Annotated in this window: 169 protein-coding genes, 2 tRNA genes and 2 pseudogenes (2 of these 173 cut by a window edge); 79 read left to right on the forward strand and 94 right to left on the reverse strand. The window is 63.5% G+C overall.

What is annotated here, in order from left to right; translation table 11 throughout:
* The 5 genes from FIV42_RS04675 to FIV42_RS04695 all read right to left on the reverse strand — a co-directional run.
* Positions 1 to 737: the 5' portion of a hypothetical protein gene (locus FIV42_RS04675; protein WP_141196551.1), read on the reverse strand. 40 nt of this gene lie to the left of the window's left edge; 737 of the gene's 777 nt are visible here — the first part of the coding sequence; the start codon lies at positions 735 to 737; its stop codon lies beyond the left edge, outside the window.
* Between the two features lie 77 nt (positions 738 to 814).
* A complete protein-coding gene (gene thiE / locus FIV42_RS04680; RefSeq protein WP_141196552.1) occupies positions 815 to 1486 on the reverse strand; it encodes a thiamine phosphate synthase in 672 nt (223 codons plus the stop codon).
* Positions 1487 to 2464 (reverse strand): lipoyl synthase, encoded by a 978-nt coding sequence (gene lipA / locus FIV42_RS04685; RefSeq protein WP_141196553.1) that lies wholly within the window; start codon positions 2462 to 2464, stop codon positions 1487 to 1489.
* Between the two features lie 346 nt (positions 2465 to 2810).
* A complete protein-coding gene (locus FIV42_RS04690; RefSeq protein ID WP_141196554.1) occupies positions 2811 to 7688 on the reverse strand; it encodes a pre-peptidase C-terminal domain-containing protein in 4878 nt (1625 codons plus the stop codon).
* 353 nt (positions 7689 to 8041) lie between these two features.
* Positions 8042 to 8533 (reverse strand): hypothetical protein, encoded by a 492-nt coding sequence (locus FIV42_RS04695; RefSeq protein WP_141196555.1) that lies wholly within the window; start codon positions 8531 to 8533, stop codon positions 8042 to 8044.
* A 255-nt stretch (positions 8534 to 8788) separates the two neighbouring features.
* On the opposite strand from FIV42_RS04695, the gene mtnB reads away from it, so the two are divergent.
* On the forward strand, positions 8789 to 9418 hold the full coding sequence (gene mtnB / locus FIV42_RS04700) for a methylthioribulose 1-phosphate dehydratase (RefSeq protein ID WP_222615375.1): 630 nt from the start codon (positions 8789 to 8791) through the stop codon (positions 9416 to 9418).
* Between the two features lie 181 nt (positions 9419 to 9599).
* Here mtnB and FIV42_RS04705 read toward each other — a convergent pair whose 3' ends face one another.
* Complete coding sequence (locus FIV42_RS04705; RefSeq protein ID WP_141196556.1) at positions 9600 to 10763, reverse strand: acyl-CoA dehydrogenase; 1164 nt, start codon at positions 10761 to 10763, stop codon at positions 9600 to 9602.
* Between the two features lie 414 nt (positions 10764 to 11177).
* Between FIV42_RS04705 and FIV42_RS04710 the strand changes: the two genes are divergently transcribed.
* The 6 genes from FIV42_RS04710 (at position 11178) to FIV42_RS04735 (ending at position 21116) form a co-directional block, all read left to right on the forward strand.
* On the forward strand, positions 11178 to 14417 hold the full coding sequence (locus tag FIV42_RS04710; RefSeq protein WP_141196557.1) for a putative metal-binding motif-containing protein: 3240 nt from the start codon (positions 11178 to 11180) through the stop codon (positions 14415 to 14417).
* A gap of 121 nt (positions 14418 to 14538) precedes the next feature.
* The gene (locus tag FIV42_RS04715) at positions 14539 to 18021 is read left to right on the forward strand and encodes a PKD domain-containing protein (protein WP_168210412.1); all 3483 of its coding nucleotides are present in this window, start codon (positions 14539 to 14541) and stop codon (positions 18019 to 18021) included.
* Positions 18022 to 18165: 144 nt separating this feature from the next.
* The gene (gene mtnP / locus FIV42_RS04720; RefSeq protein ID WP_141196559.1) at positions 18166 to 19062 is read left to right on the forward strand and encodes an S-methyl-5'-thioadenosine phosphorylase; all 897 of its coding nucleotides are present in this window, start codon (positions 18166 to 18168) and stop codon (positions 19060 to 19062) included.
* 76 nt (positions 19063 to 19138) lie between these two features.
* Positions 19139 to 19417 (forward strand): anti-sigma factor family protein, encoded by a 279-nt coding sequence (locus FIV42_RS04725; protein ID WP_141196560.1) that lies wholly within the window; start codon positions 19139 to 19141, stop codon positions 19415 to 19417.
* A gap of 66 nt (positions 19418 to 19483) precedes the next feature.
* A complete protein-coding gene (locus FIV42_RS04730) occupies positions 19484 to 19810 on the forward strand; it encodes a hypothetical protein (RefSeq protein WP_141196561.1) in 327 nt (108 codons plus the stop codon).
* Between the two features lie 34 nt (positions 19811 to 19844).
* Positions 19845 to 21116: a replication-associated recombination protein A gene (locus FIV42_RS04735; RefSeq protein WP_141201273.1), complete on the forward strand. Its 1272-nt coding sequence runs from the start codon at positions 19845 to 19847 to the stop codon at positions 21114 to 21116.
* Positions 21117 to 21200: 84 nt separating this feature from the next.
* Here FIV42_RS04735 and FIV42_RS04740 read toward each other — a convergent pair whose 3' ends face one another.
* Complete coding sequence (locus FIV42_RS04740; RefSeq protein WP_141196562.1) at positions 21201 to 24860, reverse strand: hypothetical protein; 3660 nt, start codon at positions 24858 to 24860, stop codon at positions 21201 to 21203.
* Positions 24861 to 25048: 188 nt separating this feature from the next.
* Here FIV42_RS04740 and FIV42_RS04745 point away from each other — a divergent pair, with 188 nt between their 5' ends.
* Entirely contained in the window at positions 25049 to 26959 is a 1911-nt protein-coding gene (locus tag FIV42_RS04745; protein WP_168210413.1) for a choice-of-anchor D domain-containing protein, read from the forward strand.
* 91 nt (positions 26960 to 27050) lie between these two features.
* Here FIV42_RS04745 and FIV42_RS04750 read toward each other — a convergent pair whose 3' ends face one another.
* Positions 27051 to 28064 carry a PA0069 family radical SAM protein gene (locus FIV42_RS04750; RefSeq protein ID WP_141196564.1) on the reverse strand — a complete coding sequence of 338 codons (1014 nt, stop codon included), beginning with the start codon at positions 28062 to 28064 and terminating at the stop codon, positions 27051 to 27053.
* Positions 28065 to 28397: 333 nt separating this feature from the next.
* On the opposite strand from FIV42_RS04750, the gene FIV42_RS04755 reads away from it, so the two are divergent.
* A complete protein-coding gene (locus tag FIV42_RS04755; protein WP_141196565.1) occupies positions 28398 to 29078 on the forward strand; it encodes a hypothetical protein in 681 nt (226 codons plus the stop codon).
* A 195-nt stretch (positions 29079 to 29273) separates the two neighbouring features.
* On the forward strand, positions 29274 to 29507 hold the full coding sequence (gene rpsU, locus FIV42_RS04760) for a 30S ribosomal protein S21 (RefSeq protein ID WP_141196566.1): 234 nt from the start codon (positions 29274 to 29276) through the stop codon (positions 29505 to 29507).
* Between the two features lie 142 nt (positions 29508 to 29649).
* Here the strand turns inward: rpsU and FIV42_RS04765 are convergent, their stop codons facing one another.
* Both FIV42_RS04765 and FIV42_RS04770 read right to left on the reverse strand, forming a co-directional pair.
* Positions 29650 to 31428 (reverse strand): VWA domain-containing protein, encoded by a 1779-nt coding sequence (locus FIV42_RS04765; RefSeq protein ID WP_141196567.1) that lies wholly within the window; start codon positions 31426 to 31428, stop codon positions 29650 to 29652.
* 511 nt (positions 31429 to 31939) lie between these two features.
* Positions 31940 to 32470: a hypothetical protein gene (locus FIV42_RS04770; RefSeq protein WP_141196568.1), complete on the reverse strand. Its 531-nt coding sequence runs from the start codon at positions 32468 to 32470 to the stop codon at positions 31940 to 31942.
* 260 nt (positions 32471 to 32730) lie between these two features.
* Between FIV42_RS04770 and pdhA the strand changes: the two genes are divergently transcribed.
* The 3 genes from pdhA (at position 32731) to FIV42_RS04785 (ending at position 36241) form a co-directional block, all read left to right on the forward strand.
* Positions 32731 to 33846, forward strand: a complete 1116-nt coding sequence (gene pdhA, locus FIV42_RS04775; protein WP_222615377.1) for a pyruvate dehydrogenase (acetyl-transferring) E1 component subunit alpha — start codon at positions 32731 to 32733, stop codon at positions 33844 to 33846.
* A 70-nt stretch (positions 33847 to 33916) separates the two neighbouring features.
* Positions 33917 to 34897 (forward strand): pyruvate dehydrogenase complex E1 component subunit beta, encoded by a 981-nt coding sequence (locus FIV42_RS04780; RefSeq protein WP_141196569.1) that lies wholly within the window; start codon positions 33917 to 33919, stop codon positions 34895 to 34897.
* Between the two features lie 57 nt (positions 34898 to 34954).
* Complete coding sequence (locus FIV42_RS04785; protein ID WP_141196570.1) at positions 34955 to 36241, forward strand: pyruvate dehydrogenase complex dihydrolipoamide acetyltransferase; 1287 nt, start codon at positions 34955 to 34957, stop codon at positions 36239 to 36241.
* Between the two features lie 182 nt (positions 36242 to 36423).
* On the opposite strand, the gene FIV42_RS04790 is transcribed toward FIV42_RS04785, so the two are convergent.
* The 6 genes from FIV42_RS04790 to FIV42_RS04815 form a co-directional block, all read right to left on the reverse strand.
* A complete protein-coding gene (locus tag FIV42_RS04790) occupies positions 36424 to 37023 on the reverse strand; it encodes a hypothetical protein (RefSeq protein WP_141196571.1) in 600 nt (199 codons plus the stop codon).
* A complete protein-coding gene (locus tag FIV42_RS04795; protein ID WP_168210414.1) occupies positions 37020 to 37574 on the reverse strand; it encodes a GtrA family protein in 555 nt (184 codons plus the stop codon). The genes FIV42_RS04790 and FIV42_RS04795 overlap by 4 nt, the downstream gene beginning before the upstream one ends.
* Positions 37575 to 37596: 22 nt before the next feature.
* Positions 37597 to 38529 (reverse strand): GNAT family N-acetyltransferase, encoded by a 933-nt coding sequence (locus FIV42_RS04800; RefSeq protein WP_141196573.1) that lies wholly within the window; start codon positions 38527 to 38529, stop codon positions 37597 to 37599.
* A gap of 122 nt (positions 38530 to 38651) precedes the next feature.
* The gene (locus FIV42_RS04805) at positions 38652 to 39488 is read right to left on the reverse strand and encodes a DUF4366 domain-containing protein (protein ID WP_141196574.1); all 837 of its coding nucleotides are present in this window, start codon (positions 39486 to 39488) and stop codon (positions 38652 to 38654) included.
* A 124-nt stretch (positions 39489 to 39612) separates the two neighbouring features.
* Positions 39613 to 40923, reverse strand: a complete 1311-nt coding sequence (gene pfp / locus FIV42_RS04810; RefSeq protein WP_141196575.1) for a diphosphate--fructose-6-phosphate 1-phosphotransferase — start codon at positions 40921 to 40923, stop codon at positions 39613 to 39615.
* A 56-nt stretch (positions 40924 to 40979) separates the two neighbouring features.
* Positions 40980 to 42206 (reverse strand): serine/threonine protein kinase, encoded by a 1227-nt coding sequence (locus tag FIV42_RS04815; protein WP_168210415.1) that lies wholly within the window; start codon positions 42204 to 42206, stop codon positions 40980 to 40982.
* 306 nt (positions 42207 to 42512) lie between these two features.
* Between FIV42_RS04815 and FIV42_RS04820 the strand changes: the two genes are divergently transcribed.
* The 5 genes from FIV42_RS04820 to FIV42_RS04840 all read left to right on the forward strand — a co-directional run bounded on the left by FIV42_RS04820 (position 42513) and on the right by FIV42_RS04840 (position 47148).
* The gene (locus tag FIV42_RS04820; RefSeq protein WP_141196577.1) at positions 42513 to 42830 is read left to right on the forward strand and encodes a hypothetical protein; all 318 of its coding nucleotides are present in this window, start codon (positions 42513 to 42515) and stop codon (positions 42828 to 42830) included.
* Positions 42831 to 43120: 290 nt separating this feature from the next.
* Positions 43121 to 43603 carry a Fur family transcriptional regulator gene (locus FIV42_RS04825; RefSeq protein ID WP_168210416.1) on the forward strand — a complete coding sequence of 161 codons (483 nt, stop codon included), beginning with the start codon at positions 43121 to 43123 and terminating at the stop codon, positions 43601 to 43603.
* Between the two features lie 186 nt (positions 43604 to 43789).
* A complete protein-coding gene (locus FIV42_RS04830; protein ID WP_141196579.1) occupies positions 43790 to 44971 on the forward strand; it encodes an Mrp/NBP35 family ATP-binding protein in 1182 nt (393 codons plus the stop codon).
* A 253-nt stretch (positions 44972 to 45224) separates the two neighbouring features.
* Positions 45225 to 45572 carry a hypothetical protein gene (locus FIV42_RS04835; protein ID WP_141196580.1) on the forward strand — a complete coding sequence of 116 codons (348 nt, stop codon included), beginning with the start codon at positions 45225 to 45227 and terminating at the stop codon, positions 45570 to 45572.
* A gap of 133 nt (positions 45573 to 45705) precedes the next feature.
* Positions 45706 to 47148 (forward strand): patatin-like phospholipase family protein, encoded by a 1443-nt coding sequence (locus FIV42_RS04840; protein WP_141196581.1) that lies wholly within the window; start codon positions 45706 to 45708, stop codon positions 47146 to 47148.
* Here FIV42_RS04840 and FIV42_RS04845 read toward each other — a convergent pair whose 3' ends face one another.
* The 14 genes from FIV42_RS04845 to FIV42_RS04910 all read right to left on the reverse strand — a co-directional run bounded on the left by FIV42_RS04845 (position 47149) and on the right by FIV42_RS04910 (position 66447).
* Positions 47149 to 50067 (reverse strand): FAD-binding and (Fe-S)-binding domain-containing protein, encoded by a 2919-nt coding sequence (locus FIV42_RS04845; protein ID WP_222615378.1) that lies wholly within the window; start codon positions 50065 to 50067, stop codon positions 47149 to 47151.
* Positions 50068 to 50190: 123 nt separating this feature from the next.
* On the reverse strand, positions 50191 to 50634 hold the full coding sequence (gene rplI / locus FIV42_RS04850) for a 50S ribosomal protein L9 (protein WP_141196582.1): 444 nt from the start codon (positions 50632 to 50634) through the stop codon (positions 50191 to 50193).
* 4 nt (positions 50635 to 50638) lie between these two features.
* Positions 50639 to 51037 (reverse strand): 30S ribosomal protein S6, encoded by a 399-nt coding sequence (rpsF, locus tag FIV42_RS04855; protein ID WP_141196583.1) that lies wholly within the window; start codon positions 51035 to 51037, stop codon positions 50639 to 50641.
* 145 nt (positions 51038 to 51182) lie between these two features.
* Positions 51183 to 53453: a sodium-translocating pyrophosphatase gene (locus FIV42_RS04860; RefSeq protein WP_141196584.1), complete on the reverse strand. Its 2271-nt coding sequence runs from the start codon at positions 53451 to 53453 to the stop codon at positions 51183 to 51185.
* A gap of 407 nt (positions 53454 to 53860) precedes the next feature.
* Positions 53861 to 54424 carry an aminoacyl-tRNA hydrolase gene (gene pth, locus FIV42_RS04865; protein WP_141196585.1) on the reverse strand — a complete coding sequence of 188 codons (564 nt, stop codon included), beginning with the start codon at positions 54422 to 54424 and terminating at the stop codon, positions 53861 to 53863.
* A 33-nt stretch (positions 54425 to 54457) separates the two neighbouring features.
* Entirely contained in the window at positions 54458 to 55141 is a 684-nt protein-coding gene (locus tag FIV42_RS04870) for a 50S ribosomal protein L25 (RefSeq protein WP_141196586.1), read from the reverse strand.
* A gap of 169 nt (positions 55142 to 55310) precedes the next feature.
* Complete coding sequence (locus FIV42_RS04875) at positions 55311 to 56270, reverse strand: ribose-phosphate pyrophosphokinase (RefSeq protein ID WP_141196587.1); 960 nt, start codon at positions 56268 to 56270, stop codon at positions 55311 to 55313.
* Positions 56271 to 56441: 171 nt separating this feature from the next.
* Positions 56442 to 56512: transfer RNA gene (locus tag FIV42_RS04880), tRNA-Gln, on the reverse strand.
* A 180-nt stretch (positions 56513 to 56692) separates the two neighbouring features.
* Entirely contained in the window at positions 56693 to 57577 is an 885-nt protein-coding gene (locus FIV42_RS04885) for a hypothetical protein (protein WP_141196588.1), read from the reverse strand.
* A 57-nt stretch (positions 57578 to 57634) separates the two neighbouring features.
* The gene (locus FIV42_RS04890) at positions 57635 to 58885 is read right to left on the reverse strand and encodes a hypothetical protein (RefSeq protein WP_141196589.1); all 1251 of its coding nucleotides are present in this window, start codon (positions 58883 to 58885) and stop codon (positions 57635 to 57637) included.
* A gap of 150 nt (positions 58886 to 59035) precedes the next feature.
* On the reverse strand, positions 59036 to 61843 hold the full coding sequence (locus FIV42_RS04895) for a DUF4397 domain-containing protein (protein WP_168210417.1): 2808 nt from the start codon (positions 61841 to 61843) through the stop codon (positions 59036 to 59038).
* A 179-nt stretch (positions 61844 to 62022) separates the two neighbouring features.
* Positions 62023 to 64941 (reverse strand): DUF4397 domain-containing protein, encoded by a 2919-nt coding sequence (locus tag FIV42_RS04900; RefSeq protein WP_141196591.1) that lies wholly within the window; start codon positions 64939 to 64941, stop codon positions 62023 to 62025.
* A 115-nt stretch (positions 64942 to 65056) separates the two neighbouring features.
* Complete coding sequence (locus FIV42_RS04905; RefSeq protein ID WP_141196592.1) at positions 65057 to 66136, reverse strand: glutathione S-transferase family protein; 1080 nt, start codon at positions 66134 to 66136, stop codon at positions 65057 to 65059.
* Positions 66118 to 66447: a hypothetical protein gene (locus FIV42_RS04910; RefSeq protein ID WP_141196593.1), complete on the reverse strand. Its 330-nt coding sequence runs from the start codon at positions 66445 to 66447 to the stop codon at positions 66118 to 66120. Before FIV42_RS04910 ends, FIV42_RS04905 begins: the two co-directional genes overlap by 19 nt.
* 232 nt (positions 66448 to 66679) lie before the next feature.
* On the opposite strand from FIV42_RS04910, the gene FIV42_RS04915 reads away from it, so the two are divergent.
* Positions 66680 to 68125, forward strand: coding sequence for an HD domain-containing protein (locus tag FIV42_RS04915; RefSeq protein ID WP_141196594.1), 1446 nt, complete (start codon positions 66680 to 66682; stop codon positions 68123 to 68125).
* 5 nt (positions 68126 to 68130) lie between these two features.
* Complete coding sequence (locus tag FIV42_RS04920) at positions 68131 to 69375, forward strand: alpha/beta hydrolase family protein (protein ID WP_141196595.1); 1245 nt, start codon at positions 68131 to 68133, stop codon at positions 69373 to 69375.
* Positions 69376 to 69724: 349 nt separating this feature from the next.
* Here FIV42_RS04920 and FIV42_RS04925 read toward each other — a convergent pair whose 3' ends face one another.
* Together FIV42_RS04925 and FIV42_RS04930 are read right to left on the reverse strand one after the other, a co-directional pair.
* Positions 69725 to 69937, reverse strand: coding sequence for a hypothetical protein (locus FIV42_RS04925; RefSeq protein WP_141196596.1), 213 nt, complete (start codon positions 69935 to 69937; stop codon positions 69725 to 69727).
* A 78-nt stretch (positions 69938 to 70015) separates the two neighbouring features.
* Positions 70016 to 70498 carry a hypothetical protein gene (locus FIV42_RS04930; RefSeq protein WP_141196597.1) on the reverse strand — a complete coding sequence of 161 codons (483 nt, stop codon included), beginning with the start codon at positions 70496 to 70498 and terminating at the stop codon, positions 70016 to 70018.
* A gap of 207 nt (positions 70499 to 70705) precedes the next feature.
* On the opposite strand from FIV42_RS04930, the gene FIV42_RS04935 reads away from it, so the two are divergent.
* The 3 genes from FIV42_RS04935 (at position 70706) to FIV42_RS04945 (ending at position 72569) form a co-directional block, all read left to right on the forward strand.
* A tRNA-Leu gene (locus tag FIV42_RS04935) sits at positions 70706 to 70789 on the forward strand.
* A 155-nt stretch (positions 70790 to 70944) separates the two neighbouring features.
* On the forward strand, positions 70945 to 71841 hold the full coding sequence (locus FIV42_RS04940) for an NmrA/HSCARG family protein (RefSeq protein ID WP_141196598.1): 897 nt from the start codon (positions 70945 to 70947) through the stop codon (positions 71839 to 71841).
* 167 nt (positions 71842 to 72008) lie between these two features.
* Complete coding sequence (locus tag FIV42_RS04945; RefSeq protein WP_141196599.1) at positions 72009 to 72569, forward strand: hypothetical protein; 561 nt, start codon at positions 72009 to 72011, stop codon at positions 72567 to 72569.
* Here FIV42_RS04945 and FIV42_RS04950 read toward each other — a convergent pair.
* The 4 genes from FIV42_RS04950 to FIV42_RS04965 form a co-directional block, all read right to left on the reverse strand.
* A complete protein-coding gene (locus FIV42_RS04950) occupies positions 72566 to 74716 on the reverse strand; it encodes a glycoside hydrolase family 57 protein (RefSeq protein ID WP_141196600.1) in 2151 nt (716 codons plus the stop codon). The two genes, FIV42_RS04945 and FIV42_RS04950, sit on opposite strands and share 4 nt — an antisense overlap.
* A 4-nt stretch (positions 74717 to 74720) precedes the next feature.
* Complete coding sequence (gene glgC, locus FIV42_RS04955) at positions 74721 to 75956, reverse strand: glucose-1-phosphate adenylyltransferase (protein WP_141196601.1); 1236 nt, start codon at positions 75954 to 75956, stop codon at positions 74721 to 74723.
* 71 nt (positions 75957 to 76027) lie between these two features.
* Positions 76028 to 77635, reverse strand: a complete 1608-nt coding sequence (locus tag FIV42_RS04960) for a serine/threonine protein kinase (protein ID WP_141196602.1) — start codon at positions 77633 to 77635, stop codon at positions 76028 to 76030.
* A 190-nt stretch (positions 77636 to 77825) separates the two neighbouring features.
* Positions 77826 to 79493 (reverse strand): adenylate/guanylate cyclase domain-containing protein, encoded by a 1668-nt coding sequence (locus FIV42_RS04965; RefSeq protein WP_141196603.1) that lies wholly within the window; start codon positions 79491 to 79493, stop codon positions 77826 to 77828.
* Between the two features lie 189 nt (positions 79494 to 79682).
* Between FIV42_RS04965 and FIV42_RS04970 the strand changes: the two genes are divergently transcribed.
* From FIV42_RS04970 to FIV42_RS05035, 14 genes are all read left to right on the forward strand, one after another.
* Entirely contained in the window at positions 79683 to 81020 is a 1338-nt protein-coding gene (locus tag FIV42_RS04970; RefSeq protein ID WP_222615379.1) for a sigma-54-dependent transcriptional regulator, read from the forward strand.
* A gap of 577 nt (positions 81021 to 81597) precedes the next feature.
* Positions 81598 to 82623 (forward strand): type II secretion system protein GspC, encoded by a 1026-nt coding sequence (gspC, locus tag FIV42_RS04975; RefSeq protein ID WP_141196604.1) that lies wholly within the window; start codon positions 81598 to 81600, stop codon positions 82621 to 82623.
* 100 nt (positions 82624 to 82723) lie between these two features.
* Positions 82724 to 85312 carry a type II secretion system secretin GspD gene (gene gspD / locus FIV42_RS04980; protein WP_168210419.1) on the forward strand — a complete coding sequence of 863 codons (2589 nt, stop codon included), beginning with the start codon at positions 82724 to 82726 and terminating at the stop codon, positions 85310 to 85312.
* A 33-nt stretch (positions 85313 to 85345) separates the two neighbouring features.
* Positions 85346 to 87082 carry a type II secretion system ATPase GspE gene (gene gspE / locus FIV42_RS04985; protein WP_141196606.1) on the forward strand — a complete coding sequence of 579 codons (1737 nt, stop codon included), beginning with the start codon at positions 85346 to 85348 and terminating at the stop codon, positions 87080 to 87082.
* Complete coding sequence (gspF, locus tag FIV42_RS04990) at positions 87082 to 88311, forward strand: type II secretion system inner membrane protein GspF (RefSeq protein WP_141196607.1); 1230 nt, start codon at positions 87082 to 87084, stop codon at positions 88309 to 88311. Before gspE ends, gspF begins: the two co-directional genes overlap by 1 nt.
* A 67-nt stretch (positions 88312 to 88378) precedes the next feature.
* Positions 88379 to 88816, forward strand: a complete 438-nt coding sequence (locus tag FIV42_RS04995) for a type II secretion system protein GspG (protein WP_141196608.1) — start codon at positions 88379 to 88381, stop codon at positions 88814 to 88816.
* Between the two features lie 350 nt (positions 88817 to 89166).
* Positions 89167 to 89868, forward strand: a complete 702-nt coding sequence (locus FIV42_RS05000; RefSeq protein ID WP_141196609.1) for a pilus assembly FimT family protein — start codon at positions 89167 to 89169, stop codon at positions 89866 to 89868.
* Positions 89861 to 90472 carry a prepilin-type N-terminal cleavage/methylation domain-containing protein gene (locus FIV42_RS05005; RefSeq protein WP_168210421.1) on the forward strand — a complete coding sequence of 204 codons (612 nt, stop codon included), beginning with the start codon at positions 89861 to 89863 and terminating at the stop codon, positions 90470 to 90472. The genes FIV42_RS05000 and FIV42_RS05005 overlap by 8 nt, the downstream gene beginning before the upstream one ends.
* Positions 90469 to 91332: a prepilin-type N-terminal cleavage/methylation domain-containing protein gene (locus FIV42_RS05010; RefSeq protein ID WP_141196611.1), complete on the forward strand. Its 864-nt coding sequence runs from the start codon at positions 90469 to 90471 to the stop codon at positions 91330 to 91332. The genes FIV42_RS05005 and FIV42_RS05010 overlap by 4 nt, the downstream gene beginning before the upstream one ends.
* Positions 91333 to 91334: 2 nt before the next feature.
* Positions 91335 to 92942, forward strand: coding sequence for a type II secretion system protein GspK (locus FIV42_RS05015; protein WP_141196612.1), 1608 nt, complete (start codon positions 91335 to 91337; stop codon positions 92940 to 92942).
* A gap of 131 nt (positions 92943 to 93073) precedes the next feature.
* Positions 93074 to 94888, forward strand: coding sequence for a pilus assembly protein PilM (gene pilM, locus FIV42_RS05020; RefSeq protein WP_141196613.1), 1815 nt, complete (start codon positions 93074 to 93076; stop codon positions 94886 to 94888).
* Positions 94888 to 95496: a hypothetical protein gene (locus FIV42_RS05025; RefSeq protein ID WP_141196614.1), complete on the forward strand. Its 609-nt coding sequence runs from the start codon at positions 94888 to 94890 to the stop codon at positions 95494 to 95496. Before pilM ends, FIV42_RS05025 begins: the two co-directional genes overlap by 1 nt.
* A 3-nt stretch (positions 95497 to 95499) precedes the next feature.
* Positions 95500 to 96606, forward strand: a complete 1107-nt coding sequence (gene gspN, locus FIV42_RS05030) for a type II secretion system protein GspN (RefSeq protein WP_141196615.1) — start codon at positions 95500 to 95502, stop codon at positions 96604 to 96606.
* A gap of 165 nt (positions 96607 to 96771) precedes the next feature.
* On the forward strand, positions 96772 to 97158 hold the full coding sequence (locus FIV42_RS05035) for a hypothetical protein (protein WP_141196616.1): 387 nt from the start codon (positions 96772 to 96774) through the stop codon (positions 97156 to 97158).
* Positions 97159 to 97676: 518 nt separating this feature from the next.
* Here the strand turns inward: FIV42_RS05035 and FIV42_RS05040 are convergent.
* Both FIV42_RS05040 and FIV42_RS05045 read right to left on the reverse strand, forming a co-directional pair.
* On the reverse strand, positions 97677 to 98672 hold the full coding sequence (locus FIV42_RS05040) for an IS3 family transposase (protein WP_141196617.1): 996 nt from the start codon (positions 98670 to 98672) through the stop codon (positions 97677 to 97679).
* Complete coding sequence (locus FIV42_RS05045) at positions 98669 to 99199, reverse strand: transposase (RefSeq protein WP_141196618.1); 531 nt, start codon at positions 99197 to 99199, stop codon at positions 98669 to 98671. Before FIV42_RS05045 ends, FIV42_RS05040 begins: the two co-directional genes overlap by 4 nt.
* 314 nt (positions 99200 to 99513) lie before the next feature.
* Between FIV42_RS05045 and FIV42_RS30010 the strand changes: the two genes are divergently transcribed.
* The 5 genes and pseudogenes from FIV42_RS30010 to FIV42_RS05065 all read left to right on the forward strand — a co-directional run bounded on the left by FIV42_RS30010 (position 99514) and on the right by FIV42_RS05065 (position 106149).
* Complete coding sequence (locus tag FIV42_RS30010) at positions 99514 to 99687, forward strand: hypothetical protein (protein WP_168210422.1); 174 nt, start codon at positions 99514 to 99516, stop codon at positions 99685 to 99687.
* Positions 99688 to 99942: 255 nt separating this feature from the next.
* A pseudogene (locus tag FIV42_RS31380) lies at positions 99943 to 100335 on the forward strand (ATP-binding cassette domain-containing protein); the annotation flags it as partial.
* Between the two features lie 195 nt (positions 100336 to 100530).
* Positions 100531 to 101478 carry an ABC-F family ATP-binding cassette domain-containing protein gene (locus FIV42_RS31385; protein WP_390619649.1) on the forward strand — a complete coding sequence of 316 codons (948 nt, stop codon included), beginning with the start codon at positions 100531 to 100533 and terminating at the stop codon, positions 101476 to 101478.
* Between the two features lie 459 nt (positions 101479 to 101937).
* Complete coding sequence (gene uvrA, locus FIV42_RS05060; RefSeq protein ID WP_141196620.1) at positions 101938 to 104835, forward strand: excinuclease ABC subunit UvrA; 2898 nt, start codon at positions 101938 to 101940, stop codon at positions 104833 to 104835.
* 216 nt (positions 104836 to 105051) lie between these two features.
* Positions 105052 to 106149 carry a hypothetical protein gene (locus FIV42_RS05065; protein WP_141196621.1) on the forward strand — a complete coding sequence of 366 codons (1098 nt, stop codon included), beginning with the start codon at positions 105052 to 105054 and terminating at the stop codon, positions 106147 to 106149.
* Here the strand turns inward: FIV42_RS05065 and FIV42_RS05070 are convergent.
* The 6 genes from FIV42_RS05070 to FIV42_RS30495 all read right to left on the reverse strand — a co-directional run bounded on the left by FIV42_RS05070 (position 106123) and on the right by FIV42_RS30495 (position 115380).
* Complete coding sequence (locus tag FIV42_RS05070) at positions 106123 to 107583, reverse strand: serine/threonine protein kinase (RefSeq protein WP_141196622.1); 1461 nt, start codon at positions 107581 to 107583, stop codon at positions 106123 to 106125. The two genes, FIV42_RS05065 and FIV42_RS05070, sit on opposite strands and share 27 nt — an antisense overlap.
* Positions 107583 to 108896, reverse strand: a complete 1314-nt coding sequence (locus tag FIV42_RS05075) for a serine/threonine protein kinase (RefSeq protein ID WP_168210423.1) — start codon at positions 108894 to 108896, stop codon at positions 107583 to 107585. Before FIV42_RS05075 ends, FIV42_RS05070 begins: the two co-directional genes overlap by 1 nt.
* A 109-nt stretch (positions 108897 to 109005) precedes the next feature.
* A complete protein-coding gene (locus FIV42_RS05080; protein WP_141196624.1) occupies positions 109006 to 110151 on the reverse strand; it encodes an RCC1 domain-containing protein in 1146 nt (381 codons plus the stop codon).
* Positions 110148 to 111170, reverse strand: a complete 1023-nt coding sequence (locus FIV42_RS05085; RefSeq protein ID WP_141196625.1) for a DNA glycosylase AlkZ-like family protein — start codon at positions 111168 to 111170, stop codon at positions 110148 to 110150. Before FIV42_RS05085 ends, FIV42_RS05080 begins: the two co-directional genes overlap by 4 nt.
* A gap of 181 nt (positions 111171 to 111351) precedes the next feature.
* A complete protein-coding gene (locus FIV42_RS05090) occupies positions 111352 to 111816 on the reverse strand; it encodes a hypothetical protein (protein ID WP_141196626.1) in 465 nt (154 codons plus the stop codon).
* 165 nt (positions 111817 to 111981) lie between these two features.
* Entirely contained in the window at positions 111982 to 115380 is a 3399-nt protein-coding gene (locus tag FIV42_RS30495) for an Ig-like domain-containing protein (RefSeq protein WP_187027619.1), read from the reverse strand.
* 310 nt (positions 115381 to 115690) lie between these two features.
* Here FIV42_RS30495 and FIV42_RS05100 point away from each other — a divergent pair, with 310 nt between their 5' ends.
* Both FIV42_RS05100 and FIV42_RS05105 read left to right on the forward strand, forming a co-directional pair.
* Entirely contained in the window at positions 115691 to 117574 is a 1884-nt protein-coding gene (locus tag FIV42_RS05100; protein ID WP_141196628.1) for a serine/threonine-protein kinase, read from the forward strand.
* 231 nt (positions 117575 to 117805) lie between these two features.
* Positions 117806 to 118327: a gamma carbonic anhydrase family protein gene (locus FIV42_RS05105; protein ID WP_141196629.1), complete on the forward strand. Its 522-nt coding sequence runs from the start codon at positions 117806 to 117808 to the stop codon at positions 118325 to 118327.
* Positions 118328 to 118596: 269 nt separating this feature from the next.
* Here the strand turns inward: FIV42_RS05105 and tnpA (FIV42_RS05110) are convergent, their stop codons facing one another.
* The 5 genes from tnpA (FIV42_RS05110) to FIV42_RS05130 form a co-directional block, all read right to left on the reverse strand.
* Positions 118597 to 119118, reverse strand: coding sequence for an IS200/IS605 family transposase (tnpA, locus tag FIV42_RS05110; RefSeq protein ID WP_141196630.1), 522 nt, complete (start codon positions 119116 to 119118; stop codon positions 118597 to 118599).
* Between the two features lie 581 nt (positions 119119 to 119699).
* Positions 119700 to 121466 (reverse strand): sugar-binding protein, encoded by a 1767-nt coding sequence (locus FIV42_RS05115; RefSeq protein WP_141196631.1) that lies wholly within the window; start codon positions 121464 to 121466, stop codon positions 119700 to 119702.
* On the reverse strand, positions 121463 to 124165 hold the full coding sequence (gene mutS, locus FIV42_RS05120; protein ID WP_141196632.1) for a DNA mismatch repair protein MutS: 2703 nt from the start codon (positions 124163 to 124165) through the stop codon (positions 121463 to 121465). Before mutS ends, FIV42_RS05115 begins: the two co-directional genes overlap by 4 nt.
* 200 nt (positions 124166 to 124365) lie before the next feature.
* Entirely contained in the window at positions 124366 to 126183 is a 1818-nt protein-coding gene (locus FIV42_RS05125) for a lamin tail domain-containing protein (protein WP_141196633.1), read from the reverse strand.
* A gap of 208 nt (positions 126184 to 126391) precedes the next feature.
* A complete protein-coding gene (locus FIV42_RS05130) occupies positions 126392 to 130117 on the reverse strand; it encodes a serine/threonine-protein kinase (protein WP_141196634.1) in 3726 nt (1241 codons plus the stop codon).
* A gap of 533 nt (positions 130118 to 130650) precedes the next feature.
* On the opposite strand from FIV42_RS05130, the gene FIV42_RS05135 reads away from it, so the two are divergent.
* The gene (locus FIV42_RS05135) at positions 130651 to 132195 is read left to right on the forward strand and encodes a thymidine phosphorylase family protein (RefSeq protein ID WP_174769488.1); all 1545 of its coding nucleotides are present in this window, start codon (positions 130651 to 130653) and stop codon (positions 132193 to 132195) included.
* A gap of 5 nt (positions 132196 to 132200) precedes the next feature.
* Entirely contained in the window at positions 132201 to 133094 is an 894-nt protein-coding gene (locus FIV42_RS05140; RefSeq protein ID WP_141196635.1) for a ribose-phosphate pyrophosphokinase, read from the forward strand.
* Here FIV42_RS05140 and FIV42_RS05145 read toward each other — a convergent pair whose 3' ends face one another.
* On the reverse strand, positions 133095 to 133847 hold the full coding sequence (locus FIV42_RS05145) for a hypothetical protein (RefSeq protein WP_141196636.1): 753 nt from the start codon (positions 133845 to 133847) through the stop codon (positions 133095 to 133097).
* A 198-nt stretch (positions 133848 to 134045) separates the two neighbouring features.
* On the opposite strand from FIV42_RS05145, the gene FIV42_RS05150 reads away from it, so the two are divergent.
* Positions 134046 to 134645, forward strand: coding sequence for a c-type cytochrome (locus FIV42_RS05150; protein ID WP_168210425.1), 600 nt, complete (start codon positions 134046 to 134048; stop codon positions 134643 to 134645).
* Positions 134646 to 134804: 159 nt separating this feature from the next.
* Positions 134805 to 136970, forward strand: a complete 2166-nt coding sequence (locus FIV42_RS05155) for a hybrid sensor histidine kinase/response regulator (RefSeq protein WP_168210426.1) — start codon at positions 134805 to 134807, stop codon at positions 136968 to 136970.
* 2 nt (positions 136971 to 136972) lie between these two features.
* On the opposite strand, the gene FIV42_RS05160 is transcribed toward FIV42_RS05155, so the two are convergent.
* The 20 genes from FIV42_RS05160 to FIV42_RS05255 all read right to left on the reverse strand — a co-directional run bounded on the left by FIV42_RS05160 (position 136973) and on the right by FIV42_RS05255 (position 166698).
* The gene (locus tag FIV42_RS05160) at positions 136973 to 137560 is read right to left on the reverse strand and encodes a TlpA family protein disulfide reductase (protein WP_141196639.1); all 588 of its coding nucleotides are present in this window, start codon (positions 137558 to 137560) and stop codon (positions 136973 to 136975) included.
* Complete coding sequence (locus FIV42_RS05165; protein WP_141196640.1) at positions 137557 to 139863, reverse strand: protein-disulfide reductase DsbD family protein; 2307 nt, start codon at positions 139861 to 139863, stop codon at positions 137557 to 137559. The genes FIV42_RS05160 and FIV42_RS05165 overlap by 4 nt, the downstream gene beginning before the upstream one ends.
* Positions 139864 to 139866: 3 nt before the next feature.
* Entirely contained in the window at positions 139867 to 140532 is a 666-nt protein-coding gene (locus FIV42_RS05170) for an ArsR/SmtB family transcription factor (RefSeq protein ID WP_141196641.1), read from the reverse strand.
* Positions 140533 to 140694: 162 nt separating this feature from the next.
* Positions 140695 to 141135, reverse strand: coding sequence for a hypothetical protein (locus FIV42_RS05175; RefSeq protein WP_141196642.1), 441 nt, complete (start codon positions 141133 to 141135; stop codon positions 140695 to 140697).
* A 68-nt stretch (positions 141136 to 141203) separates the two neighbouring features.
* Positions 141204 to 144461, reverse strand: coding sequence for an efflux RND transporter permease subunit (locus tag FIV42_RS05180; protein WP_141196643.1), 3258 nt, complete (start codon positions 144459 to 144461; stop codon positions 141204 to 141206).
* A 55-nt stretch (positions 144462 to 144516) separates the two neighbouring features.
* Positions 144517 to 146085 (reverse strand): efflux RND transporter periplasmic adaptor subunit, encoded by a 1569-nt coding sequence (locus FIV42_RS05185; RefSeq protein WP_141196644.1) that lies wholly within the window; start codon positions 146083 to 146085, stop codon positions 144517 to 144519.
* Positions 146082 to 147608, reverse strand: coding sequence for a TolC family protein (locus FIV42_RS05190; RefSeq protein ID WP_141196645.1), 1527 nt, complete (start codon positions 147606 to 147608; stop codon positions 146082 to 146084). The genes FIV42_RS05185 and FIV42_RS05190 overlap by 4 nt, the downstream gene beginning before the upstream one ends.
* A gap of 115 nt (positions 147609 to 147723) precedes the next feature.
* Positions 147724 to 148188, reverse strand: coding sequence for a hypothetical protein (locus FIV42_RS05195; protein WP_141196646.1), 465 nt, complete (start codon positions 148186 to 148188; stop codon positions 147724 to 147726).
* Positions 148189 to 148290: 102 nt separating this feature from the next.
* Entirely contained in the window at positions 148291 to 152256 is a 3966-nt protein-coding gene (locus tag FIV42_RS05200) for a calcium-binding EGF-like domain-containing protein (protein WP_141196647.1), read from the reverse strand.
* A gap of 142 nt (positions 152257 to 152398) precedes the next feature.
* Positions 152399 to 153538 (reverse strand): glycoside hydrolase family 18 protein, encoded by a 1140-nt coding sequence (locus FIV42_RS30020; RefSeq protein ID WP_168210427.1) that lies wholly within the window; start codon positions 153536 to 153538, stop codon positions 152399 to 152401.
* Positions 153539 to 153662: 124 nt separating this feature from the next.
* Positions 153663 to 153797 (reverse strand): hypothetical protein, encoded by a 135-nt coding sequence (locus tag FIV42_RS31080; RefSeq protein WP_281285789.1) that lies wholly within the window; start codon positions 153795 to 153797, stop codon positions 153663 to 153665.
* A 16-nt stretch (positions 153798 to 153813) separates the two neighbouring features.
* A complete protein-coding gene (locus FIV42_RS05215; RefSeq protein WP_141196648.1) occupies positions 153814 to 154587 on the reverse strand; it encodes a hypothetical protein in 774 nt (257 codons plus the stop codon).
* Positions 154588 to 154590: 3 nt separating this feature from the next.
* Positions 154591 to 155415 (reverse strand): radical SAM protein, encoded by an 825-nt coding sequence (locus FIV42_RS05220; RefSeq protein ID WP_141196649.1) that lies wholly within the window; start codon positions 155413 to 155415, stop codon positions 154591 to 154593.
* 33 nt (positions 155416 to 155448) lie between these two features.
* Positions 155449 to 156066 carry a class I SAM-dependent methyltransferase gene (locus FIV42_RS05225; protein WP_141196650.1) on the reverse strand — a complete coding sequence of 206 codons (618 nt, stop codon included), beginning with the start codon at positions 156064 to 156066 and terminating at the stop codon, positions 155449 to 155451.
* A gap of 21 nt (positions 156067 to 156087) precedes the next feature.
* Positions 156088 to 157071 (reverse strand): hypothetical protein, encoded by a 984-nt coding sequence (locus FIV42_RS05230; protein ID WP_141196651.1) that lies wholly within the window; start codon positions 157069 to 157071, stop codon positions 156088 to 156090.
* On the reverse strand, positions 157071 to 157517 hold the full coding sequence (locus FIV42_RS05235; protein WP_168210429.1) for a cytidine deaminase family protein: 447 nt from the start codon (positions 157515 to 157517) through the stop codon (positions 157071 to 157073). Before FIV42_RS05235 ends, FIV42_RS05230 begins: the two co-directional genes overlap by 1 nt.
* Positions 157518 to 158025: 508 nt before the next feature.
* Entirely contained in the window at positions 158026 to 159033 is a 1008-nt protein-coding gene (locus tag FIV42_RS05240) for a hydroxyacid dehydrogenase (RefSeq protein ID WP_141196653.1), read from the reverse strand.
* 176 nt (positions 159034 to 159209) lie between these two features.
* The gene (locus FIV42_RS05245; RefSeq protein WP_141196654.1) at positions 159210 to 163382 is read right to left on the reverse strand and encodes a thrombospondin type 3 repeat-containing protein; all 4173 of its coding nucleotides are present in this window, start codon (positions 163380 to 163382) and stop codon (positions 159210 to 159212) included.
* A 209-nt stretch (positions 163383 to 163591) separates the two neighbouring features.
* Positions 163592 to 164755 carry a thrombospondin type 3 repeat-containing protein gene (locus tag FIV42_RS30650; RefSeq protein WP_222615380.1) on the reverse strand — a complete coding sequence of 388 codons (1164 nt, stop codon included), beginning with the start codon at positions 164753 to 164755 and terminating at the stop codon, positions 163592 to 163594.
* 995 nt (positions 164756 to 165750) lie between these two features.
* Positions 165751 to 166698, reverse strand: coding sequence for a metallophosphoesterase (locus FIV42_RS05255; protein ID WP_222615381.1), 948 nt, complete (start codon positions 166696 to 166698; stop codon positions 165751 to 165753).
* Positions 166699 to 167033: 335 nt separating this feature from the next.
* Between FIV42_RS05255 and nadA the strand changes: the two genes are divergently transcribed.
* The 4 genes from nadA (at position 167034) to FIV42_RS05275 (ending at position 172168) form a co-directional block, all read left to right on the forward strand.
* Complete coding sequence (gene nadA / locus FIV42_RS05260; protein WP_141196655.1) at positions 167034 to 168059, forward strand: quinolinate synthase NadA; 1026 nt, start codon at positions 167034 to 167036, stop codon at positions 168057 to 168059.
* Positions 168060 to 168067: 8 nt separating this feature from the next.
* The gene (locus tag FIV42_RS05265; protein WP_141196656.1) at positions 168068 to 169690 is read left to right on the forward strand and encodes an L-aspartate oxidase; all 1623 of its coding nucleotides are present in this window, start codon (positions 168068 to 168070) and stop codon (positions 169688 to 169690) included.
* Entirely contained in the window at positions 169687 to 170805 is a 1119-nt protein-coding gene (gene thiO, locus FIV42_RS05270; protein WP_168210430.1) for a glycine oxidase ThiO, read from the forward strand. Before FIV42_RS05265 ends, thiO begins: the two co-directional genes overlap by 4 nt.
* A gap of 568 nt (positions 170806 to 171373) precedes the next feature.
* Positions 171374 to 172168 carry a hypothetical protein gene (locus tag FIV42_RS05275; RefSeq protein ID WP_141196658.1) on the forward strand — a complete coding sequence of 265 codons (795 nt, stop codon included), beginning with the start codon at positions 171374 to 171376 and terminating at the stop codon, positions 172166 to 172168.
* A 360-nt stretch (positions 172169 to 172528) separates the two neighbouring features.
* Here FIV42_RS05275 and FIV42_RS05280 read toward each other — a convergent pair whose 3' ends face one another.
* The 12 genes from FIV42_RS05280 to FIV42_RS05335 form a co-directional block, all read right to left on the reverse strand.
* A complete protein-coding gene (locus FIV42_RS05280) occupies positions 172529 to 172927 on the reverse strand; it encodes a cbb3-type cytochrome c oxidase subunit I (protein WP_141196659.1) in 399 nt (132 codons plus the stop codon).
* Entirely contained in the window at positions 172927 to 173403 is a 477-nt protein-coding gene (locus tag FIV42_RS05285; protein WP_174769489.1) for a hypothetical protein, read from the reverse strand. The genes FIV42_RS05280 and FIV42_RS05285 overlap by 1 nt, the downstream gene beginning before the upstream one ends.
* A 340-nt stretch (positions 173404 to 173743) precedes the next feature.
* Complete coding sequence (locus FIV42_RS05290) at positions 173744 to 175825, reverse strand: hydrogenase iron-sulfur subunit (protein WP_141196660.1); 2082 nt, start codon at positions 175823 to 175825, stop codon at positions 173744 to 173746.
* A 280-nt stretch (positions 175826 to 176105) separates the two neighbouring features.
* Positions 176106 to 177086, reverse strand: coding sequence for an SCO family protein (locus FIV42_RS05295; protein ID WP_168210431.1), 981 nt, complete (start codon positions 177084 to 177086; stop codon positions 176106 to 176108).
* Between the two features lie 396 nt (positions 177087 to 177482).
* Entirely contained in the window at positions 177483 to 179186 is a 1704-nt protein-coding gene (locus tag FIV42_RS05300; RefSeq protein WP_222615382.1) for a cbb3-type cytochrome c oxidase subunit I, read from the reverse strand.
* A 35-nt stretch (positions 179187 to 179221) separates the two neighbouring features.
* Positions 179222 to 179752, reverse strand: a complete 531-nt coding sequence (locus FIV42_RS05305) for a cupredoxin domain-containing protein (RefSeq protein ID WP_141196662.1) — start codon at positions 179750 to 179752, stop codon at positions 179222 to 179224.
* A gap of 36 nt (positions 179753 to 179788) precedes the next feature.
* Positions 179789 to 179974, reverse strand: a complete 186-nt coding sequence (locus tag FIV42_RS05310) for a hypothetical protein (RefSeq protein ID WP_141196663.1) — start codon at positions 179972 to 179974, stop codon at positions 179789 to 179791.
* A gap of 12 nt (positions 179975 to 179986) precedes the next feature.
* On the reverse strand, positions 179987 to 181414 hold the full coding sequence (locus FIV42_RS05315; protein ID WP_141196664.1) for a cbb3-type cytochrome c oxidase subunit I: 1428 nt from the start codon (positions 181412 to 181414) through the stop codon (positions 179987 to 179989).
* Positions 181415 to 182601: 1187 nt separating this feature from the next.
* Positions 182602 to 183468, reverse strand: coding sequence for a heme o synthase (gene cyoE / locus FIV42_RS05320; protein ID WP_141196665.1), 867 nt, complete (start codon positions 183466 to 183468; stop codon positions 182602 to 182604).
* 191 nt (positions 183469 to 183659) lie between these two features.
* A complete protein-coding gene (locus FIV42_RS05325) occupies positions 183660 to 184154 on the reverse strand; it encodes a DUF4149 domain-containing protein (RefSeq protein ID WP_141196666.1) in 495 nt (164 codons plus the stop codon).
* Complete coding sequence (locus FIV42_RS05330) at positions 184151 to 185317, reverse strand: NnrS family protein (protein ID WP_141196667.1); 1167 nt, start codon at positions 185315 to 185317, stop codon at positions 184151 to 184153. Before FIV42_RS05330 ends, FIV42_RS05325 begins: the two co-directional genes overlap by 4 nt.
* A 30-nt stretch (positions 185318 to 185347) precedes the next feature.
* A complete protein-coding gene (locus FIV42_RS05335; RefSeq protein WP_141196668.1) occupies positions 185348 to 185830 on the reverse strand; it encodes a hemerythrin domain-containing protein in 483 nt (160 codons plus the stop codon).
* A 219-nt stretch (positions 185831 to 186049) separates the two neighbouring features.
* Here FIV42_RS05335 and FIV42_RS05340 point away from each other — a divergent pair, with 219 nt between their 5' ends.
* The 6 genes from FIV42_RS05340 to FIV42_RS05365 all read left to right on the forward strand — a co-directional run bounded on the left by FIV42_RS05340 (position 186050) and on the right by FIV42_RS05365 (position 193565).
* Positions 186050 to 186751 (forward strand): Crp/Fnr family transcriptional regulator, encoded by a 702-nt coding sequence (locus FIV42_RS05340; RefSeq protein ID WP_168210432.1) that lies wholly within the window; start codon positions 186050 to 186052, stop codon positions 186749 to 186751.
* A gap of 250 nt (positions 186752 to 187001) precedes the next feature.
* Positions 187002 to 188477: a copper-containing nitrite reductase gene (gene nirK / locus FIV42_RS05345; protein ID WP_222615383.1), complete on the forward strand. Its 1476-nt coding sequence runs from the start codon at positions 187002 to 187004 to the stop codon at positions 188475 to 188477.
* A gap of 44 nt (positions 188478 to 188521) precedes the next feature.
* Positions 188522 to 189529, forward strand: a complete 1008-nt coding sequence (locus tag FIV42_RS05350; RefSeq protein ID WP_168210433.1) for an SCO family protein — start codon at positions 188522 to 188524, stop codon at positions 189527 to 189529.
* Positions 189530 to 190130: 601 nt separating this feature from the next.
* Positions 190131 to 191135 carry a sigma-70 family RNA polymerase sigma factor gene (locus tag FIV42_RS05355; protein ID WP_141196671.1) on the forward strand — a complete coding sequence of 335 codons (1005 nt, stop codon included), beginning with the start codon at positions 190131 to 190133 and terminating at the stop codon, positions 191133 to 191135.
* Positions 191136 to 191270: 135 nt separating this feature from the next.
* Positions 191271 to 192269, forward strand: coding sequence for a sigma-70 family RNA polymerase sigma factor (locus FIV42_RS05360; protein ID WP_141196672.1), 999 nt, complete (start codon positions 191271 to 191273; stop codon positions 192267 to 192269).
* Positions 192270 to 192359: 90 nt separating this feature from the next.
* The gene (locus FIV42_RS05365; RefSeq protein WP_141196673.1) at positions 192360 to 193565 is read left to right on the forward strand and encodes a molybdopterin molybdotransferase MoeA; all 1206 of its coding nucleotides are present in this window, start codon (positions 192360 to 192362) and stop codon (positions 193563 to 193565) included.
* A 166-nt stretch (positions 193566 to 193731) separates the two neighbouring features.
* Here the strand turns inward: FIV42_RS05365 and FIV42_RS05370 are convergent, their stop codons facing one another.
* From FIV42_RS05370 to FIV42_RS05385, 4 genes are all read right to left on the reverse strand, one after another.
* Positions 193732 to 194634: a molybdopterin-binding protein gene (locus tag FIV42_RS05370; RefSeq protein ID WP_141196674.1), complete on the reverse strand. Its 903-nt coding sequence runs from the start codon at positions 194632 to 194634 to the stop codon at positions 193732 to 193734.
* 183 nt (positions 194635 to 194817) lie between these two features.
* Positions 194818 to 196080 (reverse strand): sulfate reduction electron transfer complex DsrMKJOP subunit DsrP, encoded by a 1263-nt coding sequence (gene dsrP / locus FIV42_RS05375; protein ID WP_141196675.1) that lies wholly within the window; start codon positions 196078 to 196080, stop codon positions 194818 to 194820.
* A 333-nt stretch (positions 196081 to 196413) separates the two neighbouring features.
* On the reverse strand, positions 196414 to 197340 hold the full coding sequence (locus tag FIV42_RS05380; RefSeq protein WP_141196676.1) for a 4Fe-4S dicluster domain-containing protein: 927 nt from the start codon (positions 197338 to 197340) through the stop codon (positions 196414 to 196416).
* The gene (locus FIV42_RS05385; protein ID WP_141196677.1) at positions 197337 to 198023 is read right to left on the reverse strand and encodes a cytochrome c3 family protein; all 687 of its coding nucleotides are present in this window, start codon (positions 198021 to 198023) and stop codon (positions 197337 to 197339) included. The genes FIV42_RS05380 and FIV42_RS05385 overlap by 4 nt, the downstream gene beginning before the upstream one ends.
* A gap of 467 nt (positions 198024 to 198490) precedes the next feature.
* Here FIV42_RS05385 and FIV42_RS05390 point away from each other — a divergent pair, with 467 nt between their 5' ends.
* The 6 genes from FIV42_RS05390 (at position 198491) to mobA (ending at position 203906) form a co-directional block, all read left to right on the forward strand.
* Positions 198491 to 198784 (forward strand): hypothetical protein, encoded by a 294-nt coding sequence (locus FIV42_RS05390; protein ID WP_141196678.1) that lies wholly within the window; start codon positions 198491 to 198493, stop codon positions 198782 to 198784.
* 4 nt (positions 198785 to 198788) lie between these two features.
* A complete protein-coding gene (gene napA / locus FIV42_RS05395; protein WP_141196679.1) occupies positions 198789 to 201224 on the forward strand; it encodes a nitrate reductase catalytic subunit NapA in 2436 nt (811 codons plus the stop codon).
* Entirely contained in the window at positions 201224 to 202039 is an 816-nt protein-coding gene (locus FIV42_RS05400) for a diheme cytochrome c precursor (RefSeq protein WP_141196680.1), read from the forward strand. Before napA ends, FIV42_RS05400 begins: the two co-directional genes overlap by 1 nt.
* 52 nt (positions 202040 to 202091) lie before the next feature.
* Entirely contained in the window at positions 202092 to 202856 is a 765-nt protein-coding gene (locus FIV42_RS05405; protein ID WP_141196681.1) for a 4Fe-4S dicluster domain-containing protein, read from the forward strand.
* A 93-nt stretch (positions 202857 to 202949) separates the two neighbouring features.
* Positions 202950 to 203255, forward strand: coding sequence for a hypothetical protein (locus FIV42_RS05410; RefSeq protein ID WP_141196682.1), 306 nt, complete (start codon positions 202950 to 202952; stop codon positions 203253 to 203255).
* Positions 203256 to 203330: 75 nt separating this feature from the next.
* Positions 203331 to 203906, forward strand: coding sequence for a molybdenum cofactor guanylyltransferase (gene mobA / locus FIV42_RS05415; protein WP_141196683.1), 576 nt, complete (start codon positions 203331 to 203333; stop codon positions 203904 to 203906).
* Positions 203907 to 204078: 172 nt separating this feature from the next.
* On the opposite strand, the gene FIV42_RS05420 is transcribed toward mobA, so the two are convergent.
* The 3 genes from FIV42_RS05420 to FIV42_RS05430 form a co-directional block, all read right to left on the reverse strand.
* A complete protein-coding gene (locus FIV42_RS05420) occupies positions 204079 to 205773 on the reverse strand; it encodes a M14 family metallopeptidase (RefSeq protein WP_141196684.1) in 1695 nt (564 codons plus the stop codon).
* A gap of 159 nt (positions 205774 to 205932) precedes the next feature.
* Positions 205933 to 206991, reverse strand: coding sequence for an EF-hand domain-containing protein (locus FIV42_RS05425; protein WP_141196685.1), 1059 nt, complete (start codon positions 206989 to 206991; stop codon positions 205933 to 205935).
* A gap of 150 nt (positions 206992 to 207141) precedes the next feature.
* On the reverse strand, positions 207142 to 207684 hold the full coding sequence (locus tag FIV42_RS05430) for a hypothetical protein (protein ID WP_141196686.1): 543 nt from the start codon (positions 207682 to 207684) through the stop codon (positions 207142 to 207144).
* Positions 207685 to 208157: 473 nt separating this feature from the next.
* Here FIV42_RS05430 and FIV42_RS05435 point away from each other — a divergent pair, with 473 nt between their 5' ends.
* Both FIV42_RS05435 and FIV42_RS05440 read left to right on the forward strand, forming a co-directional pair.
* Entirely contained in the window at positions 208158 to 209126 is a 969-nt protein-coding gene (locus FIV42_RS05435) for a DUF4846 domain-containing protein (RefSeq protein ID WP_141196687.1), read from the forward strand.
* A 510-nt stretch (positions 209127 to 209636) separates the two neighbouring features.
* The gene (locus FIV42_RS05440; protein WP_141196688.1) at positions 209637 to 210467 is read left to right on the forward strand and encodes a hypothetical protein; all 831 of its coding nucleotides are present in this window, start codon (positions 209637 to 209639) and stop codon (positions 210465 to 210467) included.
* Positions 210468 to 211085: 618 nt separating this feature from the next.
* Here FIV42_RS05440 and FIV42_RS05445 read toward each other — a convergent pair.
* The gene (locus FIV42_RS05445; protein ID WP_141196689.1) at positions 211086 to 212033 is read right to left on the reverse strand and encodes an endonuclease/exonuclease/phosphatase family protein; all 948 of its coding nucleotides are present in this window, start codon (positions 212031 to 212033) and stop codon (positions 211086 to 211088) included.
* A gap of 240 nt (positions 212034 to 212273) precedes the next feature.
* Here FIV42_RS05445 and FIV42_RS05450 point away from each other — a divergent pair.
* The 9 genes and pseudogenes from FIV42_RS05450 (at position 212274) to FIV42_RS05490 (ending at position 222102) form a co-directional block, all read left to right on the forward strand.
* Positions 212274 to 214285, forward strand: a pseudogene (locus tag FIV42_RS05450) (N-6 DNA methylase).
* Positions 214282 to 215628 carry a restriction endonuclease subunit S gene (locus FIV42_RS05455; protein ID WP_141196690.1) on the forward strand — a complete coding sequence of 449 codons (1347 nt, stop codon included), beginning with the start codon at positions 214282 to 214284 and terminating at the stop codon, positions 215626 to 215628. Before FIV42_RS05450 ends, FIV42_RS05455 begins: the two are co-directional and overlap by 4 nt.
* 98 nt (positions 215629 to 215726) lie before the next feature.
* Positions 215727 to 216098, forward strand: a complete 372-nt coding sequence (locus tag FIV42_RS05460) for a hypothetical protein (protein WP_141196691.1) — start codon at positions 215727 to 215729, stop codon at positions 216096 to 216098.
* Positions 216099 to 216130: 32 nt separating this feature from the next.
* The gene (gene tnpA, locus FIV42_RS05465) at positions 216131 to 216463 is read left to right on the forward strand and encodes an IS66 family insertion sequence element accessory protein TnpA (protein ID WP_141196692.1); all 333 of its coding nucleotides are present in this window, start codon (positions 216131 to 216133) and stop codon (positions 216461 to 216463) included.
* Entirely contained in the window at positions 216457 to 216822 is a 366-nt protein-coding gene (gene tnpB / locus FIV42_RS05470; RefSeq protein WP_141196693.1) for an IS66 family insertion sequence element accessory protein TnpB, read from the forward strand. The genes tnpA (FIV42_RS05465) and tnpB overlap by 7 nt, the downstream gene beginning before the upstream one ends.
* Before the next feature lie 40 nt (positions 216823 to 216862).
* Positions 216863 to 218395, forward strand: coding sequence for an IS66 family transposase (tnpC, locus tag FIV42_RS05475; RefSeq protein ID WP_168210434.1), 1533 nt, complete (start codon positions 216863 to 216865; stop codon positions 218393 to 218395).
* A gap of 114 nt (positions 218396 to 218509) precedes the next feature.
* Positions 218510 to 219559, forward strand: coding sequence for a hypothetical protein (locus tag FIV42_RS05480; RefSeq protein ID WP_141196695.1), 1050 nt, complete (start codon positions 218510 to 218512; stop codon positions 219557 to 219559).
* A gap of 27 nt (positions 219560 to 219586) precedes the next feature.
* Positions 219587 to 220810 carry a hypothetical protein gene (locus FIV42_RS05485; protein WP_141196696.1) on the forward strand — a complete coding sequence of 408 codons (1224 nt, stop codon included), beginning with the start codon at positions 219587 to 219589 and terminating at the stop codon, positions 220808 to 220810.
* Between the two features lie 53 nt (positions 220811 to 220863).
* On the forward strand, positions 220864 to 222102 hold the full coding sequence (locus FIV42_RS05490; protein ID WP_168210435.1) for an LVIVD repeat-containing protein: 1239 nt from the start codon (positions 220864 to 220866) through the stop codon (positions 222100 to 222102).
* A 131-nt stretch (positions 222103 to 222233) separates the two neighbouring features.
* Here the strand turns inward: FIV42_RS05490 and FIV42_RS05495 are convergent, their stop codons facing one another.
* The 4 genes from FIV42_RS05495 to FIV42_RS05510 form a co-directional block, all read right to left on the reverse strand.
* On the reverse strand, positions 222234 to 222620 hold the full coding sequence (locus FIV42_RS05495; protein WP_168210436.1) for a single-stranded DNA-binding protein: 387 nt from the start codon (positions 222618 to 222620) through the stop codon (positions 222234 to 222236).
* A gap of 66 nt (positions 222621 to 222686) precedes the next feature.
* Positions 222687 to 223775, reverse strand: a complete 1089-nt coding sequence (locus FIV42_RS05500) for an ArdC family protein (protein WP_222615386.1) — start codon at positions 223773 to 223775, stop codon at positions 222687 to 222689.
* 1 nt (position 223776) lies between these two features.
* The gene (gene trbB, locus FIV42_RS05505) at positions 223777 to 224691 is read right to left on the reverse strand and encodes a P-type conjugative transfer ATPase TrbB (RefSeq protein ID WP_222615387.1); all 915 of its coding nucleotides are present in this window, start codon (positions 224689 to 224691) and stop codon (positions 223777 to 223779) included.
* Positions 224692 to 224771: 80 nt separating this feature from the next.
* On the reverse strand, positions 224772 to 225140 hold the full coding sequence (locus tag FIV42_RS05510) for a topoisomerase C-terminal repeat-containing protein (protein ID WP_168210437.1): 369 nt from the start codon (positions 225138 to 225140) through the stop codon (positions 224772 to 224774).
* A 1-nt stretch (position 225141) separates the two neighbouring features.
* Here FIV42_RS05510 and FIV42_RS05515 point away from each other — a divergent pair, with 1 nt between their 5' ends.
* The 4 genes from FIV42_RS05515 to FIV42_RS05530 form a co-directional block, all read left to right on the forward strand.
* A complete protein-coding gene (locus tag FIV42_RS05515; RefSeq protein ID WP_168210438.1) occupies positions 225142 to 226032 on the forward strand; it encodes a DUF3644 domain-containing protein in 891 nt (296 codons plus the stop codon).
* 172 nt (positions 226033 to 226204) lie between these two features.
* Positions 226205 to 227854, forward strand: a complete 1650-nt coding sequence (locus FIV42_RS05520) for an RNA-directed DNA polymerase (protein WP_141196702.1) — start codon at positions 226205 to 226207, stop codon at positions 227852 to 227854.
* A 316-nt stretch (positions 227855 to 228170) separates the two neighbouring features.
* Complete coding sequence (locus FIV42_RS05525) at positions 228171 to 229367, forward strand: hypothetical protein (RefSeq protein WP_141196703.1); 1197 nt, start codon at positions 228171 to 228173, stop codon at positions 229365 to 229367.
* Between the two features lie 434 nt (positions 229368 to 229801).
* On the forward strand, positions 229802 to 230686 hold the beginning of the coding sequence (locus FIV42_RS05530; RefSeq protein WP_141196704.1) for an ATP-binding protein. Its footprint extends 1008 nt past the window's final position; the window shows 885 of its 1893 coding nt (coding positions 1-885); it begins with the start codon at positions 229802 to 229804; its stop codon lies beyond the right edge, outside the window.

Raw genomic sequence — 230686 nt, forward strand, 5'->3', positions numbered from 1 at the left:
GCCTCGAACGAGTCGTGCGGCTGGGCGATATTGCCCTTCATCTGCATGTTGACGAGCGCGCCGTCGACGGTGTCGAGCTTGTAGGCGCCGGCGCGGAAGGTGCCGTCGCTCATCGAGCAACCCGCCTTTGCGTCGGCGGGGGCCTTCTCGCTCTCCCACTTGCCGAAGCGCTCCTTCCAGACGTTGCAGCCGTCGTTGGTCAGCTCGTAGATCTTGCCGCCGGCGCAGACGACCGCGCCTTCGTCGGTGAGCATGCCGGCGTTCCCAAGGCCTGCGTATATCCGCGAGTCGGCGACGCTGAACGTCTTGAAGCTCTTGGTGCTCCCTCCCTCGTGCTTCTCAGTGAGCACGAGCTGGCAGGGGGCGATGACTTCGAAGCCGAGGGTCTTCTCGCCGTCTTCGCGCAGCACGGTGACCTTGTCACCTTCGACCTTCCAGGCGGTGCTCGCCGACAGCGTCGCAGGCACGACCCAGCTTCCCTGCCACTTCTCGGTGATGGCGGCGAGGTCGTATTTGGCGAACGGCGAACCCGACACGCTTTCGGGCTGGACTTCGGGGGCCTGGGGCACCTCGGGGCTGGCTTCTTCGGGGTTGGCTTGCTCTGCGCCGGGCTCGTCGCGCTTCTCGACGCTCTCGTCGGCTGTCTTGGAGCTCGAGCTCTCGGGCGCGGGCTTGTCGCAGGCAGCGGCGAGCGCAAGCGAGGCGATCAGGGCGAGGATGAGGGTCTTGTGGGACATCAACCGCTCCAGTGGGGGCGTCGGGTATGGGTAACTGGAGCGTATGTTAATGGAGTTTGGCGCGATGCGCCAACCGCTCAGCGGCTCTTCAGACCGCGATCGACGGCCTGGCGAAGCGCGCGGGTGGCCGCCTCGGGGTCGTCGCTGGCGACGACTTGACGAATCACGGCCACGCCGGCGGCGCCGTGGGCGCTGACGGCGGCGGCGTTGTCGGCGGTGATGCCGCCGATGCCCACCACCGGAATCTCGACCTGGGAGGTGACCAGGGCGACGGCCTGCGGACCACGCGGGGCGCTGGCGTCGGGCTTGGAGGGGTGGGCGTCGTAGATGGCACCCACGCCGAGGTAGTCGGCGCCCTGCCCTTGCAAGAATTTAGCGACCTCGGCGGTGCCCGCCGAGCTGCCGATGACGAGGTCGGGGGCGATGGCGCGGGCGCGCTCGACGGGGATGTCGTGGGGCCCGAGGTGTACGCCGTCACACCCGGCGGCGAGGGCCACGTCGACGCGGTCGTTGACGATGAACAGCGCGTCGTAGCCGTCGCACAGATCCTGGAGCGCCTGGGCGCGCTCGACGAGCGTCTGCGCGTCGGACTCCTTGTCGCGGAGCTGCAGCACGCCCGCTCCGCCGCGCAAGGCGAGCTGGGCGGTCTCGAGCAAGTCGCGCTCTTTGTGCAAGAAGCGCGGGTCGAGGATCACATAAGCGCGCCAGTCGGTGCGCTCGAGCTTTTCTTGGCGACTCGACACTCTCATTTAGTCCTCGGCGCGCTTCTTTTCGATCTCGGCGGCCTGCAGGTCGGCGCGGTAGCTCGAGCGAACGAGCGGGCCGGCTTCGACGTGCTCGAAGCCCATCTCTTCGCCGGCCTTGGCCAGCTCGTCGAACTCCTCGGGCGACACCCAGCGCTTGATGGGCAGGTGGCGCGGGCTCGGGCGCAGGTACTGGCCCAGGTTCAAGATCTGCACGCCGGCGTCGGCCAGGTCCTGCATCGTGGCGAGCGTCTGCTCTTTGGTCTCACCCAGGCCGAGCATCATGCCGCTTTTGGTGAGCACGTCGTCGCGCTTGGCCGAATGGGCGAGCACGGCCAGGGAGCGCTCATACTTGGCCTGCGGGCGCACGACGCGGTGCATCTCGGCGACCGTCTCGATGTTGTGGGCGAAGCAGTCGGGCTTGGCGTCGAGCACGATGTCGACGTCGTCGAGGTTGCCCTTGAAGTCGGGGGTGAGCACCTCGATGCCCAGGTCCGGGCAGACCTCTTTGGTGCGACGAATCGTCTCGGCCCAGATGCCCGCGCCGCCGTCGGGCAGGTCGTCGCGGTCGACGCTTGTGATGACGATGTAGTTCAGGTCGAGGGTGCTCAGGGCCTCGGCCACGCGGCGCGGCTCGTCCTCGTCGACGGCCAGGGGCTTGCCGGTCTGCACGTCGCAGAAGCCGCAGCTTCGGGTGCACACGTTGCCCAGGATCATGAAAGTGAGGGCCTTGCGGCTCCAGCACTCGCCGATATTGGGGCAGGCCGCCGACTCACACACGGTGTGCAGGGCGCTGTCGTTGACGAGCTTTTTGGTCTCGAAGAACTTCTCGTTCATCGACACGCGCTTGCGAATCCAGCGCGGCCGCGGGCCTGCTTCGTTGGGCAGGTTCTGATACTGCGGGCGGGCCGGCCCCGAGATGCGATCGGCGCCGGTGGGCTCGCGGGATTCGTTGACGACTGGCAGTGAGATTTTCTTGCCCATTTCAAATGCCTTGAGGCTTGGAGGCTCGGGGGCTCGATTCTGTTCTGTTGAGGTCTAGCAACGTTCGTTGGGTTCGACAAGTGAGCTATTTGGGCGCTATTTGAGCGGACAAACTACGATTTGGGGGTCGTTCATTTCGGCTCTTGTGGTCGTTGGGCGCTATTTGAGCGGACAAACTACGATTTGGGGGTCGTTCATTTCGGCTCTTGTGGTCGATTGGACGACCCTCAAATTGTTGTTTGTCTGCCCAAATAGCTCTTCATAAACCCGAAACTTTCAACCCAAGAACGAACCAACCCGGCCGGAAAATCCGGCCGGGTTGGTCTAGCGGTGGTGCACGCCGTGCTTACTTGATCTCGAGGAAGTAAGCGCCGTTGCTCGGCTGGCTTTCGCCAACCAACGGACCCCGGTTCAGTTGAATGATGTAGACCTCGCCCGCCGTAGCGGTGAAGTCAACCTTCACACGGTTGTCGTCGATGGGAGTCAAGACACCCTCATCCTTCCAGATAGTGGTCGTCGCATACTCCTCGACGCGCATACCCAGATTAACGTCCGCATTATCCAAGTAGACCGTGGCAGTGACCGGACCGTCGGTGGGGGCTGTCCACTTGAAGTAGTCGTCGTCGCTGCAGGCTCCGAGACCGAGTCGGATCGGCAGATCCGGTCCAATAACGCGAGCCGAAATCACGTTGTCATTCGCCTCGTAGGAGTCCTCGGGGCAAGAGGCCGTCTGCGGAGCGATGGACAAGTGATAGTCGCCCTGGCCGGCGTTGTGGTTCTTGACGCCCAGGAAGTAGGTGCCGCTGCTGCCCACCGAGAAGCTGACCGTCTCGTCGTCGTCCGAACTGTGGTTCGAGAAGACGATGTCGGTGCTGTTGGTGTCGGCCACGGCGTTTCCGTTGGCGTCGAGAAGCTCGAGGGCCAGGTCGACGTCGGCGGTGTGGTCGAAGAAGAGATCGACGTCGTAGGTGGTGCTCGGGGCGAGCGTGATGGCGTACCAGTCGGTCTCGGCGCCACAGGCGATCATGCCGGTGAACTGCGACTCGCTGGCGATGTCGAGCGAGGCGGCCGCGGTGGTCGAGTCGTTACGCTCGTACATGTCCGGGCAGAACGGCGTGGCCGGCAGGCTCGAGCCGATGGCCAACCACAGGTCGTAGTTGTTGCGCATGAACGCGCCGCCTTTGGGGTAGACGCGCAGGTACACGGTCAACGCCGAGGCGTCGGTGTTCGTGTAGGTCAGCGACTCGACGTTGTCGTCGGTGGTCGAGCTGGCCAGCGTGGTGCCGTTGGCGTCCTGCAGTTCCACGTCGATGTTGCCCAGGCGGTTGCGAAGCTCGACGTTGGCCTCGACGGTTTCACCCGCCGGGATGTCGAACGTGAACCAGTCCTCGGTGTTCTCGCACAGGGCCAGGTCGTAGGCGCCGGCGGTGAGGCTGGCGGCGTTGGCCATGTCGAGGTTGCCCGTGTAGCTGTCCTCGGCGCACTGGTTGTTGGGGCCGAAGTCGAGCTGGATGTCCATGTCGTAGTAGGTCTGGAAGGAGCTGGCGCCCCCGAGGACCTGTACGAAGTAGTCGCGTCCGATGCTGCTCGAGTTGGTCACCGTGACCGTCTCGGTGTCGGAGCTGGGCTGCTCGCTGTTGTCGACGCGCAGGTTCGTGTCGTCGAACAGGCGCAGGTCGATGTTGCCCTCGGTGCCGTCGAAGCTCACGTCGATGGTGAGGGTGACGCCGGCGGGGACGTAGACGCTGAAGTAGTCGTCGTCGTTGACCGGGTTGCCCGAGCACAGAAGCAGGTCGGTGTAGCTGCCGGCCGGCACTTCGGCGGCGTCCGCGCTGGTGTCGTTGTTCTCGTAGGCGTCGGGACAGGTGCGGTCGGCCGGGCCCTCGTCGGGGTCGATCGAGCCGCTCAGGTCGTCGTCGCGGTACAGGAGCAAGTCGTAGCCGAGGCGCACGCTGACGCTGGGGTCGGCCGAGGCGACGCGCACGTAATAGGTGGCGTCGCTCGACGGGGTGACCATCGCGGAGGTGTCGCCGCTGTCGGCCAGGGTGGTGGCGTCCGGCTCGTAGATCTCGACGTCGAGATCGGCGCGGGTGTCGTCGTAGTTGATGTAGGCTTCGAAGAGTTCACCGCTGGTCAGGTTGACCGCGTACCAGTCGGCCTCGTCGTTGCAGCTCTGGAGGCGCGAGTACAGACCCGGGGCCTCGAGAGGCTCGGCGGTGGTGCTGTCGTGGTTGCCGTCGAAGGTGTCGTCGACACACGCCGGCGCGGCGCTGACGGAGACGTCGAGCGCGTAGGCGTCGCCGGTCACACCGCTGGAGGTGTTGATCCGGTAGAAGATCTCCTGGTCACGCGCCGAGGTGAACGAGGCGGTGTAGGTGTTGGCGGTTGCGGTGCCGGTGGCTACGGCGCTGCTCGTGTCGTCGGCCTCGTACAGGTACAGGCCCGGGGTGGCGCTGGTGGTGTCGAAGTCGGCCGTCACGGTGATCGTCTGGCCGGCCTCGACGGTGGTCTTGTACCAGTCGCCCTGGCCGTCGCCGCCGCAGATGAGCAGGTTGGAGACCTGGGTGCCTGCGGGCAGGCTGACCGCGTTGGCGGCGTCGTCGTTGTTCTCGTAGACGTCCGGGCAGGCCGCGTCGGCCGGGCCGGAGCCGTCGATGTAGGTCAGCAGCCAGTAGTTGTTACGCACCGGGATGCCGTCTTGGCCCTGGACGCGCAGGTAGTAGGTCTTGTCGGCGCCCGAGGAGTTGGTGACGTTGATCTGGCCGTTGCTGTCGAGGGTGATCGGGTCGCCGTTGCCATCGGTGACGGGCGTGGTGCCGTCGCTGTCGATGAGCGTGGCGCCGATGGCGCCCTGGGTGACGTCTTGGACGATCTCCCAGGTCAGCGCCGAGCCGTCGGCGATGGTGATGGAGTACCAGTCTTCGTTGGAGTCGCAGACCTTCTGGCCGACGAGCGCCGAATCGGGGCCGTTGTTGACCACCTGAGCCGGGTCGAGGGTGACCGCGTTGGCGGCGTCGTCGTTGTTGCCGTTCTCGTCGTACGAATCGTCGTCACACGCCGGGCCGGGGATGACCTCGACCTCGAAGTCGTAGTTGACGCGAATACCGGAGAAGCGGCTGGCGAGGATGTAGAAATCACCGCCGAGCTCGGCCTGGTAGTCGATCTCGAGCTGGACCTGGGTCGTGCCCGACACGAGCGTCTCGGTGGCCGACTGCAGGAAGTTACCGCAGGCGTCGGCGAAGGGTTGAGCGCGGTCGCGGCCGAACAGGGTCATCTGCAGCTCACCGGCGACCTGAGGCGGATCGTAGGTCGCGGTGACCCGGAGCCGGTCGAGGGGGTTGAGCTGGACGACGAAGTAGTCGGGGTCCGCACAGATGTTGAGGCTGTTGCTGCCCGAGGAGGTGAAGGTGGTGCCGTCCTGGACCTGAGTGGCCGTGCCACAAGCGTCGTTGGGCTCGTCCGGGCCGGAGCACAGGTTCGGGATGGACGTCCACTCCAGGTCGTACAGCGCTTTGCCCACGCCGTTGCCGCCGTCGGGTAGGGTCACCTCGAGGACGAATTTCTGAGCGGTGTCGACGATGTAGCGCAGGCGCTCCTGGTCACCGTGGGTGGCCGACTCGGCGATGATGGTGTCGCGATCGTCCTGGGCGTACAGGTAGATGTCGACGTCGCCCAGGCGCGGAGGCGACTGGAGGGTGACGGTGATGATCTGGTTGGCAGCCACGTCGAGCTCGTAGAAGTCGACGTCGTCGCCGCACACCTCGAGGTCGACCTCGGCGGTGTCGACGGACAGCGGCGTGGCATCGTCAAAGGTGTCGTTTTCTTCGTAGCCGTCGTCGTTGCAGCTCTCCGGGTCGCGCACGTCGATGAGGATGCGGTACGGGGTGTTTCCGACGACCACGTTGCTGCGCACGTTGACATAGGCGTCAATCGGGCCGTTCAGGCTGGGGTCGACGCCGTACTGGACGCGCTCGAGGCCCGTGTCGATGTCGCCGGACTGTGCGGACGGGGCGCGCGCCGAGGCAGCCAGGTCGTTGCCCTGGGCGTCGACGATAGCCACGTCGATGTTGCCGGCGTCGGTGTCGTACTCGATGGTCACGTCGATGACTTTGCCGGGCGCGGCGCTGATGGCGAACCACTCACCGCTGTTCTGGCGGCAAGCCAAGGGGCGCTCGTCGGCGGTCTTCTCGAACGGATAGGCGGTCACCTCAAAGGCGTTGGCCTGCGAGTGGTTGTCACCGAAATCATCCTGCGGGCATTCCGGCGGGAGGTCGGCGCACAGGCCGAGTCCGTCGGGGCTTCCGGCAGCTTCGAGGTCGCAGAACTCGACGGCGAAGCAGTCGGTGTCGTCTTGGCAGAACTGGCAGATGGAGTCTTTGCAGACCTTGCCGTCCATGCGGCCCGGAGCCGATCCGTTGTCCTGGCAGGTCGAGCGGTTGTCACACTCGTAGCGGCACTCGCGCACGCCGTCGCCGAAGTCGAAGCAGATTTCGTCGTCTTCGCAGTCGGCGTCGGAGTTGCAACCCTCGACGCAGCGAAGCTCGTCCATGTTGCAGTACTCGCCGAGCAGGCAGTCGTCGTTGCTGCGGCAACCTGCGCGGCACTCACCGGCCTCGCAGATTTCGCCCTGGGCGCACTGGTCGTCGCCTTCGCACGGCGGCTTCTCGACGCAGGTGTTGTCCTGGCAGATGTAGTCGACGCCGTCTTCGACGTAGCGCTCGTAGCGCGTGCAGTGAAGGTCGGTGTCGCAGGTGCCGTCGGGGATGCAGACGGTCGGGCTGGCCGAGTCGTCGCACACTTCGTGGTCGCGGCAGTCCGAGGGGCCGGCGCAGGCGTCGGCCGACTCACACTTGAGGGTCGCCTCGTTGCAGATCTCACCGTCGGCGCACATGTCGGCGCCGGGGCGACAGCCGAGCTCGCAACGTCCGCTGGACGCGTCGCAAATATTGAGGCCGGAACACTCCGAATCGTCGGAGCAGCCGGCGAGCTGGCAGCTTCCCTCAGCACAGTACTCGTAGGAGGCGCAGTCGAAGTCCGACTCGCAGGCATCCTCGGATGCTGTCTGACAGACCGAATCCCAGCACTGCGCACCTTCTGCGCAATCTTCGTTCGTCTCGCAGCTTTGGGAGCTATTGTTGCCATCGCCGCCGTCTGAAGGACCGCAAGCGAGCACGCCCGCACTGAGCGCAAGCGAGGCGAAGAAATATAGTAAATACCGTTTCATTCTCGACGACCTTGACCTGAACCGATTCATCTATGCACGGCGCTCATCGCGCCCGAATGCTTTTTGCAAATACGTTAGCCTCTCCGAGCCGGCGCCAAAGCGTTTGGCTCGGGAGGTTTCGGCGCCGCATCCTAACAGAGGTGCGGGTCGAACTTCCAGCTACTCGTGACATTTACGCAAATCCCTCGCATCTAGCCTACGCATCTAGCCTACCATATGTAGGTCGACCCAGCGGGGGCTACTCACAAAGTGTCACAATCGCTCCACAGGGGGGCCTCAGACAAAAAAGACCGAGCGTCCCCGTTGACGCTCGGCCTCTTCGATTCATCCCGGATTGTTACGACAGTCGAGCTTCACTCTTCGATCGGCTCCGACTCGGCATAAAGCTTGAGCAGCTCGCCCTCGCTGAGGATGCGCGAGTTGGTATCACCCCACACATCGCTGATGGCGACCAACTCGCCCTTCTCGAGCTTCGGAGTCAGATAGATGGCGTAGTAGTGGCCACCGTCATCCGACACCATGCCGGGGATGGGGTCGAGCGGAGTGCCCGATTTGGGGCAAGTCAACTCGCAACGCTTGCCTGATTCGAACTCGACCGAGTTTTCTTTGCTCGGATCGCCGAAGAAGGGGCTGAGGGTGACGATATCTTCCTTGTCGCCCTGCTTGACCCGCAGACTCACGCCCGGCTCGCCGCTGAACTTGGGTCCGTCTTGGTTGATGAGGCTCTCGCCGTCAGGCCCGTAAGCACGCGTGACGACGACGATATAGCCTTTGTCGGCAATCGCGTTGAGCCGCGTGTAAGTATCAGGTCGGTCGGCAAACTCGTTTTTTCCGTCTTCAGACATGGTCTCGCTCCGGTGAATCGCCTGATTTTTCCCTTACCTACCGCAATCCTGAAGTCGTGACAAGCGGTGAAGATGGGTGCGGGATTTCGGGCGGCCCTGTAACGAAAGGTTACGCAACCGCCTATAGGTCGTCATACCTCGAATTGCGATCATCCTGCAACTCTTGCACGAATTGTTCGCGACGGTGAAATGAAGCCGGGCCTGCGCTATGTTGGCTGTAGTGATGTGAGTCAGACAACTTCAGTGAGGACGGCCATGGGATACCCCACACGCAAGCACGCCGCAGAGACAATGATTCGTGATGCGCGCGGCTTCTATGAACAGGGTTGGTTGCTCGGTACCAGCGGTAACCTGTCGATCAAGCTCGACGACGACCACTTCTTGATCACGGCCAGCGGCCGCGACAAAGGTCGGCTGACCCCCGAAGACTTTCTCGCCTGCCCGGTCGACGGTGAGCCGAGCGAGACGACGCCGACGCTCGGGCCTTCGGCGGAGACGTCTATCCACCAGGCGATCTACGCGCGAGTGCCCGAGGCCGGTGCCGTCTATCACGTCCACGAGCCCTACTCGGCTTTCTGCAGCGAGCGCGACTCTTATATCGGAGCGACAATCATGGCGGGGGCCGAGATGATCAAGGGACTCGGGATATGGGAAGAAAACCCGCGCGTGCGTATCCCCATCTTCGAGAATCACTTCGATGTGCCGCAGATCGCCGCCGACATCGACCGCCACCTGGCGGACGAAGCCAAGCGCAGGGTGCCCGGGGTCAATATTCGCAGCCACGGCTATTATGCGTGGGGGGAAGATGCCTTCGCGGCGAAACGTCACGTGGAGACGTTTGCGTATTTGTTCCGGTATAGCTGGGAGATGGGCAACGGGGCTTGAGGGTTGGGCGTGGTGGGTTGCCGTGGGGCCCCTCCGTCGCGCTCGGGCGCGCGACACCTCCCCAGCGTTGAACACGCTGGGGAGGAGCCTTTCGCCTGATTGAGGGCCCCTCCGTCGTGCTCAGACGCGCGACACCTCCCCAGCGTTGAACACGCTGGGGAGGAGCCTCTGGAGCTATCGCTCAGGCGTACTCGTTGAGGATCAGCTTGGCGATGGTCTGAAGCTGCATGTTGGTGGTGCCTTCGTAGATCGAGCCGATCTTGGCGTCGCGGTAGAACTTCTCGGCGGGATACTCGCGGGTGAAGCCGACGCCGCCGTGGAACTCGACGCATTTGGAGGCGACGCGCTCGGCGACCTGGCTCGAGTAGAGCTTGGCCATGGCCGCCTCTTTGACGAAGTCCTTGCCGGCGTCCTTGAGGCGCGCGGCGTTGTAGACCATCAGGCGTGCCGCCTCGATCTCGGTGGCGAGCTGGGCGTATTGGAATTGCAGGCCCTGGAAATGGGCGATCGGCTTGCCGAATTGCTCGCGCTCGAGCATGTGGGCCATGGCGGCGTCGAAGGCGCCTTGAGCCAGCCCGATCATCTGGGCACCGATGCCGATGCGACCCTCGTTGAGCGTCTCGATGGCAACTTTGTAGCCCTTGCCAACCTCACCTAGCACGTTTTCTTTGGGGACGATGCAGTCCTCGAGGATGAGCTCGACGGTCGAGGAAGCACGAATACCGAGCTTGTCCTCTTTCTTGCCCACCGAGAAGCCCTCGAAGTCACGCTCGACCAAGAATGCCGTGATACCGCGGTAGCCGGCCTCCGGGTCGACGTTGGCGAAGAGCACGTACAGGTTCGCCTCTTTGCCGTTGGTGATCCACAGCTTGTTGCCGTTGAGCTTGTAGTGGTCGCCGCAGTCTTCGGCGCGCGTCTGCAGCGCGAAGGCGTCCGAGCCGCTGGCGGGCTCACTGAGCGCGTAGGCGCCTACCCATTCACTACACAATTTGGGGAAGTACTTCTCTTTTTGCTCGTCGTTGGCCCAGCGCAAAATCGCGTTGTTGACCAGGGTGTTCTGCACGTCGACGAAGACCGACACGCTCGGGTCGACCTTGGCGAGCTCCTCGACGGCCAAGATGGCGCTAAAGAAGGAGCTTCCCGAACCGCCGTACTGCTCGGGCACCTCGATGCCGGACAGGCCGAGTTGGAAGCACTGGTCGATGATGGACTGGTCGAGCTGCTGCTCGTGGTCCATCTCCTCGACCTTGGGAGCCACCGCCTTTTGAGCGAAGCTGGCGATCGCCTCCTGAAAAATCTGTTCGTCTTCGGTGAGTTCGGTCAGTGCGGGTCTGTGTTCGGCCATTTTATTTCCTCTTGTGCTGGTCGCCTGCGACGGGAGTGAATCGTCATTCATCTCCACGCACTAATAGTAGATTCGACCAATGAAAGGCAAGTGAGGGTCGATAATCAGGAGAGTGTGCCTTGCCAATTACAAAAGCACGCCTTGCTGATGTCGCACACCGCTATTTGAGGGAACAGTACAGCATTCGAGTGCGGCGGGGCGATCGTCCCAGGTGGTTGGGGCGAGCTGTATACAAGAAGACACGTAGATGCCGACCAAAGGGAGTTGAAACGAAGGACACCTACAGGTACGGTGAAGATCTATTTTTCGCCAAACCAGGCCGAATGCAACCAACTTGCCGCCATCGAACGCGGTGATTGGCTGCACGCATCGACGCTGTATACAGACACCATTTGACGCACCGAGCTCTGACTGATGATTGCCTCGAAGAACCGCTTTTGGCTGCTGAACCTCCTTTTTGCCACGGTCGTGGCCTTTTCTGGCTGCGGCAGTTGCGACGACACCTCCGGGAACACGACCAACAACACCACCACCCAGGCCGACGGCGGCGACGTCAGCGGCTGTGATGACGGCGACAGCGACGGATTCGGCGCCGGCGAGACCTGTGAGGAAGAACAGATCGACTGCGACGATTCCGACTCGGCGATCAACCCGGGCGCCGACGAGGTGTGCGGCGACGGCGTCGATAACAACTGCGACGGGCAAATCGACGAGGACTGCGAGAGTTGCACCGACGGCGAGACCCGCCAGTGCGGCTCGGACGTCGGCGCCTGCCAGATGGGCACGCAAACATGCAATGACGGCACCTGGAGCGAGTGCGAAGGCGAGGTACGCTCGGCGCCCGAGACCTGCGACGGCGTCGACAACGACTGCGACGGAGAGGTCGACGAAGATCCCCAGCAAACTCTGTGCAACGACGGCATCAAGTGCAACGGCGCGGAAGTCTGCCAGGCCGGCACCTGCGTCGACTCTGAGCCGGTGGACTGCTCACATCTCGACGAGCCGTGCTTCAAAGGCGTCTGCCTCGAAAAAGACGGGTCTTGCAGCCAGCAGATGATCGCCGACGGCACCACCTGTGACGACGGCAATTTCTGTACGATCGACGGGGTCTGCCAACAGGGCGTGTGCGAGACCTCCCCGCGTGACTGCTCGGGTGAGTCGGATCAGTGCAACACCGGCGTGTGTGACGAAGACGCCGATGCCTGCGTGCCCCAGCCCGTCTCCGACGGCACCACGTGTGACGACGGCGCCTTCTGTACGGTGGGCGACTCGTGCCAAGCGGGCACGTGTGAAGGAAGCACGCGCGACTGCTCGGGCTCCGGTGACCAGTGCAACGACGGCATCTGCGACGAGCAGGCCGACAGTTGTGTGCCCCAGCCCGTCTCCGATGGGACCGCGTGTGACGACGGCGCCTACTGCACCGTGGGCGACACCTGCCAGGCGGGTCAGTGCAACGCGGGCGCCCCACGCCAGTGCGGCGCCTCGGGCGGCTCGTGCCGCACCGGGGTGTGCGACGAACAAAACGACACCTGCGACGGCGACCCGGTCGCCGACGGCACCCCCTGTGACGACGGTCAGTTCTGCACGGTGAGTGACTCGTGTAGCGCCGGAACGTGCGTGGGCGGCTCCCCCAAAGACTGCTCGGGCGCCGGTGACCAGTGCAACGACGGGGTGTGCGACGAGTCGAATAACCGCTGCCGAGCCACGCCCAAGCCCGACGGCACCACCTGCGACGACGGCGCCTTCTGCACGGTCAGTGATGCGTGCACCTCGGGCGCGTGTGGCGGCACCTCGCGGGACTGCTCGAGCGCGGGCGACCAGTGCAACGAAGGCATCTGCGACGAGAGCAACGATAGCTGCGCGCCGCGGCCGCTCTCCGACGGCACCACCTGTGACGACGGCGCCTTCTGCACCGTGGGTGATACCTGCTCGGCCGGTAGCTGCGGCGGCGCCCCCAGAAACTGCTCGAACTTCGCCGACGAGTGCAACGCCGGGGCCTGCGACGAGCAAGCCGACAGTTGCTACGCCGATCCCTTCCAAGACGGCACCACCTGCGACGACGGACTCTTCTGCACCGTGGGTGACACGTGCACCGCGGGTGTATGTGACGGCTCGGCGCGCGACTGCTCGGGCGTCGTGACCACGCAGTGCGGCGTGGGTGTCTGCGAGGACAACTTCGACCGCTGTGTCGAACAAAACGACCCCACCTGCTGTGACTCGACGGTCGACAACGATCTCGACGGCGTCAGCCAGTGCAACGACTGCGACGACACCAACGGCGGCGTCTATCCCGGCGCCACCGAGACGTGCAACGGCATCGACGACGACTGCGACGGCGCCATCGACGAAGACTTCGACGCCGACGGCGACGGCTACGCCACCTGCAGCGACGACCCGCTGATCCGCGATTGCGACGACTCCAACGCCAACGTCAACCCGGGGATGGACGAGGACTGCGGGGCCAACGACCAGGGCAACGGCATTGACGACGACTGCGACGGCTACGTCGACGAGGGCTGCAATCCGTGCACGACCACCGACGCCGATAACGACGGCTACAGCGAGTGCGACGGCGACTGCGACGACAGCAACCCCGATGTCCACCCCGGGGCCACCGAGCAGTGTGACGGGCTCGACAACGACTGCAACACGTTTACGACCAAAAACTGCGACGTCGACGAGCCGTGCAACTTCAACAGCGGCACCGACGTGTGCATGAACGATCGCATCTGCGCGTGCATCGTCGACAACAGCGGCTCGTGCACCGGCGACTACCGATGCACCACCTACTGCAACTGGAGCGAAACCGGCCCGATCGGCGACGGCTGCGGCGCCGACCAGACCTGTCTTTACGACATGCTGCGCTCGTCGAACGTCCATGCCTGCGGGGTGACCACCGATACGCCCGGCGTCAAAGGAGGCGGTGAGGCCTGCGGCAGCGACAGTGAGTGTCGCAGCCTCAACTGCGACCGTATCTGCCGCGGCCCGGGCTGCAACCAGGACTACTGCCAAGACTACTGCGGCAGCGACGACTATTGCGGCACCAATGCGGTGTGCCGCCTGAGCCGCCTGAGCGACAATATCGACGGACGCTGCTGGCCCTCCGGCGGCCCCTTGTTGGGCTCGTCGAGCATCGGTCAGAGCTGCTCGAGCGATACGAGCTGCGACCGCGGCCTTTGCATGACTGACCCGAACGACTCGAGCCGCTACTGCACCGGAGCGTGCTGCAAGGACTCGGACTGCCCGTCTGGCTACACCTGCACGATGGGAGGCGACCAGATCGACACGACCTACGTGTACCCCGACCCGCGCGGCATCACCTGCACGACCGACTCCGACTGCAGCGGCAGCGGCGGCATTTGCTACAACAACGAGTGTGCCTGGCGTCTCGTGGAGACCTCGCCGATGTGCGTCAAAGACGTCAGCGGCCAGGGTTCGCGAGTGGCCGGCCAGCAGTGCGCTCAAAACTCCGACTGTGAGAGCAATTTCTGCGAGAAGACCCTGGGCGTGTGCGTGTCGACCTGCTGCAACGATGCTGCCTGCCCGACCGGGCTGACCTGCGAAGGACAGACCGTCCAGACCGACACCGATCGGGTCTCGCAAGTTCGCGTGTGCATCAACGTGTCGACTGAGAACGTACTCGAGCGAAAATAGCCCGAAGCCACAGCGCGCGCGGCCGTATTGGAGTAGGCCGCGCGCGTTCAAATGCTCACTCCAAAACCTGCGCAGCGCCTCCATCGCTGCGCTTTTTTATTTGCTGGTGATCAAAACGATGATGACTGACCGCCGATATCTCGCTCGCAGCTTCTGGCTGGCACTCGCGTTGATCTTGTACCTCGTTGTCAGTGGTTGTGGAGGATGTGACGAGACGGCCGGCCGAGGCACCAACAACGGCACCTCCGGGGCAGACGGGGGCGACGTGACCGACTGCGACGACGGCGACAGCGACGGGTTCGGCGTCGGCGGAAATTGCCTGAGCGAACAGCTCGACTGCGACGACTCCGACTCGGCGATCAACCCGGGCGCCGACGAGGTGTGCGGCGACGGCGTCGACAACAACTGCGACGGGCAAATCGACGAGGACTGCGAGCGTTGCACCGACGGCGAGACCCGCCAGTGCGGCTCGGACGTCGGCGCCTGCGAGATGGGAACCCAGACCTGCTCCGAAGGAGCCTGGGGTGAGTGCGAAGGCGAAGTGCGCTCGGCGCCCGAGACCTGCGACGGCGTCGACAACGACTGCGACGGCGAGGTCGACGAAGATCCCCAGCAAACCCTGTGCAACGACGGCAGCAAGTGTAACGGCGTGGAGGTCTGCCAGGCCGGCACCTGCGTCGACTCTGAGCCGGTGGACTGCTCGCACCTCGACGAGCCCTGCTTCGAGGGTGTCTGCCTCGAAAAGGACGGCTCGTGCAGCCAGCAGATGATTCCCGACGGCACCACCTGCGAAGATGGCAATTTCTGTACGGTCGACGGCGTCTGCCAACAGGGCGTGTGCGAGACCTCCCCGCGCGACTGCTCGGGTGAGTCCGATCAGTGCAACACCGGCGTGTGTGACGAAGACGCCGACGCCTGCGTGCCCCAACCCGTCTCCGACGGCACCACCTGCGACGACGGCGCCTTCTGTACGGTAGGCGACTCGTGTCAGGCGGGCACATGTGAGGGAAGCACGCGCGACTGCTCGGGCGCCGGCGACCAGTGCAACGACGGCATCTGCGACGAGCAGGCCGATAGCTGTGTGCCCCAGCCGATCGCCGATGGGACCGAGTGCGACGACGGCGCCTACTGCACGGTGGGCGACTCGTGCCAGGCGGGCCAGTGCACCGCCGGCGCCCCCAGACAATGCGGCGCGTCGGGCGGCTCGTGTCGCACCGGCGTATGTGACGAGCAGGCCGACTCGTGCACCGGCGACCCGGTCGCCGACGGCACGCCCTGTAATGACGGCCAATTCTGCACCGTGAGCGACTCGTGCAGCGCCGGAACGTGCGTGGGCGGCGCCCCCAAAGACTGCTCGGGCGCCGGTGACCAGTGCAACGACGGCGTCTGCGACGAGTCCAACAACCGCTGCGAAGCGTCACCCAAACCCGATGGCACCACCTGCGATGACGGCGCCTTCTGTACGGTGAGCGACACCTGCTCGAGCGGCACCTGCGGCGGCTCGACCCGAGACTGCTCGGGCGCCGGCGACCAATGCAACGACGGGACCTGCGACGAGCAGGCCGACAGCTGCGTGCCCCGGCCCGTCTCCGACGGCACCACCTGTGACGACGGCGCCTTCTGCACGGTGAGCGACACCTGCTCGAGCGGCACCTGCGGCGGCTCGGCGAGAGCTTGCGCGTGGGCAGGCGATCAGTGCAACGACGGGGTCTGCGACGAACAGGCTGGTGCGTGTGTGGCCGATCCCGTCCAAGACGGCACCACCTGTGACGACGGCGCCTTCTGCACGGTCAACGACGCGTGCACCGCCGGCTCTTGTGGCGGCGCAGCGCGCGACTGCTCCGGCGCGGGCGACCAGTGCAACGATGGCGTGTGCGACGACAACAGCGACTCGTGTGTCGCCCAACCGGTTCAAGATGGAACGACCTGCGACGACGGCGCCTTCTGTACCGTCTCGGATGTGTGCACGTCGGGCACCTGCGGCGGCGCGGCGCGTGATTGCTCGGCGGCCGGCGATCAGTGCAACGACGGGGTCTGCGACGACCAGGCCGACACGTGCGTACCCGACCCGCTTCCCGACGGCACCACTTGCGACGACTCGGCGTTCTGCACGGTCAACGACCAGTGCACCGCCGGAAGCTGTGGCGGCGCGGCGCGCGACTGCTCGGCCGCCGGCGACCAGTGCAACGACGGGGTTTGCGACGAGCAGGCCAGCGCGTGCGTGGCGTCGCCGAAGGTCGACGGCACCACCTGCGACGACTCGACCTTCTGTACGGTCAACGACCAGTGCACCGCCGGCAACTGCGGCGGCGCGGCGCGCGACTGCTCGGCGGCCGGCGATCAGTGCAACGACGGGGTCTGCGACGACCAGGCCGACACGTGCGTACCCGACCCGCTCCCCGACGGCACCACTTGCGACGACTCGGCGTTCTGCACGGTCAACGACCAGTGCACCGCCGGAAGCTGTGGCGGCGCGGCGCGCGACTGCTCGGCAGTCGGCGACCAGTGCAACGACGGAGTATGTGACGACCAGGCCGACGCCTGCGTACAGTCGGCCAAGGCCGACGGGACGACCTGCGACGACGGCGTCTTCTGCACCGGCACCGACTACTGCATGTCGGGGAGTTGCACGGGCGACGCCCTCGACTGCTCGACCTACGACACACAGTGTGGCGTGGGAACCTGCGACGAGTCACAGCAGATGTGCTACTCCGACGCCACCTCCGCCGACGGCACGAGCTGCGACGACGGCGACGTGTGCACGGCCAATGACAGCTGCCAGTCAGGCGTCTGTGAGAGTAGCCCCAGCACGCCGATCGCCGATGCCGGCGCCGACCAGAGCGGCATTCCGCCCAACACCACCGTCCAGCTCGACGGGTCGAACTCGTCCGATCCCCACGGCCAAGCGCTCAGCTACAGTTGGAACTTCGCCAGCCGTCCCACGGGGAGCTCGGCGAGCTTCAGTGACCCCACCGCCGAGAGCCCGACCTTCTTGGCCGATGTCGCCGGCACCTACGAAGCATGCCTGACGGTGACCGACTCCGACGGGTGCTCCTCGGCGACCGATTGCATGACGGTGACCGTCGAACCCGACAAGGACCTGCACATCGAGTTGGTGTGGTTCAGCGATGATAGCGACGTCGATTTGCACCTGCGCGCGCCCAACGGCACCTGGTGGAGCATGAACAAGCCGCGTTGCAACTCCTCGGATCAGGGAACCGACTGCTTCTTCTGCGTGCCGAACCCCGATTGGGGAGCTGGCGGAGAGGGTTTGGCTGACGGCATCGCCGCCAACGACCCGGTGCTCGACGTCGACAATATCAACGGTTACGGCCCCGAGAACATCAACATGGACACCTTGTTCGACACCGCCTCGTCGATGCGCGTGGGCGTCCACTACTTCTCCGACAAGGGTGCCGGAGACGTCTCGGCCCGCTTGCGCATCTACGTAGCCGGCGTGCTGCAATTCGAGGAGACCAAGACCTTGTCGTGCGATGATTTCTGGGAGGTCGCCGACATCGACGTCTCCAATGCGGGTACCGTGGTCAGCATCACCAACGTCGGCGGCAACCCCTCGGCGGACGGACGCGGCCAATGTCCGTAAACGTGACCGATGCTTGTGGCCTGTGACGGCTCCGAGGCGAACCTCGGAGCCGTCACGGGCGCTCACTCCTGTGGTTGCTCCCCTCCCCCTCTTGCAGCTATAAAGGCAGCGGTCTGTTCACCCGAATAACTCGAGAGGAATCCCATGAGCGACATCTACTCCCACCTTGGCGACGAGCGTGTCCCGATCGGCGTGATCGGCGGCAGCGGCCTTTACGAAATGGACGGCCTCGAAATCATCGAGGAGCGCGAGGTCGACACGCCCTTCGGCAAGCCGAGCGCGCCGATCACCATCGCCAAGGTCGAAGGTCGACGCGTGGCGTTTTTGCCGCGCCACGGGCAGCACCACGAGTACGTCGCTTCGACGGTGCCCTATCGGGCCAATATCTGGGCGCTCAAAGAGTTGGGAGTCTTCTGGTTGGTCACCGTCAGCGCGGTGGGCTCGCTCAAAGAGGAGATCGTGCCCGGCGAGCACTTCGTCATCCCCGACCAGATCATCGACAAGACCTACCGACGCCCGAACACCCTCTACAAGGACGTGGCCGTGCACGTGGGGTTGAGCTATCCGTTCCACCCGATGATGCGTGAGATTGTGTTGGGCGCGTGCCGCGACGAAGGGATCGAGACCCACGACGGCGGCACCTACGTGTGCATGGAGGGCCCGGCGTTCAGCACCAAGGCCGAAAGTGAGCTGCACCGCCAGTGGGGCGCCAGCCTCATCGGCATGACCGCGATGCCCGAGGCCCGCCTCGCCCGTGAAGCCGAGATGTGCTACGCGACCATCGCCCTGCCGACCGATTACGACGTGTGGTACGAGTCCGATCACGTCGACATCGGCGAGGTCATGGCCAACATGAAACGAAACATTTCCAACGTGCGCGGCGTCTTAAGGCGGGTGATCCCGAGCATCCCGCTGGAGCAGGAAGCCGATTGCGACGCCAGCCACGCTTTGCAGTACGCGATCGTGACCCATCCGGAGGCGATTTCGGAATCTAGCCTGGAGCAGTTCCGTTTGACGTTAGGAAAGTATATCGAATCATGATCTGCCGCGGCTGTCCGATGACCTGTCGGGCCGACCGCGATCGCGATGGCTCAATGACCGCACGGCGAGTAGACCGATGACATCGAATTGCAAGGACGCCCACGAACACGGCGGCGAGAAACGCTGCAACGGGGCACTGAAACACCTGGTCGATTACCTCGAAGGCGAGCTCGACCAGTCCGAGCGCGATGCCCTCGAGGCGCACTTTTCGGATTGCAGTCCGTGCATGCGCTTTTTGGAGACCTACCGCTCGACGGGCAAGATCTGCAAGAGTGCGCTCGAGCGCGAGATGCCCGCGCAGATGAAGCAATCACTGCTCGAGTTTCTGCGCACGCAAACCAAGACAGGCTCTTGATTTCAACATCGCCGCTCGTGTACCACGAGGGCGTCGAATTTCGTTGTATCCAACAGAGAGTAAGCCGTGGCTGACGATTCGAAATTTACTGGATATTTCCAAGCACTTCTTTGGACCTGCACCTCGTGCGGCTATGTCCGTGAGGGCGGCCAGCCCAAGATGGAGTGCCAGTTCTGCGAGGCCTACAAGACCTCGTTCATCGACATCCCGCAGCACCTCGAAGCCAAGGTGCGCGAGGAATTCCCCGAGCTTCCGCCCAACCACATCGACTGCCGCAACCGGCGCCTCGAGCTGATGAAGGACGACAACGCCTTCCGTAAGTTCCGCGTGGCCGGACGTGTGTTGCCGTCGCAATCGGGCACGAATATCGACCCCTCCGAGTTTGAAGCGTAACGACGACTCCAGACGCCCGCCGCTTGCCGAGCGGATGCGCCCGCGCACTCTGAACGAGTTCGTGGGCCAAGAGCATCTGCTGGGCAAGCACAAATTCTTGGCCAACGCTCTACGGAGCGGCAAGCTGCCAAGCCTGATCTTTTGGGGCCCTCCCGGCTCCGGAAAGACCACCCTCGCCAAATTGCTGGCCAACCAGGTCGACGCCGAGTTCATCTCGTTGTCGGCGGTCTTGAGCGGTGTCAAAGACATCCGCCGCGAGGTCGCCCGCGCCCAAAAGGCCGGCCCGCTCTTTCGCAAGACGACGATCCTGTTCGTCGACGAGATCCACCGCTTCAACAAGGCCCAGCAGGACGCGCTTTTGCCCCACGTCGAGCGCGGCACGATCACGCTCATCGGCGCGACCACCGAGAACCCGAGCTTCGAGGTCAACTCGGCGCTCTTGTCGCGCTGCAAGACGCTGGTGTTGGAGGCGCTCGACGACGAGCACCTGGGCGAGATTTTGGAGCGCGCGCTCGAAGACACCTCGCGAGGCTTGGGCGACCTGGACGTCAAGCTGACCAGCCAGGCGCGCGAGGCGATCGTGCAAGCTGCATCGGGTGACGCGCGCATCGCGCTGAACACGCTCGAGACCGCCGCGCGAGCCGTGGCGGCCGCAGATCGCCAGGCCATCCGTCACGGGGACATCGAAGAGGCGCTCCAGCGGCGCATGATCCTGTACGACAAGGCCGGCGAGCAGCACTACAACACGGTCAGCGCGTTCATCAAAAGCATGCGCGGCAGCGACCCCGACGCCGCGCTCTACTACATGAACCGCATGCTCGAAGGCGGCGAAGACCCGCTATTCGTGTTTCGGCGCATCCTGATCTTTGCCAGCGAAGACATCGGCAACGCCGACCCGCAGGCGATCCAAGTGGCGCTAAGCTGCATGCAGGCATTCCAGTCGATGGGCATGCCCGAGGGCGTGTTGCCGATGACCCAGGCGGTCACCTACCTGGCCTGCGCCCCCAAATCGAACGCGGTGATCACCGCCTACGGCAAGTCACGCAAGGCGGCGCTGGAGCACGGCAACCTCCCCATCCCAAAGCATATCGTCAACGCCCCCACCCAACTGCACAAACAGCTCGGCCATGGCCGCGGCTACAAATACCCCCACAATTTCGACGGCAATTACGTCCGAGAAGACTACCTGCCCGAAAAGCTCGTCGGCCAGCGCTACTACGAGCCGTCCGACAACGGCTACGAGGCCGAGATGGGCGAGCGTTTGCGCGAGTGGCGCGACGCGTCGGGCTCATCCGAGGAAGAGTAATCACCACGGGGAGCACGGGGGACACGGGGAAAAGAAAAAAGAGTAGTTCTCCGTGTACCCGTGAGCCCCGTGGTGAATTCACCGTTACTGATCGACACCCACGCCGCGCGATTCGGTCGGCGTGGCGTTGTCGGGTTGTTGCCACACCAAGTTGTTGCCGATGACGCTCGGGTCGAGGTTGGGGCGGGTGTAGGTGTCGGCGTTGCTGCCGGTCTCCAAGAAGACGCCCACGGTGAGGGCGCCGTCGAGTTCGGCGCCCTGGGGCACGGCGTTGTCGGCGTAGCCCCAGGTGGTCGGCGAGGTCGACGAGTGGGCGTCGAGGCCGTCGGCGAAAAAAGCAAAGCCGTAGCCGCCGTCGAGGCCCACGCCGCCGCCGGGCGTCATGTAGGTGACAGTGTCGTCGCCGCCGGCGTCGTGGAAAAAGCCCCAGCCGAGCGTGCGGCCGGTGCCCTGGCCGTTTTGGATGATGATCGAGTTCTGGTTGTACTCGTCGGAGCCTGCCTCCTCGAGGAAGACGCCGGCGGCGAAGAGTTCGCCGGAGCCCTGCACGAGGGCGCGGCCTTCGTAAACGTCGTCGCCGGCGGCGTCGGCCAGCACGCCCACGCCGCGTACCGAACCGAAGCCCTGAGCGTTGGTGGCGGCGGTATAGGTGTCCAGCCCTGCGCGGTCACGAAGGAGGCCCAAGCCCCCTGCCAAGCCGGTGGTCTGAGCGTCGGAGGCGATGCCCGCGCCTGCTCCCTGCGCCAGGTTTCGGTTCGAGCGGGCCCGGTCGGCGAGCGACAGGTACAACACCCCGTCACCGCCGGCCACGCCGGTGACCGCCTCGTAGTTGTCTGCGCCGTCGACGTCGCTCAAGACGCCTGCGCCGGCGGCGGTGCCGAAGCCCTGACCGGCGTGCCAGACGCGATAGTCGTCCGCGCCCCCGGCGTCCCACAAGACCCCGAGGCCTTTGAGCGCCGCGCCCTGGCTGAGCGCTTCGGCGTCGTATTCGTCGACGCCGCCGTCATCGAAGAGCACGCCGACGCCGAGAATGGCGGCGCCCTGGCTCATGCGCAGGCTCTGGTAGGAGTCATCTTGACCGCCCTGGTCGACAAGAAGACCAATGCCCAAACGCCCTGCCCCTTGGCGAGCGCTCGTCGAGAGCGACACGGGACCGTTGTTCAGACTCAGCGGACCGGAAGGGGCCTGACGGCCGTCGGCGTCCGATGCCAACAATTCGGGCGCGTCGTTGGGATCGGTCACCTCAGCGTACGTGTAGGTGTCCTGGCCGTCCAAATCGACGGCCACCGCCACTCCGTTGCCCACGCTCTGATTAGCGGCGACCGGAAGCCTGTAGGTGTCGTTTCCGCCCGCGTCGATGATCACGGCGATCTCGCCGGCGAGCGCGGTGTTGGTTGCGGGGTCGTAGACAGTGTCTCCTGCATCGCCCAAGACGACTTTTCCGGCCGGGGTGTCGACCACGTAGGTGAAGCCGGTCCAGGTGCTCGGCCCGCTCGCCGACGCCGTCGCACTCTCGATGGTGGCGCTCAGGTCGGCAGCAGCCTGCACGAGCTCCTCGACGGGAAATGAGGCGTATTTCGCAGCCAGCGTCGCGTCCGACAAGTCCGGCACGGCTGCAAGTTGGGTGGCGGTGCCCGGAAGCAGCAAGTAGGGCGCGCCTTCAAAGGCGGCCAGACGATCCGACTGACTCCACCCGGCGTTTTGCAGCGCCGTGTTACGCGCGGCCAAGGCGTCGGCGGTCGCCGAGATGATCGGCGCGGCCACATCTTGGAAGCCTGCGGGTACGTTCTGCGCCTGGGTCTCGAGCTGGGTCGTATCGGGCGTGCCGCCCGCCTGGGTGATGAGTTGGGCGACGGCCTGGGTGAGCTTCGTCTCCGAGCCGGGGTAGGTATAGGTCTGCGCCGTGCCGGTGATCGACAGGCCGAGGGTGCTCGCGCCGGCGCTGATCGCCGCGCTCGGCGTGTTCTGCGTGGCATCGAGCGTGGCGATATAGCCCTCGAGCGTGGCCACCGCGCCGAGCGGAAGCTCGACGAGTTCCTCGAGCAAGTCGCTCGCCAACGGGGTGTCGACCAGCTGCGAGAGCGTCTGGGCGAGGCTCGGGTCGAGCCACAGATCACATTGGCTCACGCCGATGGTGGTCAACGCCCGACTCCAGGCGGTGCTCAGCGCGCCGCTCAATTGCGGCGTGGCCGCGCACTCGCATTGCTCGGGGATGCAGATATTCGAGCCATCGGGCCCGGACGTGCAGCGCTGGCCGGCGTCGCAGTCGGTGTCCGCGGTGCAAGCGCGCGAGCAGAACCCGTCGAGGTTGCCATCCTGCACGCAGATACTCGCGCTGCTCGGGCACGAGCGCTGACCGGAGCCGCAGGGGCGACCGACGGCGCTGCTCGCGTCGCTGAGCGTACCGCAGGTCAGCGGGCCGCCCAGGTCATCCGCCAAGCAGAGCTTGCGCAGGTTCGTCTCGACGCACGACTCGCCCGTCGGGCAGTTGGCGTCGCTCGTGCAGATCTCTTCGCAGGTGCCGGCGGTTCCCGCGCGGCGGGTGGTGCAGGCGGTGACTACGTTGTCGCAGTCGGCGGCCCAAGAGTCGCCCGAGCAAGCACGACCGGGCACCACACATTGGGTCGACACCGGGTCGCAAAGCTCGCCTTCGGCGCAGCCGACCACGGTGCAGTCCTGCTGCAGCTCGGTGCACTCGCCGCTGACGGGGTCACAGACGCCGCCCGGGTAGCAAGAGGTGCCGTAGCACATGTCGCAGCTCTGGCCCGTCGGGATGCAAATCGACAGCGTGGTGCCCTGCAGGCGATTGCACTGGTAGTTCTCGGTGCACACGTCCGGGTCATCCGAACAGTCTTGCCAGCAGTGGGCGCCGTCGCCGATGCCCAGGTTCAGGCAGACATCGGTTTGGCCGCCGCACTCCGCGTTGCTCGTGCACCCTTTTTCGCAATAGCCGTATTCGGAGGCCTCGCACTGGCCGGTGAGCCCGTTGCAGTTTTCGCCCGACGCACAGTCGACCCCGGCGCAACGGTCCACGCAGGTGCTCGACAGCGGAAAGCAGATGCCCTCGGTGGTGTCCTCTTCTTCGGTGAGCGGAGAGCAGAAGTAGTTGACCGGGCACTCGGAGACTTCGGCCTGCGGGTTGCAGCCGGGGAGGCAGGCGCGCTCGTCGGCTCCGGGCATATTGATGCAGATATCTTCGGGTCCGTCACCGCAGATGCTCGACGTGGTGCATCCGGTGTCGCAGGTGCCCAGCGGCTCGATGCACTCGCCGGTCCATGGATCGCAGACTTCGCCGTCTGCGCAATCAGCCTCGCTGCAGCGATCTTCGCACGTGAGCTCTTCGGGCACGCACTGGTAAACCGTGCCCGTCTGGTCGATGGAGGCGCACAAAAAGCCGCCGGGACAAGGCGTCTCGGCGTCCGGGTCGCAGGACTGTGCGCAGGCTTGGTCACCGGCCGGGTACTGCAGGCAACGGTCCTCGGCGCCACCGCACTGCGAATCGTCGGTGCAGGGTTGGCACAGAAACCCGAGATCGTCGGCGTCGGCGTCGTCTGCGTCGTTCGCGTCCACCTCGACATCGGTCACGTCGTCGGCATCCGACTCCACGTCGCCGGCGTCGACGACATCGGCCGCGTCCGTGCCCGTATCATCGGCAGGTTGGTTGTTGGTGTCGTCGCCACAGGCCGAGACAGCCAGCGCGAAGACGAGGAGGAGGACCCAACAGAGGCGCGGGAGGGACTTCATGTGCAAATACCCAGTCGTTCAGTCAGTTTCATCGATACAGGGTACAATCGCTAGATTGGGTTGGAAAATCAAGGTGGGACGCGCGCCTACACTGACCAACTTCTTGCAATCCAACACCATCCTAAGTACGTTGAGCCCCTGAATTCCCTATGATTTTGATTCAGTCATATACGCAGGAGACGCAGTCGATGAAAGTTCGTTCCCTTGTACTAGCCGCGACATTGCTCGCCAGCGCCGGCCTCGGTGTCGGATGTGGTGATAGCAATATCGAAGAGACGAAGGTTCCCAAGCTGACCCTGGAGCAGTCGACTCCGCAGGTGATGCCTCTGCAATTGCCCAATCCGCCCAACCGGATGCAATCGCAGATCGACATCAAATTCCGCAACACCGGCGAGGCCGACCTCGAGGTGACCGGTGTCGAGTGGGTGGCTCACCCGGACCGCCTGGTAGGCATCGGTGAGAAGACCAAAGACGAGGCGTGTGAGTACAGCGCCGACGCGGCGCCGACCTACGACACCAGCGGCACCTGTAGCGACGGTGAGTATTGCTGGTGGGGAAGCAAGCGCTGCCGCGAAGCCGGCCTTCCTGCCCCGTTCGTCGTCGAGCCCAACCAGCTCGGCCTCATCGAGGTGATCGTGCTTCCGGGCTCGGAATCCATCGACTGCCCCGAGGCGCCCAGCGGGCGTGACGTCCCCGACAACTACTGCGGCGAGTTGTTGGTCAAGACCAACGCCAACAACAACTCGGATATCATTAGCGAAGGCAACCTTCGCATCTTCTTCACCTACGAGCCGGGCAGCGGCACCATCGACGTCGACCCGACCACGATCAGCTTCAGCGGCGTGGCCCCCGGCACCTCGGCCAGCCGAGAGATCACCATCACCAACTCGGCGTCCGAAGGCGCGCTCGACATCGACCAGTTGAGCCTGCAGGAACACACGAACATGTTCGAGATCACCGGCGCCGAGTCGGTCCCCACCGAGATCGCGCCCGGCTCGCAGAAGACCTGGACGCTGACCTTCAACGCCCCCAGCGATTGGGACCAGGAGACCTTCGGCACCAACGTGCAGATTCTGTCCTCGGGCACCAACGAAAAAGAGACGCTGATTCCGGTCACCGTCTCCAACCAGCTCGACCTGCCGGCCATCAAGCTCGAGCCCAACGTGCTGCGCTTCGACCAGAGCACCACCCAGACGCTGGTGATCAGCAACGAGGGCGCGGCCAACCTGACGCTGCAGAGCTTCTCGGTCCAGCCGTCGACGCTGTCGAGCGCTTACTCCTTCGCCATCAGCGGCCAGTCGATCGACAACGGCATTCCGTCGAACGAAAAGGTCATCCAGCCCGGCTCGTCGAAGGAAGTGACCATCGATTTCACCGCCCCCGGCGACGGCAATGGCATCGCCACGCTCGATATCGGCTACAACTACTTCGTCGACGGCGACTCGCGAAACGACTCGGCGACGGCCACCCTTTTGGGGAGCGCCGGCAGTTCGCCGGTCGGCCTGGTCAGCCCCGACAGCTTCACCTTCCGCGCCGCCAGCGGCAACAGCCAGACGCGCAGCTTCGCGGTGCGTAACGTAGGCACCCAGGACCTGACGATCTCGAGCGCCGACTTCAGCGCTGCGACCGGCTCGGCCGACGACTTCTCGGTCCAGGGTGCCACGGGCACCATCCCGGCCGGCGGCCTCAAAGAGGTCACGCTGAGCTACGACGCCAGCGACGATCAGATGGACAACGTGACGCTGACGCTGGGCTCGGACACCGCCGGCACGCCGATGACCGTGCTGCTCTTCGCCGAGCAGGGCGCGCAGGCCTCCGACGTGACCGCCCAGATCACTCCGGGCTTTGCCAACGACTTGACCACCGTGGGCGAAGAGGCGCGCTTTAGCGCTCGCCAGAGCAGCGGCGTCGACCAGGCTGCGCTCGACGGAGCCAGCTGGGTCTTGTTGTCGCGCCCGAGCTCGAGCTCGGCGTTCGTCTACAAGACGGGTGCCGACCTGTCGTTCTTCCCCGACGTCGCCGGCGAGTACAAGCTGGGACTGACGCTTTACGACGGAACCGTCGGCTCGCAGGCCACCTACACGTTCACGGCCGAATAAGAACGGCCACATAACGTGCTGACCACAGAGGACGCCGAGGGCACAGAGGAGTTATCTTCTTCGCCCTCGGCGTCCTCTTTGCGCTCTGCGGTCAAAAAAGCCTTTGCTGCAACGGGCCGCGCTTCTCGAGTTCGGTCGCCACGCCGGCGCCCTGCCGCGCGTTGAGGCCGAGGCGCTTGCACTGCGTCTCGAAGAGCTTCGAGATGATCTTCCAACGCGGCCCCTTCCCTACCATCCGCCCGCCAAACTGAGACTCGTTGAGCTTGCCCTGGCGCACGTCGCGCACCGTGTTCAAGATCTTGTCGGCCCGATCGGGCATGACCTGACGGATGCGCCCCTCGAAGACCGGCAGCACCTCCGCCGGGAGCCGAAGCAGCGTCATGAATGCGCGTGTGGCTCCGAGTTCGGCGGCACGCTCGAGGATTGTAGGGACGTCGCTGTCGTTGAGTCCGGGGATGATGGGCGCGATGGCCACGCCGGTGGTGATGCCCGCCTCGGAGAGTATTTGAATGGTGCGAAAGCGCTGTGAGATGGCGCTCGCGTGAGGCTCCACAGCCCAGCCGAACTCGTCGTCGGCGAAGGGAATGCTCACATACACGTGCACGCCGGCCTCCTCGTTGAGGCGCTCGAGCACATCGACGTCGCGACGGATCAGCGACCCCTTGGTCACGATCGCCACCGGATTGCCGATCTTGGCGCAAACCTCCAGACACTTGCGGGTGATCCCGTAGCTCGCCTCGAGCGGCTGATAACAGTCGGTGATCCCCGAGAAGGCCACCGGCTCTCGCTCCCAGCCGGGCTTCTCGAACGCGCGCAACAACAGATCGGCGGCGTTGGTCTTGACGATGATCTTTCGCTCGAAGTCGGTCCCGGCGCCAAAGTCGAGGTATTGATGCGTCGGTCGCGCGTAGCAATAGGCGCAGCCGTGGTAGCAGCCGCGATAGGGATTGACGCCGAAGCAGAACGGGATGTCCGGGCTGTTGTTCTTCGTCAGGATGGAGCGCGCCTGCTCCTCGTAGACGCAGAGCTCGGCCTCGGGCGGCTCGCCGAGCCACTCGACATGCGTCGAACTCCAAGGGTTGGGCGGGTTATCGACTTGTTTCATGGATGTGTGTGTTCGAAGTCGTGGGTTGCGAGTTGGAGGTGGTTCAGTGGCGCAACGCCCTCAACATAGGCAATTAAGGACATAAGGGTTGCGAACCGGAACATATTCTCAATTCGCAGCCCCTAAATCCTTAATTGCTTATGTAGCGGGCGCTGCGTGTCTGCAAGGCCACCATATCCAAATCGACAGCACTTAGAACCGCTGCCCACGCACCTCCTTGACAACGAAAGCAGAAAACATATAGTGACGCGCCGATTTGACTGTTGCCAGAACGAATCGCAAAGCAGACATAAATCGGCCGGCGACCAGCGTCGGCCACCGAATGGAGACAACATGGCAGACAAGGTCTACCGCAACGTCGGCGAGCTGTTCGAAGAAGAGCGGTTCAGCCAGATCAGCGAATACCAAGAGTGGAAGTCCGACCAGATCGAAGAGGATCGTCGCAAGCTCGAGGAGCTCCTCGAGAAGCGCGAGACTCAGATCGAAGAAGGTCTGGCCGAGATGGAAACGCGTTATTTTTGGGTCAGCTACGTGCTGCGCGCCCTCGGCTACGCCTACAGCGTTGCTGAGATGACGCCCGAGGCGACCGAAGCAGACGAGCCGCGCCCCGACTTCGTGCTTTTCGAGTCGGCCCAAGACTTCAACGCCGCCCTGCCGTACCGCGGCGAGCGTGAGTTCTTCGTGCACGCTCTTTCGATCATGCGCGGGCTGGCGTGGGACGCCTCGCTCGACGAGATTCAGGAAGAAGAAGGCGTGATGAACCCGGCCTTCGAGATCGACCGCTTCATCCGCGCCACCGGCGTCGAGTGGGGAATCCTGACCAACGGTCGCAAGTGGCGTCTTTTCCACCGCGACACCGTCGGTCTGATGGACACCTTCTACGAGGTCGACCTGATCGCCGCGCTCGAGTCGGGCGACACCGAGGCGTTCAAGTACTTCTGGATGGTCTTCAGCCCGCAAGCGCTGGCCGGCCATGGTGAAGTCGAGCCGATCGTGCGCCGCATGCTGCACTGAGCCGCACGCGCCCCGGAATTTGGGGCATCCAGCAGCGCTTATACCGGAGAGGCCTGGCCGACTGCTTGATTGGCCGGGCCATTCCGTTATATTTAGCACCGCTCGTGACGGGCCGGCTTTCCGGCTCGCTTACGAGGACCAGATAAGATAGAGAACACGAGCCATTCGCCGATATAGAACTTTCGAGGAACACCCATGGCAAGAGACGAACTGGGACCAATTGAGGTCGAAGTCAGGGACAACAACATCAACCGCGCGCTCAACCGCCTCAAGCGTGAGATCGGTCGCGAGGGCATCAGCCGCGAGCTGAAGCGTCGTCGCTTCTACGAGAAGCCGAGCGTGGCCAAGCGCCGCAAGATGCGCGAGGCCGAGCGTCGCCGCCGCAAGGAAGAGCGTCGCGCGCGTCGTCGCCGTCGTCGGCGGCGCTAGACGCTAGCGGTCGAAGAAACGAAAGAGCCCGGGCATCTTTGATGATGTCCGGGCTTTTTTGTGGCGCGCCCGGCCGGGCGCGCCACAAAAAAGCCCCGAGCCGAACGAGTCGACTCGGGGCGAAGTGATTGGGGCTTATGTGTCAGCCGCCGATGCAGCTCGAGGTGCCGTCGCCGTTGGGAGCGCACACGCCCGAGCAGCAGTCACCGTTCTGCTCGCAGGTGACCCCGAGCGGGCGACACGGAGGCTGGCAGATGTTGTCGCGGCAGTTACCCAAGCAGCAATCGCCGTCTTCGGTGCAGCTCTCGTTCTCGAACGAGCACTGCGGGCAGCCTTCGTCGATTTCGCCGTCACAGTTGTTGTCGACGCCGTCGCAGACCTCGGGAGTGCAGTCTTCGCATCCCTCGTCGATTTCACCATCACAATCGTTGTCGAGGTAGTCGCAGATTTCCTCGCCGCTCTCCTGGCAGTCTGTGGCGCAGCCCATGGTGATTTTAAGGGGGCTGGGCGCGTTCGGGTCGGCGTTGCGCAGCGTATTGCACGACTGGCCGTGCAGCGTGAGCGTGTTGGCGCCCGCGTCGTAGGTATAACCGTTGGAAGCATCCTGGCTGACCGGGGTGCCCTGGATCTCGACCCAGATCTTCGCGGGGTCCTCGGGCGGCGGGTCGAGCACGTAGGAACACGAGATGACCTGATCGTTGATGTTACTGAGCACGTTGACCAACTGACCCGGGCTGTCGGCGGTGTAGTGGCTGTTGGTGCCGCCACGCTGGGCGATCTGGTCGAGGTTCGAGGGGTTGGCGCCCGAGTTGAAGCCGATGACGTAGACCGGCACGCCGGCGTTGTAGAGCGCGCCCGCCTGGTTGGCCGCGTAGGTCTGCTCGCCGCAGCCGTCGTTGGGGTTACCGTCGGTGATCAGCACGACGACCTTGGGGCGAACCGCATCCAGGCTGTCGCTCGGGTCGCTGTAGAGCGACTGGTTGCGCACCTGATAGAGCGCACCTCCGGTCGGGGTGACGCCCCCGGCGCTGACGCCCGAGTACGAGGACTTGATCGTGCTGGCCGGGTGCAAGCCCATGTCCAGAATCTCACTGCCTGCCGCGGTGCACTCGTTGCTGCCCGCAGGGTAGATGAGCATGCCGAAGCGCACGGTGCTCGACAGTTGGTCGGCCATGGTATTGAGCGCCGACTTGGCCTCCGAGAGGCTGCCTCCGGACATCGAGCCCGACTTGTCGAGAATGATGTAGATATTCGGCTCGACCTCGGTGAACTGACCCTGCTGGTTGCCGCAGATATCGCCCACCGGCGTCGGGGTGCACGCGTCGCCCTGCCCGTCGCCGTTCGAGTCGGCCTGGTCGTAGTTGGCGGCGTTCGGACAGTTGTCACACGCGTCGCCCAGCGAATCGCCGTCGGCGTCACCCTGCCCCGGGTTGGAGGTGTTCGGGCAGTTGTCCTCGATGGTCGGGGTGCCGTCGTTGTCGTGGTCGAGGGTGGAGTCGTAGCTCGGCCCGTCGGCGCAGGCATCGCCCTGGCCGTCGCCGTCACTGTCAGCCTGGTCGAAGTTGGCCGCGTCGACACAGTTGTCGCACGCGTCACCGACGCCGTCGCCGTCACCGTCGGCCTGGTCGGGGTTCGACGCGTTGGCACAGTTGTCCAGCCGGTTGGGGATGTTGTCCCCGTCGTTGTCGTCCCACGGACGCGCCGGCTCGGTGTCCTGATCTTGGACATCACCAGCGTCGGTGCCACCACCACCGCCGTCGTTGTCGCCGCCGGACGGCTCACACTCGCCGGTCACGGCATTTTGCTCTTCGCCATCGGCGCAGCTACTGCTGTTCGAAACGTTGGCCGTGCCGTCAGTGCTACACGCCGCCAAGCCCCAAACGAACAATAGCACGACGATCTTCGCGATGATCCGATTCATCTCCGACTCCCATTAGCAAGTGAGCCAATTTGTATGTAGTAAATGCCGCTTCGACTGGATATCCCTGCAACCGACGACAAGTGTAGCGATCTTGGAGGGCGGAAGAAAGTTCCGTTTAAATCCTTTTGCGCACAGTGTACTACACGAAGCCCCTGAATGTTGATTCGCGTGTAAAAGTCTCCCGTCGGCATCGCCGGCTGATTTTCCCGCTGTCTTCGCCGCCAATACTCGACGATGCTCCCCGCATCGCCTGCGTTTGTCGGCTTCGATACCGGCAAAATCACCTCGCCGAGCCTCGGTCCGACCTCTTACACACGAATCAATGTTAAAGAATGTGTGAAGCGCGCTAAGTGCAAACACGGAAGTTGTGTGCGATTGAGGGCGAGCGCATCGCCGGGAGGCCAAGGAGAGAGAACGCAGTGGTAGCAGCGCTACATCAAGTTCTTTCGACGCAGGCATCGTGGCGATGAGCCGACCTCAAAGCACCAGAATTTCCGTGTTTGCACTCAAATCAACGACCCAGCCAAACGAGGAGATCGGGTGAGGCGAAGCTGTACCCCAGCACCAGCAAGAGCCCGAGCACCACGGTGTTGACGACCGTTTGGCGGTCGTGTGCCAGCGGCACGTCCGTTTGCTTGGCGAGAAACCAAAGCAAGAGCACGCCGAGCAGAAAATTGGCGCCCGTGCGAAGGATCTGCAGTTCGACGGTCGACCACTGCCCCGCCAGGCCAAACGTCGCTGCTTGGATAAGGCCCCAGACAGTCCCGCAGAGTCCCAACGCGAAGATCGCGGCTCGCGCCTCGAAGTTGCGTGCGATAAGCAAGAACGCGACGCCGAAGGTGGCCGCCGGCCCGAGCAAAAAGCCGCTGTAGAGCAAGACATACGGTGAGACCTCGGCAAACGCGGCCTTTTGACGCTCTTTGGCCGTGTGCTGGCGCATGAAGCGTCGCATGGCGTCGCGCTCGGCCGCCTTGCGTGCCTCGGACCACTCTCGGTCGATGTCGAGCCCGCTCTCTTCCCCACTCTCTTCCTGCGACTTCATGCCACGCCTCGATTGATGCACCAACCCCACCTCGCGCCCGACCATCCTACCCCACCCCGCCCGACCGCCCAAGCACCAACGAGGCATCCCGGCTTTAAGACGGCCACCACCGTTGCAACTTGACGACTCCCCCCCAGGGAACTATTGGGATCGGTGCGCCGTAGGCGCATTCGAGCAACCATTACGGCGGCCCCAGCACGCCGCGCGCGTCGACCAGCTGCCGCCCCCGATAACGCTAACACCGACCCAGAGTGTTCGACATGGCGAAGACAGCACCGGACGAAGACAAGCAGCCGGAAACTGCTGCCGAAGAAGAAGCCGAAAAGCAGGCCCACGAGAGCGAGGAGCTCGAAATCCCCGCCCTCGACGCCGAACTCGGCGAGAAGCTTCGTGAGGAACTCGGCGACGAGCGTCTCATCGAGATGTACGAAACGATGGTCCTCATCCGTCGCTTCGAGGAGCAGGCGGGGCGCGCCTACCAAATGGGCAAAATCAAGGGCTTCTGCCACCTGTATATCGGCCAAGAAGCCGTGGCCATGGGCTCCATCGGCGCGCTCGAGGAGCGCGACTATGTGGTGGCGGCATACCGCGAGCACGGCCAGGCCTTGGCACGCGGCCTCGACCCCGACGCCGTCATGGCCGAGTTGTTCGGCAAGGTCGACGGCGTCTCCAAGGGGAAAGGTGGCTCGATGCACCTGTTCGACACCGACAAGAACTTCTACGGCGGATGGGGCATCGTCGGCGGTCAGATTCCCACGGCGACCGGCGTGGCGTTTGCGGCCAAATACCGCGACGAGGAAGCCGTCTGCTTGTGCTATATGGGTGACGGCACCGTCCCCCAGGGTGCCTTCCACGAGTCGCTCAACATGGCGTCGACCTGGGACCTGCCGGTGGTCTACATCATCGAGAACAACCGCTACGGCATGGGCACGGCCGTCGAGCGCATCAGCGCCGAGACCGACATGTTCAAGAAAGCGGACGGCTACGCCATGGAAGGGGTCTTGGTCGAGGATGGCCAAGACGTCTTCAAGGTCTACGACGCCATCAAAACCGCCGCCGAGCGCGGCCGCAAAGAGAACCGACCCACCCTCGTCGAGATTCGCACCTACCGCTACCGCGGTCACTCGATGAGTGATCCGGCGACCTATCGTACCAAAGAAGAAGTCGAGCGTGAGCAGCGCAAAGATCCCATCCAGCGGTTCACCCGTTGGTTGGTCGAAAACGAGCTCAAGACCGAAGACGAACTCAAAGAAATCGACGCGCGTTGCAAGCAACGAGCAAAGGACGCGGTCAAATTCGCCGACAAGGCCGACTTCCCCCCGGCGAGTGCGTTGACCGAGGACGTCTACGTCGACTGGCCGTGGGAAATCGAGTGATCGATTGAGGGTTCGAGGGATCGAGAGAACGACAACTGCGTAACAACAACTACGTGACTGCGGATACGTGATGCGAACGATTGCATATAGAGAAGCCCTCAACGAAGCGATGGTCGAGGAGATGGAGCGCGACGAAGACGTGTTCCTGCTCGGCGAAGAGGTCGCCGAATACAACGGGGCCTACAAAGTCAGCCAAGGCATGCTCGACAAGTTCGGGCCCAAGCGCGTCATCGACACGCCCATCGCCGAGCTCGGATTTGCCGGGCTGGGCATCGGCGCGGCGATGGTGGGCTTGAAACCGATCGTCGAGATGATGACCTTCAACTTCGCGGTGCTCGCGCTCGATCAGGTCATCAACACGGCCGCCAAGATGCGCTATATGTCGGGTGGACAGCTCAGCTGCCCGGTCGTCGTGCGTGGAGCGGGCGGAGCCGGTGGCGCACTCGGCGCCCAGCACTCCCAGTCGCTCGAGGCGCAGTATGCCCACGTGCCCGGCCTCAAGGTGATGATGCCCTCGACGCCGTACGACGCCAAAGGCATGCTCAAGACCGCCATCCGCGACCCGGACCCGGTCATCTTCATCGAAGGTGAAATCCTGTACGGCCTGCAGGGCGAGGTGCCCGAAGAGGAGTACACGATTCCGATGGGCAAAGGTGATATCAAGCGCGAGGGCGCCGATTGCACCCTCATCGCCTGGAGCCGCATGGTCCACGTGTGCAAGCAGGCTGCCGACAAGCTTGCCGACGAGGGGATCGACGTCGAAGTCGTCGACCTTCGCAGCCTTCGCCCGTTCGACAAAGACCTGCTGCGCGAGTCGATCAAAAAGACCAACCGCGCGGTCATCGTCGAAGAGGGGTGGCCGTGGGTCTCGGTCGGCGGCGCGGTCGCCGACTGGATCGCCCGGGACCTGTTCGACTGGCTCGACGCCCCGGTGGGCCGTGTCCATCAGCGCGACGTGCCGATGCCGTATGCGTTCAATCTCGAAGATGCGTCTCTTCCGGGTACCGAACAGGTGATCGAGGCGGTCAAGAAAGCGGCCTACGTGGCGTGACGGAACGCCAGCCGGAGCTCTCACGATAATCGATAATATTTAACCGAAGAGAATAATATGGCTGAAGTAGTCACGATGCTCGCGCTCAGCCCCACCATGGATGAGGGCACCCTCGCCGAGTGGACGATCAACGAGGGCGACGCGGTCGAAGAAGGCGAGATCCTCGCCGAGGTCGAAACCGACAAAGCGACCATGGAGATGGAGTCGTTCTTCGAGGGTACGCTGCTCAAGCAGCTCGTCTCCCCCGGCGATGCCGTGCCCGTGGGCGCGCCCATCGCGATTATCGGCGAGGCCGACGAGGACATCTCGGACGTCCTCGCCGAGCTCGAAGGTGGCGAGGCCGGCGGCGAGGCCCCGACAGAGAAGGTCGCCGAGGAAGCCGCTGCCGCAGAGCCGGCCAAGACGGCGGCTCCTGCAGAGGAAGCTCCGCGCCCGGCCGCTCAGGCCGAGACCGGTCGCCTCAAGGCGAGCCCCCTGGCCCGCCGTATGGCAGAAGACGAAGGCCTCGACCTGACCTCGATCCAGGGAAGTGGTCCCGCGGGGCGCATCATCAAGCGTGACATCGAAGAGGCCCTCGAAGGCCGCGGCGCGGCGGCCGAGGCCGCTCCCGAAGTCGCCCTCAAGGCTGCCCCGACTCCGGCACCCGAGTTGCCCGCCGAAGATATCCCGCTCAGCCAGATGCGAAAGACGATCGCCAAGCGCCTGGTCAGCGTGTGGCAGTCGACCCCGCACTTTACGCTGACGATGGACATCGACATGGCCAAGGCCATGGCGAAACGAAAAGAAATCAACGAAGGGCTCAAGGCCGCCGAGATCGAAGCCAAAATCTCGGTCAACGACATGATCGTCAAAGCGTGCGCCGTTGCCCTCAAAGAGTTCCCGGCGATGAACGTCGCCTTCCAGGGCGACCACCTCAAGCAGTTCAACGAGGTGCACGTGGGCGTGGCCGTGGCCATCGAAGATGGCCTGATCACCCCGACGGTGCGAAATACCGATCAGAAGGGCCTGCGCCAAATCTCCAGCGAGATTCGCGAGCTGGCGGGACGCGCGCAGGACAAGCGCCTCAAGCCCGAAGAGTATAGCGGCGGAACGTTCACCGTCAGCAACCTGGGCATGTTCGGCATCGACCACTTCATGGCCGTCATCAACCCGCCCCAAGCCGGCATCCTCGCCTGCGGCGCGGTCAAGAAGGTCCCGGTGGTCGAAGATGGTGAGCTGACCGTGGGCACGCGCATGAAGGTGACGCTGTCGTGCGACCACCGCGCGGTCGACGGCGCCGTGGGCGCTCAGTTCCTGCAGCGCGTCCAGCGCCTGCTCGAAAATCCCCTGCTTTTGATGGTCTGATTGCGGCTGATTCGACTTATGCGGGCGCTACGCAGCCCCTAAATCCTTAGTTGCTCGAAAAAAAAAAGGCGCCTCAACTCCTGCAAGGCTTTCGCTGTGGGAGTTGAGGCGCCTCGGTTTTTGAAGGCCTTCGATTTGGGCAATTAAGGACTCAGGGGTTGCGACTTGCTACGTGGTTCAGATCAGCGGCAGGTCGCGGCCGGGCATTCTCCGGCAATCTCGCTCCACATCGGCATCTGGCGCGCCATGTCGAGGGTGGCGTCGCACTCGGCTTTGGCGCGGCGCTTGGCCTCTTGGCTCTGCTCGTGCACGCCCCAGCCGCAAATGACGTCTTCCTTGGCCTCCGAGCAGTCCCCTTCGACCGGACAGATGCGCACGCACGAAAAACACTGGGGCTGATCGACTCGCGTTGACGAGCGAGGCTCGGGCTCTGAAGTCTCGGTCTCAGGTGCCTTGGCGGCGAGTTCTCGGCCCTTGTCTTCGTCCGAGTCGTTGGGCTGTGTAGAGTCGCCGGGAGCCTTCGGCTCGTCGACCTCCTCTTCCTCTTCATCACCAATGCTGCCACTGGCGGCAACCGGTACGGCTTCGCCCGGCATGCTCTTGACGAAGAACGGGTCTTCGTCGGCCGGCGGGGGCCGCCCGATGACTTCGTCTTCGGCCGTTTCCGTCTTTTTCTGGGAAGTGGACGTGCAGGCGGGAGCCAACACGGTTGAGACAACGAGAATCAGCACCATCCAGCCGTGTCCCCCCGGCCAGTCGAGTGCAATTGTGAGCCGCTTCATTCCTTGACCTCGGCGTCGCGAAACGCCCAAAGATGACTTGCGAGAAAGTTGATGCCCATGCCGACGATGATGCCGGTGAGCACGGCCAGCGTCGGGCCGATATCGATGCTGGTGGGCTCCACCGGAACCACTGCCGGAATGTCGACGATCAGGCTGTCGAAGACCAACGCCACCGCTGCCGAGGCGACCAACAACTGGACACCCGCGGCCACGGAGGCACTCACGTAGTATTTGGTCAGCCGGCCGAACCAATCGCGTCGCCTCGCCCCTTTGACGCGATCACCCCAGGTCCACATGTCGTTGAGCAGAAAATTCGTAAAAATGCTCACCACGATGCCCAGCGCGTTGGCCACCGAGAATTGCATCGAGGCCATGCGAAAGAGCACTTCGAAGACCGCCAAGTTGACGAAGACCCCGGAGACGCCGACCAGGCCGAACTTGACCAGCCGCTTGAGGCGCTCGGGCGTCAACAATGCCAACCCGAAGATTCCTTGCGACGAGGTAACACCGGCGTCGGCCAGATCGGCCCCGCCCATCGACTCGGTGCTCATGCGTGCCCCCCCGGGCTTGCTACTACTCGTGGAGTGATTCGACAAAGACGGTCTGGTAGTCCGCGTGGAATTGGAAACCCACTTTGTCATAAACGCGGTGGGCTGCTTCATTTTCCGCGTTTACGTACAGAGTAATCCGCGGGAGGCCAGACTCGAATAACTCTTGGCAGATGTCAAATAGTGCTCGCGAGGCAAAACCCTGCCCCCGGAAACGAGGCGGGGTAAAGACCCCGGAGATTTGGGTCCCGAAGCCCGAGCAGGCCGACAAATCCGTCTTGAACAGCAGACGACGGTGGTCGTCGAACCAAGCAAAGCTTCGGCCCGACTGGATGCGATGGCGCACATGCTTCCGAAAAGCCTCGGGCTGAACTTCGAGGGGATCTTCGAGGGTCTCCTCCAGGTGCATCTGGGCGCTGGCCAGATAGATCGCCTCGAGTTCCTCGAGCCGAGCTCGCCGAACCTCAGTGGGCTCGAAGCGGCTTCGAAGTTGCGGATGCACCGCGTCGTACCAATGATCGCGAGTCAGCACGTAGAGGTGCTGGTCGCGGTCGAGACGTGCGCGTACCCGAGGCCGCGCATCGACGGCGGCGTAAGCTCGCCAAAATGGCGTGACCGAGTCTCGCGCCGACACCACATGCTCCAAAACCAAGCCTCGGCGCCGGTACCACTGCCCCATCACGGCCGCTGCGCTCGGATCGCGCGCGTGTACCAAGATCAACCGATTGGAGATCACCAACGAGACGGCCTCCAGGTGCCCCGAGGGCGCGCGAAGTCCGGCGTAGTGATACAGGTCGGGGCGCCCTCGCGCACAGACACCGTGGTTGTCGAGCCAACACAACTGGAACAGATTGCGCGGCACGTCCGCCGACAAAAAGGCGAGCATCTCCGCCCGGTTGCTCTCATCGAGCACCGCCGGTACTCGCTGATACCTGTCTCGCAGTTGAAATGTGGCCATGGTCGTCTCTGAACGTGCGGGGGCGCTGACCTCAGTAGCAATGTATGGAGGCGGAGCCCGCAAGCAAGAACCCGGCGCCAAGACGCCGGGTTCTGTGGTGCTCTCGCGGTTTGTCGGCTCGCTTAGAAGCCGCCAAACGGATCGGTATCGTCACCCAAGTCGAGCTTGAGACCTGGCTTTTTCTTCTTCTTCGGCTTGCTTCGCGAGCTGCTGCGCGACTTGCGCGCCTTGCTCGACGAGCGGCTGGAGCGGCTGCGGCGAACCTTGCGCCGCGAGCGATCCTTGTCGTCGTCTTCCTCGACCTTCTTCTCCTCTTTGGGCAGCGGCGTAAAGCCCATGGTAACGAGCTTCACCTCGTCTTCCTTGGGCTGATAGATCGCCTTGCTAAACGGGGTCTTGTCGACCTCGTAGCTGCCCTGCAGGAAGGCAAACGCGCCCCCGCCGATGCCGAGCACCAGCACGGCAACCAGCGCCAAGACCAGCCCCGAGCTTTTCGAGGAGCCGGCGTCGGCCTGCATCTGAGGCTGCGGTCCGGTGGCCGCGGCAGCCTGCTGAGGGGTTGGTGCGTGCTGCTGAGCCGCCATGGCAGCCTGCTGGGCCTGTTGGGCCTGCTGAGCTTGCTGCTGCGCCTCTTCGTCGTCGTCTTCTTCGGGCTCTTCCCACTCGCCCTTGGCCTTGAGCTCTTCGATCCGAAGCGCCTCCGCGCGCTCGGCGCGGCGCTTTTCGAGGTCGTCGAGTCGATCTTGCTCGGCGGTGATGCGCGCCTGAGCCTCGGCACGGCGCCGAGCCTCTTCCTCTTCCTTCTTGCGGCGCTCCTCTTCTTCCTTGGCCTTGAGCTCGGCTTCGATACGCTCCTGTTCGGCAGCCGCCTCGTCCTCGGTCTCGCTGAGAATACCAGCGAGCAGGTCATTAGCGTCGTCGTCGCTCGCCCAGTCGTCGCCCTTCTTAAATTTTGACACGTCCCATCTCCTCTCTGAAGTTCCCTGCAACAGTATAGTGCGCCAGCGGCGTTCGTACAACCAGCCGTCGAGTGCTGGCGCCCCTTCCTATGCCTTGGTTCAACGCAGCCAAGCACAAAACGATCTAAGATTTTTCTTCGTCGGCCAACTCGTCGCGAACTTCGTCCTCCCAGGCGAACGCGTCCGGCTCACCTTCGACCAGGGGCCCGAACTCGGCGACAAACTCGTCGGGCGTGCAGTTGGCCGCCTGCGCCAGGCGTTCGACATCATCGCGATCGTCGAGATCTTTGCGGGTCAGCCGCTGCATGTAGCGGCGCGCGACGAGATAGCTCTCCGCAGAGACATCGACGTTGCGCACGATGGTGCGCCCGGTATCCGGGTCGCGCATCTTCTCGAAGGGGACGAATTGCCGGCGGTTTTCCTCGAGCACGACCATTGCGTTGCTCCCCCCGTCGGCCAGAAATTTGACCGCCCCGTAGCCGAGATCGCGCGTGTACTCGATGTCGAAGGGCACCGGATCGGCGCAGCGGAGCTCGTAGCCGAGCTTGATCTCGCGAAATTTGGTGTCGATACCGCGCTCTTTGAGCCCGTGAGAGACGATATCGCTCAAAATCGAGCCCAAGTTGATATTGGCCAGTCGAATGTGGCCAAACGCGTCGCGCCCCGCGTCCGGAAAGCGCTCGAGTTCGGAGGGCTTGAGGACCTCGATGAGCCCCTCGGCGAGCACCGCCACCCCCCAGTTACGCCCGTGAGCGCGTCCCTTGATGACCGCGCCCTCCAAGATTTTGGCGAAGCGGTCGATGGAAGCCTCGTCGGGGCCGAACTCCTCGGGGATGAGGGTGATATGGGCGCCGGCAGCCTTGCCGATGCCCAGCGCCAGGTGACCGGCCTGCCGTCCCATGCTGACCACCAAGTACCAACGCCCGGTCGTCTGGGCGTCGACGATCAGGTTTTGGACCATGCTCACACCCACGCTGCGCGCGGTGGTGTACCCGAAGGTGGGCACCCCGGGCGGCAGCGGCAGGTCGTTGTCGATGGTCTTGGGCACGTGGGCGCAGCGAAGCTTGCCCCCCATCTTGTCGGCAATGACGCTGGCGCCAAAGGCGGTGTCGTCACCGCCGATGGTCACCAAAAGATCGATGTTGTGGCGCTGGAGCGTCTCGACGATGCGCTCCATGTTGTCGCCCTGGGCGGGGTTGGTGCGCGACATGCCCAACACCGCCCCGCCCCGGAAATGAATCCACGACACATCGTGAAGCGTGAGCCGCTCGAGATCGTCCTCGACGAGACCGCGATAGCCGTCATGAACTCCGTAGACCTCCCAGCCCAAGTTGATTGCCTCGATGGTTACCGCGCTGATGACCGAATTGATCCCGGGCGCGGGGCCACCGCTCGCCAAGACCGCCAACCGTTTGGTGGTATTCTTCGTCGCCAACTTGCTCCTCCGAATCCGATACGAAATCAGTGGTGGTGGTGCGTACGGTTGAAAAGTTACCGCTGAAAGCAAAATTTCCAACGCCCAACCAATTCGAACTCGTCGCCAGGCTCGAGCGCGGCGCGCGCGACCGGCTCGCCATTGAGGGTCGTCTGCCCGTCGGTGAGCAGATCGACCAAGAGCACCTGACCGGTCTCGAGGGGCAGCAAAAGCACGTGCTCGGCGGCGACTTCGTCATCGGGCACGATCAAATCGCAGCGATCGGGGTCGCGCCCGATCTTGAGGCCGGCGCGACGCAGCAGAATCTGGCCGGGCATCAGATTGCCGGAGAGGTCGACGAGATAGCCAAAGGAGCGTGGTTCGGGCAACGGGCGCGGCTCGGAGGGCTCCCAGTACCAGGTCTTCTCACCGCGTCGGTTCTCGCCGGGCCGTGGGCCGTCGTAGTCCTCTGCGCCAGTCAAGATCTTGCGGCAGCGCCGAAGGGCGGCGTCCATCTCGCCGGCCGAGAAATAGCGCTCGTCAGGGTCCTTTTCGAGGCTCTTGAAGACGACCTCGACGAGGCATTCGTGCAAGTCCGGCACGAATTGACGCGGGTCGGGAGGCGCCTCGAGCTCGATGCGCTTCATCAGCGGGTAGCCCTCTTCGCCGTCGAAGGGGACGTCGCCGGTGAGCATTTCGTAGAGAGTCACGCCCACCGCATACAAGTCCGCGCGATGATCGACGGTGCGCGGGCTGGTCAGTTGCTCGGGGGCCATGTAGACCATCGTCCCCACGAGATCGCGCGACTCGGTCACCCGTGAGTTACGTCCGCCCACTTCGGCGCGCGCGACTCCGAAATCAGTGACTTTGACCGCCCCTTGCGGGGTCACCAAGATATTCTCGCCTTTGACGTCTCGGTGGACGATGCCGTGGTGATGAGCGTGGGAGAGCGCGTCGAGGGTCGCCAACACCACGTCTATGGCCTCGAGGGGCTCGAAGACCCCGTCATCCTCGACGATATCGAGCACCGAGCGGCCCGGCACGTACTCCAGGACCATGGCCGGGCGGCCATCGACCTCGATCTCCTCGTAACAGGTTACGATGCCCGAGTGCTGGCGGCCCAAAATGTTCTGGATGCGCGCCTCTTGGTGCATGCGGTGGACGAGTACCTCGTCGACGCTGCTCTCCTCGGTGAGCACCTTGATGGCCACGGGCATCCCTGTAGGCCGGTAGATTCCGCGATACACGGTCGCCATCCCGCCGTGGGCGAGTACACGTCCGATGCGATAATTGCCGACAATCACCGTGAGAACCTCGAGTGAGCAAGTGTTGCTAAGGGTCATCATGAGGCCAACACCGGCGGTGTTGCAACCCTCATGCGCCCCGCACGGGCTTGACAAGGCCGACCCGACACTTTAGTTGAACGCCCAACCACCTTGACAACACTATGACTTGTGTGCCGTCGATTGGTGTGTTCTTGGAGTCAGAAATTTTAGACTCGATTTCTTGACAAGACTCCTTTTACAGTTTTAGCTCGACAGTTGCGCAGCCGATCTTGGCTGCCATGTTGTGTGCGAAAAGGAGTAGTCACTACTACGAAAGGAAAAGTCATGCGTAAGTTTTTTGTAATGCTTCTCGTAGCGATGTTCAGCATCGGCGCCGTTGCATGTGAGAAAAAGGCCGAGGAAGCCGGTGAAGAAGCCGCTGCCGAAGGCGAAGAGGCCGCTGCTGAAGGCGAAGAAGCCGCCGAAGAGGCTGGCGAGGAAGCCGAAGAAGCCGCTGAAGGCGAAGAAGCTGCCGAAGGCGAAGAAGCTGCCGAAGGCGAAGAAGCTGCTGAAGGCGAAGAAGCCGCTGAAGGCGAAGAAGCTGCCGAAGGCGAAGAAGCTGCCGAAGGCGAAGAAGAGCCCGCCGAAGAAGGCGGCGAGTAAGGGCATTCGCTCTTACGGCTGAGGATATACCGCCCGGACGCGTATCGGGCGGCATCCACTGCGTCAACGCGCAGTCGAAGAGCCCGGTGCGGCCTAACTGCACCGGGCTCTTTTTTCGCTTGCGCCACCCGCGCGCAAACGGAAGAAAAGCTTTTGGTCAACAGTTGTTCCCTGCGGCTGTCTGCTTTACAGTTGGGTGGCCGCACCGAGTCGTCGTCTTCACCGATCGGAGACCGACTCGACTATCGCCCTTTTTGATGTTGCCCCATTTCAATAATGCAGGCGGAGTAATGTCCAGCGACCCGACAGACCAGCGAGTGGCCGACGCGATGGAGGCGTTCCATCAACGGCTGCAGGACGCCGGCCTGAAATCCACCCGACAACGTGACGTCATCGTCGAGCGCTTCTTCGAACTCGACAAGCACATCACGGCTGACGAATTGCTCGAAGAGGTACGCGAGGTTCAGTCGCGCATCGGTTATGCGACGGTCTATCGCACGCTCAAGCTGCTCGTCGAACAAGACCTGGCCCTGCCCAAAGACTTCGGCGACGGTCAAACGCGCTACGATCCCATCTTCGATCAGGACCCCCAACACGACCACATCATTTGCGTCGACTGCCGCAAAATCGTCGAGTTCACCGACGATATGGTCAATCAGCGCCTCGAGCACCTGGCCGAAGAGATGGACTACAAGATTCGGCGCAAAAAGCTCGAGTTGTATGCCGAATGCCACATCCCAGACTGTCCCAACCGCTCCGAATCGAGCGAGTGAGTTCCCGCGCTCTGCGCGCGGGAATTTCACAGCGTCCCCACTCTTTTTGTAGGCACATTCCACCGCACCGGCCCGGGCGCCCTTTGGGGCAGGCGCGAGTGGCTTGCCAATTGCCACGCACTTGCAGTATGGCCATACGCGTCAGTACCGGCCAACGGATCCGATAACCATACGGGTACACACCTCATGAAGGACGATTTTTCCATCAAAGGCGAAGTCATCTCCGCTCTCGAGACGGTAGAAGACTCGGCCAAAAACAAGAATATTATCGATGCTCACATGGTCGAGCAGGTCGACGTCGACAGCGGCGTGGTCGACATCACCCTGGTGGTCGAGCAAGGGCGCGACCGCAACGAGCGCTTCGCCCTCGAAGACGCCATTTATGACGCCGTCGAGGCGATCGCCGGCGTCCAAGAGGTCAAGGTCAAGACGACCACGCCCAAGGCGATCGAGCGCGAGCAAAACGCCGACAGCTCGGCCGGCTCGAAGGCCGCCAGCGCCGCGCCGTCCGGCGGCGCCAAGGCTCCCAAGCAGCCCAGCGTGCCGCAAGCCGAACCCGTCCAAGGGGTCGGCAAAGTCATCGCGGTGGCCTCGGGCAAAGGTGGAGTGGGCAAGTCGACCGTGGCAGTCAACCTGGCGCTCGCCCTCAAGGAGAAGGGCCACCGGGTGGGGCTGCTCGACATCGACATCTACGGCCCGAGTCTGCCGACCCTGCTGGGGATCATGGATCGGCCCAGCGTGGCCGACCGGCGCATCGTGCCCCTTCAAGCCCACGGGCTTCGCATCATGAGCCTGGGCTTCTTGATGGAAGACGACACCCCCGTGATCTGGCGAGGGCCGATCGTCACCGGCATCATCCGCCAGTTCCTGCGCGACGTCGACTGGAGCGGGCTCGACTACCTGGTCGTCGACATGCCTCCCGGCACCGGCGACGCCCAACTGGCCTTGGCCCAGACCGTACCGGTCGACGGCGCGGTGGTCGTGACCACCCCTTCGGAGCTCGCGCTCATCGACGCGGCGCGCGGCTTCGAGATGTTCCGCACGCTCAACATCGACGTGCTCGGCGTCGTCGAAAACATGTCGAAGTTCATCACGCCCGACGGTGAGGAGTTCTTCATCTTCGGTGAAGGCTCGGTCGAGAAGGAAGCCGAGCGCTTGAATACGGAACTGCTCGCCTCGATCCCCCTCGATCCGGCGGTGCGCAAAGGTGGCGACGAGGGCTCGCCGGTGGTCGTCTCGGCCCCGGACAGCGAAACGTCCAAGGCGTTTTTGGAGTTGGCTGAATCCGTCATCGAGCGCCAGCCCGTCGAAGGCGGCGGCGATGGTGACGGCAAGAAGAAAGGCCTTTTTTCCTTCCTTAAAGGCTAAACTCCGCGCACCTGCACGTCGGTCCACTGCATCTAAAGGAGCGGTGGGCCGACGTGTTGCCTCAGCACCCAAACGTCGATACTACCAAAACTGTGAAAGCCCAAAATAGCATTAATTCTGCGCCATCAGCCAGAAATGCGATCACGGAGCTTTTCAGACGCTTTTGCATACGGTATGACATTTGCCGCAGCGAATATTTCTGGCGCCCTGAGCACCCCATGGGGATAGGGCGGTCGACTGGTTGGAGACCACCATGGCAAAAAAGCAGGAACGGGCCGGCAACACGGTAGCGACCGTGGTCGTCTCGGTCCGAGTCGATGAGGGGGTCCTCGAGGAGCTCGATCGGTTGATGAATTTTCGATTCCGAGCACCGATTGGCCGAGAGACCTACCTTCGTATGGTTCTGTACGGCGACGAACCGCCGGTCAACCCCGCGGTCGAGCGCGACAACTTAATGCGCGTGGATTTTCGTCTGCCCGAACCCTCGGTCGACGAGTTGGCCGACCGAGTGGGCGACGGCAACCGCTCCGAACACATCCGGCGTATCCTGACCGGCCAGGAACTGCCGTTGAGCCCTCCCCCGTCGCACCCCGAAGGATAAGGGAACTAAGCCACCCTTAGTTCTCCTTATTTTCCCTTCACCACTTCCCTTTTTCCCTCTTTTCCTTTTCTTGTGTTATAGTGGCGGCCCCGGTGAACACCGGAGCTAAACCGACCCCCTCTGTGAGTCACGCTTGAGTCGTTTCGGTCGACATTTCGTCCGCATACGCGAGTTGAAGGCCTTCGAGCGCCGCTTTATCAAAGTCGTGGTTGACCACCCCGGTGTGCTCCACCCGCGCCACGAAGCGCTGTTTCGATATGCGCTGGCATTGGCTCAGGCCAACTTGTTTCGCACCCCCGAAGGCCACGACGTCTCGCTGAGCGAGGACGTCGACGGGCTGCGTCGGTGGATGATCGAGTCGATCGTGCCGCTGGTGCCCGAAGACGGTGACGCCGACGTCACCACCCTTCGCGAGATCGCCCCCGTCCTGGCGCTTCGTGTCGAGCGCACTCGTTCGCAACTCCTGGAACGCCACATCAACGACTTCGGCCCCGAGCACCTCGACGAGGAGCTTCGCCAGAAGAAGCTCGTGCTCGTCCTCGGCGGCGGTGGTGGCGCCGGCCTGGTCCATCTGGGCTCGTTCTCGCTGTTCAAAGAATTGGGGGTGACGCCCGAACTCATCGTGGGGAGTTCGATGGGGAGCGTCATGGGGCTGCTTCGCGCGCTCGACCGCAGTTACGATCCGGTCGCCACGGCGCTGTCGCTGCCCAAGACGCTCAGCTACAACGAGATCTTTCGACCCTTCACCGGGTTTTCGCGCTTCGGCTTTCCGGGCGCCTTCCACATGAATCTGCTTCGAGTGGGCCGCCAGATCTTCCAAGAGCTTCTGGGCCAACCGATCTTGCCGTTTTCGGAGTTGCCCATCCGCCTCGAGGTGGTCACCTGCGGGATCCGCCGCGGCTACGAGGTCGATGACTCCGAATACCAGCAAGAGGACGGCCCCGAGCCGGGCAGCCTGTCGCCGCTCGACATCACCCGCAAGCTCAAGCTTTTCTTCAAGGCGGTTCGCCAACTGAGCAAAAACCCGCGCTTCTTGTCGCAGGTCGTCTTCGGACGCGACGACGTCACACGCGAGTTCCCGGTCATCGAGGCCGTCGGCTTCTCGTGCGCGGTCCCCGGACTGTTGCACTTTGATATCTTCCACGACGACCCGGCGACGATCGACCCGCTCGAGGCCCTCTTCGAGCGCCACAACCTGCTGAGGCTTTGCGACGGAGGGGTGATCAACAACGTCCCCTCGCAGGTCGCCTGGGAGTCGGTTCAAGAGGGAAGCATCGGCCGCCGCAATGTGCACATCGCCGCCTTCGACGGCTTCGCGCCGGTGACCCGCGGCCGAAATCTCATCTGGATTCCGATCCAGCAGATCGCCCGACCGGCGGTCTTGGCCAACCGGCCCTACTCCGATTACCACAAGACGTTCAAAAACCCGCCCAACCCGCTGCAGGTCCTCGTCAACAGCTACTCGAAGCTCAAGACGATCATCCAATCGGCCCGCGGCGAGCTCGACGAAGACGCCGAGTACCTCGAGCGCTCCCTCGAGCAACTGCCTCCCTACGGCAGTTGGGAAATCCCTTAATTACCGAAGCGCTCGCTCCAGCAAGATCGCCGGATGGTGGGCAGTGCGGCGCACACCGTCGTGGATCTGGTGGCGGCACGAGGTGCCCGGCGCGCACACGAGCGTCTCTTCGTCGGCGTCTCGAAGCGCCGGGAAGAGCACCAACTCGCCGATGTCCATCGACACCTCGTAGTGCTGCTCTTCGTAGCCGAACGAGCCGGCCATCCCACAACAACCCGTCGGCAGCGCCTCGACCTCGTAACCGGCGGCTTCGAGGGCCTCGACGGTCGGGGAGACGCCGACCAAGGCCTTTTGGTGACAGTGGCCGTGCAGGAGCACCTTCGGGAGCGTTCCGTCGGTCCATTCGGCCGAAAACTCACCGTCGGCCGCCGCCTGAGCGACGAATTCCTCGATGAGCAGCGCGCGGTCAGCCAGCTTCTTGGCAGTCGGCTTGTGCGCGTTATCGCAAAGATCTGGCGACTCGTCGCGGAAGGTCAACAGCGCGCTGGGCTCGAGGCCGACGATCTTTCGGTCCGGATGCTCCTCGAACAACGGCTCGAGGCGCTCCATATTCTCCTGAGTCAGCTTCTTGGCGTGACGCACCAGCCCCTTGGACAAATAAGTGCGCCCGTCGTCGTCGACCGGCAGACGCTCGACGCGCCACCCTCCGCGCTCGAGCACACGCACTGCGGCCATCGCAAGCTCCGGCTCGGTGTACTCGGTGAAGGGGTCGACGTAGAGCCACACCGCCTTGGCGTCAGCATCGGCCGGGTGCTCCTTGCGGTAACGCGCGAACTGCTTGGTGAAGCGCTTGGAGGCGTACTTGGGAAGTTGGCGATTCAGGGAAACCTTGAGCAGCGAGCGCATCAGCCAGCGCGACAAAAAGAAGCTCAAAAAGAAGTTCGCCAGCCACGGCATCACCGAGGCGAGTCGGCTGAGTCGGCCGTAGTGCCCAAAAACGATGGCCGACAGGGGCGTGCCCTTCGCGTCGTGGTACTGCTGGGTGAACTCGGCTTTGAGGCGAGCCATGTCGACGTTGGCCGGACACTCCGATTTGCACCCTTTGCACGACAGGCACAGATCGAGCGCATTGCGAAGCTCTTCGCTCGAGAAGGCGTCTTGCGGGTTCGGGCTGTAGAGCGCCTGGCGAAAGACGTTCGCCCGACCACGCGTGGTGTCCTTCTCGTCGAGGGTCGCCATATAGCTCGGACACATCGTGCCGCCGGCCTCGGCTCGCTTGCGGCATACTCCGGCGCCGTTGCAGTTCTCGACCGCGCGCACCAAGCCCAGCTCTCCGGTCCAATCGAAGACCGTGTCGACCTCCGGGGTCGGATTGCCCGGCACGAAGCGCCAGTCTTTGTCGATCGGCTCGGGGTCGACGATCTTTTTGGGGTTGAAGATATTCTTCGGGTCGAAGGCCTGCTTGACCTCGCCGTGGAGCGCCATGATCTCTTCGCCGTAGAAGCGCTCCAGCAGCGGAGCGCGCAGGCGCCCATCGCCATGCTCCCCGCTCAACGCGCCGCCGTACTTGCTCACCAGGTCGGCCACGTCGCGCGCGATGCCCTTGAAGCGCTCGGCGTCTTCGCGGTCTTTGAGGTTGAGCTCCGGTCGCAGGTGAAGTTCGCCGACCGAAGCGTGAGCGTAGTAGACGCAGCGGGTGCCGTACGAGTCCATGATCTCGGCGAACTCGTCGATATAGTCGGGCAGCACGTCGACGGCCACGGCAGTGTCCTCGACGACCGTCACGGGCTTGGTGTCGCCCTTCATGCCCATCAAAAGCCCGAGTCCCGCCTTGCGCAACGCCCAGACGCGCTTGTCGTCGGGCGGCCAGATGATCGGGAACGAGTAGCCGAGGCCCTTCGAGCGAAAGTCCTCGATAAGCTTGTCGGCCATCTTCTGGAGTTCTTCGTCGGTCTGCGCGTAAAACTCCACGGCCAAAATCGCCTCGGGTTCGCCTTCGACGAAGAACCGATTTCGCTTCTGCTCGATATTATGTTTGGTGAGCTCGAGGATCGGCCGGTCCATCAGCTCGACGGCCGCCGGGCCGTGCTCGACCGCCTCGATCGTGGCTTCGAGCGCGCCGCGCACCGAGTCGAAGTGCACGCACACCAACAGGTTGCGCTTGGGCTTGTCGACCAGGTTGAGCTTCGCCTCCGTCGTAAAGGCGAGCGTGCCCTCGGTGCCGCACAAGAACTTGGGCAACGAAAACGGCGTCTCACCGCGGCCGTACGCGCTCGTGTTGAGCGCGATGTCGAGCGGGAAGCCGGTGTTTCGCCGAATGACCTCCGGCCTCGGATAGCGCTCGTCGATGAGTTCGCCGTTGTCGCGCAGCACCGCGTCGAGCGTGCGCAACGCTTCGCCGAACTGATCTTGGCGGGCGAGTTGCTCCTTCCACGCAGCCTCGTCCCACGGGGCGAGCATCTCGAAGCTCCCGTCGGCCAACACGACCCCCAGCTCGAGCAGGTGATCGCGGGTCTGGCCGAAGTAGATGGAGTGTGAGCCGCACGAGTTGTTGCCGATCATCCCGCCTATCATGCAGCGATTCGACGTGGAGGTATCGGGCCCGAAGAACAGATCGTACTGGGCCAAGTGGCGGTTCAGATCATCGAGAATCACCCCGGGCTGCACCCGAACCCATCGCTCCTCGACGTTGACCTCGAGAATCTGGTTCATGTGACGCCCCAGATCGACCACCAAGCCTTCGCCGACACACTGGCCGGCCAGCGAGGTGCCTGCGGCGCGCGGAATGAGCGGGGTATTGGTGAGCGCTGCAAACTCGACGATCGCCTGTACGTCCTCGGTAGAGCGCGGAAAGACCACTCCCGTGGGTTGTTCTTGGTAGACCGACGCGTCTTGGGCGTACAGCATCCGGTGCAGGCGATCGTAGTGCAGCTCACCATCGAGCCTGGCGGCGAGTTTTCGAGCTTGCTTGGCGTCCATTACGACTTCCGACGGCAGGGACACCGTCGCTCCACTGGGATCTCACAAATGGGATCTCACAAAAAAAGCCCACCCTGGTACAGAACCAGCGTGGGCTTCTCTCTCTTCCGTGCGCGCACGGCCTTACATCGCGACAACCCACAGACGGATGTACGCGAAGATGCCGCTGGCGAGCTTGATCGGGATCTTATAGATGCCCAGTTCACGCACCGGCTCGTCGAGCTGGACCTGCTTGTGGGTCACCTCGATGCCTTGCTGTCCGAGCACATCGACGATGTCACGGGCAGTGACCGAACCGTAAAGCTGGTCGTCTTCGGCCACGCGAGCGGGTACCGAGATCGAGACGCCGTCGATATCTCCGACGATCTCGCGCGCGGCGGCGCGCTCTTTTTCCTTGCGGGCTTCGATGACCGTGAGCTGGTGCTCGATCTGGTCTTTGCGCGCGGCGGTGGCCGGCTCGGCCATGCCTTGCGGGATCAGATAGTTGCGCCCGTAGCCGTCAGCGACGTCGACGATGTCACCCATCTCTCCCAAATTACGTACGTCTTCAAGCAGAATGACTTCCATCGGTTCACTCCTCTTCACCTTTATAGGGAAGGATTTCCGGCTCCTCTTCTTCCGGACGCGCCAGGCGCTCTTCCGGAATCAGATCGTCGTCGACTTTGATGGTCATGAACTTGAGGACGACGTCCAAAAGTTTCAGGTTACGCTCGACCTCGGCGACCGTATCGTTCGGGCCGATGTACCGGTAGTAGTGGTACACGCCACGATCGTAGCGGGTGCCGGTCGTGGAGTCGCGGATCTCGTAGGCGAGGTCGCGCTGGCCCCATTCGTCGAATTTCAGGACATGACCATTGCGGCCCTCGACGACGCCTTCGAGCCGGTCGCGTGCAGCGGACCGTTCGTCATCAGCGGAGTCGGGACGCAGGATATAGATTGTTTCGTACTCAGCTTGTCTTTCAACAGGCATCTCACACCTCTCGGAATAGACTGCCCCGTCACGGGGACGGAGCGAGGTAAATTGGGCGGACGCTTTTAACGCCTCCGCCACGAAATTGCAATAGCCTTTAGCGAAATGCCGTCAATGCCGTCGAAACGGCCCTATAAGGCCCCGATCAGTCGACATTCTCACGGGCCTCCGCCCCGCCCTCTTCGGCCCGGTCGTCACTCACCTCGGCCTTGGCCATCTGGGCAGCGGGCTCGGTAGCCTCGCCCTCGGAGATCTCGGTGGCGGCCGGGATCGCGATGACCGGGGCGAGCACAAGCGCCGTGACGCTCATCAGCTTGAGCAGGATATTCAGCGATGGGCCGGCCGTATCTTTGAAGGGATCGCCGACGGTGTCACCGACGACCGATGCCTTGTGCGCAGGGGAGTTCTTGCCGCCGTGCTTCCCCGACTCGATATACTTTTTGGCGTTGTCCCACGCCCCGCCGGCGTTGGATTGATAGATCGCCATGGCCACGCCGGCCGTCGTCACACCGACGAGCACGCCGCCGAGGACGATCGGGCTCCAGAACCCGGCGGCCACGGCCACCACGATGGCGAGCAGGCCAGGTGCGATCATCTCCTTGAGCGCCGCGCCCGTCGAGATGTCGACACAACGGGTGTAGTCGGCCTTCGCCTTGCCCTCGAGCAGGCCGTCGATTTCGCGGAACTGACGGCGCACCTCCTCGATCATCGCCGAGGCGCTTCGCCCCACGGCCTTCATGGCCAATGCGCTGAAGAGGAACGGCATGATGGCGCCGATGAACACCCCGATCATCACCTGCGGGTTGAGCACGTTGATCCCCGTCTCCGGGTCGATGCCCGCCTGCTGGGTGAACGCGGTGAACAGCGCCAGCGAGGTCAGCGCCGCCGAACCGATGGCAAAACCCTTGCCGATCGCAGCGGTGGTGTTGCCGACGGAGTCGAGCTTGTCGGTGCGATCACGCACTTCGCTGGGAAGCTCGGCCATCTCGGCGATGCCGCCGGCGTTGTCGGCGATGGGGCCGAACGCGTCGACGGCAAGCTGGATGCCTGTGGTGGCCAACATACCGAGCGCGGCGAGCGCGATGCCGTACAGCCCGCTGAAGTAGTAGGCCACTGCGATGGCGATGACGATGAGCACGACCGGAATGCCCGTCGAGATCATGCCCACACCCAAGCCGGCGATGATGTTGGGAGCGGTGCCCATTTCGCTTTCGGCGGCGATCTCTTGGACCGGCTTGTAGTGATCGCTGGTATAGTACTCGGTCACCAGACCGATGAGCGTGCCTGCCGTCAGGCCGCCGACAACCGCCCAGAACGGGCCGAGTTGGCCATATTCAGTGCCGGGGATGCCACCTTCGGGCATGGCCCACTTCACCAAAAAGAAGGTGGCGATCGCGGTCAGGACTGCCGCGCTGATCGTGCCGGTGTGCAGCGCCCTGGACGGATTTCCGTCCTCCTTGGTGCGCACCAAAAAGGTGCACGCGATCGAGATCACAATACCCACAGCGGCAATGACAAGCGGCAAGAAGATCGGCCCATTGGGATTCTCCGCGCCCGAAGCCGCCAAGGTTGCCGCCCAGCCCAGCGCCAGCACCATCGCACCGATGATCGAGCCGACGTACGACTCGAAGAGGTCGGCGCCCATGCCGGCGACGTCGCCGACGTTATCACCGACTGCATCGGCGATGGCGGCCGGGTTGCGCGGGTCGTCCTCGGCCAGCCCGGCTTCAACTTTGCCGACGAGGTCGCCGCCAACGTCGGCTGCCTTGGTGTAGATGCCGCCGCCGACGCGCGCGAACAAGGCGATCGACGAGGCGCCGAGGCTAAAGCCGGTCACCACGTTGAGCAGGCCCTTGTAGCTGAGCTGCTGCTCCGGCGAGGCGATCGCCTCGACCAGGCTGACGTTGAAGTAGTTGCTGAAAAAGATCAGCAACACGCTCAGCCCGAGGAGAGCCAAGCCGACGACGCTCATGCCCATGACCGCGCCACCGGCAAAGGAGATCTTCAGGCCGGGGGCCAGCCCCTTTCGCGCCGCGTTGGTGGTCCGCACGTTGGCGTTGGTGGCGACGCGCATGCCAAAGAAGCCGGCCGCCGCCGAGCAGATCGCGCCCACCACGAACGAGATGGCCACAAGGCCCATATCCACCGCGCCCAGTCCACCGGCGTCGAGCGCGCCGGTGCTCACCGAGTTGTAGTAGATGAAGAAAAGCAGCCCGGCGACCACGATCACAAAGACCGATAACACCCGATATTCTTTCGATAGGAAGGCCATCGCCCCCTCTCGAATATACCCGGCCAATTCGTCCATCCGGGCCGTGCCCACTTCTTGTTTCGAGATCCAACTCGCCTGGACGATGGCATATACTAGCGCCAGCAGGCCCGAGCCGAGGATTGCATAGATAATCCAAGTTTCCACGATAAGCTCCTGGTAACGTTTGAGCTACAACACCTGAAGGCACCCGCCCGCACACCCCAGGGCACCTGACGAAATCCAGCGAAAAAGCCACGACGCCAAAGCTCGCCCGCCCAAGAACGAGACGCCAAAACGCAAGTGGTCCAAGACCACGACACCAAAAGCGCCCGACCTCAGACCACAAACACAAGGCGCCCGACCCCGGACCAAGACACCGCGAGGCGTCCGGCCGACTGCCAGACAACTTCATCACTTACTGCTAGACGTATACTTTTCCTGTAACTTTTCTGCGGAAGGAATGCAACCCTCGACACCGAAGTCGAGGTGACATTTCGGGACGAGTCAGTGCGGAGGGAGCCCGCGATGAAGGGGAAATGGCCGTCGAAAAGGAGGGGTCGACGGGAGTGTATTCAGCTGTTGTAGCGATTCTGGGCCGTGTTGACGCCGTCGGAAATGATGGTCTCGACGGCGTCACAGGCGGTTTCGATGACCTCGGCGACGTCGTCCTGCTCGTCGCGGTCGAACGCGCCCAACACGTGGTTGGTCACGTCACCGTGCTCGGGGCGGCCGACGCCCAGGCGCACGCGAATAAAATCTTTGCTCGACAATCTGTTGACGATGTCTCTGAGGCCGTTGTGACCTCCGTGACCGCCGCCACGCTTGATGCGGATGGAACCCAAAGGCAGGTCGATCTCGTCGTGGACGACGATGATCTGGTCGGGGCTCAGGTCGTAGAAGCTCGCCGCCGCCTGAACCGCCTTTCCGGAGCGGTTCATGTAAGTCTGCGGTTCGAGCAGCACGACCATTTCGCCGCCGACGCGGCCGGTGTCGAACCGGCTGTCGAACTTTTCGGAGCCCAGAGCAATGCGATGGCGCTCGGCCAGACGGTCGAGCGCCATGAACCCGATATTGTGTCGGGTTCGCGCATATTTGGAGCCGGGATTACCCAGCCCCGCGATCAGAAAGCGGCTCATAAGAGGCCCCGTGTCGGGCAATCAGAAGTCGCCTTATTCGGTGGCTTCTTCTTCGCCTTCGCCTTCCTCGGCAGCAGCCTCGGCGCCCTCGGCTTCCTCTTCGGCTTCGGCAGCAGCGCCGACCGGCTCGAGGCCGATGACGTTCTGACGCGGCATGAGGATACGAGCGATGGCGAAGTCGACCTTGTAGGTCGGCTCGACGCCCTCGGGGAAGTCGAGCTCGCTGGCCAGAATCGCGCCACCGGGACCCAGCTCGGTCACGTCGACTTCGATGACCTCGGGGATGGCCGAGGGCACGCAGGCGACTTTAATGTCCGGGTACAGAAGGCGAAGCTTGCCGCCCTCACGCTCACCGAGCGAACGACCGACCGGCTCGATGGGCACGCGCACCTCGATCTCTTGGCCTTCCTCGACGACCATCAGGTCGACGTGCAGGAGGTCGCGTTTGACCGGGTGGACCTGGTAGTCACGCAGGATGACGTTGTCGAAGGAGGTGTCTTCGCCGTCGAGCTGGACGGTGAACACGGTGTTGAGCCCCTTCGGGGTGTCGATGGCGTCCTCGAGATCTTCGAGGTTGATGGCCAGAGCGACCGATTCGGTGTTGCGTCCGTAGCAGACCGCGGGCAGAAGGCCGGCACGGCGCAGTCGACGCGCAGCACCTTTGCCGCTCTCTTCGCGACGCTCTGCCATCAGAGTCGGGTTGTTTGAAGCGTCCATTGGCTTTCTCCGTTTGCTCCTGGCGACGCGTCCCCACCTGGGACGAGCCCGCCAGTCATGCGGTTCAATCTATCGAATAGTCCGTTCGCACCGCTTTAGCGCTTTGGTCGGATCGCGCGTACAACACGCGCTTATCCGGTTGCCCTGATTAGGGGTGCGATGGGATATGTCATGAATTGATGGAAGTAAAGAGAGAACTGACCGACGTTCCGCCATGGATGCGTCGAATTGCCTCTCCAAAGACCTTGGCCACCGAGACAACGCCGATCTTGTCGAGCGCGGCTGCTTGCTCGCCCAGCGGGATGGTGTCGGTCACGATGACACCTTCGAGCTGGGAGTTGGCGATGCGCTCGACGGCCGGCCCGCTCAAGATCGGATGGGTGGCCGCGGCGTAAACCGAGGCGGCCCCATGCTCGATGATGGCGGCGGCAGCTTTGGTCAACGTGCCCGCCGTGTCGATCATGTCGTCGACGATGACGGCGTGCTTGCCCTCGACGTCGCCGATGAGGTGCATCACCTCGGCAACGTTAGGGGCGCTGCGCCGTTTGTCGAGGATCGCCAAGGGACACTTGAGCGTCTTCGAGTAATGCCGCGCGCGCTCGACACCACCGGCGTCCGGCGAGACGATGACCATCTCCTCGGGGCCGTAGCCAAGCTGGCGGATGGCCTGGAGCAGCACCGGGCTCGAGTACAAATGCTCGAAGGGCCTCGTAAAGAAGCCCTGAATCTGCCCGGCGTGCAGGTCCATCGCCACCACACGATCAGCGCCGCCCAGCTCGAGCATATTGGCCACGAGCTTGGCGGTGATCGGGGTGCGCGGGGCCGGCTGACGGTCCTGGCGCGCGTAGCCGAAATAAGGGATGACGGCCGTGATCCGTCGAGCCGAGGCCCGACGCAGCGCGTCCATCATCACCAACATTTCCATCAAATTGTCGTTGACCGGCCACGACAGGCTCTGCACGAGGTAGACGTCGAAGTCACGCACGCTCGTGTTGATCTGTACCTGGATTTCGCCGTCGGAGAACTTGCCGACGAGGGCGTCGTCGACCGGGATGTTGAGATACGAGGCGATCGCCTCGGCCAACTCGGGGTTCGAGTTGCCGGCAAATAACAATAACTCCGAATCCATCTCGCTCTCCCGGCGCCTTATACAGCTGCAGCGAACGGTCAGCCTCGGGGGGCGTAGTTAACCCTGCCCGATAGAAGAAACGCGCAGACCCTTTTTCAAACCATCCGAAGAGGATCTGCGCGGCAATGTTTGGCGGATCTTGCATGACGCAAGATCCGCCCAATTAAACAGTTCGGGTGCTAGGATTCGAACCTAGGATGGCGGGACCAAAACCCGCTGCCTTGCCACTTGGCCACACCCGATTGAGAGCCATTTTGCCGGCTCATTGTGTCGCGTCCGGGGAGCCTCAAAAGAGGCCCTTCTCGACCGCGGGCGGATGAATTAACACGCTATTTTGGGGGTGTCAAGCTGTTCACAAAAAAAGTGAGCGCGACGCCCCAAAAAATTGGGAGCGCCGCGCTCGGTCAGGTCAGACGCTGGCGTTACTGCGTGATGCAGACACCAACCTCAGCACCTTGCAGCTGCGCGCAGCTTTCCCCGTCGGCGCAGCGGTTGTCCGTCGCGGTGGGATCACAGGCGTTCTGGCAGGTGGCTTGGCCGCCCTGCGAGGTCGACACGCAAAGCTGCAGATCGTTGCAGTCGGTCGGGCTCGAGCAGGCGTCACCAGCCGAAGCGCTGGCGTTGAATGCCGCGCAAATGAATCCGCCGCCCTGGGTCTGGTAGCAGTTCTCACCATCACCACAAGTATCTTCCGGCGGGAACTGCTCGCAATCGGAAGGCGTCTCGATGCACACACCATAGTCGAGGTTCTGGTCCTGTGCCGCACAGCTGAAGCCGTCAGGGCAAGCTGCGGCGCCCTGGCTGGGCTGGCAGATCTCGAGGCACTGGCTGGCGCCTTCGACAGTGAAGCAGCCGAAGCCAGCTTCACAGCCAGCCTGCTCACCGCAGGTGTCGCCCTGCACGCCGGTGCCGGCAGGCAGGCACTGCGACTGGAGGGGATCGTTCTGGGAGGCGCGGCCAGCCACACAGGCTTCGCCGTCGGCGCATCCGGTCTGGCAGATCGGGTCGCACGGGCCGATGTCTTGGCCCAGACCTTCGCAGGTACCGCCGGTATCCTCGTCGGTGCCGGTGTCTTCGTCGGTGCCGGTATCCTCGTCGGTGCCGGTATCCTCGTCGGTGCCGGTATCCTCGTCGGTGCCGGTATCCTCGTCGGTGCCGACGTCAGCTCCGTTGTTGGTGTTGTTCGAATTGTTGCCGCCGTTGTCGTCGTCGTCGCCACAAGCCACGGCGAAGACGAACAGCAGGCAGCACAGCACCGCCATCAGACGGCTGCGGCCAGTTGCATTGATCATGGTCGAGAGCTTCATTTCGTCACACTCCATTGTTGGGAAATAGCCAAACAGCTACTAGTTACTCACTCAGATTTATTCGCAAAGACCGTTCACGCAGGTCCAATTGCAGTTGGTCGCGTTGCCGTTGCAGCAGTCCTGAACCTCGTTTCCGGCGGTGCAGGTGCTGCGGCAGAAGCCGCCCGTGCACGTCGAACCGGTACCACAGTCGGCGTTGGAGGTGCAGTTGGGCAGGCAAAGGCCCCAGGCGCGCTCGCCGGCGACCACGTAGTTGTTGCAACCGACAGTGGTCGAGGCGTCGCCCATGCCCATGCAGTCGCCCATGCCGGCGCGGCAGTACGCCACGCAATAGTTGGCCGTGCTGAACTGCAGGCAAAGCACGCCGTTGTCGCACATGGCCCCGGAGGTCGAGCACTGTTGGAAAGGCTGGGTGCCGGTCATGTCGACTTCCGGATCACAGACGCCTTCGCGGGTGGTGTAAAGGTCACACAGTTGACCGGAAGGGCATCCCGAGGTGGTCGTCCAGGGGTCGCACATCGTGCGGCAGACGCCCTGGCCGCTTCCGGCGGGCTCTTGGCGGCAGATCAGGCCGGGGGCGCAGGTGTTGGCGACATTCGGGTCGCACGACTGGCCTTCCAGGGTCGAGCCGCTCGACAGGCAGATGCCAAACGAGTTGTCGAAGTTGAGGCAGCTTCCGCTGGAGCACTCGCTGTCGGTCTGGCACTGCGAGGCGACGCAAGCCGGCGCCGACTGGGTGTCGGAGCCGATGTCCCAGCAGTATTCGCCGACCGCGCACCCGTTGGCCGAGAACGCTTCGCTGCACTTGGGCAGGCACTCGCCGCCGCCGTTGCCGTCGCCGGCGCACCAGAAGCTTCCCTGGTCGACGACATTGGGATCGCAGGACTCGCCTTTCTGCGTGCAGCTACCACCACCGCTGCCGTCGGGCACGCACGTGCCGTTCTGGCAAACCTCGCCGGTGCCACATGCGGGCACGCAGCTCAGCGGGTCGGTGTCTTGGCCCCCGCTCGTATCCTCCGGAACGCCGGTGTCCTCGGGGACGCCGGTATCTTCGCCACCGGAATCTTCACCGCCGCCGGTATCTTCGGTCACACCGGTGTCGGGCGTGTTCGAGTTGTTGTCGTTGTTGCTGTTGCGAATCTCTTCTTCGCACACACCCAACTCGGTATTGCAACGCTCGCCGAAAGCGCATCCGAAATCATCGACACACTCCGGCTCCGCCTCGCTCGACGCGCAGCCCGTCTGGCTGAGTCCGATCACGAGGACAAGCCCCAACACCAACCACCAAAATTTGCTTTCGCGACTCATTGCCTCGTCCTCTCGGATGCTTGAGGGTTTCATCTGTATTCTCAGGGCGCGCATCATCAACAGTTTGACGCAGAGTGTCAAATGCCGGGGCGCACTACTGTTACTTACCTGTTACTGGAACGTAATGCAAAAAGTGCGCCGTTAAGATCCTCACGGCGCCCCACACACACCGATATCGGCGACAAACGGCTCACACACCAAACCCGGCGGACACGTGCTCTGCGCGTATGCCCCTTGGGCGTCGGCCCCTTCGTAGTCACAGAAGCGCAGGCAGTCCTGCCCGCCTTGGTAAATCACGCAGATGGAATCCTCGCCGCACGCCAGCCCAGGATTGTCGCAGGGCTGGTTGGGCGCGACCCAGGTGTCGATGGGCGCGCAGTGGCCCACCTCTGCGCTCCACGGATAATTGGGCAGGCAAGTTTCACCGGAGGCGCAGGTGATCTCGGAGCTGTCGGCATCGAACGGATCACATTGGGGTGTGCATGTCGGCACGAGGCCCGAGGCGCCGAAATACTGAGGGAGCAGCGTCGAGACGAGATCGGTCTGCTCCGAGCGCGGGTAGATGCACTCGGTGCCGGCCACGCAGTCGCGCCCGCCGCATGTCTCGCCGGCGGCGACGGGACCCGACGCCGAGCAAAACGGCTGCTCGTCTTGGACCACAGGCGCTGTTTGGCCGGAGGCGTCTTCGCGAAGCGATGCGGTCGGTTTGCAGCTCTTCAGGCCAGCCGGACAACGGTCGTCGGCGTAATCGGCGCCGGCGTCGCACGACCAGCCGCACTGACCGATATCGTACGAACCGTCGTAGGCCACCGGCTTACAGCTCTGGCCCTCCTCGCAGCCGAGCGCGCTTGTGCCGCTGCCGTCAACCTCACAAAGTGGCGTGCAGCGGCCGAGAAGCCCGTCGTCGCTCGGCTCGACGCCGGTGCCGTAGGGCATGCAGAACAGCCCCTCCTGGCACTGGCCGTTGGGACGTTGAGGGTCACATGAGGTGCCCGAGCCCCCGTCGCCCACCGGCGCACACAGCGTGAGCCACTCGGCACGAGCCGGGTATTGAGTCGGCGTACAACCCATCGCGTCGCCTTCGCACGCGCCGGTGCCGAAATCGGACGCCCCGCCCGAGCAGACCTGTTGGCAGAAGCCATAGGCGCCGTTGTCGAGCGCGGTGCATGAAAACTGCGTGCCGCGCGGAGCCGCGTCGGGCGCGTCGCCCAACTCCAGAACCGTGGGCTGGCTCGCATCATAGAAATCGTCGGGATCGAGCGTGCCGCGCAGCACGGCCGTGCTGTCGGCCGACGCCGTGATAGTCGCGTTGACGAGTGCTGCGCTGGTGTCGGTGCGATCAGCGCCGCTCGCAAAGACGAGCACGCGCAACTCTTCGGCGGGCACGCTCACAAGCGCCCCGCCCTGGCCGAACGCGAGATCTTCGGCGAGCACGATTTGATTGGAGAGCTCGGCGGCGTCGTCGGCCGCGTCTACGACGACTACGTCGACGGCGTCGGTGTCAGACAACAGGTGAACCACCCGAAGCTCGGTTTGCGAGGTTCTGACATCGGCACCGTGCGCCTCGATCACCACCGACTGCGCATCATCTGAGCTCGTCGGCGCCGGCGGCGCGATATAGATCTCTTCGCCGACACCCGAGGCGAGGTCGACGGTCACGTCCACCAACGGTCGGTCGGTGCGCGGAGCGCCGGCAGGCACGGCGGTCAGCCGGTAGCGCCCCGGCTCCATCTCGAGCCAGCTCGCGCTCGACGGCGCGGGGTGTACGCCGCCGAAATCCAAACCTTCGACGAGCACATCGTCCTCGCCGGCGACATACACGTCGACGGGCCCGGCGAGCTCGCTGAGGTGTACCAGGCGAACCGAGGCGAGCGCGGCGGGCGGCTGCGGACAGGTTGCGTCGCGCGCGGCTTGCGCGCTGTCGCTGACGGTGCCGTCTGCGCCGGGAGGCGCCGCGGTCAAGTCGCAGATCGGGTGGCAACGCGCCTCGGTCTGGCCGCCCGGCGTGTCGTACTCGACGCACAGGGTGCCCATTTCGCACTCATTCTCACCGGGGACGCATTGCGAAAAGGCCGGCTTGGTGCCGGTGGGCACGCAGTGTCCCTCGTCGGGGCCGACGGGCTGGCACATTTTGCCCGGCCCGCAGGCGCCCTCTTCGAAGGGCGTACAGGTGTTCGCGCAAAAGCCCACCCCCGTGCCCAGGTTGGTCGCCGCCGACAGCGTGCAGGTGTCCTCCCCATCGCAATCTTCATCGGACTCGCAGGGAGTGCGGCACGTGCCCGACACACAGCCGAGCCCGGCGGCGCAGGTGGCCGTGAATTCCTGCTGCTGCAATGCCGTGTTGATGTCGACGCACGCCTCGCCGAGTTGCCGTTGACCGGCGGGGAAACAGTAGTTCGACTGGTTTTCGAATTCGTAGCACTTGGCGCCGTCGGCGAAATTCGGATGATCGGCGTATTTTTGCGCGCAGGCTTGTTGGCCGCTCAAAAAGCCTGTGCACTCGGAGGGCTGGCACGCCGTGTAGCGGCAGGTCCCCTGGATGCATAACATGTCTTCGCGGCAGTCGGACGCGCTCTGACACGGGGTGTCGAAGTTCGAACTGAGCACGAAGCACGACGAGCCGGCCGGGCATGTAGCGTCCGGACTGCACATCTGCGAGCACATCGCCTCGCGCACGCCTTGGCCGTCCCAGTCGATGCACAAAAAGCCATCACTGCTCTGGGCGCGCGGGTTACACTCCTCGCCGGCCTGGTTGCACTGCAGCTCGATCGAGACGCACTGGCCGTTGGCGCAGTACTCACCCGCCCCGCATCCACCGACACATCCGGCTTCGCAGTTCGGGTCACCGGGCGCGCAGTAGGTCACCGGCTGGCCGCAACCGGCGGCGATCCAGGAGACAACAAAGGCCATCAGCAGTCCGGCGAGCAGCCGAGCAGTGGTGCGAAGTGTATGGTTCATCGACGAGTCTTGGGGCTTGAGGCTCGAGTCTTGGGTTCTGCGTCCGGGCACTGAGCATATCGTAGAATGGCAGGCATCGGGTTTCAAAGCGAACAAAAAACGCCCCGCAGCCATAGAGACTGCGGGGCGTTTGTCGGTGCAGACTTTAGCGCAGAGGCCGAAGCCTCCGCGCTATCGCCTTAGTTTTCCGGCGGGAAGCAGGCGCCGAGCTTGTCCTGCTCGGTGAAGAACGGCTGGCAGGTCAGGTCGCCGGTGCAGGTGCTTCCGTCGGTAACGTCGCAGAACTGCACGCAGCGGGCCACGCCACCGGTAAAGGTGGTGCAAACCGAGCCGTCACCGCACATCATGCCGCTGAGCTCCCAAGGACACGGCTCGTTGGCGCCGATGCTGGTCAGCTCGTCAGCCTCCGGCATGCAGAAGCCGACCTGCGCGCTCGCCTCGAGGGCGTTGATCATGCAGCCCTGGCCTTCGGGGCAGTCGTCCGCGAAAAGCTCACAGGTCTGACGGCAGGTTCCACCGTCGACGTTGCCGAGGCCACCAACCGGACCGTAGAGGGTCTCGAGGATGGTGCCTTCCTGCGGAATCTCCGAGCACTGCAACATGGAGGCGTCGCGTCGGCAGACCGCGCCCGGGGCGCAGTTTTCGACGGTGACGTCACCGCAGTCGGCGCCGAGGGCCAGATCGCCCGAGGCGCTGCAGTAGGCTGTCAGGTTGTTGCCCTGATCGTCGATGTCATACGGCAGGCAGTTCTGCAGACCGTCCGGGCAGCTCGAGTCGGAAGGATCCGACGGGAAGCCGCTCGGGTCACACTCGATGCCGCACTCGCCGAGGTTGCGCTCTTCGCCAGAGATGGCCTGGCAGCTCTCGGTGCTCGGGCAGCCCAACTCGGGGTTGGTCTGCTCGCCAGGCTGGCAGTAGTTGGCGCACACGCCGGTGCCGTCGCCGAAGGCGCGGCAGAACAGGCCGTCGCCACACGCACCGCGGCGGCTCGGGTCGCACGACTCGCCGGCTTGCGCGCCGGTCGAGGCCCAGCAGACGTCGGCGTCGCCGCCGAACGGAGTGCAGGCGTCAGCCGTGTTCGAGCACTGACCCTGGGCGTAACCTTCCGAGCCGTCTTCGCAGCGCTGGAAGCAAATACCCACGTCGTCGCCGCTGTTGTAGCAGAAGCCACCGGTCATGGTGACTGCGGCCTCGGTGTACTCGACAAACGCGGCACTGACTGCGTTGGCGCCCCAGGCGTAGGCGGTGACGGTGGTGTCGGCGGCGACGGTGACATCGAGGGTCACCAGCGGGCTGGCGGTGTCGACCGCAGCACCGGCCTGGAAGACCACGGCGTCGTAGTCTCCGGCGGGAATGCTGGTGAACGCCGTGACGTCGCCGAAGGCCAGGTCATCGGCCACCGGGGTGTCGCCCGTGGTGACCGTGGCGCCATCAGCGACCACATAGACGTCGACGTTGCCGACTGCGGTGGCCGTGTGGGCGATGCGCACTTTGGCTTCGCCAGTGGCCGGATCGGCCACGTCGCGCGGCACGTCGACAGCAATGATCTCCACGGCGGAGTCGTTGTTGACGATCGCGTAGGTGTCCTGCTCGTTGACCTTGGTGCGCGTCTGGAGGCTGGCCACGGGGTTGCTGTTGTCGGCAGCGTCAAAGGCGACCACGTCGATGGTCACGTCGCCGAGCGGAAGCTCGACGAAGTCACGGGTGATGACCGTGGTGGCACCGGCCGAGGTGGCGCGGTTGTCGATCACGAGGGCGTCGTTGACGTAGATGTCGACGTCGCCGGCGCCCTGAGCGAGGTGGATGAAGCGGCCAAAGGCGCTGGCATCACCGCCGGGGCAAGTCGCGTCGAGCTGCTCTTGCGAGGCGTCCTGATTCGAGGTGTCGCAAAGCGGCAGGCAGCGTCCTTCGCCAGCCTGACCGACAGGCGCTTCGCTGAGCGTGACACACTGGGTGCCCTCGGCGCACGGGCTCGGACGGTCGATCTGGCAGGTGCCGCCGTCACCGCAGGTGGCGCCGTTGGGGCAATCGGAGGAGTCGTTGCAGCGGATGTATCCGTCACAGGAGCCGTATGCCTCGGTCGGCTCTTCGACCGCGTCGGCGCACAGGCCGTCGTCGGCCGAAATGGTGTTGCAGATCTGACCTTCGCCACACTGGCCGCTGCTGAACGGGTCGCAGCCTTCGCCGCAAATGCCCAAATCGTCGAAGCCCTCGAAGAAGAGGCCTTCGCCGATGCAGCGCTGCTCGCCCGAGCAGTCGGTGTCCTCGTCACACAGGGGCACGCAGGTGCTGTCGAGGCCGCAGAGGAGGCCGGCGCCGCAGTCCTCGCTGACGCCCTCGCCGCACGCTTCGCCTTCGGCCAAGGTGCCGCCTTCCTGACAGATATAGGCGCCGCCCTGAGCAGGGTAGCAGCCAAAGTCGTTGCTATCGGCCGTCTCGAAGGAGTCGCAGCTCGCCAGATCTTGGGGACCCTGACACTGCGAGGGGAAGCAGAAGTTCGGCAAGCTGAGCTGGTTGACACAGAACTGACCGCTGGGGCAGGTGCTGCGCTGGTCGGCGACGCAGACGTTGTCGCCGGTTCGGCCCGGTTCACAGGCGGCGTAGCACTTGGGACCGGTGCCCACATCGACACACTCCCAAGCTTCGTCGGTCTCGACCGACGGGTCGCAATCGAGCTCTCCACCGACAGTCGCGTCCGCACACTGCAGCGGCGCAGGCGCCTCACAGGCACCGTCGACACAGATGTCGTCGCCGCTGCACTGGGTGTCGTCGTTGCAACCACAGGTGTTGTCGGCCAGGCAAATCAGATCGTCGGAGCATTGGTCGTCGGTGCGACAACCTTCGATGCACTCGTTGTTGACGCAAATCTCGTCGCCCGCGCAGTCCTCGGCCTCGGTGGCCTCGGTGCATGCGAAAGCTTCACCGGTGCACTGGCCGTTGATGCAGCTCTGGCCCGGCTGGCAGTCGTCGGCCGTGGTGCACTCGGCCGGCTCGTTATTGGCGTCATTATTTTCAGCGGGATCATCACCGCAGGCTGCGGCTGTCAGGCTCATACACAAGAGCCCGTACATTAGAAAGCGTATCAAACGATTCGACATTCACTCCTCCGATCGGAATAGTCTTCGTCACTTCAATGACATTGGAAATTCACGGCAGTCCAACGGGGGACATTAGAAAAAGGCCCTGCGCATGTCAATTACACTGGCGTGAGGGCTATTTTGCTGGCTTGCCGATATGCGCGTAGCCCCGCAGAAGCTCTCGACCGGCCTCGTAGTCGGTCAGTTTGGCGACCTGCTGGACCAGCGCGTGCTCGATTTCGAGCCCCTTGCCACCAAATAGCTCCTCGCGCTCGGCGTAAGCGGCATCGAGTTGCGAGAGCACAAACTCGAGCCGGGCGACGTAGTAGCCCGAGGGGCGAAACGAAAACGCTTCGCCGTCCAGAAGCTCGACCGAGGTGCGCTCGGGGCGCTCGGGGGTGCTGTAGGCCCGGTGGTTGGCGAGGAGCACGCGCCAATACGTGCCCAAAAATTCGGCGAACAGTGGCGCGAGTGCGCCGACCTCGCGCGAAGGCGCCTCGTGCGCGCTGACGCTTGGATGCGGCAGCTTCATTCGCTCCATGCACTCCAAATACTCGCCCACGTTGGGGTACATGCGCATCTTGTCGCGGCCGGTGGGGTCGCTCGCATACTGCGAAAGGGGCCCGAAAAAGGCGAAGTCGGCCATCGTCGGGTAGGCCTCGAAAAGGTATTGCGGAGGCGTTTCGAGCAGCGACTCCAACGCCTGCAGCAGACGATCTCGCGAGCGCTCCAAGGCAGCGCGGTTGACCTCGGCCGCCCCGCCCTTTTTTATGAGCGACTGAATACCGCTGGCGGCAATCCGGCCGACCGCGCTCGACACCAGCGGCAGCCCGCCGGTCAACTCCTTGCCGACGCCCTCTTCCATCGCTTCGACGTCTCGCTCGTGGGTCCACCGCGACGCCAGCATCCACAGCGCGATCCATTCGTCGGCGAAGTCTTCGAGCAGCCAACAGATCGGCGCCAAGGCCGGGTCGCCGGGAAGCAGCGGCCGGTCGGTGCGCTCCTGGACGAAGCGCGCAATTCGACTCGAGTCGTTGATCGCCCACTCGCCGCGGCGCAACACCGGGATCATCGTCTTGCCCGTGAGCCGCTTGATGGTGGCGAATCGCGACACGATGTTCTGGATTTTTACTTCGCACGGCAGCCCGGCGTAGCCGATCATGGCGCAACTCTTGGCACCGTAGGGGCTCATCGTGTTCAAATAGAGTCGGTACATGGAGAAGAGCTCCTCTGGAGCAACATCAAGTCGTCGATGGTCAGGCCGTAGAGTTCGGCGGCGATGCGGTCGAACGCGCCGCGAATGGCTTCGCGCTCGGCCTCGTCGGACTGGTACGCGCTGGACTGGTATTGGCGCCACAAGACTTCGAGCTGGACCTCGAACTGACGCGATATCTCGGGCCAAGGAAGCGTCTCGGCCGTGACGCCCTCGCAGTCGAGCAAGGTCGAGACGACGCGCGAGGTCGACAGCGCCTCGATGACCGCCGCGCTTGTTAACTCGCGCTCGCGGGCATCTGCGAGGGTTGTCACCGCAGCCCTTCTCGCGCTAGCGAGTATCTGGTCTTTGCTGTCCATAGAACTTCCTTAGATCATCACGCCCTGCTCGTCTATAATCCCCCGGCGCGATTCTTCTCGCCCGCCTGCGGCGCGGCTGCTTGCTGCCCGCGGAGCACGCGCCGGTGCAGCCCCGTGGCCTCGGCCCGGGATCAGATGCATCAACCAACAACGCCGCGCGGGACGACCCCAACGCTGTAGCCAATCTATGCCCGACCAGAGCCAAGACGCCCCCATCACCCCACAGATCACCACCGCCGCCGCCAACCTGCCCGAATTCGGCGCAGGCTTCGAGCGCGTAGGCTCTGTGCGAGTGCCCGAACTTCGCAATGTCCCAGTCACCGCACGCGTCCAGGCGGTCATCGACCACCCCGCCTTCCAGCGGCTGCGCCGCGTTCGCCAACTCGGCCCGACCCACCTGGTCTACCCGGGCGCCGTGCACACCCGATTCGAGCACAGCCTCGGGGTCTACAGCTGCGTGCGCATGTACGTGAGCGCCCTGCTTCAAAACGAAACCTTCGCCCAGTCGGCCACCGAAGAGGACCTGATGTCGGTGCTCGCCGCCGGACTGCTGCACGACATCGGCCATTACCCGTTCGCCCACAGCCTCGAGGCATTGCACCTCAAGGGGCGCGACACGCCGCGCCACGAGGACGTCGGCGGGCGGATCATTCGCGGCGAAATCGAGTCGCTCCGGGGCGACCGGCCGATCGGTGAGATTCTTCGCACCGATTGGCGCGTCGACCCCGAGCGGGTCATCCGGCTGTGCACCGGCCGTCTGGGTGACGATCCCTCGCCCATCGACCGCATCTTGCGCTCGGTCGTCTCCGGCTCGATCGACGCCGACAAGATGGACTATCTCGAGCGCGACAGCCACCATATGGGCGTGCCGTACGGGCGAAACTACGACCGCGGCCGGCTGCTGGCGAGCCTGACCCTCAATCACGACGACGACGGCGTCGCCATCGTCTCGAAGGGCAAAGTGCCTGCCGAGATGTTCATCTTTAGCCGCTACACCATGTTCAGCGAGGCCTATTGGCACCACACGGTGCGCTCGGCCAGCGCGATGGTCGAAAGCGCCCTGGCCGCCTTTCACAGCCGGGGGATCTACGACGCCGACGAGTTCTTGAGCGTGCTGCTGCGCTACGACGACGACCGCCTGCTCGAGTGGCTGCGCGACCAGACCCCGCAGGGCAGCGCCACCCGCTATCTGACCGAAGGGATGACGGGAAATCGCCGCCGACTCTACAAGCGAGTGGCCACCTTTAGCCGCGTCTACTCCGAAGAGCACAAGCAGAAGGCCTACGAGGCCATCTACAATATGGACGCGCCGGCGCTCTACTCGCTGATCGACCGACTCCGCGCCCGATTTTCGTCGCTGGTGGGCCGCTCGCTGCACCCGGCGGACATCATCATCGACACCCCGCCGCGCGACAAAGACAAGCTCGAGACGATCGAGGTTGTATATCCCGGGGCGAGCGGGCAACAATACTACCAACTCCACGAGCTTTCGCGCGTCGTCGCGGGCATCCAAGACGACTTCATCATGGTCGTCAAAAAAATCCGCGTCTTCGTCGAGCCCCAGCTCGCCGCCGAGCTCGCCGCGCACGAAGGTGTCGGGGAGATGTTGTTAGAAGAGATCTTGCGAAAGTGACCGCTGTGCCACGAATTGTTCGAATTTCGCGCCTGCTTGCAGGCATCGCCCTCCTCGCAGCAGTCGGCTCCGGCTGCTCGACGGTCCAACAAACCCTGTGCGAAACGCCGGCCCCCCAGGCCAACGGCAAGGCGCAGCCCGACGGGCTCGACGCGCCCGTCGCCGACTGCGACTGCTCGAAAGAGCAGAAGACGGCTGAGGCGCAAGCTCCCGAGAAACAAGAGACCGCAGAGCCGCACGTGATCGCCAAACAGGCGTTCAGCTTCACGTCCAAGGGCGACGAGCTCGCCGGCGTGATCGACCGACCCGAGACGATCACCGAGCCGCTTCCGGCCGTGGTGGTGCTCCACGACTCGGGGCCCATGAACCGGCGCGGGCTCTTCAAAGGCGCGCTGGGCCTCGAGCTTCCCGTCGAGGTGCCGGTTTATCAAGAGATCGCCGAAAACCTCGCCCAAAACGGCTACGTGGTCATGCGCTTCGACAAGCGAACGTGCGTCGACGGTGGCCCGCCGTGGTGCAAATACCCGCGCGACTACATCGAAGACCATCGCGAGAAGCTCGCCAGCACCTTGATGGCCGACGCCAAGGCCGCCGTCACCGCGTTGCGCAAGCGCAAGGACGTCGATCCGACGCGTGTCTATATCTTGGGTCACGGCCAAGGAGCCGAGTTGGCACTTGCCGTAGCCGGCGACGTCGAGCCCCGGGGACTGGTGTTGCTGGCTCCGAGTCCGTATCCGGTCGACGAGGTGGTCCTGCACCAGACCCAAGCCTCGCGTGACCACCTGGCCAAGCGGCGAAAGGCCGAGGGTAACACGACGATGGGCACGCTCTTGCAACAGCAACTCGACGCCCTCGAGACGACCCACGAAAAGCAGAAGAAGGCGTTCGAAAAGCTGCGCGCCGATGAGGAGATGGACGGCGACGTGTTGGGCGCACCGGAGACGACGTGGGCGGGGCTATTCGAGCTGCACGACCGCGCCATGGCGAGCGTGAAGAACTCGCAAGTGCCTGTGCTCGCACTCTTCGGCGAGCACGATCTCGACATCCCGAGCGACAGCGCCGAGAAATTTCAGACCCAGCTTGGGCGCTCGCGTAAGAGCGAGGTGATGCTGCTGCCCGACGTCACCCGCGTGATGGTCGGGCTCGGCGAGGAGCAGGGCGACACCACGCAGGTCTCGGAGGACGTCCACCAAGCGATCCTTCACTTCTTCGGCGAGCTCGACAAGGCGCCCACCGAGCCGGAGAGCTGAAAAGCCCACACTAAAAGCCCACACAAAAAAAGCGCCACGAGCGATGTCGCGGCGCTTTAGCATTGCTCTGCGTGAGCCGATGCCATCAAGGCTCTTCCATCTGATACTGGTTGCGTGTGCGGTACCATGCCGCCAACGCCGCCAAGAGTAACGCGGCAGGAATGCCGATGAACAAGCCGAGAATTAAGTCCTCCATAAGTCCCTCCTATCCCCCAACAGGAAGCCATACTTCACGATGTAAGTATGCTGCTACAGAACGCTCGTACGAACTCACGAACAAAGTTAAGCGCCTGCAGATCTAGTTCAAGACCCTGGACTTTCTCGTTTTTTGCTTGAGCGCCGAAGCGACTCAGGTGGGCTGAGTCGGTTGATTGGTCGTTGGCTGGTTGCGGGGCGTCTGATTTTGACCCGGTCGAGTCTCGCCTTCTTCACGCGGCGGCACATTCGAGCGGCTGACGCGCTCGATGTCTTCGCGGCGGCGATACAGGTAATAGACGAACGCGGCCGCCAGAAGCACGATCGGCGTGGCGATATAAAACGCAATGAACAGCTCGTCTCCCATGGTCGTCTCCTGGCCTAAAGAACGTGCCGAGTGACAGATCCGTTCTGTAGGCCCAAGCTAACCACCCTCGGGGGACTCTCAAACTGCCTGGCCAGTCACCAAGATGGCCAGAATCTCGCGCAGCGCCTGCGGGTCGGGATGGTCGAGTTGAGCGGCGAGTCGCTCGACGGCAGCTGCACGCGCTCGCCCGTCCAGCGGGCGCGTCTGGAGGGCGGCGAGGACTTCGCGGCCGACGCGGGCCTCCATGGAGGTGTCCGCATCGCTCGACTCTCGGGGCGTGGCGCTGGCGGCTCGGGGAGCCGCGCGCGAGGCCTGTGGCTCGGGGCTCGGCGTCTTGGTCGGAGCACTCGAGGCTTTGGACCATTGAGACGGGGGCTTCGTCTGCTGGTCTCGAGCCTCTGTTGCGAGAGCAGCCGTGAGGCTCGCGATCGGATCGTCGCCCGTCGATTCGTAAGGATCGAGGTCGGGCAGCACGCGCGCCTCGTCGATCGCTGCAAGCAGGCCAGCGAGCGGCTCTTCGTTGGTCGGCGCGGTCGAAGTGGAAGCGGCAGAAGTGGTCATTGAAATACTTTGGCGGCTTGTTGATTTTGTGAGGCGCTGCGACTCGTTCTCGGGGCGAATCTTACACCCTCTGAGCGCGGTGTCGAGTCGGGGGAATGGCCCGATGGAGCGCTGTGTTGTTCGAATTGAAAAAAAGTGGTTGACACACCCTCTTTTTCGTCCTAAATACTTCAGCCCTCGCAGCGCTGCGGCGTTCGCGATTGCCACGCGGAAGTGGCGGAATTGGTAGACGCGCTGGCTTCAGGTGCCAGTGGCCGCAAGGCCGTGGAGGTTCGAGTCCTCTCTTCCGCATAGCGAATCAAAAGTTCGAAAGCCTTAGTCAGAGCCCCGACGCGTGAGAACGCATCGGGGCTTTGCTCGTTCTTGCCCTGGGCTCGGCTGTGCACAACTTGTTCGCATGCACAAATGGCTGAATTGATCTCTCCATCCAACCCAGGGACTCACTCATGGCAGACGAGCGAAAGAGCATTCTGGTCATCGGCGCCACCGGCAGTCAGGGCGGCGCGGTGGTGCGCCATCTGTTGGCGCGCGACGACGAGTTTCAAGTCCACGGACTCACCCGCGACAACGCCAGCGAGCGCGCCGAGAAGCTTAGCGAGCGCGGCGTGGTGATGCTCGAGGGCGATCTCGACGACCCCGACTCGCTTCGCCGGGTGATGGAGGGGATGCACGGGGTCTTCTGCGTGACCAACTTCTGGCAGACCGGCTACGACCGGCAGGTCCAGCAAGGCAAAAACGCCGCCGACGTCGCCAGTGAACTCGGCGTGGAGCACTTCGTGTTCAGCGGCGTTGGCGACCACGACCAGTCGACCGGCATCCCCCACTTCGACTCGTGCTGGGAGATCGACCAGCATATCCAGCAGCTCGACCTTGCGACGACGGTGCTCAAACCGGTCTTCTTCTTCCAGAACTTCGAGGGGATGAGCGACGACATCACCGACGGCACCCTGGCATTGGGGCTAAAACAGGGCGTGAAATTGCAGATGATCGACGTCGACGACATCGGCAAGGCCGCCACCGTCGCTTTTCTGAACCCGGACGAGTTCATCGGCACGCGCCACAACTTGGCCGGCGACTCCAAAACTGTCGAGCAAGCCGCTCACGTCTTCTCGAACGTCCTCGACATCGAGGTCGAGCCGGTTCACGTGCCCATGGACGCGTTGCGCGAACAGATGGGCGAGGAGTTCGCGGTGATGTTCGAGTGGTTCAACGAGCACGGCTACACCACCGACCTGCAAGAGTGCGAGGAGACCTTCGGCTTCGAATTCACCAACCTGCGCGACTACCTTCACAAGCACGGCTGGCACGTCGTCAACACCGGCGGACAAGGCCTTCGCCCGTAGATCGGTCGTTGGTGATCGGTTCTTGGTGAGCGCTCCCTTCATACCCATCGCGCTCGCCAAGAACCAAACCCCAAGAACCAAAACCCGTGAATGTGGACACGTCTTCACACGTCAGTACAATGAACGCGTTGACGACGAACAACCCACATTGCAATTGCGAAGCGACCATGACCAAACGTGCCCTGCTCTTTTCGACCGGTCTGTTGGCGATGCTGCTCCTGGCGAGCCCTGGCTTTGCTCAAGACGGCAAGCCCTATGCTCCTCACCAGTTCTCGCGCTCGGAGTTGATCAACTTCGGCACCTATGACGCGCCCCCGCTCGACTTCGACTTCGGCATCGTCGACGTCGAGCAGCAGCCCGAGGACAAGTGGGTCAACTTCGTCATCACCGTCGACGCCGACCACGCCGCGGTGGTCCAGCACTTCGAAACCGCCTACATCCAGCAACAGACCGCCGCGCGCTTGGCCCAGGGGATCATGCCCTACCAGAGCACGCGCGAGTTGACCGTGGTGGGCAAGTCGACGCCGGCCGACAACCAGTCGGTTCGCTATATGCTGGGCAGCAAAGCGATGACGCGTCGCTTCGCCATCGACATCTCTCAGGAGGGAGGAAAGACGCTGATCACCATGCGCAACCTGGTGATCAGCCGACTCTTCAGTGGCGTGGTGCCGCCCCGACAAAACTTCAAGCCCAAGGGCGCCAAGCCGGTGCACCTGCTCTACAACTAGACGATCCAGTTGCGCAGCTCGAAGGTCTCGTCGGGCACCTGCAGGACGAGCGCGCGCTCGATCGGATGCCGGCTGACCTCCATGGACTGCTCGATCACCGACAGGTGAATCGAGAACTCGTCACCGGTATGAAGCTCCAAGTGGGCAAAGGGCGCGGCGAGCTCGAGGCAATCGACGTAAGCGGCGCGCTCGACGGGGCATTTGCCGTGCCTCGCACTCTCGACCACCGCTTCGACTCGTTCTCCAAATTCGACACTGATCGAGCGCACGCCCCCATCAGGTCCGGTGATCTTGAACCTGAGCTCCAACTCCTTTCGGCGCTCGTGAAAGTCAGCGCCCGGCTTGACCATCAGGTACAGAAAGCCGAGATCGAAGCCGATGCGTAGCTCGTCGACAAAGCGCGTGTTCTCGAACATCGAGCCGCGCCCACCCCGGTTGGTGTAGACGCCTGCACCGCTCCACTCGTAAAAGAAGTCATTATTGCCGTCGATGCTCGGCTGGATCAGGCCCTGAGGGGGCTTGAACTCGACCTCGGCTGCCGTGTCGCCAATAAGGGGGACATCCAAGTCGGCCGGCGGCTCGTCACGCAGCGCAGCGTACACGTGGCGAAGTTGGTCGCGGAAGAGCCGGTCGAAGTCGGCATCGTTACGTGAGGTGAAGTCGTCGCCGTACCACCAGAACCAGTCGCTTCCCTCGGCGATATGGAGCGCCTCCCAAGCCTGGTGCAGCCGCCCCTCCGACAAGCTCTCGTCCTCGGAGCGTTCCACGAGGTGCTCGCGGGTGCGCCCCAGCAGATTCCAAGCGCGATTGGTCTGATCTTCGCCGATCCAGATGCGATAATTCGCCTCGATCCACGAGCCCGAATGGAGCGTCTCGAGCGCAGGGCCCGGGCCCACCTCTTCGAGGTACTGCGTCGGCGTGACCGTCTCGATGTCATCGGCCTCGGTGAGCGCTCGATACAACTCGCTCAGAAACGACTCACCATCCTGCGGGTAGTGCTCCCACGGATTCTCGCCGTCGAGGATGACGCTGATGACCGGCGGTGAGAGATCTTCGCGGCGCTCCTGGCCGATATGGCGCACCCGGTCGACGAAGTCGGCGACGGCCTCGTCGGCGTCATTCTTGGCGTAGACGAAGCCGATGAGATCACTCAGACCGCGGTCGCGAAAGAAGATCTGGGTCTCCGGCGCACTCTCGAGATGCCACGGGTGATACAGGTCCCAGTTGCGGGACCAACGCTCCCCGATCGACTTCTGCAATACCTCTTCGTCGCTGGCGATCCAGGCGACGTCGTGCTCGGCGAAGGTCGCCACCGCCTGCGGCGAGATCGATCCTTCGGCAGGCCACATGCCGCTGGCGTCGACGCCCAGAAAATCGCGCGCCAACGAGCGCGCCTCGTCCACATGGAAGTCGGCATCGTCAGGGGCTTGAAAACGGCGCGGCCGCGGTCGATTGGGCGTGGCGACCGCCGCGACGTCCGAATCGATGATCAACGGCAAGATCGGGTGATACATCGGCGTGATGCTCAGCTCGATTTGGCCTCGGTGGTGAAGCTTGCTGTACAGCGGCGCCACGAGTTGCATGACCTCGATCTGCTGCTCGAGCACTGCGTGTTTCTCGCTCTCGGTGTACCCGCGCCCCTTGTCGATGAGCGCCTGGACGACCACGCGCTCCTCACGCGCCGAAAAGCCAAACCACGCCAGGTTAAACAGCACCTGCAAGTCGCGCAGCTCCTGGACGGAGAACGCGCCCGGATCGATGGCGTCGTCGTCCTCGCCCCGCTTCTCCAACAGCTCTTTGTAGCGCGGGAAGCGCTCGACGCAGGTGTCCCAATCGATGCTGAAGAAGTTGCGCAACAGATGGTACTTCTCGGCCTCGTTGAGCTCCCGCGCCGGCTTCTCGGTCAAATCCCACCAGCTATCGCGCTTGCCCTCTTCGATATACTCGCGAAGCTGCTGCAGAAGGCATCCCGAGAAGTTGACGACACAGCGCACCTGGGGAAAACGCTCGAGCATGCGCCCCATGTCGTAATACGACTTGATGGAGTGCAGACGCACCCACGGCAGCTTGTTCGAGGTTTGATTGGGAACGCTGTAATACGGCTGGTGAAAATGCCAGAGGAACTGAACGTAAATTTTGGAGGTCATAAAATCAGTTGAATACTGCGCCTTTGGGGATGACGACGACGCCGCCGTCAGAGACAGTAAAGCGCTGGCGATCCTTCTCCAGGTCGTAGCCGATGACGGTGTCCGGCGGGATGGCGACGCCTTTGTCGATCACCGCTCGGCGAATCTTGGCACGCCGGCCGATGTCGACACCGTCGAAGAGCACCGAATCCTCGATCCGCGAGTAGGAGTTCACGCGTACGCGGGGAAACAGAATCGAGTTGCGGATGACACCACCGGAGACGATGGCGCCTTCGGCGACCATCGAGTTGATGGCCGTGCCCACCCGGTTGTGCGACGGGTCGTCGTGTACGAATTTGGCCGGCGCGTGGTGTTCGTAGCGCGTGCGGATGGGCCACTTCGGGTTGTAGAGGTCGAATTCGGGGTCGATGGCCACGAGATCCATCGAAGATTGCCAATAGGCGTCGATCGTGCCGACGTCACGCCAGTAGCCGCGCTCACGCTCGGTCTGACCGCGCACGACGTTCTGCGAGAAGTCGTACACGAACACGTCGGAGACCTCATCGCGGACCATCTTGGTCACGATGCTCTTTCCGAAGTCGTGGACCGAATCTTCGTCGTGGGCGTCGCGACTCACCTCGTCGACCAACGCGCCGGTCTCGAAGATGTAGTTGCCCATCGACGCCAAGCAGCGGGTCGGATCGCCGGGCATCGGCCTGGGGTTTTCGGGCTTCTCCTCGAACCCGATGATCCGCCCCTCTTCATCCGACTCGATGATGCCAAATTGCCAGCCATCTTCGATTGGCACCGGAACCGCAGCCACGGTCAAGTCGCCGTTAGAGTCGCGGTGAAAGTCGACCATCTGGCGCACGTCCATCTTGTAGATGTGGTCGCCGCCAAAGACGCACACGTCGCGCGGCTCGGCATCCTCGATCAAGTTGAGGTTCTGATAAATCGAGTCTGCGCTGCCGCGATACCAGTGCGGCCCGCGCCGCTGTTGGGCGGGCACCGCGTCGACGTAGTGGCCCACAAGCTCCGAGAGCCGCCAGCCACGCGAGATGTGGTTGATGAGGCTGTCGGCCTTGTACTGCGTCAAGACCTTGATCTGGTAGAAGCCGCTGTTGATGAAGTTCGACAGCACGAAGTCGATGATCCGATAGCGCCCACCGAATGGCACGGCGGGCTTGGCGCGATCTTCGGTCAGCGGCATGAGCCTGCTACCCTGGCCGCCGGCTAGAATCATGACGAGTACGTCGTCCATTCTTACCCTTCCTGAGATTGATCGCCTTGCAGATTAGAAACGCCTGCTAGTCGTCTTCGCCTGAATTCAACTCACATCTGCGTCAGCAAATACGCGCCTGCGCCCAGAATTGCCAAGACGAGGAGCCCGATGAGCAAGATGGCGGCCTTGCCGACGGCCTGCTTGTCGGGCTGATGGTTTTTAGGCACCTGCTCGACCGGCGGTGTCTGCTGCTGGGTGGGCTGGGGCTGTTGCGTGGGCGGCGGCTGTTGAGGCTGCTGATTCGGCCCGCGTCCGCTCGGGTTCGGTGGACTCTGCTGGCCGCCGGAGTTCATCAACGCGTCTCCCTGGCGGCCTTGGCCCTGCTGGGGCGAGCGCTGGTTCTGCTGCGGGCGCTGCCGTTTCTGTTGCGCCTGTTGCTTCTTTTTCTTCGGGTCGGGCTTGGGTCCCTTGATGGCCTGCATCGACTGGGTCGCTCGAGCGACGTCTTGAAGACCTCCCTCTTGCCAGCTGTCCGAGTCACTGCCTGCGGGCGCGCCATGGGGAGGCTCGCCGCCTTCGAAACCGCCGGCGAAATCCTCGCCGCCAAAGCCAAGGTCCATCCAATCGCGCGGGTCTTCGCCCTCGCCGTCGTACTCGCCGCTCGCCTCGGAATCTTGGGCGATCTGGCCGTAGTGCTCGGCCATGAACAGGTCGAGATTGCCCATCTCCTCGAGGGACATGAGCTGATTGAGTTCGCGCTGGACCTCTTGGCCGGCAGCCACGTCGGCGGCGGTGGTCTTGTCGTCCTTCTTGTCGAGCACGCTCTCGACCAGCTGAGCGATGTCGAACGCCGAGACGACCATGCCGTGTGAGAACAAAAAGCCTGCCAGCGCCCGCCCCATCTCTTCGGCACTCTGGTAGCGCGTCGCAGGGTCTTGGGTCAGCGAACGCGCCAAGATTTGCTGCAGATCCCTGGGGATCTCGCGGCCGTATTTGGACAGCGGCGGAATCTTGGCTTGCTGGACCTGCTTGAGCGTGTCGTAGTCGCTCTTGCCCAAAAAGAGTCGCCGCCCGGCGAGCATCTCCCACAGGACGATGCCCACGGCGAAGATGTCGGTCCGCGCGTCGACGTCCTCTCCGTTGGCGGCCTCGGGTGACAGATACCCGAACTTGCCTTTGACCACGCCCGGATCGGTAATCTCGGCCTGGCTCTTGGCCTTGGCCAGACCGAAGTCGGTGATCTTGACCTCGCCCTCGCGGCTCATCAGCACGTTGGGCGGGCTGATGTCGCGGTGGACGATGCTCAAGTGGTTGTCTTGCTGGTCACGCTTCTGGTGCGCGTGAGCGAGCCCTTTGCACACCTCCAAGGCGATGTAGACGGCCTGCTCGACCGGCAAACGCTGCTTTCGCTCGCCCAGAAGCTGGATGATCTTTTTGAGGTTGGTGCCGTCGACGAACTCCATGACGATGAAGTAGGTGCCGTCGGCAATACCCAGATCGAAGACCTGGACGATGTTGGTGTGGTTGAGGTGGAGGCTGACCTTCGCCTCGTCGAGGAACATGCGCACGAAGCGCTCGTTCTGGGTCAACGACGGCAGAACGCGCTTGATGGCGACCAACTTCTGGAAGCCCTGCAAGCTGGTGGAGTTGGCCTTGAAAACTTCGGCCATGCCACCGGCGTCGATACGTTCGATGACCTGATATCGCTGTTGGGCCATGGGGCGTCAGTTACCTGGTGTTGGTCGGCATGAAAGGTCCCAGCCAATATATGTCATCAGTGCAAGGCTGTCTATTTGAGCAGACAAACGACTATTCAAGCAGACAAACTACAATTTGGGGGTCGTCCAATTCACCCAGGCGGGCCGATCGCACGCCCCTCAATTCGTTGTTTGTCCGCCATGATAGCTCTCAATTCTCGTCGCGCGGCGGCGCGGTGCGCTGCGTATCCTCACGCTCGAAGCTGCCGGCGCCCTTCAGGCCGAGGATGCGGTAGATGTCGACGTGCTCCATCTTGCCTTTGAGCTTGGTCGGCGGCAACAATTCGTAGTCGACCATGTCGGCGACCTCGGCGAAGGTGTCCTCGCCGATAAGAATCTCGTCCGGGCCGGCCGCAGAGCAAAATCGGGCGGCGGTATTCACCACATCGCCCATCACCGTGTAGTTCATGCTCTTGGTCGAGCCCATATAACCGGCCACGACTTCGCCGGTGTTCAGACCGATGCCGATCTTGAAGGTCATCTCGCCGGCAGCCTCGCGCTCGGCGTTGTACTGCTCGAGCACCTGCTGCATCTCGATGACGCAACGCACGGCGCGCTCGGCGTCGTCCGGGTGGCCGATGGGCGCGCCCCAGATGGCCATGATCTCGTCGCCGATGAACTTGTCGAGGGTGCCCTCGTACTTGAAGATCACGTCGACCATCAGCTCGAAATACTCGTTGATGTTGTCGACGACTTCTTGGGGCGGCAACTGCTCGCTGACCGACGTGAAATTTCGGATATCGGCGAACATGACCGTGGCGTGACGAAGCTCGCCGCCCTTCTTGAGCTCGAGCCGGCCGCTGACGACCTCCTCGACAAGCTGGGGCGACAGGAGCCGGCGCATCTTCTCACGCACGACGATCTCGGCCTCCATCTTCTTGAGCAGCCGGTGGTGCTGGACCATCGCGGCGGCCTGACGGGCAAAGCCGGTCAGAATCTGGAGGTCTTTCTCGGTAAACGCCCCGCTGGCGAGCTTCGAATCGAGGTGAATGACCCCGAGAATGCGCTTTTCATGGAGCAGCGGCACGCTCATCGTCGAGCGAATCTGCCCCAGGATGATCGAGTGGCTGCCCGAAAAGCGCGAGTCGCTCATCGCGTCCGACGAGAGCACGGCCTGCTTCTCCTCGCATACCTCGTTGAGGATGGTCTGGCTGATGCGCACGTCGTCGACGTCGCCGTCGTCTCCCTGGCGCGATTTGACGACCATGGGCACGAGGCTGTCGGACTCTTCGGGGCGCAGCAAAATCACGCCGCGGTCGGCCGGAAAGATCTCGAATGCCTTGTCGAGGATCTTTTGCAGCAGCACCTCGAGGTCCATCTCCACGCCGATCGACTGGCTGAGCTCGTGGGCGATGCGCAGCTTCTCGTAGTCGCGGCGCACCGTGGCGTCGTCGCGAATCGTCGATTCGGGCAAAAACCGGTCTTGAACCTGGTGGGCGAGCTTGCTGCGGATATGAGTCTGCAGATCGTCGGAGTGGATGGTGACCCGACCACCGCGCGTCTCGGTAAACGAGTCGGTGTTGGGCTCCCGCTCCTCGTGATAGAACATGTCGGTCGAGCCGACAGTGATGCGATCACCATCGCTGAGGCGATGGCCGTCCTGGATCAGCGAACCGTTGACGTAGGTGCCGTTTCGACTACCACCGTCCTGAACGGCAAAGCCGCCGTCGGGCAGGGCCACGACCTCGGCGTGCTGCTTCGAGACCACTCGGTCCAAGATTTGAATGGCTTGGTCCGGGTGGCGCCCAATAGAGGTTCGCTTCCCCAATTGGTGTTCGTGGAGAACACCACGCGCATCTCGGTATGACAGCTTCGCCATGAATGGAGAACAAGAGAACGGAAAATCCTAAAAAATTGCGCTGCGTGGCACTCACAGAGTTCTATCGAACTTTCTCAACAACTTCAATGCTGCAATGGAGAAGCAGAGGGTGACGTATGGGAATGAATCTGCGTAATATCGCCGTTGGAGCAACACGCCTGACCACAAGCATCGCCACCCGATCCACTTATGCCCGAATCCTCCAAAATCTTGCTCGTCGACGATGAAGTCGCTCACCTCAAGACCCTCGAGCGACTCTTCACCAAGGAGGGCCACGAGGTGCTCACCGCCGAGAGCGGCGAAGCGGCCCTCGACATCATCCGCGCCGAGCGGGTCCACCTGGTGATCACCGACCTGAAGATGGGCGAGGTCGACGGGATGGACCTGCTCAAGCTGGTCCAGACGCTGCAGCCCCAAGCCGAGGTCATCTTGATGACCGCTTTTGGCACCGTCGAGCGGGCCGTCCGCGGGATGAAGGCGGGCGCCTACGACTTTGTAAGCAAGCCGATCAAGCGGGCGACCATCCTCAAGGCGGCCCGCCAGGCCCTCGAGCGCCAGGCGCTCGTCGCCGAAAACCGCAAGCTCAAGGCCAAGCTCGCCGACCTGACCAACGACAGGAACATCGTGGGCCAGTCGCCGGCGTTTCGCGACGCACTCGACCTGGTACGCCAGGTCGCCACGAGCGACGCCACCGTGATGCTCACCGGCGAGTCGGGCACCGGCAAGGAGCTGTTCGCTCGTATGATCTACGAGCTGAGCGAGCGCGCCGACGAGCCCTTCGTGGCGGTCAACTGCGCCGCCCTGCCCGAGTCGATCCTGGAGAGCGAACTCTTCGGCTACGAAGAAGGCGCCTTCACCGGCGCCAACGGCCGCAAAATCGGCCGCTTCGAGGCCGCCGACGGCGGCACCCTCTTCCTCGACGAGATCGGCGAGCTCACCCCGCAAGTGCAGGTCAAATTGCTGCGCGTGCTCCAAGAAGGCGAGTTCGAGCGCCTGGGCTCCAACCAGCCCATCCGCGTCGACGTGCGCATCGTCGCCGCCACCCACAAGGACCTCGAAGAGGAGATGGAGGCGGGCAACTTCCGCGAAGACCTGTACTACCGCCTCAACGTCGTCAACATCGAAATCCCCCCGCTTCGCCACCGCCTCGAGGACGTCCCGCTCCTGGCCGAGCACTTCTTGGGCAAGTACCGAAAGAAGAACAAACGCGAGATCAGCGGGCTGAGCCGCGAGGCCCTCGACGCCCTGTCGAACTACAAGTGGCCCGGCAACGTCCGCGAACTCGAAAACGTCATCGAGCGCGCCGTCGTGCTCGACAAAGACGGTCTCATCGACGTCGACGACGTCCCCGACCACATCGTCTCCTACGAAGGCGAGTCCCGCCACATCACCATCCCGCTGGGCACCCCGCTCGACGAAATCGAGCAGCGCGTGCTTCACGAGACGCTCAAAATGACCGGCGGCGACAAGAAACTCGCCGCGAAGCTGCTCGATATCTCGACGCGTACGATCTACCGCAAACTCTGAGCGCCAACCTCTGAAGGCGCGCACTCCCTCGACATCTTCCTCTCCGCCCGAGGCGCAGCCGAGGGATGGAGAGGACCGAGGAGAGGCCTCCCTTTCCACGCAGCGTAGCGGAGTGGAGAGGGACCGAGGGAGAGGCCTCTTCTTTTGCATCTTTTCTCTTTTCGCACGCCTACCTTCCTCCTCCTCGATCCTCCTCCACTTCGCTTCGCTCGCGGAGGAGGGGTCCCCTCCTCGGTCCTCCCCACTTTATGACTGCAAAGCGGGGAGGAAGATGTCGGATTGTCGGCCGGTTTCCAGGCGCGTTGACATTTTGTCACTCGATCCCCTCCCAATCCTGCCCGATTGACAAAATGTCACAAACCTATGCTAAACCCGCTGCCCCACCTGCCCGTAGCGCCGCCCAGACGGCCTTTCGAGGTTGGCACGGCTCTTGCTCTAACTAGTAGTCGACCGTCCCGTGCTCCCGCGAGGGTGGGTTTGGAATGAACCTCTGGCAGGTGCTGTTTGCCGCAGTGACTCACTCCCGTTCGTCGTACGGACGTCTTGGACACTCTAGCCATCGAGCGTTTGGCTGATTATGGAGAACTTTCTTCGAAAATACGGTTGGACCGTCGCCCTGGCCCTGATCGCCATCGGTGCGTTCTTGCTGGCGCTGATGACCAACAACATCGTAGCCAGCCAACTGGCGCCGCTGACGGTGCCCAAGCTGCCCGACATGAGCGCCAAGCAGGCCGACGAGCCCGCCAAGCGCCAGCCCACGCGGCGTCGCGGCCAGAACTGGGACCGCACGATCGCGTCGCTGTGCCTGTTCGGTTGCCCCGACACCACGCCCAAGGACGAATGCGAAGGCGGCTGCCCCGACGGCCAAGAATGCCAGGCCGGTCAATGCGTGCCCGCCGAGGATCAGCCGCCGGTCGACTCGGACGTGCCTGTCTTGAGCGACCTCAACATGAAGTTGATGGGCGCGATGGTCGCCGACAATCCCGAATACTCGATGGCGCTCATCCGCGACGACAACTCCAGCGAAACGCTGGTGCTCAGCCCCGGTGACCTCGTCACCAACGGCGCCGAACTCGTCGAGATTCGCCGCGACCGGGTCATCCTCAAGCGCAACGGCCGCCTCGAGTATATCCGCATGGACAAGACCATCGGCGGCGACCCGAGCGCCACGACCGCGTCCACGCTCGACCGCACGCCGCGTCCCACCCCGATCAAGCAGCCGCCTCGCACCCGGCGCGCCTCGACGCGCGGCTCGGCGGGCGACTCGATCAAATCGGTGGGCCGCGACAAATTCGAGGTCGACCGCAACGCCATCAACAAACAGATCGAAGACAAACAGGACCTGGCTCGCCAGGGCCGCGTGGTGCCCAACTACAAAAACGGCAAGCGCGACGGGCTCAAGCTCGTCGGCATCAGCCCCAACAGTGTGTATTCGAAGCTGGGCATCCAGAGTGGCGACGTGATCCACTCGGTCAACGGAAAAGAGATCAACACCTCGCAAGAGGCCATGGAGCTGTTCGAGCGCATGCGCGACTCCGGTGACGTCACCGTCGAGATCGAGCGCCGCGGCCAGAAGCGAAAGCTGAATTACAATATCCGATGAGTACGACGCCCCCTTCGAGCGCCCCACATCGGGGCTCTGGACGGGCGTCGGTTCAATAAGACGTTTTTACCGAATCTACGAGAAGTAGTTGATGATTTCGATGCGACGACGATTCCAGCGAACCTTTCTGGCTGTTTCGATCCTCGTGGGGCTGGCCGTACCGTCTGTGGCCGCCGCGCAGGACGTCCAGGGCAAAAAGCCGGGCGTGATCCAACGCGGCGGCGATCAAGCCGACGAAGAGCAGGACCAAGAGGACAACCAGGCGCAACAGCAACGCAACCGACGTCAAAACCAGGGCCAGCAACAGAAGCCCCAGGGGCAGGTGATCACCCCGCAGAACGTCGACCCCAACGAGCAGTACAACCTGCCGCCGAACTTCGACCCGAATTATCGGCCCAAGCGCACCCCGCGAAGCACCAAGGTGACGCTCGACTTTCGGCAGGCCCAGCTCGAAGAGGTCGTCAAATTCTTCGCGGCGGCGATGAACAAGAACTTCATCATCTCCGACAGCCTGCAGGCCAACAAGACGATCACGATCATCTCGCCCGAAGAGGTGACCCTGGCGCAGGCCTACCGCGCGTTCGTGGCCGCCCTCGAGATGAACGGGCTGACGATCGTGCCGTTCGGTCAGTTCTCCAAGATCGTGCAGGCCAAAGAGGCGATCAGCTCGTCCATCGAGACCTACAGCGGCGACGAGCGCCTGCCCGGCGTGCCCCGCATGGTCACCGCCATCGTGCCGGTGGAGAACACGCCGCCCGATGAGATGGAGCAGATCATCGGCAAGTTCGCCAGCCAGTTCGCCACGATCATCCCGTACGGCAGCAGCCTGATCATCACCGAGAACGCCTCGAACCTCGACCGGCTGCGCAAGCTCATCAAGCAGCTCGACCAGGACGAGGCTGTCCAGCAGGTCTACGTCTACGAGGTGCAATACGCCGAGGCCACCGATGTCCAGCAGAAGCTCATGGAGATCTTCGAGGCCGAACAAGGCAACCAGCAGACCAACCGCCGCACGCGGCGCCGCAACACCAAGGCGCAGCAAGCGGCCACTGACGGCGGCGAAGGCGACCTCAACGTCCAGATCTCGCAGATCTTGGCCGACGAGCGCACCAACAAGCTCATCATCGTGGCCAACCCGCGCGACTTCGAAAAGATCCGCGAGATGATTGAGATTTTGGACGTGCCCACCGCCGTGGGCGGCCAGGTGCACGTGAAGTTCTTGGAGTACGCCGACGCCGAGGAGATCTCGTCGACCCTGTCGAACCTGACCTCCGGCCAGAACCAGCAGCAACGCCAGCGCACCGCCCGAGCTCGTGCTCGCGGCGGTGAGGGCGTCGCCGGCCAGGTCGCCGCGCTCCTCGAGGGCGAGGTCCAGATCACCGCCTACAAGCCGAACAACGCGCTGGTCGTGACCGCTTCGCCCAAAGACTACGTGGCCCTCGAGACGGTCATCGACCTCCTCGATCGGCCCCGCAAGCAGGTCTACGTCGAGGCGGTCATCCTCGAGATCGCCATGGACAACGACATGCAGTACGGCATGGGCGTGACCGCGGTCAGCGGCCAGGACTACGACGGCATCATCCCCGACTCCGCCCAGGAGAGCGGCCTCATCGAGGACACCCAGGGCGGCATCATCGGCCAGTCGAACTTCCAGGGGCTCACCTCTCTGTTCGGCGGCGGCCTCGCCGGCTCCATCGGCCTCATCGGTCCGATTGCTACGATTCCGGGCACGGAAATTTCACTGCCGGCCTTCGCGTTGACGCTGCAAGCTTCGCAGACTGACCGTTCTGTGAATCTGCTGTCGGCTCCGGCCGTGATGACCATGGACAACGAAGAGGCCGAGATCGTGGTGGCCGACCGGGTGCCGTTTGTGCGCGGTCTGGCCAGCGGCGCCGGCGGCCTGGGCGGCCTCGGCGCGCTCAGCGGCCTGGCCAGCCAAGCCGGTGGGCAAAACGCCGCCGCCGGACTCGGCGGCCTCGGCGCGCTCGGCGGCCTGGGCGGGCTCATCTCGCCCATCGAGTACGAGGACGTCGGCATCACGCTTCGCATCCTCCCCCAGATCAACGAGAGCAACTTCGTTCGCCTCGAGATCGACCAAGAGGTCAGCGACATCAAAGGGGCGAGCAACCTGGGAAGTGAAATCCCCACTCGCACCAAGCGCACCACCAAGACGGTCGTGCTGGTCGAGGACCAGTCGACCATCGTCATCGGCGGTCTGATGAAGGAGCGCGAGTCGAAGACGGTCACCAAGATTCCGTTCCTGGGCGATATCCCGGTCATCGGCTTTCTGTTCCGCAACACCGGCACCACCAAGACCAAGCAGAACCTGGTGCTGATGCTCACGCCCTACATCATCGAGAGCGAGGCGGACGTCCGAAAGATCTACGAGCGCAAGATGGAAGAGCGCCGCGAACTGGCCAAGCTCTTCAAAATCCAGCGCAAAGAGTACACCGCGGCGGTCAACTACCAGAAGACCAGCGGCCTCATCGAGCGGATGCGCAATCAGCTCTCCGCAGCCGAGCGCAAGGCCAAGGCGCGCCAAGAGGCGCTCGAGGCCTTCGAGAACAAGGGCCCGCGCTACCAGATTCTGGGCGAGGAGCCCCAGCCCCAGCCCGAGCAGCAAGAGCAGCCGGGAGAACAAGAGCAAGAAGCACCCGCGCAGCCGCAAGGCGAGCCGGAACAGCAGTAACAACGACACACTCGACTTCGAGCGAGCAGGCATATGTATAATCGCCAGAGACTTGGTGAAATCCTGATCCAGCGGGGACACGTCACGGCCGACGCCGTCGACAAGGCCCTGCGCCAGCAGCGCGACAAAGGCGGCCTCATCGGCCAGATCTTGATCGCGATGGAGGCGGCCTCTGAGAAGCAGGTCATGGAGGCGGTCGCCGAGCAACTCGACTACCCCTTCCAGGCCGAGCTCGACGCCGAGGCGATCGAGCTGGGGCTCCTCGAGAAACTCCAGCTCGGCTACTCGCGCGAAAACCGCGTGCTCCCCTTCGACGTGCGCGACGGCTATATCCTGGTCGCCACCGACGACCCGCTCAACGTCGAGGCGCTCGATGAGATCCGCTTCTTGAGCGGCAAGGAAGTCCTGCCGGTCGTGGTGCCCACAAGCCCGCTGCGTGACGCCATCAACAAGGCGTTCGACCGCAAGAGCCGCCAGCTCGGCGCCGGCTTGGACGAGCTCGACGAGGCCGAAAGCCCGCACGCCGAAGACGCCAGCATCGACATCAACGATCTGCTCGACGCCGGCGACGACGACGAGGCTCCGGTCATTCGCTTCGTCAACAGCCTGTTCGTGCAGGCCGTTCGCGAGCGTGCCAGCGATATCCACATCGAGCCGGGCGAAAAAGACCTGACGGTGCGCTTTCGCATCGACGGCGTCCTCAAAGAGATCGCCCATCCGCCCAAGCGCTTCCACTCGTCGATCATCACGCGTGTGAAGATCATGGCGGGCCTCGACATCGCCGAGAAGCGCCTGCCCCAGGACGGCCGCATCCGCATCAAGATGGCCGGCAAGGACATCGACATTCGTGTGGCGACCGCCCCGGCGGTCCACGGCGAGCGCATCACGATGCGTCTCCTGGACAAGTCGGCGGTTCTGCTCAACGTGCGCGACATCGGCCTCAAGAAGTCCGACCAAGAGACGTTGCTCAAGCTCATCCACCGGCCCAACGGCATCGTGCTGGTCACCGGCCCGACCGGCTCGGGTAAGACGACCACGCTGTACTCGTCTTTGAGCGAGATCAACACCCCCGACAAGAATATCCTGACCATCGAGGATCCGGTCGAATACCAGCTCGAAGGCATCAGCCAGATGCAGGTCAACCCGAAGATCAAGCTGAACTTCGCCACCGGCCTGCGCAGCTACCTTCGCCACGACCCCGACGTCATCATGGTCGGTGAGATTCGTGACCTCGAGACCGCCGAGATGGCCATTCAGGCCTCGCTGACCGGTCACTTGGTCTTCTCGACCCTGCACACCAACGACGCCGCCAGCGCGTTCACCCGTCTGATCGACATGGGCGTCGAGCCCTTCCTGGTCAGCTCGACGGTGATCGCCTCTCTGGCCCAGCGCCTGGTGCGCCGGCTGTGCTCGAACTGCAAAGAGCCGTACGTGCCCGACGCCACCGTACTCGAGGAAGTCGGCCTGACCAAAGCCGACCTCGACCGCGTCGGCGGCCACGTCTTCCGCGCCCGCGAAGGCGGCTGCGAAGAGTGCATCAGCCTCGGCTACCGCGGCCGTACCGGCATCTACGAGGTCTTGAGCGTCGAGGACTCGGTCAGAAACCTGATCATGAACCGCGACGACGCCTCCAACATCAAGCGCGAGGCCTGCAACCACGGCATGGACACGCTGCGCGAGGACGGCGCGGTCAAGATTCTGCAGGGTCAGACGAGCATCGAAGAGGTGCTGCGCGTGACTCAGGAAGATAGTGTTTCGGAGGCGGCTTAATGCCAGTTTACGAATACAAAGGCCTGGACGGGTCCGGAAAGACCGTCAAAGGAATCCAAGACGCCGACAGCCAGGGGGCGCTGCGCTCGCTTCTGCAATCCCAGGGCATCTACGTCACGGATATTTGGGAGGGCAAGGGAGGCAGAGCCAAAGCCTCCGGTGAGGTCGACTTCCAGAAGATGCTCGAGCGGGTCACCCTGCGCGACATCTCGGTGCTCACTCGCCAGATGGCCACGCTCACCCGCGCCGGCATCCCGCTCGTCGAGACGCTCAACGCGCTCAGCGAGCAGGTCGAAAAGGACGAGCTCAAGCGCACCATCAGCGACATTCGCCAGAAGGTCAACGAGGGCTCGAGCCTAGCCAAGGCGCTCAGCGACCACCCCAAGCACTTCAGCGACCTGTACGTCAACATGGTCAAGGCCGGCGAGAGCTCCGGTAACCTCGACGTCGTCCTGGAGCGGCTGACCGAATTCCTGGAAGCCCAGATCGAGCTGCGCGGCAAAGTCATCGGCGCGATGGTCTACCCGATCATCATGATGTTCGTCGGTGTCATCATCATGAGCGTGCTCTTCATCTTCGTCATCCCGAAGGTCACCCAGATCTTCCAGGACCAGAACGCCGCCCTGCCCTGGATCACCCAGCTGCTGATCGGCACCAGCGAGGTCTTCGCCAGCGCCTGGTTCGTCATCCTGCCGGCCATCGGCGGGCTGATCTGGGCCTTCTTCAAGTGGAAGAACTCACCGGAGGGCAAAGACAAGTGGGACCGCTGGGTCTTGAAGGTCCCCGTCTTCGGCCCCCTGGTCCGCATGATCGCCGTGTCGCGCTTCGCCCGCACGCTGGGAACCCTCCTGGCCAGCGGCGTGCCGCTGCTGACGGCGCTCGACATCGTCAAAAATATCCTGGGGAACAACCGGCTCATCGAAGTCGTCGAAGACGCCCGCGTCAACATCCGCGAGGGTGAATCGATCGCCCAGCCCCTGAAGCGCTCGGGCGAGTTTCCGCCGCTTGTCACCCACATGATCGCCATCGGCGAGAAGAGTGGCCAGCTCGAGGACATGCTCGACAACGTGGCCACCGCCTACAACCAGCAGGTCGACATGCGCATCCAGGCGCTGACCACCCTGCTAGAGCCGTTGATGATCGTCGGCATGGGCGCCGGCGTGGCAGTCATCGTCTTCGCTGTCATGATGCCGATTCTGCAGCTCAATCAGACGATTGGAGCGGGATGACGTTCTTTTAGGCAAAAAGCAACAACGTCGCACTGAACAGAACACGAAAACCCAAAAGGGAGTGAAAATGAAGCTCATCGAAAACATCAAGGAAGCCCACTTGGCAGCCACCAAGCGCGGCCAACTCGCCAACACCCGCGGCATGACGCTCATCGAGATCATGATCGTCATCACGATCATGGCCAGCATCATGGGCGTGGTCGGCTTCTACGTCGTCGGCGCCCTCGAGGAAGCCAACATCAAGGAAGCCAAGATCCAGATGGGCAACCTGAACCAGTCGCTCGACATGTACTACACGCGCACCGACCCGCACGAGTACCCGGAGAGCCTGCAGAAGCTGGTCGACCGCAACATCATGCAGGAAGTCCCCAGCGACCCGTGGGGCGAGCAGTACGTGTACCGTCGCGACAGCCGCAACGAGTTCACCCTGATGAGCAAGGGCCCCGACATGACCGAGGGCACCGAGGACGACATCACCCCGGGCGGCGACGGCGGCGAGAGCTGACCCGGCACATCCTCGGCGAGAGCTGTTCCGGCAACATCCTCGGCGAGAGGCGCTCCGGCAACCTCCTCCTCTCCGCCCGTAGCGAAGCGAAGGGATGGAGAGGACCGAGGAGAGGCCTCCCTTTCCGCCCGTAGCGAAGCGAAGGGATGGAGAGGGACCGAGGGAGAGGCATTCAATGGCCTCAGACGCGCGAGTGATTAGGAGCGCGGGCAGCTTGCCCGCATCGGGCGACGTCGCCGGGGTCGCTTTTTGACCCCGCGACGGAGGCCGAAATCGAATGAGGAATGTAGCTCGCCGGCCCCTGTTAGTTATGCGCGCCGACATCAACGCATTGTAAAACCGAGCACCTAATGACCCATCGCCCCACATCTCCCCTTCGCACGACGAAGGGCATGACCATCATCGAAGTGATGGTCGTGATGTTCATCGTCGCCGGCCTGGCGGGGATGTCGTTCTACGCCGTCGGCGCGCTCACCGCGACCGACCTGCGGGACGAGGCGATGCGCATGACCTCGGCGATGAAGTACACCTGGACGCGCGCCGCGGTAAACGGCGCGCAGTACCGCATGGTCATCGACCTCGAAGCGGGCGAATACCACACCGAGGTGACCGACGCGCCGGTGGTCCAAGAGGCGCCGGACAACGCCGGCAGCTCCGAGGGCGTGCTGCCCGAGGAGGCTCAGGAGCGCGAGAACGCCAAGAAGGCCAACGCCTCCGACCTGTTCGGCGAGGAGAGCGACCCGTTCGGCGTGCACCGCGCGCCGACCTACGAGCAGGTCCAAGACGGCGCCATCGAGCCGCGCGCGTTCGAGTCGGGCGTCAAGATCAAAGAGGTGCACGTGGCCTATCAGGACACGCCCATCACCTCCGGCAAAGTGGCGGTGAACTTCTTTCCGGACGGCTTCCAGCAGCCGGTGATCATCGTGTTGACCAACGAGGAGGAGGACGACTTCTTCTCGCTCGTCAACGAGCCGCTGACGGGGCGCGTCAAGCTCTTCAGCAAGCGGATCGAAGATCGCGAGATGCTCGAGCATGGAGAGGACGATGATTGAGCGACTGAGATCACAACACGGTTTTACGCTCTTGGAAGTGCTCATCGCTCTGGCCATCTTGGCCAGCGCCCTGACTGTGCTCATCGGCACCACGGCCACGAGCAACCAGCAGGCGATCTACGCCAACAAGCTCACCCGCGTCTCGCAGCTCGCCCGCTCGAAGATGACCGACATCGAGTACGAGATGATGGACGAGGGCTTCCCCGACACCGTCCAACGCCTCGACGGCGACTTCGGTGAAGAGGGCTACGACCACATCAGTTGGGAGGCCGAGGTTTTCCCGGTCGAGATTCCCCCGGAGGTCAAAGAGGAGCTCATCGCGCAGGTCAACGCGCAGCTCTTCGGCGGCCAGGACACCCAGGGCGCGCTCAAGGGCAACGCGGCGTTCAGCGCCATGTTGCCGATGCTCGTCGCCCAGGTGCCCGAGATGATCAACCAGATCGGCAAGAAGATTCGCCGCGTCAAGCTGGTCGTCACCTACGATTTCCACGGCTCCGAAGAGACGATGACGGTCACCCAGTACATCGTCGACCGCGACCAGGCCGGCTTCGACCTGTTCGGCACCGGCGAGTCGGACTCGGGCAGCGAAGGGGGCGAAGAATGAGCACCCTCCGTGACAAGCTGGCAAGGTGTGACAAGCTGACAACAATCGCCCAAGCGCATCGCGCGCTGTGGGGTACGGACGACCGACGCGCACAGGCGGGCTTCACCCTCATCGAAGTCCTCCTCGCCGTCACCGTGCTCGCCACGCTCACCGCGATTACGTGGGTGGGCGTGTCGGGCATGTTCAGCACCCGCGACTACATGACTGAGCGCTTCGAGCGCTACCAGATCATGCGCGTGGCCATGGACCGCATGGCCCGCGAGTTCTCCTCGGCGTACCTCGCCGGCCCGGAGCACGGCGGCGAGCCGCTTCCAGGCGAAGAGGAAGAGATGCAGGAAGCCCAGGACGGCAACGCCGGCAAGGTCGCCCAACTGCAGGCGCGCCGCGAGCCGGTCCAATTCGGCATGATCGGGCGCGACGACGAGGTCAACTTCACCAGCTTCGCCCACATCCGAAGCATCGCCGGCGAGAAGGCCAGCCAGCACGCCGAGATCGGCTACTTCACCGAGCGCAAGCGCGACAGCCGCACCGGCCGCCTGGTCAACAGCCTGATGCGCCGCGAGGACACCACCCTCGACGACGACATCACCGACGGCGGCAAGATCTACACGATGATCCCCAACATCGAAGACGTCGAATTCGAGTATTGGGACCCGGGCCCGCCCAGCGTGGGCACCATGGAGGAGATGGCCGAGGGCGACTGGACCGACAGTTGGGACACGACCAAGAGCGAGTTCGCCGGGCGATTGCCCACCCGCGTTCGCATCCGGGTGACCCTTCCGCCGCAAGACGAACGCGGCGACGAAGAGGTCTTCACCATCCAGACTCAGCTGGAGACGACTGAGGTGCTGGAGTTTTGATCATGCTCGATTTTATCGCCAAAGCGACGATGAGGACGCTCGACGCGCTCGACCGTCCCGCGCAAAACCCCATGAAGGGGCGCCCGCGGGGCATCGCGTTGATCGTGGTCACGGTCACAGTGGGCATCTTGGCCACCGCGGTGGTCGAGTACGCCTATTCGACCCGCGTCAACTTGTCGATGTCGTCGAATAACGCCGACAAGGTGCGCAGCTATTACCTGGCGCGCTCGGCGGTCAATATCAGCCGGCTTCTGCTGTCGTTCCAATACGCGCTGCAGTCGGAGTCGCGCGAGGCCGGCCGCGGCGAGGACGCCGACGACATGGCCCAGCTCATCAGCCGGGCGATGCGCCGCAGCAACTTCCAGATGTACCAGTACGTCGACCTTCTGATGAAACCGTTCAACTCGGGCAAGCTCGAAAGCCCGGTCGGCGGCATCGACCTGAAGGACTCCGGCGTCGAGGGCTTCGGGGAGTTCGGCGGCGATTTCACCGTCGAGATCATCCCCGAGGAGGGCAAGGTCGACATCAACCGGTTCAACACCGACCAGATCTCGGAGGGCGACCTCCAGGAGATCTGCGCGATGATCGTCGACAGCTCCTACGACAGCATCTTCGAGGAGAAGGACGAGTGGGGAGAAACCCTCGACCGCGCGCTGGTCATGGAGCGGATGGTCAACTATATCGACCTGAACACGCAGGGCTTGGAGCTGACGCCCGACTGCACGATCCGCTCGTCGAGCGGCGACGAGCAGCGCCCTTACGATCGCGCCGAGCGCGACACCGAGCCGCGCGACGCCAAGCTGACCCACCTCGACGAGCTGTACCAGGTCGAAGGGGTCAGCGACACGTTCATGAAGGCGTTCGGCGAGCAGATGACCGTCTATCCGGTCGGCCGGCCGAACCTCAACGTGGCCACCGCCCCGATCTTCTACTCGGTGCTGTGCCGCAACGTCGAAGCCCAGAACGGCATCGCCCCGCGAAGTGGGAATGAAGGCAGCGCCTCACCGTTCAACTTGTGCGCTCGCGACCCGCAGATTCGCTCCCAGGTGCTCTATTTCGCCCTGGCGCTCGACGGGGTCCGCCAATTCTTCTCCGACCCGATGTCGGTCTTGATGGCCTACGTGGGCAGCACCGAGAGCAAGCTGCTGCCGTCGGCCAAAAAGGGCCAGCCGGTCGCGTTTTTGAGCGTCAGCCAGCTCCCCTCGTATGTCGAGGATTTCAAGCGCAATCCGCAGGTGATGGCGCAGTTTCTGATGTACTCGCCGACCTACCAGCAACTGGTGGCGGCCAACCCGGCCCTGCAGGTCGACCCGCTCAACCCGCAATTTCCCCAGTGGACGGTCAACTTCGACCGCACCGGGTTGATGCGGTCGGTCTCCTCGCGCACCCCGAGCATCTATCGGCTGCGCGCCAAGGGGACCTACGGGTCGAGCGAGACGGTCATCGAGACGGTGATCGACTTCGGCAAGACCGTGCGCCGGCTGCCCGGTGAGAAGCAATTGACCGAGAACGTTGACGACCCCGAGGAAGTCAAAGAGCTCAAGAAAGCGCTGCGTGAAACACGCGAAGCAATGCCGAAAGGCCGCGTGCTTTACTGGCGAGAAAAATGAACAGAGAAGCAAAGAAGTAAAAAAGTAAGAAAGCAAAAGAGTCACAACTCACTGATGTGGCTCGACTGGAGCCTTTAGCTCTTTCGCTTTTTTGCTCTTTTGCTCTTTTGCTGAGTTTCCGAAGGAAACGTATGGCAAACCATATCATCGGCCTCGACTTTGGCACCCACTCGATCAAGCTCGTGCGCATCGAGCGCGGGCGAGATCCGCAGGTGATCGGCTACGACGAAGAGCCGCTGCCGAGGTTGAACGAGCGCCCTGCCCCTGCTGGCAACGCCACTGAGGCGGGCGACGAATTCGAAGACGCTCCGACCCAGGTGCGCCACCGCGACGACGTCGCCGGTGCGCAGGGCGAAGACGGCGGACCGCCGCCCATGCCCGGCGGCCCCGAGACCGAGGCGCCCCAGAACGAGGCGGCCGGCGACGATCACTTCGGCCCGGAAGACGACGAGCCGACCGACGACGCGCAATCAGACGACGAGCACGCCGACGACACGGGTCGCTGGGAGGCCGCCCTCGACCGGCTCATCGAGCGCGGTGCGTTCGATGACGACGGCCTGGTGGTCACCTTCCTGCCCAACGGGCAGGCCATGTCGATCCACCAGCCGGTGCCCTTCGCCGAGCGCAGCAAGGTCGAGAATATCTTGCCGCATATGCTCAACGACCGGCTGCCGGTCGACCCGAGCAAGGTCGTCTACGACTTCCAGCTCATCGAGAGCACCGTCGAGGAAGGCGCCGAGGCGGTCGTGGGCTTCGCGCGCAAAGAGCAAGTCGGCGAGTTTCTGGGCGAGCTCAAGCGCCAGCACGTCGACCCGGCGGTCTTGGGCATCCCCGAGCTTCTGCTGACCTACGCGCTCGAGCGCTGCGCCCCGGTCGACGAGGGCACCTACGCGGTCGTCGACATCGGCCACGAGTACACCCGCGTGCTGGTGCTCCACCAGCGCGAGCCGGCCGTGGCTCGCTCGGTGCAGTTCGGCGGCCACAACCTGACGAAGGCGATCGCCGAGCGCTTCGACTCGACCTACGAGCAGGCCGAAAACCTCAAAGAGAACCACGCCAAGATCTTGGGGCCCGAAGACGCCCCCAGCGGCAACCAGCGGCTGGTCAGCGACGCGCTCGAGCAATCGCTCAAGCCGTTCGTGCGCGACCTTCGGCGCACCTTCCAGTCGCTGTATGCGCGCACCCGCATCAAGATCGACGAGATCTACGTGTGCGGCGGCACCAGCAAGCTTGGGAACCTGCCCGAGTTCATGAGCCGCGAGTTCGGCGTGCCCGTTCGCCGCTTCCCCATCGACCGCATCCCCGGCATGCCCTTGCAGCCGGGCGACGAGGTGAGCAAGGCCCCGCTGGCCATGGCCGCCTCGGCCGCGCTCCAGCAGATCGACGGCCGCGACGAAGAGCGCCTCATCGACCTGCGCAAAGACGAGTTCACCTACCGCGGCAAGTCGAGCTACCTGCGCTCGCAGATGGTCAAATACGGCGCCGCCGCGGCCGTGCTCCTCTTCTTGCTGGTGGGCATGCTCTTCAGCCAAAAGATCCAGATGGAGGCCCAGCGCGACGCCATGCGCGCCGCGCTGACCCAGCAGACCACCAAGCTCTTCGGCGAGCCGGTCTACACCAACGACAAGATCAAGAAGCGACTCACGGGCGAGAGCTCGAGCAAAAAGGGCTACATCCCCGAGATGAGCGCCTACCAGCTCTACTACGAGCTCGCCTCCAATATCTCCCAAGATATCGACCTGACGATCAGCCGCTTCGAGGTCGACGTCGACCGCAATGTCGCCCAGGTCTACGGCGAGACGACCAGCCCTCAGGCCGTCGAGCAGCTCATGGACAACATGCGCCAGCTCGAGTGCCTCAAGGACGTGCGCCAAGAGGGCGAGCTCAAGATCAAGGGCGACTCCGAGGTCGACTTTCACCTGCATATTTCCAGTGAGTGTTCCTGATGGCGAATCCCAAACAATCGCTCTCGGCCAAAATGAGCGACGCGTATTCGGACCTGACCGACCGCGAGCAAAAGCTTGTCATCGCCATGGCGATCATCTTGCCGTTGGTGGTCCTGGCGCTCATCGTGGGCATCTTCTCGCGCTCGCTCGGCGATATCGAGTCGCAGACGCAGGCCTACGAGAACGCCCTCGAGCTGGTCGCAGCCGGTGGGCCGAGCTACCTCGAAAAGAAGAACGCCGGCGAAGGCAGCGGCGGGCTGGCCGACCAGTTCACCGAAGAGATCCTGACCAACAACGAGGTCAAGCTGACGAGCTTCATCGCCTCGAAGGCCTCGGCCGCCGGGGTCAAGGTCAGCAGCTACGACTCCGAGGAGATCCCCATCGGCTCGGGCGACAAGTCCGGCCCGATCATCGTCGAGAAGCGCGTCAAGGTCGACATCCGCGACGCCCAGCACGACGAGCTGTTGAAATTCCTCGAGGAGATCGAGACCAGCGGCGAGCCGGTGGTCATCAAGCGCATCGACATGCGCGGCAAGCACCGCAGCCCCGGCGAAGTGCGGGCGCGCGTGGAAGTTTCGACGTTCATCAAACGTGAGCAAAAGAGCTGATTCATGGACCGTCCCCTTGTACGAATCACGGCCTACGTCGCCTTCGGAGTGGCCACCTTTCTGGTCGCCCTGGTGCTGACCTTCCCGGACCAGCGCCTCAAAGAGATCGCGACGGTGCAGCTCGAAAGCCAGCTCGGCGGCAAATACAACGTCGAGATCGAGGACCTCGATCTGTGGTGGCTCAGCGGCGTCGAGCTCGAAAACGTCACCCTCTCCGAGCGCGTGGCCGACACGGCGAGCGACGACGACGCCCAGGGCGGAGGCCCCACCGACGACGCCAACGGCGGTCGCCCCTCGGGCAAATCCGACGACGGCGGCGGGCCGCCCAACAAGCAGCCCATGCGCATCACCGTGCCGAGCATCGCCGCCGGCTTCTCGCCGCTTGCCAGCATCGCCAACTTCGCCCCCACGGTCGATTTCCTGGTCGACCTTGGCGGCGGTGACATCAGCGGCAACTACGTGCACGGCGGCGACAAGCGCGAGGTCAACGTCGACATCGACGACATCGACCTGTCGAAGACCAAGATCATCGACTCCTTTCTGGGTGTGCCCGTGCTGGGCACCCTGGGCGGCGAGATCAACCTCGAGCTCGACCCCAAGCGCCCGCTGTTGACCGGCGGCAAGATCACGCTGACAGGCCGCCAGCTCATGGTCGACGAGGCCACCATCCACACCGACCAGCTCGGCCCGATGGCCTTCATCGACGTGCCCCCGACGAGCTTCGGCAGCCTCGACGCCAACCTGGTCATCAACAAGCCCAAGGGAAGCCCCACCCCCACGGTCGACTTCAAGCGCTTCGAGTTCCACGAGGGACGCGACGTGCGCGGCCAGATCTGGGGCGACCTCGAACTCGGCCGCAACATGGCCTCGAGCCGCGCCAAGCTCAAGATGCGCTTCCAGTTCGAGGACAAGTATATCCGCTCGAACGACCTCTCGAGCGTCCTTCAGATGAAGTGGTTCCGCGAGGGCAAAGCCAAAGAATGGTACGGCTTCGTCCTGTGGGGCCGCCTCGCCAAGCCGCGCTTCAAGGGCGCCCCGACCGCCGCCAGCGGCCCGCAGGCCGACGCGGGCAACAAGGGCGCGAAGAGCGCGCCGAAGGGCAAAAAGTAATCCTCCTCTCCTCCCGCAGCGAAGCGAAGGGAAGGAGAGGACCGAGGAGAGGATTCCCTTTCCACAAGCGAAGCGCAGTGGAGAGGGACCAAGGGAGAGGGCCCCCACTTGTTTGACAACACGTCGCCTCCTACAATGTCCCTACCCCACACCCCAGGAGGCGACGTGAACCCCACACCAAAGCGCCCAAACACCCAGCGACACTCCACCGCCCTGCTCTCCGCCCTCGGCCTCACCGCGCTGAGCGCCCCGGCGCTCGCCTGCGGCAACGCCATGGAGCTGGTCGCGCGCGGCCTCTTCCCCGACATGTTCTGGGGCTGGTTCGCCGCCTTCGCCATCACCATGTTCGTCTACTACTTCGACGACAAACGCGCCGAGCCGCTCAGCAAACGCAGCCGCGTGTACGTCGCCCTGGCCCTCTTCGCCCTGGCCACAGCGATCTTCGGCATCTACTACGGCGCCACCGTCGACCCGGACGACTGGCGCCTGTGGGACCTCGAGCGAAGCTCCTGGGTGACGCACTCCGAGGATCTTGGAGAGGTCACGTTCTAAAAGAGGCGCTCACCTTGCCCAAGACCCCCGCAGGCTTGTCCCGCGGGTGAATGAGCCTGTGTAGCTAGAATAGGGCCGCCTTTACCCCAAGACCCCCGCGGGCTTGTCCCGCGGGTGAATGAGCCTGTGTAGCTAACCATGACGGTCGCCCCACCCACCATCCGCGCATCCTGAATCATCACCCTCTATCCGCGCCCAATCCGCCTATCATCACCCCATCCGAGCTCAGCGCCATCAACGCCATCAACGCCATCCCCGTCATCCGCGCCATCCGCAAATCCCCCATCAGCGCCATCCCCCACGAGAAACCCACCACGCCCCGATCTGCAAGAAAGTACGCAACAAATCCACAAATCCCGCGATAACCATAATAGGGGCCCCGAACGCGTCGTCTCACCCAGCGCCGCGTTCGAGAGTGGCCCCCATCGGATGCGCAACCGACGACGAAATCACCCCCCCGGCCTGGCCCACGCCTCCAGCCGCGGTATGTGTCAAGATAGTTGTCGCGTCTGAATTATCTACGTCTCTTGTAAATTGAGCGGCGCAAGCCGCACCTCTTCGGGGCGCGTCCATCCTCGCGGCCTTCGACTCCAGCGTGCGGGATTCTTTTGGCGCGCCTGTTCATAGAGCTTTTGGCGTCTTTGTAGCAGCTCGACGTCTTCGCCCGCGTGGCGCTGCTCGGGGGTCACCCAGCCGATCCCGCTGTGATAGTGCTCGGTGTTGTACCAGCGGACAAACGCCTCGACCCACTCAGACCATTCATGCACGCCGTCGAGCGGCTTTTTGGGGTAGCCAGGCCGGTATTTGAGCGTGCGAAAGCTCGATTCGCAGTGAGGGTTGTCGTTGGAGACGCCCGGGCGGCTAAACGAAGCGGCCACCTCCAGGCGCTCCAGCGTCGCCAGAAGCGTCGAGCCCTTCATCGCAGCCCCGTTGTCGGCGTGGATGCAAAGTCCGCTCGCCTCGACCTGTTCGGCGAGGATCGTCTTTTCAATGAGGCGGCTCGACAGCTCCATCGATTCTTGGTCTTCGACGCTAAAGCCGACGATCTTGCGGCTGAACAAGTCCATGATCCAGTAAAGGTAGACAAACCGGCCGCGTACCTGGGTGGGCAAGTATGTGATATCCCACACCCAGACCTGGCCGGGGCTGGCGGCCACTAATTCGGGCTTCGGCCTGGGCTTCGGCGGCCGGCTTGGCTGGCGGTGGGTCATCATCTTCTCTTCGCGCAACACGCGGTAAAATGTCGACTCGCTGGCGACATACTCGCCCCGGTCGGCCAGGCTGCATACGATCTGCCGGGGGCTCACATCACAGAATTCACGACCTGTGGCGATGGCGACCACCTGTGCTCGCTCCTCGTCGGTGAGCGCGTGCGCACACCGACTGTGGGGTCCCTGGCGAGCGTCCTCGGCCTGCGGGTCTTTTCGCCACCGCTGTATGGTGCGCTCGCTGATGCCCAGGGTCCGACAGGCCTGGGCCTGACGCGCGCCGTGGGAGACCGCCTCTGCGATCATGTCGAGGATGACTTGTCGCTCTTGCCGATCATGGGAGCGTCCTCGTCCCCCCACAACCGGCGCGCCTTTTTTGAGAGCACCAACAAGGCGGCCGTCTCGGCCAGCGCGGCCTCCTTTCGGCGAAGCTCGCTTTCGAGTTCGCGCTTGTCCCGTTGGGCCTGGCGCAGCTTCTGGGTGGCCTCCTTCTTGGCCCTGGTGCGTCCATCAAGCCCCTCGTACATCTGCGCTCTCCAGCGTCGAAGGTCGCTTGTATGCACTCCTTCCTCGCGCAGGAAAGCGCCAAACTCCTTGCCCTCGAGCGCCTCGGCGGCCATCACAAGACGCAGCTTTTCGGCCGAAGAGCGTCTCTCGGGTGCCGACTCTGGCTTTGCCTCAGCACGCAAGGCACCATCGAGCGCCGCCTTTCTCCACCGCCAAAGCGTCGTCTTGCCCACGCCGCTCAGCTCGGCCAGGCTCTCCGGGCTGATCTTTTCGTCGAGCATCCGTCGAACAAGACGCTCTTTTAGCTCTTTAGGATATGGACTCATCTCGGATCTCCTTGTTGCCCCTTCGTTCCATGAAACTAACAATCGAAGAGGCGACAACTATCCTGACACCTGGGGGCCGAGCCCGCCCCACCCGGGCGGTCGAAGCGAGGCAGGCGGAGGCAGCGCCGAGGTACGTCTTGGATGGTCAATGGGCGGGGGTCCGCGGGACCCAGGGGGAGGGAGCCATTCTGCTACTCTGTTCATATCTGCAGATCGCGCGCGCGAAAAATTCACGCGTTTGAGGGGGGATGTCGGGCGGCGGGACATTCTAGCTACTCAGGCTCGCTCACCGGCGGGACGAGCCCGCCGGGGTCGTGGGCAACCGGCTGCCGGCGACCGGCATCCGGCATCCGGCATCCGGCATCCGGCATCCGGCATCCGGCATCCGGCATCCGGCATCCGGCATCCGGCATCCGGCGACCGTGACCGTGACCGTGACCGTGACCGTGACCGTGACCGGCATCTGTGTCCGTGACCGGCATCCGTGACCGTGACCGGCACCCGTGACCGTAACCGTAACCCCAAAAGGGAATTCCCCTCCCTCCCCACACGTCTTACACCGAATTCGATTGACCCTTGGCCCCCCGCGATGTAGTGGGGGGCCTTCTTATATCGGTGAGCAAAAAGTCTCGGAGAGTAGAACAGTGATCACGACATCGGACATCATGGTGAACTTCGGCGGCACGCCCCTCTTCGAGGGGGTCAACGTCAAGTTCGTGCCCGGCAACTGCTACGGGCTGATCGGCGCCAACGGCGCGGGCAAGTCGACCTTTTTGAAAGTCTTGAGCGGTGAGCTCGAGCCGTCGGCCGGCAGCGTGCATATCCCGGCGAACCTGCGCATGGCCAAGCTCGAGCAGGACCAGTTCAAGTTCGACGAGATGGTCGTGCTCGACACGGTGCTCTTCGGTCACCCGCGCCTGTTTGAAGTCCACAAAGAGCGCGCCGAGCTGTACGCCAAGCCCGATTTCAGCGAGGAGGACGGCGCGCGCGCAGCCGAGCTCGAGGTCGAGTACGCCGACATGAACGGCTACGAGGCCGAGTCCGAGGCGGCGAGCCTGCTCGACGGGCTGGGCGTGCCCTCCGAGCTGCACTACAAGACGATGGGCGAGCTCGAGGGCGGCCACAAGGTGCGCGTGCTCCTGGCCCAGGCGCTCTTCGGCCAGCCCGACATCCTGCTGCTCGACGAGCCGACGAACCACCTCGACGTGCACACGATCGCCTGGCTCGAGAACTACATCTCGCGCCTGACCACGCTGGTCATCGTGGTCAGCCACGACCGCCACTTTTTGAACAACGTGTGCACCCACATCGCCGACATCGACTTCCGCAAGGTGCAGGTCTACGCCGGCAACTACGACTTCTGGATCCAGGCCAGCGAGCTCGCCTTGCGCCAGCGCCGCGACGCCCAGAAGAAGGCCAGCGACAAGGCCAAAGAGCTGCAGGCGTTCATCGAGCGCTTCTCCTCGAACGCCTCGAAGGCCAAGCAGGCCACCTCGCGCAAAAAGCTGCTCGCCGAGCTCACCCTCGACGACCTGCCCGTGTCGACGCGCAAATACCCGCATATCGTCTTCAAGCCCGAGCGCGAGCCGGGCCGCGTGCTCCTCAACGTCGAGGGTCTCACCAAGACGATCGACGGCGAGAAGATCCTCGACAATGTCAGCTTCTCGTTGCAGCCGGGCGAGCGCGTGGCGTTCGTCGGCCACGACGGCCGCGCCAAGACCGCGCTATTCGACATTTTAGCAGGCGTCAGCGAGCCCGACAGCGGCACGTTCGAGTGGGGCTCGACCATCACCCACGCCTACTTCCCCCGCGAGAACGAGCCCTTCTTCGACGGCGTCGACCTCAACCTCATCGACTGGCTGCGCCAGTACACGATCAACAAGCACGAGGAGGACGTGCGCGGCTTCTTGGGCAAGATGCTGTTCACCGGCGAAGACACCCTCAAGCCGGTCAACGTCCTGTCGGGTGGCGAGCGCGTCCGCTGCATGCTCGCCCGCATGATGCAGGTCGGCGCCAACGCGCTCATCTTCGACGAGCCCACCAACCACCTCGACCTCGAGAGCATCACCGCGCTCAACCGCGCGATGGAGGCCGCCGAGGACCTGGTGATCTTGCTGTCGTCGCACGACCGCGAGCTGGTGAACACCGTCGCCAACCGCATCATCGAGATCGGCCCGCACGGGATGGTCGACCACCTGATGACCTTCGACGAGTACATCGAGAGTGACCGGGTGGCGCAGGAGCGCGTGGAGATTTATGGGGGCGTGGCGGCGCTTTGATTCGGTGCGGGGGGCCTCTCCCTCGATCCCTCTCCTTCCCTTCGCTTTGGGCGAGGATGGGTGGCCTCTCCCTCGATCCCTCTCCTTCCCTTCGCTTCGCTACGGGTGGAGAGGGGGGCCTCTCCTCGGTCCTCTCCTTCCCTCCACTTCGTTACGGGCGGAGAGGAAGACGTCGTTCTATCGGACTCTGTACAAGGTGCGTACTGGCAACATCTTCCTCCCCTGCGCGAAGCAAAGCGTAGCGTAGGGGAGGACCGAGGAGGGGACTCCTCCTCCGCGCAGCGAAGCGAAGTGGAGGAGGACCGAGGAGGAGGCCAAACAAAGCCCCAACACTGAACAAACGTCCCGGCACTTGCCACCACTCCAATCCCCTGAAATACTGCCCCGCCCACGGCGGTTCATTTCGAGCATGATTGTCCGCCGCGCCGAAGTGTTTTCCCTGCAGTATCTCCGGTACATATGACTGCCCAACCCAGCTTTAAAGCGCCCGCTCGCGCCACCCACGGCGAGCGTGTTTTCGACAAAGATGCGATCGTGATCCATGGGGCGCGCGAGCATAACCTGCGCAACCTCGACCTGGCGTTGCCCAAGCGCCGGCTGATCGTGTTCACCGGGCCGAGCGGCTCGGGCAAATCGAGCCTGGCTTTCGACACGGTCTATGCCGAGGGGCGGCGCCGCTACGTCGAGAGCCTGTCGACCTACGCGCGCCAGTTTCTGGGCCAGATCGACAAGCCCGACTTCGACTATATCGCGGGGCTGAGCCCGACGATCTCCATCGAGCAGAAGACGTCGACCAATAACCCGCGCAGTACCGTGGGGACGGTGACCGAGCTGCACGACCACCTGCGCGTGCTCTACGCCAGGCTCGGCCAGCAGTTTTGTCACGAGTGCGACCGCCCGATCACCTCGATGTCCAAAGAGGCGATCATCGGCAGCGTGCTGTCGCTCGACGAGGGCACCAAGTTCATGGTGCTCGCCCCGCTGGTGCGAAACCGCAAGGGTGAGTACCGCGACCTGTTCGAGGAGCTTCGCCAGGACGGGTTCATCCGGGCGCGGATCGACGGCGAAATCGTCGCGCTCGAAGACGTCGAGAAGGTCGCGTTGCACACGCGCCACGACATCGACGTGGTCGTCGACCGGCTCATCGCCAAGCCCGGCAAGCAGCAGCGCATCACCGACTCGGTGGAGCTGGCGCTGTCGACGGCCGGGGGGCGCTGCATCATCGTGACGCCGCCTCAGGGAGACGAAAAGCAAGAGCGCGAGCGCCTCTACAGCACCGAGCGCGCCTGCACCCACTGCAATATCGCGTTCCCCGAGTTGAGCCACCAGAGCTTCTCGTTCAACAGCCCGCTGGGGATGTGCTCCGATTGTCAGGGCATCGGCACGACCGACCAGGTCGCGCCCGACTCGCTGGTCATCGACGGGTCGAAGTCCCTCGCCGAGGGCGCCGTCGAGGCGATTGGGCCCCACCCGGAGAGCGACCGCGGCAAGCGCTTCAAGCACGCCGAGTCGGTCAAAAAGGTCTGGAAGCAGCTCGAGACGAGCGCCAAGGCCCGCAAAATCGACCTCGACCGGCCGTGGAGCGAGCTGACGAGCGACGAGCGCGAGCTCGTGCTCTTCGGGCCCGCCGAAAAGAAAAAGAAGAGCTACAAGGGCTTCGAGGGCGTCGTCGACTTCGTCGCCCACGCCCACAAGAAAGCCCGCAAGAAGAGCACCCGCGAGTTCTTCGGCGAGTTCCAGGAGCCGGCGCCCTGCCCCACCTGCGACGGCACGCGCATGCGCCCCGAGAGCCGGGCGGTGCGCTTCAAGGGCCGCTCGCTCGCCGAGGTCGGCGACATGGGCATCGACGAGGCGCGCGCGTTCTTCGAGGAGGTCGAGCTCGAGGGCCGCGACGCGGTCATCGGCACCGAGCTCATCGAGGAGATCCGCGAGCGCCTGGGGTTTTTGCTCGACGTCGGCCTCGACTACCTGTCGCTCGGCCGCGCCGCGCAGACGCTGTCGGGCGGCGAAGCCCAGCGCATCCGCCTGGCGAGCCAGTTGGGAAGCGAGCTGTCGGGCATCTTGTACGTGCTCGACGAGCCGTCGATCGGCCTGCACGCGCGTGACCACCGACGCCTGCTCGAGACGCTCGAGTCGCTTCGCGACCAGGGCAACTCGGTCATCGTCGTCGAGCACGACCGCGACACGATGGAGCACGCCGACCTGATCGTCGACTTCGGCCCGGGCGCCGGGCGCGTGGGCGGCGATATCGTGGCCATGGGCACGCCCGACGAGATTCTGGAGAGCTCCGAGTCGCTCACCGCCGACTACCTGGCCGGCCGCAAAAAGATCGCCGTGCCCGAAGAGCGCCGCTCGACGGACACGCCGAGCCTGTGGATTCGCGGCGCGCGCCACAACAACTTGAAGGGCATCGACGCGCGCTTTCCCACCGGCACGTTCACCTGCGTGACCGGCGTGTCGGGCGCGGGCAAAAGCTCGCTGGTCAACGAGACGCTCTACCCGGCGATCGCCCGAAACGTCTACTTCAAGCACCGATCGGTGGGCGCCCACGACGAGATCGAGGGCCTCGAGCTCTTCGACAAGGTCATCAAGATCGACCAGTCGCCCATCGGCCGCACCCCGCGCAGCAACCCGGCGACCTACACCAAGGTCTTCGACCATATCCGCGACCTGTTCGCCAACCTGCCCGAGTCGCGCATGTACGGCTTCGACAAGGGCCGGTTCAGCTTCAACGTCAAGGAGGGGCGCTGCGACGAGTGCAAGGGCCAGGGCGTCCAGACCGTCGAGATGAGCTTCTTGGCCGACGTGTACGTCCCGTGCGACGCCTGCCTGGGCCGGCGCTTCGACCCGACGACGCTTCGGGTGAAGTACCGCGGCCACAGCATCAACGACGTGCTCGACATGACGATCGCCGAGGCCGCCGAGGTCTTCGACAAGCACCCCAAGATCTCGCGAATCATGCAGACCTTGCTGGACGTCGGCCTCGACTATATCCAGCTCGGCCAGCCCTCCCCGACCCTGTCGGGCGGCGAAGCCCAGCGCGTCAAGCTGTCGCGCGAGCTGGCCAAGATCGCCACCGGCGACACGCTCTATATCCTCGACGAGCCGTCGACCGGGCTGCACTTCCACGACATCAGCAAGCTCCTGGGCGTGGTCGACCAGCTCGTCGACGCGGGCAACACGGTCGTGATGATCGAGCACAATATCGACATCATCAAATGCGCCGATTACCTCATCGACATCGGCCCCGAGGGCGGCCACGAAGGCGGCCACCTGGTGGCCGCGGGCACGCCCGAAGAGGTCGCCGAGGTCGACGAGAGCTACACCGGCAAGTTTTTGCGTGAGGCGTTGGGGTGAGCCCCGCGACCGCGCCCGAGACCGCGCCCGCGCCCCGTTGTTATTTTTGCAATGAGTTCACCGTTCGAAGCCGCTCCGATTGAACGATATCGATCAATTCGAGCGATATTGCTGCATCGACCGTAAAGCAGATGAACGGCGGGGCGCGGGCGCGGGCGGGGGCGCGGGCGCGGCGAGTCCCGGGCTAATGAATATTGTTTATTGATGGAGCACACCATGACCCACCCACGCCTGCACAACCTCCTCGCCCTCTCCACCGCCTCGCTCGCCCTGCTGGCGAGCGCGTGCGAGACCTCCGGGCCGACGGCCGACGAAGCCAAACCGGCGCAGTCCGCGAAACCCGAACCGCTCACCCAGCCCGACGACGTCGCCGCCGAGCCGTGCGCGGCGAAGATGGAGGCGGTCGCCGAGAAGCTGCGGCCGTTCCGGTTGTCGCGGTCGCTGCCCGACTTCGCCGCGGCCGACGACGAGCTCGTCGCGATGCCCGCGGACATCGGTGAGGCGCTGCTGCCCGACAGCCCCACCTCGGAGCGCTTCGACACGATGACCTTCGTCGAGTTGATGCCCGACGGGCGGGTGCGCCTCGGCGACGCCAAGGCGCCGATCGACGTGGCGAAGCTCGAGGCGCGCCTGGTGTCGCTGCAGCGACGACGCGCTAAAGAGGCGCAGATGCTGCAGCAGTCGGCGCCCGAGCCGATGCAGGCGGTCGTTGTGGCCCGGTCAGACGCCCAGCCGTCGGCGCTCGCCGACGTCATCTTCGCGCTCAACAAGGCGAAGGTCGCCGACATCGCGTTCGCCTACGCCGCCGAGGGCGTCGAGGCCGAGATGCTGCCGGTAGTCACCATCGAGACCGAGCTGGGCGTCGACGCCCAGGTAGAGCGCTACCGGCGCCACCTGCGCGCGTCCGACGCCGAGCGCGACGAGTTGCGCGAACAGGACCGCGCGTTCCACGACAAGGTGTTCGGCGAGCCGTGGAACGCCCAGTGCCACCGCACGTGGACCCTCGCCCTCGCCGGGCGCCTCGACGACGCCGAGGACGTGGTCGACCCGGACGAGACAGCCTGTTGTGCTCAGACCAACTGGAGCGCCGTGCAGTACCTCACCGTCGGCGGCGAGCAGCGCTCGTATGCGTCGTGGCGTGTGGTGTCGGCGAAGATGAGCGGGGTTCAGGCTAACAGCAGCCCCCTGGCGAAGCTGAAGTTGAAGCAGAACCACCCGGTGTTGAAGCTGTCGGCGGGCGACTCGTACCGGGCGTTTTTGCAGAAGGTGGTCGAGGCGGGCGACGAGCTACACGTGTTTGTGTTTGTGCCGTAGCCGCGCATACGCCTCGCGCTGGCTCCCCTCTCCGAATACTTCGACGAGCCACGCCTTGTCGGCGCGCGACAGGTGGGCTTCGACGGGCACCTCGGGTGACCAGGTCAGGGTGCCGTCGCCCACGCCGGGCCGGCCGCGGTCGGCCATCAGCACGAGCCGACGCTGGTCGCCCACACCGTGCTCGACCACGTAGAGGCCGCCGAATTTCTCGCGCGGGATTTTCAGCCCCGCGTTGAGCCCCCGCGGCGCGATCAGCTCGACGTAGTCGGGGGTGAGGGCCAATTTGCGGATGCGGTGTCGGTTGTTGTAGCCGGCGCCGAGCGCGACCGTGACCACCAGCAGGGGGATGGCGAAGGCGAAGAGCGTGAAGAAGATGCCCGGCGCAAAGAAGAGCCCGGCGACGAGCAACGGGACCAGGATGCCGAGCACGATCAGGTTCGTGCGCAGGCTCATGTCGACGCTGAACGTGCGGAAGAGTTCGACCTCCAGGCGCCCCTCCTCGCGCGAGACCGACAGCTTCGATTGGTAGGGAAGCGGCGGCAGGTCGTCGGCCGTGGGCACGAGGCCCGCGCCGGCGTAGCGTTTCAGTTGGCCTCGCTCTTCGACGTCGAAGCGAAGCCGCACCATCGCTTCGCGCGCGGTCTGCAGCCGCTCGGTGGGGTTCGGCTCGAGCAACTCTCCCAAAAAATCGACGAACTCGCCGGTGACCGGCACCACGTCGCGAAACTGCAGGCGCAGTCGTTCGACGGGCAGGTCGGCCGGGTGGCGGTGGGCGAGCAGGTGGACGAGCGTGGCGCCGAGCGAGTAGAGGTCGCTTGCGGGCGTGGCGCGACCGCTGAGCTGCTCGGGGGCGACGTAGCCGGGGCTCCCGACGAGCGTCGAGCCACCCACCGTCGCCTGCACGTGCTCGCCGGCAATGCCGAAGTCGATGAGGGCGACGCGCCCGTCGGGCCTGCGGATCAGATTCGACGGCTTGACGTCGCGGTGAATCACCGGCGGGTCGAGGCTGTGGATATAGTCGAGGACGTTGAGCACCGAACGACACAGCGCCACGGCTTCGGATTGGCGCATGTGGTGGCCGCGTTCGATGAGCTCGAGGAAGCTGTCGCCGGCGATATACTCGCGCACGAGGAAGTAGCGCGTCGCGTTGTCGCCGGCTTGTTGGAACGCATCGATATGTCTGGGGATGGCGTCGTGGTCGAGGCGCTCGAGCAGCCTGGCCTCGCGCTCGAAGAGCTCGACCGCCTTCCAATCGTGCGCCAGGTCGAGGTCGAACTCCTTGACGACGACCTGCTCGCCCGTGCGGTGGTCCACCGCCAAGTACGTATCGCCCTGCCCGCCGCGCCCGAGCACGTCCGACAACTCGTAGCGCCCGTCGAGCATCTCGCCGTCGAGGCGCTCTACCGCGTCCATGTCGAGGGGAGTCTGGGCCATCACGCACCGCCTTCGGAGTTGCCGAGCGAGCGCCCTTCTTTTGAGAGCGCCAGGTAGAGGCGTAAGAACTTACAGAGCCACGCCTGCGTCAGGTTGCCGGGCAACAGAGTCCACGTATGTTCGATGGTCCCTTCGAGGACTTTGATGCGGTCGAATTCGGCGATGACGTCGAAGAGCCGGTCGCGGCGCACGGTGCGCGTGCCGAGCGTGCGGCCGCGCCACCGTCGCACCAAGACGAGCTCGTCACGCGTGATCTCCAGGCGCCCGTCGAACCCGAGCGAGCGCCAAGTCGGCTCGGTCTCGACGACGAGCCTGTCGGCCTCGGCGCGAATCGACAGCGTGTCGGGAAGCCTCCTGGCGAGTGTCGAGCGCCCGCGCACCAAGCGCAGCCGCTCGGCGGGCGACTCGCCGGCGACGAGCGCGTCGTCGCCTTGCTCCGACGTCTTGTCGTAGCCGCGCCGGTAGAACCCATCGGCCGGCACCGCGGCCAACTCGCGAAGCCGCGCGAGCGCCTCGGCGGCCGACGCGATCCGGTCCTCGGGATACGGCGCGAGCATGTCGGCGAGCAGCTCGCCGAAGGCCTGCGATGCCTCGATATGGGGGGCGAAGTCGATCTCGAGGCCGCCGTCGCACAGCTCGACGGGGTGCACGCCGCTCATCATGTGCACGACGGTCGCGCCCAGCGCGTACAGGTCGCTGCACGGCTGCGCGCGGCCCATGATCTGCTCGACGGGCAGGTAGCCGCTGGTGCCGACGACGGTCGAGCCGCCGACGTCCTTGGGCACGATCGCCTGCACGGCGCCGAAGTCGACGAGCGCGTAGCGCCCGTTGGGGCCGCACACGATATTGGCCGGCTTGATGTCGCGGTGGACGATCGGCGGGTGCAGCTCGCCCAGATACGCCAACACGTCGAGCATCTGTTCCAGAAAGTCGACCGCTTGGTCCTGCGTCCACGTCTTGTTGGCCTCGAACCGGGCAGCCAAGCTGTCGCCCTCGACGTACTCCTGCACGAGGTAGAACCGCGGGTCGTCGGTCTCCTCGCCGACCACGAAATGGTCGATATACGACGGGATCGCCGGATGCTCGAGCGAGCGCAGCACCTTGCCCTCGCGCTCGAACAATTCGACGGCCTTCCACTCCGACACCGCCCGCATGGCGAGCTGCTTGACGGCGACCCGCGCCCCCGAGTCGAGGTCGCACGCGAGGAAGAGCCGCCCCTGCCCGCCGCGGCCGAGCACCCCGAGAATCTCGTAGCGCCCGCCCGATCCCTGAACGATGGAGAGTGTCTGGTTGTCGTCGAAGTGTTCTGCCAAGGTGCTTCTCGGTTTCGGCCAAAGCCCGTGCGATACACGTTCAAGAAAATAAAACGCCCGGGACGTGAATTCACGTCCCGGGCGCTCGATTTTCAGCAGATCCCGCGCGTCAATGTCGAGGAGCCCATCGCCAGCACAGCAGCGTGTCGTTCGTGCGAATGCCGCAGGCGACGATCCCGGTACTCACCTTGCGAAACTGCGCTTTGCTCGGCCATCCCGAGTAATTCCAGCCCCAGCACCAGATCGCGCCGACCTCGTCGACCGCGCAGCTCGTCTGGGTGCCCGCGCTGATCTGGGTGAACGGCACTGCGGGGGGAATTGCCTGGTCGACGTCGCCCGAGATGCCGCTGCCGCCGTCGTCGGGCACCTCCCACTCAGTCTGGGAGTTGGGCTCGGATCCCAGCCCCCAGCACTCCGTGGTGCCGTCGTCTCGCAACGCGCAGGTGTGATATCGCCCCGCGTCCAGTGAGGCGAACGAGCCGGCGGGCGGCACGGCTTGGCCGTGGTTGATCCGGTCGTCCAAGCTGGGGTCGGAGCCGGCGCCCCAACACTCGATCGTGTTGTCGTCGCGCAGCCCGCAGGTGTGTTTTCCGCCCGCGCTCAGGTCGGTGAACGTGCCGCTGGGCGGCGTGGCCTGGCCTTCATCGTTGCGTCCCCAGCAGGAGACCACCCCGGCGGTGTCGATCGCGCAAGTGTGATGCCAGCCGGCGGCCACGTCGAGGTAGGTGCCCGTGGGGGCGACCGCCTGGTCGAAGTCATTGTCGGCGTTCTCGTCGACGTTGGGGTCTTCCCCCATCCCCCAGCACGCAAGGGTGTCGTCGTCGCGGATGGCACATGCGTGCCAGAACCCGGTGCTGATCGCCTTGAAGCTGCCATCAGGCCCGTCGAGGTTCTCGTTGCAGCCGACGCTGCCGTCGGACTGCAGCACGCAGAACCAAGAGCCCGTGACATCGACGTCGAGCACGGCCAAGCCCTGGGGCGTGTCGACCTCGGCCCACACGTCACCTGGCTGACGGGTGACGTCCTGGGCCACCCCGTCGGTCGCATCGAGCGAGTCGACGCCGTCGTTCGGGCGACACTGCCCCGAGATACAGGTGTGCTCGGAGGGACAGTCGGAGGTGGTGTTACACGACAGCCAATGCGACTCGCTGCCGGTCTTCGGGTCGTGGTCGTCGGTGCAACTGGCCGAGAACGTCAGGCTCACCAAGCTCGCCAGTGCAACGGTTGCGACGGTTGCGATTGATCGTGCTTTCATCGTGCTTCTCCATGTTCGTCATCATCGTCATTCGAATTGTCGAGCACCGACTGACCGAAATAAAACGTCACTCTGGAGGTCTGCGCGTGCGAAGGACGGTTGTCGGCGTTGTAGGCATCGACCTCCTCGCGAAGCTTGGACAACTCCCGGCGGGTATCGCTCAAAAGCCCGAGCACGCGACCGGCAAACGGGTGGCCCTCCCAGATCTCGAAGGAGTACGTGCTGCCGCCGACCGCATCGGAGGGGAGCGACTGCAAGCGCGTGTTGCGCAGTTTGACGCACGCGGCGGTGACCAGCGCGTTGAAGTGGTCGAAGAACGACGCCTCCCACCCGGCGGGGTCTTCCATCGGAATCACGCAGACGTCCGAGCGGTAACTGGGTGCGTCGGCTTGCGTCGGGCTCGAGCGAGTCACCCGCCCCTCGTCGACCAGCGTATCGAGGGCGTCCTCGACGACGGCCGGCTCATAACCGAGCCGCTCGCTCAACGCGTCGACGCTGATCGGCCCGTGCAAGTAGACGTGGAGCCAGATGAGCGCCAACGCCGAGGCGTGCTCGTCACGCCCGGCGAGTCGGGCGAAGTCTTGGTCGCTGGCAAAGCGATAGGCCGTCGAGTGGCCGCTTCCGGTCTGGAAGACCAGGCCGGACTCGACGAGATCCCACAGGATGCCGCGCACCGTGGCGTCATCCTCGGCGTAGAACTCACCGAGCACTTCGGCGCGGGTGACGACCTCGCGCTCACGCACGAAGTTGAAGACGGCCTCCCAGACCGACTCCTTTTCAGCATCGCGACGGGCGGTCAGCCGCCGAAGCTTCGCCTGATAGGAGCGCAGGGCCATGCCGAACATGTCGGCCGCGACCTTGCGGCTCACGCCCTGCTCCTCGAGCTCGGTGGCCAACTCGAGAAAGACGGAGTTGGCGATATCGGCCAACGGGGCGCGCAGGCCCGCCGAGGTGGCCAATTGCGCGATGAGCACCGTGGTCTGACGGACGACGGCGTCGATGAGCAGTCTGACGTTCACAACATTCTCCACAGAGGTGAATCGGGCTCGACATCCCCCACTCTAGGGCGTCACGGATGCGCGGGTAGTGCAAGATCTTGCATCCCCATAGAGGCAGACTCGAAGGGCAAACGCAAAAACGCCCGCGACGCATCTCGCGTCGCGGGCGTTTTTGGTGCGGCTAGTCTAGCCGGAGCTTGGCTCAGCCGACAACGCTGTTGTCGTCGTCATCACCGTCGTCGTCTCCGTCACACGCGAAGCTCTCGCCGTCGTCGTCTCCGTCGTCGCCGTCTCCGTCACACGCGAAGCTCTCGCCGTCGTCGTCTCCGTCGTCGCCGTCTCCGTCACACGCGAACGAGTCGTCGCCCTCTTCGTCGTCGCCGTCCTCGTCGTCTCCGTCGTCGCCGTCGTCCTCGTCGCCCTCACCTTCTGCGACAAAGCCTTCGCCGTCGTCGTCTCCGTCGTCGCCGTCTCCGTCACACGCGAACGAGTCGTCGCCCTCTTCGTCGTCGCCGTCGTCCTCGTCATCCTCATCGTCTTCGTCGGCCTGCGGCGCCTCCATGTGGGCGTCGTCGAGCGCGACGGTGTTCGGCGAGGACCAGGTGAAACCGGTGGTCAGACCGAGAACCAACAAGCAGAACAGCAAACTTTTGAACTTGGAATCCATCCGTTTCTCCTCAAAAGAGAGTAATGTCGGCAGCGCCGAACAAGCATTCATGTGAGCCGCTGGGCGCGGGCCCTTCGCTCGTGCTCGACGCGCTCACACTGATGCAGAGTAACGGTCGACTCCAAAGTATGCAAACAGGAACCAGCCGAGCGCGCCACTTTTTCTTTATGTTTCGCTTGTTTGGCGAATAAAGCCGAGAAAGATGAGGCCCACGAGTAGGGCCCACCCGACGGGCGGAGCGGCGTCGCCGCCGGCCGAGCAGCCTCCGGAGCTACCGCCCGGACGGTGGTCGTCTTCGTCTCCCGCGTCTCCGGCATCGGGGTCGCTAATGTCGGGCTCGCCGACGGGACATCCATCGATGTCTCCGCCCGCGTCGAAGGGACAGGCGTCTTCGACGTCGTCGATCGAATCGTCGTCGTCATCGGGATCGCAGACGTCTCCCAAGTCGTCCGCATCGTTGTCGAATTGGTCGGCGTTGGCGGTCTGGGGGCAGTTGTCGAGGTCGTCGGGGATGCCGTCGGCGTCGGCGTCCTCGATCTGGACGGCGACTTCGATATGTCGAGTGATACGCGTGCCCACGGCTTCCTCCGCGAAGAGCGTGAGTCGATACTCGCCGGCCTCACGCCAAGTGGGCTGCCACCGAAATTCGCCGGTTTGCGCCGAGAAGTTGGCCGTCGGGGGAAGGGGATCGACTCCGTAGGTGAGCACGGCGTCCTCGACGTCCGACGCGGCGATCTGAAACTCCACCACGTCGCCTGCGCGGAGTTCGTACCGAGTGCCCTCTCTGGGCGTCGGCGCGATGAAGGAGGGAACGTCGTTGACGGGCGTGACCTCGATCGTCACCGTCGCCTCGGCGCGCAGTCCTTCGGAGTCGAAGGCCTCATAACAAAACGAATCGGTGCCCACGAAGTGCCGCTCCGGCTCGTAACGGTATCGGCCCTCGCCCAGTTCGATAAGCTCGCCGTGTTCGGCGAAGCTGCACAAGCTCGCGCGGTGGACGGTCACATCCTCGACGTCGGTGTCGTTGGCGAGCACGTCGATTTCGATGGGAGCGTCTTCGTGAGTCGAAAACGAGTCGTCGAGCGCCTCGGGCGCGTCGTTGACCGCATCGACCGTGACCCAGACACGCGCGGTGTCCGTCGCCCCCTGTGGATTGGTGACGGCAAACTCGAAGACGTCGGTACCTACGAAATCGGGATCGGGGATGTAGGTTAGCGCCGGGAGCGTACCTGTGAAGGTGCCATGCGCGGGTTGGCTTGCCAGCGAGAAAGTGAGCGCGCCGCCGTCGGGATCGTGGCCCGACAAGTCCACTCGCACTGGTGTTTCTTCCCGGGTGAAGACCGACTGGGAGTGAGCGGCGAAAGGCAACGGTATCTCGACACGCCGAGCGTACAGACGCCGCTCCCCGAAGTCGGTCTCGCGAGTATAGGCGACGAGATGGCTTCCCGGGCGGGTCGAAGCAGCACTCTCGAGTCGGTTGTGCGGCATGTCGGAGGCCGCCAACACGAAGGGAGGCTCGGCTGTGGTCTGGTTGCCGACGACCGCGGCTTCGAGATTGTGAGGCTGCGACCCGCCAGGGTTCACGTGGTCTTGGAGAAAGAGCGTCGCCGACTTGTCGCCGGAGAGCGCCAGCTTGTCTCCGCGGGTGTCGAGCTCGCTCGGATTCGCCAATCCCGTCTGGATGAGGTTTCCGGTGGCATCGATGCGAGCCAGGCGAACCAGGCTGTTACTCCATGTATCCTCGGCCCAACCGACCAGAAAATGGTCACCGTCGAACGCAACTGACACATATTCGATGTCGGTGGCTGCAGGAAGCGTCACAGCCACTTGCACCGGGGTCCCGGGAATGCCTCGGTGGTCGACCGGGACGGCAAAGATCTTGTCATCCTGAGCGTACGCCACCATGAAGTGATGACCGCCATAGACCGTGGCCACCTCGGAGGACGATGCCTCGGGCGGCACGACCTCCGCGGTGCTCGCGCCGAGCACCTCGCCGTCTGGCGCGATACGCACCGCGTGCATGCCCGACTGGGGACTGGGCTTGCCGATCACCAGGTAGTGCCCTGCGCCGAAGACGACGTTGCCTCGAGGCGCCGACTCCAGCCCGACCTCGATCTCGAAGTGGTCGAGCACGGCGCCGGTCGCGCCATCGATGCGATGGGCCCACAGTCGGCTGTAGAGGGCGTTGCGCCAGACCACCAGATAATCGGAGCCGTCGGAAGCGACGCCGATCAGGGCGTCGAAGGCCGGGTCGGTGCCGATGGCCATGGGTGAAGCCTGCAACGCAGCGCCCGTCTCGTCGAGGCGCACCCCGTAGATGTCCATCGAACCGTTGCGGTCGTCGCTCCATGCGGCGAAGTAGCCGTCACCGTTGGTCGCCAGTTCGACCATGCTGCGTCGGCTGTCTTGGCCATAGGGGATGAAGCCGCCCGAGTCGAGGATGGCTCCCGAACGGCTGATTCGAGCCGCGTACAGGTTCAGGCCGCTCAACAGTTCGCGCACGTTCCAGACCATGAGCGTCTTGTGCCCGTCACTCGCTGCGCTGAGCCCGACACCCGACCGCCCCAGACGCGTTGCAACCTGCCGAGGCGTCGGGTCGAGCAGCGCTCCCGTATCACTCAGTCGGCTGGTGACGATTCCGCCCAATGTCGGCCAAGAGACGACGAAACTGTGCCCATCGTAGGTGAGCGCTTTGCTGAACCGTACACCGGCAGGCGAGAACGTCTGCGGGTCGATCACGCCGTCCTCGGTGATGAATTGGCCATGAAGCCCCGTAGAGCCGGGCCGCGTGACCAAGAATTTGCCGGCTCCGGCGACCATCGACAGGCGACCACCACACTGCGTACACAGAGAGATTCCGCCGGGGTCGAGCACCGCGCCGGCGGTCGAAACGCGCACCGCGTTGTGATCGTAGGGCGACTGCCCCTCGACATACGTCAGTAAGTAGGTGGACTGGCCGAAGGCGATGTCGGCCAGCCAAAGCCGGCGCTGAGAAGAGGCGATGACAAAGGGCTGCGCCTCCATAAACTGGCCGCCCGCCGAGATGCGCCTCGCGCGAAGCTCGTACCCACCGGAGCCACCGGCACGAACAGCCACCAGGTAATTTGCCCCGTCGGTGGCGACCTTCGGATACAGGCCCCCGATCTCGACGACCATATCCTGCTGCTCGAGCCGGTTACCGTCCGCATCGATTCGAAACGCGCGCGTCTCGTACGGGCCGTAATCCCAATACGCGCTGTAGCTGACCAGACACTGCCCGGTGATGCACGCGATGCTCACATCGACGGGGATGAACGAGCTGGGGTGGAGCCAGGTGAGGCTCGCAAGCCGGATGCCCTTCGGGTCGAGCACATGGCCGAGCGGGGAAATGCGCACGCCTCGAATCTCGGCGCGCCCCGAGTACTTCTGCTCGACAAAAACCACCCAAAAATTCGTCCCGTCGAATGCAATCTCCGGATCGAATTGGTCATCGAGATGCGGAGCCAATACCGGAGCATCGAGTTCCAGCTCCCCGGAGACCGTCGGGCTCGACACCGCCGACGTCGTATGGGTCAGCGCGGACATCGAAACCGTCGGCGCCGACGGTCTCGGTGTCGGGTCGACGAAGTCGTCATCCCCTTCAGTACACGCCGTGGCGAGGAGGGCCGAGAGGGCGAGCAGAGGCGCGATACAGCGCAGCCTTTCGAGACGCAGACTCTTCACAAATTGAAACACGATTCCCCCACAAAATGGCCTTGGGCGTCGAAGTGTCGGGAAGTATACGCAAAGCGTCGGCGAGATGCACCACCAACCACACATTGCCGCCCGCACCATCTATGGTATATGGTGCCTACCAGCGACATTCACCAACGCTTTCTGCCACGGAGCCAGCTTCATGTCAGACGACGCCCTGTCCCTCGGGGACATCGTCGAGGACCTAAGCCAGATCCTCGAGATGGTCCAGCAACGGGAGCAATCCGGTGCTCCCGCCTCTTACGACGCCATCCAAGCTGAAACGTCCGGTCAACTCCACCTGCACATCCTGAGCTATATTCGCTTCTTGGAGGGGCAGGACTTTCTGGTCTACGACCGCATCAATGACGAGCTGACCGTGCCGTCGGGAGGCCAGCAGGCGCTGGCGGCGCCCGAGACGTGGCAGCAGGACGTCTACGAGGCCTTCGCCGAGCATATCGGCGACGACGCCATCGACGAAGAGGACGTCGACGAGCTGCTCGACGGAGTCGACGACGGCTTTCTGGACCAGATCGCCTCGGGGATCGAGGAGGTCAGCGCCGAGCTCGAGGCCGAGGAAGCCGCCCAGCAGGCGGCCCAGCAGGCCGGCTTCGAGGATTCGACCCCGCAGACCAACGAGGTCGAGCCCGAGATGGCCTTCGACGGCCCCGGCCCCCAAGGATCAACCGAGCAAGGATTCACCGAGCAAGGATTCACCGAGCAAGGATTCACCCAGGACCCGGTGGACGATTCCGCCGAGCCCGATTTCGCGCCGGCCGCCGAGGCCGGCAGCCAAGACGCAACGCCTAACTCAACGGACGCTATGAACGGACAAGGACTTCAGGGACAATCGCAAGGAGGCGTGACCATCTCCGCCAACCCGTCGACCGCGGAGATGTATACCCGCCAAGACGAGCTTGGAAGCGGTGGCGTGGGCACGGTCTACCGCGCCAGCCAGACCAAGTTGGCCCGCGATGTCGCCCTCAAAGAGATCAACCAGGTCTTCAACGTGTTCGCCGGGGTCAAGCGCGACGACATCATCGATGCGTTCACCCACGTGGTCCAGCAGCAGGCGAGCCTGGTGCACCCGAATATCGTCCAGGTCATCGACATCGAGACCCAGGTCGAGTACCCGTTCGTGGTCACCCAGTACGCGCCCAAGGGCAACCTGCGCCGGCTCATCGAGATGGAGGACCGGCCCAAGCTGAGCGTGGCGCTCAAGTACTTCATGCAGATTCTGGCGGGCCTCAAGACCGCCCACGACTCCGGCGTCATCCACGGCAACCTCAAGCCGGAGAACGTCGTGCTCGACGCCGCCGGCAACGCCATGCTCTCGGACTTCGGCCTGTCGAGCATCGTCGAGCGCGAGGGCGGCAACTCGGCGCACGTGTATGTGGGCGTGGGCACCGTCGCCTACATGAGCCCCGAGCAGTTCCAGAACCCCAACGCCGCCACCATCAAGAGCGACATCTACTCGCTGGGCATCATGTTCTACGAGATGCTCACCGGCAAAGTCCCCGGCCGACGCTCGCCGATGCCCTCGAGCTTCTACCCGGACATCCCGCGCAAGCTCGACGACATCTTCGACAAGATGTCGATGGACGCCCAGGAAGACCGCTACGACTCCACCGAGGAGATTCTGGCCGACCTGTACGCCGCCGACGAGGTGATGAGCCTGCTCGACAACCGCTCGGGCGTGCTGTTCATGACCGACCCCATCGAGCACGGCGAGCTCGGCGGCATCGCCGTGGCAGGCGGCGGTGTGGGGCTCGGCGAGGAGTCGAGCTCGGAGATGGGCCTCGAGGAGTCGTCGATTTCGGAGGTCTCCGAGGTCTCGGAAGCCGACGAAGACAGCGAAGCCGAAGAGGTCGACGAGGCCGAGGCGTCGGAGGCCGAAGAGGCCGCCGAGCAGAGCGAGGCCGAGGACGCAGGAGACCCGGAGGCCGAAGAGGCCGACGACGCCGAGGAGTCCGAAGCTGACGACGCCAGCGATCCTGACGACGTGCTCGACAAGCTCGACAAGTACGGCGACATGTTCGACGACTGAGTAAGAAGAGTTGGCCTTGCAGGTGTGCAGCGCCTGATATTTGAGGCGAGGGCAAACAACGCCCCCGCGGAACAGCAATTTGAGGGTCGTTTCAATCGCCACATAAGCCGGATTGAGACGACCCTCAAATCGTTGTTTGCGCCGCATTTCAGGCGCCCCAAATAGCAGTCGTTGCTCCTCTGCGGGGCCTTCACCACTGAAAACAACCCCCTACAACCCCAACAAAATATCATGTCCGACGACACCATCCTCCCCTTCGAAGGCGCCCTGCCCGAGCTGGGCGAAGACGTCTACATCGCCGAGGGCGCCCGCGTCATCGGCAACGTCGAACTCGGCGACCATGCCAGCGTCTGGTACAACGCGGTGCTGCGCGGCGATCTCGAAAAGATCACCATCGGCGCACGCACCAACGTCCAAGACGGCACGGTCATCCACATCGAGAGCGGCCAATACGCCACCAACATCGGCGAGGGCGTCACCATCGGCCACAAGGCGCTGGTCCACGCCTGCACCATCGGCGACAACTGCCTGATCGGCATGGGCAGCATCATCCTCGACGGCGCCGTCATCGAGGACAACTGCCTGGTGGCCGCCGGCGCCGTCGTCACCCCCGGCAAGACCTTCCCCGCCGGCAGCCTGATCATGGGCACGCCCGCCAAAGTCGTGCGCGAATTGTCCTACGAGGAAATCGAGGGATTTCGCGACTCCGCCGCGCATTACGTGGAGCTGGCGCGGCGTCATCGCGATTCGTAATTGTTCGAATTGCGGCGTGTGTGGTTGATGCGGATCAATCCGTCGGCCGTTCGTTCGAATTGCGGCGTGTGTGGTTGATGCGGATCAACACCCCGGGCCGAGACCCGGGGCTGCACCGGCGCCGGGCTCCGCGGGCAGCAAGCAGCCGCTCCGCCTGGGCCTATTGCGGTCAACCGCCGTTGCGGAGCGGGGGCTTGCCCCCAGCGGAGCCCTCGCCCGTGCAGCCCCAAGGCTTGCCTTGGGATCATGCATGAGGTCATGCGTGGCAATCACCCCGCATCCCGCCGGCCGCCGCCATCCCACGAGGCGCCCGAAACCGCAGCCAGGTACGTCACAGCCTCATCATCCGCCTCCGGGGTTTCGTCAAACCGCACCTTTTCGAAAGGCGTCCAGACCTCCTCGTCGCGATGATGCTCTTTCTGCTTATCCACGTAGTTTTGGACCACACGCATATCCTCCATCCACGTGCTGACGGCGCCGTAGCCGACCTGCCACTTCAGCTCCTCGCCACGATGCTCACCGTTGCGAAGACCTTTGTTCCACTCCACCGCCGTCTTCGATTTCATGACACGCACGGCTCTCTCGACCGCAGTTGATGCATGCCAGCGGTAGAACGAATGCACATGGTCCCACGCCGAATTGACGGCCAACGGCGTCAAGTCGAGCTCCTTACCAATTTCGCGCAGTCTTTGATGAACGAATAGTTCGAGGTCGCCGCTCAAGATGCGGCGGCTGTATTTCGTACGCCAAACGAGATGGATGTAGATCTCGCAGTAGCTCTTCGTTGCCATTGTAGTCTCCCGGGTCGGGATGATTGTTTTCGGGCTCTACAATGGTTTTCGGCAGGATGGGGCGAATCGTTGCGTGTTTTCTGCGAATTCGCCGTGTGGGGTGGTTCTGGCGGGGGTGGTTTTGTTTCGGTTTTGTCCGGGGTGGTGGGTTCGAATTGGGCGACATGAGGCCCATGTGGTTGATGCGGATCAAACCCCCGGGACGAAATGAAGCCCATGTGGTTGATGCGGGTCAACACCCCGGGGCCGAAATGAGGCCCATATGGTTGATGCGGATCAACACCCCGGGCCGAGACCCGGGGCTGCACCGGCGCAGGGCTCCGCGGGCAGCAAGCAGCCGCTCCGCCTGGGCCCATTGAGGTCAACCGCCGTTGCGGAGCGGGGGCTTGCCCCCAGCGGAGCCCTCGCCCGTGCAGCCCCAAGGCTTGCCTTGGGATCATGCGGTGCAACAACCACACACGCCACAACACGCTCGCCACAACAACCACACACCCCACAACACGCTCGCCACAACAACCACACACCCCACAACACGCTCGCCACAACAACCCCCCCCCACAACGTGGTCGCCGCAACCCAATTCAATTCGCCGGCGACGCCAACGCCCCCAAACGCCCCGCCTCGTTAATCAGCATGAAGCCCCGGCGTTGTGAGAAGTCGAAGCTGGCGTTGCAGCGTTTGTGTTTGGTGAGCAGGTAGGGCTCGAAGCGGCCTTTGCTCGGGGCCCACATTTTGATGTGGGTGCGGACCATCTCGCCGTGCTCGAGTGTCTTGCAGGAGCGGTTGAGCCCGTTGCACGACTGCTCTTTGACGTGCTCGACCTCGCATAGGTCGAGGCCCTTCTTGTCGTCGACGAGTGCCAGGTAGACGTGGCTTCGCGAGATGGTGCGCTCGCTCGAGGTGGCCTGGGTGCGCTCGTTGAGGGCTTTGCCCATGTACGGCTCTTTCGAGCTCGGGTTCGCAAACCAGATGCCGCGCTCTTCGAGCTCTTCGGTGCTGCTCGAGTAGGTCTTCTTGAAGCCGATGCCCCACACCGACGAGCCCAGCATCTCCATCGGCAGCAGCGAGAACTCGCTGTAGTAGTCGCCGCCCTTTCGCGGGGCCGTGGCGCATTGCGGCAGGGGCTTTTCGGTGACCTCGGTGTACTGGTGGAGCTTCCAGCCCTGTTTGCCGGGCTTCAGGTGGACCCAATACAGGTGCGACTCGGCGTCGTCGGGGCAGCGGCCGCGCGGGGCGCGGGGGCCGCAGTAGACCAGCCCGGCGCGGTGATTGCCGCTTCTGGACTGGTAGCCCTCGACGAGGGTGCGCTCGCTGGTGGCCGCCGGGCACAGCTCGTTCAACGCCTCCGAATTGGCCAGCGCCTTGTCGAACCCGCTCACATCCTGCAACACGTGCCAGTGGACCGGGCGTACTTCGAAGCTCTGGAAGCGCCAGGTGCCGTCGGCGAGTTGCCAGCGGCCCAGCGCGCCGGGGCGCGGGGGTTGGCCCTGGGCCTCTTCGTAGGGGAGCCAGCCGCCGACGTTGTAGAGCGCAAAGCGCGGGCCCGACTCGTCGGGCAGCATGCTCATGCGCGTCTGCTCGCCGCGGCGGTCGGTCTCGTCGCCGTCCATCACCTCGACGCGAAACGCGATGCTCTCGGTGGGCAGGCTCGCCACCTGTTGCAGGACGCCAAGGCTCAGGGCGGCCTCGAGGCGGTAGCCGTTCTTCATCTTCTTGGTCTTGGCGTCGATGCCGGTGCGGTACAGCTTGCCGCCCGTCTGGTCGTAGCGCCAAAACTGGCCGTCGGGCGTAAACAGGATCGCCATCTCGGGGCGCACGTTCGACTTCTCGGCCATGCCTGCAGGCAGCGAGTCGACGATCTCTTCGAGCTTGGGGTCGCGCAGCCACAGGATGACGCCGTCGGCCATGACGTCCTCGCTGGCCGCGTCGATGACCTTGTCGTCGCGCACGTCGACCCAAAAGTAGACGTGGCCGGCGTCGGAGTCGACGCCCACGCGAAAGCTGGCGTCGGGGCCGCCGGTCCAAAACTGCTCGCCTTCGACGACGTGCTCCTTCTGGCCGAATTTGCGCGCCTTGCTGCGGCTCCAGTCGTCGACCTCGGCGTCGATCTTCTTGGACTTCTCGGCCGGCGGGTCCGGCAGCATCAACACCGCCTCGTTGGCGGTCGCAGCGCCCGCGGTGCGCGGCGCGGTGGTGCGCCGCTCGACCGGGGCGTCGAGCATGTCGGCCGGCTCTTCTTCGTCGGCGGCGGCGAACGGGTCGATGCCCTTGGTGTTCGACGTCGAACACGCCGAGGCGGCAGCGGCGAGGACCAATAGAGCTAAGACAACGGCATTAGAACGCTTCACGACGACTCCAGCTTCTGGACCAACTCGTTCAACACGTTGAGCGCTTCGAGGGGAGTCAGCGAGTTGACGTCCACCTCGTCGAGGGTCTCGAGCGCGGCCTTTTGGCCCGGGCTCAGCGACGCGCCCCCATGAAAGAGCGTGAGCTGATTCGGGTTGTGGTGGCGCGTCGGCTCGGGCGCCTCGCCCGGCTTGCGGCCGGCCATCGGGATGCCCATCTCGTCGAATTGGCCGCCCTCGAGGTTCTCCAGGACCTGCTTGGCCCGCTCGACGACCGGCTCGGGCAAGCCGGCGAGCTTGCCGACCTGGATGCCGTAGCTTCGGTTGGCCTCGCCGTCGACGAGCTTGCGCAAAAAGATGATGTCATCTTGCCACTCTTTGACCGCGATCGACAGGTTGCGCGCCCCGTCGAGGGTGCGAATCAGCTCGGTGAGCTCGTGGTAGTGGGTGGCGAACATCGTCTTGGCGCGAATCTCGTCGTGCAGATGCTCGGCGACCGCCCACGCGATCGACAACCCGTCGAAGGTCGAGGTGCCGCGGCCGATCTCGTCGAGGATGACCAGACTGTGCTCGGTGGCGTTGTTCAGGATATGAGCCGCCTCGGTCATCTCGACCATGAAGGTCGACTGGCCACGCGCGAGGTTGTCGCTGGCGCCCACGCGGCTGAAGATCTTGTCGACCACACCCAGCTCAGCGGCCTTGACGGGCACGAACGAGCCCATCTGGGCCAGGAGACTGATGAGCGCGACTTGTCTGATGACCGTCGACTTACCGGCCATATTCGGCCCGGTGATGATCAGCAAGCGCTGCTCGGGGTCCATGCGCACCGAGTTGGGCACGAAGCGCTCGTCTTTGAGCGTGCGCTCGACGACCGGGTGGCGCCCCTCGTCGATGTCGATGACCGGCTCTTCGGTCATATCGGGCCGGGTGTACTCGAGGCGTTGGGCGAGCTCGCTCAACCCGGCGATGACGTCGAGGTTGGCCAGTTGGCTGGCGGTGCGAAGCAGCGTGCCGACCTCGAGGCCGACGCGCTTTCGAAGCTCCTGGAACAGCTGGTATTCGAGGGTCTTTCGCTTGTCCTCGGCCCCGAGGATGCGCTCCTCCATCTCCTTGAGCTCGGGGGTGTAGTAGCGCTCCGAATTCGCCAGGGTCTGCTTACGGATATAGCGGTCGGGGACCAGGTGCAGGTTCGCCTTGGTGACCTCGATGAAGTAGCCGAACACCTTGTTGTGCTTGACCTTCAGGCTCGAGATGTCGGTCGCCTGCTTCTGCTCGGTCTCGTAGCGAAGGATCCAGTCCTTGCCGTTTCCGCTGATCTCCAAGAGCTCGTCGAGTTCGTCGTCGAAGCCCGCCTTGAACAAGCCGCCCTCGGTCAGCTCGACGGGCGGGTCGTCGACGACCGCCCGGTCGATGAGGTCGCGAATCTCGTGGCACGGGTCGAGGTCCTCGTCGAGCTCGACCAGAAACTCCGAGTCGCACTCGCTCAACACCTCTTTGACCTCGGGGATGATGGCCAGCGTGCTCAGCAGGCTTCGCAGGTCGCGGGCGTTGGCGGTGCCCGACGAGATCTTTCCGCACAGCCGCTCGATGTCGTAGACCGCGTCGAGCGCCTCGCGGATATCCTCGCGCAGCGCCGGGAAGCGCACGAGCTCCTCGACGGCGTCGTGACGCCGGCGAATCGCGTCGAGGCTGACCAGCGGGTAGTTCAGCCAGTGGCGAAGCCGGCGCCCGCCCATGGCGGTGACCGTCTTGTCGATCACGCTGAGCAGGCTCCCCTGCCTGCGCCCGCCCATCAAGGTGCGGGTCAGCTCAAGGTTCGCCTTGGTCGACTCGTCGATCACCAGGAACGACTGGGCGTGGTACGGCGTAATCTCCTGGACGTTCGTGGGGATGCCGCGCTGGGTCTCGACGATATAGTCGAGCACGGCGCTGGCCGCCTGTTGGACGACGTCGGGCGACTCGAAGCCGAAGTCGTGCACGTGGGTGAACATCTTTTCGACCGGGCCCGCCTCCAGAAAGTAGGCGTCGTGGTCGATGTCGCCGCTCAGCCGGGCGCCGCCGGCGATATTCGACAAGAGCGCCTTGGGCTCGAACGCCTCGTTTTTGCGCGGCCGGAAGAAGACGCCGTCGAGGTGGCGCTCGACCTCACCGAACAGCGCCTCGGCGCTCTTGGGCACCAGCACCTCGCGCGGCTCGATGCGGTTGAGCTCGCTGCGAAGCTCCTCTTGGCGCGACACCTCGGTCACCCGGAAATCACCGGTGGAGACGTCCAGGTAGGCGATGCCGTACTCGTTTTTGACCCCGCGGCCTTTGACGCCGATGGCGGCCACGTAATTGGGCGCCTTGTCGTCGAGCGAGTCGGAGTTCAGGACCACGCCGGGCGTGATCACGCGCACCACGTCGCGCTTGACGATGCCCTTGGCGGCCTCGGCGTCCTCGACCTGCTCACAGATGGCGACCGAGAAGCCCTTGTCGATGAGCTGGTTGACGTAGCCCTCGGCCGCATGATGCGGCACGCCGGCCATGGGGATATTGTTGGCCCCCTTGCTGCGCGCCGTCAGCGTGATGCCGAGCTCGCGCGAGCAGACCTCGGCGTCCTCGAAGAACATCTCGTAGAAGTCGCCAAGGCGGAAGAAAAGGACCGCGTCGGGGTAGCGCTCCTTGACGTCCATGTACTGCTGCATCATCGGTGTGAGCTTCATACAACCTGTCGTGTTTCCTGGTCGTGTTCCATCGGGTCGCGTGGGTGGTGTTCGAGCGGCGAAAACCGCCACGCGCGGACAGAGTGGCATTGGAACTTGCGGGGCGTCAATCGCAACAAAAAAAGCCCCCGGACGGCGAACCATCCGGGGGCTTTCGGCTGCGAGTTTCTAGCAAATCAACTTGCTAGCTAACGAGCAGACTACTCGAGCACGATGACGCGGCCGAGCAGCGAGGTGTCGTTGCTGCTGGTGTAGTGCAGCGTCTCGCTGGTCGAGAAGGTCTCGCTGGCCTGACCGGCGGTAGCGGTCAGCTGCAGGTCGATGCCCGGAGCAGACACGACGGTGTCGGTGACCGGGTCACGCTCGGTGACCGTCTGCGGCGAGGTGGTGCCGTTGGTCCAGGTGACCGTGCCGCCGTTGTCGACGCAGATGTCGGCCGGGGTCAGCCCCGTGCCCGCCGAGATGGAGACCGCAGCGGAGGCACCGCTGGAGGTCACCGCGTTGGGCGTGCCGAAGTCGGCGGCGTCACGCGGCAGCAGCTTGAAGTTGCCGAAGCTGTAGTGCATCACGCCGGTCAGCGTCGAGAAGGTGTCGCAGTTCGTCGGGTTGGTGGCGTTGGTGTCGTAGTCGAACAGCGCGTCATCGACACGCACGGCACCGTCGACGCGGAACTCGCCGAAGTCGTTGTTCGCAGCGTCGGGGTTCTCGTTGGTGACGGCTGGCTCGGCGAAGGTCACCAGCACGCCTTCCCAGGCTTCGGCAGTTGCCGGGTCGGCCAGGATGTCGGCGTTGATGACGTCCGGAGTGATCGTGGCGCCGGCGCTGCTCGACGCGATCGAGGTCGCCTCGATGGTGGTCACTTCGCCGAAGGCCTCGGCGTAGGTTCCCTCGACGTCGACGTTGTCGCCGACTGCAGCGGTGGTGGTCACGTTGGTGATGTCGACGGCGACGCCGCTACGCTCGCCACCGGTGGGGTCTTGGACCCAGATGGTGTCGCTGCTCACCGCGGTGACGACCACGCCGTTGATGTCGAGCGGCTGGCCGAGCTGCGGATGGTTCGCGCTGCTCGGGTCCTGCAGGTCGTAGATGCTGATGGTCGCCGTGGGCAACGTGCAGTCGACGTTGGCCGCGCCCGGGGTGCCGGTGTCGCCGCCGCTCAGCGCGTCGCGCGACACGCACCACTTGGTGCCGTCGTCGTTGTCGGTGGCCGCCAGGGTGAACTCGGCGCCGTACTGCATCGACGCGCCGGACGGATCGGGCCAGTCGGTGCCGCCGTCATACTCGATGCGGTCAATCTCGGTGCCGGCGTCGTTGGTCAGGATGATCTCGTCGTCGCTGTTGGACAGGTTCAGCTCCGACTGCGGGTAGACGTAGTCGACGGTCACGCCACCGTTGGTGGCCGTGTCGCCGTTGACACCGAGCACGAAGTAGGTGTCGGGCGCGATTTCGATGGGATCGCTGTTCGGGTCGGTGATCGTGTGCGAGTCGGCGCCCGCATCGCTGATCACCACGCCGTTGAGCTCGAGAGTACGCGAGCTGGCGTTGTAGATCTCGAAGTACTCGCCGTCGCTGTCGTTGACCGCGCTCGGGTTCTGCATGACCTCGGTGATCACCAGGTCGCCGGCTCCCGGAGTCGGGTCGCCGCCTGCGTCGGTTTCGACATCCTGCTCGACGTCTTCCTCGACGTCTTGACCGACATCTTCGGTGACGTCGTCTTCGACGTCCTCGACCACATCTTCGGCGACGTCCTCGCCGACATCTTCGGTGACGTCCTCTTCGACGTCCTCAGTGACGTCTTCGGCCACATCTTCGCCGACATCCTCGCCGACATCCTCGCCGACGTCCTCGCCGACGTCCTCGCCGGCGTCTTCGTCAGCGTCCACGCCCACGTCCGCGGCGTTATTCGTGTTATTGCCAGGCTCATCGTCGTCGCCGCAAGCGCTGGCGCCCACGAGGGCGACAACGGCAAAAATTGCAAGCAGCTTTCGCGTCGTCTTGTGACGCTCCAACATTTTCATAACAACCTCATCTAGAATAAAAATCGTAAATCGGTTTTAAACCGCTCCCTCTACTTCGGGCGGACCATAATCATCCACCCGGCGAAGGTCCAGCCGCGGTTGGATTAAAAACACAATCCTAACAGAGTTGTAACACAGAGACAGATAGCAAGAAGGAAAGGCGACTTTTTGGAGAGGATCCCGTCAGACAGGCGTCACGCCTTGGCGTTCACCGGCCGAGCCGACGCCACTGCGTTCGACCGACATTCGTCGCACGCTGGGCGCGCTCGTGATGCCCGGCCGCCTCGAGCAGCTCGGCCGCCAGCTCGAGGGCCTGCGGGACATACGGGAAGATAAACGACATCTCGTCGAGCAGTTGCTGCGTTCGGGCGAATTCGACGTCCCATGCTCCGATATCGCCCCGGTGGGCCAGCAACGGCAACTGCATGACGTGAAACAGCAGCCGGTAGGTATAGCGCCCGTCGATGCGAGTGACCCGCTCGAGCGGCGCCAACAGCTCGTCGGCCTCGTCGAATCGTTCGGCCTTCATCGCCGCCAACACCGCGCCGGTGCGCGCCAGGTCGGCCAGCCGGGAGTTGACGGCGAGCAGCATGTCGAGCGCGCTGCGATAGCCGATCCACGCCTCCTGCTCGTCGCCGCGCTCTAGCGCTAAGTCGGCCTGCAGCCTGCGCGCCATGCCGATATATACCGGCGCCCCCACCGCGCGCGCCAGCCGCTCGGCCCGGTGATTGTACTGGGCGGCCCTGCCCTGTTGGCCGCGAATCCAAGCGAATTCGGCCAGCCCCTGATAACACCAGGCCAGCTCGGCGCGCACCGGCCGCGTGGGCAGTTGTCGCGCTGTGTCGATCGCATGGGTGAACAGCGCCTCGGCTTGCTCGAGCTCGCCTGCGAAACCGCGCATCCATGCCTCGCCGCTCCATGCGCGCACCTGCCCCTCGACGTGGTAGACGCGTTTGAAGAGGTGCGCGGCGTGCTCGTAGAAGTACGCGCCGCGCTCGACCTCTCCGTCGAGGCGGTCGAGCTCGGCCAACACGTAGAGGACCGTGCCCAACCCGGTCGGGTCGTCGACGTAGGCCGCCTCTTCCAAAAAGAGCCCCACCCAGCGGCGCGCCTCGCCGGGGTCGCCGATGATGCGCGCAATCTCGGCCTGCAACGCCAAATCGGCGGTGCGCCGAGGGTCGTTGCCATCGAGCTGCAGCGAGTCGACCAGCTCGCGATACTGGTTCAGGCACGTGCGGGCCTGCTCGAAGCTCGCCTCCTGCATCAGCTCGCGCCCTGCTTCGCGCAGCGGCTCGAGGGCGGCTTCACAAAAGCCGGCCCGGCGCAGGTGCAGCGCGCGCCGCTGCATCGCGTTGGCCGACAGCCCCTCGCTGACCAGGAGCCTCGCCACCGCCGCGTTGATCGGCGCCCAGCGCCCCACGCGCTTGGAGCGCTTCTCGAGCATGTGACGCAACGACTCCTCGGCCATGCGCCAGCCGGTGGGCGTCGCGCTGGCCAAGCCCTGCCTCGACAGCTCGTCCCAAAGACGCTCGGGCACCGTCAGCTCGAGCGTGTCGACCAGCGCGCCGTACTCCTCGCGGCTAAACGATTCGCCCAGCGCCGCGGCGGCCTCCAGGGCGGCCCAGACCTTGTCGGCCCCCGTGTCGGTACCGGTACCGGGCAACGCGCCGATCAACTGATCGAGGCGCGCCTGCCACAACTCGTCGAAGTCCTTCGGGAAGGGCTGCTCGGCGTCGGCGAGTCGGTAGCCGCGCTCGGAGCGCCGCAGCATGTCGCGCTCGACGAGGTGATTGACCAGGTGCACCGCGAAGAGCATCGAGCCGCGAGCGTGCCGGTGGATTCGGTCGACGAGGTCCGGGTGGAGCTCGAGCAGATCTTCGACCACCCGGCGCTGCTCGGCGTCGCCCATCGGTTCGAGCGGCAACTCGACGACCGCGTCGTGGCCGACCAGCTCGGCCAGCCGGCCGCCGGTGCCCTGAAGTTCGACGGCCTGCGCATCGCGCAGCGAGATGACGATCATGCAGCCCATCTCGGCCAGGTGCTCCTGGACCAGCAGGTAGCGGGCGAGGTCGAGCGACTGACTCTGCGAGTTGGCCCCGTCGATCCACACGATCAGCGGGCGCAACGCGGCCTCCAGGGTCAGGAATCGCGCGATCACGCTCCACTTCTGGGTCGGCTCGCTGAAGTGAAACGCCGGCTCGTCGGCGGCGCGCCGCGCGCCTGATGGGGTCATCAATTGGGCGAGCGCGGGCACGTCGACCCGCTCGAGCAGCTCGACGATCTCGGGGTCGTCGGTGGTCAGGCGCTCGTCGATATAGGTCTGGATGCGCTGACGACACTCCGAGCGCGACAGCCCCCAGGTGCGCAGGTGGTCGCAAAGCGCCAGGCGCAGCGCGTCGCCCGCCCCGGATGCCTCGCTCTCGGGGATGCGCAGCACCTTGGCGGCCCCGACCTCCTGGGCGCGCTGGACGAACCAGCCCAGCACGCGCGCCTTGCCCACCCCGGCGGGTCCGCCGACGATCACCCCCCGGGTGGTGCGCGTCGAGAAGACACGGCTCAGCTCACCCCACAACACATCGCGCTCACGCTCGCGTCCCACCAGCGGCGGGCGGCGCAACCCGAGCAGCCCCAATGAAGTGCGTCCGCGCCGGCGTACGTCGACCGCGTCGGCCTCGGTATGCCAGCTTCGCGCGAGCGCCGGCATCTCGTAATCGGGCACGATGGCGTGGTCCGAAAACGACACCCCCCGAGGGTCGATGCGCTTGCGGCCGGTCGTCGGACGCGACGAAAACGGCGCGCTCGTCTCCTCGCCGTGGCTCGTCTGCGACCAGAGCCCCACGCCGTCGGTGCGCGCCGACAGCAGCGAGTCGAGCGCCCGGGTGGTCTGCACGGGCGGCGCGGGCGCCCCGCTGAGGCTTGCGGTCTTGTCGACCGGTGAAACGTCGCCCGGCGACATCTTATCCGGCGACATCTTATCCGGCGACATCTTATCCGGCGATATGGGGCCCGGCAGATGCGTCCAGGTCTTCGCGTCCGCGTGACTGGCCACGCCGCCGAACTCAACGTCCAACGACTCGTCGTCGACGTCGCCCAGCAACAACAGATTCCAGGCCGCGTCGGCCGCGCACTGGAATCGCCGGGCGGGCTCCTTGGCCAACAACCGCTGCAACCAGCGCTCGAAGCCGTCGGGCACGCCGATGGTCGCCTCGAGCGGCGGCACCGGCGCCTCCAGATGCTTGAGCCACATGCCCGGGGCGTTGTTGGCCTCGAACGGCGGACGGCCGCACGCCAGCTCGTAGGCGACACAGCCCAATGCGTACAGGTCGGTCCACGGGCCGAAATCTCGCCAATCTCCGCGCACTTGCTCGGGGGCCATATAAGACGGCGTCCCCGAGCGCTCCTGGGTGTGGGACGGCTCGCCGGCGCCGCCGCGCCCGACGGCGTGGACCAGGCCAAAGTCGCTCAACAACACCCGCACATGCTCGCCGCTACCGTCGAGCAGGATATTCGACGGCTTGATGTCGCGGTGGACCAGCCCGCGAGCGTGCGAGTGGGCCAGCGCGTCGAGCACCGAGACGAGCACGCTCTTGACCGTCGACCAGGTCATGTAGCGCATCAGGTTCTCGAGGTTGCCCTGCGAGGCATACTCCATGGCGAACCAAGGCGTGCCCACGTTCCAGCCGGACATGGCGCCGGTCGACGGCTCGATGACCCCGTAGTCGACGATGCGCACGACGCCCGGATGATCGAGGCGCGCAGTCGCGCGCACCTCACGCTCGAAGGCGCGCATATATTTGCCCGCGTTGCCCAACCCGCGGCGGATGACCTTGACCGCGAATACTTCGCCGGTGGGCTCGTGCTCGGCACGCCAAACCTCTCCCATGCCGCCTCGCCCGAGACGATTGTGCAACTTGAATGAGCCTAGATGACGCATGCGACCTACTCTGAGAAGTACCACCCGCCGGTTGGCGAGCCGAAAAACCTAGCTTATCTCAACAAGAAACGCCAGTTTGCCCGCACAAACGCTGGGTCTTCGACTCGACCGACGCCGCGAGGGCTCGCGAACTCCGAAAACGCGACCGGACCGCAGTGTCGAAGGCTCGCGAGCCCTCGAATGTGCGGTCGACCAGAAAAACGAGGGCTCGTGAACGCTCGAAAGAGCGGTCGACCAGAAAAATCGGCGCTCGTGAACACTCGAAAGAGCGGTCGACCAGAAAAGTCGAAGGCTCGTGAACCCTCGAGAGAGCGGTCGATGTCGCTCGGAAGACCTCCAGAACACTTTGGAGACTGGTCGACCGGTCTCGCAAGTGTTCTAGAGCCCTCCAAGACCGGCCAACACTAAACAAACGTTCACCCAAAGACTGTATTCGTGGCGGTGCTGACCCAAAAGACCCCTTGATAAGCACCCGCGCTGCGGCGATCATACGGCCGTCGCCGCCATCATCACCGACCGAAGAGCTGTACCTCGTGAACGACACCACCACGCAAGCCTGCCCGACCCTCGCCGCCCCCGCCGTGCGCGTGCGCCGACTGGGCATCGACACCCACCAGGAGCCGATCATTTATATGCGCCGCGACTGCCCGGTGTGTCGCTCGGAGGGCTTCGAGGCGCAGTCGCGCATCAATATCACCGTCGGTGAGCGCACCATCATCGCCACGCTCAACGTGGTCGAGCCCGCGCTCTTTCCCGACGAGCTCTTGTCGCTCGACGAGGCGGGGCTGTCGGAGGCGGCGTGGAAATTGCTCGAGCCCCGCGAGGGCGCGCACGCCGAGTTGTCGCACCCGCGCCCGCTCGAGTCGCTCAGCCATATCCGCGCCAAGATCTACGGCAAGACGCTGTCGGCCGAGCAGATGCACGCGATCATGCGCGACATGGTGCACGGGCGCTTCGCCGACGTGCACCTGGCCGGCTTTTTGGCCGCGTGCGCCGGCGACCGGATGACCAACGGTGAAATCGTGGCGCTGACCCAGTCGATGGTCGACGTCGGCGAGCAGTTGAGCTGGAACGCCGACGTCGTCGTCGACAAGCACTGCGTGGGCGGACTTCCGGGCAACCGCACCACCCCGCTGGTGGTCTCCATCGTGGCGGCCTACGGCCTGACCATCCCGAAGACGTCGTCGCGCGCGATCACCTCGCCTGCGGGCACCGCCGACGCGATGGCCACGCTGACCGACGTCGACCTCGACATCGCCGACATCCGCCGGGTCGTCCAACGAGAAGGCGGCTGCATCGCCTGGGGCGGCGCGATGCGCCTGAGCCCGGTCGACGACATTCTGATCCGCGTCGAGCGCGCCCTCGACATCGACAGCGAGGGGCAACTGGTCGCCTCGGTGCTCTCCAAAAAGATCGCCGCCGGCTCGACCCACGTCATCATCGACATGCCCGTGGGCCCCACCGCCAAGGTGCGCTCGCCCATCGCCGCCCAGAAGCTCGCGCGCATGTTCGAGGCGGTCGCCGAGCCGATGGGCCTGAACCTGAAGGTGGTCACCACCGACGGCTCCCAGCCCATCGGCCACGGCATCGGCCCGGCGCTCGAGGCGCGCGACGTGCTCGCCGTGCTGCAGGGTCAGCCCGACGCGCCGGCCGACCTGCACGGGCGCGCGGTGAAGTTGGCCGCCGAGATCTTCGAGTTGTCGGGCAAGGTGGCCGAAGGTCAGGGCGCAGAGCTCGCCCGCCAGATCCTCGACGATGGCCGCGCCTGGGCGAAGTTCCAGGCGATCTGCGAGGCCCAGGGCGGCCTGCACGAGCCCCCGGTGGCCGCCCACCAGCACGACGTGGTCGCCGAGCGCGCAGGGACGGTCGTCGCCGTCGACAACCGCCGCCTGGCCCGCGCGGCCAAGCTCGCCGGCGCCCCCGAAGACCCGGCCGCCGGCCTCGAATTCCACGCTCGCCTCGGAACGAGGGTTGCCAAAGGCGAGCCGCTCTTTACTCTGCACGCCGAAAGCCCCGGCGAGCTCGACTACGCGCTCGCCTACGTCGCCGAGCACGACGGCATCATCACTCTGGAGTAGTACCTATGTCCGCGCCCCTGATTTTTGCGCTTCCCGGCCAGGAGAGCTTCGCCCGGGCCCTGAGCGAGCACCTCGACGCCCCCATGGGCGAGACCACGCTGCGCCGCTTCCCCGACGGCGAGACCTACGTACGCGTCGAAGAGGCGTGCAAAGGACGCGAGACGATCATCGTCTGCTCGCTCGACGGCCCCGACCGAAAGGTCCTGCCGCTCTTCTTCTTGGCCGACACCCTGCACGATCTGGGCGCCGAGCGCGTCGGGCTCGTCGCCCCGTACCTGGCCTACATGCGCCAGGACGTGCGCTTCCAGCCCGGCGAGGGCATCACATCGCGCTACTTTGCCAAAATGGCGAGCACGCACGTCGACTGGTTGGTGACCGTCGACCCGCACCTGCACCGCTACGACTCCCTCGACGAGATCTACGGGATCGACAGCAGAGTGGTGCACGCCGCGGAGCTGGTGGCCGCGTGGATTGGAGCGCATATCGAGCGTCCGCTCTTGATCGGACCGGATGTGGAGAGTGAGCAGTGGGTGGCCGACGTGGCCGGCAAGGCGGGCGCACCGTCGGTGGTGCTCGAGAAGGTGCGTCGCGGCGATCGCGACGTCGAGGTGTCGGTGCCCGAGGTCGAGCAGTGGCGCGAGCATACGCCGGTGCTCTTCGACGACATCATCAGCACGGGGCACACGATGATCGAGACGATCCGGCACCTGCGCGAGGCGGGCATGAAGCCGCCGGTGGTGGTGGGTGTGCACGGCATCTTGGCCGAAGACGCCGAGAAACGCCTCCTGGAGGCGGGCGCCGAGCGCATCGTGACGACCAACACGGTGGCCCACGAGACCAACCAGATCGATCTGAGCGGGCCTGTGGCCGCCGCGGTGCGCTCGGTGCTCGAGAGTTAATCAGCTCTCTTCGCTGGTTGCCTCATCTTTGGTCGCCTCATCATTGGCCGGCTTGTCGTCGGCCGACTTGTTGTACTTCATCGGGCAGGTGCCTGCGTTGACGCGCTCGACGTGCTGGCTCATGTGCTGCTGGAGCTTCTGAACCTGCGCCTCGTCTTTGGCCGTGAAGACGAGCTTCATGCCGTTGTCGACCTCTTCGGTGGTCACGGTCGACTGGGCCATCATGCCCTTCATCTTGCCGTGGCCCTTCATCTTGTTTTGGCCCTTCATCTGGCCCTGACCGTTCTTCTTGCCGTGCATCTTGCCATGGCCTTTCTTGCCGTGGCCCTTCATCTGGCCCTTTCCGTGCATCTGACCATGGTGGTTGGCCATCCACTCCACGCGCTCGCGCAGCTCGGCGACGTCGCCGGTGGTCGTGAAGACCATCGCCACGCCCCCTTCCATGTTCTCGGCGGTCACGCTGGTGCCTTCGACGGCCATCGGGCAGTGCGCCATCATGCCCTTCTTGCCTTTCTTGCCTTTCTTGCCGGCCATCTCGCCCTGGGCCTGCTCGTCGGCAGCCTGCGCGTCGGCTTCGGCGGTCTCAGCTTCGGCATCTTCGGCGTCGGCATCTTCCTTGGCGTCCTCGGTCTCGGTCTGGGCGGCCTTCTGAGTAGCGACCTGCTCGTCGTCCTTGGCAGCCTCCGAGCCCGAGCTACAGGCGGCGGTGGTCAGGACGAGCAACAACATCATCAACAGACTCTTCATCTTCATCATTTGTCTCCCGGTGGAGTTCATCAGTGTGTGACGGCCACTCCATAGCGGCCGCATCGGGTCGTTCGTGTCGTCCAACATGCACAATTTGTTGCATCCAAGCAACCATGCGAGGTGTTGACGACACTGGCGAGCGCCCCAGCTTTAGACATGACGCCCGTTCGGCTCGCTCGTGAGGTAGAAACCGGAGACAAGATTATGAAACAGGGCCTGATCACCGCCGTCGCGCTGCTCGTCGCAGGAGCGCTGTTCGCCCTCGCCTTTATCTACTCGGGCCTGTTTCCCATCGCCGCCAACGACGCCAACAGCGCCTTCAAGGAGTGGGTGTTCGGGACCACCATGGAGGAAGCCGTGGCCGACCGGGCCGACGAGGTCGAGGTGCCCGCCAACCTGGTCACCGACGAACGCGTCGCCAAAGGCGTGGCTCACTACGACTCGATGTGCGTGATGTGCCACGGCGCGCCGGGCAAGGAGCGGGCCACCTTCGCCGAGCACATGACTCCCGAGCCGCCCGAGATGACTCACGCCGCCGAAGAGTGGTCTGCCGCGGCGGTCTTCTGGATTACCAAGCATGGCATCGAAATGTCGGGGATGCCCGCCTGGGCGCCCGACCACTCCACCGAGGACCTGTGGAGTGTCGTCGCGGCGGTCAGTCAATTCCCCGAGATGTCGCCCGAGCGATACGCCGAGTTGGCCAAGCAGGGGGGGCACGACCAGCAAGCGCCCCAGGACCAGCCAACAGGCGGCGGACCGACCGACGAACCCCACCACGACGACGGCCACATGCACTCCCACTGAGCCCACGCCGCGCGCCAGAAAGATGCGCAACCCCTGTTGCCTCGATGGGCCTGCCCAGTTAGACTTGCTTTTGACGCCGCAAAGCGCGTTTACCCTGTCGGCCCGGCAGAGCGCTTCATGCGGCGAACGCAGCATACGCTTTGCGTCTCGAGCGGCATCATGGCTCAAAAATTCTTCACGCTCGCACCTCTCGACCGACTGCTCACGCGGCGGCTTCCCGACGAGTTGCGCAGCGCCGACACCATTGAGGCGCAACAGGCCAAGCTTCTTCTGTTCGCCTGCGCCGGCTCGGCCGTCCTCGGGCTGCTCTTCACGCTCATCTTCTGGTTCAGCGGCAACGAATGGCTCTGTGTGCCGACCCTGGTGGGCACCGTTGCCGTGCTCACGCCGCCGGTTGCGCTCCATCTGGGGTACTCGGTGGCCACCGCCGGGCACATCCTCGCCCTGCAAGCCTACCTGTCGCTGTGCGCCATGGTTGCCATCGCAGGCGGACTGCGCCCCGAGGCGTTGGTCTGGCTCTTCTGCCCGCCGGTCATCGCGATGATCTTCGCCGGCTACCGCGCAGGCGGAGCCTGGACGCTGTTGAGCATCGCCACGTGCTTCGGCTTCTACGGGATCGAGCAATATATCGCCGACTTTCCCGACATGCTCGACGAGAACTCGCCGGTCATCGCAGTGGGTGTGCCCGTCGCCGTCGTCTCGATCAACTCGCTACTCTACTTCCTGAACGCGCGCCTGCAGAAGTGGCTCGCCCGCTCACTCACCGAGGCCCAAAAAGAAGCCCTGGAGGCATCGCACCGGGGATTCCAGACACTGTTGGAGCGCTCCCCCGACGCGCTGTTGGTGCTTCGTGACGACGAGCCGATCTACGTCAATCCGGCGTTCGTCGAGCTGTCGGGCTATACGCTCGAGGAGCTGCGCAGGGTCGATCCCAACAAGATGATTCCCGCCGTCGAGCTCGAGCAGCGCCGACAACACGAAAAGGCGCTGTTGAGCGGCGACGCGGCCAGCGAGGTGCGCGAGGGCACGCGCATCCGAAGGGATGGCACCAAAATCGACGTGGAGACGCGCTCGTTCGTCGCACCGTTCGGCGACGAGCCCGCCGTCTTTGTCAACTTCCGCGACGTGACCGAGCGTAAGCACCTGCAAGCCAAGATGATGCAGATGGACCGCATGATCGCCGTGGGCACCCTGGCCGCCGGGGTCGCCCACGAGATCAATAACCCGCTGGCGTTCATGACCGGCAACGTCACGCTGCTGCTCAGCGAGCTCGAGCAAGGCGCGTTCGACAACTGGCAACCGCCGGCCGACAGCATGCTCGACCACGACGAGCTGCGCGAGGTGCTCGACGACGTCACCGAGGGGGCCGAGCGCATTCGCGCCATCGTGTCGAGCCTGCGGGCCTTTGCTCGCGAGCAGGAAGACGCGGACCTAGACGGCTCGGTCGACATCTTGGCGCTGCTCGACTCGTGCACCAAGATGGCCCAAAACGAGATCAAGCACCGCGCGCGCCTGGTCACCGATTTCGGCGAGGTGCCGGCCGTTCGCGGCGACAACTCTCAGTTGGGGCAAGTCTTTTTGAACCTCATCGTCAACGCCGCTCACGCGGTGCCGGCGGGTCATCACGACGACAACGAGATTCGCGTCAGCGTCACCAGCGAAGACGACACGGTCATCGTGCGGGTCTCCGACACCGGCACGGGCATCCCCGCGCATATCCAGTCGCATATCTTCGACCCCTTCTTCACCACCAAGGGGGAGCGCGACGGCATGGGCTTGGGCCTCTACATCACCCAGAATATCGTGCACGACCACGGCGGCGAGATCTGCTTTCAGACAGCGCAGGACAAGGGGACGACCTTCGAGGTGCGCCTGCCGAGCACCGAGTACGCGCCGGCCGACACCAGCCGCCCGCTACCCACCGTCGACTCGTCCACCAAGCTCGGCCACGCGCTGATCGTCGACGACGAGGAGAAGATCTTGCGCACCCTCGAGCGCGCCCTGTCTAACTTCGAGATTGACGCGACCTCGTCGGCCGCGACCGCCGTGGAGTGGCTGCGAGGCGGGCAGACCTACGACGTCATCTTGTGTGATCTGCTCATGCCCCAGATGTCGGGCATGGAGTTTTACGAGACGCTCGAAGCCGCCTTCCCGCACCTGGCCGAGCGGGTGGTCTTCATGTCGGGCGGCACGTTCACCAACGGCTCGCGTGAGTTCGTCGCCTCGTGCGGCCGCCCGCTGGTCGCCAAGCCTTTCGACATCGACAAGCTGCAAACGGTCTTGAGCGAGCAGGTCCGAGAGACCAAAGAGCGCCTCTCGGCTTAGTGTTAGAAGAGCCCGCGCCAGAGCATGCCGGCGGTGGTGGTGTAGCCGACGGCGGTGTGCTCGATTTTGCCCTCGTCATCGATGACGTACATGGTGGGATAGGCCGACACGTTATAAGCGCCCTTCACCCCGCGGTTGCCGAGCAAGACCGGGTACTCGACGTCGTGCTCGTCGATAAACTCTTGGATGGCGTCCCGGTTTTGGTAGTCGAGCACCACGCTGATGACGTTGACCCGGTCACCCAGCCACGACTTGACGCGCGAGACGTTGTCGGACTCGGCGCTGCACACCGTGCACCAGGGCGCCCAGAAGATCACGAAGGTCTTCTCGCCGCGGTAGTCACGCAGGCTGTGGCGCTCGCCGTCCATGTCGGTGAGCACGAACTCGGGCGCCGGCGCACCGGCGTCGACCAGCTCGCGCCCCTGCCACATCGTGATGGCGAAGAAGGCGAGCGCGAAGATCGTCAGGTCGACCGTCCATCGAAACCAACGCTTCTGGCGCATGCGCGCCCACCAGGTCAACTCGGAGGTCGCCTTTTCGGTCGGAGCGTCAGTGTCGGTCGATGTCTTGTTTTGTTCATTCATGGTCATGGAGCCGCCTCGGAAAATGCCTCGACTAACATCGTCGAGGTGATGACTTCCGGCAAGGGCTTTGCTTCGCCCGGCCGGTCCGGCGAATACATCAGGTAGAACGGTACGCCGGCCTTGCCGTATTCGGCCAATTTTTTGCGGATGCGCTCGTCGGGGTTGGTCCAGTCGGCTTTAAACATCGCCACGTCGTGCTCTGCGATGGCTTGTCGTACCGGCTCGGTGTCGATGGCGTTCTTCTCGTTGACCTTGCAGGTGAGACACCAGTCGGCGGTGAAGTCGACGAAGACCGGCCGGCCCTTGTCGAGCTCGGCGGCGACGGCCTCTTCGGTCCACGGCTTCCAGTCGATCGAGCCGGAGACCGCGCGTGGACGTTCGGCCGAGGCGTTGGCCTCCAACGGGAACGTATAGACGCCCGCGACGGCGATCGACGCCACGGCGGCGACCACGGCCAGGGCCTTGCGTTGCGTCCAAGTATTGAACTGCACGAGCCCCCACAGCCAAGCGGCCACGCCCAACACCGCCGAGAAGACGAGCATCATCGCCATGCCGTCGACGCCGGTCTGGCGGCCCAAGAGCCACACAATCCAGATGGCCGAGCCGAGCAGCGCGAAGCCCAAAAACTTCTTGAGGTGGTCCATCCAGTTGCCCGGCTTGGGCAAAAGCTTCGCCCAACCCGGTACCAGCGTCAGCGCCACCATCGGAGCGGCGAGTCCGAGCCCGAGGGCGGCGAAGACAGCCAGGATGGTCAGCGGGCTGCTCGCCAGCGCGAAGCCGACGGCGGTCCCCAGAAACGGCGCCGAGCACGGCGTCGCCAAGATCACCGCCAAGATGCCCTCCCAGAAGCTTCGCCGAACGCCGTCGGACTCCTGGGCCTTCTCGTGGACCTTCTGAGAGTTCAACGTCACCTCGAAGACGCCGAAGAGGTTGAGCGCGAAGAGCACCAGGATGACCACGAGCGCGGCCAAGAAGTGTGGCTGCTGGAACTGGAAGCCCCAACCGACCTGCGTTCCGGCTGCGCGAAGGCCGATGACCACGCCGCCAAGGGCGAGCAAGCTGCCGACGATGCCGCCGGTATAGGCCATGCCGTGGGAAATGATGCTACTCTTGCTCTCGTGCACGAGCTTGGTGAACGACGAGACCTTGAGCGCGAGCACCGGAAAGACGCACGGCATCAAGTTGAGGATCATCCCGCCCAAAAAGGCGAGCAGAAGCACCCACGGCAGGCTCATCGTGTCGGACGAGCCGCCAGAAGACGAGCCACCAGAAGACGAGGTGCTGGTAAGCGAGACAGCAACGGCGGCTTCCGAGTCATCCCACGTGGGGAGCGAGAGCTCTTCGACCGGCCCCCCCGGCTCGCCCAGGGGGAACTTGTCGCGAAGGTAGACCGGCAGGAGCGCCCCGTCGGAGTCCTCGAGTTGCAGCACACCCGACAACAGGTCGCGCGGCTCCTCGCCGCTGGCAGCGAGCTTGCCACGCAGACGGATCACCCATCCCTCGTGGGCCTCGGGGTGCTCGTCGATGGCGGTTACCTCGAAGTCCACCGCGGAGAACCGGTCGGCCATGACGGCGTGAGCGAGCTCGTCGAAGTTCGGCTCGAGCTCGCGACACTCCGAAGACTCCTCGTCGCATTCGACCAGCTCGATGATCGCCTCGAACTCGTCGTTGGGACGGATGGGGCGCTGCGAGTAATGAAACTGGGCGTCGAGACCGAGCTCGTTGGCTTTTCGCGGGACTCGTGCACCGTAGTGGCTGAGCGCGTCGAGCACCGGCGTCGAAGCCCGCACAGTGCGCTCACCGACCGGAATGGACCGGCTGAGCTGCGAGTGACCGGGCAAGCACAGGTTGCTGCAGGCGAGGTAGTCGACCTTCGCCGACACCTCGACGCTGCCCGCGGCGTCCTCGGCCACGGTCGCCTCGCTAAAGAGGATGACCTCGTCGCCGTAGCCGTAGATCGTAAACTCGCCGTCCGACTCGCTGAAAAGCTGCGGCGCCGCCCACTCGAGCGGCCCGAACTCGAGCGCGTCACTCTCCCACTCGATATGGGTGGGCACCCCGGCGTCGCCCGGGTTCTGCCAGTAGATATGCCAGTCGGTGTCGAGGTCGAAGGCCACGCCCACGGTGATGGTATCGCCGGGGGCGACCTGCTCGGCGTCGACAATCAGGCGCGACTCGACCCGCGCGTCGCCCTCGTGCACCGCGCCCTTTCCGATGGCGCTGTCGGGCACGTCGAACGAGGCGAAAGCGCTGGTGCTGGCGAGGAGTGTCGCCAGGACGATAGCCAAGAAGCTCGAGATCCGTGTCATAGTTTATCCGTTCATTTCGACAGGCAAGCCGGCGGCCTTCCATTCGGCGATGCCCTCGCGCATGCGGTGAGCATCGAAGCCGGCGTCGCGCAGGCGTTGGACGCTCTTGATGGCGGCCACGCAGTACGGCCCGCGGCAATAGGCGACGACCTCGCGGTCTTTGGGGAGTTCGTTCAGCCGCTTTTCGAGCTCGGCCGACGGCACGCTGCGGGCGTGAGGAATCCGGCCGGCCTCGAACTCTTCGGAGGGCCGAAGATCGACGAGGAAGACTTCACCGCGGCGAACTTTGTCGAGCAGTTCTTCGCCGACCAGGTCGGGCAATAGAGCCTCTTCGCTGGCGTGGGTGCGCATCGCCTCGCGCACTTCGGGGAGCGATTGCATCCCCATGTCGCGGAGGGCCAGCCACAACCGGAGCGCCGGCTCGCCGGCGAGTCCGTAAAAGACGCGCCGCCCCTCTTTGCGTCCTTCGACAAGCCGAGCCTGCTTGAGGACTTTGAGGTGCGCGCTCGTGTTGGCCACGCTCTGGCCGAGCTTGTCGGCCAAGTCGTCGACCGAGCGCTCCGTCTGGCACAGCAGGTTGAGGATGCGCAGGCGAGTGTCGTTCGACAGCGCCTGACCGACGCTGGCGAATTGCTGGTAGAGTTGTTCTGGGAGCTGCTCGAGACTCATGGGCCATCCGGGTTGACTGCGACCTTCAATCATTCAAACGATCAATTGAAAGTTATACATTCCCGAAGGTGAGGTCAAGAATGGGGGAGTGAATGAATGGGAACACAAAAAAGGCCCCTCCGATGCACACGGAGGGGCCTCAAAGCGCTACACCATCACGGCTCAGTGATTGTGTCCGGCGTGATCGTCTTCGGCCTTCTCGCCTTCAGCTTTCTCGCCGCCGGCCTTCTGCTTGAGCTTCATGTTGCACTCGGGGCAGACACCGTCGCCCTTCTCCATGCGGGCGTAGTGCACCGTGCCCATGTCGCAGAACCAAGCGCCTTCCGGAATCTGGGCCTTCTCGACGGGCGGGTCGAACGCTTTGCCCTCTTTGGGCACTTCGACCATCGCGACTTTGTCGCCTTCGGCCTCTTTCTCGTCGGCCTTGGCTTCGTCGGCCTTCTCGGCCGTCTCTTCTCCGGCTTCTTCTTCAGCCGCCTTTTCCTCGGTCTTCTCGGCGGCGGCCTCTTCGGCGCCCTCGGCGCTCGCCTCTTCCTTTTTGTCGCAGGCGACTGCGAACAGGGACAGGCTGAGCAGGACGACCAACATAGTCTTGAACTTCATCATGGGTACTCCAGGTGGATAGGGGTCTAGGGTTTAGGGGTCTAGGGTTTAGGGGTTTAGGGTGAAGGTTAGTGCTTCATGCCACTATACGTAAGTTTTTTGCGGCGCAAATCCCAGCGCTTCATCATGTCGAAGATGACCGGGATGACGAAGAGCACCAGGATCACGCTCGAGACCATGCCGCCGACCATCGGCACCGCGATGGGCTTCATGACGTCGGAGCCGGTGCCCGTCGCCCACAACAGGGGCGTCAGGCCGATGAGCGTGGTCGCCGCGGTCATCAACTTGGGGCGAAGCCGCAGGGCAGCCCCGTCGACGGCGGCCTGGTGGACGTCGCTCGCATCGATGAACTCGGCGACGCGCTCGCCACTTGCATCTTCGGCGTCGATGCCCGCCGCGGCCAGCTTGGCTTCGATACGCTCGTCGAGGGCTTCATGCAAGTAGACGAGCATCACCACGCCGGTCTCGACGGCGACGCCGAACAGCGCGATGAATCCAACCCACACAGCGACCGAAAAGTTGAAATCCATGAAGTAGAGCAACCAGACGCCGCCCACCAGGGCGAATGGAACCGACAGCATGACCACCAACGACTCCCCAACATTCCTGAAGGTGACGTAGAGGAGCATGAAAATGATCAGAATCGCCATCGGGATGAGCAACGAAAGCCGCTCGTTGGCGCGCTTTTGGTTCTCGTACTGACCGCTCCATGTGTAGCTGTAGCCCGGCGGGACCTCGAGGTTCTCCTCGAGCTTCTTTTCGGCCTCTTGGATGAAGCCGCCCATGTCACGGCCGCGCACGTTGAGCAGCACCACACTCCTGAGGTCGCCGTTCTCGGAGTTGATCATCGGCGGGCCCTCCTCGAAGCGAATATCGGCGACCTGGCCCAGCGGGATTTGCTCGCCGGAGCTCGTCGAGACGAGCACGTCGTGGATCTTGTCGATGGAGTCGCGATAGTCGCGTGCGTATCTGACCCGCACGGGGAAGCGGCTTCGCCCCTCGACGGCGGTCGTGGTGGGCATCCCGCCGATGGCGACCTCGATGACCTGGTTGACGTCCTCGACGGTCATGCCGTAGCGGGCGATGGCCTCACGATTGGGCGTGATATTCAGGTAGTGGCCTCCGGTGACGCGCTCGGCGTACAGGTCGCTGGCGCCAGGCACGTCGCGCAGCAACTGCTCGGCCTCGAGCGCCAGATCTCCCAGCTTCTCGAGGTCGGGGCCGAAGAATTTCACGCCGATATCGGTGCGGATACCCGTGGCCAGCATGTTGATTCGGTTGATGATCGGCTGGGTCCAGCCGTTCGACAGGCCGGGAATCTGCAGCTTGGCGTCGAGCTCGGAGATGATGTCGTTTTTGGTGATGCCGGGACGCCACTCGTCCTGCGGTTTGAGGAGCACGATCGTCTCGATCATCGCCACCGGCGCCGGGTCGGTGGCCGTCTCGGCGCGGCCGACCTTACCGAGCACGTAGCTCACCTCGGGGTGCTCGGCGATGATCTTGTCGGTGACCTGCAGCAAGCGCTTGGCCTCGGTGACGCTGACGTTGGGAAGCGTCACCGGCATATACAAAATGCTCCCCTCGTCGAGCGACGGCATGAACTCGCTGCCGATCTTTTGAACGACCGTCTCGGGCTCACCGTCTCCGTTGGTGTCCCACTCGAGCCCGGTCATCAGCGGCACCGTGGCGCCTACGAGGCCCACGGCGAGCAACAGCGTGATGACCGGATGGCGAAGCACGAGGCGCAGAAACGGCGTGTAGATCGACACGAAGAACTTCGAGATCGGGTTTTGCTCCTCGGGGCGAAGCTTGCCCTTGAGGAAGATGATCAAGAGCACCGGCACCAGCGTAATCGCCAGCACGCTCGCCCCGATCATCGTCAGCGTCTTCGTCCACGCCAGCGGCGTGAAGAGCTTGCCCTCTTGGCCCGTGAGCAAGAAGACGGGCACGAAGCTCGTGATGATGATGAGCATCGAGAAGAAGAGCGCCGGGCCGACCTGCCTGCACGCCTCTTTGATGATGCGCTTTCGCTCCTCCTCGCTCGGCGGGTCGTCGTCGGGTCTCTCGGCGAGCTTTCGGTACGAGTTCTCGACCATGACGATGGAGGCGTCGACGATGACGCCCACCGCGATGGCGATGCCGCCCAGGCTCATGATATTCGACGTGATTCCCATCTGCTTCATGAAGATGAAGCCGATGAGCACCGCCACCGGAAGCGTGAGCACGACGACGAGTGAGCTTCGGATATGAAACAAGAAGAGCAAGATGATCAGGCTGACCACGATCGCCTCCTCGGTGAGGCTGTGGGTGAGCGTGTCGACACTCTTCATGATCAGCTTGCTGCGGTCGTAGGCCGGCTCGATGGTCACGCCCGCCGGTAAGCCGGGCTCGATCTCGTCGATCTTCTTTTTGACGCGATCGATGACCTCTTTGGCGTTCTCGCCGTAGCGCATGGCCACGACGCCGCCGACGACCTCGCCTTCGCCGTTCTCGTCGAGCATACCGCGGCGAATTTCGGTGCCGAGCTGCACGAACCCGAGCTGCTCGATGGTCACGGGCACGCCGTCCTTACTCGTCTTGACGACGACCTGCTCGATATCCTCGACGTCCTTGAAGTAGCCCTGGCCGCGCACGAAGTACTCGATATCGGAGTGCTCCAAGATCTTGCCGCCGGTATCGCGGTTCGACGCTTTGACGGCGCGCGCGACCTGGCCGACGCTGACCCCGTACGCCTCGAGCTTGGTGGGGTCGAGCTCGACCTGATACTCCTTGACGAACCCGCCGATCGACGCCACCTCGGCGACGCCCTCGACCGACTGCAGCTTGTAGCGGATATAGTAGTCCTGCAGCTCGCGCAGCTTGGCGAGGTCCTGCGGGTTCTCTTCACTCGTGCGCAGCACGTACCAGTAGACGTGGCCCACACCGGTGCCGTCGGGTCCCAGCGTCGGCGTGACCCCCTCGGGAAGCTCGCTCTGAGCGTAATTGAGCTTCTCGAGCACTCGGCTTCGGGCCCAGTAGATCTCGGCATCCTCGTCGAAGATGACGTAGACCAGACTAAAGCCAAAAAAGCTCGTCGCCCGGATCGCCTTGACCTTGGGGATGCCCTGCAGGTTCGCCGACAGGGGGTAGGTGATCTGGTCCTCGATGACCTGCGGTCCACGCCCGGACCACTCGGTATAGACGATCACCTGGTTCTCGGAGAGGTCGGGAATCGCGTCGAGCGGGGTGTTCTGAATCGACCACACTCCGACGCCGATGGCGATCAACGTAGCGATGATCACCATCAATGGATTTTCGACGCACCAGTCAATGATTCTTCGGATCATAACAACAGTCCTCGTTCTTGAGGTTCACCACGGAGAGCACAGTGAGCACGGGGCACTACTTTTCCTTTGTCGTGTTTTTCCCCGTGTCCCCTGTGCCCTCCGTGGTGCCTTCACCGGCGTCGGCCTTCTGCTTGAGGAACATCCCGCAGACGGGGCATTCACCGTCGCCCTTCTCGTGCTGGATCCAGTGCGAGGTGCCCATATCGCAGTACCACATGCCGTCGGGTACGGCCGCGGACGGCACCGGCGGGTCGAACTTCTTGCCTTCTTTGGGCACGTCCTCCGGCGCGAGCTCTTCGACCTCCTCTCCGCCGCCTCCATGCTTCCCGTGGTGCGACTCACTGCCGCCGAACGAGTTGAGCTGGACCTCCGAGTCGAGCAAAAAGCCGCCCTGATACGCGACCGTTTCGCCGGCTTTGACGCCCGATTTGATCACCAGATAGTCGTCGGTGGCGCGGCCGAGCTCGACCTCGCGCCGCTCGAAGACGTTGTCGTCGACCTCGACGTAGACGCTGCTCGACTTTCCACCGCGGATGACCGCCGACTTGGGCACGACGAGTTCGTCGGCCTCGCTGTCGGCGTCGTCCTTCTTGAAGAACACCGACGCGTACATGCCCGGCTTGAGCCGCTCGTCGTCGTTGTCCAGCTCGATGCGCACTTTGACCGTACGCGTCTCCGACTCGAGCGTCGGGTGGATAAAGGTGACTTCACCTTCGAGCGACTCGCCGGCGAACGCCTCGGCGGTCACGCGCACTTTCATCCCCTCTTTGACCTCCTCGAGGTGATGCTCGTAGACATCTGCCTCGACCCAGACCGTCGACAAGTCGGCGATCTCGTACAACGGCGTCCCCTCCTTGACGTACTGGCCCTGGCGGACCTCCAGGGAGGTAATCGTGCCGGCGTTGGGGGCGAACATGGTCACGTACTCGCGCGGCTTTCCGGCCTTCTCGAGCTGCGCAATCTGGCGCTCACTCATGCCCAACAGCTTGAGCCTGCGTCGGGCCGAGGTGATCAGCGTCTTGTCGAACTCGGTGTTGTCGAGCGCGACCAGAAACTCCTCCTGGGCGGTCAGAAGCTCGGGCGAGTAAATCTTGATGACAGGCTGGCCGCGTCGAACCGTCGCGCCGGTCTCTTCGACCAACAGCCGTTCGATACGCCCGTTGACCCAGCTCGGGATCGTCGCCAGCCCCGTCTCGTCGTAGGTGACGATGCCCACGGCGCGAATCTCGCTCTTGGCGTCTTTCGCCTCGACCTCGGTCACCTGCACATTGGCCAACACACGCTGCGTCGGGCTCAGCGAGACCTTGCCCATCGCGGCGAGTTCTTGGGGGTCCATGCCCCCGCCACTCTTCTTCTTTTTGATGAGATCCATCTGGCAGACCGGACACGCGCCCGGCGTGTCCGAGACGACCGAGGGGTGCATCGGACACGTATAGTACGTCCCCGACTCCTCGCCTCCGGCCGACTCGGCCTTCTTGTCGTGATCGTGATCGTGATCGTGATCGGACGAGCTACTCGACGCCGCCACGCCCGGAATCCCCCACACCGAAGCAACCAGCAACGTCATTCCCGCGCCGGCTGCCAACGCCAGCAAAACCAATACAGCTATCTTCTTCGAATTCATCGTTCGTCTCCTTCGGCCGCGTCCTCTTCGGGCTCGTCTTCATCGGCCTCATCTTCGTCGGCCTGCTCCTCATCCGCCTCTTCTTGTTCCGACGCCTCGAGCTTCGTCGACGGTGTCGGGACTTCTCCGATCAACGCCAAGATCAGCGCGCGATGCTCGCGAATGCTCGCCCGCAATTCGGCGAGCTTCGCCTCCAGCTCCACGAGACGCTGCTCGGACTGCAACCAGTCTTCGTAATCGGCGCGACCGGCCTGGAAGCCGGCCAGAGCAGCGCGCCGGGCTTGGCGCGCCTGAGGGATGAGTTCGTCTTTGTAGTAGGCAACGTGGCGGTGCAGGTGGTGCAGGTCGGCCAGGTGGCCGGCGATCTCGCCGCGAAGCTCCAGGCGAAACGCATCGATGGCCGCCTCGAGCGAGACCACCCGCGCCTGGGCGACGTCTTCGGCCGCCTCGGCGCGCTCACCCGACCAAAAGGGCAAGCTCGACGAGACTCCGAGCGTCACGAGGTCGGTGCCCTCGTCCATGCCGCTGTCTTGCTCGGCGCGAAATCGCCAGGCGCCAAAGACCTGCAAGTCGGGGTATTTCGCCCACTCGGCTGCCCGCGCGCCGGCCATCGCCGCCTCCTTTTGGCGCTCGAGCGCATCGACGATGGGCCGATTCTGCATGCCTCGCTCGACGAGCGCATCGAGGTTGTCGAGCGGCTTGCCCGTCATCTGCTGCATCGCATCGTCGCCGGTCTCATCGGGCGGATTGACCGAACTTCCGGCGGGGCGATTGAGCAATGCGTTGAGCCTCGCGACCTTCTCGGGGCGCTGGTGCATCAGCAAAAAGATGCGGTCGTCGATGCTCAACAGCTGCAGGCGTACGCGCTCGACCTGCGACACACTCGCCTTTCCCGTCGGAATCCGCGCCCGAAGCAGCCTCAAGAACTCGCGCACCGGAGGCTTGAGCTTCTCGAGGGCGTCGATGGTGCGGTCGATGCGGTAGATTTGGTAGTAAAGCCCGGCGGCTCGAATCACCAAGTCGACCTGCTGCTCGTCGACCAGCGGCTCGCGCGCGTCGGCCTCGGCGACCACTTGCTCGCGCAACGCGGTCAGCTCTCCTGGCCACCACAGCGGCTGAGAGACGCCAATCTGGATGCCCGACATCGGCGTCTGCGCCAGGGTCAGGTCGTTCCACGGGATATTCGAGAAGCTCAGCTCGACCCGCGGGTCGGGCTTCAAGCCCACCCCGCGCAGACGACTCTCCTCGATGGCGACTTCGGCGCGCCGGCGCGTCACCGCCGGGTGCTCGTCGAGCCCTTCGACGATGAGCTCGGCGAACGGCGTGGTCGGCCCCTCGTCGGACATCATCCCTTTGACGTTCGGCGGAGCCTCAATGGACTCTTCGGCCGATGACTCGGACTCTTTCTTGGCCTCTTCGGCGCTCTTCTCGGCCTTGTCGGACGCCTCTTGCGCACTCGCCGAGGTGGCGGAGACACACAAGGCTCCGAAGAGGCAGAGAACCCCGATTTTTCGCGATAACATGTTCTTCTCCAAATCCGATTCGAGTCGACATTACGTCGAACGAAAGCGCACCCACGTTCGGGTCAACGCTCGTCACACGCACACAGCTCGCTTCATGCAAGCAGAGTGGTGCGTCTCAAATCAGAAATGTCTGATGGAGAAGAAAGAGAGGGGGGGAATGTGGGGGAATGGGCGCCAGAGGCGACGAAACGACGCCGGGCGCACGCGGCTGGGGCAGCCGCAACTGCAAATGGTCTTGCGCGGCGAGGGCCGGCGCAAATGAGATCGTCGAGTTCGAAAGCGCCAGCACGTTGCCGGCCGGTGTGTTGTTGTCAGGCGCGATGTGGCACGTGCAGCCATGGTCTTGGCACACGTCGTGACAGTCCGACTCGGACTGCGCCTTCTGATGGTGAGACTGGCCCTTCTGGACCATGTCGCCACCCGACGCATCGCAACAACACGACTTCTTCTGGCTGGCAGCGAACGCCTCGCTGCCGAGCGCACCGACGCCTCCCACCAAGACGGTGAAGACGATGGCGACCAGAGTGGCGGCGAGCCACAGTCGCTGTCGGATGTCGGCCAGATGAGTCATGGGTTCCAAGAACGTATCGACGAAACTCTCGATTACAACCGACTATTACCGTGCACGGATTCTTCGCCGATTGCAAGTTGAGGGTCATTCCCCCCCGCCGCGAACGTCGAATCACTGCACCTCGACACACATTTGAAGCACGCGCCAGCCGCCCGGCACCGTCTCGCCGGTGTCGTTCGGCCACACCTCGATGTCGTTTCGCATGTTACGCGTGTAGATCACGTCGTAGACACCTGCCGGCATGATCGTCGAGTAGGCATCCGGGTCGGCGGGCACGTACGACTGCTGATTCGTGTCCCAGCTAAACGCAATCTCGTACAACGCGTGCATCTTTCCGGAGTCTTGCTCGCGCAGCCAGAAATACAGCGGGCTCGAATCGTCGACCGTCGGCGGGAACGCCCCGCCGTCGACGGTGATCGTGCCGCTCGGCGTCGCCGTGGCGATATCGATATCGAGCGTCTTCGCGCCCGGCCCGACCACCACGTCCTCCTGGAGAACACGCCAGCCTCCCGGCACCGTCTCGCCGGTGTCATTGGGCCACACCTCCACGTCGTTTCGCATGTTGCGCGTATAGATCACGTCGTAGGTGCCTGCGGGCATGATCGTCGAGTAGGTGTCGGGGTCCGCGGGCACGTACGCCTGCTGATTCGTGTCCCAACTGAACGCGATCTCGTACAGCGCGTGCATCTTTCCCGAGTCCTGCTCACGCAGCCAGAAGTACAGCGGGCTCGAGTCATCGACTGTGGAGGGAAACGCCGCACTATCGACCGTGATCGTCCCGCTGACCGTCGCTGTGGGAATGTCGATGTCGAGCGTCTTCGCCCCCGGACCGACCACCACGTTCTCCTGGAGCACGCGCCAACCTCCCGGCACCGTCTCGCCGGTGTCGTTGGGCCACACCTCCACGTCGTTTCGCATATTGCGCGAGAAGACGACGTCATAGGTACCTGCCGGCATGATCGTAGAATACGTGTCCGCATCGGCAGGTACGTACGACTGCTGATTCGTGTCCCAACTGAACGCGATCTCGTACAGCGCGTGCATCTTTCCGGAATCCTGCTCGCGCAACCAGAAGTACAGCGGACTGGAGTCATCGACCGTCGACGGGAACGTCCCTCCGTCGACCGTGATCGTCCCGCTGACCGTCGCCGTCGGAATGTCGATATCGAGCGTCTTCGCCCCCGGACCGACCACCACGTCCTCCTGGAGCACGCGCCAGCCCCCTGGGACCGTCTCGCCGGTGTCGTTCGGCCACACCTCCACGTCATTTCGCATATTCCGGCTGTAGATCACGTCGTAGGTGCCTGCGGGCATGATCGTCGAGTAGGTGTCCGAGTCTGCCGGCACGTACGCCTGCTGATTCGTGTCCCAACTGAACGCAATTTCGTACAGCGCGTGCATCTTTCCGGAGTCCTGCTCGCGCAGCCAGACGTACAGCGGGCTCGAATCGTCCACCGTCGACGGGAACGTCCCGCCGTCGACCGTGATCGTCCCGCTGACCGTCGCCGTCGCGATGTCGATATCGAGCGTCTTCGCCCCCGGCCCGACCACCACGTCCTCCTGGAGCACGCGCCAGCCTCCCGGCACCGTCTCGCCGGTGTCGTTAGGCCACACCTCCACGTCGTTTCGCATGTTGCGCGAGAAGATCACGTCATAGGTCCCCGCCGGCATGATCGTCGAGTAGGTATCCGGGTCCGCAGGCACGTACGCCTGCTGATTCGTGTCCCAACTGAACGCGATCTCGTACAGCGCGTGCATCTTTCCGGAATCCTGCTCGCGCAGCCAGAAGTACAGGGGACTCGAATCATCCACCGTCGACGGGAACGTCCCGCCGTCGACCGTGATCGTTCCGCTGACCGTCGCCGTGGCGATGTCGATGTCGAGTCCGTTGGGGCCGGCGCCGATCACCACATCATTTTGAAGCACGCGCCAGCCGCCCGGCACCGTCTCGCCGGTGTCATTGGGCCACACCTCCACGTCGTTTCGCATATTGCGCGAGAAGACGACGTCGTAGACCCCCGCCGGCATGATCGTCGAGTAGGTGTCCGCATCGGCAGGCACGTACGACTGCTGATTCGTGTCCCAGCTGAACGCGATCTCGTACAACGCGTGCATCTTTCCGGAGTCCTGCTCACGCAGCCAGAAGTACAGGGGACTCGAGTCATCCACCGTCGACGGGAACGTCCCACCGTCGACCGTGATCGTTCCGCTGACCGTCGCCGTGGCGATATCGATCGTCGAGCCGAGCGGCGTCGTCGACGTGCACGAAGCCAGGCCGGAGCAATCGCCGGTGATCGTGCCGGCGCACAAACCGTTCGCGTCGCACACGTCCCCACTCGTGCAGGCGATGCCGTCGTTGCAGAAGGTGCCCACCGGCTCGGTGATCAGCGTGAAACTTTGCGACTGCTCGTCGCACTCGTAATGCGAGCAAGGACCGGTCGACGTCTGCGGCGCCTGCGGCACGTTGCTCACCACACACCCGTCCGCGTCGGCGTCGGCGTCGCCCGGGGCGCAGGTCTCGGCGCCGTTGCACCACAGCGTATCGTCGCACACCGTGTCGTCCGGCGAGTGGCTGGCCACGCCGGCCGAGCAGGTGTCGGCGGTGCAGGCGACGCCGTCGTCCGGAACCAAGGTGTCGTCGTTCGTGTATTGGCAGCCGGCCACCGGATCGCACGCGTTGGTCGTGCAGGGGTTTCCGTCGTCGCAGGTCACCGCCGCTCCGCCCACGCACTGCCCGCTCTGACACGACTCGCCGCTCAGGCACACACTCGTGCTGCACGACGAGCCATCGGGCTCATCGGAGTAGGTGCACTGCCCGTTGACCAGCGTGTCGACCGTGCAGGGGTTCCCGTCGTCGCAGTCGGGGGTGTAGCACTCGTAGCCCATCGAGGTCGAAGTTATTCGGCACGCCTGGTTCTGCGCGGCGCACGGGTCGGGCAGGCACGGGTCCTGGGTGCAATTGCCCACGCCGTCGTCGTGGTAGCCCGGGTCGCACGAGCACACATAGCCGCTGGTCGTCGACGAACTCTGGGCGCACTGCGTCTTGTTCGGGTCGCCGCACGGGTTGGGCAAGCACGGGTTCTGGGTGCAGCCGCCCTGCCCGTCGTCGTGATAGCCGTTCGCCGTGTCGCACGCGTCGCACACGTCGCCGTCCCACCCGGCATCGCAGCTACACTGGACCACACCCGTCGAATCGTCACAGGTGCCGTTTCCGGAGCAGCTATTCGCCTGGCAGGTCTCGTCTTCGACACACTGGCCGCCATCGAGGTGGTAGCCGGGATCGCATTCGCACGTGTAGCTGTCCTGCTGCGCCACACAACTCGTTCGGTTGGCCTCCGTGCACGGATTGGGCAGGCAGGGGTCCTGGGTGCAGCCGCCCTGCCCGTCGTCGTGATAGCCATTCGCCGCATCGCAGCTATTGCAGAAGTCACCCGCCCAGCCGGCGTCGCAAGCACACTCGACGATCCCGCCGTCGTCGGAGCAGGTACCGCTCCCGTTGCACGAGTTCGGCCCGCAGGTGGTGTCGGGCACGCACTCGCCGCCTTCCTCGTGGGTGCCGGCGATGCAGACGCACACCGCGTCGGCGCCGTCTGCCACACACTCCTCGTTCTCGCCCTGGCACGGATTCGGCTCGCACGGGCGCAACACGCAATTGCCCTGGCCGTCGTCACGATAGCCCGCCGCCTCGTCACACGACTCGCATCGCTCACCGGCATAGCCCTCCTCACACGCGCAGCTCGGCCCGCCCCCCTCCTCCGAGCACGTGCCGTGGTCGTTGCAGGTATCCGGCAAGCAGCCGTTCTCGGACAAGCACTCCCCGTCGACGTTGACGTAGCCCTCGTCGCATTGACACACATAGCCCGCACCGCTCTCGACGCAGGCCGTGCGGTTTTCGTCGGTGCACGGGTTCGGCGCACATGCTTGCATGTCGGCGTCGCCGGTATCCGGCGAGGCGTCGAAGCTCGCGTCGGCCAAGCCGGTGTCGACGGCGTTTCCACCGGTCTCATCACACGCAGCGAGGCCGACGAGGCAGATGACGGAAAACAGGACGGCGATCAGCCGAAAGTGGCGTGACATCGTTAGACTCCAAAAACGGAAGGTGCTCGCAGCTAATGGCCGCAGAGTATTGTTTTTGGAGTCGCGGGACAACGGTGCGCACTCGGCCCAATCTCGCTCAATTCAGTCCCACTCAATTCAGTCCCGCTCAATTCGGACCAGCTCACTTCACATCGGCGTACACGTCGAAATCGGGCACCACCAGCCCGACGGACTCTTTGCCGCGCCACAGGCGCTGGTAGGTGTCCCACTCCTGCACGTCGGTCGTCCACGAGGCGTACACCGCAATCCCTCGGAAATGCCCCGGAATCTCATCGAGCCGAGCCAAGCCTTGCTTCACGCCGCGAATCCCGTGCTCGATATTCTCGACGTGCGGCCGATGATACGGCTCGTCATCCTCGTAGGCGGGCACACCCATGAGCACCTCACAACCGCCCTGCTCGGGCGCAGGCAGCGTCTGCAGCAGATCTTTGGTCCACTTGGCCATCAGCCCCTCGTATTTGGCGGGCTCGGTCAGGGCGGTGTCGTAGCCCATGACCACCAGCTCGTCGGCGACCATGCAGACCTCTTTGGTGAACGCGAGCGTCCAGTGCACGTCGGGGAACGGGTGGAGGGGTGTCGTCGGTGGGTAGGCCGCGATCGACAACGTCTTGTCGTCGCCCATCGCCGCCTTCACCTCACGCAACAGGTCGAGGTAGCCGGGCTCGTGGGAGGGGAGCGGCTCGACGTTGATGTGGATGCCATCGGCGCCCAGCTCGGTGATCTTGGCGACGTGGCCCGAGTAGGCCTTGCGCTGCGCCGCGTCCGTGAGGCGTACGTCCTCATCGAGCACGCCGCCGCTCCACGGCATCACGTCGATATGCGGGGCGATACGCTGCATCTTCGACAAGAAGCGCCGCGCCCTGTCGGCTTCGTAGTGGCGAATCGTGCCGTCGTCTCGCCAGCCGGGCTTGCCCTGCTCGTCCATCGGACCCAGGAACGGATAGACCCGCCGAATGCCGAGCTCGTCGAGCGCCTCGACGAGGCGCGCCGGATCGAGCTCGGCCCCGCCGTGCAGCCAATGGCGCCGCAGCCACACTCCATTGTCGTTGACGTCGAATTCACGCGCGACTTCGCCCGACTCGTCGCTCGTGCCTGCGTCCGCCACGGCCGTGGCCTCGACGTCCGCCCAGCGCGACTCCTCGCGTATCGCGTCTTCTTTGGCTTCGAAGTCTCGAATCAGCCCAAAATAGACCGCCACCGCGCCCACCACGCCCAGCGCGACGACCACTCCGACGATCTTTGCCGTTTTGCCACCAACCATCTGCCTTCTCCTCGAGCAAGGGTTCCGACTCCTCCTACGTCAACAACCCTATGGAGCAGATGTGCAGCCATGGAGATGGCCATGTGTAAAGAATGTGCAATTCCAAGCACGTCGCGGCAAACGACTACCCGCCCGCCACCACGTTGACCGGCTCGCCGGCACAAAACGCGTCGATATTCTCGACGGTGGTGTCGAGGATGCGCTGGATCGCCTCTTTGGTGTTGAACGCGCTGTGGGGTGTGATGATGACGTTGCGCATGCGAAGCAAATCCTCGTCAGAAATGTTCTGAACTTCTCGAGAGTACGGATTTCCAGCCTGTCCCGTAGACAAAACCTGCACCGGCAAGCTCTTGCAATACACTTGTGTAAAACCGCCCTAATGCCCGAATTCTTCGTTTATAAAACTCAATTGCCCTTTCCTGCACTACTTGAGGGTCTCCCACTCTGTCTCTGGCAACCTTTTTGACTACTTTGATCATCGGATCGGCGTCTCCAACCCAAAACCCTCCGACACACATCATTCGCCAGTAAAGAGGAATCAGCTGAGGATTGCTCTCCAACATTTGTTCAAACGAGGAAAGAACATAGACTTCAACGTTTTCTAACAGATTCCGTGTTCTCTCCCCTACACACTCCGCGGCGGCGTTCACACGTTGATAAACAGCCTTGAAATCTCTCGCACACTGAAGGGATGGATCTGTTACAAACACCCATGCATCGACATCACTAGGCCCGACATCAACATATTTCGTCACGTAATTCCGCTCGCAATCCTTATCCAACGAGAGACTTTGAAGTGAGGTCGTGTCAGAAACCACTGATCCAAAGAAACAAACTGCCTCAATACATTTCTGATTTTCCAGCAACCAACCGTGAAACTGCATCAAAGCGCCTTTTGTCGGCTGAGGCATTTCACGAACAATGCCAAAATCTGGCCGTAAGATCCCTTCCAAATCCTTCTGAACGTTTTCATTCACTGGATTTGATGAAAAAGTTCGTCTGCGAAGCTCATCTTCTACCAGCTCTGCAAGTTTTCGTTGAGAAATCAAATCTTAGCTCCTCGGCTGAGTGAAGCCGCGCGTAGAAAAGACTGACTCATCCTTATTCTGGTAAACTTCACCTCGAGGCCCGATCCATACAAAACCGAAACGATCACGCACATCAGCGTCGAACTCGTCGTACTGCACAACAAGTTGATATTCGACATTTCCTGCATCAAATGACCGTATTGAAGGATCATCAGAGGGCTCGCTTTCAGTATACTGCTCCAGAAACTCAACTGTCGCCTGAAGGTTCTTTAGATACGCAACCGAGTCTTTTTCAGGGCCTAGTAGTGTCAAGAAGCGGACAGTACTAAACGAGAATTCCTCTAAGAAACGTACATATCTCAAGACGGACCATTGCTTGCGAGGTTGAATGATGATGTTCGCTCGAAAAGTTCGGTCATCCCATTCGTTAACTACTCGCAACTGCTCCGTCACCTTTTCAAAAACGCTCGCAGGCATCTGTGTGTACTGCGCAAACTCATCTGCGCGTGTGCCGTAGATACTCACTGTAATCGGGACCTCTGGAGCAAGATCGGCAGCCTTATGACGCAGAAGCAAGCCATTCGTTGTAAGAGAAGTCGGCGCAATTTCTGTGAACGCAGATACAACCTCGTCAATATGCGGATGCATCAGCGGTTCGCCTCCCGTCACTTTTATTGATTGGATCGGTTCGCCTAACCTCGCGAATGCATCTACCAGAGTTTCTTTATCAGCAAAATACGTCCCTCGGTTAGGATATCCCTCATTGAAGCACCTCTTGCAGCGAAGATTGCATGCGTCAGTGACCAGGACACGGACTGTCTTGAGCAGTGGTACCTTTTGTGGCTCCATTACGGTTCCCGAGTTACTATTTGGAAGAACGAGTTACTTTTCGAAAAACAGGCGAACCTCGTCGGAAGTTGACTGGTCCAGCAAGACCTCGAAGCCAGCGTTTATGAAGGTTTCAGTGACAAAAGCGCGCTGATGAAAGAAATAGTGAGTATAGGAATCCGTTTCAGCAATTCGTCGGTACTGGTAACCGGTACCAGAAAACGCCTGAAAATAGAGAACTGCTCCGGAAGCTGTTAGCATGTAGAGTTTGTGAGATAATTCTCGGAGTTGCTCGCGGTCGAGATGAAAAATGACGCCTCTGCACCAGATGCCATCCAGCAACTGCCAAGGACACGCTGCGTCAACACTTAGAATATCTCCCTGTTTTAGATGTTTTTGCCCGTATATCTCTCGCCCGAGAGCGATGGCCTCCTCACAAATGTCAATCCCAGCGGCCTTAAAGCCCAGTTCGCTAAAGAAGGCTACGTCCCTCCCAAAACCGCAACCTAAATCGAGGATGCACCCCTCTTTCCGACAGAACCGTGCGAAACGTAGCAACCTGTCTTGAAACACTTCATTTCTCCAAGCCCACTTTTCGACGAGTTCGTGATAGACCTCCCCATAAGCTTCCGCGATCTGTTTACGAATTGAACCACTAAGCCCTGGTAGCACCGATTTTCGCTCTCTTAGACGCTAATCATTTTCCCAAAAATGGTCGGAAAAACGTTTACTGCAAACTGCACATTGCGAGCCATCAAGCTCTTCCTCTGGGCCTCCACTGTCTTCAACGAGTCTGAAATACCAGTCCATTTTCCGTCGCTTTGGATTTGACGAGATGCGACTTTGCACAACCTTCTGCAATTGACTCAAGCGGCTTTCGAGCCCTTCATCGTCCTCAAACCTCTCTTGGTTATAGACAGGCAGATAGGGCAACTCATCATGAGCAAACAGATGACCATCACCAAAACACTTATATTCAGGATAAATACTTTCACAAAGGCGCACAGTTGCCATCAATGCATCTACTAGAATTCCTTCCATTCGCTCGAAAGACTTCGCGTACTCCTCTGTAACTTGCTGCTCAGCGTAACGAATCCTAGAACTCCCCAAAGCCGTCTTAACACAAATCAGCCCCCACCCGACAAAGAAATACAGAACATTCATAACCACAACGGCGGCGGCAACCAGAAACAACAAGTCGATGTTAGCTTGCCCCAAGGTTTTCTCCAGCTTATCTCCACCAAGCAAAACTGCAGTAGCTAAAGACAAGATAGCCGTAGTCACAACCAAACCTAGCTTGCCAGTCAAGCCATGGAGTCCTGAGCTCAGAGGAATAGAGTCCACGAGGGTCAGCATCTCATCCTTGAGATCACTGATGAACTGATCCTTCGGTAAGATCCGTCGCTTATACTCCTGCTTTTCTACAGCGAATGCTCGGAGAGCACTACCTATAACAGGCTGAAGGTTTTGCAAGTATAGCAACGCTCGATGATCGTCAGCGTAACGGTCGTAAAGATCCCGAAAGTAATCTTTAAGAAAGAACTCACCTAGCTGTTGCTGCCTTTCATTACCAGAGGAGAAAGAAGTCGACGCAAATATCAAATCAAGAACATTATTCGGATCGACTGGCGGAATGTTTTTTAGCGCTGCGTCACTTGAGTCGTCAGTGGAATCCATCAGATATTTCTAGGTTTACGATCCGGCCAAGGAAGTGGATACAACTCAACAATCGTACTCTCGACCGACACCTCCCGCTCCCGAAGAGTCAGCACCACCACGTTCAGCCCTGACTGGCGAGCATTCTCAAAGATCAGCTGTCGGCACAAACCGCAGGGGGTCGCCAAGGTTTCAGGATCATCTGAGGCAATTGCAATGGCCTTGATAAGAGGCTCACCATGCAATGCACAATGAACGAGCGCAGCGTGTTCAGCGTGTAGGCTTAAACTGTGAGTTGAAGAGAAGAAGCTACCTGCAGAAAAAATATTGTCGTTCAAGGTCAATACTGCAGCCCCATAACTGGCACCGCGAGCAGCACGGTTCTGCAGCTTACGAGCCTCGTTGGCTGAGTCAATTAGCTCGCGCCTTCGTGGTATCGGTATTTGCGGAACTTCTTTGAACTTCATTCGAACCTCCCTCAAGTAACGCGAACTACCGCTAAACTGAAAGCCCAAGTGCATTTCAGGTTAACCTGTTCCTCTCGTTCATCAAATAAACTCGGGAGAAACGGCAGAGCGAGAATATCATTCGTGAAAGGCGCCGCAAGCACTCGTCTTGAGAACGAGAAAAAACCTCGCCTGGATATCGTCCATTCGTCTTTCGAAACCACGATCTGTCCTGCTGGTGGCTACGGTTGAGGTGACCAAACTCCGCGTGCATCCAGGCTAGATGAGAACGCACGTTAGCCACAGGTTAGGGTCGCACCGTATACTCTGCAACCCGCCGCAATGAGCCTCCCAAATATGTATTTGAGCTGCGAGGGCTAACAGTTCAAACGAAAGGGAAAGTAAATACCAGTGCGTCCGCAATGCTCATTCTGGTCTTCGTTTGAACATCGAGCACACTACAGCAACATAGAAACAGGCTTCCGTCGTCGCTTATAGAGCAAGAGCAACTACCCGTCGCGGCGCACGACTACCCGCCCGCCACCACGTTGACCGGCTCGCCGGCACAAAACGCGTCGATATTCTCGACGGTGGTGTCGAGGATGCGCTGGATCGCCTCTTTGGTGTTGAACGCGCTGTGGGGTGTGATGATGACGTTGCGCATGCGCAGGAGCACGTGGTCGGCCAAGATCGTCTCCAGGTCGTGCTTCTCGCGGAACATGCGGTGCAGAAGCTGGGCCTCCTCGCGCACCGTCGGCTCCTCGGGGATGACGTCGAGCCCGGCAGCGGCGACCTTGCCCTCCGACAGCGCAAATAACAGCGCCTGCACGTCGATCACCGCGCCTCGGGCGGTGTTAATAATGACCACCCCGTCCTTCATCTTCTCGAACTCTTCCTCGCCCAGAAGCCCGCGGGTGTGCTCGTTGAGCGGCACGTGCAGCGAGATGACGTCGGATTGGGCCAGCAGCTCGTCGAAGTCGACGTATTCGAACCCGAACTTCTCCTCGAGCGCCTCGTCGGGGGCGACGTCGTAGGCGACGACGTTCATGTTGAAGCCACGGGCGATCTCGATGGTGCACAGGCCGATATCGCCGGTGCCCACAATCCCCAGGGTCTTTCCGCGCAGGTCGAAGCCGCGCAGCCCCTGCTGGGAGAAGTCGCCGCGACGCGTGCGGTCGGTCGCCTCGATCATGCGGTGACTCAGCGCCAACAGCAGCGCGAAGACGTGCTCGGCCACCGTGTTGGTGCCGTAGGTCGGCACGTTACTCACCGTGATACCGCGCTCCTCGCACACCTGGGTGTCGACGTGGTCGAAGCCCGTCGAGCGCGTGGCCACGAGCTTCAGGTTCTCGAGCTTGTCGAGCACCTTCGCGCTCAGGTCCGAGTAGATGAACACCGACACCACGTCGGCGTCCTTGTACTCGTCGACGTTGTCCGCGGTCAGCGGCTTGTCGGTATGCGTGATCTCGTGCTCGTCGGCGAGGGCCTCGAAGGTCTCGCGCTCCCACGATTCGGTTTCGAAGACGCAGATTTTCATGGGGGGTGGTGGGGGGTTTAGGGGTTTGGGGGTCTAGGGGTTTAGGGATTCACCACGGGGGGCACGGGGAGCACGGTGAGAAGCTTTTTATGCCTTTCCCCGTGTCCCCGTGCTCCCCGTGGTGAACTCTGTGAACTCTCTCTCAGACGCGGAAATGTTGCGCACCCGTGCCCCGATTACAAACGCCGTCGCCAAATCAACCCGAGGAGCCCGACGGCCAGCGCCAGCGCCACGCCGGCGGGGGTGCCGACCGGGCGGCTGACGGTGCGACAGCCGCAGCCTTCGGGCGAGCCGCTGCGCAGGTGGCTGCCGTCGCCGGCGTCGCCAGCGTCGGGTTGGCCGGCGTCGGCGTCGCCTGTACCGGCGTCGCCCTCGCCTGCGTCCTCGTCACACGCATCGCCCGTGCCGTCTTCGTCGGCGTCGGCCTGGTCGGGGTTGGCGACCAGCGGGCAGTTGTCGGTGTCGTCGCCGACGCCGTCGTCGTCATCGTCGTGGTCGGTGCAGTCGGGCTCGCCGTCGCCGTCGGTGTCGTCGAACTCGTCGACGAAGTCGCCGTCGCAGTCCTGGTCGATGTGGTCGCAGCTCTCCTCGGCGCCCGGATAGACGCCGGCGTTCTGCGGCTGGCAATCGTCGACGTCGTCGACCCCGTCGTTGTCGGTGTCGATGCCCGCGCACTCGGGGATGCCGTCGCCGTTGTCGTCGTCGAACTCGTCGACCAGGTCGCCGTCGCAGTCGCTGTCCTTCTCGTCGCAGTACTCGCGGCTGCCGTTGAAGATCTTCGGGTCGAGCGGCGCGCAGTCGGTCTCGTTGGGGTCGCCGTCGTCGTCGAGGTCGGGGTCGGTGCAGTCGGGAGTGCCGTCGTTGTCGAAGTCGTCGAACTCGTCGACGAGGCTGCCGTCGCAGTCTTGGTCGACGTCGTCGCACATCTCGTCGGCGCCGTGGTGGATCGTCGGGTCGAGCGGCTCGCAGTCGTTGTCGTTCAGGTCGCCGTCGTTGTCCCAGTCGTCGTCGCACACGTCACCCAGTCCGTCGCCGTCGCCGTCGTCCTGCGCGGTGTTGGCGTCGTCGGGGCAGTTGTCCACGTCGCCGCAGACGGTGTCCGCGTCGATGTCGTTGTCGGCGTCGTCGGGGCAGATATCGCACACGTCGCCCTCGCCGTCCGAGTCGGTGTCGACCTGGTTGGCGTTGGCCGTCGTCGGGCAGTTGTCCACGTCGCCGCACACCGTGTCGCTGTCGGCGTCGTTGTCGGCGTCGTTCGGGCACGCGTCACACACGTCGCCCATGCCGTCGCTGTCCGCATCGGCCTGGTTGGTATTGGCCGTCGTCGGGCAGTTGTCCACGTCGCCGCACACCGTGTCGCCGTCGAGGTCGTTGTTCGGGTCGTTCACACAGGGATCGCACGCATCGCCCATCCCGTCGCCGTCCGTATCGGTCTGACTCGAGTTGGCCGCCGTCGGGCAGTTGTCGATATCGCCGCACACCCCGTCGCCGTCGGCGTCGTTCTGCGGGTCGTTCGGGCACGTGTCGCACGCATCGCCGATGCCGTCGCCGTCGACGTCGTACTGCGCCTGGTTGGGCGTGTTGATGCAGTTGTCCGACGGGTCGCAAATGCCGTCGTTGTCCGCGTCGTTGTTGACCGCCCCGGCGCACAGATCACACAGGTCGCCCACCCCGTCGCCGTCACTGTCGGTCTGGTTCGGGTTGGCCGTCGACGGGCAGTTGTCCGGCGGCGAGCAGACCCCGTCACCGTCGGCGTCGTTGTAGGCGTCGTTGGGGCACGTATCGCAGGCATCGCCGATATTGTCCGAGTCGCTGTCGACCTGATTCGCGTTGGCCGTGCTCGGGCAATTGTCGACGTCGCCGCACACGCCGTCGCCGTCGATATCGTCGTCCGGGTCGTTCGGGCACACGTCGCACACGTCACCGGCGCCGTCGCCATCGCTGTCGGTCTGCGCGCTATTCGACGTCGTCGGGCAGTTGTCGGTGGGCATGCAGACGCCATCGCCGTCGGCGTCGTTCTCCGAGGTCGCCGGGCACACGTCACACACATCGCCCAACCCGTCGCCATCGCCGTCGGTCTGCGAGGCGTTCGCCGTGCTCGCACAGTTGTCGCACGTGTCGCCCACGCCATCACCATCGCCGTCGGTCTGCGAGGCGTTCGCCGTGCTCGCGCAGTTGTCGCACGCGTCGCCTACGCCATCACCATCGCCGTCGGTCTGCGAGGCGTTGGCCACGCTCGCGCAGTTGTCCTGCGGGTCGCAGACCCCGTCGCCGTCGCTATCGGTGTCCGTCGCGTCGAGCGGGCACACGTCACACGCATCGCCCGCGCCGTCGCCGTCGCTGTCGAGCTGCGACGCATTCGCCGTCACCGGGCAGTTGTCGGGCGGGTCGCACACCCCGTCGCCGTCGGCGTCGTTATTCGCATCGCTCGGGCACGCATCACACGCATCGCCCAGCCCGTCACCGTCGCCGTCGGTCTGCGAGCTATTCGCCGTCGCCGGGCAGTTGTCCTGCGGGTCGCACACGGTGTCCGAGTCCGTGTCCGTGTCGGTCGCGTCGAGCGGGCACACATCGCACGCATCGCCCGTTCCGTCGCCGTCGCTGTCCGTCTGCGACGCGTTCGCCGTCGCTGGGCAATTGTCGACGTCGCCGCATACCCCGTCGCCGTCGCTGTCGTCGTTCGGATCGTTCGGGCACACGTCACACGCATCACCCGCGCCGTCGCCGTCGCTGTCCGTCTGCGAGCTATTCGCCGTCGCCGGACAGTTGTCCGACGGGTCGCACACCGTGTCCGAGTCGCTGTCGGTGTCGGTCGCGTCGTTCGGGCAGATATCGCAGGCGTCGCCAAAGCCGTCGCCGTCGCTGTCGACTTGGGTCGGGTTCGGCGTCAGCGGGCAGTTGTCGTCGTTGTCGAAGACGCCGTCGCCGTCCTGGTCGCGACGAATGATCACGTCGGCCGCAGTCACGCTGCCGGCCGCGCCGCCCTCGGCGGGCTTGGTCCACGAGGCGGTATTCGACATGACCGACTCGTCGACCACCGTGTCGATGACCACGTCGAAGCTGACCTGCACGCTGCTCGCAGGGGGCACGAGCACGTCGTTGATCCGAAGCTGATTCGCCGTCGAGGCGTCGGTGCCGCCGCCCGCCGAGACGAGCGACCAGCTGGCGGCCTCAGCGGGGATATCGTCGATAACGTCGACGGTCGCTTCCTCGTTGCCGTCGTTGGTCAGCTCGATCGTGTAGCGCACCGTCTCACCCGGGTTGACCTCCCCGTCGCCGTTGCCGTCGGAGAGCAGCCAGGTCTTCGTCGAGTTGCGCGTCAGGATGGGATCGTACTGGTCGATGCCGACCACGTTGACCGTCAGCCACACCTTGTCGCCGCCGCTCGAGTAGGTCACGTCGATGGAGGTGTCGCCCGAGGCGAGCGCCGGGGTGATGTCGAACTGGTCGATGTCCACGCCGACCGCGTTCACCGTCGGGGAGGTCGTGTTGATGGTGCCGTTGTAGACGTTGTCGGCCGGGTTGTCCGCGTCGCTGAGCACGTGGGTGCCGCCACCGCCGACCACCTCGATCCCCTCGTAGAACCCGGAGTACGAGCCGCTATGCGACTCCCCCTCCAGAGCGTAGAAGGTCAGGTCACCCGAGGGCGTCGAGTCGACGTCGAATCCCGACAAGGTCAGGGTCTGCTCGCCGCCGCGCAGCGTGTTGATGCCGTCGTAGAGCACGACGCGACGAGGATCGAGGCGCTCTTCGGAGTACACCAGCACCAGCGACGTCGAGGCGTTGTCGGTCGAGCCGTTGCTCCACACGCCCTGGAACCCGTCGACGGTGTACGTCCCCGCCATCGCGGTGCCGTCGGCGAGCATGTCGGCGGTCACCTCGGCGCGGCACACGTGCATGTCGTAGCTGCCCGAGCCGCCCCCGGCGCAGTGACACACGTCGGCCTGCACTGAAACGACCGTGCCCGACGGCAGCGTCAACGACAACGTATCGTCCGGCGAGCCGGTGCACTCACCGCCCGACGGCTCGTTCTCTTTGCCGCCCCAATATATATAGGCTGCCTCGAGTTGGGCGTTCGACGCGATGCTCGCGTCCGAGGCGAGGTCGCTGCTCGCCACATCGAACGACGCCGGCTGGTTCGACGCGTCGACCTCCCCGTCTCCGTCGGTGTCTTTGGCCAGGTTGATCCCGGTCATGAAGAAGTCGACCGAGCCGTCCCAGGCATTCAGCTGCGCCATGGGCACATCGGCCGCGGCCGCCGCCGGCCAAAGCAGCACCGTGGCGGCAAAGAGCCACTTTAGAATCGTATTCTGGCGGATACAGCGAGACGCAGCATTATCAATCTTCATCGGGAATATCCCATCATCGAGATCATCTATCGATGTCTGGGAGGTTAGCCCCTTCTGTCCCGCTTGTGAATGGTGCGCGTGAAACGCCTCGATGACACGCGCGTGACCTTCACGCAGATTGTCGGCCCCAAGCCGTCGCACACCCCGCCCGAGCCGTATTCTCGCCGCCTGCCTTCAGCGCGAAGGCATCCCCGCCCTCGCCGTTCATCTCACTCGCTGCACGCATCGCCGACACTATCGCCGTCGGCGTCGTGCTGCGCCGGGTTGGCCAGCGCGGGGCAATTGTCGCACGCGTCACCCACGCCATCGCCGTCCGTGTCTCGCTGATCGCTATTGTCCGCGGCGATGCAGTTGTCACACGCATCGCCCACCCCGTCTTGGTCGGCGTCATTCTGCCCCGCGTTGCCAAGCTGCGGGCAATTGTCCTGCGGATCGCACACCCCGTCCTCATCGCTATCCTGCTCACTCAGATCCAACGGACATTTGTCACACGCATCACCCTGCCCGTCGCCCTCCGAGTCCGTCTGGTCGGGGTTCGGCGTGTCCGGACAGTTGTCGACCGGCGCACACACCCCGTCACCGTCGAAGTCGTTCTCGGCGTCGTGGGGACACACGTCACACGCATCACCCAGCCCGTCGCCGTCGCTGTCGACCTGCGCGGCGTTGGGGGTGTTGGGGCAATTGTCGGAGGGATCACACAGCGAGTCGTGGTCGGTGTCGGTATCCGTCGGGTCGGCCGGACACCGATCGCACGCGTCGCCGAGGCCGTCACCGTCGGCGTCGCGTTGCTGCGGGTTGGAAAGCTGCGGGCAATTGTCGTCAGTGTCGTAGACCTTGTCGCGGTCGAGATCTCGACGAATGACCACGTCTCCCGCCGCCAACCGACCGCCCTCGCCCGCCGCCCCGGACATCTGCCAGGCGACGACCCCACGCATCACCGTGGCGTCGGGCACCGCGCCGACAACCACGTCGAAGGAGATCACCACACTCGTCCCGCCCGGAACCTCCACGCCACGCACATCCAACTCGGCGGCGTCCGAGACGTCGGCTCCGCCCGCCGCCTCGACCAACGACCAACTCTTCGCCGGCGCCGGAATCGCCCCGATCACGTCGACCGACGCCGCCCCCTCGCCCTCGTTGCGAAGCTCGACGCGAAAACGCACCGTCTCCCCCGGGTTGACCTCCCCGTCCCCGTTATCCTCCCCGTGAAACCAAGTCACCTTCGAGCTGCTCGACAGCCTCGGACTCGCCTCGCGCGCCTCCGACACCCCCGCCGCCGCCAACGCCGGCGACAACACCATCGCCGCCACCAACAGCCCTCTCGTCCACCTCTGGCAAGTGCGATCGTCGACCCGATTCTCTGCGCGGTACATCGAGATTTCCTGTGTGTTATCAGCAACCTAACACATAGACTAACGCACCATCGACACCACGCAAGAAAACGAACACGGAATTGAGGATCGACGGTCGTACCGCTACCGAAGGCCCCCGCGGGCTTGTCCTCATCCTTCCCCACAAATCTGAAGTCGTTTTGATAAGCGGAGGCGCAAGCCGAAGCGCCACCCCTCGTAGCGTAGCGGAGAGGGGTCTCTTTAGCCCCATGTGACCGAAGGGAACGTGGGGGAAGGGGCTACGCAGCTAACCCTGACGGTCGCCCCACCCACCATCCGCGCATCCTGAATCATCCCCCTCTATCCGCGCCCAATTCGCCTATCATCACCCCATCCGCGCTCAGCGCCATCAGCGCCATCCGCGCCATCCGCGCCATCCGCGCCATCAGCGCTCAGCGCCATCAGCGCCATCCCCCCCGAGAACCCCACCACGCCCCGATCTGCAAGAAAGTACGCAACAAATCCGCAAATCCCGCGATAACCATAATGAGGGCCCTCGACGCGTCGTCTCACCCAGCGCCGCGTCGACGATCGGCTCTCACCGGATGCGCACCCGACGACGAAATGACACCCGGCCTGGCCCACGCCTCTAGCCGAGCCCGCCCCGAAAAGGCGGTCGAAGCGAGGCGGGCGGAGGCAGCGCCCGGGTACGTCTTGGCTGGTCAATGGGCGGGGGTCCGCGGGACCCAGGGGGAGGGAGCTATTCTGCTACTCTGTTCAAACTCGCAAGTCGCGCGCGCGAGAATTTCGCGCGTTTGAGGGACGAGGCGGGGGCGGGCGCGTTTCTAGCTGACAGGCTCATTCACCGGCGGCGCAAGGCACGCCGGGGTCTGGTCGACTGGCGACCAACAGGGCTAGCTGACAGGCTCATTCACCGGCGGCGCAAGGCACGCCGGGGTCTGGTCGACTGGCGACCAACAGGGCTAGCTGACAGGCTCATTCACCGGCGGGATGAACCCGCCGGGGTCCTCAATGCCTCATCGCCCCACCGCCATCGGCTCCGCCTCACCCTCGGCGCGGCGTAGCGTGAACATCGTGAGCTCGGGCATGCAGTTGACGCGTATGGGAAGCAGGCTCATGCCGATGCCCCGGTTGACGTAGAGTCGGTTGCCCTCCTCGCCGAAGTCTTCGACCCAGCCGTCGACGTGCACGTCGCCGTCTTTGGCGAAGGTTTGGTAGCTGAAGTCGGGGAGCCACGGCAGTCGGATTTGGCCGCCGTGGGTGTGGCCGGCGACGGCCAAGGGGGCCGTGCGGGCGGGGAAGCGGGCGTAGGAGTCGGGGTTGTGCATCATCGCGATGCGTGGCGCGCCTCGCGGAAGGTCGTCGAGCGCCCCTTCGACGTCGTCGTTCTTGGCGTAGTGCGAGCCCACGCCGACCAAGTAGAGCAGCTCGTCGGGCCCGTTGGCGGGGGCGTTGGTGGGCGGGCGCAGCGGCACCGCCTCGTTGAACAGCACGGTGACCCCGGCGCGGCGCAGCGTGCGCGTGACGGTCCGGGCGAGCTCGCGGTCGAGCTTCGAGTCGGGCTTTTCGGCCGCGTAGTCGTGGTTGCCCAGCACTGCGTAGGTGGGGATGCCCGAGTCGACCAGCGGTCGCAACACTTCGCTCACCTTGCCGAACTGCTCGACGCGGTCTTCCTCGTCGCCGCGGTGATAGACGAAATCGCCGGTGAGCATCACCGCCGCCGGGCGCTCCTCGATGATCACTTCGGCGGCGTCCTCGGCGGTGTCCGGGTTGTCGAGCCACATGCCGATCTGCCAGTCGGAGAGCTGCGCGACCCGCTGGCCGTCCCAGGCACGCGGCAAGTCGACGATGGCGACCTCCTCGTTCTCGACGGCTAGATAACGCGGCTCGATCAGCCCCCACGCGAGCACGAAGCCGAGGAAAATGAGCAGGCCGACGCCTGCGTATTTGAAGAACTGTTTCACGACTCGCCCCTTGCACAAGGCATCACTACAGGGTCGACAGCGAACTACCTCGAACAATGTAGACACGGCACCGGCACCGATAACCGGGGCGAGCAGCAGGCTCATGATCTCGATCATAGCGCGCGCGGCCAGCTGAGGTACTGATGGACAGACACGTCGCGCTTCTTCGGTGCCCGTGCATCCCTGCTCTCGCACACGAGGGCAAGATGCCCCCGCACCGAGGTTGTTCGGTGCCCGTGCATCCCTGCTCTCGCACACGAGGGCAAGATGCCCCCGCACCGAAAACCGGCGCCTCATAGTTTGTACGTCTTGTTTCGTTTCGAGGAATGACTGCGATGTCCCACATGCCCGCCGTCGACACGCCCGACCACGCCCCGCTCGAGTACACCCCGCAGGTGGCCGAGGCGACCGATCATATCTACCCGAAGGTGCGCCATCTGGTGACCGAGGCCGAGTGGCAGCTGTACGCCCCGCTCATCGACGCGATCGACCGCCTCAAACGCGAGCGCAACGCCTGCGTGCTCGCCCACAACTACCAGGCCCCCGAGATCTTCTACGGCATCAGCGACTACGTGGGCGACTCGCTCGGGCTCGCCCGCCAGGCGGCCCAGTCGACGGCCGATGTCATCGTCATGTGCGGGGTGCACTTCATGGCCGAGACCGCCAAGCTGCTCAACCCCGAGCGCACCGTGCTCATCCCCGACACCGAGGCGGGCTGCTCGCTGGCCGAGTCGATCACCCCGGCCGACATCCGCGAGCTTCGCCGCCAACACCCCGGCATGCCCGTGGTCACCTACGTGAACACCTCCGCGGCGGTCAAAGCCGAGTGCGATATCTGCTGCACCTCGTCGAACGCCGTCGAGATCGTCGAGTCCCTCGACAGCGACCGGGTCATCTTCCTGCCCGACGGCCACCTGGCCCGCTACGTCGCCTCCCACACCGACGTCGAGATCATCAGCTGGCGCGGCGTCTGCATCGTCCACGACGAGTTCCGGGTGAGCGACATGCGCGCGCTTCGTCGCCAACACCCGGGCATCCGCGTGGCCGTGCACCCCGAGTGCAAAGAGGAGGTCCAACACGAGGCCGACGTCGTCGGCTCGACCTCGCAACTGCAGGGCTATATCGACGCCGAGCGCCCCGAAAAGATCGCCCTGATCACCGAGTGCACGATGAGCGGCAACCTGAGCTCGCAATTCCCCGACACCGAGTTCATCCAGCCCTGCTCGCTGTGCCCGTACATGAAAAAGATCACGCTCGCGAAGGTCTACGAGTCGCTGCGCACCCTCGAGCCGACCGTCGAGATCCCCGACGCCATCGCCCAAGGCGCCCGCGCCGCCCTCGCCCGCATGCTCGCCGTCTAGGAGGCTCCATGACCGACCATATCCACATCACCGACCTCCTCGTCCTCGGCGCCGGCCTCGCCGGCATGCAGGCCGCGCTGCATGCGCCCGAGCACCGCGTCACGCTGGTCACCGCCGCCAAGGTCGGCCGTGGCGGGGCGAGCCCGTGGGCCAAAGGCGGCGTCGCCGTGCCCATCGCCGACGACGACCACCCCAGCCTGCACGCCTACGACACGCTGACGGCCGGCGCCGGGCTGTGTCACCACGGCGCGGTGCAGTTGGCGACCGAAGAGGGCTGCCAACGCCTGCGCGGACTCGTCGAGCTGGGCGTGGAGTTCGACCGCGCGAGCGGGGGAGAGCTCGCCTTGGGCCGCGAGGCCGCCCACTCGCAGCGGCGCATCGTGCGCGCCGACGGCGACGGCACCGGCCGCGCGATCTGCAAGACGGTCGGCCGCTGCTTGGAGCGCGCCTCGCACGTCACGCTTCGCCAAGAATGCCGCGCCGTCTCACTCATCGTCGACGACGGCCGCGTCGTCGGCGCCTGGCTCGCCCACGCCGACGGCCGCCTCGAGGCGGTCCTGGCGGGCGCGACGGTGCTGGCGACCGGCGGCCTCGGCCAACTCTACGCGCGCACCTCCAACCCCATCGAGGCCCGCGGCGATGGCCTCGCCCTGGCCCTGCGCGCCGGCGCGCGCCTGGTCGACCTCGAGTTCGTCCAGTTCCACCCTACCGCGCTTGCTCCCGAACAAACCGAGTTGACTGCGGACCAAGGCCCCTTGCCCCTGCTCACCGAGGCGATCCGCGGCGAAGGCGCCCTGCTGGTCGACGAAGACGGCCGGCGCTTCATGACCGACGAGCACGAACTCGCCGAGCTCGCCCCGCGCGACGTCGTCTCGCGGGCCATCTGGCGCTACTGCCGAAACGGCCGCCTCGTCTACCTCGACGCCACGGGCATCGACGACTTCGCCACCCGCTTCCCCGGCGCCCACGCCGACTGCACCGCCCTCGGCCTCGATCCGAGCCGCGACCTGCTGCCGGTCACGCCCGCGGCGCACTATCATATGGGCGGCGTGGCGGTCGATCTCGACGGGCGCACCTCGGTCGACGGGCTGTGGGCCTGCGGCGAGGTCGCCTCGACAGGGCTGCACGGGGCGAACCGCCTGGCGAGCAACTCGCTGTTGGAGGCGCTCGTCTTCGGCGCCCGCGCCGGACGCTCGGCCGCGCGCGAGCTGAGCCGCACCGACCGCCCGTTGCGCCCGTTGCCCGACCTCGCCGCGACCGCTCCGGCGCACACCGACGCAGTCGACGACGAGCTCCTCGCGCGCGTCCAAGAGATCATGTGCCTGCACGTCGGCCTGCTTCGCAGCGCCACCGGCCTCGAACACGCCCTCGACGCCCTCGACGACCTCGCCGCGACCTGCCCGCCGGGAAGCAGCGCCGAAGGGGTCGTCTCCATCGCAAGCCTCATCACCATCGCCGCGCTGCGCCGCTGCGAGAGCCGCGGGGCGCATTTCCGCCTCGAATACCCCGACCGACGCGAGGTCTGGCGCCGACGGATGGTGTTCTCGGGCACGGGCGTGGGCTTCGAAGCCGTCGACGCCGACCGACGACTCGACCTCGACACAAGTCGCGCGCGGAGGTTGCCGTTTTGAACCACGACATCGCCATCATCGGCGCCGGCGTCGCCGGCCTGGCCACCGGCTGGCGGCTCGCCCAGCGCGGCTTCGACGTGGGCATCTTCGAGCGCGACGAGCCCGGCTCGGGCGCCAGCCGCGCGGCCGCCGGCATGCTCGCCCCGACCGCCGAGGTCAAGTTCGGCGAAGGCGCGCTGCTGCGCCTGCAACGCGACAGCCTCGCCCGCTTTGGCGACTTCGCCGACGAGCTGCGCGAGGCCTCCGGCGTCGACATCGACTACCGCACCGAGGGCTCGCTGGTCGTCGCCCTCGAGCCCGACGACACCGAGCGCCTCGAGCGCATCTGGGCCTACCAACGCGAACTCGGCCTCGACGCCCGACGCCTGAGCGGCCCGGCCGCCCGCGACCTCGAGCCGCGCCTGGCCCCCTCGGTCCACAGCGCCGTGCTCTGCCCCGACGACCACCAGGTCGACGCCTGGAAGCTCGTCGACGCCCTCACCGAGGCGTTCACCCGCGCCGGCGGCACCCTGCACACCCACACCTCGGTCGACGCCATCGCCCGCGACCACCGCCGCGTGCGCGGCCTGCGCCTGGCCGACACCCGCTGCGTCGAGGCGAGCACCGTCGTGGTGGCCGCCGGCGCCTGGAGCGGCGGCATCTTGGGCGTCCCCGAGCTCGACAAGCCCACCGTACGCCCGGTCAAGGGCCAGGCGCTCTGTTTGGTAGATAACGACGACGCCCCCCTCTGCCGCCACGTCATCCGCGCCCCCGACGCCTACCTCGTGCCCAAAAACGACGGCAGCATCGTCGTCGGCGCCACCATGGAAGAGCGCGGCTTCGACGCGCGCCTGACCGCCGGCGGCATCTTCGAGCTCCTACGCGGCGCCTGGCGCGCGATGCCCGGCATCTACGACCTCGAGCTGCGCGACACCTGGGCGGGCTTCCGCCCCATCAGCCTCGACGACGCCCCGCTGCTCGGCCCCTCCAAAATCGACGGGCTGTGGATCGCCTCCGGACACGGCCGCCACGGCATCCTGCTCAGCGCCATCACCGGCGACGTCATGAGCGAGGCGATCGCCGCCGGCGAGTTGCCCGCGAGGTATGCCGCGTTCGCTCCGACGCGCTTTGGGTGACCGTCGAGGGGTTCTTGTCGTGTTCTGAAAACTCGCCGAGAAGCCCTCGACACCTTCGCAACGTGTTTTGAACACACTCGAATCAACCCTCGACACCTGATTCTGTTAATCGAACGTGCTCGAACGAGCTCTCGAGGGCTTCTTTTCATGTTCTGAAAACTCGCCGAGAAGCCCTCGACACCTTCTTTGATTGCTCGAACGCTCCCAAACAAGCCCTCGACACCTTCGTTCGGTGCACTGAAAGCCCCCCGAGAGGCCCTCGAGGGCTTCTTTTCGTATTTTGAAAGCATGCCAAGAAGACCTCGACACCTTTGTCGAAGCCATCAGAGCACGGTTTCGCCCCCTCGATACCCGCCTCGACGCGACCAGAGCGTCTACTCGACCTCTCGAGGGCTCGAGATAGCGCGTTGACACACCGGATCGACCGATACAGGATAGGGGCCTAACCCAACGAGATGTACGACCGGGGAGGCACCTTCGACGGAGGTGCTTCAAAGAGACGGAGAGCGAGCCCGCGCGCGAAGGCGTGCCTGCGGGTCAACCACACCTGTAACGAGGGAGTCACAGTATGTCTTTATTGTCACTAACAGTCCCGACCATGCTGACCGCCAGCGCCCCGTGGACCGATCCGAACCGCGATCGACCCGTGCTGGAGTCGTATCCGGAGTTGTCTGGCCACCTGATCATGCTCGACCGTGCCCGTCAGGGTCTGATCGACACGCAGATTACCGACGGCGAAATCACCGAGGAGATCAAAGACCTCACCGCCGCGATTGCACGCCACGACGCCACTCACGACCGCAAGACGCGGGCCGTCTACGGCTCGATGACCGCCCTGGCCGAACGCGCCGACGACCCCGCCGAGCGGAACGCGTGGCTGACGCGACGCGACACGCTCTTCCCGAACGCGCTCGAGATCAACTCGACCTCGTTCATGGACGAGGCCGGCAACGTCACCCAGGTACGCGCCCGCATCACCCCGGAACTGCGCACCGCCCTCGAGGAGACGGTCATCGCCGGTGAACCCCTCAGCGACACGGTCGACGCCTGGCTCGCCGCCGGCGACGCACTGGGCGAGGCGGTCACTGAGCGCTCGCGCCTCAACCAGGTGCAGGATCGCGCTCAGATCAGCGCAGCCGACGTGCAGCAGGCACGCTTCTTCTGGATCAACGCCGTCGACGGCTTCGTGAAGTTCCTCGACCTCGTCGACATGGACGACGAGACGCGCACCAAGCTGCTCAGCCCCCTCGAGGAGGCCATCGCGGCCGCCAAGGCGGGCGAGGCGCCCGACGACGAGGAGGTCGTCATCGATGACGATGGAGTCGATGAGGGCGAGGACGTCGTCATCGAAGAGCCCGTGTAGGGCTTGGGTAGGTTCGGTCGTGCAGTTGGGGAGCCCCGGTGAGAGCCGGGGCTTTTTTTGGTTTTTTTGAGGGCCTCTCCCTCGATCCCTCTCCTTCCCTTCGCTTCGCTACGGGTGGAGAGGGGGGCCTCTCCTCGGTCCTCTCCTTCCCTCCACTTCGTTACGGGCGGAGAGGAAGATGTCGTTCAATCGATCTCTGTACAAGGTGCGATGTTGCTTCATCGATCTCTGTACCAGGTGCGTACTGGCAACATCTTCCTCCCCTGCGCGAAGCACAGCGGAGCGTAGGGGAGGACCGAGGAGGGGACTCCTCCTCCGCAAGCGAAGCGAAGTGGAGGAGGACCGAGGAGGAGGCCGCCTTCAAGCCCCAAACGCCTTCACCCTCGGCCACAAATGCACCGCAAAACACACCGCCGCCCCCGCCTGCAACGCAAACGCGACTGTCGCCGCCACGCCGTACAGCGCAAACCCCGCCCCCATCAACGTCCCGACGTTGACCAACACGATCGCCGCGATCGCCAGGGCGTCGTTGCCGCGGCTCGTGCCGCCGCGGAACTTTGGCAAGATCCAGTAGCCCACGCCGATGACGAGTTGGACCGTCCAGCCGAAAAGCATCGTGTGGAAGTGGGCGGTGAGCCAGCGGTCGAAGTGCGGCAGGAAGGGGTAGCCTTTGTGGGCGAGCATGAGGGCGCCGGCGGTCAGGCCGAGGCCGAGGTGGATGAGGGCGAGGCGGATGGCCCAGTAGGAGATGGAGGGCATCATGTGGCCTCCTTCTTGCTGTCCTCGTTACTTCTGCTCTTCTTCTTGCGTCGCTTGCGCTTTTTGACTTTGACGCGCCCCCAGATATTGACCGTGAAGGCCATCCCGCCGATCCATTGCAAGGCGGCGGAGACGACGAGGAGTGCGCTCATCGTCGGCTGCCAGCCCGTGTCGAGCCACATCTGGCCGGGCTCGGCGACCAGGCGCAAGAGCAGGCCGAGGTTGAGGGTGACGAGCGCGGTCCACGACAGCCATTCGCGGCCGCGGGGCTGCTCTTTGGTCCACTTGGGGAAGAGCCACAGAGCCACGCCGATGATGATCTGGGTGAGCCAGCCGACGACGAAGAGGTGCAGGTAGGTGGGGAGCAGGACCGCGCCCCAGGCGCTCCCCGCCCACGCCATCGCCACGCCGCTGGCGAGCGCGGCGACGAAGTAGATCAGCCCGAACTTCAAGAAGAGTCTGCTGACCGTGGGCATATTGGCTTCCGATTCGAGTCCTGTGGGATTCGGCGATGGTCTTGCGTGCTTTGGCGGTGGCCTTGCAGATAAGTAACGCCCGCTACATGGGGCGCGCTGGACTACGCGCGATAAGGACATGAGGGCTGCGAGTCGCAACGTGCTCATTATTTGAGGCGGTACAAAGCAGGCTTCGCCAACCCGCACGCCGCACAAGGGCAACCCCTATGTCCTTAACGCCCGCAGTTCAGGGCGCCCCATGTAGCTGGCGCCACTCCCCTGCAAGGCCATTACAACAGCGCGCGCCACGGTCCCGCAAGGCCATCACGAAGAGAGAATGCCCTCGCTCCGTACCACGCATTCATTCGACGATGAATCCCTCGGTGTTCTCGTACAGCACCACCCGGCTGCGGCCGGCGTCGAAGTCGAGGGTGTCGCTCCATTCGTGGGTCCACTGCTCGGGTTGGGCGGAGTTGCCGAGGCGGACGGTGACGTGGTGCTCGCCGGGGGTGACCGCGAGGCGCTCGGTGCCGATGCCGGGGCCGTCCGACGACAGGCCGTGGGCTTCGTAGACGTGCTCGCCGACCTGCTCGCCGTCGAGCCAGATGCCGACGCGTACGTCGGGGCGGCTGCGCTCGCAGATCTTGCCGTCGGCCGCCTGCATGTGGCGCATGGTCGTCGACTTCTCCTCGGCGGAGATGTCGCGGCAGTTTTCGACCGCGTCGGGGCGGTGCTTGACCGAGACGACGAGCTGGGGCTCGGTGTTCGTGGGCACCAGGGAGGGCGCGTCGCTCGCGGCGACCACGATGGCGGAGAGTAGAGCCGCGACGAGCACGCCGCCGACGTATTTTTTGGCGGGCGAGTAGCCCTTCTCCTTCTCGTCGATGACGCCGTCGCGAAGCCTCTTGGCCGTGTCGATGAACGCGGCCTTCTGGGTGCGGTTGTAGGTGACGAATCGCACGCCGGAGGTGTCGATCTCTTTGCTGTGAAGCTTTTCGCGACGGAAATAGGGCTGGCGCTCGCCGGCGAGGCGCTTTTTGGTCCACTTGATCCCCTCGCGGTAGTACGGGTCGCTCGAGCCGCAGCCGGCGACGAGCACGGCCTCGGCGCCGCGGCGGATGGCGCGCTCGATGGTCAGCGCGTGCACCCAGCCGGCGCAGGGCACCGGGATGACGCGCCAGCCGGGCAGCTCGGGGCAGCGGCCCTGGGCGTCGACGGCGAAGTCGGCGGCGGCCGAGTTCGAGCATAAAAAGGCGATGAACGGGCGCTCCTCGCGCTCGAGCGTCTCGTCGATCCAGGCGTCGACGGTCTTGCGTTTGTCTTGGACGGGCATCTGCGGCAGGCCGATGCCGCCGGGGTTGCACGCCCCGGCGCAGATGCCGCAGCCGACGCATTTGGCCGGGTCGAGCTCGGCCTGGATTTCGTAGCGCGGGTGGCCGTCTTTGCGCGGCACCATCACGATGGCGTCGTAGGGGCAGTCCTCGACACAACGCGCGCAGCCGTTGCAGCGGTTGGTGTCGATGACCGCCTTTTGCGGGGTCTGGCGGGTCATCCACCAGGGGATGGCGACCGCCGGGAGCGTGAGCCCGAAGCCGAGCGCGATGATCGCGCCGCCCGACAGCCGCTCGGTGAGGCTCATCGGCAGCAGGTACCACCAGTCGGCGCTGAACGCCTCGGGCTGCACGGCCATCTGGGCCTGCTCGGCGCTCGTGGCGGGGATGAGGACGGAGACGAGCAGGAGCACGCCCACCAGCCACAGCGTCATCGGCCGCGAGGTGAGGAATTTGGCCCGGCTCATCCGGCTGATGTGCATCCACAGGGCCACGCCCATCGCCAGCGGCAAGAGCATGTGGAAGAAGAAGACCATGAAGAAGAGGCCCGTGCTCACACCCGCGTCGGTCAGAAACGAGCGCGACAGGGGCTCGGTGAAGATCGGGAAGACCTCGAGCACCTTGGCGGTGCCCACGGCCAGCGTCTGGGCGCGCACGTCCCACACCAGCCAGTAGCCGAGCCAGCCGACGAACCACAGCAGGCCCACCAGCACGACGCCGGTGACCCACGGCAGCCACCGCGCCCCGTTGAACCGGCGCGCGGCGAACATGCGCAGCGCGTGGACGATGACGAAGAACATCGTCGCGTCCGAGCTGTACCGGTGCAGGCTGCGCATGAACTCGCCCAAGAAGCCCATCTGCTCGAGCGACGCCCACGCCTTGTGGACGCTGGGCACGTACCAGAACAAGAGCAGCACCCCCGAGACCAACGCCACGATAAAGCTCATGTTGGCGAGCGCCCCGGTCTGCCCCAACGGGTTGAGCCGCGCGGGGACGAGGCGCTCGACGGCGCGGTCGGCGTACAGGAAGAGGCGCTCGAAGCCTCGAAGCGCGCCCTCACCGCGCACGGGCGGTTCGGGTTGGGCGTCTTGGATTTTGAGGGGTGTTTCCATGGTCGTGACTTCCCTGGCCTTCGCCTCGCGCAAACGTCGCGGATCGTCCGCCCTTCAATGCTAATTTCTTCAATAGCGGGCGCCTCGATTCCTGAAGGCCTTCTATTGACGTGAAACTACTATTTACGGGCGGACGATTCGCCGCGTTTGCGCGTATCGGCGTTTGTTGCTTGCTGGGCCTTCGCCTCGCGCAAACGTCGCGGATCGTCCGCCCTTCAATGCTAATTTCTTCAATAGCGGGCGCCTCGATTGCTGAAGGCCTGCTATTGACGTGAAACTACTATTTATGGGCGGACGATTCGCCGCGTTTGCGCGTATCGGCGGTTGCTGCTTGGAGTTCCGTTTTTTCGTTCACGAGCGTCCTCACCGCCGTGCTCAGCCACGTGTCGTGGCGGTCGCCGAGGGTGAGCCGGTAGGCGATCTTGCCGTCGCGGTCGATGACGGCGAACAGGTTCGAGTGCTCGATGACGCCGGTGTCGGGGTTGGTGCGCCGCGAGACGCTCATCTCGTCGAGCACGCGGTTGACCTCGTCGGGCTCGCCGGTGACCAGGCGCCACTCGGGGGCTTCGACCTGGTGGGCGACGGCGGCCTCGGCGAGGCGCTCGGGGGTGTCGTTTTCGGGGTCGAGGGTCACGGCGACGACGGTGACGTCCTCGCGCTGCGCCTCGGTCAGCGAGTTGAGCGCGCGCCGGGCCTGCACCATGATCGTCGGGCAGGCGGTGTGGCAGCTCGCGTAGATCGCGGTCAAGAGCACGACCTCGCCTTTGAAGTCGTCGAGGCTCACCCGCTCGCCGGTCTGGTCGGTCAGCTCGAAGGTCGGCGGGGTGAGCTCGGTGCGCAGGCGCTCGGCGGGGAACGGAAGCTGGGTCGCCTCGACCTTCGAGGGCCCCAGCATCACGAAGCTCGCGCCCATCGAGCCGGCGACGACCAGCGCGACGCCCACGGTGCTGATCATCGCCCACTTGCGCCGCTGCAACGCCCGCCCGATGGGCTGCGCCCACACAATCGCCACGAACGCGGCGAGGATGAGCGGGTTGAGCAGCATCACGGCCACGTAGCCCCACTCGAAGCTGCCGGTGGCCGGGTCGTAGCCGAAGCACCACGTCTTGAAGTCGGTGGCGAAGGCGCCCAGGCCGGTCTCGGAGGTGGGGATGAGCAGGATGGCCGTCAGGATGAGCGTCATGAAGACGCACAGGGCGATGACGAAGGTGGCGAAGCGCCAGCCTGTGATGAATTGGGAGAGATTGGTGAAGATGGTCATGGTGTTTCTCCTTTGGGGCGTTTGGGTGTGCGAGGCCCCCCATCCGCCCTTCGCTTCGCTTCGGGCACCTTCCCCCGGGGGAAGGGATGCCTTAGCTCTTCTGAACCACGTAGCTTCTCGCAACATCTTCCTCTCCGCCCGTAGCGAAGCGAAGGGATGGAGAGGACCGAGGAGAGGCCTCCCTTTCCGCCCGTAGCGAAGCGAAGGGATGGAGAGGGACCGAGGGAGAGGCCTTCATTGCGTGCTTGCTTGCTTTGCATCCTTTGACTTCCTCCTCCTCGGTCCTCCTCCACTTCGCTTCGCTTCGCGGAGGAGGAGTCCCCTCCTCGGTCCTCCCCTACGCTACGCTTCGCTTCGCGCAGGGGAGGAAGATGTTGCGTTGGCGACCGTTTGGGGTCACCGCACGTGCCAGAGGTCGGCCAATGCCTTCCAGTTGGCGAAGTAGTAGACGACGAAGCAGGCCAAGAGCACCAACACCAGCACCATCGTGCCCGGCGCCTTGCCGTGCTCGAGGAGTTCGCGGGCCTCGGTGTCGCCCTCGGCGGGGGCGATGTCCTTGGGGGTGCCCCAGTCGTCCATGGCGCGGCCGTGGTTCTTCTGGCCGAAGAGCACGGCGTGGACGGTGAGCAGCACGTAGATGAGCAGGCCGATGAAGGCCAAGGTGCCGCCGATGCCCAGCACGCCGAGCATCAGGTGGGAGGTGGCGCCGTAGATGCCGGCGGCGTCGATGTCCCAGGTGCGGCGGGCGACGCCAGCCGAGCCGGCGAAGCTCATGCCCAAAGACATCAGGACGATGCCCACGGCGAACACGTAGGGCTGCAGGCGGGCGAGCCACTTGAAGCTGTACTCGCGGCGGAACAGGAGCGGTACCACATAGTAAGTGAGCCCCATGAAGGCCAGCGAGGTGCCGCCGACGACCGTGGCGTGGAAGTGGCCGGGGATGCGCAGGGTGTTGTGGGCGGTGATGTTGATCTGCTGGGTGCCCAGGGTCACGCCGGTGATGCCGCCGATGAAGCCGAAGATGACGAGCGACAGGAAAAAGCCCGAGAAGCCCGGGTTTTTCCAGGGGGCGTTCCAAAGCCAGCCAAACAGGCCTTTGGTGTAGCCTTTGAGGCGCATGCCCGCCTCCAGGCCTGCCGGCACGGTGAACCCGTGGATGAGCGAGGCCAAGACCGCCAGATACATGGCGTAGGAGGTGTTCCAGATCTTCCAGGTCGCGCCCACGCCCGGGTCGACCAAGAGGTGGTGAGCCGAGGCGAGGTTGATGAAGAGGATGTAGAGGACGAAGGCGCCGCGCGAGACGAACTCGTTGAGGACGACGCCGCCGCTGGTCAGGTGGCTCATCAGGTACCACACCGAGACCATGGCCACGACGTTGACCTGCTGGGATTGGTGGCCCAGGCCCCACCAGATGAGGCGGTACCACATGGGGTCGGGCTCGGCGGTCCAGCCCATGGCGAAGGTGAGCGTGGGGACGAGCGCGACTGCGCCGTGCAGCAGCGCGACGACCGCGATGATCGCGGCGGTCACCGCGCCGAAGGCGACCAGCGGCATCGTCTCGCCGTACGTCTTGTTCTTCCAGGCCACGTAGACCGTGGCGAAGAAGTTGAAGATATTTACCAGCGCCCCCACCGCGAAGAGGATGATGCCCAGGTAAAAGAGCGGGTGGGCGACCAGGGGCAAGTAGGACGTGAGCATCACGTCGGCCTGGCCCATCAGGATGATGTAGTCGGTCATGACCGCCCCGGATATCATCAATCCGAAGCCGGCCCAGGCTAATTTGGGCGAGAAGAGCTTGGTCTTCAGGAGGGTGGTCCCTGCGAAATACAGGATGGCCATCTCCATGAAGAGAATCCAGAAGATGAGCATGTTGACGCCGTGGAAGGTCAACATGCGGTAGAACCAGGTGGAGTCGAGCAGGTGAACTGCCGGCCACCTCGTCAGCGCCAGGGTCAAGGCGGCGATGCCTCCCAACAGGAGGAAGACGACCGCCGAGACGGCGTTCATTTTGACGAAGAATTCAGCGTCCAGGCAGACCGGCAAGCCGGTGGTGTCGCACTTACGGGTGCGTGGCCCGGACATCGCTGTGATGGAAGCCATGGGGAGTCTCCTTGTTCAGCCTAACGGCGAAGGGTCTATTCAACGATGATTTTGCCGATCATGGCGTGGTGGCCGATGCCGCAAAATTCATTGCAAACAATGGTGAATTCGCCGGTAGTCGTGGGCGTGAGCGTGAGCACGTGGTCGTAGCCGGGCAGCACCTGAAAGTTCATGTTCATCGGCTGCAGCGAGAAGCCGTGCTGCAGGTCGGCCGACGAGATGTGCAGCCTGTAGGTCTCGCCCTGGCGAAGCTTGAGGGTGGGCGTCCAGCTCCACATGCGTCCGAGCAGATAGGCGTCGCCGCCGGGGGGCGGCTCGACGATGGGGATGCCGCTGGCGGGGTCCTCGCCGACCTTGTTGGCGGCGGTGAACTGCTCGACGCGCTCGACGAAGGCGTCGGGTTCGACCGCGTAGGACTCGCCGGTGCTGTTCTGTTTTCCGTTGAAGTGCCAGTAGGGCATCATGGCGAACATGATCAGACACCAGACGAGCGCCAGACCGATCCAGAGGCGTTCGTGGCCGTGGGGCCACTTGAACCAGTCCTTTGGGGGGCTGTGAATAGTCATTGTTCATTTCCTCCGAAATTCAGTGATCGGTCGGGGTTAAGGAAGTTGAGCCGGCTGGATGAACAGCAGCTCGATCCAACCCCAGGCGGTGTACGACAGGGCCGGAATGAGGAGTCCCAGGACGAGAAGAATCCACGGGTTATCCATGATCTTCTGGAGCCAGTGCTTGTCTGGCGCGTGTTCGTCGTGGGACGGAGTCGGTTGTGGGTCGTTCGAAGTCATTGGAATCCTCCTCTAGTCAGCGAGCGTGGTGTTGGGTTTGAGACGGGTGAAGGCGGCGGAGACCTTGGGGGCGACGGCCGCCGAGATGAGCGCCAAAAAGAGCAGGCCGCCGGCGATGGCGATGAGCCCGCCGATGCCCATGGTCGCCAAGCCGAGCCAGTCGGCCAGCCCGCGAATCTGCTGCTCGGAGCCGTAGGCCTTGCGGGCCATGCCGTGGGCGCCGGCGACCGCAAAGCCGACGGCGAAGACGACCTGGCCGATGCCGAAGAGCGCCGGCTGGAAGCGCGCGGCCTTCTTCCAGCGCGCGCTCGGAAGCGGGAAGCCCAGGGGCTCGAGCAGCATCAGCGCCACGGTCATGAAGGCGACGGTCACCGCGCCGATGGCGGCGTGGTAGTGCGCCGGGATCATGGTGTTCGACCCGCGGATCATCGCGCCGAGCACAAACCCGCACAGGGTGAGCGCGGCGCTGGTGGCGAAGCCCACAAAGCGCGGGTCGCGCCAGATCCCCTTGGAGAGCTCGCCGCTGCGCACGGCGGTGTAGAGGCGGTGAATCAAGATGCCCAAGAAGACGAGGACGACCGGGAAGATGCCGAACTGCATCAGCCGGGTCGACCCGACGTGGTACAGCGCGCTCTGGGTACCCTCGAGGGTCAACAGCGGCGCGAATAGGTGCGGGGCGATGAGCAGGCCGAAGAGGACCGCGGCGGTCTTGCGTTGGACCGGCGAGCGACCCAGAAGCGAGCCGACGAGCACGATCCAGACGACGACCATGGCCACCTCGCAGGCGACCTGCAGCACGTGGCCGCCGCCCCAGAACATCAACTCGTAGTAGGCGCCCGCCTCGAGCGAGGTGGGCGTGGCCAGCCAGCCGGCGAAGAAGGTCGCGGCCGCCGCCACGATGACGACGCCCGCGGCGCGAAGCCCGGGAACGACCGCCTCGGGCAACTCGACGACCGGGGCGTGGGCGTCTTCGCGCGACCAGAGGCCGCCCGACAGGATCGCGGCGAGCACACCCACGGCGAAGAGGACCAGCCCGAGCAAAAAGAGCGGGTGGTCGACCACGGGCACGTAGTTGGCCAAGATCGGCTCGGCGTGCTCGATGCCGGCCGACAAGACCATCAGCACCACGCCCACCGCCGACACCCCGACCGAGTGGCCGGCAACCCGGCGCGCCCTGCCCGGCATCGGCAACAGGTGGAACAAGCCGACGATAAACGAGTAGAACCAGACGATGAGCGCCAGGTCGACGTGGACGACCAAGCAGCGCTTGAAGAATTGCGGGTCGGTCACCCACGACGAAAACGGGGGCATCCGACCGATGATCAGTCCCAACGAGAAGAGCCCGGCGGTGATCAGCGCGCCGACCGACAGCATCAGCCAGCGACGGACGACTTTGAGGCCCTGGGTGCTCGAGTGGGTTTTGGTGACGAGTGACTTCATACGCTCCTCGCGTTTTGTGTGACGTGGGTAAGACTAGTGGCAGGAGCGAGGCGTGGAGGTGATCCAAATCATGAGGGGGTGGGGGGAGATGATCTGGATCAGGGGGGTTTGGGGGTTTGGGGGTTTGGGGGTTTGGGGGTTTGGGGGTTTGGGGGTTTGGGGGTTTAGGGGGGCTGATGGCGCGGATGGGGCAGAGACACAAATGCCCGTGAACTCGAAAGTTCACGGGCATTCGCTGCTTAGGAGTAGCAGTACAAAAGGAGCGCAGGCGGTGTCGGCCGGAGGTGAGTACCGGGCCAGGACTTAGAGTCCGGCTTCCCTCGCCTGCACTGAAATCAGTTATACAGGGTTTTCGGGGCTGTCATATGACGTAGATCATGTGGCGGAGATATCGGGGGTTCGAATTGCGATTCAATTCTAATTACCCTCGCAAACGTTGCGCGCTCGGAACCGCCTGTAATCGGCAACATCACTGTGTTGCTGTACGTGTGACGGTGATTAACGATGATTGCTTCGAATAGCCTATGAAAAAGCTACCACGATATCGCTTCTTGGCCGTTTTGCTTTGCCTGGCGTGCGTTGCGCCGGCGTGCGCTTCGGATGACTCCGAAGGGGATGCGAGTGAGCGGGCGGATGTGGGCGGCGACGCTGGCGCCGACACGTCGAATGACGGAGATGAGCGGCGGTTATGTGATCCCCTCTTCGTCTGTACTGATCAATTCGGAGAATATACGGAACAACTGGAATCTGACGTCGATTGCCCCGAAACCCCTCCCGAAATTGGTACCGATTGCGGAAGCAGAGATTTTCAGTGCTATTACTGCCGGTATCCGGAGCGGGCGGAGAGCATTCCGGATCCAGAGCCCGGCGGCGTGAATTGCTTTTCGGGAAGTTGGAGAAAAGGTGGCGTTGTTTGCACATCTCTGTAGGTAATTGTCGGTGCACTAGTGGGCAAGATGCCCACGCACCGAACTCGACGAGGGCAAGATGCCCACACACCGAACTCGACGAGGGCAAGATGCCCACGCACCGAACTCGACGAGGGCAAGATGCCCACACACCGAACTCGACGAGGGCAAGATGCCCACGCACCGAACTCGACGAGGGCAAGATGCCCACGCACCGAACTCGACGAGGGCAAGATGCCCACGCACCGAACCGGCGCAGGGCTCCGCGGGGTGGAGCGACTAAATCACCACTTCTACCAGGGCGCCGAGCGCCAGCAGCGGGAGCGTGGCCAGGCTCGAGAAGAAGAGTTTGCGGCCCCAGGCGGCGACGTCGCCGTCTGGGACGCGGCGGAAGCCGGCGACGGTGGGGCCGACGGTGCCGACGACGGCGAGCGCGAAGAAGACCCACTTCGAGTCGAGGACGAAGGGGAGCGCGGCGACGCTGGCGAGGGTGAGGATGGCGCTCAGGCGCGCCCAGAAGATCGTGATCGGATAGGCTGAGCTCTCGGGGGCGATCTTGAGGCCGGCGCGCAGGTAATCGGGCGCGCGGTATAGGGCGATGCCCAGAAAGTGCGGGATCTGCCACCAGAAGAGGATCGAGAAGAGGACGAGCGCGCCCGGGTCGACCGCGCCGGTCACCGCGGTCCAGCCCATGACGGGTGGCAACGCGCCGGAGACCGCGCCGATGGGCACGGCCCAGAAGGTGCGACGCTTGAGCGGGGTGTAGACGAAGGCGTAGATGCCCGTGGCCAGCGCGCCCAAGGCCGCGCAGAGCATGTTGACGTAGACGCCGAGCAAGAGGAGCCCGCCGAGCACGGCCAGGCAGCCGAGGATGATGCCCTCGAGGGGCTCGAGGCGTCCGGCGGCCAGCGGGCGGGTGCTCGTGCGGTCCATGAACGCGTCGGTGTCGCGCTCGAGCACCTGGTTGAAGGCGCCGCTGCCGGCGACCAACAGGCCGGTGCCGACCAGCGCGGCCACTGCGGTCTCGAGGCCGGCGGCGCCGGGCGCGAGCCACAGGCCGGCGGCGGCCGTCATGACGTTGCTGACGACGATGCCCGGCTTGGTCAGGCTGAGCCAGTCGCGGGGTCGGGTTTGTTTTTGTTGCAATTCTTTACTCCTTGGTTTTCGGGGCCCCCCATCCGCCCTTCGCTTCGCTTCGGGCACCTTCCCCCCGGGGTAAGGGATGCTGTTGCGAGAAGCCACGTGGTTCAAGAGAGCTAAGGCAGCCCTTCCCCGGGGGGAAGGTGCCGAGCGCGTGGTTTAGCGCGAGGCGGATGGGGGGCCTCAACAACCCGAACCTACACCCACGGCCTAGCCACAAACACCGCCAAGCAGACGATGACGATCACGAGAATCCCCGTCACCCTACCCAGCCAGCCCGCGACCTTGCGCAAACGTTCGGCCTCTGCAGAGCCGTAACCCACCTCCGTCGCCTTCGGCCCCAGATACCAATCGTGCACGCCGCTCACGACAAGCATGGCGATGACGGCCAGGAGCTTGTAGCCCAAGAGCCGCGTGTGATTGGCCTCGAAGAACGACAGGTTCAGGACATTTTCGACCGTCGCGCCCCACGAGTAGGCCATATACGAGCCGGTGACGACGAGCACGGTCAGGCAGAGCCAGCCCACGGGGCGAAATGCGTGGCCCAAGCGCGAGGTGACCGCGCGGCGAAGGCGCGGCTCGAGCTTGCGGGCGGCGGGTACGGCGACCATCCCCATGAAGAGGACGCCGCCGACCCAGATCACCGCCGAGAGCACGTGGAGGACGAGGCTGATCTTGTAGAGTGGGGTCAACCGGGCCTCCCGTCAGCGCGCGGCTTGACCAGAATCGGGACGTACTGGAGCAGGTAGACGGCGAAGGCGAGTGCGAAGAGAACGCCCGAGGCGATCACCCAGTCGACGTAGTGCGACGGCCAGATAATCGGGACCAGCGTGCGGCCCAGTGCGGCCAGACTCATGGCGACGAAGGCCCAGGCGACGGGTTTGGTGACTTTGAGTTCGCGGCCGGTGTGGCCGAGCGCGACGCGGGCCATCATGCCCAGGGTGAGCAGGCCGATGGCGCCTACGGTCAGGGCGTGGGTGCCCATCGAGCCGGAGACCTGCGGGGTGAAGACGGCCAGCCCGCGCAGCACGAAGCCGGCGGCGATCCAGGCGTGCCCCAGATGCAGCACCCACAGGATCGGCTTGTCGATAGTTTGCTTGGCGCCCCAGTGCGTCTGGCGGGCGAGGATGGCGACGCCGGCGATGATGGCCGCGGCGCCTGTAAACCACTCCATGGGGGCGAAGACGCTCAGAGCGATGGCGGCGCCCACGGCGACGACCAGGAACTTCTCGAGCTTTTTGTTCGAGCGGATGAGCGCGTCGCCGACGGCGTTGCGCGTGAACATCGGGATGATGCGCCCGCCGATGATCAGCGTGATAACGGCGATCAGATCGACGGCGAGCAAGAGCGCCGGGCGTGCCCAGCCCTCGACGACGCCGAGCGCGTCGAGGTGCATGGCGGCGTTGGCGCCCCACAGGAGCGCCAGGATGCCCAGGAACTTGAGGTTTCTGCGGTTGTTCGTGCGGATGAGCGGGCGGCCGATGGCCCCGGCGAGCGCCGGGATGAAGAGGAGGTCGGCCATCACGACGAGCCCCGGCTGCAAGTCGCCGGCGAAGACGACGGCCAAACGGCCGGCCAGCCACAGCAGACACAGCACGACGAGCCGTCCACCGACGGCGGTCTCCTGCTTGGTCCAGTTGCCCACGGCCGTGAGCAAGAAGCCTGCGACCACGGCCACGGTGAACCCGAAGACCATCTCGTGGCCGTGCCAGGTCGACGGCGTCCAGTACGCAGAGGCGTCGACGTGGCCGGTGTAGGCGAGCAGCCAGAGCGGAAGAAAGGCCACGGCAAAGGCCGCCGCCAGCAAGAAGAAGGGCCGAAAGCCCTTGGCGAAAACAGTCGGGGTCGATGTCATCGACGGTACCTCGAAGCGAGAAGCGATGAACTACAAGTCAAGATCCTCGACTCGTGGCTCGACTTGCGACAGGAACTGTCGCTCGTGGGCGCTGTGAGCGGCCAGCGTCTGGCGCATGGTGCTCACCAGTGTGATGAGTTTGTCACAGCAAACTCCATGCCGAGCGCCATTCTTTTGCTCGCAACCTTGCGACAAAATATCCCAGAACTCTTGGAGCTGCGCTTCGATCTGACGATGCTCGTCGTGGATGTCGTCGAGCTCTTCGAGCTCTTCTTGGCTGGCGACCCGTGCGGCGGCCGGAAAAATTCGCGTCTCCTCTTCGCCGATATGTTCGTCGAGCTCGTCGTTGAACTCGCGGGTGTAGGAGATCAACTCCTCGATGATCAGTGCGGGGTCCTCGCTGCCGCGAATCCCGTCGAGGTGTGCTTCGATATCGTCGAGAAGCCAGATGAGGCGAGTGTGCCCGTGAGCCATCTTCGGCAGCTTGGTGGTGGTGGTGATTTGCGCGGTCATGGCGGCCTCCCGGTCGAGCGAGAAAAGGTGCAGCGAAAAAGCACGACGCGGCGGAATGCGACGTCACCGGCCATTGTAAGTACGAGGCGCAACGGCGGTATGACATGGATCATCCTTGGCACACGCTTTGCTCTGTTTTGTTGGCGAGCGACGCATCAATGGGCCACGAAGCGGCCATCGAAAGCTCCTCAAACACCTCTAGACGAACGAGACGCCCCTATGGAAAAGGTCGATAAGCTGCGCGAAATCCCGATGTTCGAGGCGGTTCCGCCGACCACGCTCGAGCCGCTGGCCCAATACTTTGTGGCACGCACCTTCGAGCGCGGAGATCTGCTGTGGAAAGAGGGGACGCCGGCGCACAACTTCACCTTTATCACCCACGGTAAGATCAAGGTGTTGAAGTATCGCAATGACGGCAAGGAGACCACGCTGGGCATCTTCAACGACGGAGATCCGGTCGGCCAGATCGCGGTCTACCAGCGCATCGACTACCCGGCGAGCGCCATCGCGCTCGACGACACCGAGGTGCTCCAGATCCACCGCGACCACTTCTTTGGCACCCTCAAGCGCGACGCGGACCTGCTCGAGGCGACGATCAACTCGATGATGCGCCGAAACCACCACCTGGTGCGGCGCATCCACGAGCTGGCGACCGACTGCGCCGAGCAGCGCCTGGCGATGCTTTTCGAGAAGTTCAGCGAGAAGATGGGCCGTCGCACCAAGCTCGACGACGGCAGCATGGGCATCTTCGTCGACCTGCCCTTGTCACGTCGCGATATCGCCGAGCTCATCAACACGCGTGTGGAGACGGCGATTCGTATCATGAGTCGGTGGAACAAGGAGGGCCCGGTCAAGACCGAAAAGACCGGCTTTTTGATCGTCGATGCCGCCAAACTCCAAGAGATTGCCACCGAGTTCTAAGGCAACCTTCAAGAACTAACCCCCGAAAATGTTGCGCGCTTTGCGGGGCCAACGCAAACCTTGCGCTGGCCCGCCGCAAATTTTTCTCCCCCCTCCCCCGCTGCTCGCAGCGTCCCGAGCGGGCTTCGAGTCCGCGTTCTGATCCAGATCATATCGGCCAATCTTTGGCACGTGCCTCGCAGATTTAATCCACCGTCACGCCGCCTCGTGGTGAGGTGGATGGATGCCAATTGACCGAACGGAGGACTCAATGTTCGTCCCAATGAAGAATGTTCTGACTAACCGTTGGCGCGTGCTCGCGCTCGTCACCCTGTTCCTGTCGATCTTGACGTTGGGCGCCTGCAAGGCCGACTCAGCCAAGTCGACCACGGCCGACGAACCCGCCCAGACCGGCGAGACGGTCGAGTTCACCCTCGAGGCCTACCTGAGCGGCTACAAGGGTGTGGGTGGCGACATCGACGGGCAGACCAACCCGGAGTTGAAGGTCAATGCCGGAGACACCGTCAAGGTCACGCTCATCAACAAAGAGAATATGGCCCACGACATCGCGCTGGAGAACGCCGGCACGAAGAGCGAAGCGCTCATGAAGGTCAACGAGCGCACGACGTTTACCTTCGAGGCGAAGGCCAACGACACCTACTTCTGCTCGCTGCCCGGCCACCGTCAGGCCGGCATGGTCGGCAAAGTCGTCGTCGGCGGCGGCGACCAGCCGGTGGCGGCCCACGAGGGTCACAGCAACAGCTTGATGCCCGCCACGGCCACCTCGCTCAAGAAGGCCAAGAAGGTGAATACCGACGAGATTGGCTGGGACGCCGCGGATATCCCGCCGCCCATCAAGCGCAAAGAGAACAAGACCGTCGAGTACGTCATCGAGACCGAAGAGGTCGTCGCCGAGCTCGAGGACGGCACCACCTACGAGATGTGGACCTACAACGGCAAGGTCCCCGGCCCCTTCCTGCGCGTCAAAGAGGGTGACACGGTCATCGTCCACGTCGACAACGCCCCCGACAGCACCATGTCGCACAGCATCGACTTCCACTCGGTGACCGGCCCCGGCGGCGGTGCGGCCGTGCTGCAGGTGCCCCCGGGCGAGCGACGCTCGCTGCAGTTCAAGGCGACCCACGCCGGCCTGTACGTGTACCACTGCGCCACCCCGCATATCCCCACGCACCTGGCCCGCGGCATGTTCGGCATGATTCTAGTCGAGCCCAAGGAAGGCCTGGCCCCGGTCGACAAGGAGTTCTACGTCATGCAGGGCGAGTACTACACCAAGGCACGCCCGGGCACCGCAGGACACCAGGAGGAGAGCTCCGACCGCCTCTTCGAAGAGATGCCCACGTACGTGGTCTTCAACGGCCGCGTGGGCTCGCTGACCGGTGAGCGCGTCATGAAAGCCGAGGTGGGCGAGAACGTGCGCATCTTCTTCGGCGTCGGCGGCCCGAACACCCACAGCGCCTTCCACGTCATCGGCGAGATCTTCGACAAGGTCTACTCCGAAGCGGCCATCATCAGCGAGCCGCTGCGCAACGTGCAGACCACCGCGGTGCCCCCGGGCGGCGCGACCATGGTCGAGTTCGAGGTCGACTACCCGGGTAAGTACCTGCTCGTCGACCACGCGCTGACTCGCCTGGACAAGGGTGCCGTGGGCATCCTGGAGGTCACCGGCGAGGCCGACGACACGCTGTATAAGAGTCTGAGTGGCGAAGAGGCCACGGACAAGCACTGAGCTCGACACGGGCCCCGCTTCGGCGGGGCCCGATGGAGAAGACCATGACCACGACAACGCACAACAAAACCCCCGGCATGGTCGTCCTTGTGGCGACCATCGCCGGTTTGGTGCTCGCCGCCATCTCGCTGCTCCCGCTGGGGCCCGGCCACTCGGCGCTGGGCGTCGCCTTCGACACCGAAGCCGACGAGGCTGCCGAAGCCGACAAGCAAGAGGCGCCCAAGGCGCTGCGCGGCATCCACTACGACCCGCCGCGCCAAGCGCCTGCGCTCGACGGGCTCGACCACAACGGTCAGTCCTTCTCGCTCAAACGCCAGCCGCACCCGTTGGCAATGGTCTTCTTCGGCTACGTCAGTTGCACCGACGTCTGCCCGACGAACCTCAAGAAGTTCGAGAAGATCCAGAAGCAATTGGGCGCCGACGCCGACCAGGTCCAGTTCGTCTTCGTGACGATCGACCCGGGCAACGAGCCGCCCAAGAAGATGGCCGAGTACCTCGAGTACTACGAAGGCGAGATCATCGGGGTGACCGGCCCGTACGGCGACAGCCTCGACGAGGTCTACAAGTCGTGGGGCATTGTGCGAAAGCGCGTCGAGCTGGACAAGCCGGTGATGGGTCGTGACTACAAGTTCGACCACAGCGGCCAGATCTATCTGGTCCAGAACGGCAAGAAGATGCCGGTCTCCTACCCCTACGGCACTTCGGTAGACACGATGGTCGAGGACCTGAGCGCGCTGCTCGACGATCCGTCGCTGGGCGAGCGGCTGCCCGAGGTGGGCTCGGTCAAAAAGGTGACCATCCCGCCGGGCTCGTACACCCGCGCGGCGCAGAAAAACCCCAAGCTTCCTGCTTACCTTCGCGTACGCGTGGGAGACAGCATCCGCTGGCGCAACGACGACTACATGTACCACTTCGTCGGCGACATCTCGCTGGGCCCCGGCGAGGAGGCGACCCAACGCTTCGACGAGGCCGGTGAGTTCTACTTCGGGTGCACCGCGCTGCCCAGTGAGGTGATCCGCATCGCCGTCGAAGAGCCCTCCACCGACGGCTGAAGCCTGCCTGCAGCCCCGCCTTGACAGGGCGGGCGCTGCGACTATCCCCCTCCAGGCCGAAAAACCCTTGATTTTCGGGTATTAAGGCCGCGCCTCACCGACATAAATCTTGTATCAAAAGCACGACAAGAACCCGCGTCTAACGGCGCGCACGAGTGGGTGTAAATTTTCACCGCGTTCGTTGCATATCTCCAACTTGACCGCGTCGCCATGCTGACTAGCAATTGAAGCAGACCGTTGACGCCCCACAAACCGTGTCCGAAGCGAGGTCCGGTACAGAAAACGGGGAAGCAGTGTGAACTCTGTATCGGGTGACCTCAACGGGGCCAGCAACCGTCGCAGTCGCAGTAAGCCGTACAATTGAAGCACGAAGAGCGTGGAGCGTTCCTGAGCCGCGGCCCTGTTAGGTCGAAGCCTGGCAGGTCGAAGCTCGGGCGTCATCCGGGGGGATGATCCACCGAAAACAAAAGACCGAAAGAAATGTCCGTTGTCTGAGCGCTTGCAACCTACCGTGAGACCGGCTCGACCCACGAGCGTTGGTGGCTGACACGCCGCCATCGGCCCACTGTCGACACCCGTCTCAACACGTGGAGGTAAGAGAATGAGTGAAGCATCGTATAACGAGCCGTCTCGCGACGCCTATGAAGACGCCTTGCCCGACGGGGGAACACACAAACAAGATGATGACGCCTGCCAACACGCGCTTCTGGAGGCCAAGAAGCTGTGGTCGTCGGTCAAGATCTCGGCCGACACCGATCCGCTGTCGGCCTACCTGAACCGGCTGAACCACCTCGAGCCACTGCCCTCGGAGACGCAGCAAGAGTTGGCGGTGCGCTACATGGAGAACGACGACGAGGAGGCGGCCAAGCTGCTGGTGCTGACGAACCTGCGCCTGGTGGTCAAGCTGGCCAAGGAGTACCAGCGGCGCAAGACCGACCTGCTCGAGTTGATCCAGCAGGGCAACCTGGGGCTGAGCGAGGCCCTGACACGCTACGATCCGTATCGTGGGGTCAAGTTCACCAGTTATGCGCAGTACTGGATCCGCGCGATGATCCTCAACTACCTGATGAACTACACCCATCCGGTGCGTATCGGTGGGTCGAGGGCGGGACGTAAGCTGTTCTACAACCTCAAGAAGGCTCGCCGCGCGCTGATGCAAAACGGCCACAAGCCGACCGCCTCGCGGGTGGCTCAATACCTCGACGTCAAAGAGGAAGAGGTCGTACGTGTGGCCGCCCAGCTCGACGCGCCGCCGGTGTATCTGGACGCCGAGGCGCCCGGCCACGAGGACACCACCGTGGGCGAGTTGATGGAGTCGGAGACGGTCAGCCCGGAGTCGGCGGCGGCCGAGTACGACCTGGCCAGCCAGATCCGCGCGGTGATCGACGAGTTCGGCGACGGGATCTCCGATGAGCGTAAGCAGGCCATCTGGACCGAGCGAATGATCGCCGACGACTCCAAGACGCTCGCCGAGTTGGGTGACGACTGGGGCGTCTCCAAGGAGCGTATCCGCCAGATCGAGGTGGGCATGCGCGAAGACTTCCGCGCCTTCTTGGTCGAGCGGCTCGGCGACGACGTCAAGCTCGAGTGGCTCAAGTCACCGTAACGCCGAATACAGCCTCGCCGGGCGCATAAACCCGGCGAGGCTCCTTTTCGGATGGGATATTTTATTTGACGCTCGTTTGTGGATGCCTAGCCATTGGTGTCGGGCGGTATACACGTCTAATCACCAGGGGAGACCATGAGTCGAGCAACAGAATCGTCGACCAATTCCGATCCGACGTATCTTCAAGCCATGCCCGAGCACGAGGGGGTCGCCGACGACGGCGACTGCCGGGCAGCGCTACTCGAGGCCAAAAAGTTGTGGTCCTCGGTCAGCCTGACGGCCGAGACCGATCCGCTGACGGCCTACCTGAACCGGCTGAACCATCTCGAGCCGCTTCCTTCCGACGCCCAGCAAGAGCTGGCCGTGCGGTATATTGAAGAGGAGGACATCGAGGCGGCCAAGCTGCTCATCCTGACCAACCTGCGCCTGGTCGTGAAGCTCGCCAAGGAGTACCAGCGCCGACGCACCAACCTTCTCGACCTGATCCAACAGGGCAACGTGGGCTTGAGTGAAGCCCTGACGCGCTACGATCCCTATCGGGGCGTCAAATTTACGAGCTACGCCCAGTATTGGATCCGGGCGATGATCCTGAATTACTTGATGAACCAGACCCATCCGGTGCGCATCGGGGGATCGCGCGCCGGGCGAAAGCTGTTCTACAACCTCAAAAAGGCGCGCCGCGCGCTGATCCAAGGGGGCCAAAAGCCCACCGCCGCCTCCGTGGCCGAGTACCTCGACGTCAAAGAGGAGGAGGTCGTGCGCATCGCCGCGCAGCTCGACGCGCCGCCGGTTTACCTGGACGCCCAGGCGCCGGGCCACGAAGACACCACCGTAGGCGAGTTGATGGAGTCCGATTCGGTCAATCCGGAAACGGCCGCCGCCGAGTACGACATTCAAAGCCAGATTCGCCGCTGCATCGACCAGTTCGGCGAAGGCATCGACGACGAGCGACGCCAGTCGATCTGGTTCGACCGCATGATCGCCGACGAGGCGAAGACCTTGGCCGAGCTGGGCGATGACTGGGGAGTCTCCAAGGAGCGCATCCGCCAGATCGAGGTGGGCATGCGCGAGGATTTCCGCAAGTTCCTGATGGAGAATCTGGGCGACGATGTGCAGCTGGAGTGGTTGCAGTAGGACGGCTTCAGTACGATGGCGGCCTTGCACAAACGGAGGCGCTCTCTATGTTAGGCGCATCGCAGATGTGCCTAACGTCAGGAGCCCCACATGATTGACGTCGACGAAGCGCTGTCCCTCTTTGCCGAACATATCGACCCGCTCGAGTCCGAGCGCTTAGCCGTGACCCACGCGCTCGGACGCGTGTCGGCCACCGAAGCCCGGGCGAAGATCGCCCTGCCGCCCTTCGCCCAAAGCGCGATGGATGGCTACGCCGTGCGCGCCGAGGACCTCGCCGAGGCCTCCGACAAGGAGCCGGTCGAGCTTCGACAAGTCGGCGAGGTCGCCGCCGGCGACACCGGCCGCCTGCCGCGGGTCAACAAGGGGACGACGGTGCGCGTGTTCACCGGCGGTCGCATCCCGCCGGGCGCCGACGCGGTGGTCCGCCAGGAGTTGGTCACCGCCGACAAGAGCCGCATCTCATTCGAGGCACCTGTACGCGAGGGCAAAGATCTGCGCGAGGTCGGCGAGGCCTTGGCCAAGGACACCGTGCTCGTCGAGCCCGGCGAGCGCCTCGACGAGCGCCATATCGCCGCGCTGGCGATGTGCGGACACGCCGAAATCGACGTGATCCGCCAGCCGGCGATCACCCTGCTCGTCAGCGGCGACGAGGTCATCTCGCCGGGCATCGAGCTTCGCCCCGGCGAAATCTACGACGCCAACACCCCGCTCTTGTCGAGCTGGCTGGGCATGCGCCGGTACCGAAACATCGAGATCGTGCAGCTCGAAGACGACCGGCGCACCGTCGAAAAGGCGCTGCGCAAGGCGCTCGATCAGTCCGATCTCGTGGTCAGCACCGGAGGCGTCTCCGTGGGCGACTACGACTTCTTCACCGACGCGGCGGACACGCTGGGGCTCGAGACGATCTTCTGGAAGGTGCGCCAGCGTCCGGGCAAGCCACTCCTCTTCGCCAAGGGCGAGCAGACGATCTTCCTGGGCATTCCGGGCAACCCGGGAGCGGTCTTCATCTCCGCCTACGTCTACTTGCGGCGGGTGCTCGACCTCCTCGAGGGGACGTCCGAGCCGGGACCGGCGATGCACCGCGGCGTCTTGGCCGGGCCCGTCGGGCGCAGCGCCAAGCGCGTCTCCTGGACGGGCGCCAACATTCGCTATGGCGAGGATGGCAAGGTGCACCTCGAGCCCATTTCCGGCCATCGGTTGAGTCAGGTGTATCGGGCCGACGCGATCGTGCGCGTTCCGGCACGTGAGGGGGAGATGGAAGAAGGGGACGTCGTGGAATGGTTGGCGATCAAATAGTGAAGTCTGGGTAATTGAGGGTCTATTTGAGCGGACAAACTACAATTTGAGGGTCGAGGTATCCAAAGTGGTCGGTTCTTGAAGATCCAAATACCGACCACGTTTCAAACGAACGACCCTCAAATTGTAGTTTGTCCGCCTAATAGCGCCCCGCTCTCTGCAAGGCCTACTCTCCGAGCAACTCCCGCGACTTCCGCAGCGTCTTGAACACGTGCAGAATCGCCGGAAAGAGCGCCTCGGCGCTCTCTCTGGCCCCGCCGCGACTGCCGGGAAGCGTCACCACCAAGGTGTCGTCCACAATCCCGGCGACTCCACGCGACATAAACGCCACTGGCGTGAGCTCTTGGCCGTAGGAGCGCGCCGCCTCCATGAGGCCGGGCACGGGGCGCTCGATGAGCGCCTCGACCGTCTCGACGGTCACATCCGTGTGCGCCAGGCCGGTGCCGCCGACGGTGAGCACGAGCTCGGAGCGCCCGGCGACGAGTTGGCGGATCTTGGCCTCGATGGCCTCGGCGTCGTCGCCGATGACCTCGTAGCCCACGAGGCGCACGCCGTGCGGGGTGAGGTCTTCGACCGCGCTCCGGACCACGCTGCCGGCGCGGTCGTCCTTCTGGCCCGACGCCACCGCGTCGGAGATGACCACGATCGACGCCTCGACGGGCGGGTCGAAGCTGTACGAAAGCCCCTCCAGACCGCCCTTCTGGGCGACGATACGCGCCTCACCGAGCTCGATGTCGAGCGCATGGTCGGGCAGCGAGTCGACGATGGTCACCGCGCAGATCTGGGCCGCAAGAAGTGCGCGGCTGCCCAATTGCGCCCGCGAGAAGCCCTCGCAGCGCGCCACCAACCTCAACCCGTCGTCCTCCCACTCGAAGGTGATGAAGACGCCGGTCACCTCGACGTGGTCGGCGTACGGAAGCAGGTCCGCCGCTCGCCGCGCGGCCATGACGCCGGCGACGCGGGCGGTCTGCAAGACCGGCGAGTTGTCGAGTTCGTCGCGCACGCCGGCGCCGAAGCGCAGTTTTGCTTCGGCGCGGGCCGTGTGGTGGTGTTTGGGGGAATTGGGCATGGGTCTCTCTGGAGAGTAGATCTTGCAGAGGTTGGGGCGCTATTTAGGCGGACAAACTACAATTTGGGGGTCGACTTTTGGAACGTGGTCAATTTTCGAACTTTCGAGAACCGACCACCTTGGATACCTCGACCCTCAAATTGTAGTTTGTCCGCGCTAATAGACTCTCAGCAACCCATACGCTCAATCAACCTTCTCGAGTGTGCCGTCTTTGATCGTCACCTTACCGGTAAAGACCGGGATCGCAATCTTGAGGGCGACCGTGTAGACGAGCAAGCCCAGCGCCCAGATGCCGGCGGTGACCTTCCACTCGACGAGGCTCGGGGAGTACTCGACGATCTCGTGCAGCGTGCTCGGGATGAAGCCGGGGACGATGAGGCCCATCCCCTTTTCGATCCACACGCCGATGAACGTGAGCACGCAGGCGACGTCCAAAAACCACAGCTTGGTCTTCGAGTACGGGTGCAAGAGCATCAGCGCGGCGGTGACGTTGAGCGCGAGCGCCGACCAGGTCCAGGGCACCAGGGCGTCGTGGCCGTGCAACCCGAAGAACATGTAGTAGGCCACCGCCGTGTGCGAGCCGCCGGTGTAGAACTCGGTGAAGATCTCGGCGCCGAAGAGGAACAGGTTCGCCAAGATCGTCACCCGCAGGATGCCGGTGAGCGTGCGAATGGGTCCGTCGCCGATCTTGAAGTCGGTGAACCGACGCACGACCTGCAGGGTCAAGATGATGAACGCCGGACCGGTCACGAAGGCCGAGACGATAAAGCGCGGCGCGAGGATTGCGCTGTTCCAGAAGGGGCGTCCGCCCAGGCCCTGGTACAAGAACGCGGTGACCGTGTGGATCGAAATCGCCCAGACGATGGAGAGGAAGACGAACGGGATATACCAGCGCTTGTCGGGCTTCTCGCCCAGAAACTTCTTGTAGAGCAGATACCCGCAGATATGCAGGTTGATGAGCAGGTAGCCGTTCAGGACGATGACGTCCCAGGTGAGCATGGAGATGGGCCAGTTGAACCGCCCCAGCCCCGGCATCATATGCCAGAAGCGGTCGGGCCGGCCCAGGTCGGCGACCACGAAGGCCAGACACATCACGATGGAGGCGATGGCCAAGAGCTCACCGATGATGACGACGTCGTGCATCTTGTCGTCGTCGTAGACGTAGGCCGGGATCACCATCATCACCGCTCCGGCGGCCAGGCCGACCATGAACGTGAAGTTGGCGATGTAGAGGCCCCACGAGACGTGGTCGCTCATGCCGGTGACGGCCATGCCGCTGGCGACCTGGTGCGACCAGGCGTTCAGGCCGACCAGCGTGACCGCGGTCAAGAAGGTCATCCAGGCGTAGAACGCCAGACTGCCGTCGGTCGCCAGGACTAACGAGCGCCACAGGAACTTGGGATAGCCGATCCAGTGGCTCGGTTTTTCGATTTGCTTTGCGCTCATGATTGCTCCAAACCTACGAAATTTCGCGAGCCTTGCTGATTCGCTGCGCCCTCTACATGGGCAATTAAGGACATAGGGGCTGCGTTTTGCCGGCCTTGCTGATTCGCTGCGCCCTCTACATGGGCAATTAAGGATTTGCGGGCTGCGTTTTGCTGGCCTTGCTGATTCGCTGCGCCCTCTACATGAGCAATTAAGGACATAGGGGCTGCGTTTTGCTACGCCTTCGAACCTCGAGATACCGAATCTGAACCACCGGGCGACTCGCAACCCTTATGTCCTTAGATGCCTATGTAGATGGCGTACCAATCCCGCAAGGCCTCCGCCTCTCCGAGCCTAGTGGTCAAAGAAATAGAAGAAACTCGGCACCGTCCCCAGTTCCTCTTTGAGGACGAAGACCCTCTTGTTCTCCAAGATCCAACGGATCTCGCTATTCGGATCGAGCATGTTGCCGAACACGCGCGCGCCGGTCGGGCACGCCTCCAGGCACGCCGGCAGCTTGCCCTTGCGGGTGCGATGCAGGCAGAAGGTGCACTTCTCCATGGTGCCCTGGGGGCGAATCCGGTTGGACAGGTAGGCCTGCACCGGGTTGACCTCGTCGGCGGGGATCTCGGGCTTTTTCCAGTTGAAGCGTCGGGCGTGGTACGGGCAGGCGGCCTCGCAGTAGCGACAGCCGATGCACCAGTTGTAGTCGATGACGACCACGCCGTCCTTCTCCTTCCAGGTCGCCTCGACTGGGCAGACCTTCACACAGGGCGGGTTGTCGCACTGCTGGCACTGCACCGGCAGGTAGTACTTGCCGTCGGCGGGCACCGGGTGGTCGTAGTTGGCGTTGCCCTTCTCGAAGTCGATGGAGCCCTTCTCCATCTCGAAGACGCGGATGTACGAGTTGTTCGTGGCCCGGTCGTGGTTGTTCTCTTCGTGGCACGCCTCGGCGCATTTGCGACAGCCGATGCAGATGCTCAGGTTCAGCGCGTAGCCGAACTTGACGCCCTCCTGGGGGCGGACGTCCTCGATCTGGACGCGCGCGCCGTACTCCTCGGCGGTCTCCTCTTCGAGGCGGCGCAAGATGGCGTCCATCTCGGCGCGGTCGAGCTCCTTGTAGTGCTTCTGCAGGAACTCATCGACCGAGGTCTCTTTGGACAGCGCGGTCAGCGGGGCGACGGCCTTGGCGAAGGCGGCCGCGCCGAGCGTGGCCCCCACGGCTTTGAGCGCGGTGCGCCGGCTGACGCCGTCGTTGGTCTTCGGGGTCGTCTCACTCATCGGTGGTCACCTTTGGCCTCGGTATGCTTCGAATGCTCGTCGCCGTGCGAACCGCCCGGCTCGCCCAAAAAGCGGTCGCGCGGCGGCGGCGCGGGCATCATCGTGGGGAACGCCGGGTCGTGCGGGTCGTGGCAGTTCACGCAGTTGTTGCGTGTGCGCGGCCCCTGATTCAGGTCCCAATGCCCGTTCATGCCCCCGTGCGCGCCGTTGTTGTAGTCACGCTGCTGCGGTCCGTGACACTGCCCGCACAGGTCCATGGTGTCCTCGAAGGCGATCGCCTTGCCGTTGGCCAGGCGCAACGTGTTGCGGTCGTCCGGGTTGTGGCACGAGTTGCACGACAGGTCGCCGTGGGTGAACTTCATCGAGGTGTGGAACTCCTCGAGCTCGGTGGGCCGCTCGGCCGCGGGCTTGTCGCCCGGGATCGAGTGACACGTCGAGCACATCACCCCGGCGTACTCCTCTTCGCCCACGCGCGTTTTGAGCGTGCCCAGCTCGCGCGACGACTCGATATGCACCTCGTAGCGTTTGGCCTCTTGCTTGTCTTTCGAGGCCTCGGTCTTCGAGGCCGACATCTCCGACGCCGGGACCGGCTCGGCGCTGGTGGAGTTGTTGCAGGCGACCAGCAAGGCCGCGAGCAACAGCCCGCCCAGGGCGTACAAGATTTGGGATCTTATGGGGGTCATTGTGCTTTACCTCTTGGGGCTGCTCTGCACTTTGGCACAGTCCACGGAGCGCGAGGGCGCCACGCGAGTCGCAGAGTCTGACAGCAATGCACGTGCCAACCGATGTGATCGAGATCATTGTCGGCCCGCTGCACCCGTCCAGACGCCGATATTTGTTTCGATTTGTGACGCTAAAAACAAAAGCGCCCCGAGCGGGTGCAAAATTCGCCGCCGATTCCACAAATACGCAAATTCTGCACCTGGACTGAATCTACTAAGCCTCCCCAAGGTACTCCAGGAGTGTTCTCACGGTGCCCCAACCCTCCCTCAGCACATTTTGCGCGGGCATTTCGGCGATTTATGATGTGGATCATATGCAATTAAATCGTAGTGGAACGGAAATTGTAACACCCCACCACGTACGCTGCCCCGCCCCTCGCCATTTGCGAGAAGGCCGGGACCAACAAATCGGCACTCAGGACGCGAACATGCCAGTCAGCGCAATTGTCATCAGCCTGAAGAACGACGCCTCCCGGCGCGAGCGGGCCCTCGAGATGCTCGAGGCGCACCCTCACCTGGAGTTGGGGGAGCTGCAAAACACCCAGCTCCCGGTGGTCGTCGAGACCGACACGATCGCCGAAGGGGTACGCATCGTGCGCGAGGAATTGCCCGCCCTGGACGGGGTGGAATTCGTGCACGTGGTTAGTGTGGATTTTTCGGACGTGGATGCCTTCGACGAGAAGCTTCCGCCGAGACGACGACGCGCACAGAACGCGAGGTAAATAGATGGACCGCCGAACATTTCTGAAAATGACCGCCATGGCCTCTGCGACCGCTGCAGCCAGCCGCTTGGCCTACGGCAAGAGCGCCGTGGCCGCCGAGCAGCCGCCCAGCACGGCCAAAGACGTCGTGTGGGACAAGGCGCCGTGCCGTTTCTGCGGCACCGGCTGTCACCTGCAGGTGGGCGTCGACAAGAAGAAGGGCAAGGTCGTGGCCATTGCCGGCGACAAGAAGGCCGAGGTCAACAAGGGCCTGGCCTGCGTCAAAGGCTACCACGTGGGCATGATCCTGTACGGGCCCGACCGGCTGACCAAGCCGCTGCTCAAAAAGGGCGACAAGCACGTGCCCATCAGTTGGGACAAGGCGCTCGAGATCGTAGCCCAGCGGGTCGAGAAGGACCCCAAGGGGTTTGCGTTCTACGGCAGCGGCCAGTGGACGATTCCGGAGGGCTACGCCGCCCAGAAGTTCATGAAGGGCGGGCTGAGCTGCAACCACATCGACCCGAACGCTCGCCTGTGCATGGCGAGCGCGGTGACCGGGTTTATCAGCACCTACGGGGTCGACGAGCCGGCGGGCACCTACACCGACCTGGACAAGGCCGACGTGATCATCTGCTGGGGCAACAACCCCGCCGAGATGCACCCAGTGCTGTTCAGCCGCATCATCGACCGGCGCAGCAAGGGCGAGAAGGTCACGCTCATCGACATCGGCACGCGCAGAACGCGCACCACCGACCATGCCGATCACTACCTCGAGTTCAACCCGCAGAGCGACCTGGCGATCGCCAACGGCATCGCCCACCTGCTCATCAAAAACGGGACCTACGATAAGGACTTCGTCGAGAAGTACTGCAACTTCCGCAAGGACAAGGACCCGTCGAAGCCCACGCTCAAGGGTGAGGCGACGACCTTCGAGGACTACAAAAAGCTGCTCGAGCCGTACACGCCCGAAAAGGTCGAGGAGATCTCGGGGGTGCCGGCCGACCAGATTCGCATGCTGGGCAAGCTCTTCGGCGACCCGAAGACCAAGATCACCAGCCTGTGGTGCATGGGCATGAACCAGCACACCCGCGGCACCGACATCAACCGGCTGGTCCACGGCATCCACCTGCTGTCGGGCAAGTTCGGCGTGCCCGGCAACGCCCCCACCAGCCTGACCGGCCAGCCGTCGGCCTGTGGCACCGCCCGCGAGGTGGGCACCCTGGCCCACGCGCTTCCCGGCGGGCGCATCGTCGCCAAGGACAAGCACCGCGAGCAGTCCGAGGACTTCTGGAACGTGCCGCGCGGGCGCATCGACAAAAAGCCCGGCTATCACACCGTCAAGATGTGGGAGCAATTCTCCACGCCCACCGACAAGGGCGGCGACGTGCACACCATCTGGGTGCAGGTGACCAACCCGGGCCAGTCGCTTCCGAACCTCGAGAAGCTCTTCTACCCGAGCCGCAAAGAGAAGGACAAATTCCTCATCGTCTCGGACTGCTACCCCACCGCCACGACCAAGCACGCCGACCTGATTCTGCCCAGCGCCATGTGGGTCGAGAAGAACGGTATGTTCGGCAACTCCGAGCGGCGCACCCAGCAGTGGTTCAAGATGGTCGAGCCGCCCAAGGGCGCGCGCGACGACTGCTGGCAGACCATCGCGGTCGCCCGCAAGCTGTACGAGCGCGGCTTCGAGGGGATGAAGGACAGGGACGGCAACTTCATGTTCCGCTTCACCGACGCCGAAGGCAACGAGGTGCCGGTGTGGGACTGGGACCGCTACTACGACATCAACGTCGACAAGCAGTTGTTCGAGGAGTACCGCAAGTTCACCACGCTCAAGCACAAAAACCTGGCCCCGTACGACGAGTACGTCAAAGCGAGGGGGCTTCGCTGGCCGGTGGTCCAGGAGAAGAACGGCAACTGGCGCGAAGTCGAGTTTCGCTTCGCCGCCTTCGACGACCCCTTCGTCAAGAAGGGCCAGAAATTCGACTTCTACCACTCGACGACCGGCGACGGAAAAGCCCAGATCTGGTTTGCGCCCTACACCCCCGCGCCCGAGGAGCCCGACGAGGAGTATCCGTTCTGGCTGTGCACGGGGCGTGTGCTCGAGCACTGGCACTCCGGGTCGATGACCATGCGCGTGCCCCAGCTTCGCCGGGCGATGCCGCAGGCCTATATCGAGCTGCACCCCGAGGACGCCAAGGCGCACAAGATCGCCAACGGCGACATGGTGCGCGTGCAGTCGCGACGCGGCCACACCGACCTGCCCGCCTGGATCAACGGGCGCGGCAAGCCGCCCAAAGGCACCGTGTTCGTGCCCTGGTTCGACGAGCGTCTGCTCATCAACGAGGTCACCCTCGACGCGCACTGCCCGATTTCGAAAGAGCCCGATTACAAGAAGTGCGCCGTCAAGATCGGTCCTGTACCGACCGCTAAGACTGCGCGGGCCAAGGAGGAGTAATGTCCACCCCGAACGAGACCCCCGAGCCGACTGGGGAGCCGTCGGCGTCTCACAAGCCCATCCAGCTCTTTTTGGTGGTGGCGATCGCCGTGGCGTTCATCGGGTTCTTCGTGGGCACGCGCTCCTCGGAGTACGACCCGAACGATCCCACAGCCGTCGAGCGCGCGCCCGGCGAGGCAAAGCCGGCGCGCACCTACACCCAGATCTTGGACGATCCTCTGGAGTCGAACGAGCACTGGGAGGACAGCATCGCCGAGCTCGCCAAGGAGCGCCCGGACCTGTACGCCGAGGTCAAGAACTCGCCCGAGAAGCTCGAGCAGGCGCTGCGCGAGCGCGCCCAGAACCGCGCCTTCGCCGGCGCGCCGCCCACGGTGCCCCACCCGGTCAAGCAGACCGGTGATTTGGCCTGCGCCTCGTGCCACACCGACGGGCTGAAGGTCCGCGGCCGCACCGCTTCGCCGATGAGCCACGAGTTCTTGACCAACTGCACCCAGTGCCACGTCCCGTCGACGTCCCCCGGCCCGAACGACCCGTCGATCACCGGAACAATGACCAAGGAGAACACGTTTGCCGGACTCCAAGAGCCCCGCGGCGGCGACGTCGCCTGGGAGGGCGCGCCCCCGCAGACCCCGCACAGCACTTGGATGCGCAGCGACTGCACCAGCTGCCACGGCCCGATGAGCAAAGAGGGCATGAAGTCGACGCACCCTTGGCGGCAAAACTGCCAGCAGTGTCACGCGCCTTCGTCGCAGCTCAATCAGGAGATGCCGCCGGCGATGCTCGATCAACCGATGCCTCTGGCGCGGCCTCAGTGAGGGGTTGATAGCTCCGGTGAGCTCGTCAAACCCTCAACCACAGGAAAAGCGAATGTTCGGATGGTTCAAAAAGAAGACCGACGACGCCGAAGAGGAGTCCGGCTACGACCGCCGGCAATTCTTGCGCGGCAGCTTCATCCGCGAAGCCCTCACCCCCGAGGGCCTCGACGACGAACCAGCCGAACAAGCCGAACAAACCGAGGCGTCCGACCAACCCCAGCCCGCCCACCAGTCCGCCCACCAGCCCGTCGACCTGCTCGCGCTGTTGAGCCAGCTCGACCCGCACAGCTCCGACCGGCAGTTGCCGCCGGGCGTCGACAAGCTGCGCTCGCGCCGGCGCGGCTCCATTCCGGTGCTGCGCCCGCCGGGCGCCGTGGCCGAGCAAGACTTCTTGCAGCTGTGCACCCTGTGCGGCGCCTGCGCCGAGGCCTGCCCGCACGACTCCATCGTGGGCGCCCCGTCTCGCTTCCGCGAGGCCGCGGGCTCGCCGATGATCGACGCGTTCAACACCCCGTGCCACATGTGCGACGACGCCCCGTGCATCGCCGCCTGCGAGCCGGGTGCCCTGCGCGACGACCTGCCCAAGAAGCTCGGCCTGGCAATGCTCCAGCAGCATAGCTGCCTGGCCTACAACAACAGCTTCTGCTCGGTCTGCGCCGAGCGCTGCCCCGAAGAGGGCGCCATCGAGGTCGAGCGCGGCAAGCCGCGCATCGTCGCCGAAAACTGCACCGGCTGCGGCATCTGCCACAGCGTGTGCCCGGCGCCTGTGAACGCGATCATGATCATGCCGAACCCGAATCGCCCAGCATCTGATTAATCGACCACGGAGCTCACGGGGACCACGGAGAAAAACACTACTAGACTCCCCCGTGCCCCCGTGCTCCCCGTGGTAAACCACCGGTGGTAAGAGATGACCCAAGAAATCGAATTCCCCGACGTCAACCAGGGTACCCTCGACGAGGCGACGCTCGCCCAGTATTTCCGGGACCTCGAGCACGCCGAGGTCTTCGCCGTGATGGTCAAAGGCGGCCCGGAGCGCTACGCCAACGCGCGCAGCCTGGAGTTGTCGGTGGGTAAGCAGCTCTTCGACAAAGGCCTGTGCCACGGCGTGCAGGTGCGCTACTTGTGGCAGGGCGAGGAGTGGTGGGACACGCTGTTTCGCACGCCGCGCGAGATCAAGCTCGTGCGTATCAAGCAGGAGTGGCCCGACGAATAGCGGACCGGAACCACCTTGCAACACGCAGTCCTTAATTGCTTATGTAGCAGGCGTTTCTCATATCGAGATTCCCCAGTGAAAGAATCCACGCCAAGCCAACCCGCCGTCGCCATCATGGCCGGAGGCCGGAGCCGACGCATGGGCCGCGACAAAGCCGAGCTCGAGCTCGACGGCCAGACGCTGCTCGAACGCGCGATCGACGCGGCGCACACGGTGTCTGACACCGTGTTGGTCATCGGCCGCACAGGTTCGCGCGACGACGTCCGATGGCTCGAGGACGACGAGCCCGGCCTCGGCCCCATCGGCGGGCTGAAGACCGCGCTCGGCCACCTCGACCTCCCTGTCGTGCTCGTCGCGTGCGATATGCCCCTGCTCGACGCCGACGCGTTGCGTTGGCTCATCGGCGAGTTCGAACGAGGCGCTGGAGAGCACGGACTCGCCGCGACCCGCGACGGCCAGCTCGAGCCGCTCTTTTCGGTCTATACGCCCGCCGTGCTCCCGCTCGTCGACGCCCAGATCGACAAAAGCCGGCGCTCACTGCGCCGGCTCATCGAAGCGGGGGATTTTGGGAGGGTCGAGGCTCCCGCGGACGTGGCGGGCAAGTTGGTGAATGTGAATACGCCCGAGGATTTCGATCGCCTCGATTTCTGACGGCTTTCTATTAGGGGCGAGGGCTGAAAGGCGCCCTCTTCAAACTACAATTTGGGGGTCGTGTCGTCGGAAGTGGTCGATTCTTGTAGATTCAGAAACCGACCATTCTCAATCACACGACCCTCAAATTGTAGTTTGGAGCTGAAAGCGCCCTTAATAGCCCTACGAAACATCAACCAAGCTCCACCCTCTCCACACCCCGCCCTCCCCTGCCCGCCTGCCACACAATCTCGACCTCGCCCGACCCATGCACCGTCCACTCCGCAAACTGCCGGTGGCCGCGGCCTGGCAGGCCGGCGTACACCGGGTTCTTGCCCGCGCTCGTGCGCAGGTTGCCCCACCCGTCGAGGTGGTCGAGCTTTTGCTCGGAGCTGTCGTGGGTGGTCATGCCGTCGCCGAGGTCTAAGCGCGTCGAGACCGACGGGCTCGAGCCGACCTTGCGGCCGTGCTCGAGGCCGCTGGTGGGCAAAAAGCCCAGGTTTTCGAGGATCAGACGCACCTTGTGGGTCTCGGGGCCGAGCTCGGTCACCTCGACCTGAGCGCGAACCTCAGGCAAGGCGCGGCGGGCGCGCTCGGCCATCTTGAAGGCCTTCATGCACTCGTCGGACAAGCACGCCGCCGGCGGGTTTCGGATGGTGCGCAGGTACTCGATGCCGCCGATCTCGACCTGGCCGAGCTGCGGGTGCTCGTGGGTGCGCCACGGCTCGATATTCTGCTCGTCCTCGGCGAATTTGGCCAACAATTGCTGCAGCTTGGCGGGCTCGGGCTTCATCAAAAAGTCGATGGGCTTGTCGACGTCGAGGTCGGCGTGGCCCAGCGGGTCCCACAGCTCGACGGTGTAGCCGGGCACGCCGAACACGCTGCTGATGGTGTCCGCCCACACGCCCACGATGGCCTGGTCGGGGTCGTACATGAAGTCGGGGTAGACCTTGAACACCTTGTAGTCGGTCCCCTCGACGACGTCCTTGGCGAGCTGCTCCATCAGGTCGATGTCGCCTTTGGTCAGCGGGGTGTCCTTGCGATACGGCTGGGTGAGGATGCAGCCCGTGTAGGTGTGCATCGTGAGCGCGCAGCCAAGGTGCGGGTGGGCGGCGAACGCGTCGACCACCGCCCGCGACTCGGGCTCGCTCAACGGGAAATTGCCCGCGTCCATGCCGAACATCGAGAACGGCTTCCACTCACCGGGGAAGTTGCGGTTCAGGTCGATGCCGAACTCACGCGGCGCGCTCGTCCACTTGACGCCGTCCCAGTTGATGAACTCGCCCTCGTCGCACAGGAAATAGGCGTCCTCGGGCTCGTCGTCCAGCGTCCGCGGGCGCATGAACGGCGCCCACTCGGGGTCCTCGACGAACGTGCCGGCCGGGTGCTTCCAGCGCATCATGCGCACCGCCCCGTCGCCGTCGATATCGCACGGGTCGAGCCCCGAGCGCACCTCACCCTCGCGCGGCGGACGCAGGCTCGAGCGGATAAACGGCGAGCCGTCGAACATCGCCTGCACGCCGTCGGGCGAGATGCACGGCATGATGACGACCTCGTGGGTGGCGAACCACCCCTGCAGCATCTCGTCGCCGGCGAGCAGGCGCTCCATCCAGCGCGACACCGTGAACAGGACCGCGCTGACGCCGGTCCACTCGCTGGCGTGGGTGCCCGCGTCGAGCCACAGCGCCGGGCGCCCGCCGCGCTCGGAGCCGTCGGGGCCGGTCTCCTTGGCGCTCAGGGTCAACAGCAAGAGCGGGCGCCCGCGGCGCGACTCGCCCATGACCTCGAGCTCGACCCACTCGGGGTGCTCGTCGGCCAGCGTGCGGCAGAATTGCTCGACGTAGTTGAAGTCGACGTAGTCGTCGGCGGCGTAGGGTGTGAACGGCATGGCGGTGTCTTGTTAGGGTTGATGATGGGTGGCGTTGGGTATTAGCGACACCGCCGGATTGTAGGGGAGTGTGTGGGTTTGTCGAGGGTGGTGGGTTGGCGTGGGGCCCCTCCGGCGGCCTTCGCCGAGGCGGAGGGGCCGCCACAACAACCACAAGATCTACTTCAAAGTCACCTCCACACCCTCCTCAAACCCAAACTCGTCGAGCATCAAAAACCCGTCGTCGTTCTTATCCCACACGCCGGCGAGCCCTTCGCCGTACTCGTTGTAATCGACGGTGTCGTTGTCGTTGGCGTCGAAGGCGTCGAAGATGTCCGCGTCGTCGAATTGCGCGGCGAACTCTTCGTTGTCGAGCCAGTTGTTGTCGTTGTCGTCCCACTCGTCGAATTCGGCGTCTTCGACAGCGTCGATGTTATTGGTCAGGACGTTAAACTCCTTCTCTTCGATGCGGTCGTTTTGGTCGGCGTCGAAGACCGTATACATGTTGTTGGTGAACTCTTTTTGGTCGAGCTTCGAGTCGTTGTTCTTGTCCCACTCTTTGAAGTACTCGCGGTCCTCGAGGCCGCGGGTCAGCTCGCGGGTGGTCAGCAAGTTGTTCTTGTCGGCGTCATAGTCGGCAAACGAGCCATACTCCTCGCCGCCCACCTTCAACATCTTCTTGTCGGCGCCCGCCTTGGGCTCGCTGACCACCTCGACATTGCCCTTGTCGGCGACCACCAAGACGTTGTCCTGCTCGGTGAGCGCGGCGCGGGTCTTGGCGTCGAGCTCGCCTTTGACGGCGTTCATGGCGTCGTCCTTGGTGTGCAGCGTGGCGGTCACGTTGACGACCGAGCCGGGGTTGACTTCGACCATCTCATCTTTGGAGACGTCGGGGGCGACCACCGTAAAGAGCTTGTTGTCCTTGTGTCCCACCCAGAAGCCGCGCTCGGAGACGACCTCGGTGACCGGCGCCTGTCCGGTGATCTGCTTTTCGAGGTTCTCTTTGGGCTCGGTGAAGGCCTTCTCGATCTCGACCTCTTCGGCGGCGGCGACCTCAGCCTCTTCGGCCTCGGGCTCGACGGTCTCAGCCTCGACGGGCTCTTCGTCTTCGACCTGCTCGCGCTGACAACCGACGGTCATCGCCGTCACCGCCAACAGGGCCAAGACCAGGCCGACGCGCCACAACCATCGCGCGCTGCGAACTACGCCGGGCAATTGGGGTTGGTTCGAAGTCTCCATGACTACCTCCTCTGGTATGCTGAGCTGCCCGGAAGGTGCCTCCAGCCTCAGAGGTCCCCCGCAGCAGGTTGGTTTCGGGAGCCAGGCGACCGACACACGGCCGCATAACTCACTGACTTTCCCCCAAAAATCGGCCGCGAGGGGTTGATGTCAATTGGAGGACGTGCGTTGTGCCACGCCGCGGGTGACGATCTGGAGGGTGTTGGCCGAGACGACGAGGTAGAACTCCTGGCGCTCCAGGACCCGGGCGGCGTACGGGTCGAGCTCGCCTTCGAGCGCGCTCAGGTCGTCGGTCTCGTGGAGTTCGCCGCTGAGCTGCAGGATGTGGCCGGCCTTGAGGGCGACCTGTTCGTACTCGCGCTCGCGAATGACCGTGAAGATGAATTGGCCCTCGCTCTCGAGCCAGAAGCCGCGCTCGGAGACGACCTCGGCGACGGTGCCCTGCCCGTAGACCGTATCGCCGTTGTAGACCGCCGGGCGGGCCACGGCGTCCTCGAGATTGGCCATGTCGTCGGTCGGCCCACCACCGTAGGGAACGCCGGTGACGACGGGCTCGCGCACGATGATGTCTTCGTCCTCGACCTCGGGGCCGCCGCAGCCGGCGCCGAAGAGCAAGAGTGCGCCGAAGGCGGCGAGCCACCGGGTGGCCGCCTGCCCCAAATACGTGCGTCCGTCGCCTGTTCGCTGCGCCATCGTCGTCCCCCTGCTTGGTGATATGGGTTGGTGGAATGGACCCCACCCCGCACCCTTGACGCTAGGTACGGCCGCAGATGCGTCAACGGTGACCCAAACGACAGCCCTGCAGGGCCTACACGCCCGCTATTGACGTGGAACTAACATTGACGGGCGGACGATTCGCTCCGTTTGCGCGAGACGGTGGCCCTGCAGATAATCCACGTGGCTATGGCCCAGCCGCACCGCCTCGCGCAAACGCCACGAGTCGTCCGCCCTTCAATCATAACTACTTCAATAGCGGGCGTGGGGCTTCTGCAGGGCGTACGTCTCGAGTCGACCCGTAGCGGGGGTCTGCTTCGGTGCGGGGGCATCTTGCCCTCGCCTCCTTCGGTGCGGGGGCATCTTGCCCTCGTGAATGTATTTAAATCGTTTTGCCCCTCGCCCCGTTTATCTCCACTGAGCAAGCCCGACCCCATCGACCGAAGGCCATCATGCGCCCGCCCAGCTTTGCCACCATCTTCGCCCTCACCGCCCTGGCCCTCGGCGCGTGCGACGCCAACGCCGAGCCCCCCGTTGCCGCGGAGCCTGCGAGAGCCTCGGCCGACGAGCCGCGACAGACCGAAGGCCCGAGCGACTCGGTCGACGAGCCCGACCCGAAGCCGGTCACCGCAGCCAGCCTGCGCGACGCCTACCCGTGGCTCTCCGGGATGGACGCCGACCTGCAGGTCGTCCCGCTCTCGCAGCGCTTCAACCCGCCTGCAGGCTACAGTCGCGTGTCGGTCGGCGAGGGATCCTTCGCCCAGTTTTTGCGCGGCCTGCCCGTGCGCGTCGACCGCACCGGCGTCCTGTCATACCGCGGCCGGCGCCTGTCGAGCCCGTCGGCGGCCATCGTCGCCATCGACGTCGGCGAGCGAAACCTGCAGCAATGCGCCGACAGCGCCATTCGGCTGCACGCCGAGTACCTGTGGAGCCGCGGCGAGGCGCAGCGCCTGGGCTATCACTTCACCAGCGGCGACGAGACGCGCTGGGAGGACTGGCAAAAGGGGGAGCGCTACGTGATCTCGGGCTCGAAGGTCGAGCGGGTGCGCCGCGGCGCGGTGGCCAACTCGCACGCCCAGTTTCGCCGCTGGCTCGACACCGTCTTCATGTACGCCGGCACCCGCTCGCTGCGCTTCGACAGCCAGCCGGTCGCAGGCCCCATCGCCCCGGGCGACTTCTTCGTCGCCCCCGGCTCGCCGGGCCACGCGGTGATCGTGCTCGACGTCGCCCGCAACGAAGACGGACACCGCGTCGCCCTGCTCGGCCAGGGCTTTATGCCCGCGCAGGACCTGCACGTCATCCGCAGCCGCGGAGACCACGTCGAAGACCGCGTCTGGTTCGTGCTCCCCAAGGAGGGCGAAAAGCTCGCCACACCGTCGTGGCGGCCGTTCTCGCGGGGTCAGGCGAGGCGTTTCGAGTAGCGTGCAAGGCGTACGTCTCGATTCGACGGCCTTGCGGGGCCCACACGCCTGCTATTGACGTGGAACTATCATTGAAGGGCGGACGATTCGCTCCGTTTGCGCGAGACGGTGGTCCGGCCGACAAGCCACGTGGCTACGGCCCTTCCGCATCGCCTCGCGCAAACGCTACGAGTCGTCCGCCCTTCAATCATAACTACTTCAATAGCGGACGTGGGCCTTCTGCAAGGCGTACGTCTCGAATCGACATCCTTGCGGGGCCCACACGCCCGCCTCCCCCCATTGACGCCCACCCCCCACCCAAATACACTCCTTTCATTCGCATCACACTTTGCCCCGGGAGGACCAAACGCGGCCGTCCTCCCCTCGAGGGGCAGTCGACGCCAGCAAGACGTACGTCCTCGGCAGTAGAGCAACGGGTTTAGCCAGTACCGTGCTTACGAGACGATTTGGGGGGCGCTCGACGCACTTACTGTATGCGCCGCGATACCTGTTTTCCGAATGGAGGACGTCATGTTCGACAAGCTCTACCCGCACCTGGAACTCTATCAGTACGGCGTCGGCAACCTCGACTATTGCCACAAGACGCTCACCCCCATCCTCGAGGGCGTCGGCGACGAGAAGATCCTCGCGCAGAACCAGCGCTTCGGCGACGCGCTCGGCGAGGCGCGTGAAGTCAAATACAACTACGAGAACCAGAAGCAGGCCGGTCCCCTGGCGCGCAAGAAGGCCGCCGCGCGCGACGTCCAGGTCGACCGCAACCTCGGCCTGGTCTACCGCAACGTCGACGGCTTCGCCCAGATGGAGGGCGACTCCGAGCACAAGACGGCCGCCCGCGAGATGCTCGAAGACCTGCTTCCCAACGGCGTGCACGGCATCATCACCCAGACCTTCGACGAGCAGCACGTCACCGTCGACGAGTTCCTCACCCGCGTGCGCCAAGACTACGCCGACACCCTCCAACTGCTGGGCACCACGCCCATGATCGACAACCTCGAGCGCCTCAACACCCGCTTCGGCGAGGAGCTCAAGGCGACCGACATGAAGAAGGTCCCCTTCTCCGACTTCAAGGCCGCCCTCGCGGTCGCCCAGGAGGAGTTCGCCAAGCTCATCTTCGTTGTCTGCGCCCACTTCCTCCACGAGCCCGACGAGCGCAACCGGGTCCTCGCCCCGGTCATCGAGCAGAACGAGCGCGTGGCCGCCTACATCAAGCGCCGCGGCACCAACCCCGAGATCGACCCGAACACCGGCGAAGTCATCGAAGACCAGGACGACGACGCCGACGACGAGCCGGTCGACACCGACGTCACCCCCGACGCCGACCCGGTGCCGGTGACCGAATAACACCCCCTCCAACGCCTCCCAGGCAGACCCGAGGCCGGAAAAAAGGGGCTCGAGCCCCTTCCTTTCCGGCCTCGGGTCGGACGCAAAGCACCCCAAGTCTCTTTTTGTCCGGCCTCAGCTCGCGCAAAGAGCGGCCCAAGTCCCTTCCAACGTGACCCTTGGTCATGATCAATCGCGCAAAATCGCTCCAAGCGTGACCCGTGGTCATGTAAGCGTCGCAAAAAATTGCTCGAAGGTGTGACCCGAGGCCGGAAAGTTTGGGCCCGAGCCCGAACTTTTCCGACCCGAGGCCGAAAAAAGTCGGGCTCGGGCCCCTCGGATCCCGACCGAACGTCATAATTTTTGCGACCTCTGCCGCGCGAATCATGACCCAAGGCCGGAAATTCTGTCGCCGAGCGCCGCGCCGCGGCACCCAAGGCCACACTTTTTGCGACCTCTGCCGCTCCAAACATGACCCCAGCCCGTCGCTACGGCCTTCTGGCCGGGTTTGACCCCAGAAACCCACGCCTTGCTCTCCGCAAGGACAACCCTTCCCCCACGGGGAAGGTGCCTCGCGCGCCTTACAGCGCGAGGCGGATGGGGGGCCTCAAGAAGCTACGCCGACGCCCAAAAGAAACCTCACACCTCGAACTCCACCCACAACGGATAATGATCCGACACGCGCCACGACATCGACGTGCGCGACAGCTTCTCGGTCACATACGGCACAAAGTCGAACATGCCCCCGGTGCGATAGCGCATGCTCAGCGCCGGCGCCTTCGACTTCTTCTCGGTGAACCAGGCGATCTGGTCGTAGAAGTGCTCCTCGTCGGGGTCCTGGAAGATCGTGCGCGGCGGCCCCACGAGCTCGTCGGGCACGGCGAGCCCGCTCGAGGTGAACGCGTTGTGCAGGTCGCCGTGCTGCTTGTCGATATTGAAGTCGCCCAGCGCGATGAGGTTATGGCCCCAGGTGTTGATCTCGCGCGCCCACCCGCCCATCCAGTCCGCAAACGCCTGCAGCTCGCCGACGCGGTCGGCGGCCTTGTCGCCGTAAATCACGTGCGTGGTCACCAGGATGAACGTCTCCCCGCACGACCGAAAGCTCACCGCATACGGCGGCCGCACGAACTGCTCGCGCATCGCAAACTCCCCGTCATTGGGCATGACCACCTCGCAGGCGAGCCCCGAGATATGGACGCGCCGCGTGTCGAACACAAAGGCGAGCCGCTCGTGATTGCCCGCCGAGGTGGCGTTGACGTCGGTCAGGATAAAGCTCCAATGCGGCCCCAGAAGCTTGAGCAGGTGCCTGAGCGCCTTCAGGTCGCTGCGCACCTCCTGCACCGCGATCACATCGAAGCGCCGCACCACCTCCCCGATAAACCGAAGCGCCCGCAGGTCCCGCTTCGGGCTATCATCCTCGTCGGCGTTCCACTTCTCCGTGAGCCCCCCAAAGGAACGAATATTCCACGTCGCGATCAACAGGTTCTCGTCGAGCTTCCGCGCCGGAATCTGCGCATCGAGCGCCTCACTCAGGCCGTCGAGCTCGCGGCGAATATCGGCAGGCGGTGCATCGGTAATATGCGGCATCGGGTCCCCCTGTGGGAGCGTAGGGTTACAAGTGATGTGCGGCTTTGGCTTTGGCTGTCCGCGTATCGTGCGCGGAGGGGAGGGTGGCGTCAATGGGGAATGAGGCCGCCCCTCGGCGAGTCCAAATCCCAGCCTTGCCATTTACACCCAACACGCCCTAAACTCACCGACAACTGACAACTCCAGCAAATTTGGGCGGGGCCCACCCACCTGTAGCTCCAACGAAGTAGGCAGTAACGCATGGACAATTTTCAGGAGAAGGTCTCCTTCATCTGGTCGGTCGCCGACCTCCTGCGCGGCGATTATAAGCAATCCCAATACGGTCGCGTCATCCTCCCCTTCACGGTCTTGCGCCGTCTCGACTGCGTGCTCGAAGCCACGAAAGACGCGGTCCTCGAGGCCAACGACAAGTACGCCGACTCGCCGGAGGCCGTGCGCCACAAGATGCTCGAGAAGGCCGCCGAGCACTCGTTCTACAACACGAGCGCGATGGACTTCGGCAAGCTCCTGGGCGACCCGAACCACACATCGAGGCGAACCTGACGAAGTATATCGCCTCGTTCTCGAAGAACGCGCGCGACATCCTCGACCACTTCCGCTTCGAGCAGCAGATCGAGTACCTCGAGCGAAACGACCTGCTGTACCTGATCGTGCAGAAATTCGCCGAGATCGACCTGCCCCCCGACGTCGTGCCCAACATGGAGATGGGCTACATCTTCGAGGAGCTGATCCGCAAATTCTCGGAGCAATCGAACGAGACCGCCGGTGAGCACTTCACCCCGCGTGAGGTCATCCGGCTGATGGTCAATCTCTTGTTCAACGCCGACGGCGACGTCCTCACCCAGGCAGGCACGGTGCGCACGCTCTACGACCCGGCCTGCGGAACGGGCGGCATGTTGGCGGTGGCCGAAGAATATCTCGAGGAGCTCAACCCCGACGCCGACCTCGAGGTCTTCGGCCAGGAGCTCAACGGCGAGTCCTACGCCATCTGCAAGTCGGACATGCTCATCAAGGGGCACGAGGCCGACAACATCAAATACGGCAACTCCTTCTCCCAGGATGGTCTGCCCGACAAGTCCTTCGACTACATGCTGTCGAACCCGCCGTTCGGCGTCTCCTGGAAGAAGGTGCGCAAGCAGATCGAGGACGAGCACGAAACGCTCGGCTTCGACGGCCGCTTCGGCGCCGGCACCCCGCGCGTCAACGACGGTTCGCTGCTCTTCCTGCAGCATATGATCTCGAAGATGAAGCGTCCGGAAGACGGCGGCTCCCGGCTGGCGATCGTCTTCAACGCCTCGCCGCTCTTCACCGGCTCGGCCGGCTCCGGCGAGTCGGAGATCCGCAAGTGGATCATCGAGAACGACTGGCTCGAGGCGGTCATCGGCCTCCCCGAGCAGCTCTTCTACAACACCGGCATCAACACCTACGTCTGGATCGTTACCAACCGAAAGGCGCCCGCCCGGAAGGGCAAGATCCAGCTCATCGACGGCACCGGCTTCTTCCAGAAGATGCGCAAGTCCCTCGGCGACAAGCGCCACGAGCTCGCCCCCGAGCATATCCGCGAGATCACCAAGCTCTACGCCGAGTTCGAGGAGGGCGACCACTCCAAAATCTTCGACAACGAGGATTTTGGTTATTACCGCATCAAGGTCGAACGCCCCCTGCGCGAGAACTTCGAGGCCACCCCCGAGCGCATCGAGCGCCTCTGGGAAGAGACCAAGTTCAAGAACCTCGCAAAGTCCCGCAAGAAGGACCCCGAGGAGCGCCAAAAGGCCATCGAGGAGGGCAAGGCGCGCCAGCAGGAGATTGTCCAGATCTTGGAGGCGATGACCGGCCGTCGCTTCAAGAACAAAAAGGCCTTCACCGAGGCCCTCGAAGAGACCCGCGAGGACCTCGGTATCTCCAAGTTCTACGTCAAGGAGAAGCGCGCCATCTGGTCCGCGCTCGCCGAAAAAGACGAAGACGGCGACATCGTCCACGACACCCAGGGCCGCCCCAAGGCCGACAGCGACCTCCGCGACTACGAGAATATCCCGCTCAAAGAGGACATCGAGGAGTACTTCGAACGCGAGGTGCTTCCGTACGTTCCCGACGCCTGGATCGACGAGGACTATACGCGGGTGGGCTACGAGATTCCGTTCACGCGGTACTTCTACGAGTACGAGCCGCCCAGGCCGTTGGAGGAGATCGAGGCGGAGATTCTGGAGTTGGAGGGGGAGATTCAGGGGATGTTGAAGGAGGTGTTGGCATGAGTGAAGTTGCCGAAGCCAGTCGCACTCCCGAAACTGTCGACCAAAGTCGAAGACACACTGGTATTCCTTGGATCGGAGAGATTCCAGAACACTGGCAGCTCCGAAGGCTGCGTTACCTTTGCAGGATCACCACGGGCGATGGCGACACGCAAGATGCTGAGGAGGAGGGGCGTTACCCATTTTTCGTGCGGTCGGACACTGTCGAGCGCTCCAATCGATACATATTTGACGGTGAAGGTGTTCTCACCTCGGGGGACGGCGCTGGTGTTGGCGAAATCTATCACCACTACAGCGGGAAGATGGCGGTGCATCAGCGCGTGTATCTTCTTCACTCGTTTGATTCAGTAGTGGGCCGCTACCTCTACTACTACATGAAGGCCAACTTCATGAAACGGGTGCAGGAGGGAACGGCGAAATCCACTGTCGACTCCTTACGCCTCCCCATGCTGCAAGACTTTCCGGTCGTGTTTCCGCCCGAACACGAACAAGAGCAACTTATCAACTTCCTCGACCAAAAGACCGCCGCCGTCGACGAGCTTATCGCCAAGAAGGAACGGCTCATCGAGCTGCTCGAGGAGAAGCGGGCCGCGCTCATCAACCGGGCGGTGACCCGGGGGCTCGACCCCGATGTGCCGATGAAGGATTCGGGCGTGCCTTGGATTGGGGAGATTCCGGCGCATTGGGATGTAGTGCAACTCCGCCGCGTAGTTGCCAACTTCGTGGACTACCGAGGAAAGACGCCGCCGAAAACAAAAAGCGGAATTCCGCTGATTACGGCTGGCGCCATCAAAGACGGTCGGATTCAGCACGAGAACGCCCCCGATTACATCTCGGAAGAAACCTACGATGAATGGATGGTCCGAGGTTTTCCTGCTGAAGGGGATGTGCTTCTTACAACAGAAGCACCTCTGGGCGAGACAGCCAGAGTAGAAGACCCGGCAATTGCTTTGGCTCAACGAATAATCCTGCTTAAGGCCAACCGCCAGTTGGCGGTGAGTGATTGGCTCTACTTCTACTTCCTTTCGGAGTTTGGCCAGGCAGAGCTCTGGAGTCGGGCTAGCGGCTCTACAGCACTCGGGATTAAGGGCGAAAGGCTTCGCCATGCATTGGTTCTTCTGCCGCCGAAAGAAGAGCAGGAGCAAATTTTCGAGCAGGTTGAAGCAGAGCTTTCTGAGTTTCACAACGTCAGGAAAAAAATCACTGAGCAACTGAAGATGCTCCACGAGTACCGCCAATCGCTCATCACCAGCGCCGTCACCGGCCAGGTCGAAATCCAAATCGAGTCTGGCGCGGCGGAAGTTTACGGAGTTGGTGAGCGAAGTTTGGTGCCGGCTAGCGAATGATTGCTGTAGATGGAGTAGCTGTCTTGATGTGACTTTGGTCGAGCACGCGCGGATTCGGGAGGGATGCTGCATGCCCGAGAATGCCGCAGGAGGGATGCATGAAGAAGAATGAACGACTGCTTCGCCTTTACGAGCTATTGTCTGAGGCGGCGGCACAAGAGCGTGAGTTCACAATTCATGAGGCGATTAAACGCATCGGCTATAAGAAGTCGACTATCAAGACCTACCTGAGCAAGAAGCTGCATTCCTACGTTAACCAATCGGCTTCGAACTCGGACTCTTACCGCATCGCAGCTCCGCTTCCGAAGTCCGAAGAGGCATTCTTGAGCCTCATGACTCAGCGTGCCAAAGCTCCTCCAACGAAGGAAGAGAACCTTGCCGCAAGTCTACTGGAACGCAGCCGTGATGCTTTCACCGGTAACCGACCGGCAGACCTCGTTCTTGAGCACCTGAGCCCCTCCCCAGCATAATCTGTGCGTCACTCACGCTAAAGGAGTCACGCATGGCATCCCCGAAGAGACGCGGCCGCCCATTCTGGTCGTCCCTCGTTCAGAAGTACGAGCAGTCCAGCGACATCACCCAGAAGGAATTCGCCCAGAAGTACGGTGTACGCACCGACACCTTCCGAAGCTGGCTGTACCGGCTGCGCCGCGAAGAAGCATCCACAGCCGGCCCATCCGCACCTCGATTTATCGAAGTCGACACCAGCCAGGTCGACCCATCGCCCCAGCAGGTCACGCTCGAGCTCGGAGAGTTGCGTTTGCATTTGACCGCGCTGCCCGACCCGGGATGGCTGGCTGAGCTCGCTGCACTCAAGGAGGCGAGCTCATGCTGACCTTACCCAGAGGAGTGCGCATCTATCTCGCCCGCGAGCCGGTCGACATGCGCAAGGGCATCGACGGTCTGAGCGCTTTGGTTCGCCAGTTCGGCGAAGACGTCTTTTCCGGCCACCTTTTCGTGTTCATCTCCAAGCGAGGCGACAGACTCAAGATTCTGACCTGGGACACCGGCGGCTTCGTCGTCTTCTACAAGCGTCTGGAGAAGGGCACCTTCAAGCGACCCAAAATCGCTGCGGCCGACGCGACCCTTCGACTCGACGCAGCCCAGCTCACACTTCTTTTGGAGGGCATCGACTTTAGCCGACTTCGACGCCCGAAATTGTGGCAGCCGCCGGAAACCAGAAATGCGAGCTAAGGGATCGACATCCGATCACTTCTGTGATCTAACCTGCTCTATGGCCGAGCGGATCGACATCCCGACCCCAGAAGACATCCAGAAGCTCGATGGTGCGAGCGCTCGGGGTCTTCTGCGTCAGCTCGCCGCGCTCATTGCCACGCTCTACGCGCTCATCGACGACTTGCGCGAGACGATCGCTCGCCAGAGCCATCAGCTCGAGCAGTTTCAACGGGCGATGTTTGGAAGCTCGTCGGAGCGACTGCCGTCGCTGAAGACCCAGCTTCGAAAGAAGCAAGCGCGCCGGGAGACTGCCGAGCAGAAAAAGGAGCGGCTGCACAGGGCGCAAAAGCGGCGCGAGAAAAACGCCGAGAAGAAGCGAAAGGCCGCGCGCAAAGAGGTGGTCGAGCATCCCATCGTCGAGCCCAATTGCCACGGCTGCGGCCGACACTCCCACCAAGCAAGCCCGCTGGCCGATGCGGTCAGCTACGAATACGAGTACGTGCCGGCGCATTTCGTGCGCCGTGAGCACCGCCAGCATCGCGCGGTGTGCGAGTGCGGCGAGTTTCTGTACGGCCAAACGCCTCAGCGGGTCTGCGAGGGCGGGATGTACGGGCCGGGGCTGCACGCCAACGTGGTGGTGTCCAAGTGTGCCGACAGCCTGCCCATCGAGCGGCAGGCAAAGCGGCTTCGCCGCGTCGGTATCCCGATGAACAAGAGCACGCTTTTGGACCTGTACCACCGCACCGCCTGGCTGTTGCGGCCGCTGTGGGCCTACTTGGTCGGCGACGTCGCCCAGAGCGCGGACGTCTCGGCCGACGAGACCCCGATTCGGGTGCAGGCCAAGGGAAAATGCCGGCGCGGATGGATGTGGACGTTTATCGCGGGCAAAAAGATAAGCTACGTTTACAGCCCGTCTCGCGGCGGCGAAACCCCGGTGCAGGTGCTCGGCGGGACCACCGGCACCCTGCAGGTCGACGGCTACACCGGCTATAACAAGGTGACCTGTCCGAGCGGCCGCGAGCGCGCCGGCTGCTGGGCACACGTGCGCCGCAAATTCTTCGAAGCGCGCTCCACGGCCCCTGTGGAGGCCGACCACATGATGTCTCAGATTTTGGAGCTCTATGGGGTGGAGTATCTTGCGGCAGACGAGCCAGTTATCGGAAGTAAGCCACATTTGCTGCTTACGCTGCGCCAGACGAAGAGCACAAAGATAATCGGCGGTATTTTTGAGTGGCTCGATGTCCAAAAGCCGCTGCATCCGCCCAAGAGCCCGCTGGGCCGCGCCATCAACTACACGCTCAAGCAGCGCGAGGCGCTCAGCGTCTTTCTGAACAATGCGCAGGTCAGCCTCGACAACAACCTGAGCGAGCGAAACCTGCGGCTCATCGCGCTGGGCCGAAAGAACTTTCTCTTCGTCGGAAATGATCAGGCCGGCGAGAACTTGGCCATCCTGCAATCGCTCGTGGCGACCTGCATCGCCAACGACGTCAACCCCCAGGACTACCTGGCCGACGTCTTGATGCGCATCCAAGACCATCCTCAGTCAGCCATTTCGGAGCTGATGCCGTACAACTGGGAGCCTCAGGATTGAGATGCGGGGCGGGTTTGCGGTAGGGTTGAGCTATGCAACGATGTCTGCCAGTCGGTTACCTTGCGACTATGGTTGCATCATCCCGAACTTCTCCGGTGAAAATGAGGATGGGTAATGATTGGAAAGCACTTCAGTGAGACAGGTCTGCTGCGCGTGCGAATGGGGACGCGCCTCTGGATTCTCCTGATTCTACTGGCGCCTCTCACCGGTGGATGTGGACCAGATGATCCCGAGACCTGGGTGACGTACCTGAGTTCCGGCTCGTTCGAACGGTATGACGAGGTTGAGATCCTGCCCATCGGCAGTCAAATTGAGCTGCAGTATTTTCGAGAAGGTTCCGAAGGGAAGGGGTTTCCTCTGAGACTCGAATGGGTGCGATCGAGTGCACCACACGTGATACGGGTCGTCGAGTATTCTCGCGCGGAACCGCCTTACACGCCGACTTTGGGACAAGGAATCATTGTTCTCGAGGCTGTTTCACCTGGAAAGGCGACGATCGAGATGAAAGGGTCCTCCCACTCCGATATTTTTTCGGGAGGTACATTGTCGATCGAAATAGAGGTCGCCAAACCAGCAAAGCTGACCTTCGTAAAGGGTCGCTGCTTGCAAGGAGATGCCATCCTCCCAGGGCAGCCCCTGCGTATCGCGTATGACTTGTTCGACGGGCGGGATCGAGCCCTCTACGAGCACGATACTGGACGTTTTTATCGTTTCGAACCGGAAGATGCCGTTGGAACTGGCGGTTTTGGCTATATGGCTATACGCCCTGCCCACGTCACGGTACGATCTCGCGTAGATGACTCAACCATCGGATTCCAAATTCACCCCGAATCCAGCATCACCAGCGCATCGCTCGCTGCCACTCGCGATACTGACCGCTTCTTGATTGGCAACTCGAATTATTTAGCCATTACGGCAAACGTATTGGGAAAGAGTGCGTGCTCCCACATCAATACGAACGTTGTCTCCAACACAGTCACAAACCTAACACCCACCGTCTGCGCGCATGTGAAGGCGTCGGGCAGTCAATTCCGAGTAGACTTCCAGCAGCCGGGGCAGTGCAAGATCGACTTCGCCTTGCCGAATGCACGGGGTGGTGAGGGGATTACGCTCCGATATGAGGCCGAAGTAGAAAGCACACACCACGATGGAAATACAAACTGAGACAAGAAATAGGATGCGAGGAACGTAATGACGGAAAACACGAGAAGAGCAATCGCTGTACTATTTCTTGTCTTTGCAAGTGCGTCCTGCTCGAATTCAGACGGAGAACACCTAAACGTACCTTCTGACGATGATCTCCGTGATTTCGCCGCAACGCGCACCTCTAAGCTTACGGGATCGGAAGCGCTGGACGACGACGACAATGATGGGGTTAAGAATGAATTCGATGAATGCGCGACCCCTATATTAATCGACGGTCCTTGGGGAGTAATCATGCCAAGGGTCGGAGCCAATGGCTGTGAAGAAGCAGCTATGCCACACGTTTGCCGTGGTGACACAGCACCTCCGCGCCATGTATTAGGAAGTCAAGAGGAAGGCAATTTTATTATGGGCGCGAAGGTTCGACGACGCACTCTAGAAGGTCATACTGTTTTTGAGGTTCGCCTCCCAGGCGGAATGGACGTCGACCTAGAAGAAAAATGCCCACGATTCACGGGTGGCGTTGTCGGTGTGTTTTCAATTGGGAAGAAGTTTCCAATTTGGACTTGCAAGACGCGAGAGGTCCCACAGCAGTGGCCGAACGATCCTGGGACTGGCTCATATAATCGACAAGCTCGGATAGACGATCTCAACCCATGTTATTTTGATCCGGCAGCGTTTGGAATTAGTGAGAGTGAGGTCCAAGATGCTCTGAAGAGCGGGATTCGCGTGTTTCTGAACTTCGTCGCGGAGGATGCTGCGGGGAATACTCTCAGAACTCACATCGGAGAGGGTACATTGGATTCCAAGACATGTCAGTTGTCGCTCTTGCGAGATAAATATGGAGAGCTAGCAACTACTTCGACCGAATCGTGCTCGTCCTATTGTGATAGTCCAGCAGAGATTAAGGTAGCCACCGTCAGCACAGAAGGACCAGATATTGAATCAACAACGGCAGTTCTTCCTCGTCCAACCTTTTCCGTCGTGGTGTTGGGAGAAATTGCTTATGATTCGGGCTGCGGCTCACCTCAGATGGGGGGGTTCTTGAAAAATCTGACTGTCGCTGGACGAACAGAGGTCTCCCCTGATGAGCAAGTGTACTGCAAGAGCGAAATCAACGGAACAAAATTTGAGGTGCGCTGTGACGTGAGGGTGCGCAACCTCGTTGTTAAGCACGATGTCCAAGAGCGGATTCTTGGAGATTTAAATGTCTATCTCCGAGTTGGAGACACGGCCAGAACAGTGCCACTTTCTTTTGATCAGGTTCTGTAATGCATCGAACTAAGAGCAGGATGTCGTACACTTCGACACTCGGGCAGTGGGGAGTGGCCTTCTTCTCTCTGATTCAAGTGGTAATTGCCTTAACTACAAGCGTTGGCTGCAGTGACGCCAATAGCCCGATGTCGCGCGATGGTGGATTCGAGACCGATGCGAAGGCCCAACCGGATGATACGTGGCAAATTCCGGATCCTTTTGCCGAAGTAGACAGAGCCCCACTTGACGAGGACTTACATGAACGAAAGCGTTTTCTGGGGGCTGTAGCCTCTTCCGGGAGTCACGCATTTGCTGTCTCTGTTTCGCTGGAAGACCGGGTAGACTATCGGCTACTGGTCTATGACATTGACGGCGATTCTCCTAGACTTGTTGGCAAGGCGCTCACCTCCAATCAACCCACAGACATCGTGGTTGCTGATGGCCTCGCATATCTTGTGACCAATGCCACAGGGATAGATGAACCCTCGCTCATCATTTACGATGTTACAAACCCTGCGGAGCCTCGCTGGTATGGAAAAGCTAGTCTATCGGGTATTGACCCATCGGGTAACGACTGCTTAGACGAACGTTCGTCACCCGAACTGCACCTCCAGGTGCTTGAAGAGCATGCTTACATCGGGTGTAGTTTCGGAATTGCTGTGGTTGACATCTCTGAGCCGAGCGAGCCCGAAGTTTCCGACGTGGTGTCAATGCCAGCACACGTGCTTCGGCTTGGCGCCTTTTTGCGCGAGTGGGATGGCAGAGCACAACACTTGGTGTTACCGCTGTTGAATGGCAATAGCGAGGTGCCGGTTTATCTTGTGAATGATGGGGAGTTGCGCGAGATGGCCCCTCCGCTCACGTTGGATTTCGAGCTGTCATCAGGTACTCGGCTGGCCACACACATACCACCTACGCTAGGACAGATAGACTATAGCCACGTCAATGTAGCCTTTTCGGGCCGAGGAGGTGCACTGGCGTTGAGTGAAGTGGTGGCGTACTCAAGCGACGACAAATACACCCCAGAATCTTATACCGCGACCGATTTGTCGTTTACGGGACTGCTGAGTGCAGTAGCTGTCGAAGAGGACCAAGTTTACGTTGCCACAGAACCTGGCGGTACCCTCACGGTGCCGACCGTACACCGAGTGTCTTTCTCGGCATTGCGAGATCCGACGGTTGAGGGAGAGGTTGAGCTGGAGCAGTTAAAGACGATCTACGATCTTGTCGTTTCCGCGGATCGAATAATTATCGCCGCCGAAGCTCAGAGCGGGGATGGACTTTCCTTGATTCCCGTGGATGCGTTGTAATCTCTCAGCGCATTTCGGTGTATTGGGCAGTATAGGTTTGTGAGTTTGTGGCGAAGCCTCAATCTTGGTGTTGTCACAGCGAACAAGCCGCTAGAGAAGCCGGGGTTTGTTCGGCCCCGGCTTCGCTGCATCTAGAACGGAATGTCGTCGCCATCGAACTCCGGTACATCGTCGGAGTCGACGGCCGGGGCGTCGTCCTTCTTGTCGAGAAACTCGACCGACTTTGCGAGGACCTGGACGTCACGACGGTTGTTGCCGTCCTCATCTTGCCAGGAATTCGTTTGAAGCTCGCCTTGGATCGCTACATGCGAGCCTTTGGAAAGATACTCGAGGCAGTTTTCGGCGAGGGGACCGAAAGCTACAACGCGGTGCCAGTCAGTTCGCTCCTTTCGTTCGCCGTCTTTGTCAGACCAACGCTTGTTCGTGGCGACGGACAGTCGGCACAACAGGGTGCCGCTATCGAGCTTCTTCGCTTCAGGGTTGGCTCCGAGATGACCAGTCAACATCGCTACATTCATCGTTCTGCTCCATAGGCAGAGGGTTGTGGTGAATGCCCGCCGGCCCATGCCGGCGGGCGGTTTGGCTCACGCTGCGTCCTGCTCCTGAGCAGGTTGCAGGTCCGAGAGAAACTCGGCCGCGTCCTGAGCCTTGCGAGACGCGGTGAAAATCGCGTGTTTGTCTTCTTTGAGAATCCGAATCCAGCTTTTGAGGTAGCGCGCGGGGTCTTTGAGGTCGGCTTCCAGGCCGAGCTCCGCCGAGAGGAACGCGCTTGTCAGTTCAGCCACGAGCTCCTCGGCGGCGTACTTGTCGTCACCGAAGCGACCGGACATGTCGCGGTCGAGGCGGGTGGGGTGACCCGTCCAGTGACCGAGCTCGTGAAGCAGGGTGGTGTAGTAGGCTTCGGGCGACTCGAAGTGGCCGAAATCAGGCATGGTCACTCGGTCTTTCGCGGGGGAGTAAGCCGCGTGTGGCGAACCTTCTTCGATGCGTGCGCCGGTGTTTTTCACGAAGGCTTCCGCCTGCCCAATCCTTTCTTCTTCGCTCAACTGGTGAGCCGGGATGTCCAGCGGCTCGAGGCCGTCAATCTGGTCGCGGTTAAAGACAGTCGAAGTTTTGAGGAAACGGATCGTTCGCTCTTCTTCTTCGCCGTCGTCGGTCTCGATGGTCTTCTTGAACTTGCCCAGGTAGCAGATTTTGACTCCGGACTCGCCTTTGCGGACCTGGCCACCTTCTTTCTGCGCCTGGCGGTAGGTGTACCACTCGTTGGTCGAGTAACCGTTTACGAGTGCGGTGCCCCAGAGCGTCAGGACATTGACGCCGCGGTAGTTGTTGCCGGTGCGGCCGTTTCGAGGAATGCCAGCCGAGGTGGACCAGGGTTGGTGCCAGTCGCCCGCGTCGACTTTCTCGAAGAGGTCGACGATTTGGTCAGTAATAAGTTGGTGTTTGTCCTGTGCCATCGGTGTGTTCCTTGCGCCAAATGAAAAGCTGGCTCGTTGAGACCAGCCGGATGTAAGCGTGTCTGCTCGCCCTTGAGCTGCCTTGTGGGCGGGCCCTTCACCCTTGCGAGGGCCGCACGCGAGGGAGCGGGGGCGATGCAGACGAAAAGCGTGTCCGGCGATGGTCGTGCGATGCCAATCAGCTCTGGCGCTGGAACGGTGTGCGATGGAGGACAACTCACACCTCCTGAAGCTGATACTCTTGACCGTCATGGCACATGACGCGGGCGACGGTCTTCACCTCCCGGCCGGTAGCGGTGCCCTCGATGTAGACAACGAGGTTGACTGCCTCGGCGATCAGTTGCACAGGAGCCCTGGGGATAGCTTCCTCGATGAGACTCTCGAGCCGAGTGAGCCCCCTCAACGCGCTGTTGGCGTGGATGGTGGCACAGCCCCCATTGTGTCCGGTGTTCCATGCCTTCAAGAGATCGAGAGCCGACGCGTCGCGCACCTCACCGACGACGATCCGATCCGGCCTGCTACGAAGACTGTCTTTGACCGCCTTTTGCCAGGTAAAGCCGCTGTCCCGGTCGATGTAAAACGCGATGTGATTGGGCGCGGTGCACTGAAGTTCCGGCGTATCCTCAATGGTGAGCACGCGGTCTTCGGTCCCCGAAATGACCTGCAGAATAGCGTTCGCCAGCGTCGTCTTTCCCGAGCCGGTGCCCCCAACGATGAGGACGTTCTGACGGTCGACCACCGCTTCATAGATGGCCTTGGCCTGCTCGTAAGACATGTAGCCGTCGTCTACGTAGTCCTGCAGGCTGAACACGCGGGTTGCGCGCTGGCGGATGACAAACATGGGTGCCGGCACCACGGGAGGCACAAACCCCTGGAAGCGCGCGCCGGATTCGGGGAGCACAGCAGCAAGGGAGGGCTTTTGTCGGTTGCACACCTCGTCGGCCGACGATGCGACGATGTTGATGATGGATTCGACTTCCGCAGAGCGGACGCGAACGCCCGAGTCAACCATGCCGACGCTAAACTTCTCGACCCAGACCCTGCCGTCTGGATTCGCCATAACCTCGGTGATGAGCTCGTCGTTGAGCAGTTGCCACAGCTCGGGTCCGCAACTGTGCTCGAGCATGTTCATGAGGCGGTCTTGTTTTTCCGACATCAGAAGCTCCGTGATCACAAATCGAAAAATAGATAAGTATACAAATAGCCAAATAGTCAGTCGTCGAAGACGAACTTGACCTTGCCCTCGTCGCCAAGCGTCAGCCTGGTGGAGAAGGACTTTCCGGCCTTGGACTTAAAGCCTTTGAGTTTGCGGGTGGTTTTCCCCTCGAGGAGCTGAGTGGCGACCGACGTCGTGATGCGCTTTCCGGCAATCTTCTTGAAGATGACGAAAGCGCAGTCGCGCCCCGTTCTGCAGTAGTACGCCTTCTTACCCTCGAGGACGTCGGCACCACACAGCGGGCAGGTGCCCAGGGTCTCAGGCCCAGCGGACGGCAAGTCGACCGAGCGAGTGATGATGTTTCCAACGACCTCGCGGGTGAGCTTGCGCACCTGCCCCATGAAGGCGCCGCGCTCAAGCTTCACCGTGGCAATTGAGTCCTACAACCGGCCCTCACTCCATAACCGCGTCGAAGTTTTCACGATCCTCATCACGAACGCTTGGGAGTTACTGCTAAAGGCGGAAATCATCAAAGCGTCCGACAACATAGACGCCATTTTTTACAAGGACTCAGACCGGTCGCTTGCAATTCGAGATGCGCTGAAGCAACGAATTCCCAAGGAAAATGATCCGGTGCGGAAAAACCTCGAAAAGGTGTGTGACCTGCGCGATAATGCAGTGCATCTGCTGATTCCAGAGCTTCAGGCGCATTGGTCACGTCTGTTTCAGGCCAATGTTCTCAACTTCATTACACGCTACGAAGATGCCACCGGAGAGAATCTCTTCAACAGCGGTCGTGGCATGCTCAGCCTCATCGTGGACCGAGAAGCAGCCGAGCTAGCCACGATCAAGCTGAAGTTTGGAGAAGCATCTGCCGAAACAGTTGAATTATTCTTGCAGCGGTTTCTCGCAGACGAGGAAGAACTTGATACGCCGAACTTTGCGATTCCGGTCGACTATCGGCTGGTGCTCACGAAGGCCAATCAGCAGGGAGATATAGTGCTGTCGCACGGTGAGGGTGGCCGACGTGCGATAAAGGTTGTCCAATCGAGAAACATCGATAAGACGCACCCGCATCTGATGATGGAAGCAGTCGAATTGATCGGTGAGCGTCTGCCCGAGCACCACGTTACCAGACCTCGTGTGACGGCAATTTGCGAGAAGCATCACATCTATAACTCACCGGGTTCGAAATACTACGACGAGATTCAAAAGCCGTTCACAAGACGCTTCTCTGACACATTTGTTGATTGGGTTGTGGAGAAGGCGAGTGAGGATACTGAGTGGATTGAGCGTGCGTGGGACTGGTACTCGTGAAATCGGACGTCTTTTGGCTGAACGACAATGCGATACCGCGGGAACAGTGAGGCCTTCTCGGACGAAAATAGCGTCTGTCAGGTCGCCAACGGCTACCAAAAGCCGCATATGGCTGGCTACGAGCGAGAGTTTCTATCATCAAATCATGCTCTTTCGAGCAAGGGAGTCTTGAGTGTCGAGACGCGCTCCAACATTAGATTCATTGCTTCGTTCGGGGTACTTTCCAAAAGAACTTCCTCCTGCGTTTACGACCGCCCCCTTCGCGAATGCTTTTGCTGAGAAAGACATCGACGAAGAGTTCTTTGGCATTACGAACGCCAGTGACCCAAATGCGGTCGCCAATCGTTTCAAAGGAGCTTCTGCGACCCGTCCCGCACAGCACTTTTTGGCGCTGCGGAACGGTGGCCGACGACGACTTGAAGTTCCGAACCCCGCAAGCTTCTATTGGCTTGCGAAAGAAATAAGTGCAGGATGGCACGAGCTATGGGCGAAGATCGGTCGATCTCAACTGTCGATTTCTGCGCCGCAAGTAAACGATGATTCTAGCCGTGCGGTTACCCCACAGTCTCCTGGTAATAAGCGTCCAGAAATTCGCGCGCAGCGTTTTTGCTACGGGACAATACTGTTTGAGTGCGACATAGCGTCCTACTACCCGTCGATCTATACCCATTCCATTCCTTGGGTTCTACATGGGAAAGAAAAGGCGAAGTCCAACAAGAATGGGCTGAAACTGTTGGGTAATCGGCTGGACAAGTTGTGCCAGAACTGTCAGCGCCGGCAAACTCGGGGGATTCCAGTCGGGCCAGACACCTCACTAATTATCAGCGAGTTGCTTCTTTCAGAAGTGGACGTGCGACTGTCTGAATTAGACGAATTACGGGGAGGAATGCGCTTTTATGATGACTTCGAGTTGGTGTGCGAGACTGACGATGATGCTAACTTACTTAGGAGTTCGATTGAAGATGCACTGGAGTGGCTAGAGCTTGAGGTGAACAATCGGAAGTGCCGGATTGAACGTCTTCCTGTTGAGTTGGATCCTCCCTGGCGGCGAGAGCTACGACGGTGGGAAGCAAAAAAACGTTCTGGACCCTCGATTCGAGGAGTAAACAAGCTGAACCCGCAAGAGTTACTAGATTTTTGGGATACCACAACAGCTCTTCAGGGCGACGCCCCGCATGATCCAGTGATTAAAGAAGCGATCGTAAGGCTCAGTCTGCGCGACGGATTGGCAGTACGACCGAGCCGAAGATATCAAAAGTTTTTGGCGTCGGCGCTCCGGCTTCAACCGGCCTTGGCTAGACCTGCGTTCACGGAATTGCTGCGGATCAAGAAACATGGGTGCCTCGACGCCGATCTCCTCAACGACGTGCTCTCACATCGAGTAAAGCGATTCGCACAAACGCGGGCAACGAATGAGGTGGCTTGGAGTGTATGGGGCGCACTCGCGTTGGATGTCTCACTTGGAGAAGAATGTGGCCAGATTCTTGCGGATGTAGATGATGCTTTTGTTGCTCTCTTGTCGTTGATAGCTCGGGAAAAAGGGCTGATTACGGGGCTTGGACGCATCGAGCGATGGAAGTCGTGGTGCACGGCGGAATCGCTCAAGGATGAAAATTGGCTTGGATGCTATCAAATTGCTAAGAGTGGCCTTATTGATGGGGTCGACAACAGTATTCTTGAATCTCAACACTATTCGTCTCAGCTGAGAGCCGCCGATGTGGATTTTGTTGATATTGACGACTTCGACGACATAGATGCGCTGATTGCGAAACTGAATTTGAAAAGATTGGCTCGAGAGCTCGATGGCGGAGGGCAGTCCTGAGGGGAAAGGCGCGGACCGGTCAAACTTCCACGCATCTGATGTCGTCGAGGTTTCGACTTCGCCGAAGAAACTCGAACTAGCGCTCGCTCGCCCCCTATGTACGGCGAGAGTAAGTTAGGCCGCACAGAGCAACTCTTTTGCGCGCAGCTGAACGGTGTCACACACCGTTCGGCGGCGCTCTATCAGATGAACGGTGCCACACACCGCTTGGCGGTGCACATGCGTCGACGTAGAGGGCTGGTTGCCGTTCTGGACCCGGCCTGAGAACACAAGAATAGTTTCGAGCTGCTTTGTTGATTGTGATTTCGAGGTTGTTTTGGCTGAGATGGATGATGGTAAGGGGTTGATACGGAAGGTGTTTCGGCAACGTGCCGAGGTTGTGAAGATTGTGCTGGTCGCAGTGTTGCTGAGTATCGGCGTGAATTTGATTGCTCAATTTACTTGGGATTGGGCAAAACCTCACAAACAAGCGATGTTAGTGGTGGGGCTGTTTCTTTGCGTTTTGGCTGTCGCGATTCTTGCCGTGAACCTTTTTTCGAAGATTACAAAGGTAAGGAGCGTCTTCGAAGGCATTTTCGTTTACGATGAGAAGTCCGACGCTTTCGTGAGTGTTGACCGATACTGGTTTTCTCACGAGATTTGCCGCTATTATGATGCGGCAATTGCCGAGGATTTAGCGCTAAAAGCTCGCTGGGAAAATTGCCGCTTTGAGTTATTTGGCAAGCGCAATGACATGTTTGTGGAATTGGCGACTTACGCTCTTCTTAACCAACTGTCGGTGCATCTTTCTGACTACTTTAATGATACGAGCTTTGAGGATGAGTCGCTCGAGGTTTTTCAGCGCGACGATCTCACCAAGGACGTTTTGAAGAATGAATTTCTAGCGCTATTCTCGAAGCCGATGGAGAAGCGAGCACCGTTTGTTAAACAGACCCTTGCTGAGAAAGATACGGGTCCGGGAGAGGTTATTGCGTCATTTAGTGACGGCGCAATTTATGAAAAATTTAGGTTGGTTCTGCCAAAGGGAAGTCGTCTCACACTGCGGGATGACGGTGCGATTTGTGTCAAAACAAGACGATTAGATTTGGTTTTAGGGGTCCGGTTTATTGGCACCCAGTCGTTGTTGCCAAGTGAATTTCAAAGGCTCTATCTTGGTGTGGAGCAACCTATTCACCACAGCGTTTACGAGGTAGACGTGTCAATCGAAGCCTCTTTTCGTTTATTGCCGCTACTCGCGAAGAAGGGCTGGCGTTACTACTTCTGGTTAGAGTCATTTTTTGAGGATATTAGGTCGAAGGTGTCACGAGAACACTTTCTGAAGTCTATCGGCTGGCAGACAGCGTATACCACCTACCGACTCATGAACCCAGAGACAAGAAACGACCAGCGGGAGTCTTGTACTAGTGACCAAGAGGAAAAGCCGGGCAAGGCCGAGACTGACACTAGCACGGGATCTGACATAGACTCCGCTGAGCGAAAAAGGTCGCCCGACTCAAATGACGGCTGCGAATAAGGCGCGCGGCCCGAATGGCACCTGACACCATTCGGATACGTGCCGCTCTCTCGTTCGAACCGGATGGAGCCAGCCTCGTCGAACTCTCAACATTTCCTCAGTGTCGGGCCGCCCGGTACTTCGGGAGATGGGCCCGAACGGGGTCTGGCACAATTCGGGCGCACGCTATTTAGGTGGAATTATTATTGAGAGGCGAATGGTCCGCGCAGGTGAACGATGCCACACACCATTCAGCCGTGCGGACTGAGTGCGCTCACGCTAAGACCGAACGCCGGACAAGGTTTCGGCTTCAGCGAATACGGGCGAGGCCGCCCGCGCTCCAGAAACGAGACGACGGCCCACAGAGACTCGGACCAGGGCTCGCTCGCCCCTTAGGTACGGCGAGAGTAAGTTAGGCCGCAGAGAGCAACTCGTCTGCGAGCCGGAGAACAAACATGACCGCTTTCGACCCCACACCCTACCTGACCCAAGACGAGGGGCAGCATTACGAGCGCAAACCGCTCTTCGAGGGGCGTCCCGGGGCGAAGAAGGCGCGTGACCGCCGGGAGGTGCGCGACCAGGTCGCGGAGTACGTCGCGGCGTTTGCCAACGCGGAGGGCGGCATCTTGCTGCTCGGAGTCGAGGACGACTGTGTGGTCACGGGCCACGACTACAGCGAGCGTCCGCTCGAGCATGTGCTCAACGTGCCGCAGGCGCGGTTGGAGCCGCCGCAGGCGCCGGGGTTTGTGGTGGAGCACGATGGCCATGAAGTGATCGTCTTCGACGTGCAGGCGTCGGACGTGCCGGTGCAGGTGACCGGTGATGGGTTTCCGCTGCGCATGGGCGATCGGACGGTGCAGGCGAGCGAGTCGCAGATTCGCAGCCTCAAGTTTCATGGCATGGCGGAGAGCTGGGAGAGCAGGCCCTCCCCGTTGACCTTGGATGACCTGGACGGGGAGTTGCTCGCGCGAGCGAAGGCCGGGTCGGGGCTGCAGTCGGCGTCGGACGTCGACTATCTGTTGCGGCGCAAGTTGGCCGATCGGCGCGGGGCTGGGATTCAGTTGCGGCGGGCGGCGGAGCTCGTCTTCGCTCAATACGGACCGGACCATCCGAATGCGGGCGTTCGCTTGTTTCGGGTCATCGGCACCGAGCGGCGCCTGGGGCCCGAACATAACGTCGAAGAACGGCCGCGCATCGAGGGCAATCTGCCCGCGGTGTTGGACGAGGCGATGACGCTTATAAATGGGCTGTTGCGGCGTCCATCGCGGCTGGTCGGCTCCAAGTTCAAGGCCATGCCGGAGTACCCCGACTTTGCGTGGAAGGAAGCGTTGCTCAACGCG

The sequence above is a fragment of the Persicimonas caeni genome (assembly GCF_006517175.1).
In the GTDB taxonomy this organism is placed as follows: Bacteria; Myxococcota_A; Bradymonadia; order Bradymonadales; family Bradymonadaceae; genus Persicimonas; species Persicimonas caeni.

What these genes read in the sequence shown, in the direction of transcription:
- thiE (WP_141196552.1), bottom strand. Translation starts at nt 1,486, where the DNA reads ATGAGAGTGTCGAGTCGCCAAGAAAAGCTCGAGCGCACCGACTGGCGC.
- lipA (WP_141196553.1), bottom strand. Translation starts at nt 2,464, where the DNA reads ATGGGCAAGAAAATCTCACTGCCAGTCGTCAACGAATCCCGCGAGCCC.
- FIV42_RS04690 (WP_141196554.1), bottom strand. Translation starts at nt 7,688, where the DNA reads ATGAAACGGTATTTACTATATTTCTTCGCCTCGCTTGCGCTCAGTGCG.
- FIV42_RS04695 (WP_141196555.1), bottom strand. Translation starts at nt 8,533, where the DNA reads ATGTCTGAAGACGGAAAAAACGAGTTTGCCGACCGACCTGATACTTAC.
- mtnB (WP_222615375.1), top strand. Translation starts at nt 8,789, where the DNA reads ATGGGATACCCCACACGCAAGCACGCCGCAGAGACAATGATTCGTGAT.
- FIV42_RS04705 (WP_141196556.1), bottom strand. Translation starts at nt 10,763, where the DNA reads ATGGCCGAACACAGACCCGCACTGACCGAACTCACCGAAGACGAACAG.
- FIV42_RS04710 (WP_141196557.1), top strand. Translation starts at nt 11,178, where the DNA reads ATGATTGCCTCGAAGAACCGCTTTTGGCTGCTGAACCTCCTTTTTGCC.
- FIV42_RS04715 (WP_168210412.1), top strand. Translation starts at nt 14,539, where the DNA reads ATGACTGACCGCCGATATCTCGCTCGCAGCTTCTGGCTGGCACTCGCG.
- mtnP (WP_141196559.1), top strand. Translation starts at nt 18,166, where the DNA reads ATGAGCGACATCTACTCCCACCTTGGCGACGAGCGTGTCCCGATCGGC.
- FIV42_RS04725 (WP_141196560.1), top strand. Translation starts at nt 19,139, where the DNA reads ATGACATCGAATTGCAAGGACGCCCACGAACACGGCGGCGAGAAACGC.
- FIV42_RS04735 (WP_141201273.1), top strand. Translation starts at nt 19,845, where the DNA reads ATGCGCCCGCGCACTCTGAACGAGTTCGTGGGCCAAGAGCATCTGCTG.
- FIV42_RS04740 (WP_141196562.1), bottom strand. Translation starts at nt 24,860, where the DNA reads ATGAAGTCCCTCCCGCGCCTCTGTTGGGTCCTCCTCCTCGTCTTCGCG.
- FIV42_RS04745 (WP_168210413.1), top strand. Translation starts at nt 25,049, where the DNA reads ATGAAAGTTCGTTCCCTTGTACTAGCCGCGACATTGCTCGCCAGCGCC.
- FIV42_RS04750 (WP_141196564.1), bottom strand. Translation starts at nt 28,064, where the DNA reads ATGAAACAAGTCGATAACCCGCCCAACCCTTGGAGTTCGACGCATGTC.
- FIV42_RS04755 (WP_141196565.1), top strand. Translation starts at nt 28,398, where the DNA reads ATGGCAGACAAGGTCTACCGCAACGTCGGCGAGCTGTTCGAAGAAGAG.
- rpsU (WP_141196566.1), top strand. Translation starts at nt 29,274, where the DNA reads ATGGCAAGAGACGAACTGGGACCAATTGAGGTCGAAGTCAGGGACAAC.
- FIV42_RS04765 (WP_141196567.1), bottom strand. Translation starts at nt 31,428, where the DNA reads ATGAATCGGATCATCGCGAAGATCGTCGTGCTATTGTTCGTTTGGGGC.
- FIV42_RS04770 (WP_141196568.1), bottom strand. Translation starts at nt 32,470, where the DNA reads ATGAAGTCGCAGGAAGAGAGTGGGGAAGAGAGCGGGCTCGACATCGAC.
- pdhA (WP_222615377.1), top strand. Translation starts at nt 32,731, where the DNA reads ATGGCGAAGACAGCACCGGACGAAGACAAGCAGCCGGAAACTGCTGCC.
- FIV42_RS04780 (WP_141196569.1), top strand. Translation starts at nt 33,917, where the DNA reads ATGCGAACGATTGCATATAGAGAAGCCCTCAACGAAGCGATGGTCGAG.
- FIV42_RS04785 (WP_141196570.1), top strand. Translation starts at nt 34,955, where the DNA reads ATGGCTGAAGTAGTCACGATGCTCGCGCTCAGCCCCACCATGGATGAG.
- FIV42_RS04790 (WP_141196571.1), bottom strand. Translation starts at nt 37,023, where the DNA reads ATGAAGCGGCTCACAATTGCACTCGACTGGCCGGGGGGACACGGCTGG.
- FIV42_RS04795 (WP_168210414.1), bottom strand. Translation starts at nt 37,574, where the DNA reads ATGAGCACCGAGTCGATGGGCGGGGCCGATCTGGCCGACGCCGGTGTT.
- FIV42_RS04800 (WP_141196573.1), bottom strand. Translation starts at nt 38,529, where the DNA reads ATGGCCACATTTCAACTGCGAGACAGGTATCAGCGAGTACCGGCGGTG.
- FIV42_RS04820 (WP_141196577.1), top strand. Translation starts at nt 42,513, where the DNA reads ATGCGTAAGTTTTTTGTAATGCTTCTCGTAGCGATGTTCAGCATCGGC.
- FIV42_RS04825 (WP_168210416.1), top strand. Translation starts at nt 43,121, where the DNA reads ATGTCCAGCGACCCGACAGACCAGCGAGTGGCCGACGCGATGGAGGCG.
- FIV42_RS04830 (WP_141196579.1), top strand. Translation starts at nt 43,790, where the DNA reads ATGAAGGACGATTTTTCCATCAAAGGCGAAGTCATCTCCGCTCTCGAG.
- FIV42_RS04835 (WP_141196580.1), top strand. Translation starts at nt 45,225, where the DNA reads ATGGCAAAAAAGCAGGAACGGGCCGGCAACACGGTAGCGACCGTGGTC.
- FIV42_RS04845 (WP_222615378.1), bottom strand. Translation starts at nt 50,067, where the DNA reads ATGGACGCCAAGCAAGCTCGAAAACTCGCCGCCAGGCTCGATGGTGAG.
- rplI (WP_141196582.1), bottom strand. Translation starts at nt 50,634, where the DNA reads ATGGAAGTCATTCTGCTTGAAGACGTACGTAATTTGGGAGAGATGGGT.
- rpsF (WP_141196583.1), bottom strand. Translation starts at nt 51,037, where the DNA reads ATGCCTGTTGAAAGACAAGCTGAGTACGAAACAATCTATATCCTGCGT.
- pth (WP_141196585.1), bottom strand. Translation starts at nt 54,424, where the DNA reads ATGAGCCGCTTTCTGATCGCGGGGCTGGGTAATCCCGGCTCCAAATAT.
- FIV42_RS04870 (WP_141196586.1), bottom strand. Translation starts at nt 55,141, where the DNA reads ATGGACGCTTCAAACAACCCGACTCTGATGGCAGAGCGTCGCGAAGAG.
- FIV42_RS04875 (WP_141196587.1), bottom strand. Translation starts at nt 56,270, where the DNA reads ATGGATTCGGAGTTATTGTTATTTGCCGGCAACTCGAACCCCGAGTTG.
- FIV42_RS04885 (WP_141196588.1), bottom strand. Translation starts at nt 57,577, where the DNA reads ATGAAGCTCTCGACCATGATCAATGCAACTGGCCGCAGCCGTCTGATG.
- FIV42_RS04890 (WP_141196589.1), bottom strand. Translation starts at nt 58,885, where the DNA reads ATGAGTCGCGAAAGCAAATTTTGGTGGTTGGTGTTGGGGCTTGTCCTC.
- FIV42_RS04895 (WP_168210417.1), bottom strand. Translation starts at nt 61,843, where the DNA reads ATGAACCATACACTTCGCACCACTGCTCGGCTGCTCGCCGGACTGCTG.
- FIV42_RS04900 (WP_141196591.1), bottom strand. Translation starts at nt 64,941, where the DNA reads ATGTCGAATCGTTTGATACGCTTTCTAATGTACGGGCTCTTGTGTATG.
- FIV42_RS04905 (WP_141196592.1), bottom strand. Translation starts at nt 66,136, where the DNA reads ATGTACCGACTCTATTTGAACACGATGAGCCCCTACGGTGCCAAGAGT.
- FIV42_RS04915 (WP_141196594.1), top strand. Translation starts at nt 66,680, where the DNA reads ATGCCCGACCAGAGCCAAGACGCCCCCATCACCCCACAGATCACCACC.
- FIV42_RS04925 (WP_141196596.1), bottom strand. Translation starts at nt 69,937, where the DNA reads ATGGGAGACGAGCTGTTCATTGCGTTTTATATCGCCACGCCGATCGTG.
- FIV42_RS04930 (WP_141196597.1), bottom strand. Translation starts at nt 70,498, where the DNA reads ATGACCACTTCTGCCGCTTCCACTTCGACCGCGCCGACCAACGAAGAG.
- FIV42_RS04940 (WP_141196598.1), top strand. Translation starts at nt 70,945, where the DNA reads ATGGCAGACGAGCGAAAGAGCATTCTGGTCATCGGCGCCACCGGCAGT.
- FIV42_RS04945 (WP_141196599.1), top strand. Translation starts at nt 72,009, where the DNA reads ATGACCAAACGTGCCCTGCTCTTTTCGACCGGTCTGTTGGCGATGCTG.
- FIV42_RS04950 (WP_141196600.1), bottom strand. Translation starts at nt 74,716, where the DNA reads ATGACCTCCAAAATTTACGTTCAGTTCCTCTGGCATTTTCACCAGCCG.
- glgC (WP_141196601.1), bottom strand. Translation starts at nt 75,956, where the DNA reads ATGGACGACGTACTCGTCATGATTCTAGCCGGCGGCCAGGGTAGCAGG.
- FIV42_RS04960 (WP_141196602.1), bottom strand. Translation starts at nt 77,635, where the DNA reads ATGGCCCAACAGCGATATCAGGTCATCGAACGTATCGACGCCGGTGGC.
- FIV42_RS04965 (WP_141196603.1), bottom strand. Translation starts at nt 79,493, where the DNA reads ATGGCGAAGCTGTCATACCGAGATGCGCGTGGTGTTCTCCACGAACAC.
- FIV42_RS04970 (WP_222615379.1), top strand. Translation starts at nt 79,683, where the DNA reads ATGCCCGAATCCTCCAAAATCTTGCTCGTCGACGATGAAGTCGCTCAC.
- gspC (WP_141196604.1), top strand. Translation starts at nt 81,598, where the DNA reads ATGGAGAACTTTCTTCGAAAATACGGTTGGACCGTCGCCCTGGCCCTG.
- gspD (WP_168210419.1), top strand. Translation starts at nt 82,724, where the DNA reads ATGCGACGACGATTCCAGCGAACCTTTCTGGCTGTTTCGATCCTCGTG.
- gspE (WP_141196606.1), top strand. Translation starts at nt 85,346, where the DNA reads ATGTATAATCGCCAGAGACTTGGTGAAATCCTGATCCAGCGGGGACAC.
- gspF (WP_141196607.1), top strand. Translation starts at nt 87,082, where the DNA reads ATGCCAGTTTACGAATACAAAGGCCTGGACGGGTCCGGAAAGACCGTC.
- FIV42_RS04995 (WP_141196608.1), top strand. Translation starts at nt 88,379, where the DNA reads ATGAAGCTCATCGAAAACATCAAGGAAGCCCACTTGGCAGCCACCAAG.
- FIV42_RS05000 (WP_141196609.1), top strand. Translation starts at nt 89,167, where the DNA reads ATGACCCATCGCCCCACATCTCCCCTTCGCACGACGAAGGGCATGACC.
- FIV42_RS05005 (WP_168210421.1), top strand. Translation starts at nt 89,861, where the DNA reads ATGATTGAGCGACTGAGATCACAACACGGTTTTACGCTCTTGGAAGTG.
- FIV42_RS05010 (WP_141196611.1), top strand. Translation starts at nt 90,469, where the DNA reads ATGAGCACCCTCCGTGACAAGCTGGCAAGGTGTGACAAGCTGACAACA.
- FIV42_RS05015 (WP_141196612.1), top strand. Translation starts at nt 91,335, where the DNA reads ATGCTCGATTTTATCGCCAAAGCGACGATGAGGACGCTCGACGCGCTC.
- pilM (WP_141196613.1), top strand. Translation starts at nt 93,074, where the DNA reads ATGGCAAACCATATCATCGGCCTCGACTTTGGCACCCACTCGATCAAG.
- FIV42_RS05025 (WP_141196614.1), top strand. Translation starts at nt 94,888, where the DNA reads ATGGCGAATCCCAAACAATCGCTCTCGGCCAAAATGAGCGACGCGTAT.
- gspN (WP_141196615.1), top strand. Translation starts at nt 95,500, where the DNA reads ATGGACCGTCCCCTTGTACGAATCACGGCCTACGTCGCCTTCGGAGTG.
- FIV42_RS05040 (WP_141196617.1), bottom strand. Translation starts at nt 98,672, where the DNA reads ATGATCGCAGAGGCGGTCTCCCACGGCGCGCGTCAGGCCCAGGCCTGT.
- FIV42_RS05045 (WP_141196618.1), bottom strand. Translation starts at nt 99,199, where the DNA reads ATGAGTCCATATCCTAAAGAGCTAAAAGAGCGTCTTGTTCGACGGATG.
- uvrA (WP_141196620.1), top strand. Translation starts at nt 101,938, where the DNA reads ATGACTGCCCAACCCAGCTTTAAAGCGCCCGCTCGCGCCACCCACGGC.
- FIV42_RS05065 (WP_141196621.1), top strand. Translation starts at nt 105,052, where the DNA reads ATGACCCACCCACGCCTGCACAACCTCCTCGCCCTCTCCACCGCCTCG.
- FIV42_RS05070 (WP_141196622.1), bottom strand. Translation starts at nt 107,583, where the DNA reads ATGGCCCAGACTCCCCTCGACATGGACGCGGTAGAGCGCCTCGACGGC.
- FIV42_RS05080 (WP_141196624.1), bottom strand. Translation starts at nt 110,151, where the DNA reads ATGAAAGCACGATCAATCGCAACCGTCGCAACCGTTGCACTGGCGAGC.
- FIV42_RS05090 (WP_141196626.1), bottom strand. Translation starts at nt 111,816, where the DNA reads ATGGATTCCAAGTTCAAAAGTTTGCTGTTCTGCTTGTTGGTTCTCGGT.
- FIV42_RS30495 (WP_187027619.1), bottom strand. Translation starts at nt 115,380, where the DNA reads ATGTCCGCGCTGACCCATACGACGTCGGCGGTGTCGAGCCCGACGGTC.
- FIV42_RS05100 (WP_141196628.1), top strand. Translation starts at nt 115,691, where the DNA reads ATGTCAGACGACGCCCTGTCCCTCGGGGACATCGTCGAGGACCTAAGC.
- FIV42_RS05105 (WP_141196629.1), top strand. Translation starts at nt 117,806, where the DNA reads ATGTCCGACGACACCATCCTCCCCTTCGAAGGCGCCCTGCCCGAGCTG.
- tnpA (WP_141196630.1), bottom strand. Translation starts at nt 119,118, where the DNA reads ATGGCAACGAAGAGCTACTGCGAGATCTACATCCATCTCGTTTGGCGT.
- mutS (WP_141196632.1), bottom strand. Translation starts at nt 124,165, where the DNA reads ATGAAGCTCACACCGATGATGCAGCAGTACATGGACGTCAAGGAGCGC.
- FIV42_RS05125 (WP_141196633.1), bottom strand. Translation starts at nt 126,183, where the DNA reads ATGAAAATGTTGGAGCGTCACAAGACGACGCGAAAGCTGCTTGCAATT.
- FIV42_RS05130 (WP_141196634.1), bottom strand. Translation starts at nt 130,117, where the DNA reads ATGCGTCATCTAGGCTCATTCAAGTTGCACAATCGTCTCGGGCGAGGC.
- FIV42_RS05140 (WP_141196635.1), top strand. Translation starts at nt 132,201, where the DNA reads ATGTCCGCGCCCCTGATTTTTGCGCTTCCCGGCCAGGAGAGCTTCGCC.
- FIV42_RS05145 (WP_141196636.1), bottom strand. Translation starts at nt 133,847, where the DNA reads ATGAAGATGAAGAGTCTGTTGATGATGTTGTTGCTCGTCCTGACCACC.
- FIV42_RS05150 (WP_168210425.1), top strand. Translation starts at nt 134,046, where the DNA reads ATGAAACAGGGCCTGATCACCGCCGTCGCGCTGCTCGTCGCAGGAGCG.
- FIV42_RS05155 (WP_168210426.1), top strand. Translation starts at nt 134,805, where the DNA reads ATGGCTCAAAAATTCTTCACGCTCGCACCTCTCGACCGACTGCTCACG.
- FIV42_RS05160 (WP_141196639.1), bottom strand. Translation starts at nt 137,560, where the DNA reads ATGACCATGAATGAACAAAACAAGACATCGACCGACACTGACGCTCCG.
- FIV42_RS05165 (WP_141196640.1), bottom strand. Translation starts at nt 139,863, where the DNA reads ATGACACGGATCTCGAGCTTCTTGGCTATCGTCCTGGCGACACTCCTC.
- FIV42_RS05170 (WP_141196641.1), bottom strand. Translation starts at nt 140,532, where the DNA reads ATGAGTCTCGAGCAGCTCCCAGAACAACTCTACCAGCAATTCGCCAGC.
- FIV42_RS05175 (WP_141196642.1), bottom strand. Translation starts at nt 141,135, where the DNA reads ATGAAGTTCAAGACTATGTTGGTCGTCCTGCTCAGCCTGTCCCTGTTC.
- FIV42_RS05180 (WP_141196643.1), bottom strand. Translation starts at nt 144,461, where the DNA reads ATGATCCGAAGAATCATTGACTGGTGCGTCGAAAATCCATTGATGGTG.
- FIV42_RS05185 (WP_141196644.1), bottom strand. Translation starts at nt 146,085, where the DNA reads ATGAATTCGAAGAAGATAGCTGTATTGGTTTTGCTGGCGTTGGCAGCC.
- FIV42_RS05190 (WP_141196645.1), bottom strand. Translation starts at nt 147,608, where the DNA reads ATGTTATCGCGAAAAATCGGGGTTCTCTGCCTCTTCGGAGCCTTGTGT.
- FIV42_RS05200 (WP_141196647.1), bottom strand. Translation starts at nt 152,256, where the DNA reads ATGTCACGCCACTTTCGGCTGATCGCCGTCCTGTTTTCCGTCATCTGC.
- FIV42_RS30020 (WP_168210427.1), bottom strand. Translation starts at nt 153,538, where the DNA reads ATGGTTGGTGGCAAAACGGCAAAGATCGTCGGAGTGGTCGTCGCGCTG.
- FIV42_RS31080 (WP_281285789.1), bottom strand. Translation starts at nt 153,797, where the DNA reads ATGCGCAACGTCATCATCACACCCCACAGCGCGTTCAACACCAAAGAG.
- FIV42_RS05220 (WP_141196649.1), bottom strand. Translation starts at nt 155,415, where the DNA reads ATGGAGCCACAAAAGGTACCACTGCTCAAGACAGTCCGTGTCCTGGTC.
- FIV42_RS05230 (WP_141196651.1), bottom strand. Translation starts at nt 157,071, where the DNA reads ATGGATTCCACTGACGACTCAAGTGACGCAGCGCTAAAAAACATTCCG.
- FIV42_RS05235 (WP_168210429.1), bottom strand. Translation starts at nt 157,517, where the DNA reads ATGAAGTTCAAAGAAGTTCCGCAAATACCGATACCACGAAGGCGCGAG.
- FIV42_RS05240 (WP_141196653.1), bottom strand. Translation starts at nt 159,033, where the DNA reads ATGAAAATCTGCGTCTTCGAAACCGAATCGTGGGAGCGCGAGACCTTC.
- FIV42_RS05245 (WP_141196654.1), bottom strand. Translation starts at nt 163,382, where the DNA reads ATGAAGATTGATAATGCTGCGTCTCGCTGTATCCGCCAGAATACGATT.
- FIV42_RS30650 (WP_222615380.1), bottom strand. Translation starts at nt 164,755, where the DNA reads ATGTACCGCGCAGAGAATCGGGTCGACGATCGCACTTGCCAGAGGTGG.
- nadA (WP_141196655.1), top strand. Translation starts at nt 167,034, where the DNA reads ATGTCCCACATGCCCGCCGTCGACACGCCCGACCACGCCCCGCTCGAG.
- FIV42_RS05265 (WP_141196656.1), top strand. Translation starts at nt 168,068, where the DNA reads ATGACCGACCATATCCACATCACCGACCTCCTCGTCCTCGGCGCCGGC.
- FIV42_RS05275 (WP_141196658.1), top strand. Translation starts at nt 171,374, where the DNA reads ATGTCTTTATTGTCACTAACAGTCCCGACCATGCTGACCGCCAGCGCC.
- FIV42_RS05280 (WP_141196659.1), bottom strand. Translation starts at nt 172,927, where the DNA reads ATGCCCTCCATCTCCTACTGGGCCATCCGCCTCGCCCTCATCCACCTC.
- FIV42_RS05285 (WP_174769489.1), bottom strand. Translation starts at nt 173,403, where the DNA reads ATGCCCACGGTCAGCAGACTCTTCTTGAAGTTCGGGCTGATCTACTTC.
- FIV42_RS05290 (WP_141196660.1), bottom strand. Translation starts at nt 175,825, where the DNA reads ATGGAAACACCCCTCAAAATCCAAGACGCCCAACCCGAACCGCCCGTG.
- FIV42_RS05295 (WP_168210431.1), bottom strand. Translation starts at nt 177,086, where the DNA reads ATGACCATCTTCACCAATCTCTCCCAATTCATCACAGGCTGGCGCTTC.
- FIV42_RS05300 (WP_222615382.1), bottom strand. Translation starts at nt 179,186, where the DNA reads ATGGCTTCCATCACAGCGATGTCCGGGCCACGCACCCGTAAGTGCGAC.
- FIV42_RS05305 (WP_141196662.1), bottom strand. Translation starts at nt 179,752, where the DNA reads ATGACTATTCACAGCCCCCCAAAGGACTGGTTCAAGTGGCCCCACGGC.
- FIV42_RS05310 (WP_141196663.1), bottom strand. Translation starts at nt 179,974, where the DNA reads ATGACTTCGAACGACCCACAACCGACTCCGTCCCACGACGAACACGCG.
- FIV42_RS05315 (WP_141196664.1), bottom strand. Translation starts at nt 181,414, where the DNA reads ATGAAGTCACTCGTCACCAAAACCCACTCGAGCACCCAGGGCCTCAAA.
- FIV42_RS05330 (WP_141196667.1), bottom strand. Translation starts at nt 185,317, where the DNA reads ATGACATCGACCCCGACTGTTTTCGCCAAGGGCTTTCGGCCCTTCTTC.
- FIV42_RS05335 (WP_141196668.1), bottom strand. Translation starts at nt 185,830, where the DNA reads ATGACCGCGCAAATCACCACCACCACCAAGCTGCCGAAGATGGCTCAC.
- FIV42_RS05340 (WP_168210432.1), top strand. Translation starts at nt 186,050, where the DNA reads ATGGAAAAGGTCGATAAGCTGCGCGAAATCCCGATGTTCGAGGCGGTT.
- nirK (WP_222615383.1), top strand. Translation starts at nt 187,002, where the DNA reads ATGTTCGTCCCAATGAAGAATGTTCTGACTAACCGTTGGCGCGTGCTC.
- FIV42_RS05350 (WP_168210433.1), top strand. Translation starts at nt 188,522, where the DNA reads ATGACCACGACAACGCACAACAAAACCCCCGGCATGGTCGTCCTTGTG.
- FIV42_RS05355 (WP_141196671.1), top strand. Translation starts at nt 190,131, where the DNA reads ATGAGTGAAGCATCGTATAACGAGCCGTCTCGCGACGCCTATGAAGAC.
- FIV42_RS05360 (WP_141196672.1), top strand. Translation starts at nt 191,271, where the DNA reads ATGAGTCGAGCAACAGAATCGTCGACCAATTCCGATCCGACGTATCTT.
- FIV42_RS05365 (WP_141196673.1), top strand. Translation starts at nt 192,360, where the DNA reads ATGATTGACGTCGACGAAGCGCTGTCCCTCTTTGCCGAACATATCGAC.
- FIV42_RS05370 (WP_141196674.1), bottom strand. Translation starts at nt 194,634, where the DNA reads ATGCCCAATTCCCCCAAACACCACCACACGGCCCGCGCCGAAGCAAAA.
- dsrP (WP_141196675.1), bottom strand. Translation starts at nt 196,080, where the DNA reads ATGAGCGCAAAGCAAATCGAAAAACCGAGCCACTGGATCGGCTATCCC.
- FIV42_RS05380 (WP_141196676.1), bottom strand. Translation starts at nt 197,340, where the DNA reads ATGAGTGAGACGACCCCGAAGACCAACGACGGCGTCAGCCGGCGCACC.
- FIV42_RS05385 (WP_141196677.1), bottom strand. Translation starts at nt 198,023, where the DNA reads ATGACCCCCATAAGATCCCAAATCTTGTACGCCCTGGGCGGGCTGTTG.
- FIV42_RS05390 (WP_141196678.1), top strand. Translation starts at nt 198,491, where the DNA reads ATGCCAGTCAGCGCAATTGTCATCAGCCTGAAGAACGACGCCTCCCGG.
- napA (WP_141196679.1), top strand. Translation starts at nt 198,789, where the DNA reads ATGGACCGCCGAACATTTCTGAAAATGACCGCCATGGCCTCTGCGACC.
- FIV42_RS05400 (WP_141196680.1), top strand. Translation starts at nt 201,224, where the DNA reads ATGTCCACCCCGAACGAGACCCCCGAGCCGACTGGGGAGCCGTCGGCG.
- FIV42_RS05405 (WP_141196681.1), top strand. Translation starts at nt 202,092, where the DNA reads ATGTTCGGATGGTTCAAAAAGAAGACCGACGACGCCGAAGAGGAGTCC.
- FIV42_RS05410 (WP_141196682.1), top strand. Translation starts at nt 202,950, where the DNA reads ATGACCCAAGAAATCGAATTCCCCGACGTCAACCAGGGTACCCTCGAC.
- FIV42_RS05420 (WP_141196684.1), bottom strand. Translation starts at nt 205,773, where the DNA reads ATGCCGTTCACACCCTACGCCGCCGACGACTACGTCGACTTCAACTAC.
- FIV42_RS05425 (WP_141196685.1), bottom strand. Translation starts at nt 206,991, where the DNA reads ATGGAGACTTCGAACCAACCCCAATTGCCCGGCGTAGTTCGCAGCGCG.
- FIV42_RS05430 (WP_141196686.1), bottom strand. Translation starts at nt 207,684, where the DNA reads ATGGCGCAGCGAACAGGCGACGGACGCACGTATTTGGGGCAGGCGGCC.
- FIV42_RS05435 (WP_141196687.1), top strand. Translation starts at nt 208,158, where the DNA reads ATGCGCCCGCCCAGCTTTGCCACCATCTTCGCCCTCACCGCCCTGGCC.
- FIV42_RS05440 (WP_141196688.1), top strand. Translation starts at nt 209,637, where the DNA reads ATGTTCGACAAGCTCTACCCGCACCTGGAACTCTATCAGTACGGCGTC.
- FIV42_RS05445 (WP_141196689.1), bottom strand. Translation starts at nt 212,033, where the DNA reads ATGCCGCATATTACCGATGCACCGCCTGCCGATATTCGCCGCGAGCTC.
- FIV42_RS05455 (WP_141196690.1), top strand. Translation starts at nt 214,282, where the DNA reads ATGAGTGAAGTTGCCGAAGCCAGTCGCACTCCCGAAACTGTCGACCAA.
- FIV42_RS05460 (WP_141196691.1), top strand. Translation starts at nt 215,727, where the DNA reads ATGAAGAAGAATGAACGACTGCTTCGCCTTTACGAGCTATTGTCTGAG.
- tnpA (WP_141196692.1), top strand. Translation starts at nt 216,131, where the DNA reads ATGGCATCCCCGAAGAGACGCGGCCGCCCATTCTGGTCGTCCCTCGTT.
- tnpB (WP_141196693.1), top strand. Translation starts at nt 216,457, where the DNA reads ATGCTGACCTTACCCAGAGGAGTGCGCATCTATCTCGCCCGCGAGCCG.
- tnpC (WP_168210434.1), top strand. Translation starts at nt 216,863, where the DNA reads ATGGCCGAGCGGATCGACATCCCGACCCCAGAAGACATCCAGAAGCTC.
- FIV42_RS05480 (WP_141196695.1), top strand. Translation starts at nt 218,510, where the DNA reads ATGATTGGAAAGCACTTCAGTGAGACAGGTCTGCTGCGCGTGCGAATG.
- FIV42_RS05485 (WP_141196696.1), top strand. Translation starts at nt 219,587, where the DNA reads ATGACGGAAAACACGAGAAGAGCAATCGCTGTACTATTTCTTGTCTTT.
- FIV42_RS05495 (WP_168210436.1), bottom strand. Translation starts at nt 222,620, where the DNA reads ATGAATGTAGCGATGTTGACTGGTCATCTCGGAGCCAACCCTGAAGCG.
- trbB (WP_222615387.1), bottom strand. Translation starts at nt 224,691, where the DNA reads ATGAACATGCTCGAGCACAGTTGCGGACCCGAGCTGTGGCAACTGCTC.